This window comes from Niveispirillum sp., from assembly GCF_052437035.1.
In the GTDB taxonomy this organism is placed as follows: Bacteria; Pseudomonadota; Alphaproteobacteria; order Azospirillales; family Azospirillaceae; genus Niveispirillum.
Genome location: NZ_JBQVOH010000002.1, coordinates 229,070 through 459,755, shown reverse-complemented (window position 1 = coordinate 459,755; position 230,686 = coordinate 229,070). Strand labels below are relative to the sequence as shown.

Below are 230,686 nucleotides of genomic sequence, written 5' to 3'. Positions count from 1 at the left end.
GCCCTGGCCCGCGGCATGGCGCTGATCGCCGCCCCGCGCGGCAAGGTGGAACTGTTCGACCCGCTGGCCGGCACGGGCCGCAGCCCGGCCCAGGGCCTTGCCAATGTGCAGGGTCAGGGACAGCCGCAGGCCCAGGCCGCCCCCAACCCCGCGCCTGCACCGGCGCCCGCCCCGATGCCGGAACCGGCACCGCAGCGAAGCGCGATGGTGATCGCCGAGAATGTGCGGTCGGGCCGTCAGATCTATGCGCCCGGCGGTGATCTTGTGGTGATCGGCTCTGTCAGCCCTGGTGCTGAACTGCTGGCCGATGGTTCCATCCATGTCTATGGTGCGCTGCGCGGTCGGGCCCTGGCCGGTGTCAGCGGTGACCAGGGGGCACGGATTTTCTGCCAAAGTCTGGATGCCGAACTGGTATCCATTGCCGGCCTCTACCGCGTGTCGGAAGATATCGGCAAGGATATCCGCCGTCGTCAGGTTCAAATTTACCTGAACAATGGCTATCTGCATATCGATCCACTGGCCACGAATGTGGCCTGAGTAATCCGCAGGCCGCCCCATGTGTGGCCTGATGAACAGTTTGATCAACCTTTGAGCTTGGGAGACGCCTCTTGGCCAAGATCATTACGATGACCTCCGGCAAGGGCGGCGTGGGGAAGACCACTTCGAGCGCCGCCTTCGGCACCGGCCTTGCCCTACGTGGGTTCAAGACCTGCATCATCGATTTCGATGTGGGCCTGCGCAATCTTGACCTGATCATGGGATGCGAGCGCCGCGTGGTGTTCGATTTCATCAACGTCATCAATGGCGAGGCACGCCTCAGCCAGGCGCTGATTAAGGATAAGCGGGTCGAGAACCTGTACATCCTTCCCACCAGCCAGACGCGCGACAAGGACGCGCTGACCCAGGAAGGTGTCGGCAAAATCCTGGACGAGTTGAAGAAGGAATTCGACTACATCCTCTGCGACAGCCCGGCCGGCATCGAAAAGGGCGCGCTGATGGCCCTCTACTGGGCCGACCATGCCATCATCGTGACCAATCCCGAAGTGTCGTCGGTGCGCGACAGCGACCGTATCCTGGGCGTGATCCAGGCCAAGTCGCGCCGTGCCGAACAGGGGCTGGAGCCGGTGAAGGAGCATCTGCTGGTCACCCGCTACGATCCCGACCGCGTGGAGAAGGGTGAGATGCTGAAGGTGGAGGATGTGCTGGAAATCCTGGCCATCCCGCTGCTGGGCATCATCCCGGAAAGCCCGGCCGTGCTGAAGGCATCGAACGTCGGCATGCCTGTGGTGCTGGACGACAAGTCCAATGCCGGCCTTGCCTATGCCGATGCGGTCGGTCGCTTCCTGGGCGAAACCATCGAGCATCGTTTCATCAAGCCCGAGAAGAAGGGCTTCCTGGACCGCCTGCTGCGGAGGACCGCATGAGCCTGCTTGACCTTTTCCGCAAGTCGAAGCCGCCCACGGTGGCGGCCCAGGCCAAGGAACGGCTGCAGATCGTTCTGGCGCACGAACGGTCGGGCCGCGATAGCCCCGATTTCCTTCCTGCCCTGCAGCAGGAACTGCTGGCTGTCATCAAGAAGTACGTCAATATCGACGACGACAAGGTGGCGGTGAAGCTGGAACGCGAAAGCGGCTGTTCCATGCTGGAAGTGAATGTGGAACTGCCCGGTCCGGCCAAGCGCGGAACAGCAGCCACCATCAACTGATCCAATACGCCTCAGCGGCCCTAAACATCTTGCCCGCCCCCCATGGGGGCGGGCATTGTGTTATGTAACAATGCCTGCTGTATCTGGATGCGACATTGGCTCGACTTGGTCTGCCCCGGCTGTTGTTCTGCGCACTGACGCTGCTGACGGCGTCGGTAGCGCTGCCCGTACGGGCCGGGACGGACCTTGTGGTCGCCACCTCCGGTCTGGTCAGTGCCGATGACCCGCATCAGGCGCGCACAGGGGCCGATTTCCAATATTATGAGCATCTGTTCGACACGCTGGTGACGCGTGACGGGTTCAACGTCGCGCCCCGTCTGGCCACCAGCTGGTCCAGCAGCGATAACCGCACCTGGACCTTCCAGATCGATCCCTCCGCCCGCTTTGCCGATGGCAAGCCAGTGACGCCGCGCGATGTCACCTATAGCCTGTGCCGGTATCAGGTGCTGATGCGCGGCATGGGACGGGACGGGATCGGTTTCACGCGTGTCACGGCAGAGGCCGGGGGCCGTGTCAGTCTGGTACTGGACACTCCCTACCGCCTTCTGCCCGCCGCCCTGTCATTGCTGTTCATCGTCGCGGCCCCCACGGATGCCGCCGATGGGCCGCTTGGGTGCGATCCCAAACAGGTGACCGCCAGCCGGGGACAGCCGCAGCGGGGCAGCGGCCCCTATGTGCCGGCCAATGAACCAGCTGCGGCCGAACGGCGGGTGCTGCTCCCCTCCCCCAATTGCTGGCGCGACTGTTCGGTCTGGCGCCGTGTCGTGCTGTGGTCGCAACCGGATGCGCGCGACCGCCTGCGCCTGCTGGTGACGGGCGATGCCGACATCATGGAGGATGTGATCCCCAGCCAGTTGCCCTATCTGGGCAAGGTGCGGGGCGTGGCCGTCACCGAACTGCCGACCGACCGTACCCTGCTCTTGACCTTCAACCTGCGCCCCACCCTGCCCGATGGGCGGCCCAATCCACTGGCGGATATCCGCGTGCGCCGGGCCATCGCCATGACGGTGGACCGGCATCTGCTGGTCGATCGTGGCCTGGAGGGGTTTGCCGGTCCCGCTTGGCAACTGGCCCAACCCGGTATGGAGGGCTATCTGCCTGACCGGCCCCGCGCCATGCATCCCGATCCTGATGCGGCCCACGCCCTTCTGGCCGAGGCGGGATATCCTGATGGGCTGCGCCTGCCGCTGCTGCTGCCGGCCACACGCATCACCGACCGGCCGCGTGTGGCGGATGCCCTGTCCGGCATGCTTCGCGCCATCGGGATCGAACTGGAGATCACACCGGTTCCCGCCGCCGATGCCCGCGCCCGTGTCGTGGCCGGGGAGTTCGAGATCATGTTCGCCGGCCTGGGTCTGACGGCGGGATCGGCCATGGAGGGGTACAGCTCCATCGCGGGTTCGGCGGAAAAAGACAGCGTGATCAATCCCAGCGGCTATCGCAATCCGGCCCTGGATGCCCTGCTGCGGCAGGCGCGTGGCGCCAATCCAAAGGATATTCCCAGCCTGACCGCACAAGCGACGGTGATCCTGGAAACGGATCTGCCGGTTGTGCCGCTGATGCATATCCGCGACCTTGTCGCCCACCGTGCGGGTCTGACCCTGCATGCCCGTGACACGGCCCGTGCCTTTGGCCGCATCACGGCGCCCGTTACCGCCGATGCCCGACCGTCGGGGAACAGTGTGCTGGACCGGAACTGACACGATTTTCCGCAGGGGCGCATACACACAAACGTATTCTCTCGTTTCTGACACTTTTCGTTGCGACGGAAAGGAGTCATGATCCCTTCACGCATGGCCGGTGCGTGGTAGCGGAACGGGGGTGCGTGGAATGGCTGGACGCCGGACCGTGCCGGGCTTTCTAGGCCTGCTGGGCATGCTGCTGCTTTCCTGGCTGAACGCCGCACAGGCGCAGGCCGCGGGCCCGACAGAGCGGCTGACCGTGTTGATGGCCAGCAGCCCCAGCTCCCTGGACCCGCACCGCGCCTATACGGGCAGCGATTTTCAGATCATGGGCCATCTTTACGACAGCTTGGCGGAACGGGACCTGTTCCATCCGGCGCCCGGCCTTCTATCGGAATGGCAAAGCCAGGATCAGCTTCTATGGCGCCTGCGCCTGACACAAGGTCGCCGGTTTGCCGACGGATCGCCCGTGCAGGCCCGCGACATCGCCTATAGCCTGTGCCGGTGGGCGGCACTGAACCGCGGCAATACCGGCTTGCCCCTGTCGCTGCGCCGTGCGGGGGTGGCGGGGGATGGTGAAGTCGTGCTGGAACTGACACGACCTTTCACCCGGATGATCTCCGCCTTCTTCCTGATCTACGGCGTCAAGGCACCTGCGGCCTTCACCGACGCATCCTGTACACCGGACATGCCGGTGGGCCTGCTGATGCTGTACAGCCCGCCCATGGGCAGCGGCCCCTATCGGATCGCCGGGTTAGATAGCGGCCGGGAATACAGGCTGGCCGCCGTGCCCCCCGTCAATGGCCGTACGGCAGCCCCGTTCGAGGAAGTGTTGCTGCGCGTAGAAACGGAAAGCCAGGCCCGTGTCCGCGCCCTGGCCGATGGTCAGGCCGACATCATTGAGGACCCGCCACCGGCGCCCATGGCCTATCTGCCGGGCCTGCCGCATATCAGCCTGACCGAACTGCCCACGGACCGCACCCTGTTTCTATCGCTGAACCTGTCAGGCGACAGTCCGGGCAACCCGCTGGCTCGTGGAAGCCCGGCCCTGATGGATACCCGTGTCCGCCGCGCTCTGACACTGGCCATCAACAAGCCGCTGCTGGCGCAGCGCGCCACCGATGGCTATGGCGCGGCGGCTAACCAACTGGGTTCCCCCGGCATGCGCGGTTTCGCCTCCGACCGGGCACAGGATAGCTACGATCCCGCTGCTGCCCGTTCCCTGTTGCGCGCTGCCGGGTTTGAGGCGGGCCTGACGCTGGAACTGCTGACCGCGCCCAGCCGCGGCAGCGACGGCGGACGCACGGCGGATGTGCTGGCCGGCATGCTGTCCGCCGTGGGGATCAAGGTGAATGTGCATCGCGTCGGGCGAGAGGAATTCCGGGAACGGGTCCGCGATGGCCGCTTCGATATGGCGCTGAACCTGATCGGTATCGAGGATGGCATCGTCCTCAGCGCCTATGAGGCCATGCTGCGACCGGTGCCCATGCGGACCATCATGAATCCCGGCCAGTATCAGGATGCCGAGATTACCCGCCTTCTGGCGGCGGCGGAAACCGATCCGGCGGCCATCGATACGGCGGTGACGGGCATTCAGGCGGTGCTGGACCGTGACACGCCCTTCATCCCGCTGCTGCATATGCGCGATCTTGTCCTGCACCGCGCCGACCTGATCGTCGCACCCCGCGACACAGGCCGGGTGTTCGGTCGCGCCGTCACCCCGCGTGATGGGGCGCCGGTGCGATAGGCGATATTTCAGCCCTTGCGGACGGGGAACACATGGGCCGCTTCCGGAAAGGCGCGGGCGCGCACGTCGGCGGCATAGGATGCGGCGGCCTGCGACACCTGCTCCCCGATCTCGGCATAGCGTTTCACGAATTTGGGCGTGAAGCCCGCGAACAGGCCCAGCATGTCATCGGTCACCAGCACCTGACCATCACAGGCCGCACTGGCACCGATTCCGATGGTGACGACGGGTACCTGTTCGGTGATCTGGCGGGCCAGCGGCTCCACCACGCCTTCCACCACAATGGCGAAGGCGCCTGCCTCGGCAATGGCACTGGCATCGCCCAGGATCTTGGCCTGTTCGGCATCCGAACGACCACGAGCACGATAGCCGCCCAGCGCGTTCACCGCCTGCGGCGTCAGGCCGACATGGCCCATGACGGGGATGCCCCGGCGAACCAGGAATGCAACCGTCTCGGCCATCTCCTCCCCACCTTCCAGCTTCACGGCAGACGCGCCGGTTTCGGCCAGGACGCGGGCGGCATTGCGGAAGGCCTGGGCGGGGCTTTCCTGATAGCTGGCCCAGGGCAGGTCAACCACGACACAGGCCTTGGACGACCCGCGCACCACGGCGGCGCCATGGTTGATCATCATGTCCAGCGTGACGGGCAGCGTGCTGTCCAGCCCGTACAGCACCATGCCCAGACTGTCGCCCACCAGCAGACAATCACAATGATCATCCAGCAGCGTCGCCATGGAGACGCTGTAGGCCGTCAGCACCACGACCGGTTCCTGTCCTTTGCGGGCAGCGATATCGGGCACGCTGATGCGCTTCACCTGGGCGCTGGCGCTCATGCCTTTACTCCTCCGGCCGTGATTATTTGTGCGTTGCGGCATCCCGTACCGCAGATTGGGGGCGGCGTAAAGGGTGGGCGGTTGGGGGGCGTTGCGCCCTCACCCTCCCGTCGGCTGGCGCCGCCGGGCCCCTCCCTCTCCCGCAAGCGGGCGAGGGGTTAAATTTTTCGTCCCTCGCCCACGAACGTGGGAGAGGGAGGCGCCCGAACGCGTCAGCGTTTGGGAGGGTGAGGGCTACCCCATAAACCCGTCACGCCATCGCCATGGCCCCTGCCCGCCGGCCCAGCGCCAACGGAGGCGGAAGATTGGGCGGCAGCGTCGGGCCTGCTTCCACCTGCGACCGTACCCGGCGCACCACTTTCTTATACGCCCCGCTCTCGATCTGGCGGATACGCTCCTTGCTGACGCCGTAATGCTGGGCCAGCCGTTCCAGCGTCACCGGCTGATCGGCCAGATTACGGGCAGCGAAGATATGGCGCTCACGGTCACCCAGCTGGGTCAGCGCATCCTTCATCAGGGCGCGCCGCGCCGTCAGTTCGCCTTTCTCGGCCAGCAGTTCCTCCACGCTTTCCGTCTCGTCGGCCAGCATGTCGATGGCTTCATGGTCGCCATCCTCCCCAACGGTTACGTTCAGGGAACTGACCGGCGTGGCGAAACGGTGCTCCATCTCGCGCACATCCTCGATACTGGCGCTGAGCGTCTGGGCGACCAGGGCCGCCTCCGCATCGCTCATCACCCGGTCATGGATGCCCAGCTTGCGCTGTGTCTGACGCAGGTTGAAGAACAGGCGCTTCAGGGTGGCGGTATTGCCGCCCTTCAGCAGCGACCAGTTATGCAACACGAAGGACTGCACCTCCGCCCGGATCCACCACAGGGCGTAGGTGGCCAGACGGAAACCGCGCGTGGGGTCGAAACGCTGCACCGCCTTCACCAGCCCGATATTGGCCTCCGACACCAGATCGGCGACGGGCAGGCCGGAACGGGCATATTTGCCGGCCACCTTGACGGCCAGACGCATATGGGAACGGACAAGCTTGTCAAAGGCGCGGCGATCCTGGCGCTCCGTCCAATCGCGGGCCAGCTGCGCCTCCTGTTCGGGCAGCAGCATCGGGTACCGGTTGGCCTGGGCCGTGAAGGTCCTCAGAACATCTGCGCTTTCGCCGTAATGGGCCATGATCTGTCTCCCCGGAAGATGCTGGCCGCACGGGCAGCCGCACGCATCTCCCGTCTTAGAATAATTCTAAGATAGGATGCGGGTGTCGGTGCCGCAAGACCGGCCGGCGTCATATCGCCAAGGACATAGCGGCCCTACGCTTCCCGCATCACTGCTCGGGAAACCAACAACGCTGGGTGGCGAATGGTTCCGTGCGATCAGGCGTTGGGCAGGCCGGACAGGGCATCCAGCACAATGCCTTCGGTCAGGATCTGCGGCAGGATCACCGGTTCCGCCTTGCCCGGCAAATAGACGAGGTAGAGCGGCACACCGCTGCGCCCGTGGTTTTCCAGGACGCGGGCGATGGTGGCGTCACGGTTGGTCCAGTCACCCTTCAGATAGGCGACACCCTTGGCCTTCATGGCGGCCTTCACGGCGTCGGTCGACAGCGAGGTGCGTTCATTGACCAGACAGGTGACGCACCAGGCCGCCGTGAAATTCACGAAGACCGGCTTGCCCTGCCCCGTCAGTTCGGCCTGCTTCTCTGCGGTCCAGGGCTGGTAATCGCTGCTGGCGGGCTTGGCGCCGGCCACCTGTTCCGGTGCCGGAACGGTCCGCGCCGTGCTGGCGCCGGCCACCGCCCCGCCCAGGGCCAGGACGGCCAGCAGGCTGCCGAAAGCGCGTCCCGCCCCGCCCGACAGCCGTGTCTGGCCATAGACCCAGGCGGCAAAGGCGATGGCGACCATGCCGGCCAGAACGGTGGCCAGGGCCGCCGGTCCCGCCTGGATCGACAGGACCCAGACCAGCCAGGCGGCAGAGGCATAAAGCGGGAAGGCCAATGCCTGCTTCACCCGCTCCATCCACAGACCCGGACGAGGCAACCGCCTCAGCAGGGCCGGGCTGAACGACAGGGCCAGGAAGGGCAGCGCCATGCCCAGACCCAGGGCCAGGAACACCGACAGGGCCACGGGCCAGGGCTGGGTGATGGCAAACCCCAAGGCGGTGCCCATGAAGGGCGCGGTACAGGGCGTCGCGACGACGGTGGCCAGCACACCGGTAAAGAAGCTGCCGGCCAGCCCATCACGGCCCGCCAGCCCCTGCCCCACCCCCATCACCGACCCGCCCAGGGTGAAGACGCCCGACAGCGACAGGCCCAGCAGCAGCATGACATAGGCCAGGATGGCGACCACCAACGGGTCTTGCAGCTGGAAGCCCCAGCCGATGGCGGCACCCCCGGCGCGCAGGGCGATCAGGGCGCCTGCCACCACGGCAAAGCAGGCCAGGACGCCCGCCGTATAGGCCAGCCCATGCCGGCGGGCATGCCCCGGCCCATGCTGCAACAGGGCCAGCGCCTTCATCGACAGGACAGGAAAAACGCAGGGCATCAGGTTCAGCACCGCACCACCCAGCAGGGCCAGCAGCAGGGCCGTGGCCCAGCTTGTCTGCCCATCCCCACCCGTGGATGCCTGGGCAGCGGCCCCCACCGCCGCCTCCACCGCAAATGCATGGCGAACCGACTGCCCGTCCAGTTCCTCGGTAAAGGACAGGACACCCGTCACCGGCCCGGCGGGCAAGGCGCCACCGGGCACCAGCGACAGGGTCAGGCCATCGGCCCCCAGGCGCAGTTCCTGCGCGGCGTTGGCGGAGGCGACCTTGTAATCATGCGGGAAGAAGAAGACCTCGCTGATCTTCCCCTTGTCCAATCCGGGGGCAGCCAGGGTCAGGCGGTGGGCCTTGTCGCCGGGCGACAGGGTGGCTGTGTAGGGGCTGGGCACCGGCAGGCTGGCGCGGGCCCGGGTGAACAGCGTCGCCGCCTCCGGCTCCACCGCCGCTGTCCCGGCCACCACCGGCACCGCGATCGACAGGTCCGCCGATTCGGGGATGCAGATATCCTCACAGACCAGCCAATCGACCTTGGCATCCAGTTGCACCGCCTGCCCCGGCGTGGCGTTGGATGGCACCGTCAGGGGGACCAGCAGATGCACCTGATCGGCATAGCCGAAATTGACCAGCGGCCCGATGGGGAAGCGTTGCGGCGCCGGCCAGGTGATGACGTCGGCCTTCCAGCCCTCTGGCAGGGTCCATTTGATCTCAGTCGGAATGCCGCTGTCGCCCGGATTGATCCAGTAGGTGTGCCAGTGCGGGCGGATATTCTGGGTCAGGGCGGCCCACACCGTCTGTCCCGGTGCCACGCCCTGGGTTTCCAGGGTGATGAAGGTTTCCACATTGTCGGTCGCCACCAGATTGGACCGTACGGGGGCCGCCTGCACGGCACCGGCCAACAACAGGGCGCACAAGGTGGAAAGGCCGAATTTCTTCATCACCGAAACCCATGGGAAAGCAAAGGCGCCTCTCTATGTAGTGTGACCTTGGCCCCGGGGCCAGTGCGGCTTTGTTTCAAGTTGTGTCAGCGTGACGGGGCCATTGCCCGTCCGCCATCGCCCCTGTAGGGTCGCAACCCCGCCCCGCGCCCGTGCATCTTGCCGGATGCGCCCCACCGCCCCCATCTTCGGCGGCAGACAATCCAACGCCGTTCCCAAGGAAGCATCATGGCGACCCATCGTTCCAAGGTCCTGATCATCGGCGCCGGCCCGGCCGGCTATACCGCCGCCATCTATGCCGCCCGCGCCAGCCTGGAGCCGGTGCTGGTGCAGGGCATGACGCCGGGCGGACAGTTGACCATCACGAAGGACGTGGAAAACTATCCCGGCTTCGCCGACCCTGTTGAAGGCCCCTTCTTGATGGAACAGATGCGGGCGCAGGCCGAACGTTACGGCACCAAAATGTTCTACGACATCATCACCGATGTCGATTTCACCAAGCGCCCGTTTGTGTGCAAGGCCGACAGCGGCGATGAATTCGTGGCCGACGCCGTGATCATCGCGACGGGCGCGCAGGCCCGCTGGTTGGGCATTCCGGGCGAAGAGCATTATCAGGGCGGCGGCGTCTCGGCCTGTGCCACCTGCGACGGATTCTTCTTCCGGGGCAAGGAAGTGGCCGTGATCGGCGGCGGCAACACCGCCCTGGAAGAGGCGTTGTACCTGACCCACCACGCATCGAAGGTCACACTGATCCATCGTCGCGACAGTTTCCGCGGTGAACGCATTCTGCAGGAACGCGTGGCCGCCCATCCCAAGATCGAAGTGGTCTGGGACAGCGTGGTGGAAGAGATCCTGGGCAAGGGCGGCTCCAGCTTCACCGACCCGAAGCTGGTCACGGGCGTGCGCCTGCGCAATGTGAAGACCGAGACCGTCACGGAACGTTCGCTTGACGGGGTGTTCGTGGCCATTGGCCATGACCCGGCCACCAGCGTGTTCAAGGGCAAGGTCCGCATGGATGACGAAGGCTATATCGTCACCGACCCGGACAGCACCCGCACCGACATCCCCGGCGTCTATGCCGCAGGCGACGTGAAGGACAAGGTGTTCCGCCAGGCCGTGACGGCGGCGGGCATGGGCTGCATGGCCGCACTGGAAGTCGAAAAGTTCCTGGCCGGCCACTGATTCGACGCCAGCATCAAGGCCGATGCCAAAGATTATGTGAAAAGGCCAAGGGATGGAGGCGGAGTCGCCGTTTCCATTTCCTGGCCTTTCTTCATTTTACCACTTTCGCAGGGGTATTCCGTGTCCGTCCCTCGGCGAACTGTTGCAAGAACAATACGATAGCTAGCGGTAAATCGACATTTTGGTGACAAGCCCTAGCATTGGCGGCAGGGGCTGTATATCATCCATGCGTCGGGCGCATTCCCGTGTCCGACCAACAGACAGGGCGCCTGGGACGTCATCCGGCGTTCGGCAGTTGCGCCACTATCTAGGGACGGGTCCATGGACTGGGACAAGCTTCGCGTCTTTCACGCTGTGGCGGAGGCGGGCAGCTTCACGCATGCGGGGGAAACCCTGAACCTCAGCCAGTCGGCGGTCAGCCGGCAGATCAGCGCGCTGGAGGAAAGCCTCCATGTGCCGCTGTTCCATCGCCATGCGCGCGGGCTGATTCTGACGGAACAGGGTGAATTGCTCTACCGCACCGCGCGGGAGGTGTTTGCCAAGCTCTCGATGACGGAGGCCATGCTCTCCGAATCGAAAGAGCATCCGAAGGGCCCGTTGAAGGTCACCACCACCATCGCGCTCGGCTCCACCTGGCTGACGCCGCGGGTGAAGGATTTCCTGTCGCTCTATCCGGATGTGCAGCTGACGCTGCTGCTGGACGATAACGAGCTGGACCTGTCGATGCGCGAGGCGGATATCGCCATCCGCCTGTCGGCCCCGCGCCAGCCGGATCTGATCCAGCGTCATCTGATGACAGTGCGCGTGCACCTGTACGCCCACAAATCCTACATCGAAAAGCGCGGCATGCCGCAGTCGGTGGCGGAACTGGACCAGCATGACCTGATCGCCTATCCGAACGAGGCGCGGGCACCGGTCACCAACATCAACTGGGCCCTGCATGTCGGCGACCCGCCGGGTGGCGAACGCCACACTGCGCTGCGCGTCAACAGCCTGTACGCCATGTTCCGCGCCGTTCAGTCTGGCCTGGGCATTGCCTCGCTGCCCGACTATGTCGTCGACAACCAGCCCGATATCGTCCGCATCCTGCCGGAAGTGAGCGGGCCGCGCATCGATGCCTATTTCGTCTACGCCGAAGAACTGCGCCATTCCAAGCGCATCGCCGTGTTCCGTGACTTCCTCGTGAAGAAGGTCGCTGAGACCTTCCCATCGAGCCATGCATCAAACGCATAACTCAGGCTTGGCTTCACCCCTGGTATAATCGGCCTGGATGCTTAAATCTTGGGCCATCGCTGCTGCGACGCAGCAGCGACGTTTCGCCCCGATTTACCCGGTCGGGGTTGGGTCCTTGACCCAGCGTCTCCCAGACGTGAAGCCTCCCTGTTCAACTCGGCCGGAAACCTTTTGGTTTTCCGGCCGTTTTTTTATCTGCCCATCTCTTGATCAGCCCCACGCCCGAAATTCCGGCACAGGGCGGATGGCCTCAGCCTATCCCCCTCAGCCTATCCAATTGTGCATTTCACGCTGGGCGCCACCTGGATTATGATGTCACCTGTGAATATCGGGGCACCTGATCATGGCGATCAACGGCATCAACAGTTCAGGCACCTATACCGCGCCGGCCCCACCCCCACCGGAGGGGGCGCCCGGTCGCCGTTCTGCCGATCCCGCACCGGCCCCGCCGCCGCCCCGGCCTGCACCTGCCCCGCAATTGCCCGACCGCAATCTGGCACCGGTGCGTCCCGTGACGCTGGAACCCGTGCGTCCCGTCACCCTGGCCCCGGTACAGCCGGTGCAGTATCGCGGCTATATCATCGATATTTCGGCCTGACGATCAGGCTATAGCTGTTTCCGGGAAACCGAAAACAGCTATAGCTTTTCGTTCTCCTCAATCGCCGGCGCTGCATCCGCAGCTTGGCTTCACGCGGCATGGGCCGCGCGGCGGCAGTCGCCGCCGGAGCTGTTTCCGGTAAACCGAAAACAGCTCTGAGGCGCGTCAGGCGCTTTGCTTCTGCTTGTCCGGATTATGGGCGCCCAGCGCCGGCGGTTCGGACAGATCGCCCTCATGCGGCTTCACATCAACGATGCTGTAGCCGCCATCCTCCGGGAAGCGCATCAGCACCTTGCGCCGGGCACGCGGCATGTCGCTGGCAAAGAAGAAGACATAGCGGCCTTCATCCCACAGGCGCGTGATATTGCTGGGCTCCAGCGGGGAGGCCGCCTCCGGGCGGCGGCGGACACAGATGATCCAACCGGTTTCCGACAGGCCGCGCCGTTCATCCATCACCAGCACACGGCGGTCCTCCGCCTCCAACTGCTCGATCATGCGCTTCAGGTGATCGGTGCGCGATTGCAGCTCGTCCGCCTCATGATCATCCTGACCTGCCGTCAGGCGCTGGCCCAGGCTTTCGCGGGCAAGGGCGCGGATCTTGTTGCTCAGCGCCTGCTGGCGCCGCCGCAGCTCGACCATCGCCTTTCTTGCTTCCTTGAGGCTGTGATTGGCCTTCAACACTGTCGGCTTCATCGACAGGAAGACAATCATCAGCATCAGGGCGATGGAAAAGCCACTCATGCCGGCTCCATTTCCGGATTGTCGGCGGTTTCCACACCGGCCCCTTCCTCACTATCCTTGGGCGCTGCGGCCCCGGTCAGGGCCTGCGCAAAGACAGCCTTGAAGCCGGAAGCCTTGGGATAGACCCGTTCGAACTCCGCCTTTGCCTCCTCCGGTCCGCGCGCCCAGACATGCACGGGACAGGGCTGCGCCCAGGAATTGTCGTAGAAGGGATGCTTCTCCCCCCGCTTCACCTGATGCGAAACCGAGCTGTTGAAGACCAGGAATTCGTACGGCTTGTTGGGGAACTGCTCCGCCCCGATCATGCGCACGAAGCGATGGGGGCTTTTTTCCAGTTCGCGGATACGGCCCTTCAGGGCCTTTTCCTCACGCTGCGCCGTGAACAGATGGGTCGCGGCACCGGCAGCAGTGTTCTTGCGCGCCTCCACCCGGTTGGACAGGCCAGTTGCGATGCGGGCATAGCGCGCCAGCCGGCTGCGCATCATCGTCTCATTGCCCTGCGCGCGGATGATCCGGCCCCAGACATAGGCAACCATCGACACCATCACGTTCGCAGCGACGGAGGCCACGAAGGTGATCACTGCAAACCGGACCAGTTCGATGATGCCGTTGAGCACAAGGTGCCTCGGAAAGTATCCAACCGAATTATTGTAGTGAAAGTTTCAAATCCTTGAAAGAGGCATTAAACAGGACCGAATTCGTCGCCAAACCATTGATCGCTCCACTGAAAACGCCCTGTTCAATTCAATGGCTGGTGTGACACCGGGTCGTCATGCCCAACAGATTGCGTGGGCTGCCGAACGATGGTCAGCCGGGCCTTGCGGTTTGTCGGCCGCTATGTGTGAATGACGACAGACAGAGGGCGGAGAAGCCGGCATGGAACAGCGCATCACCCTGATCACCCTGCGCGTCGCCGATGTGGCGCGGTCACGGGCCTTTTATGAAGGGCTGGGCTGGAAAGCCGCGAGCGGCAGCCAGCCCTCCTTCGCGTTTTTCCAGATGGGCGGCATGGGCCTGGGCCTGCTGGCCGCAGACAGCTTTGAGAAGGAGATTGCGGGCGATGCCGGCAAGGTGACGCATGGCCCCACGATGCTGGCGCATAATGTGCGCGGCAAGGCCGACGTGGACCGGCTGGTTTCCTTCGCCCTGACCCAGGGCGGGCGGCTGGTGCGGGCCCCGGCGGATCAGTTCTGGGGCGGCTATTCCGGCATCTATGCCGATCCGGACGGCCATTACTGGGAAATCGCCTTCAACCCGTTCTGGCCCCTGGCCGAAGACGGGTCGGTCACCCTGGACTGACCGGGCGCGTCATGGACATCCTGTTGAACGGCGCCACAGTGAAGGCCGATCCCGCCGGGGCCCTGTTCTGGCCCACGCGCGGCTGGCTGCTGGTTGCCGACCTGCATCTGGAGAAAGGGTCGGCCTTTGCCCGGATGGGACAGTTCCTGCCCCCCTATGATACCGCGGCCACCCTGTCACGGCTGGAGGAACTGTGCCGGCACTGGCGACCCAACCGGGTCGTCTGTCTGGGGGACAGTTTCCATGATCGCGATGCCGCCGCCCGCGTTTCAGACGCCGATGGCCGGCGTATCGCCGCCCTGACCGCGGCCCATGATTGGGTCTGGATCGCCGGCAACCATGACCCCGCCCCGCCGCCTGGATGGGGCGGCATGGTGGTGGCGGAAGAATTGCGCGAGGGGCCGTTGGTCCTGCGGCACGAGGCGGTGAAGGACCGGATGGCGGGGGCGGGCGAAATCTCCGGCCATTACCATCCCAAGGCGGCGGCGGTGGTGCGGGGCAAGCGGATTAGCGCGCGCTGTTTCGCGGGCGACGGTCGGCGCATGATCCTTCCGGCCTTCGGCGCCTATGCCGGTGGTCTGAACGTTCTGGACCCCGCCATTTCCGGCCTGCTGCACCGGCCCTTCCAGGCCTGGATGCTGGGCACTGGCCGCCTGTTCCCCCTGCCCTGCACCCGGCTGTCGGCGGACAATACCACCCGGCGCGAGATTGCCGCCGCGCAGGGGTGAAAAGACAAGCCCCCGGAAGCGGGGGAGGCATCCGGGGGCAGCAACAGGCTGGCAGCCAAAGGAGGGGGGGAGAACAGGATGGCCGCCGCCATTACCACCAGTTAGGTTCCCCGCAGGCGGCGTCAACCAGGATGGATAAAAAATAATCTTCGCAAAAGGATAGGGGTGCAGGTGATCCAAGGCGGCATCGGCAACGTATCATCAGTAAATTCTGATGTTTCACCCGGAAGCATGCCCAACCTGATGACCGATCCGCGTCCCATCATCGTCTGGTTCCGCCAGGATTTGCGTTTGGCCGACAATCCGGCCCTGCACCATGCCGTGGAAAGCGGGCGGCCCGTCCTGCCCGTCTATGTTCTGGATGATGTCACCCCCGGCGCCTGGAGGGCCGGGGGGGCCACGCGCTGGTGGCTGCATCACAGCCTGACGCATCTGTCGGCGGCATTGGAACGGCTGGGGTCACCATTGCTGCTGCTGCGCGGGCCGGGTGACGCCGTGATCGGTGACCTGGCGGCGCGGGTGGATGCGGCGGAACTGGTCTGGAACCGCTGCTATGAACCCTTTGCCATTGAGCGCGATTCGCGCCTGAAGGCCGCCTTGAAGGGCAAGGTGAAGGTTACCAGCCACAAGGCCGCCCTGCTCAACGAACCCTGGGAAGTGCTGACGGGCCAGGGCACGCCTTACAAGGTTTTCACCCCCTATTGGCGGGCCTGTGTCGCCGTCACCAATCCGGAACGGCCCCTGCCCACCCCGGACCGGCTATCCCCCTGCCCCAACCGCCCGCAAGGTGATGCGCTGTCCGACTGGGCCTTGCTACCCACCCGGCCCGATTGGGCGGGCGGATTTCGTCGCGCCTGGGCCGATGGTCTGGGCGTCGGTGAGACGGCGGCATCCGCGCGCCTGACCCATTTCCTGTCAGACGGTGCCGCCAATTACAGCGCCGGGCGCGATGTGCCCGGCATTGACGGCACCTCGCGCCTGTCGCCGCATCTGCATTTCGGTGAAATCTCCCCCCGTCAGGTCTGGCACGTTGCAAAGCTGGCAGGCGATCGGGGCAGCGAGGCGTTCAAGGCGCAGATAGACAGTTTCCTGCGCGAGATCGGGTGGCGGGAATTCTGCCATTCCCTTCTGTACCATTTCCCCACCCTGCCCGAACGCCCCCTGTCACCGGCTTTCGAGTCATTCCCCTGGACCCGCGACGACAAGGCCCTTGCCGCGTGGCAGCGGGGACAGACCGGATATCCCATCGTCGATGCCGGCATGCGCCAGCTCTGGGCCACGGGCTGGATGCATAACCGTGTGCGGATGATCGTGGGGTCCCTGCTGGTCAAGCATCTGCTGCTGCCCTGGCAGGCGGGAGAGGATTGGTTCTGGGACACGCTGGTTGATGCCGATCTGGCCAACAATGCCGCTGGCTGGCAATGGATCGGGGGTTGCGGGGCCGACGCCGCACCCTATTTCCGGGTCTTCAATCCCGTCCTGCAGGGACAGAAATTCGATCCCGACGGTCGTTATGTCCGCCATTGGGTACCCGAACTGAAACATATGCCGGACAAATATATTCATGCCCCGTGGACCGCACCGCCGATGGTGCTACACGGGGCCGGTGTAAACCTTGGCCGTGACTATCCCGCCCCCATCATTGATCATGCGCTGGGCCGGCAGCGCGCGCTGGACGCCTTTGCCACGATGCGTGGCGGCGATCCGGCGATCCCGGCCTGAAGGAAGGACGACCTATGAAAATCGCGGTTATCGGTGCCGGCATCTCGGGGCTCAGCGCTGCCTGGCTGCTGAACCGTCACGGCCATGACGTGACGGTGTTTGAACAGAACAACTATCTGGGCGGCCATTCCAACACGGTGGATGTGACGGGCAAGAACGGGGAGAATATCCCCGTCGATACCGGCTTCATCGTGTTCAACGAGGCGACCTATCCCAACCTGATCGCCCTGTTCGCGCATCTGGGCGTGCCTTCCATGCCCTGCACCATGAGCTTTGCCGTCAGCCTGGACCGGGGCCGCCTGGAATATTCCGGCAGCAATCTGGCCGGCATGTTCGCGCAGAAGCGTAACCTGCTGTCGCCCAGCTATCACCTGATGCTGCGCGACATCGTGCGCTTCTACCGCGAGGCGCCGAAGCTGCTGCGCGATCCCGCAGCCATCAACCAGACGCTGGGCGAATATCTGGATGCGGGCCGCTATGGCCACCGCTTCATCTATGACCATCTGCTGCCCATGGGGGCGGCCATCTGGTCGTCCACCATATCGGAGATGCTGGCCTTCCCGGCCCATAGCTTTGTGCGCTTCTTCCAGAACCATGGCCTGATGAAGATCAAGAACCGGCCGCAATGGTTCACCGTGAAGGGGGGTAGCCGTTCCTATGTGCGGGTGCTGGCCGATACGTTGGCCGGACGGTTCCATACCGACCGCGCCATCATCGCCATGCGCCGCACGCCCACCGGTGTCTGGCTGCGCGATACGGAGGGGCAGGAGACGCAATATGATCAGGTGGTGATCGGTGCCCATGCCGATCAGGCGCTGGCCATGCTGACCGACGCCGATGAACAGGAAAAGCGCGTGCTGGGCGCCTTCCGCTATCAGTTGAACCGCGCGCATCTGCACCGTGACCCGGCCCTGATGCCCAAGCGGCCAAAGGCCTGGTCGGCCTGGAACTATCTGGCCAACGGCACCCGCGACCGCAATGCCAAGGTGGCCGTCACGTACTGGATGAACGAGTTGCAGGGCATTGATGAGGGCAACCCCCTGTTCGTGACGCTGAACCCGATCCAGCCGCCGCGCCCGGAATACAAGATCAAGGAATTCATCTACGACCATCCCATGTTCGACGCCGCCGCCATCCGCGCGCAGGGTGAGATGGCCCGCATCCAGGGCGTGCGCCGCACCTGGTTCTGCGGTGCCTATCTTGGCTATGGCTTCCATGAGGATGGGCTGTCGGCGGGGCTGGCGGTGGCAGAGGCGCTGGGCGCCAAGCGGCCCTGGAACACCACCGACGTCTCTCCCGCCGGGCGCAATGCCAAGCCGCTGAAGCCCTTCAAGGCGGCGGCGGAGTGACGGGCATGACGGGAGAGGATGGCCAATCCCACGCGTTGTACCATTGCCGGGTGTTCCACGCCCGGTACCGGCCCTTCCGGCACGCGTTCAATTACCGCGTCTGGTCGCTGCTGCTGGATATCGACCGGCTGCACGATCTGCCAAAGCCGCTGACCCATAACCGCCCCGGCTTGCTGTCCATCCAGGACCGCGATCATGGACGGCGCGACGGGTCGCCCCTGCGCCCCTGGGTGGAGCGGATGCTGGCAGAAAAGGGCGTCCATCTGGACGGCGGGCGCATCCTTCTGTTCTGTTTTCCCCGCGTGCTGGGCTATGCTTTCAATCCGTTGTCCGTCTATTACGGCTATGGACCGGACGGCGCCTTGCGCGGGGTGGTGTACGAGGTGAAGAACACCTTCGGCGATCAGCATTGCTATGTGATCCCCACACCGGGCGGCCTTGCGGACCACGCGCACGCCAAGGAATTCCACGTCTCCCCGTTCTTCGATCTCGAAGGTGGCTATCGGTTCCGCCTGTCGCTGCCGGGCGACAGGATCGGGATCGATATCCGTTATGGCGATGATCAGGGTGATTTGCTGGTGGCGACCCAGACGGGTGAACGCCACCAACTGACCACCCGTAGCCTGTGGGCGGCCATCGCGCGCCATCCGCTGGTCACCCTGAAAGTCATCGCCGGCATCCATTGGGAAGCGCTGAAGCTGTGGCGCAAGGGCGCGCGGTTCCACCGCCGCCCCGAACCGCCCGTTCGTCTTAAGCCGCTTGCCGAACGACCCGCCCGATCCATTTCAACCACCGGCCAAACAATGGTGGAACCATGACCGAACAGACCGAAAGCCATCTCCTGGGCCTGGGCCAGACGGCCATCCATTATCGCCCGTCGCGCATGATGCGGCTGCTGATCTCGCTGGCCCCCTCGATCCGGGTTGGCTCCCTGACCATTGTCCTGCCCGACGGGCGCAGCCACCGTTTTGACGGCACGGCCCCCGGCCCGCATGGCGTGCTGTATGTCCGCAACGACCGGCTGGCTCGGCGCATGCTGCTGGGTGGCAAGCTGGGCTTTTGCGAAAGCTATCTGGATGGCGACTGGACCAGCCCGGATGTGCCTGCCCTGTTCGAGATGGCGCTGCTGAACGAGACGGAACTGGACCGCGCCATGAATGGCAAGGCCTGGGTCCGGGCGCTGAATTTCCTGCTGCACGCGGCCAAGCCGAACAGCAAGTCAGGCTCCAAGCGCAACATCGCCTATCACTACGACCTGGGGAACAGCTTCTATTCCCGTTGGCTGGACCCATCCATGACCTATTCGGCGGCGGTCTATGCCGACCTGGACAAGGCCGAGCCGCTGTACGAGGCGCAGCAGCGCAAATATGCCGCCATCGCCGCCCGCATGGATCTGCAACCGGGGCAACATGTGCTGGAAATCGGCTGCGGCTGGGGTGGATTTGCGGAATATGCGGCCAAGGTGGTGGGCGCACGCGTCACCGGCGTGACCATCAGCAAGGCCCAGCATGATTATGCCGTGGCCCGCATGGAGCGGGCGGGCCTGTCGCACATGGTCGATATCCGGTTGCAGGATTACCGCGACATCACCGAACAGTTTGACCGCGTCGCCAGCATCGAGATGTTCGAAGCCGTGGGCGAACGCTATTGGCCCACCTATTTCAACACGCTGCGCGACCGGTTGAAGCCGGGTGGCAAGGCATCGTTGCAGATCATCACCATCGGTGAAGATCATTTCGAGGGCTATCGCAAGGGTGCCGACTATATCCAGCGCTATATCTTCCCCGGCGGCATGCTGCCCAGCCCCACCCGCCTGAAGGCAGAGGTCGAGGGAGCAGGTCTGAGTTTCGACAGCACCGAAAGCTATGGCCTGCATTATGCCCGCACGCTGCGCGAATGGCAGGTGGCGTTCCAGGCGGCTTGGCCGGAGTTGAAGGACGGGTTCGACACCCGTTTCAAGCGTATGTGGGAACAGTATCTCTGGTACTGCGAGGCGGGGTTCAAGGTCGGCACCATCGACCTTGTGCATGTGGGGATTTCGAAGGGCTGAGGACATCGCCATGCGCGTCGCCCTGCGCCACCTCCTGCCCTATGCATTGCCGGCCCTGCCGCTGGCCATCCTGGTCCTGCCCGTCTATGTGTTTCTGCCTTCGGCCTATGCCCAGGCGGGAATGCCGCTGGCCAGCATCGGCATCGTCCTGCTGCTGTCCCGGCTGTGGGACGGGGTGACGGACCCGCTGGTTGGTGCCCTGTCCGACCGCACCGTCACCCGGTTTGGGCGGCGAAAGCCCTGGATCGCAGCAGGCCTGCCCCTGACATTGCTGTCGCTCTGGTTCCTTATGGTGCCGGATGATGGGGTGGGGCCGGCCTATCTGCTGGGCTGGTCCTTTGCCCTGTTCCTGGGCTGGACCATGATGATCGTGCCGCTGACAGCCTGGGGGGCAGAACTTTCCGGTGATTATCACCAGCGCACGCGCATTGCGGGTTTCCGCGAAGGCGCCGCCATTGTCGGCACCGTGCTTGCCCTGACCCTGCCCTTTGCCATGGGCGTGGGGGCAGCCGGGCAGGAACGCGACGCCCTGCGCCTGCTGGCCCTTGTTCTGCTTGTGATTTTGCCCCTGTTTACAGTAATCGCGCTCGTCAGCGTTCCCGAATATCCGCAGCCGGCCAAGTCGCGGCTGAAATTCCGGCGCGGGATGAAAGTGATTTTCGCCAACGGGGCTTTCCGGAAACTGATCGCGGCCTATGTCATCAATGGTGTGGCGAACGGCCTGCCGGCACAACTTTTCCTGTTTTTCGTTCAGCATCTGCTGATGGAAGGGGAACGTGCCGGCCTGCTGCTGCTGTCCTATTTCGCATCTGGTCTTCTGGCGGTGCCACTGTGGCTGTGGTTGAGCGGAAAATACGGCAAGCATGTCGTCTGGCGCTGGGCGATGTTCTGGAACATCGGCTGGTTCCTGGCGGTACCATTGCTGGGGCCGGGCGACTTCACGGCGTTCCTGGTCATCTGTGTGATGACGGGAATGTCGCTGGGGGCCGATCTGATCCTGCCATCGGCCATGCAGGCCGATGTGGTGGATATGGACACGGCCCGCACCGGTCGGGCCCGCACGGGTCTTTACTTCGCCTTCTGGGGCCTGGCGACCAAACTGGCAACCGCGCTAGCCGCCCTGGGCCTGACTGTGGCGGGCCTGTTCGGTTTCGACCCCGCCACGGGCGGAACGGAAATGGGGCAGACAGCGCTGCTGTGGCTGTACGCCCTGGTTCCGGTGGTCTTCAAACTGTTCGCCATCGCCCTTCTTTGGCACTGGCCCATCGATGCCGACATGCAGGCAAGCCTGCGCGCCCGCATCGCCGCCCGCACCTGAATTTCCTTCCCCGAAACCCGACGCGGAGAGCGCCATGTTTCGCCGCCTGTTCGTCCTGGCCGGCCTTTGTCTGGCCCTATCCGGGTGCACCAACATGAAACCGGAACAATTCGCCAATCAGAAACCCGCCCTGGCCCTTGAAGAATATTTCGACGGCCATACCCGTGCCTATGGCATCGTGGAGGATCGGTTCGGCAATGTCCGCCGCACCTTCACCGTCGATATCAAGGGCGAATGGGACGGCAAGGTCCTGATCCTGACCGAAGATTTCGTGTGGAATGACGGGGAGCTGGAACAGCGCATCTGGCGCCTGACCCGTGACGGCCCCACCCCCAACGACTGGACCGGCACTACCGCCGACGCCATCGGCCCCGCCAAGGGCCGCGTGTCCGGTAATGCCTATAACATGGTCTATGACTTCAACCTGAAAATGGATGGCAGCCGGACCAAGGTGCGTTTCGACGACTGGATGTTCCTGATGCCCGACGGCGTGCTGCTGAACCGTGCCACCATGAGCAAGTTCGGCATCCATCTGGCGACCGTCACCATCGCGTTCAAGAAGGACGTGGCGGTACGAGAGGCGGTGAAGGCGGCGGAGTGAGGGATAATACGAAACAGGCGGGTCCCCCCGGGCCCGCCTGTCTCTCCCCCCGAAGCGGGCGCCGCTGGCTTAGCGGCGCCACTCCCGGTAATCCTCGCCAAAGGCGCGGGCGTAGCGGTCGTAACGGTCATGGCGACCGGCGGGGCGGTTGGACAGGACCAGGGCCGCCACGAAGTAGGCCAGGATCGGGGTGCCGCCCAGGAAGATCATCGACAGGATGGCGGCGATACGCACCCACAGGCGGCTGATCCCCAGCCATTCGGCCACCCCGGCGCAGACGCCGAACAGGATGCCGTTGGTGCTGTCCTTATAGAGCTTCCCACCCTGGAAGCGGCTGGTGAAGCGGTCGAAATGGCGGTTGTAGCGGCTCACGTTTCTCTCCATCGTTCCATCGGTTTGGCAGAACCCCGTCGCCCATCCCGGCGCCAGGGGTGAAGTGCAACTCAAATCAGGCGGCGGACCCACGCTCGGCCACCCGCTTCTTCAGCGCGGCCAGTTCATCCTCGACCCGGCCACGGGCCTCCAGGGTCGCAAACTCGTCCTTCAGCGTGCGGGGCCGGCCCATGGCCATGGCATCGCCGGCGGCCTCAACATGGTCGATCTCGCGTTCCAGTTCACGGGACCGGGCCAGCGCCTCGTCCAGGCGGCCATCATAAAGGCTGGTCCGGGCCCGCAGCCGGTCGACGGCACCGCGGTAGCGGGTGGCAAGGCTGCGGCGGCGGGCATGCGCCTCGGCCAGCTTGTCCTCCAGGGCGCGGGCATCTTCCGTCATCCGGGCGATGGCCGTTTCCAGGGCCTTGATCTCCGCCTCGGCCGGTGCAGCGGCGCGGCGGATTTCATCCTTGGCCGCCAGAGCGGCGCGGGCCAGATCCTCGCGGTTATGGGCCAGCGCGATTTCGGCCTTGCGCTCCCATTCCAGCATCTCGAACTCAGCAGCGCGCCAGTTGGCAGCCAGTTCCTTTTTTTCCGCAATCATGCGGACAGTGCCACAGCGCACTTCGGACAGGGTGTCTTCCATCTCCCGGATCGCCTGGTTCAGCGTCTGCTCCGGGTCCGCCGACCGGTCCAGCAGGCTGGCCAGGTTGGCATTGATGACATCACCGAGGCGGTCGATCAGGCCCATTTTCGGGGCTCCTTCTGAAACAGGTGGGATAGTCGGGTTGGCGGAAGCAGCGTTGATCAGACCAGAATGTTCAGCATAAGGACCATGACGACCGCGACAACCAGGGCCGGGACCATTTCGGTCAGGCTGGAGATGTTCAGGTCGCCGGTGACCTTGTTGGTGCGGGCGGCGCGCTTGGCGAAGAAGGTCATCGTGCTCATTATCGTCTCCATCGGGTTCGAATTTCGGTGGCCGTTTCAGCCATGCCGACATAAAAGCAAACACCGTGCCAAGTGCCATGGAGACCTCAAAAATGGCTGATTTCTGCCATTCTTAATTTTGCGCCTACCCACCCCCGATCTGGTCGATAGCAAATTCCACCATCGAGTGGCGAAAACTACCATCGCGCCAGAATTTGTTGCGATTGGAACGGTCGTGCGGGGCTTTCATGCGCGATTGACCGGCGTGCCGGAACCGGTTACCCATCCCGCCATGGCCGTCTATACTGAAGTTTCCGACGAAGATGTCCGCGCGTTCGTTGCCCAGTATGATCTGGGCGACGTGGTGTCCTGCAAGGGCATCGCCGAGGGCGTGGAGAATTCCAACTTCCTGCTGGTGACCGATAAGGGTCCCTATATCCTCACGCTTTATGAAAAGCGGGTGGACCCGGCGGACCTGCCCTTCTTCTTAGGGTTGATGGATCATCTGGCCGCCAACGGCCTGACCTGTCCGCAGCCCGTGGCCGGCACCGATGGCGTGGCCCTGCGCAGCCTGTGTGGCCGCCCGGCGGTGATCGTCACCTTCCTGAAGGGCATGTGGCCGCGCCGCATCCTGGCCGATCATTGCGCCGGCCTGGGCGAAGGGTTGGCCCGCCTGCATCTGGCTGGCGACGGCTTCACCCTGACGCGCCGCAATTCCCTGTCGGTCGGCGGCTGGCGCCCCCTGTTCGAGGCGTCGCGCTGGCGCGCGGATGAGGTAAAACCGGGTCTGGCCGATGCCCTGGGCGAGGAGCTGGATTATCTGGAGGCCCATTGGCCCAAGGATCTGCCCGCCGGCATCATTCATGCCGACCTGTTCCCCGACAATGTCTTCTTCGCCGATGGCAAGCTGTCAGGCCTGATCGATTTCTATTTCGCCTGCAACGACCAGTTCGCCTATGACGTGGCGATCTGCCTGAATGCCTGGTGCTTTGAGGCGGATGGCGCCTTCAATGTCACCAAGGCCCGGCTGCTGCTGGCCAATTATGACCGCATCCGCCCCCTGTCGGCGGCAGAGCGTGAGGCCCTGCCCATCCTGGCACGCGGTAGCGCCATCCGTTTCCTGCTGACCCGCCTTTATGACTGGCTAAACACGCCGGCGGGCGCGATGGTAAAGCGCAAGGACCCGCTGGAATATCTGCATAAACTGCGTTTCCACCAGCAGATCCGCCACATCGCCGATTACGGGCTGGACCGGTCGTGAGCGAGGGGACCGAAAACGGGAACGTGGTCGATGCCTTCACCGACGGCGCCTGTTCCGGCAATCCCGGTCCGGGCGGCTGGGGCGTGCTGCTGCGCTGGAACGGGACTGAGAAGGAACTGAAGGGTGGGGAGCCCGACACGACCAATAACCGCATGGAATTGATGGCCGCCATCAGTGCTTTAGAGGCGCTGAAGCGTTCCGTTCCCATCCGCCTGCATACCGACAGCCAATATGTGAAGAACGGGATCACCACCTGGATCCATGGCTGGAAGAAGAACGGCTGGAAAACCGCGTCCAAGGACCCTGTGAAGAACGAGGATCTGTGGCGGCGCCTGGACGATCTGGTCGCCCGCCACAAGGTGGAATTCCACTGGGTCAAGGGCCATGCCGGCCATGTGGAGAATGAACGCGCCGACCAGTTGGCCCGCGACGGCCTGCGTGAGGCACGGGACGGCCGCTGATACCGACGGTCATGCGGCGTAGCCGAGCCCACGGATGTGGGCGCTGGCAATTGAAGGGCTTGACTGCAACCTCTGCGCTTGGCGCGTGGCTCAACCATACGGAATGTATACGGAATCGTCGCATGGGCTTTTGCATTCCGCCCCCCATGCCTATATAAATGGGTGTTGAGTTAACCAACTGAGCCAGGGCGACCCGTGCAGAATCTTCTGCGCATTCTGGGGCAGACCTCTTACGAACAGCGGCGACGGGAAATCACCGTCGATGGCCGCCGGATCAGTGTGTGTGTCAGCGAGGAATGCTGGAACGCGCTGGAGGATATCAGCCTTCAAGAAGGCGTCAGCCTGGAAACCCTGGTTGCCAATGTCGCCCGCCGTTGTGGCCGGCGCAGCCTGTCGCTGGAACTCGATCTTTTCGCCGTTTCCTATTACCAGACTGCCAGCCTTCCCTCCGGTGGCTTGCGCGATGTGGAACCGGCCAATCTCTTGCCCTGCTGACAATTAAGCCCCCATTGCCCGCCGCCGCCGCCTCTCGTACAAGGGACGCCAACCGCCCCCTTTGACAGAGAGCGTTTCGCCATGTCCTCCCCTCACCGCCTGATCGCCGTCGATGCCCTGACCCTGGAGGACGCGGCCAGCGAACATGCGGCCCTGGCGGCGGAGATCGGGCATCACCGCGAACGTTACTATAACAAGGCCGATCCGGAGATTTCGGACGCAGACTATGACCGGCTGGAACAGCGTCTGGCCGCCATTGAGGCGCGGTTCCCCGAACTGGTAACGACCGACAGCCCGACACAGACGGTGGGTGCCGCTCCCTCCTCCGGCTTTGGCAAGGTCAAGCATGCCGTGCCCATGCTGTCGCTCTCCAACGCGTTCGAGGATGTGGATGTCAGCGACTTTGTGGGCCGCATCCGCCGCTTCCTGAACCTGTCCGACGACACGCCCATAAGCTTCGTCGCCGAACCAAAGATCGACGGCCTGTCTTTGTCCCTGCGCTATGAGAAGGGCCGGCTGGTGCAGGCGGCCACGCGTGGCGACGGGGCGGAGGGGGAGGATGTGACGGCCAATGTCCGCACCATCCGCGACATCCCACATGAATTGAAGGCCCCCTTCCCCGATCTGGTGGAGGTGCGCGGCGAGGTCTACATGACCCGCGAGGACTTCCTGGACCTGAACCGGGCACAGGCGGAAAAGAACGACAAGATCTTCGCCAACCCCCGCAACGCCGCCGCCGGATCATTGCGCCAGTTGGACAGCACCATCACGGCGGGCCGGCCCCTGCGCTTCTTCGCCTATGCCTGGGGTGCTTTGTCGGAACCGCTGGGCACGACGCAGTGGGAAAGCCGGCAGCGACTGGAAGGTTTCGGCTTCACCCTGTCCTCACCATCCGAACTGTGCACCGGCGCAGAGGCGTTGCTGGCCTATTACCGCATGATCGGACAGCAGCGGCCCAACCTGCCCTTCGACATTGACGGCGTCGTCTACAAGGTCGACAGCCTGGCCCTGCAGGAACGCCTGGGTTTCATCTCCCGCTCCCCGCGCTGGGCCACGGCGCATAAGTACCCGGCGGAGCAGGCCACCACCCGCCTGAAGGCCATCAGCATCCAGGTGGGCCGCACGGGCGCCCTGACACCCGTGGCGGAACTGGAGCCGGTGAATGTCGGCGGCGTCGTGGTCAGCCGCGCGACCCTGCACAACAAGGATGAGATCGAGCGCAAGGATATCCGCGTCGGCGATCTGGTCATCGTACAGCGCGCGGGCGACGTAATCCCGCAGATCGTGGGCTTCGTGCCTGAACAGCGCCCCGCCGACGCACTCCCCTTCGCCTTCCCCGGCTGCTGCCCCGAATGCAGGTCCATGGCGGTGCGGGAGGAAGGCGAGGTTGTCACCCGCTGCACCGGCGGCCTGATCTGCCCGGCGCAGGCGGTGGAGCGGCTGCGCCATTTCGTATCCCGCAATGCCTTTGATATCGAAGGGCTGGGGATTGAGCGTATCCAGCTGTTCTTTGAACAGGGCCGCGTCAAACAGCCCGCCGATATCTTCACGCTGGAGGCACGCGAAGAACAGCGCCTGGACCGGCTGATCAGCATGACCGGCTTTGGCAAGAAGTCGGTGGAGAAGCTGTTCGCCGCCATCGAGGCGCGTCGGACCATCGCGCTGGACCGCTTCATCTTCGCCCTGGGCATCCGCCAGATCGGGGAAGCCACGGCCAAGCTGCTGGCCAAGGCCTATCGCACGGCGGAAAACTGGCGTGACCGCATGGTCGCCGCCGCCGCCGAACGGGCGGACAAGCGCGACGAGAAGAAGCCGGAACTGGTGGGCGAGGCCTATGCCGAGCTGTGCGCCATCGAACAGATCGGCATCAGCGTGGCTGACGACCTGACCGATTTCTTCCGCGAACAGCATAATCTGGACGCCGTCGCCGCCCTGCTGGCGCAGGTGAAACCGGAAGAATATGTGCCGCCGGCAGCGGCCACCACCTCCCCCGTCGCGGGCAAGACGGTGGTGTTCACCGGCACCCTGACCACCATGGGACGGTCAGAGGCCAAGGCCAAGGCAGAGGCCCTGGGCGCCAAGGTCGCCGGATCGGTCAGCGCCAAGACCGACTATGTCATCGTCGGCGCCGATGCCGGGTCCAAGGCCGCCAAGGCCCAGGAACTGGGCGTCACCATCCTGTCGGAGGAGGAATGGGCGGTGTTGATCGGGGGGTAAGCCCCACACATGCCGCCGCATCATCCCTGAAATCGCCGCAATGGGGGTGCATCAGCTTGTGGGGTTGGTGGCCCGGCCCTATCCTGGCCACCAATCCCGATAAAGCCCCTTGCCGGACCTGATGCCTTGAGCAGCCTGAACGCGCCCACCCGTTTCCGCCCTGCCGCCGCCACGGCCAAGCGCGGCCCGTCCGGCCCCACCCCGCCGGGCGGGGGCAATGGTGGTGACAGCGGCGACAAGAAGCCGCGCAAAGGCGGTCCCCGCAAAAGCTGGGGCAAGCGTATCCTATCGGGCCTGATCGTCACCGGCATCTGGGGCGTCATCGTCGCGGCGGGCACAGTCGCCTATGTCGCCCACGACATGCCCGCCATTTCCGAGGTGGCGGAGGCATCGCGCCGGCCCGCCATCACCCTGGTCGCCCTGGACGGGACGGAGTTTCAGCGCCTGGGCGACCTGCGCGGTGAAACGCTGGATGTCAGCCAGTTGCCGCCGCATTTCGTGCAGGCCCTGATTGCAACTGAAGACAGGCGGTTCTTCAGTCATTTCGGTGTCGATCCGGTCGGCATCCTGCGCGCCGCCTACTCTAACTACCGCGCCGGGCGCACGGTTCAGGGCGGGTCCACCCTGACGCAGCAGCTGGCCAAGAACCTGTTCCTGACGCCTGACCAGAATTTCAAGCGCAAGGCGCAGGAAGCGCTGCTGGCGGTGCAGTTGGAGGCCACATACAGCAAGGAACAGATCCTCACCGCCTATCTGAACCGCGTCTATCTGGGGGCCGGCACCTTTGGCGTGGATGCCGCCGCCCGCACCTATTTCAACAAATCGGCGCGTAACCTCACATTGCGCGAATCGGCGATCATTGTCGGCCTGTTGAAGGCGCCGTCACGCTATGCCCCCACGGCCAGCCTGAACCGCGCGACACAGCGCATGGGCGTGGTGCTGCGCGCCATGCTGGACGAAGGTTATATCAATCAGGCGCAGTTCGACGCCGCCATGGCCGCCCCGCCGCCCCCGCCCCGCAAGGAGAGCGAGGATGGCGATGGCCGTTACTTCGCCGGCTGGGTGGCCGATCAGCTTCCTGCCTTTGTCGGGGCCGATCATGGCGACCTTATTGTCTACACCACCTTTGATCCCGGCCTACAGCGCGCCGCCGAACAGAAGGTGACGGAGATGCTGCGCGGACCGGGGGCCGACGCCAAGGTCAGTCAGGCCGCCGCCCTGGTGATGACGCCGGAGGGTGCGATCCGCGCCATGATCGGTGGCAAGGATTATTCCAGCAGCGAGTTCAACCGCGCCACCCAGGCCCTGCGCCAGCCCGGCTCCGCCTTCAAACCCGTTGTCTATCTGACGGCGCTGGAAGAAGGCTGGAACGAGTACAGCACCATCCTGGACGCCCCCTATCGCAAGGGCAAATGGAACCCCGGCAATTATGACGGCAAGTTCCGCGGCGATGTCAGCCTGAGTGACGCGCTGGCCAATTCGCTGAACACCGCCACCGTCCGGCTGGCCGAGGCGGTGGGCATCGACAATGTGCGCCAGACGGCAAAGCGTCTGGGCCTGACCACGCCCATGCGCCGCGACCTGTCGCTGGCGCTGGGCACCTCGGAAGTCACCCTGCTGGACCTGACGGGCGCCTATGCCACGCTGGCCAATGGCGGGGAGGCGGTGATCCCCTATGGCATCCTGGAAATCCGCGACATGAATGGCGGCATCCTGTACCAGCGTCAGGGATCATCCGCCGGCTATGCCGTTGCCGCCCCGGATGTGGAGGCGATGAACCGCCTGCTGCTGGGTCCCGTCATCCGTGGCACCGGCAAGGCCGCCAATCTGGACCGCCCCACGGTGGGCAAGACGGGCACGACCCAGGATTACAAGGATGCCTGGTTCATGGGCTACACCGCCGATCTGGTGGGCGGCGTCTGGCTAGGCAACGACGATGGCGCGCCGATGAAGAAGGTGACGGGCGGTGGCCTGCCGGCCAAGCTGTGGCATGCCATCATGATGGAGGCGCATCAGGGCCTGCCGCCGCGCGACCTGCCCGGCCTGAACGGCAGCCCCGCCACCACGAATGAGCTTCCGCCCGCCCCCGACATGCCGGTGGCCAGCGAGGTGCCCGCCGATGGCACCGTCATGCAGACCGCCGAAGGCACCCCGCCGCCCGAACCGCCTGCATCGGAAGAAGGCGGTGATCCCATCGGCAACCTGCTGCGGCGGCTGACGGGCAAGCAGTAAAAAAGGGGGCGGATAACCGCCCCCTTTTCCGTGTTACGCCGCGTTCAGCGCCGGGTAATCAAGATAACCCCGCTCGTCCCCGCCATAGAAGGTGGCGCGGTCGGCCTGGGCCAGCGGGGCATTGCGGCGGAACCGTTCCACCAGATCGGGGTTGGCGATATAGGGCACGCCGAAGGCGATGGCATCCGCCGCCCCGTCAGCGATCAGCCGGTCACCAACCTCCCGCGTGATGCCGCCATTCAGGATGAATGGCCCCTTGAAGGTCTGGCGCAGCAGGCCGGCCACCCGCTTGGCGCCCGGCGGCGGGCTCATGTTGTGGTCATCGACAAGCGGTTCGATGACATGCAGGAAAGCCAGATTGAAGCGGTTCAACTGTTCGGCCGCATAGCCGAAGGTGGCCGCCGGATCGCTGTCCGACATGTTGTGATAGGCGCCGTTCGGGCTGAACCGGATGCCGACGCGACCGCTGCCCAGGACATCGGTGACGGCCGCCACCACTTCCAGCATGAAGCGGTTGCGGTTCTCCACCGATCCGCCATAACGGTCAGTGCGCAGGTTGGTGCCGCTGCGGATGAACTGATCGATCAGATAGCCATTGGCCCCATGCAGTTCGACCGCATCGAACCCGGCGGCCTTGGCATTCTCAGCCGCTTTCGCGAAATCGGCCACGATGCCCGCGATCTCGTCGGTTTCCAGGGCACGCGGCGTCTCGTAATCCAGCATGCCCTGCGGGGTGAAGGCCTGACCATCCGGCTTCAGGGCCGACGGGGCCACGGGCAGCGCCCCGCCCGGCTGCAGCACCCGGTGCGACAGGCGACCCACATGCCAGAGCTGGGCCGCAATGCGTCCGCCGGCGGCGTGAACCGCATCGGTCACGCCACGCCATCCGGCCACCTGTTCGGGGCTGTAGATGCCCGGCGTGAAGGCATAGCCCTGACCCTGCTGCGTGATCTGGGTACCTTCGGTGATCAGCAGGCCCGCGCTGGCCCGCTGTACGTAATATTTTGCGGTGGCGGCAGTGGCGACATCGCCCTTTCCTGCGCGCGACCGGGTCATCGGCGCCATGATGACGCGGTTGGGAAGCTCGACATCGCCGAGCATGAAGGGCGACAAAAGATCGGGTTTGCTCATTTTCAAAAGGCCCCTTTGGGGAAGGTTGCGGCGCGTCATGGCCATTGCGGCGGCGCACCAGGTCATGGGCCTTGATGTAATGGAGGACCGCCCCGCGGCAAGTGACAGCGGTCACCACCCGAACTTTCGTTACGAAACGACGACAGGCAATGATGACCACTCGCATTTCGCGTGCAATGCGATAGGATGTGGCGCGGGCCGCACTGGGCCCAGGTCACATAACAGAGAAGATGGTTTCGCTCGAACTCGCCGCGGTCCTGTTCCTGATCCTGTTGAACGGGTTCTTCGCCATGTCGGAAATGGCCGTTGTTTCGGCCCGGAAAATCCGGCTACAGCAAATGGCGGAGGAAGGGCGCCGGGGTGCCGCCGCAGTACTGCTTTTGCAGGAAGACCCCTCGCGCTTCCTGTCCACGGTGCAGATCGGCATCACGCTGATCGGCGTCATCAACGGTGCCGTGGGTGGTGCCACCCTGGCCGAACGCCTGTCCCCCGTGCTGGAAGCCATCCCGGCATTCGCTGGATATGGTGAGACGCTGGCCATCGCCATCGTCGTCATGATCATCACTTACCTGTCGCTGATCGTGGGCGAGTTGGTGCCCAAGCGCATGGCGCTGAACAAGGCGGAGGCCATCGCCTGCTTCGCGGCCCCCATCATGCGCTCCCTCTCCCGCGCCACCGCGCCCTTCGTCTGGCTGCTGGGCGCCAGCACGGAAGCGATGCTGAAGCTGCTGCGCGTGCCGGAAAAGGCCGAGCAGACGGTGACGGAAGAAGAGGTGAAAAGCCTGATCGCCGAGGGCACGGCCAGCGGCGTGTTTGATCCCGGCGAAAAGCGCATGATCGAAGGCGTCATGCGTCTGGCCGACCGCACCGTCCGCTCACTGATGACCCCGCGACCGGAGGTGATGTGGCTGGACATCGATGACGAGCCGGAGAATATCAAGCGCGAGATCAGGGAGGCCGGACACAGCCGCTTCCCCGTGTGCCGCGGCGATTTCGACGATGTCATGGGTGTGGTCCATACTAAGGACCTGCTGCACAGCCTTTTGCAGGGTGGCAAGTTCGACCTGCGCGAGGTCGTGCGCGACGCCCTGATCGTGCATGACGGCACGGAGGTCATGCGCCTGCTGGACCTGTTCAAGCAATCCGGTGAGCATATGGCCATCGTGGTGGACGAATATGGCACCGTGGAGGGCATCGCGACCCTGACCGACGTGCTGGAAGGCATTGCCGGCGAACTGCCCGATGATGGCGGCGAAGACAGCGACATTGTTCGGCGCGCTGATGGGTCCCTGCTGATCGACGGCATGATGGCCGTGGAAGAGGTGGAGGCGCATCTGGGCCTGAAAAGCCTGCGGGACGAGGATAGCGGCTATCACACGCTGGCCGGTTTTCTGCTGTTCAAGCTGGGCCGCATCCCCACCGCCGGCGAATATGCCGACCATGACGGCTACCGTTTCGAAGTGGTCGACATGGATGGGCGCCGCATCGACAAGGTCTTGGTCACCCCGACGCCGGATGCGTGATGGTGCTTCCTGCGCGCGGACAGGCGTGACCTACCCTTCCACAGGGGGGTCCGCCGCGAGACGGGCCAGCGGGACCAGATCGGTCCAGCCATAGGCCACTTCCATCAGGTGGGCACCGGCAAAACTGATCGGCTGTTCGGCCAGCATTTGCCCGCCCAGCCGTTCATAGAAATAGCGTGAAGGATTCTCACGCAACACCCAGACCATGGCCGCCTGGGTGCCGGCGGCCAGGAAATGCTGGGCCATGGCGGCCAGCAGGCGGCGGCCCATCCCCATGCCCTGGGCCTGATCGATCAGGTAGAGCGCGTAGAACTCCCCGTCGAAGCCCGGCAGGCCCGTGCGCTGCGGTCCGCAGGAGGAAAAGCCGACGATGCGCCCCGCGCTGGACGCGACAAAGGTGCGGCGGCCCCGTGGCGGCGCACCGGTCAGCAGCCCGCGCCAGCGCTTTTCATGGGTTGCCGTGGACAGGCCAACCAGATAACGGTCGGGCAGCATGCCGGGATAGGTGGATCGCCAGCTCTCGACATGCACATGCGCGATGCCGGGGGCATCGGATATAGTCGCGGGACGGATCAGGCTGGCGGTCATGCCCCCTCCGGATAGGTCATCCTGCTCTAAGCCGCACAGACTGTCGGCGCTGAGAGCAGGTCTTACAATCCCCCAAGGCGTCGCCGCCATTTGCAGTCACTCGAAAACCGGGCCGATCCATGCTGCCCCAGAAACGTGGACTTGGCGAGGGTGATTGACAAGTGCCGCCCGCTTGGGCTGGATAGGTCCAAAGAGAGCGAGACATTCATGACAAATCCCATGGAAGACAGGCGCGCCGTCAGCGTCATTGTGACGGGCCGTGTCCAGGGTGTCTGGTACCGCGGCTGGACCGTGGAACAGGCCCGTGCCCGGCAACTGGATGGCTGGGTCCGCAACCGCGCCGATGGCAGCGTGGAGGCCCTGTTTGCAGGCCAAAGCACCGATGTCGATGCCATGCTGGACGCCTGCTGGAAAGGCCCGCCCAACGCCATCGTCATCAATGTGAAGGTTGCGGAAAGCGCCGATCCCGGCCTGACCGGCTTTGATCAGCGCCCGACGGAATGAAGGGCAAGCGCCGCCACCGGGCGGCGCCTACCGTCCACCCAGACAGCCTTTTTCCACCGATTGCGCGGCCAGTTCCTGGAACCGGGACAGATAGCGGCCATCGGATGCCATGGCGGGATCGCGGATCGTATCGGCATTCAGTTGCCGCAGCTCATTATCAATGCGCTGACATGGGCTGGCGCAGGCCGAAAGCAGCACAAGCAAAGGTGCAAGCGGCAGCAGCCGCCAGGGTGACAGGGCCAGGACATGCATCGGGCAGCACCATTCCAGACAGGGACAACAATCCCCAATCTGGACGCGGCACCCGGCGAAACCGGGGCCGGCCCATGACCGGATTAAGGCGCGTGATGCCCGCTCAATACCGACGGATCAGGCCGACCAGACGGCCCTGCACATTGACGCGGTCAGAGCCGAAGACGCGGGTTTCATAATTGGGGTTAGCGGGTTCCAGGGCGATGGAATTGCCCTTGCGGCGCAGGCGCTTGAGGGTCACTTCCTGCTGATCGACCAGGGCCACCACGATGGTGCCATTCTCCGCCGTTTCGCAGCGCTGGATAATGACGGTATCTCCATCCAGGATGCCGGCCTCGATCATGCTGTCGCCGGCCACTTCCAGTGCGTAATGGTCACCCGCCGCCAGCATGGAGGCCGGGATGTCGATGGTCACCGAATTGTCGCGCATCGCCTCAATCGGCAGACCGGCAGCGATGCGGCCATAAAGCGGCAGGGCCACCGCTTCGGCATCGTTGCTGGCCTGACGACCGGGCAGGCTGTTGCGGAAATCGCCCTTGATGACGTTGGGCTTGAAACGTGGCGACACGTCCGACGCGGCGGGTGCCGGTGCGGATACCGGGGCGGCGGGCGCTACCTTGGCCTTGGGCATCGGCTTTTCCGGCAAGCGCAGCACCTCCAGCGCGCGGGCGCGGTGGGGCAGACGGCGGATGAAGCCACGCTCCTCCAGACCAGTGATAAGGCGGTGGATGCCGGATTTAGATTTCAGGCCCAGCGCATCCTTCATCTCGTCAAAAGAAGGCGAAACCCCGCCCTCGTTCAGGCGTTCATTGATGAAGAACAGCAGTTCCTGTTGCTTGCGCGTCAGCATGACATCCCCTCACCCGCGACGATGACCGCCCATCCGGCACCGTCATTGTGACCGACATCACTATAGAACAATAACGGAACGCCAAGCAATGTTCTATTTTGGTTCGCATCAGCTGCACGTTGCAGGATGGGGATCGGCCAAGCTGACTACAACCTTTCGGGATAATTATCCTTTGCTAATAATCACACTATTCCGAACGTTATATGGACATCACAGATAGTTCAGGTTAACAACCATCCCGATGAAGGCTAAGCGTCGATAACGTCTAATCCTTTAGGCCCTTTATAGATAAATCTCGTTGGTATTGCCGGTTTCGGGCCAAAACTCAGCTATAACCGACAATTCGAATTCTCAAATACGGGAAAAATCAGAATGTCTTTTTCATTTCGTAGCAATCAGGCTGCAAAACTCTCAGCCTTGCATAAAGCAATAGATATTTCTCAATGTATTATCGAATTTGATCCAACCGGCGTGATATTGGATGCCAACCAGAACTTTCTCGATGCGCTTGGATATTCCCTGGCCGATATCGTTAAAAAACACCATCGCATGTTCTTGAAAGTTAGCGATCACCAACAGCAAAGCTACAAGGATTTTTGGGATCATTTGGCACGCGGGGAGTTTCAATCGGGCGTGTTCCGCCGGATTGACCGGCAGGGCCGGGATGTCTGGATCCGCGCGACCTACAACCCTGTCCTGGACCGTGCCGGGCGGGTGATCCGGGTGGTGAAGCTGGCCAGTGACATCACAGACGCCGTTCACCGCAATGCCGACATGGCCGGCCAGATTGCCGCCATCAACCGCACCCAGGCCGTGATCGAGTTCACCCCGCAGGGGGAGGTCCTGACCGCGAACGAGAATTTCCTTAACGCGCTGGGCTATTCCCTGTCGGAGATCGAGGGAAAGCATCATCGACAGTTCATGCCGACAGAGGACCGGGAAACATCGGAGTATCGCCGTTTCTGGGAAAGGCTTGCCGCCGGTGAGTTCTTCGGGGGGGAATTCCGCCGTGTTCGGCGCAATGGCGGCGACATCTGGATCCAGGCCACCTACACCCCCATTCTGGATGCCGACGGCAATGTTGCCAAGGTCGTGAAGTTTGCGTCCGACATCACGGAACAGAAGCGCCTGAACAGCGACCGGGCCAGCCAGTTGAAGGCCATCTCCAAAAGTCAGGCGGTGATCGAGTTTACGCTGGACGGCACCATCATCGCCGCCAATGAGAATTTCCTGTCGGCACTCGGCTACCGGGCCGAGGAAATTGAAGGTCGCCACCATTCCCTGTTCATGCCGGAGGGGGAGCGGAACAGCGCCGACTACCGTGCCTTCTGGCAGAGGCTGGCCGAGGGGGAATATCAGGCGGGCGAGTTCCGTCGCCGCGCCAAGGACGGGCATGATGTCTGGATTCAGGCGTCCTATAACCCGATCCTGGGGCTGGATGGAAAGCCCTACAAGGTCGTGAAATATGCCACCGACGTGACGCGGCAGGTGCTGGCCCGGCAGCGCAGCGAATATGTGCGCGGCATGATGGAAAGCGTGGCCGCCGGGGCGGAGGAGATGAATGCCTCCATCCGCGAGATCGCCGACAGCATGCGCAAGTCACGCGACGAGGCAGAGGCCGCCAACCGCCGCGTTGATGACGCCGGCACGGTGACCGCGCGCCTGACCAACCTGTCGGACAGCATGGTCGATATCGTGAACCTGATCACCGGCATCACGGGGCAGATCAACCTGCTAGCCCTCAACGCCTCCATCGAGGCGGCGCGCGCCGGGGATGCCGGCAAGGGCTTCGCCGTCGTGGCGCAGGAGGTGAAAAGCCTGGCCACCCAGGCCCGCGCCGCCGCCGACCGCATCGCTGATGATATTGCCGGCCTGCGCGATACCGCCGGTCAAGTCGTCAGCACCCTGGGCAGCATTCAGGGTGCCATCGGGCAGGTGAATGACTATGTCGGCTCCATCGCCGTCGCCGTGGAACAGCAAAGTGCGGTAGCCGGCGAAATGTCGGCCAACATGAACCGCGCGGCGCAGGAGGCGGCGCGGATCGGGGCATAACCTCGTCCGCCGTTACAGCGCGTCCAGCGGCATCACCTGCACCCGGTCCCCGGCCTTGACCGGCGGGGCGTGAGGCGCGCGCAGGATCAGGCAATCGGCCCAGGCCAGACGGCTCAACATACCGCTATCCTGCTTGGGGAACGGTTCGGCGACCAGCCGCCCTTCACCGTCGGTCGACAGTTTGGCGCGGATGAAATCTGCGCGGCTGTCATTGGCGCCCATATCTCGGGCCAGCACCGCGTCTCGCACCTCATCATCGCTGGGCAGCCCCTGCATGGCCAGCAGCAGCGGGCGCAGGAAAAGCCAGGCGCAGACCAGGGCCGACACCGGATTGCCCGGCAGACCGATCATGGGCACGCCATGCATCTGCCCGAACATCAGTGGCTTGCCCGGCCGCATGGCGATTTTCCAGAAATCCAGCTCCAGTCCGGCGGCGCCTAAGACGGAGCGGACCAGATCATGCTCCCCCACCGACGCGCCGCCGATGGTGACCAGCAGGTCGGTGCCCGACGCGGCAGCCACCAGGGTGGACAGGCTGTCGGCGCTGTCACCCGCAATGCCAAGATCCACCGGCTCCCCACCCAACTGCCGCACCAGGGCGCAGAGCGCCAGCGAATTGGAACTGACGATCTGCCCCGCGGCCAGCGTATCGCCGGGCATCACCACCTCATCGCCGGTCGCCAGGATGGAGACACGCGGGCGCCGCCGCACGCGTAGCCAGGGCACGTTCATGGAGGCGGTAAGCGCCAGATCGCGCACCGTCAGGCGGCGCCCCACAGGCACACCGACATCCCCGACGCTGAAATCCTGCCCCGCCGGACGCACCCAACGGCCAGGCCCCCCACCGTCCCTTAACGTGACGGTGGCACCATGATCATCGGCATCCTCCTGCACCACCACCGTATCGGCCCCATCAGGCAGTGCCCCGCCCGTGAAGATGCGTACCGCCTGCCCCGGCCCGACCATGCCCGCGAAGGGCCGGCCCGCCGGCGCCTCCCCGATACGGGTCAGGGTAACGGGGAAGGCGCATATATCGGCGGTACGCACGGCCCAGCCATCCATTGCACTGACCGCCGTCGGCGGATGGGTGACGCGGGCGACGACATCGGCGGCCAGAACACGGCCCAACCCCTGGGTGATGGGCACCTGTTCAGCGGGCAACAGCTTCGCCGCCGCCAGGATGCGGGCGCGGGCCTCGGAAAGCGGGATCAAATCACAGGCTCCGTCTGTCGATGGACGCGACATATTGGGGCATATATCACGCCCTGCAACGGGGCAAGGGTGATGGAAAGGCGATATTTCGCCGATGGGGGGGCGGTCAGGCCCCCGCCCCCACATAGGTCCCGCTCTTCCCACCTTCCTTGTAGGACAGGTGAACGCCGCCGATCACCATGCCCTTATCGACTGCCTTGCACATGTCATAGATGGTGAGTGCGGCCACCGACACGGCGGTCAATGCCTCCATCTCCACACCGGTGCGGCCTTTCAGCTTCACCGTCGCCTCGATCTCCACCCTGGACCCGGCCTCGTCGATGGTGAAATCGACGGCGACCTTGGACAACATCAGGGGGTGGCAGAGCGGGATCAGGTCGGGCGTCTTCTTGGCCGCCATGATGCCGGCCAGCCGCGCCACGCCCAGCACGTCCCCCTTTTCCATGCCGCCATCGCGGATCAGGGAAAGGGTTTCCGGCTTCATGGCGATATGGCCGCGCGCGGTAGCGATGCGCACCGTTTCATCCTTGGCCGAAACATCGACCATGGCGGCGTTGCCAGCCTCATCAAAATGGGTGAGCGGGCTGTTCATGCCGCCTCGATCATGGGGGTGGAAAGCAAGGCCTTGGTCGCCGCCGTCACGTCCGGCTTGGCCATCAGGCTTTCACCGATCAGGAAGCGGCGGGCGCCGGCCTGGGCCAGACGGGTCAGGTCGGCGGGGCTGTGGATGCCGCTTTCGGCCACCAGATGCCGGCCCGCCGGCACCATGGCCGACAGGCGCTCCGTCGTCGCCAGATCGATGGCAAGCGTCTTGAGATTGCGGTTATTCACGCCCAGCAGGCCGCCCGGCAGCTTCAAGGCGCGTTCCATCTCCGCCTCGTCATGCACCTCCACCAGGACGTCCATGCCCAGTTCGACCGTGGCGTCATACAGCTCACGGGCCAGGACATCATCCAGGCAGGCCATGATCAGCAGGATGCAATCAGCGCCCAGCGCCCGGCTTTCCACGATCTGATAGGGATCGATCATGAAATCCTTGCGCAGCGCCGGCAGGTCCACCGCCGCCCGCGCCGCCACCAGGAACCCGTCATCACCCTGGAAATAGGGTACATCGGTCAACACCGACAGGCAGGTGGCGCCGGCGTCGCGGTAGGCGCGCGCCAGGGTTGGCGGGTCGAAATCCGCCCGGATCAGCCCCTTGGACGGGCTGGCCTTCTTGATCTCCGCGATCAGGGCCCAGCGGCCCGCCGCGACGGTGTTTTCCAGGGCCTTGGCAAAACCGCGCGGGGTGGCCTGCGCCTTGGCAAGGTCGGTCACCACGGATAGCGGGCGGGCCGCCTTGGCGCGGGCCACATGCTCGGCCTTATCGGCATTGATGCGGGCCAGGACGTCGGGTTGGCTGTTCATAGCGTCAACGGTGTGTTGGTGATGGAGACAAGCCGGTCCAGCGCCAGACTGGCCTGACCGGATGCGATACAATCGGCGGCCTTGGCCACGCCCACCCTAAGGTCGGGCACGGCATCGGCCACGACAAGGGCAGCAGCCGCATTCAGCAGCACGATGTCGCGATAAGGCCCTGTGGCACCCGACAGCACCGCGCGCAATGCGTCGGCATTTTCCTCCGGCGTGCCACCGCGAAGGTCGGCCAGGGTGACGCGGGTCAGGCCCGCCTGTTCCGGCGTCACCTCAAACCGCCGCACCTGCCCATCGCGCAGTTCGGCGACATGGGTGGGGCCAGTGGTCGTGATCTCGTCCAGCCCGTCGGCCCCCGACACCACCCAGGCGCGGGTGGAGCCCAGGTTGCGCAGCACCTGCGCCAGCGGTTCCACCCATTTGGCGTCATAGACGCCCATGAGCTGCCGCTGCGCCCCCGCCGGGTTGGACAGCGGGCCCATCAGGTTGAAGATGGTGCGCGTGCCCAGTTCCACCCGCGTCGGCCCGACATTGCGCATGGCGGTGTGGTGACGGGTGGCCAGCAGGAAGCCGATATTGGCGTCGAACAGTGCCCGCCTCACCAGCGTGAAATCGGCATCCAGATTGACGCCCAGCGCCGACAGCACATCCCCCGCCCCGGATTTGGACGAAATCGCCCGGTTGCCATGCTTGGCCACCGGCACACCGCAGCCCGCGATGACGAAGGCCACGGCGGTGGAGATGTTATAGGTATGCGCCCCATCCCCGCCGGTGCCGCAGGTATCGATGATGCCGTCCGGCGCCTCGATCTTCAGGGCCTTGGCACGCATGGCACGCACCGCGCCCGTGATCTCCCCCACAGTTTCGCCGCGCACGCGCAGGGCCATAAGGAACCCGCCCATCTGGGCCGGTGTGGCATTGCCGGACATGATGATGGCGAAGGCGTGTTCCGCCTCCTCATCACTCAGGGTAGCGCCGGTAGCGACCTTGGCCAGCAGCGCCTTGAAATCTCCCATATCCCCTGACATCCGGCCCTCACGCCACGCGCAGCTGCGGACCACGGGTCACGCCGGCCAGTTTCAGGAAATTGTCGAAGATCTTGTGCCCATGTTCGGACGCGATGCTTTCCGGGTGGAACTGCACGCCATGGATGGGCAGGATCTTGTGCGACAAGGACATGATCATCCCGTCCGGCAGCCAGGAGGTCGCCTCCAGGCAATCGGGCAGCGTTTCCTTCTCCACAATCAGGGAATGGTAGCGCGTGGCCTTGAACGGGCTGGGCAGGTCGGCCATCAGGCCGCGCCCTTCATGGAAAACGTCCGACAGTTTGCCATGCATCGGCTCCGGCGCGCGGATGACCTTGCCGCCAAAGGCCTGCCCGATGGCCTGATGGCCCAGGCACACGCCCATCAGGGGGATCTTATGTTCCGCCGCCGCATGGATCAGGGGCAGGCAGATGCCGGCCCGGTCCGGGTCGCAGGGGCCGGGCGACAGGACGATGGCTTCCGGCTTCAAGGCCAGCGCTTCATCCACGGACAGGGAATCGTTACGCCAAACCGCCATCTCAGCGCCCAATTCGCCCAGATAATGCACCAGGTTCCAGGTGAAACTGTCGTAATTGTCGATGAACAGCAGCATGGCTCTATTCCGCTATCGGCCCCCAAGGCCTTGGACCGCGAAGCCTACAGACTGACAGCGATGATTTCCAGCCTGTGCAGCCCTGTCCCCGGCGGCGGGCGGCATTGCGGCAGGGGCATTGCGCCGGGTCCCGTATTTGTAGCAGTAAATCGTTCCAGTTCCCGTTGCCAAGGTCGCTCGCCCCATGCCGCCCCAGAAGCCCCGACCCGCCGGAAACAGCAACCGTCCCCGCACCGGCAGAGGGCCGCAGCGCCCGCGCGTGCGCACTGGGGCGGGTGCCGTGAAGCGTGGCCGGGACAGCGTGGTCCGCGCCCGGCGTCTGGCCCTGCTCTGGCTGTCACGCCTGGGTACAGGCGGACGCATCGCCCTGGCGCTGGCCGCCTTGGTGCTGGTGGCGGGGGGGATGACGGCCCTGCTGGGCCAGGAACGCTATCACCCCGTGGCCGCCGGCCCTGCCCTGACCCCGATGGAGGAAGAGGCGGACGCCAGCGGTGCTGACGAGCCGGAGGATGCCAGCGATGAGGAGGCGGCGGAAACCGCCGACCTGCCCACCCGCCCCGGTGCCGCGCCGACCGTGCCGGTCGCGCCGCCCAGTTTCCCCGCACAGCCGCCGGCATCGGTAGAACCAGCGACGTCCCCCGCCGCCCCGCCGGCACAGGTGGCCGCCCTTCCCGCCGCACTGCCACGCCCCCTGCCCCCGCTGGTGGCTGCACCCGCCGGTACGCCCGCCTGGAAACATTTCGCGGTGGCGGCCCCCACCCCCAACGGTCATCCGCGCATCGTGATCGTCATTGACGATATGGGCGTGGACCGGCACCGGTCGGAAAAGGTGGCCGCCCTGCCCGGCCCCCTGACCCTGGCCTGGCTGCCCTATGCCCGCGACCTGCCACAGCAGACGGGAAAGGCCCGCGCGCATGGCCATGAACTGATCGTGCATATGCCCATGGAACCGACCGGCAAGGATGATCCCGGCCCTGGCGCCCTGCTGACCCGCCTGGACGAGGCGACGCTGCGTCAGCGCCTGTCCACCAACCTGTCATCCTTCCAGGGCTTTGTCGGCATCAACAACCATATGGGCAGCCGCTTCACCGCCGACAGCACGGGCATGGCCGTGGTGATGGCGGAACTGGGTGCGCGCGGACTGCTGTTCCTGGACAGCCGCACCACCGCCAACACCGCCGCCGGCCCCCTGTCGGCCCATTATCAGGTGCCGATGCTGTCGCGCGACGTGTTCCTGGACCATGTGATGACGGCACAGGGTGTGGCGGCATCGCTGGCCAAGGTCGAACAGATCGCCCGCAAGAACGGCCTCGCCATTGCCATCGGCCATCCCCACGACGTGACCATCGCCGCACTGACCCAATGGCTACCGACCCTGTCGGAAAAGGGGTTCCAGCTGGTGCCGCTGACGGCGGCGGTAAAATGAAAAACACCCCGGCGATGACGCCAGGGTGTTTTATAGGTTCAGAAGCTGAATTTAGACATATTGCCGGGCTGTTTCACGCAGCATTTCGTCGTACTTATATATATCATCAATGTTCTCAATCTTAAATTTCTCTTCATCCTTACCCCTGAACAGGCCGATATATTTCACAGATTTGCTATTCAGATGCAGTCGAGCCAGTGGCTTACGGTTGTTATTATCAACCAGAATGGCACAATAACTTTTGGCATCTCTGATACTGACCCTTTCACCGGAAATCACATTCCTAACAATCGCCTTCACAACGTAGTAACCCTCCAACTCTTCTTGGGTCGTAACTACCTCCTCCTCACCTTCTGACTTCTGGGGCACCTCAATAGTGGGAGCGGACACCGGCTGAGGCACCGGCTCGACAAAACCGCTACGCGCCAAGGAAGTTGCCGCGCCTGAAGTCATGTCAAGAGCGCTGGAAATTCGGTCGCTTAGTATATCTGCCAGCGCATCATTTATTGCTGATTTTACAAGTCCATAATATTTTTCTTTAACCTTACTTGTCATGCTACCAGAGACAATACGGGATACAAGAATCTTACAGAATTCGTCAGACGGGCTCGTTATTTCTTTAGAGAATTCATTCTTCAATGCAGAACTATATTTAAGATTATTCGCGGTCGAAACAATGTTGTCTACATTGAACTGATCTGAGGAAAATTTCTGAAGCTCAAGTACATCTGCCGATCTGTGAGACAGGAAGTTAAATTTGAAGAATGGTATCTGATCCATCTTGTTGGGTTCATCTATATCCGTATAAAACCAATACTCAATTCCATTGGTAAGAATTGCAAATTTTGCTTCCGTGACATGAAAGTACCGATACAATTGAGACATGTGGACTTCCTTCAAATTTGCAGAAGAACACTTGCACTCAATTAGGATCGATATCTGTCCGCCCACACGGATAGCGTAATCGACTTTTTCACCCTTTTTTATCCCAACATCCGCAACAAATTCGGGCACAACCACATCTGGATTAAAAACATCATACCCAAGCATGTTCAGGAACGGCATTACGAATGCAGTTTTACATGCTTCTTCGGTAAGAATACTCCCACGATGCTTTTCAATTCTACCAACCAGATTGCGAACCTTGTCCTGCATTTCCATAATTCTTACACCACATAGAACAGGTTGATGATATCAGACCGCCAGTCGAACTGACTTCAGGTTTATATTTTTGAATCAAATTATCCGATGAGGCAAGCTTGGATATAGTCCATACCCTTACTTCCCCAGATGCGTCTTCAAGAACTTCTCCCACGCCTCCAGCACGGTCTTCATCTGTGCCGTGACGATGGGCGAATGGTCCATGCCCTTGATCTCCACATACTCGACTGGCTTTCCGGCCCGTTCCAGGGCGCGGCGCATGTCGCGGCTGTGGGCGACGGAGGCTTGATAGTCCAGATCGCCATGCACCAGCAGGATCGGCACCTTGATCTTGTCGGCCTGATGATAGGGGGAGATGGGTTTCAGCGCGTCGGGATTGTCGCCGAAATACAGGCCGCGCGTGATGTTGCCAAAGCCTGACGATTTCACCTCTTCATAGAGCCGTTCCAGATTGGCCACCGGTGCCGTGGCAACGGCGCATTTAAACAGGTCGGGCGTCTTCACCGCCGCCATCAACGCCGCATAGCCGCCATAGGACCATCCCAGGATGCACATGCGGTTGGGGTCGGCATAGCCCTGGGCAACGGCCCATTTGGTGGCATCGGTGACATCATCCTGCATCAAGCCGCCCCACTGCTTTTCACCCGCCTCATTGAAGGCGGCGCCATAGCCGGTGGAGCCACGGAAATTAGGCTGCAGCACGCCATAACCACGATTGGCCAGGAACTGCGCCATCACATCGAACGTGCCGTCATCGCGGGAGAATGGCCCGCCATGGGGCATAATAATGAAGGGCAGGTTCCGGCCCTCCACCCCCACCGGCAGGATCAGATAGCCGGGGATCTCCGTGCCATCGGTGGCCTTGTAGGTGATGGGCTGCCGCTTGCTGACACTTTCCTGCGGAATTGCGGGATAGGTGTCACCGAACAGCGAGAATTCCTTGGTTCGGCGATCAAACATGCGATAGGTAGTCGGCGCGTTCAGGGCATAGCTGGCGACCAAGATCAGGTTGCCGTCGGCTGCCGTGTCGATCACGATCTCCCGGCTGTCGGGCAGCGCCTTGTCCAGCGCGTCCTGCAGCTTCTGAACGGCGGGGTCCAGCCATTGCCGGCGCGGCAGATCGTCCATCCAGGCGATAGCCACCACGGCGCCTCGCTGAACGACGGCGCTACTCACATCAAAGCGCGGATCGCTGGCGACTTTCTCCCCCATCTGGTCATTGGTGAGATCATATTTATAGACGGCGGAACGGTCGCCCTCATGCCGGGACGCCACGAACAGATTCTGGCCCGACGCATCGAAGCCCAGAATGCCGAAGCCGCCATCATCCTCCAGCACCTTGTTCTTCATCATCAATTCGAAATCGCCGCCCGCGACGCGGCGCAGGTACCGGCTTTCCAGCCTGCGGTCGTCATAGGTTTCCGCGATGCGGATTTCGCCCGTGGGGTCGGGAATATATTCGGTGACGTTCCGGATGGGGCGACGCACGCGGGTAAAGGCACCCGTGATCACGTTCAGCTTCACCACACCCGGCCACGGGCCATCATCGGTGGGAAACGCGGCCAGCACATATTCATCATCGATGAATTGCAGGATCGGCGTGTGCTGCAGGAAATAGCCATTGTCGGGCGGGCGCTGCAACAGGACCTTCATTTCCTTCAGATCGCGCGACATGGACACGGTGCGTGTAAAGCGCAGGGGCTTGCGACCGTCACTGGTGCTCATCTTCTCGGTCGTCAGGATGCGGACCAGCAGGCGCTCATTGCTGATCCAGTCGAAGCCGATGATCTCCGCATCCGACGGGCCGATGACGGCGGGCTTCTCCCCCGGGGTCAAGGGCAGTTTGCGCACCACCAGATGCTGGCGGCCACTGACGGGGGCCAGGAAGGCGACATGGCTGCCGTCGGGCGACATGTCGACATCGGCCATCACGGGCTGGTGGGCGAAAAAATCCACCGGGATTTCGGGTACGGCCTCCGCCAGTGCGGCACCACCATACAGCCCGACAAGCAGCGCACCGGCGAACCGGGCCGCACCCCACAATCCACGCATTCCCACTCCCCGTTTCTGTGGCGTTCCCCAACGCCTTGAACTGAAATGGAGCGTAGAATATTCCCCGCCACCCGGTAAAGGGCCGCGCACACGCGCTAGAGGAAACTGTAAGGATCAATATCAACCTGCACACGTATGGATGCGGGCACCTCGACCCTGCTCAGCCAATCATACAGGACAGGTTGCAATGACAGCGTTTTCGGCCCCTTGATCAGCAACCGGCGGCGGTATCGCCCGCGCAGGATAGCCAGCGGGGCCGGTGCAGGGCCGAGAATCGTCAGATCCTCCCGGTCGCGCGGTGCGGCCCGGCCCAGGGCGGCAGCGATGGCGTCCACCGCCCCTTCATCCTCACCCGACACAATCAGCGCGGCCATGCGGCCAAACGGCGGCATCTCCAGCTGCCGGCGCTGATCGGCCTCCACCGCCAGGAAACTGTCGCGGTCATGGCTGGCCAGCGCCTGCATGACCGGGTTCTCCGGCATATAGGTTTGCAGCATGACCCGACCGGGCCGTTCCTCGCGCCCCGCCCGTCCCGCCACCTGATGCAGCAACTGGAAGGTGCGTTCAGAGGCGCGCGGATCACCCCCGGCCAGCCCCAGATCGGCATCGACCACACCGACCAGTGTCAGCATGGGGAAATGGTGGCCCTTGGCCATGACTTGGGTACCGATCAGCAGATCGACGGCTCCCTCCTTCACCTGCTCAATCACCGTGCGCAAAGCCTGCGGCCCGGACAGGGTGTCGGAGGTCATCATGGCGATGCGGGCATCGGGGAACAGGGCCGCCACCTCCTCCGCCACCCGCTCCACACCGGGGCCGCAGGCCACGAAACTGCCTTCCGCCTCGCATTCCGGGCAAGCATCTGGGCTTTTTGCCTGATAACCGCAATGATGGCATTGCAGGCGTTTGGTCAGCCGGTGTTCGACCAGCCATGCGGTACAGTTCGGGCATTGCAGCCGGTGGCCACAGCCGCGGCACAGGGTCAGAGGCGCATAGCCACGCCGGTTCAGGAACAGCATCCCCTGCTCGCCGGCCAGCATGGTCTGGGACAGCGCCTCGCGCAGTACGGGCGACAGCCATTGTCTTGCCGGCGGTGCCTGTTCCTTGCGCCGCATGTCGATCAGGGTGACATCGGGCATGCTGGCCCCGCCATGGCGCGACGGCAGGTCGATGCGGCTGTAGCGCCCATTTTCGGCATTCACCAGCGTTTCCAGCGACGGGGTTGCCGATGCCAGGACGATGGGAAACCGGCCCAGATGGGCGCGCGCCACCGCCATGTCGCGGGCATGATAAATGACACCGTCTTCCTGCTTGAAGGCGGCCTCATGTTCCTCATCCACCACGATCAGGCCCAGATCGGGATAGGGCAGGAACAGGGCCGACCGCGCGCCCACCACCACCCGCGCCTCCCCCTTGGCGACCGCGCGCCAGGTATGGCGACGCAGCGGCGGGGCCATTTCCGAATGCCATTCAGCGGGGCGCACCCCGAACCGCTGCGCAAACCGGTCCAGCCATTGCGCCGACAAGGCAATTTCCGGCAGCAGGACCAGCGCCTGCTTGCCGGTGCGCAGGGCGGCGGCCACGGCCTCGAAATAGACCTCGGTCTTGCCCGATCCGGTAACCCCGTCCAGAAGCGTCGCCGAATAGCCACCGGCCGACACCTTGGCCGACAGATCATCGGCGGCCAGACGCTGTGCGCCCGACAGGGTCTTGGGATTGGCATCCGGGTCGGGCCGGGGAAAGCGCGGCAGGGCCAGCATAGGAACGGTGGTCAGCACACCCGCCTCCGCCAGCCCCCTGACCACACCCGTTCCGCACCCGGCCTCGGCCGCCACATCGGCGGCCAGACGCGGCGGCCCGTCGGACAGGATTTCCAGGATGCGCTTGCGGGCCGGGGTCAGGCGCAGGTCGTCCGGTACCGGGGCATCGCTGCGCGTATAGGCGGTCAGGGCGCGCGGGTCCTCCAGGGCGGCGGACACCGACACGGCCATGCGCAGGACGGCCCCCACGGGCGACATCGTGTAGGCCGCAACCCATTCCACAAACCGCCGCGTGATCTCCGGCATGGGGGGCAGGTCGATGGCGCGCATGACGGGGCGCAACTTGCGCTCCTCCACCCGCTCTCCCTGCCCATCCCCATCGGCCCAGACCACACCGAACAGGCGGCGCGGCCCCAGCGGCACTTCCACATAGGAACCGGGCACCAGCGCCATGTCGCCGGGCACGCGGTAATCATAGGGTTCAGGCAGCGGCAAGGGCAGCTGCACCCGCACGCGCGCCGATGGCGCCATCACCCCGGAAAGCAGATCACCGGTCAATTGTCGTTATCCACGTGGCGGCTGATATCCATGCTTTCGTGCAGGACGCGCAGTATCGTTATGAAGCCATTCGCCGACAGGCGGTAAACAATCAGGTGCCGGGGGGCCTTTACCTGCGTCTGCTTAACGTGACGCAGGTGATAAGTGAGCAAACTCTCTCCCGAATGCCGAACGACCGTCACACCACGCCGGCGCGGCTCTGACACGATGCTGGCGACACCTAGTCGGATTAGCTCATTGTAGGTTTTCCGCATCGGATTGCCAAAGTTGGCACCGGTATAGTCAGAAATGCCCTTGATGTCGCCTGCCGCCAGTTCGGTAAGCTTATACCGCTTCATTGTCGACTACTGGGATCTGGTAGCTGCCCGCTCGGAGGCCTCTTCGCCAAGGCGCTCCAAGTAGGCGTCAAGATCGTCGACATTGTCGAACTCGACATACCGACCGGCCTCCAGATCGTCCAACCCCGCCTGCACAGCGGCGTTGAACGCCTCCAGCCTGGCCTTGTCCGCCGCCTCGCGCCGTTCGATCAGGCGGATGCCTTCGCGCAGGACCTCGCTGGCATTCTGGTAGCGGCCAGAACGCACCAGTTCCTCGATCACTTTTTCGTGATGGTCGGTCAGGACGACATTGCGCGTGGGCATGGGGCACCTCCGTATCAGGCCCCATTCTCCCACAATTGGCAGATCATGCCAATGGAACCGGTCTTAGCGTTTCAGCAGCCGGTCGGACGCCAGCCCGGCCAGGGCGCAGCCGCACAGCACGGCGCACATGGGCAGGGGCGAGCCGCCGGTGGACAGCGCCCCCACGATGCCGCCCGCGACGGCACCGATGGTCAGCTGCAAGGCCCCCGACAGGGATGATGCCGTGCCTGCCATGTGCGGAAAGGCGGCCAGCGATCCCGCCATGCCGTTCGCCCCCACCAGACCCAGCGCACCCAGATAGAAGAACAGCGGAATGGCCACGCCGAACACGCCGCCAATGCCGAACCCGCCGGTGACGATCAGAACGGCGCCGATGCCGGCAGTGGCCAGAATGCCCCAGCCCATCATGCGGTCCACACCGAACCGCAGGACCAGCCGGCTGTTCACGACATTGGCGATCATCAGCGCCACGACATTGATGCCGAACAGGAAGCCGAAATGTTCCGGCGCCACCCCGAAATGTTCGATGTAAACAAACGGCGTGCCGGAGATATAGGCGAACATCCCGGCAAACACGAAGCCCGACGACAGGGCATAGCCCATGAACCGCCGGTCCAGCAGCAGCAAAGCATAGTTGGACAGCAGGCCACCCGAGCGGTAGCCCACAGGCCGCGCCGTTTCCTTGACCGTCAGCAGGCCCAGCCCCGCCAGCAGCCCGAAAACGCACAGGCACCAGAATATGCCGCGCCAGCCGACATGATCCAGCACCTGCCCGCCCGCCAGCGGTGCCAGCATGGGGGCCACCCCCATGACCAGCATCATCAGCGACATGACGGACGCGCCCCGGTCACGGTCGAAACTGTCGCGCACCATGGCCCGCGCGATGACGGGCGCCGCGCAGGCCCCGACACCATGCAGGAAACGCCACGCCGTCAGCGACCAGATATCGGGCGCCAGGGCACAGCCGGCACTGGCCAGGATGAATAAAGCCACGCCAATCGCCGCCGGTCCCTTGCGGCCATAACGGTCGCCCAGCGGGCCCCACAGCAACTGTCCGGCACCATAACCGATCAGGAAAATCGACAGGGTCATCTGCACTGCCGCCTGATCGGCATGCAGATCAGCGCCGATGGATGGCAGGGCCGGCAGATACATGTCGATGGCCATCGGCCCGAACATGGTCAGAAAGCCCATGACCACCACGAACCATGTAAAGCTGGTGCCGGGCGGCAACCCGCCGCCAACGGCAATGGCCTGTCCGCCCGCCGCCTGTTCGGTGGGAATGTTCCCGATGTCACCGCTGCGCATGATGTGCTGATCCTGAACCGATCACCCGGTTGGTACCGGGCGGTGCATTAATTAAAGCACCGGCCGCCGCACTGCACATCAAGCCTGTCCCGATGGCAGCCGCCCACCCACCGCATGGCGCGACCCCTCAACCCTGCCCACCAAGCATGCGGTCGTATTCAGCCTCCAGCGCCGTATGCCGGGTCCAGAAGCCAGGGGCCAGCTGCCCCTCCAATTGCGCGGCCAGGATTTCCAGATGCGTGTGCCAGCCGCCGGCCACGCTGATCATCATGCCATGCCCACCCAGGCGGCGGTGGGTCAGGATCAGGCGGACCTTGTCCCCCACGGACGACAGTTCGATTGTCACCTCCGACGGCTGGCTGTCCTCCGCCCAGGTGAAGGACAGCAGCCGCCCCGGTTCCCAGGCAAGGATGCGGCCATGGGTGGAGACGCCATCCTGGCAATTATCCTGATATTTGGCGGGGATGTCGGTATCGCCCAGCCCCAGCTTGGTATTGTGGAATTCCAGGCGGAAAGGGGTGCCCACCCTGCCCTGCATTTCCCCGAAGGCCAGCCAGCGTCCCCGCTTCTCGCTGTCGGTCAGGAAGGACCAGACCTTTTCCAGCGGCCCCGGCAGCAGCCGTTCGAACCGTACGGCACCCGCCTCTGTCACCACGCCAAAATCACTCATCTCCCTGATCCTCCAGCAGTGCCTGTTCCAGCGCATCCAGCCGCGACGCCCAGAAACCGCGCAGCCGCGCGATCCAGGCATCCATCGCGTCCAGTCCCGCCGGGTCCAGGCTGTAGATACGGCGCTGCCCCTCCACCCGCACCCGCACCAGTTCCGCTTCGCGCAGCACCTTCAGATGCTGGGAAACGGCGGGGGCGCTGATGCTGCCCTGGGCCTGAAGCCGGCTGACGATATCCCCAGCGGCAAGGGCGCGCTGCCCCAGCATTTCCAGGATCGAACGGCGTGTCGGGTCGGCAAGGGCGGTGAAGCTGTCCATGGGATGATATTTCGTTATTTACTTAATTAAGTCAAATCAAAAATAACGGGCCCGAAAAATGGCGCCATCCCCACCGGGAACGGCGCCATCATCTCATTCCGGCTTGGGCGGCGGTGCCAGAGGGGCAACCGGCAGGCCCGTACGCTCGGCATTATGCATGACGTCACGTGCCATAGGCGCCAGCTTGGCCAGCAGCTTGTTCTGCGCCCAGAAGGGCACGCCCTGCACGTTCATCGTATCCTGCAAAATCTCCACCAGTCGGTTGAAATGCTCCCGCCGGATCTCGAACCGCGCATGGGATTGCTGCATGGTCTGGCCGGTATAGGTGCAGGGGCCGGACAGTTCGGCACAGAACTGGTCGGCCAGCATCTTGCGCAGCCGTTCCGGATTGCTGTCCTTGAAGAAGGCGCCGATCTTGGCATCCTGCTCCATGCGCGTCACGAAATCGGTAGCCAGGCGGTCGATCCCCGCCTTGCCGCCAAAGGCATCAAAGGCGGCCGTGTCGGCGGCCAGGGCCGGGGCGGAGAACGCCAGAAGCCCGGCCAACAGCAGGTGTTTCAGGTTTGCCATGGCGTCAGAACCCCACTTGCAGGGAAAGATAAAGCGCCTTCTGCTTGTCCCGGATGGCAACGGTGCCCAGGTCAGCATAAGCGACGGTCAGGGAGACGTTCTTGGTCGGCACCCAGGCCACGAACACATCAACCCAGTCGCTTTCCCTGACGATGGCCAGATTGTCCGGCTTTGACCGATATTCCACCCCGATCAGCAGGTTGCGGTTGATCAGATACCCCGCGCTGCCTTCCAGCATCGGTTCATAGCCATTGCCGGTGCCGCCAAAGCCCAGAATGCCGATCTCATTGGCCTTGGTCATGCGGACGGTACCGTTCAGCAGCAGGCTATAGTCCAGCAGCAGCTTGGTGGCCGAGACATAGAAGTCCGTACCATTGCCGCTGCGCGCGCCGATGGCCTTCAACAGACTGTCGCGTTCATTGTCCTTGTACTGGATACCGGCGGATACCTGCGGCACCCAGCTATCCTGGTCGATGATGGCATCGCCGAACAGCCGCACCTTGGCGCCCAGCACCGTCTGCCGGAACTCATACCCCTTGCCCAGGCCAAGGGCGGCGCCCACCTGGCGCGTGTCGAAGACATGCTTGGCCGCCGACAGTTCGACCCGGTCGAACAGGCCGATGGCGCCACCATAGGCGGTCAGGCGGTAATCATCGGCATAGACCTTGGTCAGGAAGGCATTGGCCCCGACCTGATCATCGGTACCATAGCCGGTGATGACGGCCCAAGGCGTCAGGCCGCCACCGCCCGCCCCTTCAACCTGCGTCACACCGCCGGTCGCCAGCAGCTTGCCGCCGGTATTTTCCTGCGGAGCTGTCTCCAGGGCGCGCGGACGCACCGTCGCCGTCTTGGTGGGCTTGCCTACCACGATCTGCGCCGCCGCCGGCCCAGCCAACGCCATGGCCGTGATACCGGCCAGCAATCCCAAACCCCGGACCATGCCGCCCCCTTTGCTTGCCCTTCTCTCCACATCAGGAGGTAGAACGAACGGGGCGGCTGGTCCAGGGGCCGGACAATATCCTTAAGCGACCACCAGCGTCGTGAATCCGCCGAAGAACATGCGCTTGGTGTCGAACGGCGCGGAGCCGACATCGCATTGCATGCGCGGATCGGCCATGACCTTGGCGTTGCAGGCGTCGCGCACCTCGCGGGATGGATAGGTGATCCAGGCCAGGATCACGATCTCATCTTCCTTGGCCAGAACCGACCGGGGGAACGACGTCACCTCACCATAGGAAACATCATCGGCGACGCATTCGACATAGGACAGGGCACCATGCTCCATCCAGACCTGGGACGCCAGCGTCGCCAGTGCCTTATAGGCATCGATCTTGTCCTTCGGCACCGGCAACACGAAACCATCGACATACATAGGAACCTCCCACCGCGTTGTTTGACCCAGCCCCAAGGACGATGGTGCCCTGCCCTTCCCGACAGGGGCAGCGATTTTTTTTGCATCCTTCGCGGCAATGTCCTTTCCTGGACGCATCGCCACCCCTGGAACGACCCTATGACACGGCCCGACATCGATTGGTCACAGACCCCCGCCATCCGCGTGGACGGGCTGGAGGCCGGGCGTATGGTGCTGGAGATCGCGGACGGGCGGCCCGTGCGGCTGGTTTCCACACCGGGCATCACGGGGCTGGCCGGGGCCGGCTGGTGGGCGGGGCTGCAGAACGCGTGGGGTAATATTGCAACCGGCCCCTTCCTGGCCGTGCTGGACTGCGCCGATCTGCCGGGTCTGGTGCTGGGGGCATTGCGCGCCGGCTGTACCGACATCGCCATTTCGCCCGGACCCGGAATCGGTGACAGCGTTGACACGCGTCTGACATCGTTGACAGAGGCGCATGGGGCCCGTCTGCACCGTCTGTCCCAGCCTGTGACAGAGGTGTGCTGGCGGCGCAACCGTGGTGCCACCCTACGGCAACACCTGACCCAAGTCCTTGATTTCAAATAAATGTAACGGAATTTCAGAGATTACCCCGTAACGCCGTCACGTTGCTTTACACCCGTCTGTGGGATATCAAACCCGCACCGACATAGGGGCCGCCGCCCCGCAGAAATGGCAGGAAAACGAAGATGAAGCTGACCCGCCGCGTTAAGGAAATCCTTTCCTGGTATGAGAGCGACAATCCCGGCACCAAGGCCAATCTCGCCCGCATCCTGATGGAAGGCCGCCTGGGTGGCACCGGCAAGCTGGTGATCCTGCCCGTCGACCAGGGTTTCGAACATGGGCCGGCCCGCAGCTTCGCCATGAACCCCGCCGCCTATGACCCGCATTACCATTTCCAGCTGGCCATCGATGCCGGTCTGTCGGCCTATGCCGCCCCGCTGGGCCCGCTGGAAGCTGGTGCCGCCACCTTCGCCGGCTCCATCCCGCTGATCCTCAAGATGAACAGCGCCAACAGCCTGTCGCGTCAGAAGGAAGCCGCCGATCAGGCCGTGACCGCCAGCGTCGACGACGCGCTGCGCCTGGGCTGCTCGGCCATCGGCTTCACCATTTATCCCGGCTCCGACGCCATGTTCGGCCAGTATGAGGAAATCCGCGAGCTGTCGCGGGAGGCGAAGTCCAAGGGCATCGCCACCGTCATCTGGTCCTACCCGCGCGGCGGCGACATCTCCAAGAAGGGCGAGCTGGCGCTGGACGTCGACGCCTATGCCGCCCACATGGCGGCCCTGCTGGGCGCCCACATCATCAAGGTCAAGCTGCCGACCGCCGACCTGGAACAGGACGAGGCGCGCAAAATCTATGAAAAGCACAATATCCCGCGCGACACGCTGGCCGACCGCGTGAAGCACATCACCCAGGCCTGCTTCAACGGCCGCCGCATCGTCGTCTTCTCCGGCGGCGCCGCCAAGGGCGAGGATGCGGTGTATGAGGATGCCCGCGCCATCCGCGACGGCGGCGGCAACGGCTCCATCATCGGCCGCAACGCCTTCCAGCGTAGCCGCGAGGACGCGCTGGCCCTGCTGGACAAGCTGGTGCGCATCTACCAGAACAAGGAATAAGGGTTGGCCCCCGTTCCCTTCTGCGCCGCTCGGCGTGGATAGCAGGGGTCAAGACCGTTGACCCTTGCTATATAGTGCCCAACAAGGGGCCCGGCGTGGTTCATCCCGCCGGGCCTTTTCTTTATTGTTCAGAGAAAACCATGTCCGACTGCCGCCTCTACCTGATCACCCCGCCTAAGATTGATCTCTCCACCTTCCCCGCCCTGCTGGCCTCGGCGCTGGATGCGGGTGATGTGGCGTGCGTGCAGTTGCGGCTGAAGGATGTGGGCGACGATGTCATCCGCCGCGCCATCGACGCGCTGCGCCCCGTGGTTCAGGGCCGCGAGGTGGCCTTGATCCTGAACGACCGCCCCGATCTGGCGGCAGCTGGCGGCTGTGACGGCGTGCATGTCGGACAAGAAGACACGCCTTATGCCCAGGCGCGCAAGCTCATGGGCCGCGACGCCATCGTCGGCGTCACCTGCCATGACAGCCGGCATCTGGCGATGGTGGCCGGTGAGGATGGGGCGGATTACGTCGCCTTCGGTGCCTTCTTCGATACGGCCACCAAGGACCCCAAGGCGCGGGCCGAGCCGGAGATCCTGTCCTGGTGGCAGGAAATGATGGAAGTGCCCTGCGTGGCCATCGGCGGCATCACGGTGGAAAACTGCGGCGTCCTGGTCGATGCCGGTGCCGACTTCCTGGCCGTCAGCGGCGGGGTCTGGGGATATAAGGATGGGCCGGCGGCGGCGGTGAAGGCGTTCAACACGGTGATCGCGGGGGAGTGAGGGTCTGGGGGCGTCGCTCCCTCACCCTCCCATCGGCTGACGCCGACGGGCCCCACCCTCTCCCGCCAAGCGGGCGAGGGACGAAAACTCTACCCCTCGCCCTCGAACGTGGGAGAGGGAGGGGCCCGAACGCGTTAGCGTTTGGGAGGGTGAGTGAACCACCCTTCACGCAAATTGCAAAGCCGCCAGCCGCGCATACAGCCCCTCCTGGCGCAGCAACTCCTCATGCGTGCCTTCCTCCACCACCTTGCCCCCGTCCAGCACGACGATGCGGTCGGCGTTGACGACGGTGGCCAGACGGTGGGCGATGATCAGGGTAGTGCGGTCCTTCATCAGGGTTTCCAGCGCCTCCTGCACCACCCGCTCGCTTTCGGCATCCAGCGCCGAGGTGGCTTCATCCAGCAGCAGGACAGGTGCATCGCGCAGGATGGCGCGGGCAATCGCAATGCGCTGACGCTGCCCGCCCGACAGACGCACGCCCTTTTCGCCCAGGAACGTATCGAATCCCTCGGGCATCGCCTCAATGAACTCCAGCGCATGGGCGGCCGTGGCGGCGGCCCGTACGTCGGCATCCGACGCATCGGGGCGGCCATAGCGGATATTCTCCATGGCACTGGCGGAGAAGATCACCGAATCCTGCTGCACGATGCCGATGCGTGAGCGCAGGTCGGCAGGGCTGGCCTGGGCGATGTCGACCCCATCCAGCCGCACGGAGCCAAGCTGCGGATCATAGAATCGCAGCAGCAACTGGAAGATCGTGGTCTTTCCCGCCCCCGAGGGGCCGACCAGGGCCACGCGCTCACCGGGCCGCACGGTCAGGCTCAACCTGTCCAGCGCGCTATCCTTGGGCCGTGAGGGGTAGTTGAACCGCACCCCGTCAAACCGCACCTCACCCTTCGTGGGCGTGGGCAGGGGCAGCGGATGGGCGGGCGGGCGGATATCCGGCACCTTGGACAGAAGGTCGAACAGCCGTTCCGTGGCCCCGGCGGCATTGGCCAGATCACTGGCGACCTCTGACAGCGCACCCACGGCACCGGCCACCATGACGGCATAGAAGATGAAGGCCGACAGTTGCCCGCCGCTGATCCGGCCCGCGATGACATCATGCCCGCCGATCCACAGGACGGTACCGATGGCCCCGAACACCAGCATGATGACCAGCATGGTCAGCCAGGACCGCGCCTTGATCCGGCGCAGCGAGACCTTGACCGTATCCTCCACCGACACGGCAAACCGGTCGATCTCCAGCGGTTCGCGCCCAAAGGCCTGCACCGTGCGGATACCACCCAGCACCTCATCCACGCGCGTGCCGATATTGGCCACCGCGTCCTGGCTGGCGCGCGACAGGGTGCGGACCTTGCGCCCGAAGATCACGATGGGCGCCACCACCAGCGGCACCACCAGCAGCACCAGACCCGTCAGTTTCGGGCTGGTCAGCAGCAGCAGGGCCAGACCGCCCACCAGCATCAGGGAATTGCGCAGCGCGATGGACACGCTGGTGCCGATCACCTGTTGCAGCAAAGTAGTGTCGGTGGTCAGCCGCGACAGGATCTCCCCCGTCTTCGTCGTCTCGAAAAAGGCGGGCGACATGGTGACCAGGTGATCAAAGACCTTGCGCCTGATATCGGCCACCACCCGCTCCCCGATCCAGGAGACAAGGTAGAATCGGCTAAAGGTGGAGACGCCCAGAAGCACGATGACGACCAGCAGCACCAGCAGCGCCTGGTTCAGCAGATCGGCATTGCCCGCCGCGAATCCATGATCAACCAGCGCCTTCAAGCCCTGGCCCAGGCCCAGAACGGTGCCCGCCGCCACCACAAGCGCCGCCGTGGCGCCGGCAATCCGGGCACGATAGGGCTTCAAAAACGGCCAAAGCATGCGCAAAGGCTTCAAATCGCGGCGCTGGCGACCGTCAGAGGCGGCACGTTCGGCACTGTTGTCACGAAAGACCAAGGAAGTTGCTCCGCGAGTGAGAAAGCGGGTGGAAATCCATGCACTCCCGTGGTAACCGCATGGCCGCGTCAGGGCAATAACAACGCCCCGTTGACATAGCTGCCGCGCCGAATGTGATCAGCCCAGCCTTGCGTCCTTGCAAGGTTGGATGGGGTTGCCTTAACCCCAGGCTTTGTATATAAGCGCGGCTTCGATTTAGGGACTGCCGACCATGAAGCCTGATATCCACCCCGCCTACCACGAGATCACCGTTGTCATGACCGACGGTACCTCTTTCAAGACCCGCACCACCATGGGCAAGGCCGGCGACACGCTGCGTCTGGACATCGATCCGAAGTCCCACCCGGCGTGGACGGGCGTGCAGAAGCTGCTGGACACCGGCGGCCAGATCGCCAAGTTCAACAAGCGCTTCCAGAGCTTCGGCCTGAAGTAATCAGCTTGGCCGCAAGGCAAACGAAAAGCGCCGCCGGGGCATCCTGGCGGCGCTTTTTGTGTTTGCGGTTTTGTCAGGCGTTACACCCTTACCCTCCCACGTTCGTGGGAGAGGGAGGGGTCCAAGCCCACCAGGGCTTGGGAGGGTGAGGGAACGACGACCCCCTCAAACAGGGTCCGGCACCTTCGTCCGCATCGTCACAAACTCCTCCGCCGCGGTCGGGTGCAGGCCGATGGTGTTGTCGAACACCTGCTTCGTGGCCCCGGCATTCATGGCAACCGCGATGCCCTGGATCATTTCCGGCGTGTCGGTGCCCACCATGTGGCACCCCACCACCTTCTGCGTGGCGCGATCCACGACCAGCTTCATGAAGGTGCGCTGATCGCGGCCCGAGAGCTGATGGCGCATGGGTTTGAAATTGGTGCGGTAGATGTCCACGCCACCGGGCAGGGTCACGCGGGCCTGTTCCTCGGTAATGCCCACGGTCGCCACGGGCGGGATGGAGAAGACGGCGGTAGGGATATTGTCGTAATTGACATCGCGCGGGCGGTTGCCATAGAGGCGGTCGGCTAACACATGCCCCTCCGCCAGGGCCACCGGCGTCAGGTTCACGCGGTTGGTGACATCGCCCAGGGCATAGATGGAGGGGACCGACGTCTGGTACTGGTCATTGACGGTAATGGCTCCGGTCTTGTCGGTCTCCACGCCCACATTCTCCAGCCCCAGACCATAGGACATGGGCTTGCGCCCGATGGCATAGACCACCGCGTCGCATTCCAGCACGCTCCCATCCGATAGTTGGGCCAGCAGACCGGAATCGGTCTTTTCGATGCGGCTGATGATGGTGTTCAGCTTCAGGTCGATGCCGGCCTTGCGCACCTCATCCGCCACGAAATCGCGCACATCCTTGTCGAATCCGCGCAGGATCTGTGCGCCCCGGTAAAGCTGCGTCACCTGTGCACCCAGCCCATTGAACAGGCTGGCAAATTCCAACGCAATATAGCCGCCACCGGCCACGACGACACGGCGCGGGAAGGTCTTCAGATAGAAGACCTCATTCGACGTGATGCCATATTCCTTGGCACCCGGTTCGGACGGCAGTTCCGGCCAGCCGCCGGTGGCGATCAGGATACGTTCCGCCGTCACGCGGCTACCATTCACCTCCACCGTATGGGCATCGACGATGGTGGCGCGGCCCTCATAGATGGTGACGCCGGCCCCGTCCAGGAGGCGGCGATAGATGCCGTTCAGGCGGGCGATCTCCGTATCCTTGGCCGCGATCAGGGCGCTCCAGTCATGGCGGAAATTGTCGGCGCTCCACCCAAACCCGGCGGCATCGGCAAAGGCCTGGCCATATTCAGCGCCATAGACCAGCAGCTTCTTCGGCACACAGCCGACATTGACGCAGGTGCCGCCGAAATAGCGTTCCTCCGCCACCGCCACCCGCGCCCCATGCCCCGCCGCAATGCGCGACGCCCGCACCCCGCCAGAGCCGGCGCCGATGGTGAACAGGTCGAAATCATACTGGGACATGGGGACGGTTCCTGTGGATGAAAGGGTTCAGGAGATATGGGAAGCCGGAGGGGGTAAGGAAAAGGTCACGTCGCATGCGCTGCGCTTATGCGACCTACGATGTTGTTGTAGGTCGCATAAGGGCGAATGCCCGCATGCGACAGACGTCACACCCCACCCCAGGCCACGAAATGCGGGTTCAGGAAGGTCGGGGCCTTGCCATAGGGGAACGGCTCGCCATCCAGCAGGGTCAGCGACCCGCCCGCCCCGATCAGAACGGCATGGCCCGCCGCGATATCCCATTCGCAGGTGGGGCCCAGGCGGGGATAGACATCGCCCACCCCTTCCGCAACGCGGCAGAATTTCAGGGAGCTTCCCGCCGCCACCCGTGCCGCAACGCGGCGACCGGTCAGGAACTCATCCACCGCCGCATTGTCGGCATGGCTGCGGGAGGTGAGGACGGTCAGGCCCACCGCCGGCACGGCCCGCACCTGGATCGGTTCATCCTTCTGCGCTTTGCCCCCGCGCACGGCGGTGCCGGGACCAGAAGCGGCATAGATTGTGCCGCCGACGGGGAGCATGACGACGCCCAGCGCCGGTTCACCCCCCTGGATCAGGGCGATATTCACCGTGAATTCGCCATTGCGCTTGATGAATTCCTTGGTCCCGTCCAGCGGATCGACCAGCCAGAAGGTGCCGGCGCTGATATCGGGGATGCGGCCCGCCGATACCTCCTCCTCCGTTACCACGGGGATGTCGGGGGTCAGTTGGCGCAATGCTGCCAGGATGATGGCATCGGCATCATTGTCGGCGGCGGTCACGGGGCTGCCATCGGCCTTCGCGGTTGCCTCCGCCCCCGCCTCATAATGGCGCAGGATGGCGGCGGAGGCCTGTTCGGCAGCGGCACGGACGGCGGGCAGCAGGGCCGCCAGTTCTTCGGAGGACAGCATTCTCAAACTCTCATCACGCCGCAGCAGCGGCCTTGGCTTTCACTACGCCGCATTCGCGGCGGTGGCGGAATGGATCAGACGCCACAGCACGGGCGCCGTGGCGGGCATATCGACATGGGTGACACCGTGGTCCGCCAGGGCATCGACCAGGGCATTGATGATGGCGGGACAGGCACCGATGGCGCCAGCCTCCCCCGCCCCCTTTAGGCCCAGGGGATTGGTGGTACAGGGCACAGGCCGCAGGGAGAAATCGATCATGGGCAGATGGTCGGCGCGCGGCATGGCGTAATCCATGAAGGACCCGGTCAGCAACTGGCCCGAATCCGTATCAAAGCGGATCAGTTCCAGCAGTGCCTGCCCCATCCCCTGGGCGATACCGCCATGCACCTGCCCCTCCAGCAGCAGCGGGTTCAGCACCGTGCCGAAATCATCCACCACGGTGTAACGCTCGATGCGCGGCACGCCGGTATCGATCTCCACCGAGATTTCAACGACATGCGTGCCATTGGGGAAGGTGTTTGACGGCGGGCTGTACTTGCCCGTGCCCCGGAAGACGTTGCCGTCCCCATCCGGCGTGGCCGCCGCCGCCACCTCCGCAAACGGTACGAAGCGGTTGGAGCCGGCGACGGCAAAGCCCCCGCCCTCCCCCGTCACCTCAAACCGGATCGCCCCCTCATCCGCCTCCAGCAGTTTGGCCGCCACGGGCCTTGCCTGGGTGATGACATCCGCCGCCCCCTCGCGCACGGCCACGCCACCCGTGGGGATGGACCGCGATCCGCCGGTGCCGCCACCGGTCTTCACCTGCTGACTGTCGCCCTGCACCATGGCAATGGCCTCGGGCGCGATGCCCAGAACCTCGGCGATGAGCTGCTTATAGGCCGTCTCATGCCCCTGCCCGTTCGACTGTGTGCCGATCAGCAGCAGGACGGACCCGTCCGGCTTCACCAGCAGTTCTGCCGACTCCGGCGCACCACCGGAACAGGCCTCGATATAGGTCGCAATGCCAAGGCCCAGCAGCCGCCCCTCGGCCCGCGCTTTGGCCCGGCGTGCCGGGAACCCCGCCCGGTCGGCGCGTTCCAATGCTGCGTCCAGCGTGCCGGCGAAATCGCCGCTGTCATAGATATGGCCCATGGGCGTGCGATAGGGCATGGCGGAAGGCGGGATCATGTTCAGGCGGCGGAAGCTGGCCGGGTCCTGCCCGATCTCCCGCGCGGCCTTGTCGATCAGCCGTTCCACCAGATAGGCCGCCTCTGGCCGCCCCGCCCCGCGATAGGCATCGACGGGCTGCGTATGGGTATAAACGCCACGCACGCGGGCATAGATGGCGGGAATTTGATAGACGCCCGACAGCATCTTGGTCTGGCCATCGGTCTGGATATAGGTGGCGTAGTTCGACAGGTACGCGCCCATATTGGCGATGATATCCGCGCGCAAGCCCAGAATGCGGCCATCGGTGTCCAGCGCCAGTTCGGCCACGCTGACATTGTCGCGGCCATGATCATCGGACAGGAACGCCTCCGCCCGGCTGCTGGTCCACGCCACCGGCGCGCCCACCTTCCGCGCCGCAAAGCAGGCCAGCACATATTCGGGATAGCAGAACAGCTTCATCCCGAATCCGCCCCCAACCTCATGCGTCAGCACATGAAACCGGGCCGGGTCCTCGCCAAACACACCGGCCAGCATGTCGCGCATATCATGCACGCCCTGACTGCCCACGGTCAGGCGGGTGACATCGGCCCCGGCATCATGGTCGGCCAGACAGGCCCGGCCTTCCAGCGGGTTGGCCGACAGGCGATTATTGATCAGATCCAGGCGGACCACGCGCGCGGCCTTGGCAAAGGCATCGTCAGTCGCCGCCCGGTTCCCCTTTTCCCAGTCATAGGCCAGGTTGGCGGGCACATCACCATGCACCTGTGCAGGGTGGGACAGGGCCGCGCCCGTGTCGGCGACCGCGTCCAGCATGTCGTAATCGACCATCACCGCATCGGCGGCGTCCATCGCCTCATACAGGCTGTCGGCCACGATAAAGGCCACAGGCTCGCCCACATGGCGCACGAAGCCATCGGCCAGGACGGGCCGGTGTTTCATATGCAGCGTGGTGCCCGCGCGCACGCGCAGCGGCACGACGCAGGGAATGTCCTTGATACCGGCCTGTTTCAGGTCGGTGGCGGTGATGATCGCGTGGATGCCGGGCATGGATGCGGCATCGGCGGTATCCATGGACAGGATGGCGGCATGGGCATGCGGGCTGCGCAGGACATAGCCGACCTTCTGGCCGGGCACGCGCACATCATCCGTATAACGCCCGGCCCCGCGCAGCAGCCTTGTATCTTCACTGCGGGTGACGGGTTGTCCGATACCGAACTTGGTCATGGGCGAACGCTCCTGGCCGAAGGATCGCCCGATCATAGGGGATGGCGCGGCGGGAGCAACCTTCCCGCTTACTCCCCGTCATCATGGTCGGCCATATAGGCACGCAGGGCAGCGTTGATACGGGCCTGCATGGCCCGGTCGCCGCCGCCATGACGGCGGAACCAGTCGATCAGATCACCATCCAGCCGCAAGGTCACCTCCCGCCGGTCAACACCGCGCGGCCGGCGCACCTGCCACAGGTTGGCCGTGGTCACCGGTTCGGGGCGGTCCAGACCCAGCAAGGCCGCCCGTTCGGCAGGTGTTATCAGCATTCCGTGTGGCCATGACATGCGCGTCCTCCTGCCGGCACCATTGCCGGCCTGTTCGTGCCCCTGTCGCCCCAACGGAAAAGATAAGGGAAGGTTCCGGGTCCGCCCTGTGACTTCACGGTGACCATTCCTTCACGGTTCATATTGGAAACACCTGTCGGGCGGACAAGGGGGCAAAGGTGTTAACCCCGCTTCCGGGCGGGCGCCGGGGCCTGTAGACTGATGCTCTTGAACTGACAGGATGATGGCCGGGCATGTGTGGACGGTTTGTGCAGAAGGACCTGAAGGATCTGGCCGACGCGTTCGACGCGCGTCTGCGCCATGACCTGCCACCCCGGATGCTGGACCCGCGCTTCAACATCGCGCCAACGGCGGAAATCGGCGTCATCGGGCTGGACCGCGCCGGCATCCGTACGGTCACATCCATGCGCTGGGGTCTGGTCCCCTCTTGGGCCAATGATGCCACGGGTGCCGCGCGCATGATCAATGCCCGCAGCGAAAGCGCCGCCGAAAAGCCCAGCTTCCGTGACGCGTGGCAGAAGCGGCGGGCCGTGATCCCCGCCGACGGCTTCTATGAATGGCCACAGACCGGCGACCGCAAACAGCCCTGGTACATTGCACGGGGCGACGGGCACCCCATGGGGTTCGCCGCCTTGTGGGATATCTGGCGCGGGGGGGAGGACGGGCCGCTTTTCACCTGCTGCATCCTGACGGCACCCGCCAATGACGAACTGGGCCGTATCCATGAGCGCACGCCCGTGATGCTGATGGATGCGGCGGCAGTGGACAGTTGGCTGTCCCCCAACACGCCGGAGATTGTACGCCATGGTCTGATGCGCGCGCCGGCTGCGGGTGCGCTGGTGCTGAGGCCCGTCACGCCGCTGGTCAATACCGTGCGCAACGACAATGCCGACCTTCTGGCCCCCTATCAGCCGGATGCAGCCCCCGCGCCGGCCATGGGAAGCCTGCTGTGAGGGGCGCTGCGGCCCTGCTGCTGGCCCTGGCTCTGGCCCCCGCCGCCCTGGCCCAGGCGAACAAGACGCCCGTAAAGGGACCGGGGGCCGCCAAGGAGGGCGATCTGGTCACCGTGAAGGGCCAGGAATTCCGCCTGTTCGGCATCGACGCGCCCGATAAGGGCCAGACCTGCGAGAATGTGCGCGGGCAGCAATATGATTGCCATGCGCTCGCCACTCGCATCCTCAGTCTGCTGATCAATAATCGCGAGATCGAATGCACCCCGCGCGGACAGTCCCCCGCCACAGGACCGAAACTGGCCATCTGCCGGGCCGAAAATGGTGATGACCTGGCCTATGCCATGGTCGAACGCGGCATGGCGCTGGCCTACCGCCCTTTGAGCTTTGACTATGTCAGCATCGAAGCACGGGCCATCTCCTTCCGCCGGGGCCTCTGGGGCGGTCGGGTGGAGCCACCCTGGCTGTGGCGGTCGCGGCAAACCGAACAGAAGCTGGACGAGATGCGCAAGCCGAAGAAGGCGGGGGGGCAATAAGTTAGTTTTGTTGGGTAGCCAACATAAGGCCGTGAATCTTGACCGGCCCACCCAACCCCTTGGGCCTAAACGCAAAAAGCCCGCGGCTTGTGGCCAGGGGCTTTTTGAGGAACCGGAGGATGGTGGGCGCGGCAGGGATTGAACCTGCGACCCCCGCCGTGTGAAGGCGATGCTCTCCCGCTGAGCTACGCGCCCATCCGTCGTCGGTGGAGCGGGGTTTTAGGGGGTTGGCGGCGACCTGTCAAAGGGAAAAAGCGATGAGCGCCGGAAATTTTTCCGACCATGCCGCGAAAGCCTTGTGGCCTGCGGCTTTCCAACCCACATTGCCGCTATGCATGCCGCCATCACCATGGGAAGGCCGACCCTTATGCGCGCTCTGAGCTACCTGCCGCTGGCCCTTCTGGTCTCCGCATCGCCGGCCATGGCGCAAATGGCGGATGATCTGTCCCTGACCTATGGCGTGCATATTGGCGGGGTGCATGTGCTGGATGCCAATGCCGATATGGCGTTGGGTCCCGATGGCTACCGCGCCGGGTTGAAGATGGAAACCGACGGGTTCCTGGGCCGGGTAGCGCAATGGAAGACCGATGTGCGGGCCCAGGGTCACCTGTCCGGCCCCCTGCCCCGCCCGCGTCAGTTCACGGCCCATGGCAGCTGGCGTGATCAGCCGCGCCTGACCACGGTCGATTACACGCCCGACGGCACCCCCACCCTGACGCTGGCCAATCCGGAACCGGAAAAGGACCGGGAGCCCGTACCCGCCGACCTGCGTCTGGGCACCGTCGATCCCGTCTCCGCCATCGTGGCCGTGCTGGATCAGGTGGCCAAGAAGGGCGATTGCGATATCACCGTCCCCGTCTATGACGGGCGGCAGCGTTACGATCTGATCTTCGCCACGCAAGGCCCGGCCACGCTGGAGGCATCGGACCTGTCCGTCTATGCCGGCCCCGCCACGGCCTGTTCGGTGAAGTACAAGCCGCTGGCCGGCCGCTGGAAGGAAAACCGGCAGCGCGACCGCGACCGGGAGGGGGCGAAGCGCAAGGACGTACCCGTCACGCTCTACATCGCCCCCGCCATTGCCGGCGGCCCGCCCGTGCCTGTGCGCCTGGAAATGGAGAGCCCGCTGGGCGCCGTAAAGGTGCATCTGGCCAGTGTCAAGGCCGGCTGACCTTCACCCCAACCGCGCCAACGCCCCCGGCAAATCCGCAAACCGGTCGATGATAATATCGGCGCCAAGATCCTCCAGCGCCATGCGCGGATAGCCATAGGCGACAGCCACGACCGGCACACCGGCCCCGCGCGCCGCCGCGACATCATTGGCATTGTCGCCGACCATCACGGCCCCGCCGGCCCCAACGCCCAGCCGTTCCATGACGAACACCAGCGGGTCTGGATGCGGCTTCTTGCGCGCCACACTGTCTCCGCCCGCCACCGCATCAAACAGCGCGCCCATGCCCAGTTCGCGCAGCAGATCAAGACTGATCCCCGCCGGCTTGTTGGTACAAAGGCCCAGCCGATGGCCCGCCTGCTTCAACGCGGTCAGCGTCTCCACCACGCCCGGATAGATACAGGCCCGGTCCACGGGCAGCGCGCCATAGATCGCCAAATATCGCTCGGTCATCGGCCCCCGTTCATCGGGCGTCAGGGCCGTGCCCGTGGCGGCGAAGGCCTGTTCCACCAGCCGCCCCGCCCCATCCCCGATCATCTGATGCACGTCTGCCAGCGGCAGTTCCCGCCGGCCTTCCGCCGCTAAAAGCCGGTTCAGGCCCAGGGCGATATCGGGCGCGCTGTCGATCAGGGTTCCGTCGAAATCAAAGATCAGGGCGGGGAACCGTTCCAGGATGCTCATTGTCACTGCCGCTTCCGCTTGGCTTTCGGGTTTGTCTGTATGATACAGGGGGCCAGCTTAGACAAACTGCCATGCGGCCTGCCACCATGTCCCATCGCCCCCTCGCCTGCATTATCCTTGCCGCCGGCAAGGGGACACGCATGAAATCCGCCTTGCCCAAGGTGCTGCACCCGCTGGGTGGCCTGCCCATGGTCAGCCATGTCGTGGCGGCGGCACAGAGCCTGTCGCCGGAAAAGATCGTGGTGGTGGTCGGCCCCGGCATGGACAATGTCGCCGCCACCGTCGCCCCGTACCCGACCGTGGTACAGGAAAACCAGCTTGGCACCGGCGATGCGGTGAAGGCCGCACTGAGTGAACTGGCGGGCTTCACTGGCGATGTGCTGGTGCTGTACGGCGACTCGCCCCTGATCACCGCGTCCACCCTGTCGAAGATGGTCGCGGCCCGCAATGGGGCCGGCGACCCCGCAGTGGTGGTGCTGGGCATGCGGCCCGCCGATCCCGGCGCCTATGGCCGCCTGATCCTGGGGGCCGATGGCGGGTTGGAAAAGATTGTGGAGTTCCTGGACGCTACCCCCGATGAACGCGCCGTCACGCTCTGCAACGCCGGCTTCATGGCATTCGACGGGGCGCGGATGGTGGCCTTGCTGTCCGGCATCGGCAACAATAACGCCAAGGGCGAATATTACCTGACCGATGCCGTGGCCGTAGCCCGTGCCAGCGGCTGGACCTGCGCCGTGGTCGAAGGTCCCACTGACGATACCGCCGGCGTGAACAGCCGGGCGGAGCTGGCGGACATCGAGAAGATTTTCCAGAACCGCCTGCGTCAGGCCGCCATGGCCAATGGTGCCACCCTGCTGGACCCCGATACCGTCTATTTCGCCGCCGATACGGTCCTGGGCCGCGACGTGACGGTAGGCCAGAATGTGGTGTTCGGCCCCGGCGTGACGGTGGAGGACGGGGTGGAGATCAAGCCCTTCAGCCATCTGGAAGGCGTGATCGTCCGCGCCCGCGCCATCATCGGCCCCTATGCCCGCCTGCGCCCCGGCACCGATGTCGGCGAAGGCGCCCATATCGGCAATTTCGTGGAACTGAAGAATACCCAGTTCGGGGCCGGGGCCAAGGCCAACCACCTCACATATCTGGGGGATGCCGATGTTGGCGGCGGGTCCAATATCGGGGCCGGCACCATTACCTGCAATTATGATGGCGTGCTGAAGCACCGCACCCGCATCGGGTCCAACGTCTTCATCGGCACCCATTCCACGCTGGTGGCCCCGGTGTCGGTGGGCGATGGCGCCTACACAGCGGCAGGCACGGTCGTGACCCGCGACGTGGCCCCCGACGCCCTGTCGATATCCCGCGCCCCGCAGGAGGAAAAGCCCGGCTGGGCGTCGCGCTACCGCGCGGCCAAGCTGGCGTTGAAGGCCAAGAAGAAGTAAGCACCGCAATGTGAAAAGGGCGGCGCGGACCATCTCCGCGCCGCCCTTTTTTATGACCCTAGCGAAGGGATCAGGCGTCCGCCTTACCCTCTTCGACAGTCTCAGCAGCAGCCGGTGCATCCGCCGCCGCCTTGGCGATTTCTTCCAGGCGACCGAAGAGTTGCGGCACGATGGGGCTGTCGGGGTGGGTCTGGCGGTAGGTATCGGCCAGGCCCTGCGCCTTGGCCAGATCGCTGCCCGCGATATGCACGATCAGCCCGGCCAGCTGCGCATGGCCCTGGCCCACCTGGGGGGCGATGCGGGTGGCGGCCAGATAGGCCTCGGCAGCGGTGTCGAAGCTGCCGGCCTCTTCATGCACGCGGCCAAGGGCATAGACGGCTTCCGGCATGTTGGGCCGGCGGGCCAGACAGCCCTGGAAGGCACTGGCGGCCTCATTCAGCATGCCCAGACGGAACAGGCAGTTGCCGAAATTGAACAGCGGCTCCACCGCGTTGGGATCGGCCTGAACCGCGCGCTGCCATGCCTCGGCGGCCAGCGGGATTTCGCCCGTCTGTTCACGCACCAGGGCCAGCCCGGCCCAGGCATCGCGGAAATTCGGGTCCAGCTCGCAGGCGCGCTGCAGGCTCTCGATGGCCTCGTCCAGCTTGCCCTGCTGGGCCAGCGCCATGCCCAGATTATGGTGCGGCGGCGGATGATCCGGCTTCAGCGCGCGGGCCTTCTTCAGGGCCGCAACAGCATCGTCCAGCTTGCCCATGCCCTGCAGCGTGGCGCCCAGGTTGGACCAGGCGACGCGCACATCCGGGTGGTCGGCATAGACCTTGGTGATCTTGCGCAGCGTATCCGCCGCTTCCTTCATGCGGCCCTGACGATGCAGCTCCGTCGCCGCCCGCATATCGGACGGGAAGCTGGAATACATCGCATCCGACTTGGACAAATCGGAAAGCTGACGGCGGCGATCTTGGCGATTCATCAAAAGGACCCGGATTTTTGGTGGAACTCTTATGCCTTGCGCCTTGATAGCAAGCCCGCTGGCAAAACGGAACCAAGGAACGGGGCGTCCATCACGGTTTTCCACATAAAACAGGGCCGGTCCCCCGGGGAACCGGCCCTGCCTTCCATGATGACGCATGGACGATCCGCTTTGGCGGTGGACCCCGCCAGCGGACATCTTCCGATCAGCCGGCGAAAGACCGGATGCCGGAGAGATCCGCGCGGGTCCGCAAAGTGGAACGAGACATCGGATCACCTCCTTTCTGTATGTTGAAACAACAGCATGAAGATGGGTCAGGTTGGACCTGCCGTCAAGGGGATATCATCCGATGTCGGAAGTGTTTTTGTCCCTCTCCCCTTAATGCCCCGCATGTTCCCCGCCGGGTGCCGCCGGCTTCCACTCGTACCGCGCCTGCACCGGCCCCTTGCCGGCCAGGGTGACGATGGTGGCGATACGCGTGCCCACCGGCACCTCGCGGTCGATCTTGCCCGATAGGCTGTTGGGACCGGCGGGGGCAAGGGTTACCTGCACCGGGGCGCCTTCGATCAACAAGGTGACGCTGCCCGTGGCACCGGCGGTATCGATGGGCTTGTCTTCCATGGTGTTGAGATAGACGGTCAGGACCTTGTCCTTGATCACCAGTTCCTGGTGCAGGGGGCCTGCATGAACCTGCATCCCGCCATGCACGCCCACGGGCGGGGCATGGCCAAAGGCGGCGGCGGGGGCCAGGGTCAGAAACGTGGCAAGCGCCAGGGTGGCAGCGTTGAACTTCATGATCATCACTCCTTAAAAGGCCTCGGCAACCTGGCCGGGCGTGGATGGGGTGGTGGCCAGCAGCCGTTGCACGGCGGGACCACCAAAGCGGGCGAACAGAAGCGGGGTCAGGACAGTGTCCAGCAGCGTGGCGCTGATCAGCCCGCCAAAAATGGTGACGGCGACGGGGTGCAGGATTTCCTTGCCCGGCGCATCGGCCCCGACCAGCAGGGGGATCAGGGCCAGACCCGCCGACAGGGCCGTCATCAGCACAGGCACCAGCCGTTCCCGGCTGCCGCGCCGGATCATGGCCTGGCCGAACGCCTCCCCCTCGATCCGGCACAGATTGATGTAATGGCTGATCTTCAGGATGCCGTTGCGGGTGGAAATGCCGGCCAGCGTGATGAAGCCCACCATGCTGGCCACCGACAGCGGCAGCCCCGCCAGCCACAAGGCCGCCACCGACCCGACCAGGGCCATGGGCACCGTGCCCATGATGATCAGCACGGGCACGGCGGAGCGGTAGCGGCTGTACAGCACCAGGAAGATCAGGGCAAACGACACCGCCGACAGGGCGGCGATGGTGCGCGCCGCCTGTTCCTGCGCCTGGAAGGTGCCTTCCAGGCTGGCATGGGTGCCGGCCGGCATCGGCGTGGCATCCAGGACGGCGCGGATATCGGCCACGATGGCCGCCATGTCGCGCTTGCCATCGCCATTGCCCAGAAGGGCCAGACGCCGCTGCCCATTCTCGCGCATCACCTCGTTGGGGCCGTCACCCTCACTTACCTCCGCCAATTGTGACAGGGGCACAGGTCCGACGGGTGTGTCGATCAGCACCCGGCCCAGCGCCGCCGGGTCCCGCGCCTCATCCTTCATGCGCAGGACAAGATCGTGGCGGCGGTCGCCCTCGATGATCTCCGTCACCACCTCGCCGCTGGACAGGCTCTGCACGGCGGCCAGAACGGCAGACGGGGTGATGCCATGGGCACGCGCCTGGTCGGGATCAACATCGACACGCAGCTGCGGGATCAGCACCTGCTTTTCGATCTGCAAATCGACAAGACCGGGAACGGTGGACAGCTTCTGCTGCAACCCGCCCGCCATGGCCCGCAGCGCGACCATGTCATCGCCATAAAGCTTCACGGCCAACTGCGCCCGCACGCCCGACAGCATATGGTCCAGACGGTGGGAAATCGGCTGCCCGATATTCACCGTCACCGGCAGGCTGGACAGGCGGGCGCGGACATCGGCCAAGATATCGGCCTTGGGCCGGTCCGATGGCTTCAGATGGGCGTCGATCTCCGATGAATGCACCCCCATGGCATGTTCGTCCAGCTCCGCCCGGCCCGTGCGGCGGGCAACCGACGTCACTTCCGGTACCTGGGCAATTAAGCGTTCGGCCATACGCCCGACCTCTGATGATTGCTCCAACGAGATACCGGGTTGCATCGCCATGCTGATGGTCAGCGTGCCCTCGTTGAAATCCGGCAGGAAGGCGCGCGGCAGGAAGGGAACCGCGATCAGCGCCACCAGCACCGCCCCCGCCACGCTTCCCATCACCAGCAAGCGGTGGGCAAAGGCCCACTCCAGCAGCCGGTCATTGCCCGCCTTCAGTTTACGGACCAGCCAGCCATCATGTTCCGCACTGTCCGCCAGTTTCGGCAGCAGGTAGTAGCAAAGCACCGGCGTGACGGTAATGGCCGTGACCAGACTGGCCAGGATCGACACGATATAGGCAATGCCCAGAGGCGCGAACAACCGCCCCTCAATGCCCGATAGCGCGAACAGGGGTACGAAGACCAGAACGATGATGGCGGTCGCATAGACGATGCCCGACCGCACCTCCGTGCTGGCCGACAGCACGATGGACAGAACGGGCAGCGGTTCGGGGCGAAGCGCATTCTCCCGCAGGCGGCGGAAGATATTCTCCACATCCACCACGGCATCATCGACCAGTTCACCAATGGCAATGGCAAGCCCGCCCAATGTCATGGTGTTGATGGTTAGGCCCAGCACCTTGAACACCAGTACCGCCACCAGCAGCGAGATGGGGATGGCCGTCAGGCTGATGATGGTCGTGCGGAAATTGCCCAGAAACAGGAACAGGATGACGGCAACGACAATGCCGGCCTCCACCAGCACACGCTCGACATTATCGACGCTGTTCTGGATGAAATCAGCCTGACGGAACACCACGACGGGCGCAGCCACCCCTTCCGGCAACCCGGCTGTCAGCTCCGTCAAGGCCCGTTCCACGGCGCGGGTGACGGTCAGCGTATCGGCATCCGGCTGCTTTTGCACCGACACCAGAACGGCGGTGGCCGCGTTCAGGCCGGCATCGCCCCGGCGCGGGCGGGCGGCATGGTCAACAGCCGCCACATCGCCCAGCACGATGGTGGCGCCATCGACAGTAGCCACGGGCAGCTTGCGCAGATCATCCAGCCGGCTGGTCCGGCCAACGCCGCGCACCAGCAGTTCTTCGCCCCGCCGTTCCACGATGCCACCGCCGACATTGGCGCCATAGTCGGCCAGGGCCGTGCGCACCTGTTCCAGGCTGACACCCAGCAGGGCCATGCGGCCCGTGTCGGGGGCCACCCGGAACTGCCGCACCTCCCCCCCCATGGGGATGACCTGCGACACGCCGGGAATGGACAGAAGACGCGGACGCAATGTCCAGTCGCCGACATCGCGCAGCCGCATCGGGTCGATGCTGGCACCCTGCGCCGGCGTCAGAGCCACCAGCATGATCTCCCCCATGATTGAGGAGATGGGGCCCATCTGCGGCACGACCCCTGGCGGCAACTGCCCCGTCAGCAGCGACAGGCGCTCCGTCACCTGCTGCCGGTTGCGATAAATCTCGGTGCCCCAGCCGAACTCCACCGTCACCACCGACAGGCCGGCAGAAGAGGTGGAGCGGACGCGTTCCACGCCCGGCATACCGTTCATGGCGGTTTCGATGGGGAAGCTGACCAGCCGCTCCACCTCCTCCGGGGCCATGCCGGGGCTTTCGGTCATCAAGGTGATGGTGGGGCGGTTCAGGTCGGGGAACACATCCACCGACAGATGGCCCAGCGTAAACGCGCCATAAAGCGACAGAAGCAAGGCCGCGACCAGCACCATCAGCCGGTTGCGCAGCGAGGTGGAGACGATTGCCGTAAACATCGCCGCCCCCTATCGGATCTGGTTCAGAAGATTGGCGCCGCGCACCACGACCCGTGCCCCCGCCTCAACCCCGGCGACCAGACGGACGGCACCGGCCCCCGCCGGCTCCACCTGCACGGTACGGGGGACAAAACGCTGGGCCGTTTCATGGATCAGCACCGCCGGCAAACCATCCGACCCGCGCACCAGCGCGTCACGCGGAACCAGCAGCCCCGCCACGGGCGCACCGGCGGGCCGCGACAGGGTCAGCATGGTCCCCACCGCCGGTACCGACGCCCCCCAGGCGCCATCCCTGGCGCGCAGCAGCAGGCGCGTTGCACCCGGCACCTGGGCCACGCCCTGCCCCGCCAATGCCAGGGAAACAATCTTGCCCCCCACTTTTGCCGTCACAATTGCCCCGTCCGGCAACGGCCCGTCAAAGGACAAGGCCTCCACCATCACGGCACCCGGTTCGGTGACCTCGAACACCAGGGTGATATCGCGATCCTCGATCATCAGGCCGGGAACGGCATTGCTGCTGCTGATCACCCCGTCGATGGGGGATGTCAGGGGCACCCGCTTGGCCACCGCCCGCGCCATCACCTCGCGTTCGCGCATCAACCCATCCAGGGTGGCGCTTGCATCGTCGATCTCCGCCTGGGCCACGGCCCCTTTCAGGTTGGACAGGCGGTTCCATTGCTGCTGTGCCAGCCGGACATCCTTGTCCAGGGCCGCCAGTTGCTGGGAAATGCCGCTGCCATCCTCGGCCCGCAGCACCAGTTCGACATAGCCCAGAACCTGTCCCGCCTTCACCACCGTGCCCGGCAGGGGGAAGCCGCCATCGGGCGGCATCAGGCGGCCCGACTGCGGCGCCTGCACCCGGCCCGACCGGTTGGGATCATTGATCACCCGGCCCGTCAGGGTGACGGTGGGCGACACTTCCCCGCTGATCAGTTCCTGGGTGCGGATGGAAAGCAGGCGCTGCGTCGCCTTGGGCACGAACAGGCCGCCATCGGGCAGGCGGCGGGGATTGTTGCCCGCCACCGGTTCCGGGGCCGGCGCACCATGGTCATGGCCTTCATGGGCCAGCACCCGCTCGGTCGGCAGGGCAAACGCCGCCAGCAGCAGCAGGGCCGGCACCGCCCTTTGCCTGCGCAGCGACAGCAGCCCCGTCCCCAACGCCATGCCCACGATCAGCGCGCCTGCGGCCCAGAGAATCGCCGCCCAGCCAGTAGACGCCGCCGCGACCGGGGCCGCCGCCGGCACCGTCAGGGTCCCGACCAGAAGATCGGCCACCCCGTCGCCCGTGACCGTGAAATTCAGGGCATGCTCACCCGGATTGGCCCAGGGGGCCGGCGCGCGGTAGGTGCCATCGGGGGCCGCCGGCACAGCAACCGGCTTGCCGCCATCGGCGGACATGGTGACGGCAGCCCCCGTCACGGGGCTGTTATCGGACAGAAGATCGATGAACAGGGTGATGGTCCCGCCCTGCAACAGGGCAACCATCTGCACATCACCGCCATCGGCCTCAAGCGTGGGGACAGCGGTGGGGGACGGGGCCGGGGTGGCGGCGGCATCGGGCGTGCCATGGTCATGCCCTTCATGGGCGGATACGGCCAGGGCCGGGACCAGGAACAGGGCCGCCGCCAGCAACAGGCGCGACAGGATTTTCATGGGATGATTCCATCTGACAACGCAGAACAGGCACCGGCGGCGAAAAGCGCGCAGGTGCGGCGGGGCGTGTCAGATGGTAAGCGGTGGGCGCGGATCGGGCGGCGTGGTCAGGCTTGCCGGATCAATGGCACGGCCCGGCAGAAGCAGACCCGCCGGCACCGGCAGCGTCAGTGCCGTGGCCACCGGCAAACCGGTCCCGACATGGGCAGCACAACTGGCCGCACAGCCGCAGGCGCAGGCATCCTTGCAGCAATCATCCGCCATCCCCTGCCCATGCTTGTGCGCATGGTCATGGGTGGTGGCGGCGGCCTTCTGCACGCCCTGCTGTTCGTGGCAATCGGTCTGCGCCGCCGTCTGTACAGACGCCGATACCGGCTGGTGGGCGTCGTGATTCTCATGCGCCGATGCCGTCGCAAAGCCGAACAGGGCCAGGACCAGTGCCACAGCACCCGCCTTCAGTAACCCTGTCCAGAATGATGCGATACGGCGCATGGCCCTGCCTTTGGAAGCAACCATCCGAAGATGGTACCAGGCGGCGGCATGCGCAAGGCCAATCAGCGGCCTATAACAGCGTTTCATGCCGCCATGAAAAAAGGGCGGGACCGCCGTCTGGCAGTGCCCGCCCTTTTTCTGGGTTGCTGTTGTTCAGCCCCGGTCGCGATCCCGTTCGCGGCGCGGCGGCTTGGCGGCACCCTCGGCGATTTCGGCCTTCAAGGCGCGGATACGCTCCGCCATCGTTTCTTTCAGGCCCGGCGTCGGCTTCGGACCGAGCGCGGCATAGGCCGCTTCCAGCTGCAACAGGGCCCGGCGCTTTTCGTCATCGTTGCGCTTCAGGGGCCGGTTGTCGCTGCGCTGTCCTTCCAAAGAACGCATGATCAATCCCTTGTTGAAAAAGCTAATGCTGGTTTGGCAACGAAAAAGCCCCGGCCTTTCGGCGCGGGGCTTTTTCCGTATCCGCCAAATGGTGCTCAAGTCATCCATCCGGCACCGCCACCGGAAACCAAGAACTCGTGTCTTGGAAGGTGGCGTCCCCAACGGGATTCGAACCCGTGTTACCAACGTGAAAGGCTGGTGTCCTAGGCCTCTAGACGATGGGGACGTCGTCGGTGGGCGGTTAATTAGCCGGACCCGCCGGGCTGTTCAAGCACTTTTTTTCACTTTCTTGCATAACGCCCATGCCCGACCCAACTTCGATCAATTCTTATAACGATCGAGGGTCCGTTCGACACGATATTCCAGGTCGCGGATAATGTTGAACGAGGGCAGGCCCTTGAGCACCTTCTGCACACCGCGCAGATGGGCCAGCGCCACCATGTGCTTGGGCCGGGCGCGCAGATATTCGACGCGGAAATTGATCCCGATCTCCAGCCGCTGCTCCAGATCGGCCTCCTTGGACCGCATCAGCCGGTCCTGGCCTTCCTGTTCCATCAGCTTCTTGACCGCCGTGAACAGGACGGTGGCGGCCTGGGCGATGCCCACCTCCTCCTCCGTCGGGATATGGGCCATGTCGGGCTCCAGCCGGACCTCCACGCCCTTCTTTTCTTGCAGCGGCTTCACGGGCAGGACCACGGCGCAATCCTGGATGGCGGCGGCCAGGAACGTGTCCACGGCCTGCATCACCCGGCCCCGCGCCTCGGTCAGCAGCTTCTGCCATTCCGGATTCGGCTCCACCTGAACCTCTTCCGCCAGCCCCTTGATCATCATTTGCGCATCCGACACCAGCCGCGCGCAGGTCAAAAGCCAGACGCGCCGCGCCATCACCGGCCCCGCCGATGATTTGCCGATCTCCGACAATGTCCGCGTCAGGTCGGAGAATAGGCGGGCGGGGATCAGGCGGGCCGGATGGTTGCCCGACACATGGCTCAGATCCTGCGACAGCATGCGGACCAGGCGCAGCGCCTGGAACGGCTGCATCAGCAGGGTCATCAGCCCGAAGAAGAAATATTCAACCAGATCGGCACCCCGATCATGGATGTTCATATAGGCGGTGCGCGCCGCCACCACCGACGCGGGCGTGAAATCGGCGATGCGACCCGCCCCTTCCACCCCGGCCATGCGGCGCACGCGTTCCAGCGCGGGGGTCAGCTGGCTGTGCAGGCCCAGCAGCACCCCGATCTCCCGCATATCCTCCAACGCGCGGTCACCGCCCAGCATGGAGGACAGCTCCCCCCGCCGCCCATAGGATTTCTGCGCCTCGGCCAGCAGGGCGTTCGTCGCGTCGGCCGCCGCAATCACGCCCCGGTCGGCAATGGCCGGCAGGTCGGACCAGCGTTGTTCGCGCACGGCCTTGCCATACTCCCCCTCCAGCGCGGCCAGCGCCGCGCGGTGTGGCGATGCCAGCAGCACCCGCCACCAGGGGTTCAGCACCTGCCGGGCCAGCGCACCCTTGCGCTTTTCCTCATGCAGGTCGCCGTCATAAAGGAAAATCTCCAGCGCCATGCAGATGGAACGCTGGAACGTCGGGACACGGGCCGGGCGCAGGTTGCGCAGGCGCGGACGCAGCGTCTCCAGGATCTGTTCATCGGTGGGGTCGCGGCGTTCGGCGGCACGGGCCAGTTCCACCGCGCGGGCCACGCGCAGCAGCGAATTCTCATCCAGCTGTTCGAAATGGGCCTGAAGCTTCGACACGGCGGAAGTAGGTTCAGGCGGCGCGACCGCCGTTTCCTTCATCTTGCCCGCTTCCGGCCTTTCGACCGGCGCACCCGCCGCGCGTACATTCATGACACCGATCGCCCCGCACAAAACCAACGCGACCGCCCTGCCCCGGCAGTGATGATGCAAGCGGCAACTGGGCGATGGGTGACTATATGCTATGCGGGGATAGCTGTCTTTAACGATTTGGCAATAATTTATTAAAGACCCGTGGCGAATGAATGAATAGTCGCTCAGGTTTCCTTTAGCCGGCGTTGCCGGAAACCGCCGCGTCATCAATCAATAACTGTACGCCATCATTACCGTTCCAGCGGTCGGGCCGCAAAGTCCCGGCCAGATGCATGGGCCGCCCACCGCTTTGCAGCAAGGCGGGGCCCAGGTCGCTGTCCATGGCGCGGAAGGCGATTGATTTCAAACGGCTGCCATCATTGCCCGTCAGGATGCAGCGCACATGCTTGCCCTCCCCGCCCACGACATCGGCCTTGACGATGCGGGCATCGGTGACGGCGAAGCGCGGTTCGGAATTGCCGGTGCCATAAGGGGCCAGCCGTTCCAGATGCCGCATCAGATCAGTATTGGCCCCGCGCACCGACAGGGCACCATCCAGCGATAAGGACGGCACCAGCGGCCCCATATCCTCCAGCTGTCTGGCAATCCGCTCCCGCAGGAAGGCGCGCAGATCGTCGATCTTCTCTCGCTCAACGGTAAAGCCCGCCGCCATGGCATGGCCGCCACCAGCCACCAGCAGCCCCGCCTGGCGCGCGGCAATGATGGCCGACCCCAGATCGACACCGCGCACCGACCGGCCCGACGCCTTGCCCAGGGTACCATCCAGCGCCACCACACAGGCCGGGCGATTGAACCGGTCCTTCAGGCGCGAGGCGACGATGCCGATGACGCCGGGATGCCACCCCTCCCCCACGGCCAGCACCAGTTCGGGACTGTCATCCACGCTGGTTTCCATCATGGCCATGGCATCTTCCAGCACCGAAGCCTCAATGGCGCGACGCTCGGCATTAAACGCGTGCAGTTCCTTGGCCAAATCGGCAGCCTCTGAAGGCGACTCCGTGGCCAGCAACCGCGTGCCCAGATCGGCCCGCCCCACGCGCCCGCCGGCATTCACGCGTGGCCCGATAATGTATCCGGCGTGATAGGCGTCCATGGCCTCGTTTACGCCCGCCACATCGGCCAGGGCCGAAATGCCGATATTGGCGCGCTTGCCCATGACGCGCAGGCCCTGCGCCACGAAGGCCCGGTTCAGCCCGATCAGCGGCACCACGTCACAGACGGTGCCCAACGCCACGATATCCAGCCAGGACATCAGGTCGGGTTCCGCCCTGCCATTGCTGTAAAAACCAGAACCGCGCAGCAGCCGGTTGACCGCCACAATCAGCAGGAAGGTGACGCCGACCGCGGCCAGCGTCGATAGCGGCCCGCCCGCCGGTTCATCCATGCGGTTAGGGTTGACCACCGCCGTCACCTCGGGCAGGCGCGGTTCGGCCTTGTGATGGTCCACCACCACCACCTCCAGCCCCGCCGCCACCGCCCCATGCAACGGATCGAAACTGGTCACCCCGCAATCGACGGTGACGACCAGATCGATGCCTTCTTCCTTCAGCCGCAGCAGGGCCGGCAGGTTCGGGCCATACCCTTCCTCGATCCGGTCGGGGATATAGACGCGCAAGGTGCGGCCCACGGCCCGGAAGAACCGGTTCAGCAGGGCCGTGGAGGTGGCACCATCCACGTCGTAATCACCAAAGACCGCCACCTTCTCCCCGTCGCGGATGGCGCGGGCCACGCGGTCGGCGGCCTTGTCCATGTCGCGCAGCACCGACGGGTCGGGCATGAAGGCGCGCAAGGTGGGCGACAGGAACCGCTCCACCTCCTCCACCGCCACCCCACGCCCGGCCAGCAGCCGCCCCACCAGCTCCGGCAACCCGTGCGCCTGCGCCAGCGTCAGGGCCAGCCGGTCGTCACTGTTGCGGGCCTTCCAGCGGCGGCCGGTCAGGGAGCTTTCAACGCCAAGTAAGGCGGGGATGGTCATGGGGGTACCCGTCGGGTGATGAGCGTGAAACGATCCCTCACCCTCCCACGCCTTCGCAGGCGCGGACCCCCTCCCTCTCCCGCAAGCGGTAGAGGGGCGAAATCTAACTTGCGCCCCTCGCCCACGGCAGTGGGAGAGGGTGGGGCCCACCGGCGTCAGCCGGTGGGAGGGTGAGGGAAATCCCTTACCGCTTCGCTTCCGGGATCATGCTGGTCTTGGTGCGCAGATTGTGGTGCGCCTCGACATAGCGAACCGTGCCCGACTTGGACCGCATCACCACGGAATGGGTGATGGCCCCGCCGGGGAAGCGGCGAACGCCATCCAGCATGGGGCCGGTGGTCACGCCGGTGGCGCAGAACATCACGTCACCCTTGGCCAGATCGTACAGGCTGTACTTCTTGTCCAGATCGGTGACGCCCCAGCGCTTGGCGCGCTCCCGCTCGGCATCGTTGCGGAAAATGAGGCGGCCCTGGAACTGCCCGCCGATGCAGCGCAGTGCGGCAGCGGCCAGCACACCTTCGGGCGCACCGCCGGAACCCATATACAGGTCGATACCGGCATTGGGCTGGGCGGTCGCGATCACGCCCGACACGTCACCATCGCCGATCAGCATGATGCGGGCACCGGCCTCACGCACGCGGGCGATCAGTTCGGCATGGCGCGGACGGTCCAGAATACAGACCACCAGTTCCGACACGTCCGCACCCTTGGCCAGCGCCAGGTTGCGCAGGTTGGTCTCGACCTTCTCATCCAGATCGACCACGCCGCCCGGCAGGCCACCGCCCACCGCGATCTTTTCCATGTACACGTCGGGCGCGTTCAGGAAGCCGCCGGCCTCTGCCATGGCGATAACGGCCAGGGCGTTGGGGCCGCCCTTGGCGCAGATGGTGGTGCCTTCCAGCGGGTCCAACGCGATGTCGATCTTGGGACCGTTGCCGGTGCCAACCTTCTCCCCGATATACAGCATCGGGGCTTCGTCGCGCTCGCCCTCACCGATCACGACGGTACCGTCGATGGACAGGCTGTTCAGGGCCTTGCGCATGGCGTCCACGGCGGCCTGATCGGCGGCCTTCTCGTCGCCACGGCCCATCAGCAGCGAGGCGGACAGGGCCGCCGCCTCGGTGACGCGGACCACTTCCAGCGCCAGATTGCGATCCATCACCAGGGAGAAATCGCCCTTCGGATTGCTCTTCTCACTCATTATCGTTCCCCTATGGCTGAGATCGGCGTCTTGTCGGTTGCGCCGTTCCTGGGTTGAGTGTGTATCAGAAATCCTCGATGCGGATCATGCGCGGCGGTTCCAGAACACTGTCCAACGACGCGATGGTGGCGAGCGCCTGCTGCATGGCGGCCTCGTCCGTGTCGTGGGTGGTCCAGACCACGGGCACCGCCTCACCGGGTGCCCGACCGCGCTGCAGGAACGCCTCCATGGAGACATTCTGGTCGCGCAGCGTGGCCGCGATCTCGGCGATCACACCGGGACGGTCAACCACCATCAGGCGGACATAGTAGCGGCCACGGCGGCGGCTCAGCGGGGCGGCCTTGGCAGGCTCCAGTGCTGCTGCCGGCACGCCGAAGGTCGGCGTGGAACGGCCACGGGCGATATCCACCAGATCGGCGACAACGGCGGATGCCGTCGGGCCGGCACCGGCACCGCGCCCCACCAGCACCACCTTGTCCACGAAATCGCCATCGGCGACGACGGCGTTGAACACGCCATCGGTGGCACCGCAGGGGCTGGTGATCGGCACCATACAGGGATGGACCCGCTGCTCGATCCCATCCTCCGTCCGCCGCGCAATGCCCAGCAGACGGATACGGTAGCCCAATTCCTGAGCATAATTGATGTCGAGTGCGGAGACGTGGCGGATGCCCTCGATATGCACCGACTTGAAATCGACATGCGCGCCAAAGGCGACCGCGGTCAGGACCGCCAGCTTGTGCGCGGCATCCACGCCATCCACGTCAAAGGACGGGTCCGCCTCGGCATAGCCCAGGCGCTGGGCATCGGCCAGAACATCGGCGAAATCGCGGCCCGTGGTCCGCATCTCGGTCAGGATGTAATTGCAGGTGCCGTTCAGAATGCCGTGAACTTCACGGATATTGTTGGCAGCCAGACCTTCGCGCAGTCCCTTGATGGCGGGGATGCCGCCTGCCACTGCTGCCTCGAACGCCAGGGTCAGGCCGGCGGCCTCGGCCTTTTGGGCCAAGGCCGCGCCATGATGGGCCAGCAGCGCCTTGTTGGCCGTCACCACATGCTTGCCGGCGGCCAATGCCGCCTCAACCGCCTGTTTGGCGATGCCGTCCGACCCGCCGATCAGTTCGACGAACACATCGACATCGGGATCAACGGCCAGATCGGCGGCATTCTCATACCAGCGGACATTGGACAGATCGACGCCACGGTCGCGGCTGCGGTCACGGGCGGAAACGGCCACCACCTGAATGGCGCGGCCCGTCCGCCGGGACAGCAGTTCGGCATTGGCCGATACCAGCTTCAGAACCCCGCCGCCGACCGTACCAAGGCCGGCGACGCCGATGCGCAACGGTTTACCATCAACCATCAGAATTGATCCTCACTCGACAGCGGCGGGTTCGGACGTGATGGGCGCGTTGATCTTGCGCGCCTTGTCCAGGAACAGCTTGATATTGTTGGTGGCCTGACGGATGCGCTGGGTGTTTTCCACCAGCCCGAACCGCACATGCGTGTCACCATACTCGCCAAACCCGATGCCGGGGCTGACGGCGACCTTGGCCTCCTGCATCAGGACCTTGGCGAATTCCAGGCTGCTCAGATGCCGGAAAGGCTCCGGGATTTCGGCCCAGACGAACATGGACGCGTTGGGCGACGGCACCATCCAGCCGGCCTGATGCAGGCCCTTGATCAGCACGTCACGGCGCTGCTTGTACATCTCGCGGATTTCGAGCACGCAATCCTGCGGCCCGTTCAGGGCGGCGGTGGCCGCCACCTGGATGGGCGTGAAGGCGCCGTAATCCACATAGGATTTGAACTTGGCCAGCGCGCCCACCAGCTTCTTCGACCCGACACCGAAACCGACACGCCAGCCCGGCATGTTGTAGGTCTTGGACAGGCTGTTGAATTCAACGGTGATGTCGCGCGCTTCCGGGATCTGCAACACCGACGGCGGCGGATTGCCGTCGAAATAGATCTCGGCATAGGCGATGTCGGACAGGATATAGATGCCGTGCTTCAGGCACAGATCGACAATCGGACGATAGAAGTCCAGCGTCACCGTCTGCCCCGTCGGGTTGGCGGGGAAGCTGACGATCAGGGCCGTGGGCTTGGGCACCGAATGCTTGATGGCGCGTTCCAGGGCCGGCACGAAATCATCCAGGCCGTTATTCACCGGAATGTGGCGCAGGGCGGCCCCGGCCAGCATGAAGCCGAACGGATGGATCGGGTAGGACGGATTCGGCACCAGGATCACGTCGCCGGGGCTGGTGATCGCCTGCGCCAGATTGGCCAGGCCTTCCTTGGAACCGATGGTGACGATGGCTTCGGTTTCCGGGTCGATATCGACATCGAAGCGGCGCTTGTAATAGGCGCTGATCGCCTTGCGCAGGCCGGGAATGCCGCGGCTCTGGCTATAGCGGTGGGTCTTGGGGTTCTGGACCGCCTCGATCATCTTCGCCACGATATGCGGCGGGGTCGGCTGGTCCGGGTTGCCCATGCCGAGATCGATGATGTCCTCCGCGGCGGCCCTAGCTCGCGCCTTCATCGCATTCACTTCAGCGAAGACATAGGGCGGAAGCCGCTTGATGCGGTGGAATTCAGTGTCGCTCATGGACCTGGGCACCGGGTTGAAAATGAAAGGGGCGAAATATGTAGCGCACCGCAACAGCCCCCCGCGACATGATTTTGCGCGGGATGCGCGCCAATCTGCCATGAGCGGGCGGGATGGCGGGGGACAAACTGCTTATGTTGCGCCCTCACCCTCCCAAGCCCTGGCGGGCTTGGGCCCCTCCCTCTCCCCCCTTCGTGGGCGAGGGTATAAAAATTCCGCCCCTCGCCCGCTTGCGGGAGAGGGAGGGGCCCGAACGCGTCAGCGTTTGGGAGGGTGAGGGAACAACATCCCCAAACCCTCACCCGTCCTCCGGCACCCTCGGCAACGCCTGCGGCACCGGCGGTGGTGCGTCGGGCACATCGGGCACATCCTCCGGCCGGCCACGCGGATCGGTGGAGCGGGCGCGCAGCGCGTCGCCCGCCGCCTCTCCCTCGGCCCGGTCGGCCTGCAACCGGTCGATCAGTGCCTGGCGTTCGATGGGGTTGGAAAACTCCTCCGGGCGGGCTGGGACGGAACCCAGATTGGCCCGGCCCTTGATCGACGGGTCGGCGCGGCGGATGGGCCGGGCGCCCGTCAGGGCCTTCACGGGGTCGGCATCGGTGATTTCCGACGGTTTCGCGGGCGCCGGTCCATCATCGAACACGATGTCGGGCACGGGCACCTGGGCGCAGGCCGACAGGCCCAGCATGGCGGCAATGGCGGCCAGGCGAAGATGTCGGAGCGATACGTATGCAGCGGTGAAAATCATGAAGGGATCGTGTATGAAAAAAAGCGGGACGGCAACCCGCCCGCCATACCGCCATCGGACAGGCTGGCATGCGGGACCGATCCTGGACAAAGCCGACGGCCCCATACCGGGGTGATGCAGAATCGGCGCTGTCCCCGCACCTGGGAAACGTGACGTCAAGGAAGTCAGCATGGCCGAGCCGCAAAGCCCCGAGATCAAAATCCCCGATCCGGTTGAAATGTCGCGCAACATGGCGCGCATCGCCGAACAGAGCCAGCGGCTGGTGTCGGATTTCCTGCAACGGCAGAATGGCGGCGGTGACGCGTCTGCGTCCCAGGGCATGATGCATATCGGTGCTGCCTTCATGGAGATGACGGCCCGCCTGATGGCCGATCCGGCCAAGCTGATGCAGGCGCAGATGTCGCTGTGGCAGGACTATATGTCCCTGTGGCAGCGCACAACCCAGCGCCTGCTGGGCCAGGAAGCCGCCCCCGTGGTGGCGCCGGCCAAGGAGGATAAGCGCTTCAAGGACAGCGCCTGGGATGAAAACGCCCTGTTTGACTATATCAAGCAGTCCTACCTGCTGACGGCACGCTGGCTGCAATCCACCGTGCATGAGGTGGAGGGGATGGACGACAAAACGGCCAAGAAGGTGGACTTCTATACCCGTCAGTTCGTGGACGCCATGGCGCCCAGCAATTTCGTCCTGACCAACCCGGAGGTTCTGCGCGCCACCATCGAATCCGGCGGCGAGAATCTGGTGAAGGGCCTGGAAAACCTGCTGGGCGATCTGGAGCGCGGCAAGGGCCAGCTCGCCATCTCCATGACCGACTATAAGAAGTTCGAGGTGGGCAAGAACATTGCCGCCACGCCCGGTCAGGTCGTCTATCAGAACGAACTGATGCAGTTGATCCAGTACAACCCGACCACGGAGCAGCAGCATAAGCGCCCGCTGCTGATCGTGCCGCCCTGGATCAACAAATTCTATATCCTGGACCTTCGCCCCGCCAATTCGCTGGTGAAATGGCTGTGCGATCAGGGGCATACGGTGTTCATCGTCTCCTGGGTCAACCCGGATGAACATCTGGCGACCAAGACCTGGGAAGATTACATGACCGCCGGCCCGCTCGCCGCCATCGACGCCATCGAACAGGCGACGGGGGAGCGGGAGATCAACATGGTCGGCTACTGCATCGGCGGTACGCTGACGGCCTCAACGCTGGCCTATATGGCGGAAAAGGGCGATGACCGGGTCAAGAGCGTGCTCTATCTCGTCACCCTGACCGACTTCACCGAACCGGGCGAACTGTCCGTCTTCATTGATGAGGAGCAGCTGGCAGCCCTGGAAGAGAAGATGAACAGCCAGGGCTACCTGAACGGGCAGTCCATGGCCACCACCTTCAACATGTTGCGCGCCAACGACCTGATCTGGTCATTCGTGGTGAATAACTACTTGCTGGGCAAGGACCCGTTCCCGTTCGACCTGCTCTACTGGAACTCCGACGCCACCCGCATGCCCGCCGCCATGCACAGCTTCTATCTGCGCAACATGTATCAGCGTAACCTGCTGGTGAAGCCCTGCGCCTTGTCGCTGAAAGGTGTCCAGATCGATCTGGGCAAGATCAAGACCCCGACCTTCATGCTGTCCACACGCGAGGATCACATCACGCCCTGGAAGTCGACCTATGCCGCCACACAGCTTTATGGCGGCCCGGTGAAGTTCGTGCTGGCCGCATCCGGCCATATTGCCGGCGTGGTCAACCCGCCGGCGGCGAACAAGTACAGCCACTTCCTGAACACCAAGCTGCCCAAGGACCCCGAACAATGGCTGGCCGGCGCCAAACAGGTGGAGGGAAGCTGGTGGCCCGAATATGCCAAGTGGGTGCAGAAATATGCCGGCCCCAAGGTCCCCGCACGGCAACCCGGCGATGGCAAGCTGACGCCGATCGAACCGGCCCCCGGTTCCTATGTGAAGGTGCGGGTGGTGGAGTGATCCACCATCATGGCCGCCACTCAAACATGGTCAGCAGCGTGCGCTGAATGATCGGTTTGAAGTTGTTGTCGGACACCAAATAGACCGCGACCCCGCCGCCGGGCAGGGGTCGCGTGTCGATCCCCTCGTAATTCTCCGTCGCCATGGGTGGCTGCAACCGGGCGATCTCCCGCCCCTGCACCACCGCACCGGTCTTCACGGCCCTGGCATCAACCCGTACGATGCGGCTGCCCCAGCCGCCCATCAGCCCGACACGGCGTTCCAGCACCAGGATACCACCATCGGGCAGGCGTGCGGCGTCCACCGGCAGGAAGGGCGGCATTCCCTGATAGGTGAATTCACCCCACGCCCCCGGCCCGCCGATCCAGGCCCGGTGCCGCCCCTGCCCGTCCCCATCCTCGGCAATGGCCAGCAGGCGTCCGTCGGGCAGCGACAGCAGCGTTTCGATCCCCGCATTGAACGGCAGTGCCGCAAACCCATCCGGCACCGGCAGCTCCACCGTCGCCGACCCGGCCAATGCCGGCGGATAGCGCAGGATGGAATGCCGCCGTTCCATCGACACGGCCCAACCATCGCCCGGCCAATCCCCGATCAGGGCCAGACCCTCTGTATCGTTGAAGAAACCCGGCAGCGCCTGCCCGTCGGTCCCTAGCAGCGGATCGATGCTGTAACTCCCTGCTGCGACCAACTCCCCCGCCGAACCATAGGCTAACCGCCCCGCGATGCGCCGGCCACGGTCGCTGATCGCCACGAACTGCGACCCGTCCGGGCTGACGCGCAGGGAGGACAGGCCACCGAAATCTGGATTCGCATCACGCAGATGCAGGGTCCCGCGCCAGACCAGCTCCCCCGCCCGCACCGGTGCCGCCGTTTCCTCCAGCAAAACCACCGGCGTGCTGGGCGGCCCATCCTGACCGATGGCACAGCCGGCCAGCGTCAGCGCCAGGAACAGCGCGGCGGGCAGACGCAGAAGGGGACGCGGCATTCAACTACTCCGTTCAGGGGAAGCGGGGGCAACGGGCTTATCTCCATCGGATGGGGGTATGCCATCCCCCCTTCCTATCGCGGATGCGAAACGTTTATCTTGGTTCCTGCCATGGCAACAGTATGACAATCACAGGCGGTTGGCGCGATGAGTGACAGTGAATTGACCCTGCAACCCGATCCCGCCGCTGAAACCAGCCGCCTGGACCGGATAGAGGCCCGACTGGCCGCACTGGAAGACCGGATCGCCGGGGCCGGTGCAGCCCTGCCGCCGCCGCGTGATGCCGACCCGGCCCCCGCCGCCGCCAGTACGGCCCCCGCCGCGCCCCCGCCCGGCACCCCGGCCTTCCTGGAGCCGCTGGCTGAATTCGTGCGCAACAACCCCGTGCTGTCGCTGATCGGCGCCATCGTCGTGCTTGTCGTGCTGTCCCACCTGTTCGGCTGAAAGGGGCTGACGACATGAGCAGCTATAGCTTTGAAACCACGATGAAGTTCAAGAATCGTGGCGACATGGAAAAGGCCGAGGACTGGATCAACGCCAACATCAAGGGCCTCTGGGCCCTGGAATTCCTGGGCATGCAGGAAGAAATGAGCGTGGATACCGGCCTGCGCAGCAATGTGCTGAAGGTCCTGTTCAAGTTCGGCCGCAAGGAGGACTTTGAACGGTTCCGCAACGAATATGTGCTGGGTAAACCCTCCAGCGCGCCCAACAAGCAGGCGGGTAAGGCACCGGAAAAGCCCAAGGGCTTCTTCGCGCGGCTGTTTAGCTGATCCTCATATCGTCATCCCGGCGAAAGCCGGGAACCAGGGGCCAAGCGCCCGACCTATCGGCGGCGTCTGTTAACTCAGTATCGAACCCTGGTCCTGTGGCCCTGGGTCCCGGCTTTCGCCGGGATGACGAAAATTGCTACTTGAATAGTCACCAGAAAAACAACGGTCGGGCGTCCCCCGACACCCGACCGTTGCTGTTCCGGACTGGCTGGTCGCGGCCTACCCGGAAATCTTCTTGCCATTGACCCGCACGCTGGCCAGCCCGGAAGAGCTGATGCGGCGGTCCTTGGCCTCGCCATCGAAATTGACGGAGCCGAGGCCGGACACCGACACGTCCAGCAGATCGACCTTGCCGTCATTGAGATCGACATCGCCGACGCCACTGACCCTCACGGAGACGGGGCCATTGACGCCGGCGACATCGACATTGCCGAAACCGGCGATCCTGATATCTGCGCCCTGTCGCACGGTGCCGATATCAATATCGCCCGCTCCGGCGATGTTCAGGTCCAGCTTGCCGGCAATATCGCCGGTATGAATGCCGGCGGCCCCCGCCACATCGATGCGGGCGCTGGTCAGCCGGCCGGTCTTGATGTCTGCCGCCGAGCGTATATCCGCGGTCAGCGCACCATCCAGGTCCCCCACGTCCAGCTTTCCGATCATGTCATCGACATGAATGGACGCCCCCTTGGGCAGGGTGATAGTGATGACGACATCATGATCGTCCACGTTCCAGTCACGTTTCTTTTCCGCCGGACGCGACCGTGCAACCACGACACCGCCCTCGCCCGCCCGCGCCGACAGCAGCGGGAACTCAGCGGGATCGGCATCAATGGTGACGGTCATGCCCTTGGCGGAGGGATCGACGGTCACCTTCACATCCCCGATCACATCACGGACGATCAGCGTCGATCCATCGAAACGCTGCGGTTCGGATGTTTCCGCCTGTGCGGCCCCCGTCAGGGCGCCAAGGGCGATGCCGGCAAAAAGCATGAAAGCGGATTTACGCATGATCAAAGGCCCCCCACGGCCCAGGTTGTGGGCAAAACTTCCCCGTTTCCCGCCACCGTCTGCGGCGGGATGGCTCAATCACTGCGAGATAGAAAGGCGACCTTAACTGCTCCGGCCCGTCACGCGGACATTGCCGGAACCGGACTGATCGATACTCTGATTGCGGGCAACACCGTCCAGCAGCAGCGAGCCGGAACCGTTAATCTCCACCGCCAGCGGATCGGCAACGCCGGACTGGATACGGATATCGCCGGACCCGTTGATCTCGGCATTGATGGGGCCATTGGCATGGGCCAGCGTGATCTCGCCCGACCCGTTGATCTCCAGCGCCGTCTTGCCGCTGGTACGCCCCGTGATGACGGAGCCGCTGCCATTGATCTCCACCTCGATATCGCGATCGACATCGCCCAGCTTCACATCGCCCGACCCGTCGATGCCGATGCTGGCCGTGGACACCCGGCCCACGCTCAGCGTGCCGGAATTCATACCGTCAACGGACAGGGCACCGCGCAGGTCACCGACCGTCCCCTCCCCCGTAAAGCCATCAATCTCCAGCTTGGTGCCGGCGGGAACGGTCAGGGTGACGGTGATCCAGTCATCCTTATCGCGCCAGCGGCGGTCGCGCGGGCTGTCCTTCTGATGGATGACCAGATCGTCGCCTTCCTTCTTCACCTCAACCAGCTGTACCCAGTGGTCGGGGCCGGTGACACTGGCCGTCACCTTGGAGGCGCCGGCATCCACCTTCACCTCCAGCCGGCCCACGACATCCTGCACCGTCACCTCACGGGCGGCATAATCCTGCGGCCCGAACGCCAGCGCCGGCAAGGCCGTCAGGGTCAGGGCAGAGGCGAACAGGGCGGCTTTCAGCGACATGATGGTCAGGCTCCGATTTGATCGGTTGGTTCTGACCTGAATACAGCAACACCCGTGCCAACCCGGAAAACGGCGGAAATAGGTGGGGGATAGGGTTCGTCGGTGCGAAATATGGCGACGAAGTGGCGAAAACCACCATCCACAGCGCGGATTAGGCGAAGCCGTAATCCGCGCAACACCTCACCCAATCGCCCCCTTGAACCAGCCCACCAGTTCCTCGACCTTCACGGCAACTTGCGTACCGGCCACCATGTCCTTCACCAGGACCTCGCCCTTGGCCTTCTCATCGCTGCCCATGATGACCGCATAACGGATACCGGCCTTGTCGGCATATTTGAACTGCTTGGCCGGCTTGTCGGGCGACAGGTAGATCTCGGTATTCACCCCGCCCTGGCGCAGGGCGGCACCGATGGCGAGATAGTCGTTCAGCAGGCTGGGATCGAACTGCGTGACCAGGGCCTGCACGGAACTGTCGCCATCCTTGACGATCCCGGCCTGTTCCAGCGCATAGAACAGGCGCGTCAGGCCGATGGAGATGCCCACGCCCGGCAGCTTCGACTTGGTGTAAAGCCCGGCCAGATTCTCATACCGCCCGCCGGAGCAGACGGAACCCAGCGACCGGTGATCGGTCAGGAACGTCTCATAGACGGTACCGGTGTAGTAATCCAGGCCACGGGCAATGGCCAGATTGATGCGCCAATGCGTCTCCGGCACGCCGAACGCGATCAGGGCGGCCACCACCTGACGCAGTTCCTCCACCCCTTCCTTGAACAATTCATTGTCCAGGCCCAGACGGTCCAGATGGGTCAGCGTGTCCGCCGACGATCCGCTGAACCCGATCATGTCCAGCACGCTGGCAGCCTGCGCCGCAGACAGGGCAATCCCGTCTGCCGTCAGCAGGTTCAGAACATCCTCGCGCGACAGCTTGTCCAGCTTGTCCACCTGCCGCAGCACCAGGATGCGGATGCCGGGGTCGGTCACCCCCAACGCCTCGAACATTCCCAGCAGGATCTTGCGGTTGTTGAAGTTGATCTGGAACGGCCCGACATTCAGTTCCGTGAACACGGAATAGATCACGGCGGGCATTTCCGCGTCATAGGCGACGGGCAGGCTGTCCTTGCCGATCACGTCGATATCGCACTGATAGAATTCGCGGTACCGGCCCTTCTGCGCCCGCTCGCCGCGATAGACGCGCTGCATCTGATAGCGGCGAAAGGGGAAGGCCAATTCGCGCTCATACTGCGCGACATAGCGGGCCGTGGGCACCGTCAGGTCGAAGCGCATGGCCAGATCGGGCTTGTGCCCCTGTTCGATGGCGCCCGTCGACTGCACGAAATAGACCTGCTTTTCCGTCTCCCCGCCCGACTTGGACAGAAGCACGTCCGCCACTTCGAATACCGGCGTCTCCAGCGGGATGAAGCCGAACCGTTCGTAATTGCGGCGGATCGTGTCCAGCATGCGCTGGAAAGTGACCTGACGGCGCGGCAACAATTCCATGGTGCCGGCGGGGGTGCGGGGGGTGATCAGGGCCATGTCGGTCGGTTCCGGACGGGATTTCAACAATCTGTCCAACCTTTTACCGGTCCGCCGCGCCGCCCGCCAGCCTCATCGGCGGCAGGGGCGCCATGCCCGAACATCCTCAAGCACAGGCGCTGGCCGGGCTTTGCACCAGCCAGCGAAGGGCCGAGGCCTCGTCCTTGAAGGCACGATGCTTGGCACCCGGATAGAAACTGGCCAAGATGACCAGGAAGCGAGGATAATTGTCTGGCAGAAGATAGGCGCAGCGCACGCTCTGCTGGTTCGTCAGGGTCCAGGGCGCATGCCGGCGCAGATCGCGGATCATGCCCCAATCGACGGACCCCGTGAACCGGCGGATATCCACCAGGACACGGTTGTCTGGCCGCAGCAGCCGATCCTCCACCGCCAGTTCCATGGCCATCTCGATATCCGTCGGCGGCACATCACCTGCCAAGAGGAAACAGAGAAACCCCTCGCTCAACGCGATGGAGATGTAGCCTGATCGGTGACCTACGGAGAACATGCCAGGGCAATCTGCTGACCGGAAAAGCGGCGCGCACTATGACTTCCACCACCCAATACGTCAATAACGGCGTGGATAAATTATACGATCATTCCTGAAACTCGCTTCGGATTTCCGACGAGTCAATTGTCACGCGGCCAGATTCCGTGGCAGGAGCGGATCACCCCGCAGCCAGGCGCGGGCCGCCCCTTCATCCCGAAAGGCATTATGATGGGCGCGGGGATAATGACAGGCTGTAACAGCCATCAGGGCCAAACCCTCCTCCCGCAACAGATAAGCCAGCTTCGTGCCCGCCCCATGCACCCAGGGGGCATACCGACCCATGCGGCGGACAACGCCCCAGTCAATAACACCAACAAATCGGCGCAGATCAATCAGAACAGACCGGCAGCCACGGTAGATGCCCAATTCATGCCCGATCTCAATGGCCAGATCGACATCGGCCGGCATCACTTCACCCGTGACAAGCAAGGCAATGACATCATTCTGTCTTGAGACAGTAATAAATCCTGCACGAAAGCCGACAGAAAACATCAACACAGTCCCGCGTCATCCGAAAGCGTCGGGAGGATTGCTCAGACCAGCCAATTTGTCAAAGTTAGCGGTAATATATTATGCGCATTGCTGCCGTGAGACATCAGGGACCCCTGATCAATGGCACTGCCCGACCGACCCCTCACCGCACAGCCGGCCATCGGCCCAACGGGCACCCGCCAGATCGGCATTGCGCAGGTCGGCCCCATCCAGCTTGGCCCCTGTCAGGTCCGCCCCCTTCATGATGGCGCCCACCAGCTTGGCATTACGCAGATCGGCATTCTTCAGGCTGGCCCCGGACAGGTCGGCGCGCGTCAGGTCCGCCTCGATCAGGCGGGCGCCGTCCAACACCACCCGGTCCAGCCGCGCCGACAGAAACTTGGCGCGATAGGCATCGGCACCGGTCAGGGTCGCCCCCGACAGGTCGCTGCGCTGGAACGTCGCCTCGCGTAGCATGGCATGGGACAGCAACACGGATTTCAGATCACGCCCATCCATGTAGCAGCGGCGCCAGTTGACACCATCGGCGGCGGCATCGGTACAGGCGGCCATGGCCCCACCGGCGCCAACCACCAGGGCGATCAGCAGGCCGGTCAGATGTTTCAGGGTGGCGGCGGGTACAGGTGGCGGGTTGGTCTTGTTCATGCCATGAAAATAAGCAGCGCCCCCGGCCTGCGCAACCGGCGGCCCGGAAAATGGTGTATTTTCTGTAAATGGATGGCGGTACCGGCGTTCGCGCCGATTGCAACGCCGCCGCGACTGTCGCAAAGTCACAGGCAGGAAACGTCTTTTGCGGGATAGTGCGGAAATATGGCCGTGCAGCGTTATTTGGGCCATTCCGGTATGATGCGCTGGTTCTGGGCGCCTCTTGTCGCGACATTGATCCTTTCATCCCTGTGGGTCGGCCTGTCCGCCGCCCTGACCCAACGTCCGCTGGCCGTGGATGGCGTGCTGGATCTGCGCGGCTGGGATTTCCGCCATGACGGGCAGATTTTCCTGGAAGGCGACTGGCAGTTTTGGCGCGACCGTCTGGTCAATCCGGCGGAGATCACCGACGGCTCCGCCCCGCCGCCCGCCCTGCTGGACGTGCCCGGCCGCTGGACCAGCCAGAAGGTGAATGGCGTACCGCTGAATGCCGAAGGTATCGGCACCTATCACCTGCGCGTGCTGCTGCCCAAGGATGCGCCGCCCCTTGCCATGCGCCATAATCAGCGGTTTGTGGCCTGGAACGTCCTGGTCAATGGCGAGCGCTCCGTCTATGCCGGCAATGTCGGCACCGACGCCGACAGCACCGACAGCGCGGGGCAGAAGGCCATCTCCGCCGTCGGCCCCATCGATGGGGTGCTGGACATCACGGTGCAGGTAGCGGCCTTTGGCGGCTATGGCGGCATTCCGCGCGCCCTGTTGCTGGGTGATGCCGACAGCATGTATGGCGACTGGCAGCAGGAACTGGCCTTCCGCACGGCCTTCCTGTCGGTCTGCCTGTCCATCGGCGTTTTGTACCTGATCCTCTATGTCCTGCGCCCACGTGACCGGGAATGTCTGGTCTTTGCCGTCATGTCGGTGGCCATCGCCCTGGTGCAGCTGACCTCCAACACGCCCTTGGGCAGCGAGGTGCTGTATTCCCTGCCGGGGCAGCTGCTGGGTTTCCTCAACAATGTGATGTTCCCCTTCGTCTGGCTCTCCTGTCTGGCCAGTGCGGCCCTGCTGTTCCCCGGCTCCTTGCGCAAGGGTCTGGCCTGGCCGTCCTTCCTGTTCATTCTGGCAGTGCCGGTGGCCAGCCTCTGGACCCTGCAATTCCCCTGGCTCTTGACCTGGACGGCCACCATCGGCCTGATCCTGGCCCTGATGACCCTGATCGCCGCCACGGGCACGGCGGCAAAGCAGCGGCAGCCGCTGGCCCTGCCCATGGCCATCGCCTGGACCGTGCTGGGCGTTTCCAATCTGGCCCTGGTCCACCGCGTCGGCTTCACCGGCATCATGGAGGCCGGATACTGCTTCATGCTGTTCCTGCAGGCGGCCCTACTGATCGACCGGCTGCGCCACATGCTGGATCAGGCCAAACAGTCGAACGCCCGTCTGGCCGCCCTGAATGGCGCGCTGGAGGATCAGGTCGCCGACCGGACAAAGCATCTGTCGGAAACCGTTGACCGGCTGCAACTGGCGCAGGATCGGCTGGTCCAGTCGGAAAAGCTGGCCAGCCTGGGCCGCCTTGTCGCCGGCGTCGCGCATGAGGTGAACACCCCCGTCGGCACCGCGCTGACCACCGCCACCCATCTGGCACAGCAGGTGGAAGCAGCCGAGGAGGCGATGGCCGCCGGCACCATGACGCGCCGGCAGCTTGCTGATTTCCTGACGGAGGTGAAGGAGGCGGCGAACCTGCTGACCACCACCGTCGAACGCACCGCCGCCGTGGTGCAGAGCTTCAAGCAGATCGCCACCGAACGTTCGGATGAAACCCGCCGCCGCCTGGACCTGCACGACCTGCTGATGGAACTGCGCCCCGCAATGGAGGTGCGGACCGATGCGCCGCATGTGCGCTTTGTGATGGAAAGCAAGCCGGGTCTGGTGCTGGAAACCAATGGCGGCGCCCTGACCCAGGTGCTGGGCCAGCTTCTGTCCAATTGCATGGACCATGCCTTCCCCGGCGCACGCCCCGGCATGATCCGCGTGGCGGCCAGCCTGACGCCCGATGGCGCCGTCGATCTGCTGGTAGAGGATGATGGCGTCGGTATTGATCCCGATATCCGCCCCCGCCTGTTTGAACCCTTCACCACTACGGGCCGCGCCGATGGGCGCACGGGCCTGGGCCTGCACATGGTCTATACGCTGGTGGCCGGCCCCCTGGGCGGCACCATATCGGTGACCGACCGCCCGGATGGCGGCACGCTGGTGCAGGTGCGCCTACCCGCCACCCCCCGGACGGAGGCAGAGGCAGCCTCCCCTCCCCCCATCCCCAGCGTGGGCGCTGCCGGCATGTCAGCCATCATCACATAAAGATATCTTTATGTTTGCATGGGTGATGCCCCGGCGGTAGAACCAATGCCAGGGGTGCTGCGCCTGCGCCCGCCGGTTTGGGTGTTGCATGATGGAGGGCTTTATAAGATGACCAGGGCTGAACGGCTGTCCCGGCTGCGCGACATTGCGCGCCAGCGTATCCTGGTGATCGACGGCGCCATGGGCACCATGATCCAGCGGCATAATCTGCAAGAGGAAGATTACCGCGGCACGCGCTTTGCCGACTGGGCCCATGATGTGAAGGGCAATAACGACCTTCTGTCGGTGACCCAGCCCAAGATCATCTATGACATCCATGCCCAGTATTTGGATGCCGGCGCCGACATCATCGAAACCAACACTTTCAATTCCACCAGCATTTCACTGGCCGATTACGGCATGGAAAAGCTGGCCTACGAGCTGAATTTCGAAGGCGCCAAGCTGGCACGCCAGGCCGCCGACGTGGCAGAGGCCGCCGACCCGACCCAGCCGCGCTATGTCGCCGGTGCCCTTGGCCCCACCAACCGCACGGCCAGCATCAGCCCCGTGGTCACCGACCCCGGCTTCCGCAATGTCGATTTTGATGAGCTGCGTCTGGCCTATAAGGAACAGACGGCGGGCCTGATCGATGGCGGGTCCGACCTTCTCATGGTCGAAACCATCTTCGACACGCTGAACGCCAAGGCCGCCCTGTTCGCGATTGAGGAAGTGCTGGAGGAAAAGGGCCTGGACCTGCCCGTCCTGATCTCCGGCACCATCACCGACCGCTCGGGCCGCACCCTGTCGGGCCAGACGACGGAGGCATTCTGGAATAGCCTGCGCCATGTGAAGCCCTTCTCCGTGGGCCTGAACTGCGCGCTGGGTGCCGATCTGATGCGCCCCTATATCCAGGAACTGTCGCGCATCGCCGACGTCTTCGTCTCCGCCTACCCCAATGCCGGCCTGCCCAACGAGTTCGGGCAGTATGACGAAAAGCCCGAACATATGGCGTCCGACCTTCAAGGCTGGGCCAAGGATGGCCTGGTCAACATCGTCGGCGGCTGCTGCGGCTCCACGCCCGACCATATCCGCGCCATCGCCCAATCGGTAAAGGGCCTGCCGCCGCGTGAGCCGGCGAACCCTGAACGCTCCATGCGCCTGTCGGGCCTGGAGCCGTTTACGATGCCGGCCTTCTGATCCATCCTTCCGTCCCCGCCCCTGCCCTTCCCTTTCAGCGACAGAGCCAAATCATGACCGCCCCCCGCACCGCCAGCTTCATCAATATCGGCGAGCGCACGAACGTCACCGGCTCGGCCAAGTTCAAAAAGCTGGTCCTGGACGGGAACTATGAGGCCGCACTCGACGTCGCGCGCGAACAGGTGACCAACGGCGCGCAGGTGATCGACGTCAACATGGACGAGGCGATGCTGGACAGTGAGGCGGCGATGGTCCGCTTCCTGCGCCTGATCGCGTCCGAACCCGACATTGCCCGCGTGCCGGTGATGATCGACAGCTCCAAATGGAGCGTGATCGAGGCAGGCCTGAAGAATGTGCAGGGCAAGCCCATCGTCAATTCCATCTCGCTGAAGGAAGGCGAGGAGCTTTTCGTCGCCCAGGCCAAGAAAATCCGCCGCTATGGCGCCGCCGTCGTCGTCATGGCCTTTGACGAAAAGGGCCAGGCCGACACCCGCGCCCGCAAGCTGGAGATTTGCAAGCGCTCCTACGATGTGCTGGTGAACAAGGTCGGCTTCCCGCCCGAAGACATCATCTTCGACCCCAACATCTTCGCCGTCGCGACGGGCATCGAGGAGCACAATAACTACGCCGTCGACTTTATCGAGGCGACGCGCGACATCCGCCGCGAATGCCCCGGCGCCCATATATCGGGCGGCCTGTCCAACGTCTCGTTCAGCTTCCGCGGCAACAATACCGTGCGCGCCGCCATGCATTCCGTGTTCCTCTACCACGCCATCCCGGCGGGCATGGATATGGGCATCGTCAATGCCGGCGAACTGCCCGTCTATGACGATATCCCAGAGGAACTGCGGGAACGGGTGGAGGATGTGATCCTCAACCGCCGCGACGATGCCACCGACCGTCTGCTGGAGGTGGCCGACAAATATAAGGGCGGCGAGAAGAAGAAAGCCGCCGACCTGTCCTGGCGCAGCCTGCCCGTCAAGGAACGTCTGGCCCACGCCCTGGTCCATGGCATTGATGAGTTCATCGATACCGACGTGGAAGAAGCGCGTCTGGCCGCCGAACGGCCCCTGCACGTCATCGAAGGACCGCTGATGGATGGCATGAACGTGGTGGGCGACCTGTTCGGCGCCGGCAAGATGTTCCTGCCGCAGGTGGTGAAATCCGCCCGCGTCATGAAAAAGGCCGTGGCCTGGCTGCTGCCCTATATCGAGGCGGAGAAGGATGGCGCCAAGTCCGAACCGGCGGGCCGCGTCCTGATGGCCACGGTCAAGGGCGACGTCCATGATATCGGCAAGAACATCGTGGGCGTGGTGCTTCAGTGCAATAATTTTGAGGTGGTGGACCTGGGCGTCATGGTCCCCTGCGCGCGTATCCTGGAGGAAGCCAAGGCCCATAAGTGCAACGTCATCGGCCTGTCCGGCCTGATCACCCCATCGCTGGACGAAATGGTCTATGTGGCGCGCGAGATGCAGCGCACCGGCATGAAGATGCCGCTGCTGATCGGCGGGGCCACCACGTCCAAGGTCCATACCGCCGTCAAGATCGACCCCAACTATGACGGCCCCGTGGTGCATGTGCTGGATGCCAGCCGCGCCGTCGGCGTGGCGCAAAGCCTGCTGAACCCCACCAACGGCCCCGTCTATACCGCCAAGACCAAGGCCGATTACGCCGCCATGCGCGAGGCCCACGCCGCCAGCCAGCTGACCCGCAGCCGCCTGCCCTTCACCCAGGCCCAGGCCAACGCCCTGAAGCTGGACTGGGCCGGCTACAGCGCACCCCAGCCGTTGAAGCCCGGCGTGACGGTCTTTGACGATTACGATCTGGCCGAACTGGTCGCCCGCATCGACTGGAAGCCCTTCTTCCAGGCCTGGGAACTGCACGGCAATTTCCCCGCCATCCTGGACGATGACAAGGTGGGCGAAAGTGCGCGCGCGCTCTGGGCCGATGCCCAGGCCATGTTGCAGCGGATCGTGGGCGAAAAATGGCTGCGCGCCAACGCCGTGGTGTCGCTCTGGCCCGCCAACAGCGTGGGCGACGATATCGAGCTTTACACCGACGCCACCCGCACAAAGGTGCTGGACCGGCTGCACATGCTGCGGCAGCAGATGGCCCGCGATCCGGGCCGGGAGCGGGCGAACCTGTCGCTGGCCGATTACATCGCACCGAAATCCAGCGGTGTGGCCGACTGGATCGGCGGCTTCGCCTGCACCGCCGGCATCGGCCTGGACGAACGCGCCAAAGAATTCGAGGCCGCGCACGATGATTACAGCGCCATCCTGCTGAAGGCCCTGGGCGACCGTCTGGCCGAAGCCTTCGCCGAACGCCTGCATGAACGCGTGCGTACCGAGCTGTGGGGCTATGCGGCGGGTGAGACCCTGACCAACGAGCAGTTGATCGCCGAGGAATATCGCGGCATCCGCCCCGCCCCCGGCTACCCCGCCTGCCCCGACCACACGGAAAAATCCACCCTGTTCCGCCTGCTGGACGCCACCAACATCGCCGGCATCACGCTCACCGAAAGCTTCGCCATGCTGCCGACAGCCGCCGTCAGCGGCTGGTACTTCGCCCACCCCGACGCCAAATATTTCGGTGTCGCCAAAATCGAACGCGACCAAGTCGCCGACTACGCCACCCGCAAGGGCATGAGCCTGCCCGACATGGAACGCTGGCTGGCCCCCAACCTGAACTACGACCCGGATGCAGCGGAGCGGGCAGCGGTGACGGCGGCGTAAAGCCCCCCACGGCACCACTTTCCGCCCCTCGCCCACGAAAGTGGGAGAGGGAGGGGCCCGTCGGCGCCCGCCGACGGGAGGGTGAGGGAACCCCGCCCCCCAACCTCCTACACCCTCCCCCACTACCAACCGTCATCCCCTTGATAAGCCGGGACCCAGCGTCAGGCGCGATCAGCGCCGACATGACTCCTGTCCCCGTCCACACGCCCCATCCGCCCCGGACCTTGTCCTTCACCTCGCAAGATGCCATATTGCATAGCGCAATTTGCGGAGGGGCAGACCATGACCGACCTGACACTTCAGGACCGCCAATGGGAAATCGTCGGCAGCCTCTTGGGCTTGGCCGAACGCCCGGCATCTGACCTGGATGCCATGCGTCTGGTCCGCAACCGCTTCTCCCCCGACGTCATCGCCCGCCTGGGCCGGGCCGGGATTGATTTCGGCATCCTGCACCGCGTCATCCCCCGCCGCACCCTGGAACATCGCCGCCAGCGGCAGGAGCCGTTAACCCAGGAAGAAAGCGAACGCGCCTACCGCGTCGCTAGCATTCTGGCCCTGGCCGAAACCGTCATGGGCGACCGGCAGAAGGCCCTGTCCTGGCTGACCTCCCCCAAGCGCAGCCTGGGTAACGAGGCCCCGATCGACCTTCTCGACACCGAACCCGGTGCGCGGGCAGTGGAAGAACTGCTCTACAGCATCGACGAGGGCTACTTCGCGTGATCCTCTGGCGGATCAGCAACCATGCCGACCTGCGCGGCATCGGCGGCCTGAAAGCCGCTGGCCGCTGGCACAGCCGGGGCCGCCCCATCGTCTATCTGGCCGAAAGCCAGCCCGGCGCCTTGCTGGAGGTGTTGGTCCATATTGAGGTCACGCGGGTCGAGGACCTGCCCACCCATTACACCCTGTTGAAAGTCGTCGGCGACGCCCCCATCACCGACTGCCCCGCCCTGCCCGACAATTGGGTGGAGAACTCGGCGGTCACACGGCGGGTTGGGGATGAATGGCTCGCCAGAGGCGAAACCTGTCTGCTGCGCGTCCCCAGCGCCATCATCCCCGGCGTCTGGAACCTGCTCCTGAACCCACTGCATGCAGACGCCGGCGGGTTCAGGATTGAAGAGGCCATGCGGGTGCCGTTTGATCGGCGGTTGTTTGCGTAGAAGTAAGTAAAATTAGAATAATTTTGCAAGGTATTAAATTTTAAGTATATTACATATATTGGATTTTATATTATAATATTCATAGTACTTCACAAATTTTTTTCATGTCTTGTAAGGTTTTCGAAATTTCATTTATTGAATTATCTAAAAATTCAAGGAAATCAACAAAGCGCCCGCTAGGTAATTCTATTGACAATTTGAATAAGTTATCATTTCTTATATCTCGGTGATAGATCCTCTCTATTCTTCGACCAACTCTATTCAAATTTTTCAATGGTATACGAAAAATTTCAGAGGAAGACCAAATAAATACTGCACCCCCAATAATATCTGGAATTGCAGGGTGAATATCATGCAATATATTTACGGGGATAGATGTAATTGTTAGAGCTGGCAAGATCATTCTATGTTTATCAAGGTTGTTTAGCTCATTAACAGACCATAGAACCTCATTACCTAACTTGAACGGTCGAGTTGATACAATAAAATTATATAGCTCTATTGGCCCTTTGTCTATTTCACACTTTTGCATCCTTGACTTCAAATTTAACTCATCGGCCGAAAATGGAAATTGTATACTTCTCCTGTTTTCAACCCTATTTTCAAGGACTCCGTAAATTGCTACATCAAGAGATGATCTAATATTGTGAAATATGTCGCCAACTACTGCTGAAACAGCACTGGGTATTGGAGACAGCAAGTGTGCCTTAACTATTGTATTCTCCTTTTCGTTATCATAACACACACGCAGCCTAAAGGGAGACGAAGCCACATAGTTCGACAAGATACCGTGAAGCTCTTCGTAATGACGCTTGGCTCTTGCCACCTTTAAATTCGCCGCCTCAAACCCAGAAAGACAACGAGTTTGATCAGACTGAATATTGGATCGATTTTTGACCACAACAGCCTCCACAGAATAAATCTCTTTCACGATAACCAATATAATGTTTTCGAAGATATTACAATTTTTCATTGATCGCCAAACCAAACCACCCTAGATGGCCCAAAATCGGCCCAAATTGCATCACCATTACCCCCTTCGGTTGTTAATTGATTCATTATTGCATGTTGACGGCAGCCCGGCAAAGGCCCTTCCACTCTCCCGTCCTGTCTGCCACCCTATCCCGGTTTGCGACAGGATATGGGCGGGGGCGGATCATGGATGATACGACGCATCAAAACACCCCACCCTTGCACAGCGGTGGGACAACCACCGCCCCACCCGCCCCCACCTTCAAGATCGGCTTCCTGAAAGGCAAGCCGGGCACGCCCCTGGACTTTCTGGAACCAATGGACCTGGAAGAGTTGAAACGGTGGGAGTCCGGGCAATGACCGCGCCAAACTGCGGCACTCACCCGCTTACCCGCCCAGCGTCCCGACCACCCTCACACAAGCCGCCCGCAACGCCGGTAAATCACTGCTCAAGGTCAGCCAGATACGATCAGGGCTGATGGCGTCATAGCCATGGCGCAGGTGGTTGCCGATACCCCTGATATCGGCCCAGGGCATTTCGGGTACAAGCTGCGGGGCCAAGTCCCCCAGCTTTACCGCCGCCTCGCTGATCCGGGACAGACAGCGTTCGACCGCGTCGATTGTTTTCTGATCCTGGCGAAAGCCCGCCGCATCCATCCCGGCGATGTAGCTGTCGATCCGGTCGATATTGTCGATGATATCCTGAAACCGCTGCCGGGGCCGTTCAGAAGGCACTGACCGCCTCCCGCAGCACCCGTTCCCGCATCTCCGGCTTCATCGCCGCCGCCTCGGCCACATCGACCGGGCGGCCCAGCAGGCGGGAGAGGTCGTTCTGGATGCGGACGATGCCCAGCAGTGACACGGGCGTGGCGGGGTCGATATCGAGCAGCACATCCACGTCGCTGTCGGCCCCTGCCTCCCGCCGGGCCAGCGACCCGAACAGGGACAGATGGCGCACGCCCAGCGCCCGCAACGCCGGCTGATGCCGGCGCAGGCGGTTCAGGACCTCGTCGCGGTCCATCGGGTGGGTGTTGGCGTCCATGCATCATCATAGGCGACAAGCGGCGAAAAAGGTCAAGCCACCGCCCGCCCTGACTCTGTCCGCCCCACCCCATCCATGATAGGCTTTTCATCCTATCAACCACTCCGGCACTACACCCATGCAAGCCGCCTCACCCCCACCCCATCACCCCGCATTGCGGCATCCAACCCCGGCGACCCGCACCCCCATCCGCAGTGAAACATCCCTTCACGGCATGTTGCACAGCGTTGCGCAGGAACCGCTGCACCCCACCGGTGAGACACAGAATTCGTGTTTCACAATGTTGCACAGGCCCCACCCACCTCGCCGCGTCCGGTGCAACATCGGGCCTCGGCATGTTTCACAGGGTTGCGCAGGCAGGCCGTCCCGCCCCCATCCGCCTCACCCGCCCCGCAACAGAGACGCATTTTATGTTTCACAGCGTTGCGCAGACGCCGCCCACCGCCGTCCGCGAAACCGCACCCGCAATCGTGTTTCACACTGTTGCACAGGCCCGCCGCACCCAAGCTCCCACCAAATTCCCACGGCTCCCCCGCTTTAACCATGGCCGCAGTGCAACATGGGGCGTAGCATGGTGTTTGCGCCCTTGGTCGGGTCGGGCGCGGTCATCGTGCCCTGCGCGGGGAACGGTCATCAAGACAGCAGGGGGAACCTTTCCGCTTGTCCGGCAGACATTTCCGACCAAGGGGGCGGCATGCCGCGCATCCATCTGGGTTGCCAGTTGACCTATGATTTCCCGCACGAAACGGCCATGATCGTCATGCTGAACGTGCATTACTCGCGCGTGGCGCAGCTGGAGCGGCCCGATCACCTGATCACCCAGCCGGCGGTGCCCATCACGTCGTACCGTGACAGTTTCGGCAATTGGTGTTCGCGCCTGCTGGCCCCGGCGGGGCGGCTGGTGCTGGGCACCGACAGTGTGATCCGCGATGATGGCTTGCCCGATCCCGTCGATTATTCCGCCGTGCAGCATGCGGTGCAGGATTTGCCCGCCGACACGCTGCTCTATCTGCTGCCCAGCCGCTATTGCGAGACGGATAATCTGTCGGCGGAGGCCTGGCGGCTGTTCGCCGGCGCGCCCATGGGCTGGGGCCGGGTGCAGGCCATCTGCGATTTTGTGCATCACCATATCCGCTTCGGCTATGAACATTCCCGCCCCACCCGCACCGCGTCGGAGGCCTATGCGGAGCGTCGCGGCGTCTGCCGGGATTATGCGCATCTGGCGGTCGCCTTCTGCCGCGCCATGAACATCCCCGCCCGTTACTGCACCGGCTATATCAGCGATATCGGACAGCCGCCGCCCTATGCGGAGATGGATTTTGCCGCCTGGATAGAGGTGTATCTGGGCGGGCGCTGGCATGTGTTCGACCCGCGCAATAATCAACGGCGCATCGGCCGCATCCTGATCGCCACGGGCCGCGACGCCGCCGACGTCCCCCTGACCCACACCTTCGGGGCCAACACGCTAGCCGGGTTCAAGGTCTGGACCGACCCCCTCCCATGATGTCACCGCTCCGCCATCGCCAGCTTCACGGCCAGCCCCACAAAGACCAGCCCCGCCACCCGGTTCAGCAGCACCTGCCCCCGGTCGGATGCGCGCAGCCAGCGGCTGATCCCGCCGGCGGCAAAGGCGATGGTGGAGAAGGCGGCCAGGGCCGACAGGATGAACAATCCGCCCAGCGCGAACATCTGCACCGTCACGCTGCCCCGGTCGGGGGCGGTGAATTGCGGCAGGAAGGCCAGGAAGAAGATGGCGACCTTGGGGTTGGTGATGTTCATCAGGATGCCGCGCCGGTACAGCCGGCCCCATTCGCCCGGTGCCTCCGCCGCGCCCTCGCCCAGCGCTTCCGGCTTGGCCCGAAACGCGCCCCAGGCCAGGTACAGCAGATAGAGCGCGCCCACGATCTTCAGGCCGGTAAAGGCCAGGGCCGAGGTCTGGAAAATCACCGCCACGCCCAGCGCCACCGCCGCCGTATGCACGATCAACCCGGTACACAGGCCCAAGGTCACCACCACGCCCTTCCACGGCCCTTTCAGCGCCGATTGCGTCAGGACGAACAGATTGTCCGGCCCCGGCGCAAAGGCCAGCAGCAACGCCGCCGTGACGAAGGTGACCATCGTGTCAAAGGGCAGAAGGTCGAACAGGGTCGGCATGGGCGGCGGGCTTTCCGGGTGGGCGTGGGCGACGGCTTTCTTGATAACAGCTCCCCCCGTCGCCGCACAGGGCGGTTGATCGGGCGTGGCCAGACGGCTAGTTTCCTTGTCAACAAGGAGGATGCGATGCCGACCGATAAGGCCCCTGCCGGCTTGCAGGATCATCTGGGTTACTGGCTACGGCTGGTCTCCAACCATGTTTCCGCCGCCTTTGCCCGCCGGCTGGACGGACAGGGGGTGACGGTAGCGGAATGGGTGATGCTGAGGGAGTTGCATGGCGCCGATCCCCTGCCCCCGTCGCGGCTGGCCGACCGCATGGGCATGACGCGCGGGGCCATTTCCAAGCTGGCCGACCGGCTGCTGGAGAAGGGGCTGCTGGCCCGCACCGCCGACCCCGATGATGGCCGCGCCCACACCCTTTCCCTGACCGATGCCGGCCGTGCCCTGGTGCCTACCCTGGCCCGGCTGGCCGACCAGAACGAGGCGGAGTTCTTCGCCATCCTGACGGCGGAGGAAAAAGCCGCGATGGAGGCGGCCCTGCGCCGCGTCGTGGCCCATCGCGGTCTGACCGGGATGCCCGTCACCTGACGCTTCGGCATTGGCATGACCGCATTGGTCAGGACATTAACCAATGCGGTTGGCGCCCGCCTGCTGGTTGCGCTATCATCTGCTCCCCATCGACCAGAAGCCCCTATCGCCATGATCTCGCAGAACGACGGCCGCAAGCTTTACCAGAAAGTCGTCACGGCCATCTCCACCGCCATCCAGTCCGGCACCTACAAGCCCGGTCAGCGCCTGCCGCCGGAGCGTGATCTGGCGGAGGAGTTCGAGGTGAGCCGCCCCACGGTGCGTGAGGCGATGATCGCGCTGGACATCATGGGGCTGATTGAGGCACGTCACGGGTCGGGCATCTATGTCACCAACCGCCGGCCCGAGGGGGCGGTGGCCGCCGCCGCCCAGGACCTGGATATCGGCGCCTTCGAACTGACCGAGGCGCGGCGCCTGTTCGAGGGGGAAGCCGCGGCACTGGCCGCCACCACCATCACGGATGAGGAGTTGGCGGAGCTGGACATCATCCTGGCCGACATGGCCGACGAAAATCTGAAAAACGTGTCGGGCGAAAAGGCCGACCGCCGCTTCCATGTCGCTATCGCCAAAAGTACACGCAACAGCGCCATCACGCTGGTGGTCGAAACCCTGTGGGATGTGCGTGACAAGTCACCTTTGTGCCGGACCATGCTGGAGCGGTCGCGTGAGGTGGGGGTGCGCCCCCTGATCGATGACCATCGCGATATTGTCGATGCGCTGCGCAGCCGCGACCCACGCAAGGCCCGCGCCGCCATGCATCACCATCTGGGTACCGTCATCGAAAACCTGCTGACCGCCACGGAGCTGGAGGCGTTGCAGCGCGCCCAGATGGAGGTCGCAGCCAAGCGCACCGAATTCGCCCGCCGCGCCGCTATTTAGCGGCTTCAAGGGCCTCTTCACATCACGCCACCGCGTCCTGAAGCGCCTGCTGCTGCTCCGCCGTCATGCCCGACACCTGGGCCGGGGTGAAGGCGGAAATCTGGGTCGTGGACATGGAGTGGATCTGATAGGTGGACAGGGACGCAATCTGACCGCTGGTCAGACCCGCCACCTGCGCCGCCGTCACACCGGTGATCTGCAGGGCGCTCAACTGCCCCACCTGTGCGGGGGTCAGGCTGCCGGTCTGGGTGGTGGACATGGCGGCGATCTGCCCCGGCGTCAGCTGTGCGAACTGTGCGGTGGTCAGGGACTGCAGCTGCGTTCCCGACAGGTTGGCGACCTGGGCATTGCTGATCCCGCCAATCTGCCCTGGCGACAGGGCTGCAATCTGCTGGTTCGTCATGCCGCGCAGCTGCACCCGCAGCAGGCCCGACAGCTGACTGGCGCTGAGGCCGCCGACCGCGCCCGTAGTCATCGACTGCACCTGTTCCACCGACAGGGCCTGAAGCTGGGCATTGCTCATGCTCGCCACCTGGGTGGAAGACAGCACGGCGATATGACCGTTGCTGAGCCCCGCCAGCGCCGACGGCGCCAGCGCCCCCAGCTGATCCGCCGACAGGGCGGAGATCTGGGTGGTCAGCATCGACCCCAGCTGTGTGGAGGTCATGCGGCTGAGGAAGGTGGTGGCCAGACCCGACAGCTGGGTGCTGGACAGCTGGTCGAACTGCAGGCCCGTGATGGAGGCCTGCTGCGTGGCGCTCATCTCGTTCAGGCGGCTGGCCGTCAACTGGCCCAACTGCGCCGGCGACAGGGCGGCGATCTGGGTCGGGGTCACGGCGCCGAACTGTGTGCTGGTCAGGGCGTTCAGCTGCGATCCCGACAGCACACCCACCTGCTGCGTGCTGAGTGCAGCGACAAAGCCGGCGGACAGGCCCTTGATCTGGTTGGCGTCCAAGACCGCAACCTTGTCATTGCTCAGGTAGGCCGCCTGCGTCGCCGTCAGGCCGCCCAGCTGCGTGGAGGTCAGGGAGGCGATCTCCGTGGTGGTGAAGGCCTGGATCTGGGCCTGCGTCAGGGCGCCGATCTGGCCCGCCGTCATGGAGGACAGGCGGCCACTGGCGATGGCGTGGAACTTGGTGGCATCCAGCGCCGCTGTCTGATCCGCCGTCAGGGCCGCCACCTGCTGCGTGCTCAACGCCGCGATCTGGGTGGTGGACAGGGCGTTCAGCAGGCCCGACGACATGCCGCTGATCACCGACGGCTGAATGGCGGCGATCTGGGTATTGGACAGCCGGCTGATCTGGTCGGTGGACAGGGCGTTCACCTGGGCGGCGGTCATGCCCCCCATTTGGGTGGCGCTCAGCATGATCAGCCGTTCATTATCCATGCCGGACAGCTGCGAGGCCGGAATGGCCTTGATGTGGGCGGCTGACAGGGCGCCGATCTGTGCGGAGGTCATGTTGTTGAGCTGCGGGTGACGCAGGCCGGCGGCGGCAGCGGTGCTGATCCCCCCGATCTGAGCCGGCGACATCACATGGAACTGGAACTCCGAGAAGCTGCCGATATGGGCGCTGCCCAGCGCCGCGAACTGTCCGACGCTCATCGCCTGGATCTGGTCAGCACGCAGCATCGGCATGGTCACCGGATCGATGGCGGCGAACTGCGCCGGCGACAGGGCCTTGACCTGATCTTCCGTCAGGGCGTCCACCTGTTCGCTGCCGAAACCGGCCATCTGTGCCGTGGTCAGCACGCTGATCTGTGACGGGGTCAAGCCCTGCAAACGGTCGGCGGACAGGGACCCGATCTGCCCCGCTGTCAGGCCGGCAATGGCCGCTGTCGGCAGCAATCCGATCTGATCGGGGCGGAACCCCGACAATTGATCCGGGCTGAGGGAGGCCAGCTGTGCCGCCGTGAAACCGCCCATCTGCGTTGCCGTCAGGCCGCCCAGCTGTTCGCGCGACAGGGCATCCATCTGGTCCGGCGACAGGCCGGCAATCTGTGGTGCCGTCATCCCGCTCAACAGTTCCGGGTTCAGGTTGCGCAACTGGTCCGCCGTCATGCCACCAAGGGCGCTGGGCGACAGCTCGGCAAATTTTGCCACGGTCAGCTGATTGATATGGCCGGTATGCAGAACGGACAGCTGATCAGCCTTCAACCCGCGCAACTGCGCCACGCTGAGGCTGCCGAACTGTTCCGCGCCCAGAGCCGAGATGCGGTTCAGGCTCAACCCGCCAATCTGGGCGGGGGTCAGGTTGCTCAGCTGATCGGCGGAAATGCCGGCAAAGCGGCTGTCGGTGAAGGCGTTCAGCTGCTCCACCGTCAGGCCCGAAATCTGCGACGGGGTCAGGCCGCCGAACTGTTCATCAGACAGGGTGGACAGGAAAAGGCCGTTCATCCCCGCCACCTGGCCTGTGGACATGGCCGCGATCTGTTCCGGGCGCAGGGCCTTTATCTGCAATTCGCCCAGACTGTTCAGCTGCCCGACCGTCAGGGCCTTCACCTGATTGGTCGACAGGTCGGCAATCTGGGTCGGCGTCAGACGGCCGATACGTTCCTCGGAAAGTCCGGCCAGCTGCGTCCCTGTCAGGCCCATCATCTGTTCAGGCGTCAGGGCCGCCAGCTGCTCACCATTCATGGCGTTCAGCTGCGTCGCCGACAGTTCGGCCAGCTGCGCCGGGGTCAGGCCCGCGGCCTGATCATTGGTCAGCAGCGATATCTGATCGGTTGTCAGGCCCTTCACCTGAGCCACCGACATCTGGCTGATCTGTTCGGGCGTCAGGGCCGTGATCTCTTCGGCCTGCAGAACCGCGATCTGGGCCGATGACAGGCTTTTGATCTGGGCCGCCGACAGGCTGGCGATCTGGTCGCCAGTCAGGGCGGATATCTGGGTGGTGGTCAGGCTGCTGATGCCGGTCGTGGTCATGCCGGCCAGCTGCGTTGTCGTCAGGCTGCCGATCTGATCGGCGGTCATGCCCTTGACCTGGGTGCCGGACAGGGTGGCGATCTGTGTGGCGGACAAGGACGCCACCTGATCCGCCGACAGGGCCGCCAGGGCCGCCGGCGACAAGGCCTTGACCTGATCATTGCTGAAATTGGCGATATGGTCGGCGGTCAGGCCCGCCACCTGCCCGTCATTCAGGGCGGCCATCTGTGTCGTGGTCAGCCCTGCCAGCTGTTCCGCCGTCAGGACGGAAATCTGCGCATTGGTCAGGCCGGACAGGGCCGTCGCCGTCAGGCTGGCGACCTGCGTGCGGGTCAAGGCCGACAGTTGGGTGCTGTTCATGGCCATGACCTGGGAACCCGACAGGCCCCGCACCTGCGCGGCACTCAGTTCCGCCAGGGTGGTGGTGCCCAGCGTCGCCATCTGTTCGGGCGTCAGGGCGCCAACCTGCGTGGCGGTGAAGTTGCGCAGCTGCGTGGTGGTCAATCCCGCCAGCTGCGTATCGGTCAGCGATCCCATCTGCGTTGCGGTCAGGGAGGCCAGCTGCGCCGCCGTCAGGGCATTCAACTGCGTGGTTGAAAGATCGACCAGCCGGTCCTGCGACAGGCCCCGGACCTGGGTGGGGCTGAAGGCCGCGACCTGCCGCGCCGTCAGGGCACCGATCTGTTCGCTGCCCAGGGCGTTCAGCTGGGTCGTGGTCAGGGCACGCAGCTGTTCGGGCGTCAGCGCCGTAACCTGTGCATCCCCCAGGCCGGACACCTGCTCCGGCGTCATTGCGCCGATCTGGCCGGCGGACAGGCCCGCGATCTGGGTCGTGGTGATACCGGCAAGCTGGCCTTCCGCCAAGGACTTGATCTGGGTCGTGGTCAGGGCGGCGATCTGCGCCTTGCCCATGCCCGCGAACTGATCATCGGTCAGGTTTGACAACTGATCGGCGGTGAAGGCGCGGATCTGGTTGGCCGTCAGGCCCGCCATCTGCGTCGTGCTCATGGCCGACAGCTTGGCGCCTGTCAGGGTGGCGATCTTTGCCGCCGACAGGGAGGCAAGTTGTGCCGGGGTCAGGGCGCCAATCTGGTCGGCGTTCAGACCCGCGAACTGTGCCGTGGACAGCGACGCCATCTGCGTGGCGTTGAAGCCGGCGATCTGATCGGTCGACAGGGTCGACAGCTGTTCCGGCGACAGCCACTTCACCTGCGCCGCCGTCATGGCCGTGAGTTGGGAGGGGGAGAAGGAGACCAGCTGTTCATCCGTCATGGCGGCGAACTGCGCCTGGTTGATGCCTTTCACCTGCGCGCTGCTGAATTCCGCCACCTGCTCACCCGACAAAGCGGCGAACTGCGTCGTGTTCAGCGATGAAATCTGGGTGGCGGTCAGGCCCTTCAACTGGCTGCTCAACAGGCCGGACACAGAGTCGGTCGACAGGCCCTTCAGCTGGGTCGCGGTCAGGCTGCCGATCTGCGAGGCCGTGAAGCCCGTCCATTGCACGCTATCCAGCGCGTTCAGCTGTTCCGGCCACAGGCTTTTCACCTGATTGGCGGTCAGGGCCGTCACCTGCGCGGTGGTCAGCCGGCCCATCGTATCGCTGTTCAGCAGGCGCAGCTGCGCCGTCGTCAGGCTTTTCAGCTTCGTGGTGGAAACGGCGTTCAGCTGCGGTTCGGACAGGCTGTTGAGTTGGTCACCGGTCATAGCCGCCAGCTGCGCGCCGGAAAAGGCGCCGATCTGATCGGTGCTGAACCCGTCCAGCTGATCGGTGCGGAAAGCCTTAATCTGCGGGGCGGTGAAGGCGGTAATCTGGGCCGCGGACAGGGCGGCAATTTTTTCCGGGGTCAGAAGCGACACTTCCCGTGGTGTCAGCCCGCGTATCTGCGCCACATTCATGGCCGCGATATCCTCGGCCTCGAACGCATTGAACTGATCGTCATTCATCGCGGCCAGCTGTGCGGCGGTAAAACCGATCTGGCTGCTGTTCAAGGCGCCGATCTGTTCGGCAGAAAACCCGCTGATCTGCTTGACCGACACGGCTGCGATCTGCGTCTTCGTCAATTGGCCGATATCGCTCAGCGAGAAGGAACGGATCTGATCAGCGGTCAGTGCCGCCATCTTCTTCGTCGTCAGTTCGCTGATCGGGCCAATGGAATTGATCGCAACCATATTCTGGTTCTTTCATTCATTCGGATTTCCAACTGGAACCACCATGCAAGGGGCGGGCCAACTTCTGGAGGAGAATGAATGGAAAAAATTTCCCCTTATGCGACCAAGGGCAGGCGAAGGGTGACAACGGTCCCCTTACCGGGTGCGGTCAAGAGTTCGACGGTCCCGCCCAATGTCCCTGTCACCAGGTTATGCACGATATGCAGACCCAGGCCCGCCGCGCCGATATTGCGGCGGGTGGTGAAAAACGGGTTGAAGGCCTGCTCCCGAACAGCATCGTCCATACCCTGACCATTGTCGGTGACCCGCAGCAGGATATCCGTCCCGTCGCGTTTCAGCTCCAGCCGGATTTCAGCGTCTTTCACATCGTCGAACGCATGCATCACGGCATTCTGCACCAGATGCGTGACGCTACGGGCGATGGCGCCGGGCGATGCACGGCGGAACAGCCCATCCTCCAGTGCGGTTTCAAGCCGGATGGGGCGGCCCCGCAGCAGCAGTTCGATGCTGGGCAGGATTTCGCGCAGATATTGCGCCACATCCAGGTCTTCCTGTTGCTCGTCAGACTGGCTGACCGCCACCTGTTTGAAGCTCTGCACCAGATCGGCTGACCGACGCAGATTGTTGACGACGGTGCGGGCCGTGTCGCCCACATCCTCGATGAACTCGTCCAGGCTGGTACGGGTCAGGCGCTTGTCGGCGATCTGGCCGATCAGGTCTGTGACCTTCTCCTCCATGAAGCTGGCACCCGTCAGCGCCACGCCCAGCGGCGTGTTGATCTCATGCGCGACACCGGCCACCAGACCACCCAACGAGGCCAGCTTTTCCTTCTGCACCAACTGCGCCTGGGTGGCCCGCAACTCGGCCAGCGACTGTTCCAGGGCGGCGGAGCGGCGGGCCAGATCGGCAGTGCGGTCGGACACGACCTGTTCCAGGCGGGTATTATATTCTTGGAGCGCCGTGCGGGCGCGGTCCAGCTCATCGAACAGACGGGCATTGGCGATGGCGATGGCCGCCTGCGCCGCCAGCACGCGCAAAAGCTCCACCCGGTCCGCCGTGAACGCGCCTGCCGTCAGGTCGTTTTCCAGATACAGAACCCCAATGCAACGGCCCTGATGCACCACAGGCACGCCCAGTACCGATACCGCGCCGGCCCGGTCCCAGCGGCGATGGCTGGGGAACCGGGTCTGCACCCGCGCATCCTCGATCAGCACGGTTTCCAATGTGCGTTCAACATAGAGCAGCAGCGGTTCCGGCAGCCGCACCCCGACCGCCACCGGCCCCTCCTCCGCATGCCCATCCCCCAGGCAGCGTTCGGCGGCCAGGATACGGCCCTGATCCTGGGTCAAGGTCAGCGCCGCATAGCGGGCACCGGCATTCTCCATGGCCAGGTCCAGCACCCGGCCCGTCAGCCGGTGCAGCACCAGCTCGCCCGCGATGGCCTGCCCCGTCTTGGTGACGGTGGACACGTCCAGCGCCTGCTGCCCAACGGTCTCGTCCCCTCCGCCCTCCGCAGACAGTCCTTCCAGCGCGTCGGGGAACTCCCCGGCCAACTGTGCAGCCTTGCCCAAAGCGCCATAGCGGCGATAGAGCAGCCAGGCCTCGCGCATCTGGGATGCTGCCTGCCGTTCGCGGCCAAGGCGCAGCAAGGCACGGCCATGCCGTTCGGCGGCCAGGGCAGCATCCCCTACGAACCCTTCCGCCAGGGCCAGATCGACGGCATCCGCGAAACCAGCGACCGCCTTGGCCGACACCCCGTCCCTTTCCGGTATCAGCGCCGCCAGTTCCGCCTCCAGAAGACGGACACGGTGGGCATGGTTCATGGGCGCGTGCCGCGTCCAGCGCCGCAGCAGTTTCAGGTTGGTCCTGACCCGTTTCAGGGCCGCCGCCTTATCCAGCCAGCTGGCGCCACTGGCCAGACCATCCAGCAAGGCCAACGCCTCATACCAGTGAAATGGCGCCACCCAGGCCGACCCCAGGACGGAGCGCAGGTCGTGCCGCACCTCCGCCGCCAGGGTGCGGGCCAGATCCGCCCGGTCGAAGACCAGCAGGGCATAAAGCTGGCGAATCTTGAAGGCCACCTCACCGGTGCGGCTATCGGCGGTGCCCTCATAGGCCAGAATTTCACTCAAGCCCCCCAGTTCGGGCCGCCGCAGCCGTTCGATTAGCAGCAGCGGATTGCGTGCCGTCTCCGCGATCAGGCGCAGATTGCGGCGCATGGCAAAGGCCATGGCCGCCTGCGTAGATTTCAGTTCCATCTCCAGGCTGACGCGGCTGACGGTATGACAGGTCATCTCCGCCATGGCGCACAGGCCGGCCCGGTCGTAAAAGCCGTTGGCCAGCAGGTCCTTTGACACCTCACCGGCCAGCACCGCCATGTCGCGCACCGGTGCTGTCCAATGCTGCACCACCACCACATGATTGGGAACATGCACCACAGTGCCGAACCGCTCCCCCAGCCGCATCGCCACCTCGCCCAGGCGGCTGCCGCGCGCGATATCGTTCAGCGCGCCGATGAAGATGACGGCGCTGCCCGTGAAGCAGTTGGTGGCATGCGCCGTCATCCCATGTTTCAGCGACAGCAGCACGCCCGTTAGTGACAGGATGGGCAGCAAGGGCGAGGCCAGGGAATAGGCGGTGCGGATGGCCGATGCCAGCAGGCGCATCACCTGCAACATGCGCGGATCATCCATCGCCGGCAGTGCCGCCAGCTCATCCGCACTGCGCCGGCCCATCCGCCAGAACAGCGTGGCGATCAGGCGCAGCGTGTCGCGCTTGGCATTGTCCGCCGACAGGGGCAGGTTCAGAAGCCGCAAGCCCTGGATGGCCGCCGTCAGCGCCTCGTTGAAACTGTTCCGCGCCTCATTGGCCAGCACCACCAGTTCACACAGCTCCGCCCGGCGCAGATTGTCGGGCGCCATGGTCTCCAACTGGGCCCGCAACGCCTCAAAGCCCTCGAAATCCTGGGCCAGATAGGCACCTTCCGCCGCATCCATCCACAGGCGCCAGCGCGCGTCCGCATCGCCATCCGGCAACTGGGCCATGGCCATGCGGAACAGGCCGTGGGAAATGTCGAACGCCGCCGAGGCGCGGGCCTTGATGGCGGCACCATAGTTCAGCAGCGCCAGCCCCCGCCGCTCCTCCCCCTGGGTGATCAGGTCGCTGCCCAGATTCAGGTGGCGCACCACCTCGAACGGCAGGCGGGCCGCCAGTGCCGCATCATCGCGCAGCCGCCGGCCCAGTTCCAGATGCACCCGCGCCCGCTCGGCCTCCGGCGTCAGCAGATAGGCCGCCTTGTGCAGCCGGTCATGGGTGAAGCGGTAGATGCTGGCCGCCCCGCCCTCATCCTCCACCAGCACGCAATAACCATCGTGCAGCGCCGGTTCCAGCCTTGTCAGGCACAATTCCGTCGACAGCCGGCAAATGGTGGCCAGCAGGCCCAGTTCGAACCGGTTGCCGATGCAGGCGGCCAGCCGCAGCACATCCTGCGTCTGATCGGGCAACAGGCCCAGCCGAGCGGCCAACAGATCGGCCACGTCGTCCGGCAGGCTGGCCCGTTCCACCGCCGCCACATCCCCCCGCCAGCATCCGGCCTGCGCATCAAACCGGATGACATGGGCGGCGGCCAGCGCCGTCAGCAACTGTCCCAGGAAGAACGGGTTCCCCCCGCTTTTTGCCGTCAGCAGGGTGGCCAGTTGCCCCAATTCCGCATCGTCGCTACCCAGCGCCTCAGCCAACCAGGCGCGGACATGGTCGCTGCCTAGCGGTTGCGGCACGATGGTGGTGACATTGATGCTGCGCCCGACCAGATCCAGCATGCGGGTCAGCGGGTGGCCGCCATCCACCTCCTGATCCCGGAAGGCCCCGATCACCAGAAGGTGATGCGCCTCCGGATCAACCAGCAGGCTTTCCAGCAGCTTCAGCGAGGCCACATCGGCCCATTGCAGATCGTCCAGGAACAGGACCAGCGGATGCTCCGCCCCGGCAAATTCCAGAAGGAAGGCCGATACCGTCTGCTGAAACCGGTTCTGCGCCTGGATGGGCGGCAGCGGTTGCGGCGTCCCCTGCGGACCCAGCACCAGTTCCAGTTCCGGCAGCGCCTGCGCCAGCACGGCGGCATTGCGGCCCAGCGCCCGCGACAGCCGCGCCGCCCAATGGGCCAGCACCTCCGGCGGTTCGGTCAGCACCTGTTTGACCAGATCGCGCAAGGGCTGGATCAGGGCCAGAAAGGGCACGTCGCGGCGCAGCTGGTCGAACTTGCCCTCGGCATAATAGCCGCGCCGCGCTGTCAGGGGCCGCTGCACCTCGCGCACCAGCACCGATTTGCCGATGCCCGATCCGCCGGCCACGGCCAGCAGTTCGACATCCCCCTCACAGGTCCGCTCAAACGCGCCGACCAGTTGCCCCACCTCCTGGTCGCGCCCGAACAGACGCTGCGGCAGGACCAGCTGTCGCGGGCGGTCGCCACGTGACGGTTGGAACCGGATGATCCGGCCCGTGGCCCGCCATTCCAGCATGGCGGTCGCCAGGTCCGATTTCAGGGTGGCCGCCTGCTGGTACCGCTGCTCCGCCGCCTTGGCCAGCAGACGCATGACCAGATCGGCCAGCGGCTCGGCAAGGTCGGGGCGCAGATCGCGGATGGGCCGTGGTTCCCGCGCGATATGGCAATGGACCCAGCCGACCGCATCGCCGGCATTGAAGGGCAGTTGCCCCGTCAGCATCTCGTAAAAACACAGCCCCAGCGAATAGAGATCGCTGCGGTAATCAACGACGCGGTTCATGCGCCCCGTCTGTTCGGGCGACAGATAGCGCAGATCACCATCCAGCCGCCCGGCCCCCAGGCCCAGCGCCGCCTCGTTCGGGACCAGGGAGGCGCGGCAGAAATTGCCAAGCCGGACGGACCCGTCGGCATCCGCCACCCAGAAACTGGCGGGCCGGATATCGCGGTGTACCATGTCGCCGGCATGCACCTCCTCCACCGCGACGGCCATGTCATGGGCCAGCGGCAGAAACCGGTCGAGCGGCATGCCGCCCACAGGGATCAGGTCGCCCAGACAGGTCTCCGACCGGTCGGCCAGCACCAGGGTCGGCCCATGCGCAGATTCGGTCAGGGCCAGAACCGCATCAATGCGGGCCGATCCGAACCGGGCCAGCATGTCATGTTCACGGTGGATGGCTGCGATATCGCGGGCCTGCCGCAGGGCCGGCACCCGCACCCGCACGGGCTGGCTGTCGGCGCCATAGGTGCCGCGAAACAGGATGGTGCGCGTATCGCGCTGTATCTCGTCCGACAGTTTCAGCGGCGATTCCGACGGCGCCATGCCCGTTCCACCCCGACCTTATCCCGGTCTGTCATATCATTGGATGTATCAGAACATGACATGTCAAAGGTTGCAAGACAGGATGGCATAGCCCGCTATCAAAGAATGGACAGGTTAAGTCTTGCTGACACGGGACTTAGCGAAAAACTGCTCCAACTCGCGCTTCACTTCCCGCACATCCCCGCTGGAATAGCCATACAGCGCCTCCAGCCGCAGCGCATCATCCAGGGTGCGGCCCGCGACTTCCAGGATGGTCTCCTTGGCCGACCGGATGGCCACCTGGCTTTTGGAAGCGATACGGCCCGCCAGTTCCATCGCCGTGGGCAGCAGCATCTCCGGTGCCACCACCTGGCTGATCAGGCCGATGGAAAGCGCTTCCGCCGCCGTCACATCGCGGCCTGTCAGGACGATATCCATGGTCCGCGCCACCCCGATGCTTTGCACCATGCGCACGATGCCGCCATCGCCATGATGGAAGCCGCGATGGATTTCATAGGACCCGAACTTCGCCCCTTCCGCCGCAATGCGGATATCGCAGGCCAGCGCCAGTTCGAACCCGCCCGCCAGCGCCCAGCCATTGACGGCCCCAATCACCGGCTTGGCCAGACGGTGCTGCCCCCGCGTGATGCCGCCCAGACCCGTGGGCACATTGGCGCGCACCGTCAGCATGTCGCCATCCAGGAATTGCGGGATGTAATCGGCCAGATCGGCCCCCGCACAAAAGGCCCTGCCCGCCCCCGTCAGCACCGCGACATCCAGCCCGTCATCGCGGGCAAACTGCTCCCACACCGCATGCAGTTCGGCGTTCAGCGCCCGGTCAATGGCATTCTGGGCCTCCGGCCGGTTGAGCGTGATCAACGCCACCGGCCCCTCACGCTCAAACCGCAGCTTTTCGAAGGTCATGGCGATGATCTTCCGTAGGTCAGATGGATGGGGGCAGCCTAGCCCGCTTCGCCCGCCCCCGCCACAGGCCCGTGCGCAGGCTAAGCGGGCTGATCCAGAACCGCCGCTTGGCCAGCCTTTGGATTTTCTCATCCCCCAGCGCCGTTTCCAGAATGCGGTCCTGCCGCTCCTGCAAGCCTAAGCTCTTGTCCCGCGCCAACCGCCAGCGTTTCAGGTCGCCCGGCGTCGTACACAGCATGCGTTCACCCACCACAAAGATGGGACGCCAGCGGAAGCGCCGGGCAAAGCGCGATCCAAACAGGGCGGAGCGCATGCCATAGCCGGTGAAGGCCTCCTTCACCTCATCCCACAACGATTTCTGGTTCTTCTGCACGCGCCCGTCGTTCAACACGATGCTGGACAGGTTCCAGTCATGATAGAACATGTCCTTGCCCACGGCATTGCGCGCCAGATACTCGTCATAGAGCAGGCTGCCCTTCTGGGCGATCAGGTTGGCCGAGTAATGGTAATCACAGACGACACCGCAGGCCCCGGTGCCGGAAAAGTCGGTGCGTTCACCCTGCGGCGGGGAGATGAACAGACCGACGACATAGATGCCCTGGCTGTTCAGCCGCTTATAGACATCCGAGTACATACCGACCACGTCAGACGCGCGCACGCCCTTGCGGTGGGATTTCAGCCAGGCCGGGTCCAGGCTCTCAATGCCCATCATGCAGAAGCGCAGGCCGGCCTTGGCCGCCAGCACCTCGAACCCCGGCGTCTTGGTCACCGTATCACCGCGCAGGAAGCTGCCCCAGCGCATGTCCAGCCCCCGCTCCACCATGCCTTCCAGAAGCTTGATCGTGTGGCGATGATCGCCGCCGAAATTATCATCGGTGAAGATGAATTCCCGCACTCCCTTGGCATGCAGGGCCGTCAGTTCCTCCAGCACCCGCTCCACCGACTTGTAGCGCTGCTTATAGTCCCAGAACTTGTTGATATTGCAGAAGTCGCAGCGCTGCGGACAGCCGCGGGAGATTTCGACGGCGGCTGCAAAGCCCTTGGTCATGCCCATGCCATAGGGGGCGAAATCGAACCGGCTCCAATCCGGCACCGGTGCCTTGTTGATGTCGATCAGGGGCAGTTGCGCGTTGGATTTCTGTGCTGCCCCATCCGCATTCTTCCACCACAGGTTCGGCACATCAACCAAGTCCACCTGCCAGCCCGTCAGATGCTGGATCAGACGGCGGAAGGGGATTTCCCCCTCCTTCACCACGATGTAATCCGCCCCCAGCGCCAGCCAGCGTTCGGGCCAGGCGCTGGCATGGTTGCCGCCCAGGATGATCTTGACCTTGGGGTTCAGTTCGCGGGCCAGACGGATGGTCATTTCCGTATCCATGGCCTTCAGCGATGTCATCACGCTGACGCAGATGATGTCGGGCTTGGCCAGCCGGCGCTTATAGGCGGCGAAGGTATCGCGCGCCACATAGCCGTCGAAAATCTCGTAATCGATGGACAGGTCGGCGATGGAGGAAACCAGGATGGGATAGACGGCGCTGGGCATTTTCACCATCTCGCCCAGTGTATCGACGGGGATGGGCCAACTATCGACAAGGGTCTTGGGATGCAGGAACAGGACATCCAGGGTTTTTGGACTGACCGGTGGCATCGGGTCCGGTCCCCAGAAGGCGGCGGCCCGTTCCTCACCGGCCAGTTTGCTGATCCCCTCCATACAGCACCCCCGTTAACCCTGTTTCCAGTATGGAAGCCAGTACAACCGTGACCGGTCGCTTCGTCAAGGCAACATGGTCATATGCCCTTCTCCTGGTGGTTAAACAGGGACCGCAGGGCGCCAAACGATCCCCTGACGGAACCACTTGACCCGGAGGGGGCAGTCAGGCCAGATCATGCCCACACCCATGCGGGAGAGCGCGGATAAAGCCGCCGCCGAAGGAGCAACCGCCCCGGAATCTCTCAGGCACCCGAACCGCATGGGGCCGATGACATCCGAAGAGTGGGCGGGATGGCAATGCCACCCCGCCCCGCCGAAGGAGAAAGCCGCCGGCGCATGCCGCACCGATGGCGAAACTCTCAGGCCCAGATACGGATGGGGCATGCACCATCCACCCAAGCGGTGGGAGAGGGAAGCCATGCCTGTCGCCTGTTTTATATGCCCGCCTGGACGCCGGACCCGGCGACTACTTTCCAAAAATAAGGCCGTTATTCTATGTTGCGTGCATACCGGGCGCCGCATCGGACGAGCGGTGGCTTATGAGGAAAGAATGACACGATGAACGTTGCGGTACTGAACAGCCCGTTGACCGCACAGGATCTTGTGACGCCGGATTTCTGGCTCGCAATCAATCCAGACCTGCATGTGATGGACCTGCCGTTCATCAATGCCACCACTCCTTTCAATATCGGCGCCGATTTGGCTCGTAAGGCACGGGAACTGGTTGTGCGCGAAGGGTATTTCCATTTGCCTGGTCCCATTCCATGGCGATTGTCGATCGAAGCCATGCGCAATGCGGTGGGTCATCTGAAAGATCGAGGATTATCGCCGGTCTTTGCCTATGCTTACGACGAATTTTGGGTAATCTTCGCGAGGCTGCATCATCTGATAAAGGCCATACTCGGCGATGACTACATGTTGTTGCCGGACTTCTGGGCCTGGCATGTCGATCCGCGGGCAGGCGAGGCGGGATGGTCGCCGCATCGGGACAAGGGCCAGCGATCCCTGTTCCCTGATGGCACACCGAAAAGCCTCACGATCTGGCTGCCATTGTCGAATGCCAATCCGTTGAACGGCTGCATGTATGTGCTGCCGGCGGACCGGGACAAGACCTATCACACGGACAATGAATGGCAATGGGCGCCTCACCTGCCGGATATCCGGGCGCTGCCCGCCACAGCGGGAGATGTCTTTTGCTGGAATCAGGCAGTGTTGCATTGGGGTGCGCGCAGCTCACCGCGCGCAACTGAACCACGGGTCAGCATCGCGTTCGAGTTTCAGTTGGCGAAAGTCGAACCGTTCAATCAGCCCTTGATGAAGGCGTTGACCATCCCCTCGATGGACAGTCGTATCTCCCTGATATGCAAACAGATAGTACAATATAAGCACATGTACCCCCTGTCGCCGGAGCTGGAAGCCCTGGCGATGGAAAGGCTCAGCACCTCATCTTGAACCGATCTTCAGCGTGCCCTGTACCGACCGGCTCACATGTTGTCGGCCGCTCGGACCTGTACGCCCATCCCCCGGAATGATCCATCATGACCATCAGCGTCTTCGACCTGTTCAAGATCGGCGTGGGGCCCAGCAGCTCGCACACCATGGGCCCCATGACGGCCGCCTTCCGTTTCACCGCCCGGCTGGCGGAAACCGGGTGGCTGGCCCATACGGAGCGGGTGAGCGTCACGCTCTATGCCTCGCTGGCCCTGACGGGACGCGGACATGCCACCGACAGTGCCGCCATCACGGGTCTGGCTGGGTATCAGCCGGCCAGCGTCGATCCCGACGCGGCAGAGGCGCTGGTCCGGTCGGTGACCGATAATCATCGCTTGGCCCTGGGCGGCGTGAAGGAGATCACCTTCGACCCCGAACGCGATATCGAATGGCGCGGATCAGAACGCCTGCCCTTCCACCCCAACGGCATGCTGCTGCGCGCCTTTGATGCCGATGGCACGCTGGTGGCCGCGCGCACCTATTATTCCATCGGTGGCGGCTTTGTCCTGGACGAGGATGAGGCGCGGCAGAACCAGGGCGATGGCGGCAGCGACGGCCCCACCCCGCCCCCGCATTATTACGAAACCGCCGATGGCCTGCTGTCCATCGCGGCGACGACGGGCCTGTCGATCCCCGACATCATCCTGGCCAATGAATGCGCGTCAAAGCCGGAAGCCGACGTGCGCGCTGGCCTGGACGCCATCTGGGCCGCGATGGAGGCCTGCACCGACCGTGGCATGCGCCAGGACGGCTTGCTGCCCGGTGGGTTGAAGGTGAAGCGCCGGGCCGGGCGCCTGCACCGCGATCTGGTGGCGCGTCAGGAACGCATGCTAACCGATCCCCTGTCGGTGCTGGACTGGATCAACCTCTGGGCCCTGGCCGTGAATGAGGAAAATGCCGCCGGGGGCAAGGTGGTGACGGCACCCACCAATGGCGCGGCGGGCGTGGTGCCGGCGGTGCTGCGCTATTATGACCGGTTCTGCAATGGCAGCCGGGAGGGCCGCCACCGCTTCCTGCTGACCGCCGCCGCCATCGGCGGCCTGTACAAGCGCAATGCCAGCATCTCCGCCGCCGAGGTCGGGTGCCAGGGGGAGGTGGGCGTCGCCTGTTCCATGGCCGCCGGTGCCTTGGTTGCGGCGCTGGGCGGCACAGCGGCGCAGATCGAGAACGCCGCCGAGATCGGGATGGAACATAATCTGGGCCTGACCTGTGATCCGATCGGCGGCCTGGTGCAAATCCCCTGCATCGAACGCAACGCCATGGGCGCCATCAAGGCAGTGGACGCCGCCCGCTTGGCCATGATGGGCGATGGCTCCCACCATGTCTCGCTCGACCGCGTCATCGAAACCATGCGCCGCACCGGCGCCGATATGAGCGAACATTACAAGGAAACATCCCTGGGCGGGCTGGCCGTGAACATCCCGGAATGCTGACTTTCCGCGCGGTTCCTGTTATGCTGTCCGCATCAACGCCAGGATTGTGACTGCATGAATTCGGAGCGCATGGCTTTCGGAGTTGGAGTGCCATGCGCTCCTGAAACGCACATCGATTTTGTGTTTCACTTGGTTGCGTAGCGCGGATTAGGCGAAGCCATAATCCGTGCTACGACCCGCGGCTTTCGGAACATCGCCGACACCATGTTCAACAATGTTTCACAGGGTTAATTTTCCGGCGGCCCCGGCACCTGCACCCGGATGGCAGCGCTGGCGCGCTGGCCGGTGCTGTCCATGACGGTCAGGCGGGAAAAGCCGGGGCCGGTCGGGCGCCAGAACCGGCTGTCATCGGGCAGCGGCACATTATCCGCGACCCAGCGGTAAGGTGGCCGTCCGCCCGCCGCCGACAGGGAGACGCCATCGGCCAGCGCTTCCACCTCCGCCCCGTCGGGCGGGAACAGGATGCGCAATCGTTCGCCACGCTGCGTCGCCGCCACCGGCCCGCCGCCATCCAGCCGGGCCAGACCCGGCGGCGGCGTGGTACGAAGCAGCGCATGGTCGGGTTCCGGCACCGGCCTTGTCGGCCCGTCGGGGGGCAGCAGGTCGAACACCCGGAACAGCAACGGGGCCGCCGCCTGCCGTCCCGCCGCTCCGGGCCGGGGCGCGCCATCGGCACGCCCAACCCAGACGGCCACGGTGTAATCGGTGGAAACACCGACGGTCCAGGCGTCGCGAAAGCCAAAGGAGGTACCGGTCTTGAACGCCACCCGCCGTCGCCCGGCAATCCCCTGCCCCCCGGCCAGACCATCGGGAACGGGACTGTCGCGCAGCACGGCCAGAACCGCCCGCGCCGCCGCAGCCCCGACCAGCCGGCCACTGGCGGGGGCCTCCGGCATATCAATCCGGTACCGTAACGGTCTGGTGACGCCGTCATCACCTAGCGCGGAATAGAGCATGGCAAGGTCGGTCAGCCGGATGCCGACACCGCCCAGGGCCAATGGCAATCCCGGCTCTGCCGCCGGTGGCAAGGATAGTTCCGCTCCCGAAATGGTTAACAGTGCCGCCAGCCGCGCCGGCCCCACCCGTTCCAGCACCCGCACGGCGGGGATGTTGAGGGAGCGTTGCAGGGCGTCGCGCGCTGTCACCACGCCGTGAAAGCCGTCATCGAAATTACGCGGCAGCCAATCCCCGAACCGCTGCGGGGCATCATCGATCAGGGTGCCGGGATGCAGGGACAGATCATCGAAGGCCAGGGCATAGATAAAGGGTTTCAGCGCCGATCCCGGCGACCGCACGGCCCGTGACAGGTCCAGCTGCCGCACGCGCCAGTCTCCGCTGCCCAGATGGGCCAGGACACGGCGGTCCTGGTTGGCGATGACCAGGACGGACAGGTCGCCCCCCGCCTCCATCCGCGCCTGTTCCGCCCGGCCCACGGCCTCCAGCGCGCGTTGCAGGTCGGACCGCACACCGGTGCGGATGATGGACCCCGGACCGACACCTGCCACCAGCCGTTCGGCCAGATGCGGGGCCAGCATGGGCAGGGGCAGCATGGTGGTGGGCAGCGGCTCGGAATTGGCCGCCGCCGCCACATCCGCCGCGATCAGGCCCGCCGCCACGGCCCGGTCCAGAACCTTGGTCCGCGCCGCCTTCGCCGCGTCCGGGTACCGGTCAGGCCGCAGCCTTTCCGGTGATTGCGGCAGCGCCACCAGCAAGGCCGCCTGCGCCGGGGTCAGCCGGTCCGGCTCCCGCCCGAACCAGGCCAGCGAGGCCGCCCTTACCCCCTCCAGCGGCCCACCAAAAGGCGCAAGGCTCATATAGAGCGACAGCACGCCGTCCCCGCCCAGCCGGCGGCGCAACTGCAAGGCCCGCAGCCCTTCCGTGACCTTGGCCGACAGGGTGCGCGGCTGCGGCGAGAGCAGGCGGGCCGCCTGCATGGTCAGGGTGGAGGCGCCGGAAATGACCCGCCCATGCCTCACCGCCTGACCCACCGCCCGCACGATGGCCAGCGGATCAACACCGGGATGCCAGCCATGGCGGCGATCCTCCACGGCCAGCAGCATGGCGCGGTAAAGCGGGTCGACGCGGGCAGAGTCGGCCGCCAGCCGCCATGCCCCCTCCGCCGTTGGAAAGGCACGCAGCAGCCGGCCTTCGCTGTCCAGCACCTCCGCCGACCGCCCGTCCCAGCGGCCCATATCGGGCGGCAGGGCCAGGTCGGCAGCCACCGCCAGCCCGGTCAGGGCCAGCAGGACCGCCGCCAGCACCCGCCGCCGGCGCCCGTTGATCACTCCGCCACCTCAATCCGGCCCATCGCCGTCCGGGCCTTCACCTTGGGCACATACATATGCTCCGCCGCCACCGCCGGCAGGGCAAAGGACCCCGGCGTCACGGCGCGGACGGCATAGGCCACCCGGAAGCCCCAACGGGGATCGATCTTGAAGCCGGAAATGCCGGCGGCACCCTGTGTCCCCTCCCGGTTGGCGGGCAGGGACAGGGCCGCCACAAACCGGTCGTCACGCCCCTCGGCAATGTTGGTACCGGACAGCGCGCCCAACCAGCCATAGCCGGCCTGTTCCGGCTTGATCACGCCCTCGATCTCCAACCCGGCGGGCAGCAGGTCCAGGATGGCATAGTCGCCGGGAACGGCCGCCATGCCGGCATTGCCCTCCACCACCACGATGATGCGGTCATTCTGCTTGATGCTGCCCGGATCGACCGGCTGCCCGTCGGCGGTATAGAGGCTCTTGCGCAGGGCGATCCCGGCCTCCACCGCCGGCACCGGGTCCACCGGCACGCCTTCCACCGACAGGGTGCGATAAAGCCCGGTATCGCCCTGGTTGGCCAGCGTCAGGCCGGCGCGCAGCCGGTCCGGGGCGATGCTGGCCGATACCGGATCGCCGGTGCCGACGCTAGCCCCGTCCAGGCTGACGGCCAGCTTCGCGCCCTTCGGGGCCAGCCCGGCAGCGGCACGCAGGATCCAGGCCTTTTCCTGGGTGTTCGTCTCCTCCGCGCGGGTATCCAGGACCTGTGCGGTGTCCAGCAGGGCGGGGATCGCCACACCGCGCCCGCCCGCCGCCATCAGGCTGGCGATGGCATAGGTGTCGCGCAGGCGGCTGCCATAGGTGTCGGTGCGGACCGGCAGCTTGGGGCGCTTGCCCGTCCGCCGCGCCATTTCCCGCGCTGCATCCTCCTCCGCCTCCTTCGCGGCCCAGTCGGCCAGCTTCTCGCGGGCGGCATCAAAGGATTGGCCCGCCCGCGCCCGCTCACCCACGGCATCCAACGCTGCGCCCAGATGGGCGGCGGCCAGGGCCTGTTCGGGCATCTTGCTGTCATGGAAATAGCGCAGGTCGCCGACATTGGCCTTGCCCTTGCGGGCCAGAACCCAGGCGGCATAGGCCCGCACTGCCGGCGGATAGGATCGGCTGGACGCATCGCCCAGCCATTGCCGGCCCAGCGTCAGCGCATCCGCCGGGATCACAAAGCCCTGGTCGGAGGCCAGTTCCAGGAAGTCCATGGCAAAGACCGACAGCCAGGGATCGGCAGCGTCATCATACTGGCCCCACATGCGGAAGCCCCCTTCCGGGTCCTGCATGGACAGGACGCGGTCGATACTGTCCTGCACCCGGTCGGCAATGGCCTTGTCCTGCTTCGTGCCGGCCAGCAGGGCCAGATCGTTGAACCAGAGCAGGGGCATGGCCCGGCTGACCGTCTGTTCCAGACAGCCGAAGGGGTACCGGTCCAGCCAGCGCAGCATGCCCGGCACGTCAATACCCTGCCAGCGGGAGATAGACAGCGACACCGCCTCCGTCCCCGGCACCAGCCCGGTCAGGAGGTCGGCGGGCAGGACGGCATTCTCCCCCGGCGCCAGGGTCGCCACCATCTCCCGCGTGACGGGCAGTTGCGGCGGACGCACCTGGATGGGCCAGGACCGTTCCACCTGGAACCCGCCCGGCCCAGCCACCGACAGGGTGACGGTGCCGATGCCGGCTTCGGTCGCATCCAGCGGTACGGTGAAGACCTGCCGCTCCCCCTGTGCCAGGGTGACGGACCGCGCCGCCTCGCCACCGGCGACAGCGCCCTTGGCGCCCAGGGCCAGCCGGTAGGAACCCGCGGCCCCTTCGACATTATGGATCAGGACGGTCGCACGGCCCTTGTCCGACGGGGACAGGAAGCGGGGCAGGATCACCTCCGCCACTACGGGATCGCGGACCGTCATCCGCCTTTCCGCCGACCCCAGCTTGTCCGTGTCCCAGGCGACGGCCATCAGGCGCAGCTCGCCCTGAAAATCCGGGATGGTCAGGGGAATATCGGCCTTGCCCGCCGCATCCAGCGCCACGATGCCGGAAAACAGGGCCACGGTGCGGGTCGGCACCACGTCCAGCCCGCGCCCGCCGAACCCGTCGCCGCCCTGGTCATCACCCTGGGCCTGCGCCCGGATCAGGCGGCCATAATCATCGCGCATCGACACGCCCAATTGCCGCTTAGCCAGGAAGTAATCCTGCGGCTTGGGCGTGGCAAAGCGGGTCAGGCCCAGAATGCCCTGATCGACGGCAGCCAGGGTGACATGCGCCTTGGCCCCCGCTCCCTTCACGGCCACAGGCACCGTGATGGTCTGGCGCGGCAGCACCCTATCCGGGGCGGCGATGGCAATATCCAGCGTGCGGCGGGCCGCATCCATGCCCAGCCAGGCAACCCCGACGGCCCGCACCGGCGCATGGCCCAGAGAGGCGTTCAGCGGACGGTAGAGGGTGACCAGCGCATAGGCGCCCGGCCCCCAATCCGCCCCGACCTTCACATCGACATCGGCACCGCCCGCCGGCACGGCGATGCTGCGCGTCTCATGCACTGTCTCATTGGCGATGACCAGCAGCGCCTCCCCCGCCACCTCGCTGTCGATGCGCAGGCGGGCTGTGTCGCCGGGGGCATAGCCGGCACGGTCGGCAGCCAGTTTCAGGCGGTCGGGGCGGTCCGGCCCGCTTTCGCCATACCAGCCGCTGGAGAAGGCGACGGACGTGGCTGCCGGACTGGCGCTATCGGCCACAATCAGCCGGTATCCGCCCCAGGTCACGGCCTGCGACAGGACCGACGGTTTGTCGGCGGCGATATCGATTGTTCCGCTGGCCACCAGCTTCTCACGCGGCACCCGCTGATATTTCCAACTTCCCCCGCTGCGGAACCATTGCCAGGTGGAGGTATCCTTGATCAAACGCCAGGACAGGCCCTTGGCGGCAACCGGGTTGCCATCGGCATCGACGGCAATGACCTCAAACCCCGCCTTGGCGCCCTCCGGCACCGCGTCGTGAAACTGCGGGCGGATGCCGATGGACAGCGGCGTGACGAGGACAGGCACATAGACATGTTCGGCGGTCGCCCGCCCACCCGGTTCCCGGATGGCGACATAGATGTCGGCGCGCAGCGGCCTTGTCCCCGGCACCTGCGCCGGGACCGTACCCGTCACCTGCGCCTTACCCGCCGCATCCGTCTCCGCCACCGTCAGGTCCACCGGCTCCACATCGAAACTGTCCGCCGGGGTTCCCCATTGATAACCCTTGTGGCGGGGGAACGGGGCCGGGTCCGGCTCCAGCGTCAGCCGCGCCTCACCGGCCAGGGCGGCACCGGGGGCACCATAGAGGAACCGGGCACTGACATTCAGGACCACCGCCTCACCTGGGGCCAGCCGGGCCGGCTTGTTGTCGATGGCAACGTCAAGACGCTGCGGCACGAAATCCTGCACCTGGAAGCGTACCGATCCGATGGCGGGGCCAGCAGGATCGGCATGGGCCGCCGCTTCCCACTGCCCCCGGTTGGCACTGGCCGGCAGGGTGATGGACAGGTGGCCCGCCGCACCGCCGTCATCAGCCATCTCGAACCGCTGATGCTCCTTGCCGTCGGGCCGCTTCAGCTTGATGGTTAGACGCCGGCCCGGCAGGGCCAGGGCCTGCGGATCGCGCAGCAGGGTGGTCAGTTCCACCGTCTCCCCGGGACGGTAGATGCCGCGTTCGGTATAAAGGAAAGCATCCGCCGCCGCCGACGGCTGGCGTCCCTCCACACCTCGGTCGGACAGATCGAAACCGGGCCGGCGCAGGTCCAGGAAGTTGAAATCGCCATCTTCGCGATAGGCCATGACCATGACGGGCGCCAGACCGCCCTCGCCGCGCAGCAGCCCGGCATCGAAATGGAAAAGCCCCTTGCCGTCGCTTTTCGCCTCTGCCAGCACATCATTGTTGCGGGCGATCAAGGACAGGCGCACGCCGCCGACGGGCTTGGCGCTGGACAGGGATCGCACCGAAAGGGTCAGGCCATCCGCGCCTCGGAAGCTGGTCAGGCCCAGGTCGGACTGCACCACCCATTGCCCGGCCTGGGGCCGGTAATCGTCGGAATAATAGTAATTATCCTCCCCGTCCTGGCGCGGGGCATCGGGGTTGCTGGCTACCAGCAGGTAAGCACCGGGTTCGGTCTCGCCGATGGCATCGGCCAGGGGGAACAGGGTGGTGACGGCACTGTTGCGCGGACCCGTCACGGTCACTTCGCCCTGCCAGACCAGCCGCCCCTCATCCTGCTCCACCTCCTTCGCGCTGTAGGGGTAGAAGCTGCGTTCATCCACAAAATCCTGCCGCATGCGGGCCAGCATGCGGTCGCCGACACGGTAGAGCTTGATGGCAAGCCGGTCGACATTGACGGTGGTGATGGGCAGGCCGTCGCCCGTTTCACGCGGCAGGATGAAGCCCTGGCCCAACGCCACAGCCGGCTGCCGGTCGGTCAGGGCCAGTGTCACCGTGGCCGCCGCCTCCAGCGTGCCGGCGCCGGCACCCGCCGGCAGACCGGGGCGCAGGGTGGCCTGATACTCAGTGCCGAAGGTCAGGCCCGACAGGCACAGCTTCTCCCGCGCCACCCGGAAGGCCGCGCGCGTGTCAGCCGGCAGCTCGACATAATCGGCGTAATTGACGGTACCCGTCTCGTCCAACGGCTTGTTGAAGACCAGACAGGCCTCCGCGACAGTGCCACCAGCCTCTGTCGTCACGCGGGTAAAGCGGAAGGCACGATCATCCGGGGTTGCGGGCGGCAATGTCCTGGCCGTCACCGGCTGTGTCGCGGTCACCGGTGGCGGGTCCAGCTTCGCCGCCATCCTGTCCGCTGGCCGCAGCGCCTGCCATCCGGCAAAGCCAACGGCCCCCAAGGACAGCACCGCGATAGCCGTCAGGACGACACGCTTCGACACCGGCATTTTCCCCCTCCCCGAAACGTCCGGAAAGGAGAGTGCCAACAGCTTTATGGCAATACAACGGTCAGGGGCGGGCCTATCACTTACGAGCGGCGGCTGCGCTTATTCTCATACATGCGCGCATCCGCCTCCCGCAGCGCCTCGTCCGGGTTGGACCGGTGCGGGTCGGCATGCACGACACCGAAACTGGCACCGGGATAGTCGATCACCACCTTACCCAGATCGTAGCGTCCCTGAACCAGCGGGGCCAGACGGCGACGCGGTGCCTCGTCATTTTCGCCATCGCTGGGTGCCGTCAGCCCGATGACGACAAATTCGTCACCGCCCAGCCGGCCCAGCATGTCGCCCGCGCGCAGCCCCTTGGACAGACGGCACCCAACCTCCACTAGGAAGACATCGCCCGCATCATGGCCATGGGTGTCATTGATCTTTTTGAACCCGTCCAGGTCGATGAAGACGACCAATACCCGCTGCCCCGTCCGCCGCCCCAGCGCGAACAGTCGATCCAGCTCCGCCAGGGTGCAGCGGCGATTGGGCAGCCCGGTCAGGGCATCGGTGGCAGACTCCGTCTCCAGCGCCGCATTGGCTTTCTGCAAATCCGCCAGCAGGCGTTCGCGTTCCAGCTGCTGCCCGATCAGGGTGGAGAAAAGCGACAAGGCCTGTTTGCCTTGCGGGGTCAGGGGCTGGCGGTCACTGCTGGCGGCGCAGAGCGTGCCATATAGGTGCTCGCTGCCCAGATAGACGGGCGTGCTGGCATAGGTCTGGATGCCCAGCGCCCTGGCCGCGTCGGAATCGCCCCAGCAGGCGGCGACATCCTCCGTGTAAGACCGCCCTTCTTCCAGCGCGCGCTTGCACAGCGTGTCGTCCCAGGGCACCGACAGTCCCTCGGCTATCTGCATCGTCCGGCTGTTGCGGGAAAACAGGATGGTCTGCATCCCGGCGCCGGTATCGATATGGGTCAGATAGGTGCTTTCCAGACCCGTCACCAGTTCCAGCAGTTCAAGCAGGGGCCGGGTCAGCTGTTCCACGGTGCGGGCGGAACCCAGGGTTTCTGACACTTTGCCAAGGAGGTCGGTTTGCAAAGGCATCCCTCAAACGTTCTGAAAATCACACCATGATATGCGGATCATTTTGTCGGTGAACAGTGAGGCGCTGACCAGTCGTCTTTTCGGATAGGTCGTAAGACAGCAACCGGTGTCAGCGCATCAGGCCCGCAATAATCTCGAACGAGCGCAGCCTTTTGCCGAAATCGAACATATCCGACACGATCATCAGCTCATCGGCATGGGTCCGTTCCAGCAGCGCATCGACGCCCCGGCGCACCGTCTCCGGCCCTCCGATAATGGAACAGGCCAGCATCTGCTGAACATGCATCTTCTCACGCGGGGACCAGTAGGTCTCAATATCGGCGATGGGCGGCTGGGTCAGACGGCGGGTCCCCCTGACCATGTGCGTGAAGGACATCTGCTGTGAGGTTGCCAGATACTGGGCTTCCGCGTCGCTTTCCGCCGCGATGATATTGACGCCGACCAGCGCATGGGGCCGCTGCTGCTGCGCCGATGGCCGGAAACGGTCGCGATAGATGGCCAGGGCCTGATCCAGGGAGCCGGGGGCGAAATGGGAGGCGAAGCCAAAGGGCAGGCCCAGTTCGGCGGCCAGCTGCGCCCCGAACAGGCTGGAGCCCAGAATCCACAGTGGCACTTCCGTGCCGGACCCCGGCACCGCCTCAATCGGCTGTCCCGGAGTGGCGGGCGCCAGATAGGCCTGCAGCTCCAGCACATCGCGGGGGAAATTCTCGGCACTGGCCGGGTCACGACGCAACGCGCGCAAGGTGTATTGATCCGTCCCCGGCGCACGGCCCAGGCCAAGGTCGATGCGGTCCGGAAACAGCGTCGCCAGCGTGCCGAACTGTTCGGCGATCACATAGGGCGAATGGTTGGGCAGCATGATGCCGCCCGCCCCCACCCGGATGTGGTGGGTACCAGCCGCGATATGGGCGATGATCAGGGAGGTCGCCGCCGTCGTCACCGTCGGCATATTGTGATGTTCGGCCACCCACAGGCGCTTATAGCCCTGCTGTTCGGCATGCTGCCCCAGTATCCGGGCCTCATCCATCGCGTCGCGGCGGCTACCGCCCTCACGCACGCGGCCCAGTTCCAGAATCGAAAAATCAACCAAACCATGTCTCCAGGGCCGCGTGTCCGCCTGGCCCGTCAGGGATCGATCATCGCCACCCATCGGGCAGCCTCGCAAATCCATATAGGGATATTGGTCCGGCGTGACGAGGGGGGGTGCGAAGCGCTTGCCAAGCGGGCATGGTTTGATAAGTAGGATAATATCATTCACCCCAGCCAGCGGCGGAACGCGTCATTGTGGATATAACGATCAACGACGTTGCCGAACGGGCGGGTGTTTCCATCCGCACCGTATCCCGCGTGCTGAACCGGTCCACCAAGGTCAATGCCCTGACGCGTGAGCGCGTGGAGGAGGCGATTGCCGCCCTGGGCTTCCGGCCCAGCGCACGGGCGCGTGGTCTGGCCACGGGCCGGTCCTTCCTGATCGGCATGGTCCATAATGACCAAAACGCCTTGGTCCTGGACGCGGTACAGCGCGGCATGGTGCATGAGGCAACACGGCGCGGGTACGAGATTGTGATCCACCCGGCCCCCGCCGGCCATCAGGGACCGGTGGAAAATGTGCTGGATTTCGTGGGGCGGTCGCGGGTCGACGGGGTCGTCGTACTGTCGCCCGTCTCCACAGTGGCTGGCCTGCCAGAGGCGCTGGCAGCAGCGGATGTGCCGGCCATCGCCCTGTCGCCTACCCCGCTGACCGGTTTCGCCGGCTTCCTTGTCTCAAACGAACGGGCCGGTGCCGCCGATGTGGCACGCCATCTAGTGGGGCTGGGCCATCGCCGCATCGCGCTGGTATCCGGCCCGTCATCGGCGCGGTCAGCGCAGGAGCGGCGTGCCGGCTTCGTGGCGGCCTTGATGGAGGCCGGGTGCGGCCTGATCGGCGAGGTGGAAGGCGATTACGGTTTTGCATCGGGCGTGGCCGCCGCCGAACGGCTGTTGACGCTGGACCCAATGCCCACCGCCATTTTCGCCGCCAACGACATCATGGCCGCCGGCGTGTTGAAGGCCGCCGCCGCGCGCGGGATCGCGGTACCGCAAGACCTGTCCGTCGTGGGCTTTGACGGCAGCGTCCTGGCCCAGATGCTGACGCCGGCCCTGACCACGGTCCACCGGCCATTGGGGGAGATGGCGCAACTGGCCACCGCCTGGCTGATCAACATGATTGAGGACATGCCAACGCAAACCGAACTGCACCGGACCCTGACCCTGGTGCCGGGCGAATCCTCCGGTCCCGCACCACGCGGTTAGGGCAGCCGTCCCGGATTGAAGCGCCGCATCCATTCCAGAAGGGCAGGATCGGAATGGCTGTCCAGGATATGATGCAGGGTTTCCAGCCGTTCATCCTGACCCAGCTTGAACTTCGCCTTCACGCGGGTGACGCGGGCGCGAAAACCGATGATGTGACGGGCCAGTTGCTGATAGCGCGCACCCAGTTCCGCCGGGTGCCAGGGATGTTCCCGGAAATGCTCCACCCTGTCGGCAAGCAGCTCCAGGGAGGGACCGGTCAGGTCCGGATCAAAGGTGATCTCCGCCCAGACCCGCGCCTGCGCATAGTTCCAGGTCGGGCCCCAATCCCGCCGCCCCGCATGCGATGGCGAGATATAGGCATCCGGCCCCTTGAACAGGATCAGGGCGCGCGGATCGCGGATCAGTGCCGCCCGCAGCGGATTGGCAAGCGCCAGATGGCCGATGAGTTCGGTCAGCTGGCCCGCCGCATCGAACCGGCCCACCAGGGGTAACAGACTGGCCTCTTCCCCGTCTTTGCTGGTCACCCAGGCAAGGGGGAACTGCGCGATCAGGTCCCGCAGATCATCGGCGGCGTATTGCTCAAACATGTCCTGCTTACCTGTTCACGGCCGTTTCGGGCCAGCGCCCGGCCCATGGCTGTGCCTGTTCCAATTCAAAGGCCAGGGCCAGTAGTAGTTCCTCCTGCCCGCGATCAGCGGCAAACATGACGCCGATGGGCAGTCCCTGCGCTGTCCAGGACAGCGGCAGGGAGATGGCCGGCGTACCCGACAGGTTCTGCAACGGTGTGTAATCCAGCCAGCCGAACATCCGTTCCATCAGCACATCCCCCGGCAGGTTGGGCGCCATGAAGCCGCGTTCGGGCGGGGGCGCGGCCAGGGTCGGGGTCAGGATGGCATCGTAATCCTGGAAGAAGGCCGACAGCCGCTTCGGCAATACCGCCACCTGCCCCCAGGCCTGTTCCAGATCGTCGGTGGACAGGGCCTCGGCCATACGGCCCAGGGCATTGGTCCAGGGTTCGAGTAATTGTTGGGGATCGTCCCCGCGCCCACGCACGGCATCGACGCAATCGGCACCGATATGGCACCACAAGGTGCGTTCGGCCCGCATCGCGGCCACACCATCAAACGGCCAATCGGTGATGGTCACATCATGGCCCAGGGCACGGCAGAGTGCCGCCGCCCCCTCCACCGCCACCTCGCAGGCAGTATCCGGTTGCCTGCCGGACAGCGTCCGGGGCATCAGGGCGATGCGCAGACGCCGGGCAGACGGTCCCGTCACCGGTGCGGGGCGCGCCGGATGGGCCAGGGCGAAACCGGCGGCCACGTCGCGCACGCTGCGCGCCATCAGGCTGTCGCCGACCAGCAGGTCCTCCACCACATGCCGGGCACGGACCCGGACGGTGGTACCGCGTCCGGGTTTCAGCCCCACGATGCCGCAGCACGACGCGGGAATACGAATGGAGCCGGCCCCATCACTGCCATGGGCCAGCGGCACCAGACCCGCCGCCACCGCCGCCCCTGCCCCGCCGCTGGACCCGCCCGGTGAATGGGCGGCGGACCAGGGGTTGCGGGTGACGGGGCCGATCATCGGCTCCGTCACGCCCAGCAGGCCGAGTTCCGGCATGGCGCTTTTGCCCACGGGGATCAGCCCCGCCTGATCTAGCCGTCGGACATACTCATGGCCCATGGTGACCGGGGTCAGCGGTTTGGACGCCGATCCGCCCCGGCTGGGCAGACCCGGATAATCCAGGCTGTCCTTCAGCAGATAGGGCACACCGGCAAGAGCATGATCGGGCAGCGGCCCCGCGGCCCGGGCCCTGCCCAGATCGAAGGAAGGCCAACTGACCGATTGCAAGGCGGGGTCCAGCGCCTCAATCCGCAAGATCGCCGCTTCGGTCAGTTCGGGGGCCGAGAGTTCGCCCGACCGGACCAGACCCGCCTGGGCATGTGCGTCCAGGCGGCCAATGGCGATGGCATCCGACAACTTCATTTCAGCCCCTTGCTCCAGATCAGGCTTTGTTCGGCAAAGGCCCAGAACAGGGCCATCTGTTTGAACTGGTCGGTCAGGCCCGCCCCCGCCTGATGCCCGGCTTCCATGTCGACATGGAACAGGATGGGTGACGGACCCTTGTTATGGTCGCGCAGCGTGACCACCCATTTGCCCGCCTCCCAGTAGGAGACGCGGTCATCGCGGATGCCCGCCGTGGCCAGCACGGGCGGATAGACGGCATCGCGTACATTCTCATAGGGGGAGATGGAGGCGATGTAATCATAGGCCTGCGGATCGGCCAGCGGATCGCCCCAGTCGGGCCGGAAGGCCGGGACCAGCGGGTGGTCCCCATCGCTCATGGTGTTCAGCATATCAACAAAGGGTACCTGCGCGATCACCCCGCCCCAAAGATCGGGTCGAAGATTGGTGACCCCACCCATCAGCAGCCCGCCCGCCGACAGGCCATAGGCCACGATGCGGCGGCGGACCGTGTAGCCCTGGCCAATCAGATGCTCGGCACAGGCGATGAAGTCAGTGAAGCTGTTCTTCTTCTTGAAGCGCCGTCCGTCCAGAAACCAGCGCCGCCCCTTTTCCGACCCGCCACGCACATGGGCGATGGCGTAGATCCAGCCACGGTCCACCAGGGCCAGGGCAGGAACGGAAAACTCCGCTTCCGATGGCACCCCATAGGAGCCATAGGCGTAAAGCAAAAGCGGTGACGATCCGTCCAGTTTCACGCCCTTGCGCATCAGCACCGTCAAGGGCACCTGTTCCCCATCGGACGCAGGCACCATCAGTCGCCGCACTTCATAGCGCGCGGGATCGAAGCTCTTGCCCGCCGCCTGCTGCTGCACGATGCGACGGGTGCCAGAGGCCATGTCGTAGTCCAGCCATTGGCGTGGGGTGCGCGGGCTTTCATAGATCAGGCGCAGGATGGCGCCGTCCGGTTCCTGCACCGGGGCGAGCGTGATGGCATAGGCCGCTTCATCAAAGGACAGGGTGTTTTCCCGCCCGTCGCGGCCCGTGACCACAATCTCCAGTCGGCCCTCCACCCGCTGCAACCGCACGAAATGGTCGCGGAAGGACAGGGTCTCAAGAATATGGCAGCCGGGACGGTGGGGCACCCAGTCGCGCCAATGGGCACGGACCGGCTGCGTCAGGCTGGCCCGCATCAGTTTGCCATCCAGGGCGCCGTCGGCATCGGTCAGGATGATCAGGTCGCCTGCCCATTCCTGAACCCGGTAATGCAGGCCGGGCTGACGTGGCTCCACCAGCATCGGTTCGGCCAGAGGGTCGGCGGCTGGGATCAGCCGCACCTCATCCACATCCGGCCCCAGGATATGGATCACGACATGACTGTTGGATGCCGTGCGCGACAAGCCCATGAACAGGGCGGGATCGGGTTCGGTATAGACCAGGACATCATCCCCACCCCGCGCAGGACGGCGGAACACCTTCACGGGCCGCGACAGGGGATCGCGCCAGATCCAGAACACATACTGGCTGTCGGGGGAGAAGGCGACGCCGTGCCAGCCATAGGCATCGGCATTGGGCGTCGTGCTGACCGCACCGGTTTCCAGGTCACGCACACAGATGCGGTGACGGTCCCCGCCCTCCACATCCTCCGCCCACATGAACAGCCTGTGGTCGGGACTGTGCTCCGCTTCCGTCACCCGGAAATAGGCATGGCCCTTGGCCCGTTCCTGCCCATCCAGCAGAACCTGTTCGGCACCGCCGCCGCGCGGGCGGCGGGCATAGACCTTGTGATCCTGGCCGGCCCGGACATAGGTGTAATAATCCCATGGCCCGTCAGGCACGGGCGGTGCCGCCTGCTCCGCGCCGGTCAGGGCCTGCATCGCCGCCACGATATCACCCTGTATCCCAACCGTGGGAGCCAGCATGCCGTCGGCATAGCGGTTTTCCGCATCCAGATGGGCGCGGATTTCCGGGTCCATCTGGCTAGTATCGCGGGAAACCCTGGCCCAGTTGGGATCGCGCAGCCAGGCGTAATAATCGATACGGGTACGGCCCAGTTGAACAATGCGCTTGGGTCGCTTTGGCGGGCGCGGCGGGGATGGGGGACCGTCCGCCGCGACGCCCGGCAGGGGGAGCAGGGCGACGCCGGCCGCCATCAGGAATGAACGACGCTGCATCATCATGCTCCCCATACGGTTCCCCCTTACATCGACCAGTGCAGCGTGACACCGTAGGTGCGGGGCCGCACAAGACCCTGGCTCAGGCCATTAGCCTCCGGCAGGGTACGGGTCACACCACGCTTGTCGGTGATATTGTTGGCGAAGACCGTCGCCTTGGTCGTGCCGAAGGTGGCGCCAAGACGCAGGTCGAACAGGTTATAGCCACCCTGCCCATTCACCGCGACACCCGGAACGGCGGAGTTCATGTCACTGATCCCCTTGGACAGATAGCGATGGGCGAAGGTGACGGTCGGATCATAATCCGCATCGAACGTGTAGATGGCGGTATTGGCAATGGACCAGTCCGACGAGCCGGCCAGACGCGACCCCTTGGGCGCGGTGCCGTACCAGAGAATGAAGAGATCCTCGTCCAGCCGGGCCTTCATGTAAGTGACGCTGCTCTGGATATCCAGGTTGGCTGTCGCCTGCCAGGTGGCCGACATTTCCAGCCCCTTGATGGAGGCGGCGGCCCCGTTGGAGGCATAGTTGAAATTGTCCGGCGTCAGTAGGCGCAACTGGATATCGGTCCAGTCGACATAGAAGGCCGTGGCATCCAGCAGCAACTGCCCATCGGCCAGGGTGGCGCGCAGGCCCGCCTCATAATTCTTCAGGCTGTCGCTTTTCGATCCGCTGGGGATCGGGAAGGCGGACAGGCCGGACCCGTTGGGTGTACCGAAGCGGAAACCCTCTGAATAGAGACCATAGACCATCAGCGTTTCGCTGGGCTTGTAGGTGATGGAGAGTTTGGGGGAGAAACCGTCTTCCTTGGTCTGGGTCCTTTCCACCAGCGGATTGCCGGGGTAGGTGGAGAAGCCGATGGTGGTGGAGGTGCTGATCACCTCCGTCTTGAACAGACGGCCCCCTGCCGTGACCTTCAGTTCCGGTGTGATGGAATAGGAGGCTTCACCGAACAGGGCGCTCTCCTCCCCCTTCAGGTCGGTGTAGAAGGCGTTGAAGATGCTGCCATCGGGCGCGATAATCGCCCCCTTGCCAGGGCCATATTTGGGCGAGGCATCGAAGGCAGCGGCGGCGCCATTGGCACCCAGCTGTTCATAGAGATGCTTGTCGCTTTCAAAATACATGCCTCCCAGCAGCCATTCAAAAGCCCCATCGCCGTTAGACGCCAGACGCAGTTCGGCTGACTTGCCGTCGCTGTCACCGCCCGACCGCACATAAAGCGGGTTGGTGATGTTCAGGCCCAGATCGGCATTATAGGCGGCGCGATAGGGGGTGAAGTCGAAGACGAAGCCCTGGTTCTTCTTCTGATACGCCCCCAGCGCCGTTAGCGTCGCGAAGCCCAGATCGCGGTCCAGGCGCAGGCTGTGAATTTCAACATTGGTATCGTTGGTTTCCGGCAGGGCGCTGGAACGACCGAAGCTGCCATAGGCCGGGTTTCGATAGGGCGCATCATCCGCCGCCGTCTTCTGATAAAGGCTGAGCCAGGAAACCTCCGTCAGGTCATCGGGCGTCCAGACAACCGACAGGCGGCCACCGCCGACATCGATATCGCTGGACCCCTTCTCCCCCGTGCCGGCATTGTCCAAATAACCTGGATCGCGGCGGAAGGTGCCGACGGCGCGTACCGCCAGCTTATCCTCCACCAGCGGCATGTTCAGCATGGCCTTGCCGGTCCAGCCGATATCGGCATTGCGGGTGCGCGACAATGTGGTTTCGATGGCGGCGTCCGCCTTCGTCGCATCGGCCTTGTTGGCGATATAGTTGACGGCACCACCCATGGAGGCTGACCCGAACAGCGACCCCTGCGGCCCGCGCATCACCTCCACCCGGTCCACGTCGAACGCGTCAATATCCGGGATGACAATGGTCCAGCCGGGTTCGGTCAGCGGCACTTCGTTGATGTAGTAACCCGTCGTGCCCTGCCCCTGCACATTGCCAGAATTGGTGGCGACGCCACGGATCACGACATGCGACGTGCCGGGCTGAAACTCGTTGAACACCACGCCGGGCGTGCGCTGGATATAGTCGGCGAAGCTCTGCGCGCCGATGGCTTCCAACTGCTTGCCGGACACGGCGGAAACGGAGCCGGAAACGTCACGCACGCTCTGCTGCCGCTTGGTGGCGGTGACGATGATTTCTTCCAGCAGAATGCTTTTATCGGTGGTGGCTGCCTCCTGTGCTATCACCGCCAGGGGCGCCAGCGCGGCGGTGCAGGACAGGATGAGGGTGCGGTACCAACGGCTATTGGTCATGTCGAGGATCCCTGTTCTGTTCATGGTCAGGGCCGTAGCCGGCCTCTCTTCATGTTTCAGCCTATGCCCTTCCCGGCGGCCCGGCACACCTGCGTAGGTCATTTACTCTCGCGTTCGGGCCAATTGGGAAACATCTGTATCCGGCCGCCATATGGCGTTGCAGTATGCAGATGCCCTCACCGGTCGCAGGGCGACAGGATTGATAAAGCTTTGATTTCATTGGATACCACGCCGGATCGTGGCATCCCCCTGCTGCAACGCGTCAGGACCGGCAAAGGCGCCGGGACAGCCAGGCCGACGCCTCTGTGAAGGCGCGGTCGGCAAGCGAGGAAATGGAAACCGCCTCCAGGAAGCTGTGGCTGGCTCCGTCATAGAGGCTGGCGCTGACCGGCACGCGAGCACTGCGCAAACGGGCGGCCATGGCCAGATTGCCATCCACCAGGATGTCGCAAGCCGCGATGCACAGAAAGGCGGGCGGCAGGCCCGACAGATCGGCCCGCAGCGGTGCCGCCAGCGGGTTGTCATAATCCGCCGCCCCGCGTAGATAGGCATCCCAGAACACCACCATTTCGGCACTGTTCAGCATGTAGCCGTCCGAACCATACCGTTCGTGTGACGCCGTGACGGCATGATCGAAGGCACCATAATTCAGGACCATGGCATCCAGAACCGGCTTGCCATGCCGCCGCAGCATCAGATTGGCAGCCACCGCCATATTGGCACCGGCACTGTCGCCACCGATGGCGATGCGGGCGGGGTCAAGGCCGGGTCCGGCGGCACCGGCGCGGACCGCGTCCACAACCTCCACAATCTCTTCCAGCGCGGTCGGGAACTTCGCCTCCGGTGACAGGCTGTAATCCACACCGAGGACAGCAACCCCGGCACGGGCCGCATATTCGCGCATCAGCCGGTCATGCGTATCCAGGCTGAACAGCATCCAGCCACCGCCATGGATGTAAAACATGACGGGAAGGTCGGCACCGATAGACGGTTCGTGGATGCGCACGCGCACACCGCGATCCCCCAGACGCATTTCCCGCGTCCGGGCCATGACGGGGCCACCCTTCGTCCAGGGTGCCCGAACCGTCTCCGCCACCTGCCGCCTGTCGACCAGCGTCTGACCCGGCAGCGCCGGGTGAGCAGCATAGCCGCTGCTGATAGCCTGATGGAAACGACGGATATCGGGGTCCAGATCGTCGGCGGCCTTGATCACTTCACTCACAAACCAAACTCCCGGCTGTCGGCATGGACCGAATGCTACGGGAGCCGGCATCGCCACGGCTTGCCGGGGCGGGCCAATCACTGGCGCGAACGGGCCGTTCAAAGCAGGTGACCTTGACCCGCATGCCATGATGCCCATTCTTCTACCGTGTCCGGGCCATCATTCAGGGAAGGAAGATGAAACGCAGTGCCGATTATCTGACCACCCAGCGGCCCGTGATCGCGCTTCAGGACGAATATCCTGCCGGTTTCGTCGATCCGTTCCACAGCCATCAGCATACGCAGCTGCTTTATGCATCCGCCGGGGTGATGTCGGTGGTGACCGACCGCACCTCCTTCGTGCTACCGCCGCAACGCGCGCTCTGGCTGCCGGCGGGCACACCGCATGAAGTGTCGTGCCGGGGGCCGGTGTCGCTGCGCACCCTCTATATCGACCCGGTGCGCGACCGGCAGCCGGACGGGTGCCGAGTGATCGAGGTGTCGGACTTCCTCCGCGCCCTGATTCTGGAAACGGCCAGCTTTCCACCTGATTATGATCTGGAAGGCCGGGAGGGTAGGATCGTCGCCCTGCTTCTGGACGAGATCGAGCGGATGCCCAACGCGCCCTATGAGGTGCGGATGCCCGTGGATGAACGGCTGCTGCGCGTCTGCCGCGCTATCCTGGCCGAACCCTCAGACAACCGCGACCTGGATGATTGGGCACGGCTGGCAGGGATGAGCCGGCGTACCTTCACCCGCTTGTTCAAGCAGGAAACAGGCATGGGCGTCGCTGTCTGGCGGCAGCAGGTGCGGCTGATGGAGGCGCTGTCGCTGCTGGCTAGCGGGCGGCCCGTGACGCTGGTCGCCTTCGATGTCGGCTATGACAGCCCCAGCGCCTTTACCGCCATGTTCCACCGTACCTTCGGCGTGCCGCCCAGCCTTTATCAGATGCGCGAAGGGTCCTGACGGCGGTTCAGTTCTGCGTCAGGCCTGCATCGACAATGAAGTTGGCACCCGTGCAGCCGGCACTTTCGTCCGATGCCAGGAACAGGGCCATGGCCGCCACATGATCTGCCGTCAGGCGGAATTTCAGGGCCTGCAGATCAATGAATTGCTGGTTCAGTTCCGGTGTCAACCACAGGGCTGCCTGACGGTCGGTCAGGATGGCGCCCGGCACGATGCAGTTCACCCGCACACCCCCCGGCCCATATTCGCGGGCCAGCGTCCGGGTCAGGCCGTTGATGGCAGCCTTTGATGTCGTATAGCTGACCATGCCGGGCCGCCCGCGCATCCAGGAAATGCTGCCCAGCATGATGATCGCCCCCTGCCCGCGCGCCATCATGGCGGGGGCGACGGCCTGGCTGGCAAAGAACTGATGGTCAAGGTTAAGCGCCAGCATGCGCCGCCAGCTTTCGGGCTCGACCTCCCCCACCACCTGCCGGTCATCCTTGCCGGCATTGTTGATCAGGGCGTCGATTCCGCCGCTGAACTGTTCGATATCGGCGATGGCGGCGCGCAGGGCAGCAATATCGGTGATGTCGCAGGGCACGAAACGGGCACCGGTACGGTCCGCCATGGCTGCCCCGACATTGGCGTCGATATCAATGAAGCTGACCCGTGCCCCCTGGGCCGCGAACGCCTCCACCATCGCCCCGCCGATGCCCGATGCGCCGCCAGTGATCAGGACGGAACGGCCTTCCAGGCTGTGATAGCGCACATTCATGGCAGGCTCTCCGGGTTGCAGGGCGTATTGGGTAGGCCAGGAACATCGACCGGCATGGCGAAAAGCGCGCCATCCATCGGCCCCTCAAAGCCGGCGGCGACGCTGGTGACATACAGGGTCTTGGCGTCCGGGCCACCAAAGCAGGGCATGGTGGGGCAGCGGGCCGGGGTGCGGTATTCCGCCATCAACCGCCCGTCAGGATCATAGCGCTGCACCCGCCCGCCCGCATAAAGCGCGGTCCAGTAACAGCCATCCGCATCCACCGCCGCCCCGTCGGGACGGCCCCGGTCGGGGGCTTCAGGGTCCAGTTGCGCGAACAGCCGCTTGTTGGCGACCTGACCACTGGCCGGGTCGTAATCATAGGCATGGATGGCGAAACGCGGCGTGTCGGCATGGTACAGCGTGCGCCCATCGGGGGCGAAGGCCAGACCGTTGGAGGTCAGCAATCCGCCGAACAGCAGGCGCAGACCCGCCTTTTCCAACCGGTACAGGCCCCCGCGCGAACCGGATTTCGGTTCATCGATGGTCCCGATGATCAAATGGCCCGCCGGGTCGACACGGCCATCATTGAAGCGGGTATCGGCGGGATCGGTCGGGTTGGGCGCCAGCATCGGCCCCACCTTCCCATCCGTATTCAGCTGATAGATACCCGTCCGCATCGCGGCGACATAGCCACCGCCGGCCAGCGGCACGACACACCCAGGATGTTCGGGAAGGTCCAGGCTGGACAGGGCCCCATCGGCAGGGTGGTAGCGGTGAAGCAGCCGCCCGTGAATATCGACGAAGGACAGGATGCCCGCCCCCCCATCCCAGACGGGACATTCCCCCAGCCGGGTACGCAGGGGAAGCACAGGGGTAAATTCACTCATGCCAAAGGCTCCGCATTGATGCGAACGGTCCCGGACAGGCTGGCACCAGGGGCCAGGATGGCCATGGGCGGCAGTTCGGGCTGGTTCAGGGCATTGGCGCCGTGTGTCACCGGCTCCACCGCGAAAAAGTCACGGCCCGCCGGGGTATAGACGCGCAAGGTGCCGAAAATCCGGTCGGCCCGCAGACTGACCAACAGGCCGGGCACCGATCCCGTCATATGGGCGATGCCGGCCCAGCCGGGGAAATCACCATCCACGACGCTGTCATCCAGGGGCCGGCCATGGCGGAAATCGGGGTCCGGTGGCATCACCACCTTATCCGGCAAGCCATCGGCCCCGCTGCGCCAGTAGGACAGGGACGAAAAGCGCAACATCGTCCCCGCAACCCGCCGGAAGAAGGGGTGCAGGCCCATGCCAGCCGGGGCCATGCCTTGGCTATCATTGGTCAGGTCCAGACCGATTTCCAGGCCTGTATCGTCCAGCCGGTACGCCATCCGCGCGGTGAAGGCATAGGGCCAGTCGCCCTGCCCATCCGTTGCCGGCTGATACGACAGACGCAGGCGGACATGGGTGTCGGATCGTTCATCCACCGCCCATTCACGCTGCCAACCCAGCCCATGCAGCGGGTGGGTGATATCGGGCGTGTTGCGCGGGACGTGGTGCCAGCGACCGGCGAACAGAAAGCGGCCATCGGCAATGCGGTTGGCATAGGGCAGCATGGGATAGCAGGCGGTGCGCCGCACCTGCCCGGTCGCCACGGCATCGGCAGGCGTGGGCCGCATGATATCGGCACCATCACGCGACAGCGACACAAGCGCACCACCGATGGAGGGCGCCACTTCCGCCCGCATGCTGCCCGCCGCCAGGGTGATGATCGCCGCCATGGTCAATAGGGACCTGTGATGACCGGGGCCGTCGGTGCCTGTCCGCGCAGGGCCGCCTGCCATTCAACGGCGCGGCCCGTCATCATGGCGATGTCCGACGCCACGGCGGCGAAGCTGTAGCCGTAACCGACGAAGCGCCCCACCATCTCCGGGTTAGGCCCGACAATGCCGATGGGCTTGCCCGCCTGTTTGGCCAGGGTTGCGGCTTCCGCGATCTTGGCCTGCACCTCCTCGTGACCCACCTGTCCGATCAGACCCATGGCGGCCGACAGGTCGCCCGGCCCCAGGAACAGGGCGTCGACACCGGGCACGGCGGCGATGTCCGCCACGCGGGAGACGGCGCCCGGCGTTTCCAACTGCACGATGACAGCAACCTCGTCATTGGCGCGCTTCAGATAATCGGGCACGCGGCCATAGCGTGACCCGCGATGCACCGCCGCCACCCCGCGCACGCCGTCGGGCGGATAGCGGGTATAGGAGACGGCGGCCCGCGCCTCGTCTGCATTCTCCACAAAGGGCAGCATCACGGTACGGGCGCCGGCATCCATCACCCGCTTCACCAGCACCTGATCATTCCAGGCCAGCCGCACGATGGCCTGTGCCGGCGTGCATTCGATGGCGCGCAGCAGATTGGCGAGATCCGGCATCTCAATGGGCACATGCTCCATATCTACGACCAGGAAGTCGAAGCCGCAATGTCCCATCGCTTCCGCCGTGCTGGGCGCGCCCGACATCAGCCAGGTTCCCGTCAGCAGGCGGGACATGTCGGCCAATTGCCGTTTCAGCGGATTCAGGGGTTCGTGCATCAGGTCCCTCAATAGATCGGCGGTTCCGGCACCTTGGCGGTACCGGCCAGGAAGTCGAAGTCGCAGCCTTGCGGCGCCTGGGTCACATGCGCCTTGTATAGGGCCGCGTAGGAGCGTTCATAGCTGTTTGCCGGCGGGGTCCAGGCGGCACGGCGGCGGGTCAGTTCATCCTCATCGACCAGCATGTCCAGCGTGCCGGCCACGGCATCCAGCCGGATCAGGTCACCCGTCTGAACCAACGCCAGCGGGCCGCCCACCGCCGCCTCTGGTGCGGCATGCACGATGCAGGCACCGTAATGGGTACCCGACATGCGGGCATCGGAAATGCGCACCATGTCGCGCACGCCCTGGGCCAGCAACTTCTTCGGGATGGGCAGATTGCCCCATTCCGGCATGCCGGGTGCACCCACCGGCCCACCATTGCGCAGGATGATGACGCTGTCGGCATCGACATCCAGGGCCGGATCGTCAATCGCGGCCAGCATCTGGGCGTTACTGTCGAAGACAATGGCCCGGCCTGTATGGCACAGCAGGCGGGGATCAGCCGCCGATGATTTCATCACCGCGCCATCGGGGCAGAGATTGCCACGCAGCAGCGCCAGGCTGGCCCCGCGTTCCAGCGGCACCACAGGGTTGGACACGTCGCGGATCACATCATCATCGTAACATTCGGCCTCCGCGATCTCCTGCCCCAGCGTGCGGCCCGTCACTGTCAGGCATTCCAGCGACAGGTGGTCGCGCAGCTTCCACAGCAGGGCTCGCATCCCGCCGGCGAAGAAGAAATCCTCCATCAGGGCATTGCCCGACGGGAACAGGTTGGCGCAGACAGGGATGCGCCGCGCGGCGGCGGCCAGATCGTCGAGCGACAGGGCAACCCCCGCACGGCCTGCCAAGGCCATCATATGGACAGCGGCATTGGTGGACCCGCCCAGTGCCATATAGGCGACGACCCCATTCATGAAGGCATCGCGGGTCAGCATCCTCTGTGGCGTCAGGTCCTCATCCACCATCGCCACAATGCGTTCGCCACACAGGGACGCCATGCGGCGGTGACCGCTATCAACCGCCGGGATCGACGACGCACCGGGCAATGTCATGCCCATCGCGTCGGCGATGCCCGTCATGGTCGATGCCGTACCCATGGTATTGCAGGTGCCGATGGACCGCGTCATCCGCGATTCCAGGTCCAGCCAGTCGGCAGGCGTGATGTTTCCGGCACGCAGCTCATCCCAATACTTCTTGGTATGGGTACCCGCCCCCGTCTTGGTGCCGCGCCATTGCCCATTGGCCATCGGACCGGCGGGGCAATAGATCGCTGGCAGCCCGGCACTGATCGCCCCCATCAGCAGCCCAGGCGTGGACTTGTCGCACCCGCCCAGCAACACGGCCCCGTCGATGGGGTGGGAGCGCAGAAGCTCCTCCACCTCCATGGCCAGGAAGTTGCGGTAGAGCATGGTGGTGGGCTTCACCATCACCTCCCCCACGCTGAGCGCCGGTAGTTCCACCGGATAGCCGCCGGCACGCAGCACCCCGCGCTTCACGGCGTCGGCGACATCGCGCAGATGGATGTGGCAGGGGCTCATCTCGCTCCAGGTGTTCACAATGGCGATCACCGGGCGGTCCATGAACTCCTCACGCCGCAGCCCCATCTGCTGCGTCCGCTGCCGATGCGCGAAGCCGCGCATGTCGGGGGACGCGAACCAGCGGGCGCTGCGCAAGGGGCGTTTTGGGTCGGATGGCGGGTTCGTCATGTCACCAGCTCTTATATAAGACCGCTGACAGAAGGGACGCTTTCCAGGGCAAAGTCAATGCGAAAATCGGCGGAATACCGCCATTCCTGAAAATCATTAAAAAGGTCCCTTGCCAAGAAGGCGACCTTGTGAACATATGTGTCTTATATAAGACTTCAGATTTCCAGCGAATACCGCCAACGAACAAGGGAGGCTCCAAGTGGGCGCACCACATCTTCTGGTCCATGACCGGCGCGACAATGTCGGCGTCGTGGTTGTGGAGGGGTTGAAAGCCGGCACCGACATGCTGTGCGTCGTGACCGAGGATAACAGCGAGTTTCGCACGATCGTGAATCAGGACGTGCAGATCGGGCACAAGGTGGCGCTGCGCGATTTCGCAGTCGGCGACACTGTCATCAAATATGGTGAGGATATTGGCAAGGTGGTGCAGCCCATCGCCAAGGGCGCCCATGTCCATACCCATAATCTGAAAACCAAGCGCTGGTAAGGGAACCCGGATCATGAACTATGCTGATCTGAAGATCTGGGGCTACCGCCGCGAAAATGGCCGCGTCGGTGTGCGCAACCATGTCGCCATCCTGCCGCTGGACGATATCTCCAACGCGGCATGCGAGGCGGTGGCCGCCCATATCCAGGGCACCATCGCCCTGCCCCATTCCTACGGCCGGTTGCAGTTCGGCGCCGACCTGGACCTGCATTTCCGTACCATCATCGGCACCGGCGCCAATCCCAATGTCGCGGCCTGTGTCGTGATCGGGATCGAGGAAGGCTGGACCCAGAAGGTGGTGGACGGCATCGCCGCCACGGGCAAGCCGGTTGCCGGCTTCTGGATCGAAGGCAATGGCGATATCGCCACCGTCGCCGCAGCCAGCCGCAAGGCCAAGGAATTCTCGCAATGGGCCTCTGAACGGGTCCGCACCGAATGCCCGCTGTCAGAGGTGTGGGTGGCGGCCAAGTGCGGGGAGAGCGATACGACGACCGGTCTGGCGTCGTGCCCCACCGTCGGCAATATGTATGACAAGATGGTGGAGTTGGGGCTCTATGGCTGCTTCGGGGAGACGTCGGAACTGACGGGGGCCGAGCATCTGGCCGCCGCCCGCGCCGCCAATCCGGAAGTGGCCGCCAAGTTCATGAAGACCTGGCAATCCTATCAGGATGACGTGATCGAGGCGCACAAGACGTCCGACCTGTCCGACAGCCAGCCGACCAAGGGCAACATTGCCGGCGGCCTGACGACGATTGAGGAAAAGGCCCTGGGCAACCTGGAGAAGATCGGCAAGAAGACCAGCTATATCGACGTGCTGGAACCGGCGGAGGCACCGGCCAAGGGGCCGGGTCTCTACTTCATGGATACCTCTTCCGCCGCCGCCGAATGCTGTACGTTGCAGGCCGCCGCCGGCTATGTCGTCCATTGCTTCCCCACGGGTCAGGGCAATGTGATCGGCAACCCGATCATGCCGGTCATCAAGATCACTGGCAACCCGCGTACCGTGCGGTTGATGAGCGAGCATGTGGACGTGGACGTGTCCGGCATTGTGCGCCGTGATATGACCATCGATCAGGCGGGCGACGCCTTGATCGACATGATCGCCCGAACCTCCAACGGTCGCCTGACAGCGGCGGAAGCCCTGGGGCATAAGGAGTTCGTGATGACCAAGCTGTACCGGTCGGCATGAGCACGGTTACGCTCAGCCTGGAAGAAGCACACCGTCTGGCAATGGGGGCGCTGGTAAAGGCCGGCGTTTCCCCAGCCAGTGCGGCGGCCACGGCGACCGCACTGGTGGCGGCGGAGGTGGATGGACAGGCCGGTCACGGCCTGTCCCGCGTCCCCTCCTACACGCTGCATGCGCGGGTCGGGAAGGTGGATGGCCTTGCCGTGCCGGTGGCCCTGGCGGCGGGAGAAGCCGGGGTTCGCATTGATGCGGGCCATGGTTTTGCCTATCCCGCCGTCGATCTGGCCATTGAACGGCTGCTGCCGCTGGTGGCACGGACTGGTGTCGCTGCGGCAGCCGTCCACCGTTCCCACCATTTCGGACAGGCCGGGCGGCATGTCGAACGGTTGGCCGAACAGGGGCTGGTAGCCTTTGCGTTTGCCAATACGCCGGCGGCCATGGCCCTGCCCGGCGGGCGGCGGTCGCTAATGGGCACCAACCCAATAGCCTTTGCCGCCCCCGTGCCGGGGCGGGCCCCGCTGGTCATCGACATGGCCCTGTCGGTGGCGGCGCGCGGCAAGATCATGGCGGCATCCAAGGCCGGCAAGCCCATCCCCGAAGGCTGGGCCCTGGATGCCGATGGCAACCCGACCACGGATGCCAAGGCGGCACTGGCCGGATCGCTGCTGCCCATCGGCGGGGCCAAGGGGGCGGCCCTGGCGCTGATGATCGAGGTGATCTGCGCCGCCTTGGTCGGTGGCAATTTCGGCTGGAACGCCAGCGGCTTCTTTGATGGCGATGGCGGCCCGCCCGACCTGGGCCAGTTGCTGATCGTGCTGGACCCGGCCCGTTTCGGTGGTGACGGCTATGCCGAGCAGATGGCGCATCTGCTGCTGACGGTCGCCGGTGAGGCCCCGGCGCGTCTGCCGGGCGACCGGCGGCTGGCATTGCGGCAGAAGGCAGCGGCAGACGGGGTGACCATCCCGGCGGCCCTGCATGCAGAGATTTTGGGGCTGGTGGGGTAACCCTCACCCTCCCATTGACCAGCGTCAATGGGCCCCTCCCTCTCCCACCTTCGTGGGCGAGGGGTTCAATTTCGCCCCTCGCCCGCTTAGCGGGAGAGGGAGGGGTCCAAGCCGGAAGGCTTGGGAGGGTGAGGGAGTACCCCGCTCGAACACAATATCGAGAGGCAAAGATGCCCGACATCGTCATCACCGAATTCATGGACGAGGATGCCATCGCCAATGTCCTGGCGGGCCACGACGTCCTGTATGATCCCAAGCTGGTGGATCAGCCCGAAAGGCTGGCCGCCGCGCTGACCGATGCCCGTGCCCTGGTGGTACGCAACCGCACGCAGGTGCGTCCGGCCCTGCTGGATCAGGCGCCGAAGCTGAAGGTCGTGGGTCGGCTGGGCGTCGGGCTGGACAATATCGACATGGCCGCCTGTGCCGCGCGCAACATCATTGTGCGACCCGCGACGGGCGCCAATGATCTGGCGGTGGCCGAATATGTGATTACGGCGGCGCTGATGCTTCTGCGCCGGTCCTGGTTCGCGTCTGCCCGCGTGGCAGCAGGCGAATGGCCGCGCACCGACCTGATGGGACGAGAAGCGGCAGGCAAGCGGCTGGGACTGGTCGGGTATGGCGCCATCGCCCGGTTGACGGCACAGAAGGCGCGGGCCCTGGGCTTTTCCGTCGCCGCCTATGACCCGCATTTGCCGGAAAAGCACCCGGCCTGGGTACAGGTGGAACGGCAGTCGCTGGAAACAATGCTGGCCACCGCCGATGTTGTCAGCCTGCATGTGCCGCTGACCCCGTCCACCACCAACATCATCGACACCGCCGCCCTGGCACGCATGAAGAAGGACGCGATCCTCATCAATGCGGCGCGCGGCGGCGTGGTGGATGAGGCGGCCCTGTGTAGCGCGCTGAAAGCTGGAGCGCTGGGGGGGGCCGCCCTGGACGTGTTCGCCACCGAACCGGTCACCGCCGTATCGGGTGCGATATTCAAGGATGTGCCCAACCTGATCCTGACGCCCCACATTGCCGGCGTCACGGATGAGAGCAATGCCCGCGTCAGTGAGGTGACAGCCCGTGCGGTGCTGGAAGAGTTGGGGGCATGAGCGTGGCCGCAGGCCCCGCCGCCAGTAACAGGCTGGCCTGGGCGCGCGGCGTCCTGCCCGGTCTGATCGCCACCATCGTTGTGGCGCTGGCGGCCACCTACCTGTCCGACCATTACAACGCCCCATCGATGGTCTTTGCCCTGCTGCTTGGCATGGCGCTGAACACCCTGCCGGGGGAACCACGCTATGCGCCCGGCATTGCCCTGTCGGCCCGCACCTTGCTGCGCCTGTCGGTGGCGCTGCTGGGCCTGCGCATCACCTTCGCGCAGGTCGGTGACCTGGGCTGGTCGACGGCCGCCATGGTGGCCTGCGCCGTGCCACTGACCATCGGCTTCGGCTGGGTCCTGTCAAAACTGACGGGGGTTGGTGGGCGGTTCGGCGTGCTGTCGGGCGGGGCCGTGGGTATCTGCGGTGCGTCTGCTGCCATGGCCATCGCCGCCGCCTGGCCACGCAAGGATAGCGAGCGGGATACCGTCGTCATCATCGCCTGCATCACCAGCCTGTCGACCATGGCCATGCTGGCCTATCCGGCCATCGGCGGCTGGCTGGGACTGGATGCGGTACAGGCAGGCCGGTTCTTCGGTGGCTCCATCCATGACGTGGCGCAGGTGGTGGGGGCCGGATACAGCCAGTCACCGCAGGCCGGCGATACGGCCACGGTGGTCAAATTGATGCGGGTCGCCATGCTGCTGCCCGTCGTCATCGCCATCACCCTGCTGGCCGCCCGCCGCCGTACCGCCGATGATGGCGAGGCCAAGGTGACCCCTCTGCCCGGCTTTCTGATCGGGTTCGTTGTGCTGGCGTTCCTGAATGGCACGGGCTGGGTACCCGCACCGGTCACGTCGGTCCTGACGGAACTGTCGCGCTGGCTGCTGCTGATCTCGGTCGCGGCGCTGGGCATGAAGACATCGGCCAAGGACATCATGGAGGTGGGCCGCGCCGCCATTGCCATGGTCGTGGCAGAGACCGCCTTCATCGCCCTGTTCGTGCTGGGCTGGATCGAACTGATCGGCTGAATTCTGAACGATATAAATAAAAATCATCGGGAGGCAGAAACGTGCAGCAGAGCCAACAGGCCGGGCCCCCGCCCGTCAGTGACGGGTACCGGCGCTACGCGCTTTGGGTGCTGCTGATCATCTATATCTTGAACTTCCTGGACCGGCAGATCGTCGCCATCCTGGCCGAACCCATCCGGCAGGAACTGCATCTGGCCGATTGGCAGCTTGGCGTGATGACGGGGCTGGCCTTCGCCCTGTTCTACACGTTCCTGGGCATTCCCATTGCGCGCGTCGCGGAACGCGGCAATCGGCCCCTGATCATCGCGGCGGCGGTGGGAACGTGGAGCGGCTTCACCATGCTCTGCGGTTTCGCGCAGAATTTCGTACAGCTGGTGCTGTGCCGCGTCGGTGTCGGGGTGGGAGAGGCCGGATGCACCCCACCCGCCCATTCCCTGATCAGCGATTATACGCCGCGCGAACGCCGCGCGTCGGCCCTGGCCTTCTATTCGCTGGGCACGCCGCTGGGCGGGCTGTTCGGGATGGTGCTGGGCGGGTTGATCGGCGATGCCTGGGGCTGGCGCACAGCCTTTCTGGTGGCCGGCGCGCCGGGCATCCTGATGGCGATTGTCGCCGCCCTGACCTTGCGTGAACCGCGCCGGCAGATGCTGGCCGCCGACCTTGCCGCCCGGCGGGCATCGGCACCCAGCCTGCGCGAGGCGCTGGTAGAGCTGAAGGGCAAGCGCGCCTTCTGGCTGATCGCCTTCGGGGCCGCCATCAAGGCCTTCATCGGCTATGGCGCCGCCTCCTTTCTGGCCCCCTTCTTCTTTCGCAATCATTCCGAAAGCCTGACCGACATGGCCGATGGTTTCGGGCTGGGCGTGGCGGGGTTCCTGGGCGTGGCCCTTGGGCTTATCCTGGGCCTGACCGGTGCCGTCGGCACCTGGCTGGGCGGGTATCTGGCGGACAAGCATGGGGCCAAGGACCTGCGCGCCTATATGTCCATCCCCGCCGTATCGACGGCCCTGGGCATCCCCTTCTATATGGTCGGCCTGACAGTGGAGGATACGACACTGGCCCTGATCATGCTGGCCTTTCCACCCGTGTTGAACACGCTTTGGTACGGGCCGGGATATGCGGCTGTGCAGGGATTGGTGCGGCCACAGACGCGGGCGACCGCCACGGCAGTACTGCTGTTGATCATCAATCTTGTAGGGTTGGGACTGGGTCCTCTCGGCGTGGGCGCCGTGTCGGATCTGTTGAGCGGACCAATGGGTCTGGGCAAGGCGGAGGGCGTGCGCTGGTCGCTGGTGATCTTCACCCTGTTCGGCTTTCTGGCCTCCACCTTGTTCTGGATGGCACGCAAGACCTTGCGGGAAGAGACAGTAAGTTGAGCGTATAAGGGACAGGCAAAGGGGAGGAACGACCATGACCGACCATATCCTGGCCATTGACCAGGGGACGACGGGAACGACCGTCATCATCTTTGACCGCGAAACGCATATTGTCGGGCGGGCCTATGCCGAGTTCACGCAGCACTACCCGCAGGCTGGCTGGGTGGAGCATGACGCGGCGGAGATCTGGCGGGTGACGCTGGATACGGCGGGCCGGGCGCTGGCTTCTGCCGGACTGTCGGCGCGGGACCTTCGCGGGATCGGCATCACCAACCAACGCGAGACGGTGCTGGCCTGGAACCGGCATACGGGCGAACCGGCGCACCGCGCCATCGTCTGGCAGGACCGGCGGACGGCGGCCTTCTGTGACGATCTGCGGTCGCGCACGGGCGTGACGGAGATGGTGCGCGCCAAGACCGGACTGGTCATTGATCCCTATTTCTCCGGCACCAAGCTGCGCTGGCTGCTGGAGAATGTGCCCGGCCTGCGGGCGGGGGCGGAGAAGGGCGATATCCTGTTCGGCACCATCGACAGTTGGCTGATCTGGAACCTGACGGGCGGGGTCGCCCATGTCACCGACCCGTCAAACGCAGCGCGGACCCAGCTTTACGATATCCATGCCGGCGTTTGGGATGATGAGCTGCTTTCCCTGATGGATGTGCCGGCGCGGGGATTGCCGGAGGTGGGGTCATCGTCGGCTGTGCTGGGCCATACGACGGCGGACGGGTTCCTAGGCGCCGGCGGCATTCCCATTGCCGGCGTGGCGGGGGATCAGCAGGCGGCCCTGTTCGGTCAGGCCTGCCATGGGCCGGGACTGGCCAAGAATACCTATGGCACCGGGTCCTTCCTGCTGATGCATACGGGGTCCAGTACGTTGCGCGATCCTGGCCCGCTGCTGTCGACCGTGGCCTGGCGCATCGGGGATCAGCCGCTTGAATATGCGCTGGAGGGGGCGATCTTCGTCACGGGGGCGGCGGTGCAGTGGCTGCGTGACGGGCTGGGCCTGATCGCGGCGGCGGCGGAGACGGAGGAACTGGCCCGCTCCATCCCGCAGAATGACGGGGTCTATTTCGTGCCGGCCCTGACGGGCCTGGGCGCGCCGCATTGGGACCCGTATGCCAGGGGCCTGATCGCCGGGCTGACGCGCGGCACGGGCCGGGCGCATCTGGCGCGCGCCGCACTGGAGGCCATGGCCTATCAGACCCGCGACGTCACCCACGCCATCGAGGCGCAGACGGGCATCGCACTCACCGAACTGCGCGCCGATGGCGGGGCCGTGGGCAACAGCTTCCTGATGCAGTTCCAGGCCGACCTTCTGGGCGTACCGGTGGAGGTGCCGCGCGTGTCGGAGACGACGGCCCTGGGGGCGGCCTATCTGGCCGGGCTGGCTACGGGCCTGTGGCAGGACCGCGACGAAATCCGCGCCACCTGGAAACTGGCCCGCCGGTTTGAGCCGGGGATGAGCACCGCAGAGCGCGAGCGGCTTTACACGCAATGGACAAGGGCCGTGGAGAAATCACGCGGATGGGTGGCATGAACATGGGATTGAACCGGGCAAGCGGGATCGCTGCCCTGGCCGCTGGCGGCATCTGGGACCTTGTCATCATCGGCGGCGGCGCCACGGGTCTGGGCACGGCTCTGGATGCTGCCGCGCGCGGGTACCGTACGCTTCTCCTCGAAGGGCATGACTTCGCCAAGGGCACCTCGTCGCGCGCCACAAAGCTGGTGCATGGCGGTGTGCGCTATCTGGCGCAGGGGAACATCCCCCTGGTCCGCCACGCCCTGCATGAACGCGGTCGGCTGTTGGCCAACGCGCCGCAGGTGACGCGGCGGCAGGGCTTTGTCGTGCCCTGCTACCGCTGGTGGGACATGGCATTCTATGGGGCCGGCCTGTTCGCCTATGACCTGTTGGCCGGGAAACTGGGCCTGGGCCGCTCCCGCCTGCTGTCGCGAACCGAGGTGATGCGGCGGCTGCCCACCGTGAAGACCAAGGGTCTGGTCGGCGGCATCCATTATTATGACGGGCAGTTCGACGACAGCCGTCTGGCCATCACCATCGCGGCCAGTGCCGCCGACCATGGCGCCACCCTGCTGAACTATGTCCGCGTCACGGGCCTGCTGAAAGAGGATGGCCGCATCGCAGGCGTGACCGCGCGGGATATGGAAACGGGCACGGAATACAGCATCCAGGCCAAGGCCGTGGTGAATGCCGCCGGGATTTTCATGGATGATATCCGGCATATGGACCGGCCCGACTTGGCCGAGGGTCTGTCGCTGAGCCAGGGTATCCATATCGTCCTGGACCCCGGTTTCCTGGCCAGTGATGACGCCATTCTGATCCCCAAGACCGCCGATGGCCGCGTGCTGTTTGTGCTGCCCTGGCTGGGCCGCACCGTGATTGGCACCACCGACACGCCCATCGAGACGGCAAGTCTGGAGCCGAGGGCGCAGGAGGCGGAAATCCAGTTCCTGCTGGACCATGCCGCAGAGTACCTGACCCGTGCGCCCACCCGATCGGATGTGCTGTCGATCTTTACCGGCATACGCCCCCTGGTAAAGGTGAAAGGCGCATCGGGTACCTCCGCCGTGCCACGCGACCATGTGCTGATGGTATCGGACAGCGGCCTTGTCACCATCACGGGCGGCAAATGGACCACCTATCGCGAGATGGCCGAACAGACGGTCGACGCCGCAGCGAAGGTGGCCGGCTTCACCCCAACGTCCAGCCCCACCAGGGACCTGCGCCTGCACGGCTGGGCCCCGCGCGACGGCATCGACAGCAGCGACCCGCTGGCCGCCTATGGCGCCGACGCGCCCCGGGTGCGGGCCGTGCTGGCCGAACAGCCCGGCTGGGATGCCCCGATGCATCAAGACCTGCCCTATGCCCTGGGCGAAGCCGCCTACGCCGCCCGTTACCTGATGGCCCGCACGGTGGAGGACGTCCTGTCCCGCCGCACCCGTGCCCTTTTGCTGAACGCCGAAGCTGCTGTTGCCGCCGTCCCCGCAGTCGCGCAGGTGTTGGCCGCCGAACTGGGCCGCGATCAGGCATGGGTGGAAGCGCAGGTCGCGGAATTCACAGCACTGGCAGGGGTTTACAAAGCGTAGCGCGGATTACGGCTGACGCCTAATCCGCACTACGCAAAAGCCAAATGGAACGACGTGCAGATAGCGGCGATCAAAATCGGGCGTAGGTCAGTTCAACGTCACCGAATAGGTGAGGTCGCGGGCGTAGACGCGGCTGAGGCGCCATTCAACGCGGCGGTCCTGTAGTGACAGGGCCACGCGGTCGATGCAAAGGATCGACGCGCCGACGGGGGCGTTCAGCAGGCGCTGGTCGTCGGGCGTCGACAGGTCCGCGCGCAGTTCTTCGTTCGCGGAGACGATATTGATGCCGAAATCAGTCTGGTAAAGCGAATAGAGCGTGTTGGGCAGCGGCATCCGGTCCTCGATCTTCGGGAACAGGGCCGAGGGCAGGATGATGCTCTCCCGGATCGTGGGCTTGCCATCGACCAGCCGAACGCGGTTGATCTCCACCACCTTGGCGCCTTTGGCCAGATCCAGCTTCTGCTGGTCGGCGACGCGGGCCGCGCGCACGCGCACGCTCTGCTCCCCCATGGTGGGGGTGACGCGTTCACCGCCGGGCCGCACCATGCGGAAGAACCGGAACAAGGACCGTTCCTGGGTATTTTCCGCAATGAAGGTGCCCTTGCCCTGATGCCGGACCAGTAGCTTCTCCGCCGTCAGCGCATCCAGCACCTTGCGCATTGTGCCCTGGCTGACGCCCAGTTCGCGGGCCAGCGCATGTTCGCTGGGAATGGCCTCGCCCGGCCGCCAGACGCCTTCCGCCACCTTGTTGACAATGATGTCGTACACTTGCCGGTAAAGGGGACGGTAACCGGGGGCATCCATGAGGCGGAGGCATCCTTTGCAACGGGATAAGACTTATATAAGATAAAACAGTTCTGATGCATTTCATCAAGGGTTTTGGGACCGGTGGCGGAGCGGACGGCGTCGCAGCCCGCTCCGCCACGGCGACCTTACCCCAGCCCACCGATGCAGGCATATTTCAGCGTGGTGTAATCATCGATGCCATGGCGGGACCCCTCCACGCCAACGCCCGATTCCTTATGCCCGCCGAACGGCGCCACCTCCGTCGTGATCAGCCCTTCATTGATGCCGACCAGACCGTAATCCAGTCCCTCCATCATCCTGAACGCCCGGCCCAGATCCCGTGTATAGACGTAGGAGGCAAGGCCATACTCGGTGTCGTTTGCCATGCGCAAGGCATCGGCCTCCGTCTCAAACCGGAAGATGGGGGCCAGCGGGGCGAAGGTTTCATCGCGCGCAACTGCCATGTCGGATGTCGCACCGGCGATCAGGGTCGGCTGGAAGAAACTGCCACCCAGGGCATGCCGCGCCCCACCCGTCACCACGCGTCCGCCCTTGGCGACGGCGTCGGCGATATGTTCCTCGATCTTGCGAACGCCCCCCATGTCGATCAATGGTCCCTGCACCACCCCATCCTGAAGCCCGTCGCCCACCATCATGGCCGACACAGCAGTCGCCATGCGTTCCACAAAGGCATCATGGATGCCGGACTGCACCAGGATGCGGTTGGCGCAGACGCAGGTCTGGCCGGTATTGCGGAACTTGGCCAGCATGGCACCGGCCACGGCGGATTCCAGATCGGCATCATCGAACACGATGAAGGGCGCATTGCCGCCCAGTTCCATGGAAACCCGCTTCATATGCGCCATGGCCTTGGCCGCCAGCGCCTTGCCCACCGAAGTGGAGCCGGTGAAGGTGATTTTCCGCAGCAGCGGATTCTCGCACATTTCTGCCGCGATCTCTGCCGCCGATCCCGTAACGATGTTCAACACGCCCGGCGGGAACCCCACCTGTTCGGCAAGCACCCCGATGGCCAGGGCGGAATAGGGCGTCTGTGTCGCGGGCTTCACCACCATGGTGCAGCCTGCCGCCAGGGCCGCCCCCAGCTTGCGCGCAATCATGCTGTTGGGGAAGTTCCAGGGCGTAATCGCCCCCACCACCCCCACCGGTTCACGCACCGCCAGCAGGCGGCGGTTCTTCCAAGGGGACGGAATGACATCGCCATAGACGCGCCGCGCCTCCTCCGCGAACCAGCGGATATAGGCGGCACCCAATGTCACCTCCCCCACGGCCTCGGCCAACGGCTTGCCCATTTCCAGGGTCAGCAGACGGCCCAGTTCGGCCTTGTTGGCCAGAATGGCATCATGAAGCTTCATCATCAGATTGGCGCGGTCCGCCGCCGTCCAGGTCCGCCAGTCCAGAAAGGCACGGTGGGCGGCGTCGATGGCGGTCTTCGTCTCTGCCCGGCCACCACGCGGTATTGATCCCAGCACATCACCTGTTGATGGATTGGAAACAGCGATTGTGGCGCCATCCATGGCATCCTGCCAGACGCCATTGATGAGGCATTGCTGGCGCAGCAGCGGGTGGGACATCGGCATCTCCGGTCTTCCTTCTTCCGTGTGGCGGGCGTCGCGGCGCCCCATAATCGGGCTGGACGAGTATCTATTCTAACTCTTATATAAGATACAACTCTTGTCTTACCCAAGACCATGCGGTAGGAATGATGCAACCCCGCCAACAAGGGGAGCCGACAATTGAACAGGGAGGAAATGACATGCAGCATGCAAAGCATCTGAGACGGCTTGCGGCCGGCACTGCCATGGCGGTGATGGGCCTGTCCGGCTCCGCCGTCGCGCAGAACAGTGCCGATGGTGGCTTTCTTCTGGAAGAAATCATCGTCACGGCCCAAAAGCGCGTCCAGAACCTGCAGGACGTGCCCGTCGCCATCAGCGTCGTGACCGGCGATCAGCTGGAACAGGCCAACATTAATTCCGCAGAACAGCTGTTCCAGCGCGTACCGACCATCACGTTCCGCAAGGGCAACACCAACAAGGATAGCGCCATCTCCATCCGCGGTGTGGGCACGATCTCCTTCGCGTCGGGTGTGGAGCCGTCGGTTTCGACCGTCATTGACGGCGTCGTCTATGCGCGCGCCGGTCAGCAGACGGCCGACTTCCTGGACCTGGAACGGGTTGAAGTGCTGCGCGGTCCGCAGGGTTCGATCTTCGGCAAGAATGCATCGGCCGGTGTGGTGAACATCACCACCCGCGCGCCCTCCTCCACGCCCAAGGGCTTTGCCGAGGCATCATACTATGAGGGCAACGAGTACCGCCTGAAGGCCGGCGTCTCCGGCCCCCTGTCGGACAAGCTGTCCGGCCTGGTCACAGGTTTCTTCAGCCATTTCGATGGAAACGGCAAGAACGTGTTCAATGGCCATGACGTCAACGGCTATGAACGCTATGGCGCGCGCATGAAGCTGGTGCTGGATGCCACGGAGAATGTGACATTCACGGCCATCGCCGATTATGCCAAGGGCAACGACAATGGCTATGCCGACAGCATCGGCACGGTTTTCCCCGGCGCCTATCAGGACCAGATTTTCAAGCCCTCGCTGGCCCCGCTGATGCCGGGGGCCAAGAACAAGGATATCGACAACGATCTGGACCCCAAGACGCGGGACAAGAATTCCGGCGTCTCCTTGCAGGCCGATATCGACCTGGGCACGGCTGCCATCACCTCCATCACCGCCTACCGCCACTGGTACAATTATCAGCAGCGTGACGGTGACTTCCGTTCCGACGCACCGCTTTACGTCGCCACCGGTGCGGCGGGCAGCGATGTCCGCTCCCACGACCGGGGCGACCTGAGCTTTGATCAGTTCACGCAGGAACTGCGCATCGCCTCCACGGGACAGAACTTCATCGATTACGTGGCCGGCGTTTACTACTACACCACAAAGGAAGTGGACTTCTTCAACCGTACTGTCACGGCCTGTACCGCGACCACCCTGGCGGCGGTCAACGGGTTGCTGCCCTGCCGGGCCGGCGCATCGACCTTCACCACCAATGAAGGCAATGCCGATTTCACGACCAAGCTGAAGAACTACGCGGCTTTCGGTCAGGCAACGGTCAATTTCACAGATGATTTCCGCGCCATCCTGGGCGGTCGCTATACGGAGGATAAGGTCTCCTTCGACTTCGCCCGCCGTTCCACTTCCGCCGCCGCCTTCCCCGGCGTGCGTCCGGCCTTCGCCGCCACCGGCACCACCAAGCAGGATGGCATCTCCGGCAATGCCGGCCTCCAGTATGATTTCGCCGACGACATCATCGGCTATGCGACATACACCCGTGGCTATAAGGGCCCGGCGCTGAATGTCTTCTTCAACATGATTGGCACTGACACGCTGCCCATCTCGGAAGAAACGTCCAACGCCTATGAAGCCGGCCTGAAGACCCGCTTCCCCGAGGCGGGCCTGATGCTGAACTTGGCCGCCTTCAAGACCGTCTATGACGGGTATCAGGCCAACAATCTGGAACTGGTGGCCGGACAGGTGGTGACCCGCCTGACCAATGCCGGTTCGGTGTCGACCCGTGGTCTGGAAGCCGACTTTACCTGGGCCGCCAGCCGCGACCTGGAATTCAATGGAGGCGTTTCCTACACCAAGGCCCGCATCGACAAGTTCAAATGCCCGACCACCAACCCGACCTGCGCCGATGCCATCAATGGCAAACGCTTGCCCTTCTCCGCCAAATGGAAAGGATCGGTCACGGCTGACTGGCGCCTGCCGGTGGAACTGCCCAATGGTGATCTGAACCTGTCCAACACGGTACAGTTCACGTCCAAGCAGGGCTTCGACATCAACCAGAACCCCAACGCGGTCCAGAGCGGTTACTCCACATGGGATGCGGTCCTGGCCTGGACGTCGGATGATGACATGTATCGTCTGTCGCTGGTCGCCAAGAACATCACCGACAAGCAGTATGTGATCCTGCGTATTCCGAACGGCACCGCCTTCATGCGCCAGATCACGCCGCGCGACGCCGAGCGTTATTTCGGTGCCTCCGCCCGGGTCAATTTCTGATCCGGGGTTCAGTCCCAACAATATGCCTTCTCCACCCCCGGTGCCGTCCCTGGCACCGGGGGATTTTTTATCAGCGTTGGGCGATCATGGTCCGCAATACCTTCTTGTCGATCTTGCCCGTCGCGCCCAGCGGCATGGCGGGTACGAACATCACATCGTCGGGGATCTGCCATTTCGACAGGCGTCCCTGAAAATGCGCCAGGAATTCCGCCGCCGTGGCATCCATGTCCGGCTTCAACTGTACCACCAGCAGCGGGCGTTCATCCCATTTCGGATCGGGGATGGCGATAGCGGCACATAGGGCGGCCTTGGGGTGGCTGGAGGCGATATTCTCGATCTCCAGCGAACTGATCCATTCACCCCCGGATTTGATGACATCCTTGGCCCGGTCCGCGATGCGCATGAAACCGTAGCCATCGATATCGGCAATGTCGCCCGTATCGAACCATCCATCCGCATCCAGCACCTGTCCGCCATCGCCATGCAGATAGCCGCCAGCCACCACGGGGCCGCGCACCTGCAGACGGCCCATCTGCTGCCCGTCATGGGGCAGACAGGCACCGTCCTGTCCGCGCAGGGCCAGATCGATGCCGAGTGGCGGGCGGCCCTGGCGGATGCGATACGGCATCTGTTCATCAAAACCCGCTCCGGCCAGTTCGGGCACCAGCTTGAAATGCGTGCCGATGGGGGAGGTTTCGGTCATGCCCCAGGCGTGGCGTGCCTCCACCCCATAATCATGCAGCCGGCGCAGCACCGCTTCGGGACAGGCGGCACCGCCGATGATGACCCGTCGCAGCGGCCCGAAATCGCCGCCATGGCGTTCCAGATGCTGAATGATAGCCTGCCAGATGGTAGGAACGGCAGCGGCAAAGGTCACCCCCTGCCCGTGGATCAGTTCCAAGAGGGAGGCCGGGTCCAGCCGCGATCCCGGCAGCACCAGCTTGCACCCCACCGCCGCCGTGGACAACGGAATGCCCCAGGCATTGGCGTGGTACATGGGCACGATGGGCAGGGCCACATCGCACACCGACAGTCCCATGACATCGGGCTGCAACGTCATCCACATATGGATCATGGTAGAGCGATGGGAGTAAAGCACGCCCTTGGGGTTGCCCGTGGTGCCTGAGGTGTAGCAAAGGGCCGCCGCCTGCCGTTCATCGAAATCACCCCAGGGGCGCCCGTCATGGTTATGCACGGCGATCCAGTCCTCATAAGCGATGGCCTGTGGCAGCAGGGCGCGGTCTACATCCCCTTCCCCACACAACAGAACCACGTGAGTAACGGTGGGGCAGTCGGGCAGCAGATCCGCCACCAGGCCGGCAAAGACCGGATCGGCCAGAATCACGCGGTCGCCGGCATGATTGATGATGAAACGCAGCTGATCCTTGAACAGGCGCGGGTTCAGGGTGTGGCAGACGGCCCCCATGCCCATGATGGCGAACCATGCCTCCAGATGCCGGTCGCTGTTCCAGGCCAGTGTCGCCACCCGGTCACCCAGCCCCACGCCCAGTCCGCGTAGGGCCGTGGTCAGGCGGCGGGCACGGGCGCGCAGGCTGGTATAATCCGTAACGGACAGGGCACCGTCCGCCGACACCTCCACCCGCCGCGACACCACGGGTCGTGCCCCGTCCCAGCGCGCGGCATGATCGATGATCTGGTTCACGGTCAGCGGCCAGTCCTGCATCAGCCCGAACATGCGTTCCTCCCTATGCTTTTCGCCCTCATTTCCTCATTCCCAACCCGATGGCTGGACAGGGCGATGCCTTAAGTCTTATATTAGACATAAGAGTATGGATAAATAGAAAGCCAGACGCCGGGCGCACCCCGCCGCGCATGGACTATTGAGGGAAGGGAACGACATGCAATTGGTTGAGACGGATGGCGGCTTCGACCTGATCCTGGCAGGTCGCGCGATGCTGCGCCACCGGTCCGATGCGCCCTGCCTCTATGTCGGCCGGGGCGACCCGCGCGTGGAGATGTATCATGGCCACTTCGATATTGAGGATAATATCGAGGAACGGGTGGGCCTGCGCCACGCGACCCTGACACGTGACAGTGATGGCAACGCCCGCATCGCCCTGTCCATCGCCCCTTCCCTGCCACCCCTGGTCACCCTGACCCTGTCCGGCGGCACGCAGGATGCCCGCATCCGCATCGACGCCATCGACCCTACGCTCAACCGTCTGTGGCTGCGGGTGGTGGCAGAAAAGGGGGAGCATGTCTGGGGTGGAGGTGAACAGCTCTCCTATTTCGACATGCGCGGCCGCCGCTTCCCGCTATGGACATCGGAACCCGGCGTGGGCCGGGACAAATCCACCCTGCTGACCTTTCAGTCCGATCAGAAGGGCAAGGCCGGCGGCGATTACTACAAGACCAACTATCCGCAGCCGACATACCTCTCGTCGCGCCGCTACGCCTTGCATATCGACACCAATGCCTACAGCGCCTTCGATTTCCGCAAAGGGGACTGGCATGAGTTGGAGATCTGGGCGGCACCCGCGACCATCGAGCTGTGGGCGCGCGATGCCTTCACCGATCTGGTTACGGCCATGTCCGACCGGTTCGGACGGCAGCCACCCCTGCCGGACTGGGTGCTGAAAGGTGCCATCGTGGGGTTGAAGGATGGGGCGAAAAGCTTCGAACGGCTGGAGAAATATGCCGCGTCGGGCGCCGCCCTGTCGGGCCTGTGGTGCGAGGATTGGGTGGGCTTGCGCATCACCAGCTTTGGCAGCCGCCTGTTCTGGGACTGGAAATGGAACGCCACGCGCTATCCGGGCCTGGATACGAAGATCAAGGAACTGCACGAACGCGGCATCCGCTTCCTGGGCTATGTGAACCCCTATCTCTGCGTTGATGGCAGCTTCTTCCCGGAAGCGGAGGCCGCCGGATATCTGGCAAAGAAGCTGGACAGTGACGAGACCTATACGGTCGATTTCGGGGAATTCGATTGCGGCGTGGTGGATTTCACCAACCCCGCCGCCGCCGAATGGTTTGCCGAACGGGTGATCGGGCAGAATATGCTGGATTTCGGCCTGTCCGGCTGGATGGCGGATTTCGGGGAGTATCTGCCGACCGATGTCCGGCTGCACGACGGCACGCCCGGCATGCTGGCCCATAATGCCTGGCCCGTGCTGTGGGCGGAGGTGAACGCCCGTGCCGTGGCCAGCCGGGGCAAGACAGGCGAGGCATTGTTCTTCATGCGCGCCGGCTATAGCGGGGTGCAGCGCCATTGCCCGTTGCTGTGGGCAGGCGACCAGTCGGTGGATTTCAGCCGGCATGACGGCATCGGCACGGTCATCACGGCGGCCCTGTCATCGGGCCTGCTAGGCAATGCCTATCACCACAGCGATATCGGCGGGTACACCAGCCTGTTCGGCAATGTCCGCACGCCGGAACTGATCATGCGCTGGTCGGAAATGGCCGCCTTCACCGCCGTAATGCGCGGGCATGAGGGCAACCGCCCGCGTGAGAATGTGCAGATCGACGAGGATGAACAGGTCCTGGCGCATTTTGCCCGCATGACCCGCCTCTATGTCCATATGGCGCCCTATCTGCGGTCCCTGTCGGAAGAGGCGGTGGCGACGGGCCTGCCGGTGCAGCGGCCACTGTTCCTCCATTTCCCCGACGATCCCGCGACCTTTGCCCTACAGGAAAGCTATCTGTACGGAGCCGACCTGCTGGTTGCGCCAGTCATTCAGCCGGGCGTTGACCGGTGGAGCACCTACTTGCCAGCCGACACTGAATGGGTGGAGGTCTGGACCGGCAGCGTGCATACCGGCGGGCAGAGCGTGACGGTAGATGCGCCGCTGGGCAAGCCACCACTGTTCTATCGCCAGGGCAGTACTTGGGCCACGCTGTTCGCGGGCATTGCGAGTGTGACGTGAAGCATCTGTAGGTCAGGTCGAGCCATAGGCGAGCCCTGACAGTATGGCTTTCAATCCTTTGCTGTCAGGGCTCGCCTATGGCTCGACCTGACCTACGTATCGCGACAAGGACACCCCCATGCGTTTCGGCATTCACCGTACCCTGCTGCTGGCGCTCGTCATGATGGCGGGCATCCTGAACTACACGGACCGGCAGATCATCGCAGTGCTGAAACCCATGTTGGAAAAGGAACTGGGGTGGAGCGATGCCGACTACGGCACGCTGGTCGCCATGTTCCAGGGGGCAGCGGCTGTCGCCTTCGTCTTTGCCGGCTGGATGATCGACCGTATGGGCTGGCGTGTTGGCAATCCCGCCGCCGTCGGTTCGTGGAGCCTTGCCGCCATCGTCCATGGCATGGCCACCACCCTGACGGAGTTCAAGCTGGTCCGGGTCGCCCTGGGTGCGACCGAGGCTTTGGGCACGCCGGCGGCCATCAAGACCGTCTCCGTCTGGTTCCAGGCCAATGAACGTTCCCTGGCCCTGGGCTTTGTCAATGCGGCGGGCAATATCGGGGCCATCATCGCGCCCCTGCTGGTGCCCGTCATCGCGCTGTCTTATGGCTGGCGGTGGGCCTTCTACATCATGGGTGGACTGGGGCTGGTGTGGGTTGTCGCCTGGTGGGCGCTGACCCGCCTGCCCTATTTCCAGACACCCCCGACCCCTGTCGCCGTCACGGGCGGGGCCAAGGTGTCCTGGGGTCAGGTCCTGACAGACCGCCGCACCTGGGCCTTTGCCGGGGCGAAGGTGTTTTCCGATCAGGTCTGGTGGTTTCTCTTGATGTGGATGCCCGACCTGTTCACCCGTGTTTTCGGGCTGGACATGCGCAGCTTCGGCGTACCGCTGGCCACCATCTACGCCATCGCCGCCTCCGGGTCGTTGGCCGGCGGCTATGTGTCGGGCCGCATGCTGGCGGCGGGGATGAGCATCAATCGCGCGCGCAAGCTGACCCTACTGATCTGTGCCCTGCTGGTGCTGCCGGTGCCGCTGGTGCTGCTGGTGCAGAATTACTGGTTGGCCGTGGCGCTGCTGGGCCTGACCTTGGCCGCCCATCAGGGTTTCTCCGTCAACCTGTTCGCCACCGCCACGGACATCATCCCGCAAGGCCGGATCGCGACCGTCATTTCCATCGGGGCGCTGTGTGGCAATCTGGCGGGCATGGCGGTGCTGCAAGCCGCCGGCTGGGTGCTGGCGACGGGCGGGTCCTATTCCCCCATGTTCGCGCTGGTGTCGGTGTCCTACCTGCTGGCACTGGGCTGGCTGCATCTGCTGCAACCGGTGCTGAAGCCGGCGGAGGCCGCTTAAGGGTTCAGGCCAGGGCGACCTTGGCCCAGGCCTGATAGGTGGCTTCCGCTTCGTCGCGGCCAATGCACGGCGTGAATTCCGCATCATAGCGGGCGAAGCGGGGCAGATCGGCCGTGGTAATCACCCCGGCGCCCAAACCGGCGGCAATGGCGGCGCCATAGGCCGTCGCCTCCTTCACAATATGTCGGCGGACGGGCAGGCCCAGTGCGTCCGCCTGCATCTGCAACAGCGGGGCACTGGCGCTGACACCGCCATCGACAGGCAGGTGATCGGGCGTGACAAGGCCGGGCGTTGCGGCCACGGCGCGGGCAATTTCCATCATGCGGAAGCCAAGGCCCTGCAAGGCTGCACGGGCCACATGGGCGCGGCCAGCACCGGCATCCAGACCGGATATCAAGGCGCGTTCATGAAACCGCCCGTGCGGCGCGCCCAGCCCCTGCAGGGACGGGCGGACAACGACGCCGCGCGTGTCCGGCACACTGGCGGCAGCGTCGGACAGGGCGGCAGCATCGGCGAACATGCCCATCTCCTGGCACAGCCAGGTCAGGAAGGCGCCGCAGCTGATCACCATGCCTTCCACGCACCAGGAGATATCCTCCCGTGCCTTGGTCATGGCCTGGATGGGGATGGTGCGATGCGGGCTGACCGGGGTGGCGCCGGTGGAGACCATCAGGACGCCGGAGGTGCCATAGGTGGCTTTCCAGGCCCCCGCCGACAGCCGCCCATGGGCCAGCATGCCCGCCTGCTGATCCGCGATGACCGCCGTCACGGGCACGGATGCGCCGAATAGCGATGGGTCGGTTTGCCCGATGGGACCCCAACTGTCGGCGATGGCGGGAAACAGACCGGCTTCCAGCCCTTGATGCGCGATCAGGGCGGGGTTCCAGCCGGCATGATCGGGATAACCGATATAGCCCGACAGCCAGGCCGAGCCGATATCGGTGACATGCGCCCCACCACCCGTCAGGCGGAAGATCAGATAGCTGTCCAGTGTGCCCCAGCACAGGTCACCCCGCGCCATGCGGGCACGGCAATCGGGGACCTGATCAAGCGCCGCCTCCAGCTTCGCTGCCGGCACCTGCGGCCAGAGCGTGAAGCCGGCGGCGCGCAATTGCTTGTACCGGTCCATGCCGCGCAGGTCGCTCCAGACCAGGATCGGCGCCACAGGGAAACCGGTTGCGCGTTCCCACAGGACCGTGCTGGATCGCTGCGTCGTGACGCCGATGGCGGCCACGTCCCACATCGAACGCCCAGCCCGATCCAGTGCCTGCGCGATCACCGTTTGGCAGATGGACCAGACCTGTTCCCCATCCTGCTCCACCCGACCGGGGGCGGGAAAGGCAGACGGGATCGGCTGCTTGGCGCTGGCCAGCACCGTGCCGTCCGCATCGACCAGCAGGGCGCGGGCACCCGTGGTGCCACAGTCCAGGGCCAGCAGCAGTTCAGGCATCGGGGATCAGGTTGCCGGGGTTCATGATGCCGTTCGGGTCCATGGCAGACTTAAGCCGGCGTAGCAGCGCCACGCCGCCGGCACCCAGGTCATGGGCCAGATAAGGCTTGCGCAGGCGGCCCGCGCCATGATGGTGCGCCACCCCGCCGCCATGGCGGGCCGTGGCCTCCATGATGCGGCGCCAACATTCGAAATAGGCGGGTTCCATGGAGCCTGTATCCTCGAACGTCGCGGCGAAGGAGAAATACAGGTTAATCCCGGAACGGTAGACATGGGAACTGTGCGCCGACGCATTAATGACGCCTTCGACCCCGTTCAGGTCGCGGATGACGTCGTTATAGATATCGGCGATCTGAGTCCAGGTGCCGGAGATTTCGGCGGTATCGGCCACATAGCCGCGTTCGAACATGTCCTTCCAGGTGGGCACATGGTTACGGCGCGCCAGCCATTGTTCAGCCGCCGCCGGATCGCCCGGTTCCAACCCCGCCGCGGTCGCGATGGCGGCCACGGCTGGCATCTCCGCCTCCACCCGTTCGCGTGGACCTTCATGCACCATCAGCAGCATGGACTTGCCGTCGCGCTGGAAATCCTTGAACAGGCGTCGTACTTCCCGCCCGTCATACTGGCGCATCACCGGCGGCTTCCAATCGGCCTGGATGATCCGGCGCTGTGCCTCGAACCCCGCCTCCATGTCTCTGGCGAAGAAGACGGAACATTGCCGGAAAGGGGCGGCCCGGCGCAGCGACAGGGTGACGCCCGTGACCACGCCCATACTCCCCTCCGCCCCCATCAGCAGATGGCGCAGGTCCGGCCCCGCCGCAGCGCGAGGCGCCTTTCCCAGGGTGACAACGTTACCGTCGGGCATGACCGCCTCAACCGCGTAGATCATGTCCTCGATATTGCCATAGGCGGTGGAGTACTGGCCCGAGGCGCGGGTGGATACCCAGCCACCGACGCTGCTGATCCCGATTGATTGCGGCCAGTGACCGATGGTCAGACCATGCGCCGCCACCGTTTCCTCCGCCAGCAACCCGTTCATGCCGGCATCGAAGCTGGCCAGCAGGTTCGTCTCATCAATGAACCGCACTGACGCCATGCCGCCCATATCCAGCAGGATGGCCTCCGGCGTCGGCTCCACCCCGCCGCAGACACCGCTGCCCAGACCGAAGGGGATCAGGGGAATGCGCCGTTCATTGGCGAACAGTACGACCTGACGGACATCGGCCACGCTTTCGGGCCGGACCACGATGCCGGGTGCAGGCACATGCTCACCGCGCCAGTCGCGCAGATGCTTCACACACCATTGGTCATAGCGGCGGGCACGCAGCGTTTCGGCGTCGCCCAGCACCTTGTCGCGGCCAATCCGTTCGGCCAGTTGGGTGGCGATGGTCATTGTTATTCTCCCCCCGGTCCGGGCGACAAGGCCCGCCGGCTGTTCCGGTCCAGTTGCAGGCAATGATGGATTTCGGCGGCGATGCGGCGGTCATCCCAGCCCAGCAGCCGGCCCATGGCCTCTGCCGCCGGGGCCAGGGCTGCGCGGCCCGCGTCGGTGTCGAACCAGGCCCTGGCGCTGCGCCGGACCCAGTAATCCTCCAACGTCGCGGCCCCTTCATGCATGGTGGCGTGTCGGGCCTCCGCCGCCACATCACCGCCTACGGCACGGATCAGCGCAGCCTCCGTACCGTAAAGACGGTCAAGGCGGTCATCTCCGTCCAAAACACGCTCCCCACCGGGCAGGGGCAGGTCAGCTGTCAGGCAGGGCGGCGTGCGGCGGCCCAGCCGCCCCGCAACCTCATCCACGATGCGGGACGCCATGGCGCGATAGGCCGACAGCTTGCCGCCCGCGATGGCGATCACGCCGCTGGGGCCCACCCACATCTCATCCTTGCGCGACACTTCCGTCGCCTTCTTTCCGGCCTCCCCAATCAGGGGGCGGATACCGGCCCACAGGGAGACGATATCCCGGTCGCGGATGGCGGGCACATCCATGGCGGCCTGGGTGGCATTCAGCAGGTAATCGATATCGGCACGGCCAATCTCCGGCCAGTAATCGACACTTTCCTGGAACTGGTCGGTGGTGCCCAGATAGGTGAAGTTCCCGCGCGGGACGGCGAAGATATTGCGCTTGTCCGGCGCGCGCAGGATCAGCGTGGACGTCACCGGCAGCATGCCGCGCGGCAGTACGATATGGATGCCTTTGGAGATGGCAAGCCGGCGGTCGCCATCTCCTGCCGCCAGCGCCCGCACCCCATCCACCCAGGGACCAGCGGCGTTCACGATGACCCGCGCCCTGATACGGGCCGCGTTCTCCTCACCCGCAAGGGTGGAGCGGGCGATCAGGCCGACGGCCCGCCCCCCCTCCTCCATCAGGCTTTCCACCCGCGCGTGGTTCATGACCACAGCCCCGGCAGCAGCAGCGGAGCGGAGATTGGCTAGGGTCAGGCGGGCATCGTCGGTCAGGAATTCCGGATAGGCCACGGCGCCGTTCAGCCGGTCACGGCGCAGATGCGGTTCCCGTCGCGCCAGTTCATCCAGTCCCCAGACCTCATGCTGTTCCGCCGCCGGCACGCCGCCCAGCTTCTCAAAGCTCCACAGGGCGGCGCGCAGCTTGGCCTGGGTGGCCAGCGAGGTGGTGGGGATCACAAAGGGCGTGATCCGTGCCAGATGCGGAGCAATGCGGCGCAGCACCTGCCGCTCCGAGGCACTTTCCCGCACCAGGGCCACGTCGCCCTGCGCCAAATAGCGCAGACCGCCATGGATCATCTTGGATGACCGGCTGCTGGTGCCGGATGCGTAATCCTGCGCCTCCAGCAGGGCAACGGACAGGCCGCGCAGGGCCGCGTCACGGGCGATGCCCGCCCCGGTAATGCCGCCGCCGATGACGGCCAGATCGAACAGTTCGCCTTCCAGCCGGGCAAAGCTGGCGGCGCGTTCTCCCGCATTCAGGCTTGCCCCCGTGCCCATCGCTTTTCTCCGTCCCTGGTTGCTGCCCGTCAGACGTTAGGGGAATTGCGATGCCTATGGTGATGCGTTCTGGGAAACAGCCCGGTCCCGCCGAATGGCCAGTGCCGTCCAGATGGCGCCTGTGAAATCCACCAGCCCGAACAGGATCAGCAGGCCGGGCGCCAGACCCGCCAGGACCAAGCCCGAAAAGCCCACCAGCACAATGACCCGCGTGACCACGGTGATCCGCTGAAACGGCACGCCGTCGGCACCGGCATGATAGTAAAGCGCCAAATTGAAGACGATAATCCCCAGGACCCGTATCCACGGTTCTTCCGTCGGGGCCAGTCCCAGCAGGGCCAACAGCAGATTGGGGACCAGCAGCAGGATCAGACCATTGGCCCCCAGATACAGGGCGAACAGACGCAGCGACAGGGCGGCACGGGTCAAGGCAGGGTCTCCGTCTTGGCAGGCTTTGGCAAAAAATGGCATGATGGGGATCGAATTGAGAGGGAGACCGTGATGGCGACCATGAACGTTTCGGTGCCCGACCGCATGCGCGACTGGGTCCAGTCCCGTATCGACAGCGGCCAATATGCCAGCGTCAGCGACTATATCCGTGACCTGATCCGGCGGGATCAGACGGAGCAGGTGGATGCCTCGGTTGAAATAGAAGCTGCCATCGCTGAAAGCCTGGAAGACATTGCGGCTGGCCGGGTGGAGCCTGCGGAGGAATTGCTTGCCAGACTTAAAGCCAAATACGCGGCAATGGCAGCAGAGCAGGAGAAACAGTAAAAGTTGTTTTCTCTCGGCGCTCCGGTCGTGAAGTTGAAGAGATCGCAGACTTCATCGCCGCTGATAACGCAGGCCGCGCCGAGAGTTTCGCTGAAGAACTGATCGGCAAAGCCCGTTCGCTTGCCCTGCATCCGCACAGGCATCCGCTACTTGACGGACATGAACGCGAAGGCATCCGCAAATGCGCCCACGGCAAATACGTTATCCTCTACCGCGTTGAGACCGATAAAATACTCGTTCTTCACATCCTGCATGGTGCCCGGAACATTCAGTCAATCCTGGGCGACGACGATACATAACCCCGTACCCCCGCCGCCATAGTCGCCACCCAAAGCGACAGCCCCAGATGCAGCCCGATGATGCGGGCATCCGGCCCCATCAGTCCCGGCACCCTCGTAAGGGCGGCCAGAACGACGCCCACCATGGAGAGGACCAGCCAAAGCCGCACCCGGCCTTTGCTTGGTGCCAGCAAACGCAGGGTGCCGGCCAGGATGAACAGGCTGGATAGCTGCCCGACCAGGGGCTTCTGCCCTGCCAGGATCAGACCACCGACCAGCAGGACCGTGATCCCCATCACCCAGGACGCACGGCGCGTGCCGGGCAGCAGGAAAAGGGCCATGGCAATGGTGGCGAAGCCCAGCAGGGCGTAAATCTCAGACGTATCCTGATACAGGACGGTCAGCCATTCCGGCTCCCACCCGGCAAAGTGCAGAGTGCCCAGGGCGGACGGTATGGCCAGGGCCAGGATCGCGGCGGCCAGCAGCCGGACGGCACCCGTCGCCAGTTCCGTCAGAAGGGTCCAGCCGGCCCAGAGGCAGGCCAGCGCCAGGATCGCATCACTGACCGCCAGCAGCATCGGCCAACTCCCGCGCCATCACGGGCATGCCCGCACCGGTGGCTGGCGGCAGACCGGGCGTGCCCGCCTGTTCCGGATGACGGCGCAGGAAGGCCGCCTTGATCTTGTCGGTGCCGTCACGGCTGCCATCATGGCTCCACCCCGGCGGGCCGAACAGATACAGGAAGCGGTCGCGTAGGCAGAGGCCGCGCTGCGCCTGATCCTTGGCAATGCCGACAAATTCATGAAAGGCGATACGCAGCGGGTTGAAGGTACCCAAATCACGCACCAGCCCGAACCGCACCGGATCATCATCCTGCTCCGGCACGAAGGTACCGAACAGCTTGTCCCAGATGATCAGGGTGCCGGCATAGTTGCAGTCCAGATAGCGGGGGTTCGAGCCATGGTGAACGCGGTGATGGGAGGGCGTGTTCATCACCGCTTCGAACCAGGCAGGCATGCGGCGGATGGATTCCGTATGGATCCAGAACTGGTACAGCAGGTTCAGGGACGAGGCGAAGATCAGGATGGCCGGGTGGAATCCCAGGAAGGCCAAAGGCAGCTTCAGCACGAACAGGCCCATGATGGCACCCGTCCAGGGTTGGCGCAGGGCCGTGGCGAAGTTGAAATGCTGGCTGGAATGATGGACGACATGGCTGGCCCAGAGCCAGCGGATGCGGTGCATGAACCGGTGCGCCCAGTAATAGCGCATGTCGTCGATCAGGAAGCAGGCGACGATGGCCCAGACGGACGTTCCGATATCAAACAGGCGATGGTCATAGACCCAGAACATGATGGCCGAAATGCCGCCGCCGATCAGCAGACCGGAGAACAGGCCGGTAATGACATAGCCGACCCCCATGGCCAGACTTGCGGCGCTGTCCCGCGTCTCATAATGCGCGCGCAGCAGGTTCATGCGCATCAGCAGCAGTTCAAGGACCAGCAGCAGCAGATAAACCGGGCTGGCCAGGGTGGCGACATCGGGATAGCTCAGGTTGTCCGGCATCGTTTCTTCCCAGATATTGTCGTTATTTATTGCGCAACGCATCAAACAGCGCCCGCCAGTGCGCCGCCTCCGCCGGATCCGCGAAGGAAAGACGGAAGGACGGGGCCGTGAAGTCGGCCAGCGACAGGATCAGAACATTATCCCGCAGGTCCCAGCCGGTCACACTCTCCGCCCCCACCACCCGCGCCGTGGCGTATCGGCCCATGATCAGCAGCAGGCCAAAACGGTTAGCCGTCCCCAAGTCGATCAGGGCCGACAGCCCGTCACGGGACAGGGCCGCACCGGCAGCGGGCACGTCCGGCAGGATGTCGCGAAAACGGTTCAAGGCCGCTTCACGGTCCGGCATTCCTTCCCGCGCGGTCTGCCCCAGAAGGTGGTGCAGCACAATGATGAACAGCAGGCTGCCCACAATCAGATATGGAAGTGTCATCGGGTTCCGCCTTGCAACTTCGGCGATGATATTCGGGGTGGTCCAATGGTGATCTTGCCAAAAAATCATCACCTGATGATTTCCATGGATGCATCAACAAGCCTTTGGCCATGTATGTTCGGGATGAGCAATTGAACGAAACCTTGAGGAAACGTGATGGACGGGGTGCCGGACCTGCAAGGCCTGCTGGCTCGCCAGCAAGAGGCGGTGAAGCGTCACGGTGCGCCGGACCTGAAGGAGCGGCTGGCGGCCCTTGACGGTCTGGCGCGCCTGGTCCGCCGGCACCAGGGGGACCTGATCACCGCCGTCAGCGCCGATTTCGGCAACCGCGCCCGGCAGGAGACGGAGTTGGGCGAACTGATGCCGCTGCTGAACGGTATCCGCCATGTCCGCCGACACCTGAAGGGCTGGATGCGGCCCCGGCGGCGGATGGCGGGGCTGGCGTTCCAGCCGGCGACGGCGCGGGTGGAATATCAGCCGCTGGGCGTCGTCGGCATCCTGTCACCCTGGAACTACCCGCTTTTCCTGACGCTCGGACCGCTGGTCGATGCGCTGGCGGCGGGCAACCGGGTGATGATCAAGCCGTCGGAACTGGCACCACGCACGGGGGAGTTGCTGCGCACCCTGCTGGGCACCCTGTTCCCAAAGGATCAGGTGGCGGTCGTGACCGGCGGAGCGGATATGGCTGCCGCATTCTCCCGCCTGCCCTTCGATCATCTGGTCTTTACCGGGTCCACCCGTGTCGGGCGGGCGGTGATGCAGGCGGCGGCGGACAATCTGACGCCCGTCACACTGGAACTGGGCGGCAAGTCACCGGTCCTGATCCTGCCCGACTATCCGCTGGACAAGGCGGCGCGCACCATCGCCATGGGCAAGTTCTTCAATGCCGGCCAGACCTGCGTGGCGCCCGACTATGTGCTGGTGCCGCGCGACCGCATGGAGAATTTCGCACAAATCCTGATCCGGCGGGCGGAGGAGATGTATCCCGGCATCAATGGCAACCCGGACTATACAAGCATCATCACCGACCGCCACCATGCCCGACTGTCGGCGATGGTGGATGAGGCGGGTGGCCGGGTGGTCCGCCACCGTGACGCAGGCGACACGGCCCGGCGCCTGTTCCCGCCGACCCTGCTGATCGACCCGCCCACCGACAGCATGGCCATGCGGGAGGAGATTTTCGGGCCGGTCCTGCCCATCCTGCCCTATGACCGGGTGGAGGATGCGCTGGCCTTCATCAATGACCGGCCTAAGCCGCTGGCCCTTTACTGCTATTCCGACGATGGCGACCGCGTGACGGAAGTGCTGAGCGGTACGCGGTCGGGCGGGGTGACGGTGAATGCCACCATGCTGCATGTCGGGCAGGAGGATCTGCCCTTTGGCGGCGTCGGCGACAGCGGCACCGGCGCCTATCACGGGCAGGAGGGCTTTCTGCGCCTGTCGCATGCCCGCGCGGTCCTGCGCATGGGCCGCTTCAACCAATCCCACCTTGTCGCCGCCCCCTATGGAAGGCTGACGGGCTGGATCACCCGGTTCTTCATCGGAGGGGCGTCATGAACCTGCGCCGGCTTCAGCATTTCGAGGCGCTGTACCGTCTGCAAAGCTTTGCGCGGGCCGCCGACGAACTGGCCATCACCCAATCGGCATTGAGCCGCAGCCTCCAGAAGCTGGAGGAGGAGCTGGGTGCCGTCCTGTTCGACCGCACCACCCATTATGTCCGGCCCACCGATGCCGGCGACCGGCTGATCCGGCCCGTGCAGGATGTGCTGGCCGCGGCGGGGAACCTGGATAGTGCCGCCAACCAGTTGACCCGTCCGGGGTCAGGCACGGTCCGGGTCGGGGCCGGCCCTTATCCGATGAACCCGCTGCTGACCCGCGCCATCGGGCGGTTCGGGGCGGCGCATGAGGGGGTGCGGGTCACCGTGACCGGCGGGACGGCGGATGTGCTGCTGCAAGGTCTGGTCGACCGGTCGCTGGACCTTGTCGTTTGCGATATCAGCAAGTTCGACGGGTCCGCCTATGCCGACGAGGTGGTGGTGACGGCCCTGCCGCGTGAACCGCTGATGATTGTCACCGCAACATCCCACCCCCTGCCCGAGGGGCGGGGACGGCGAGAGGCGGTGGAACAGAGGCCCTGGGCCCTGCCCCGCCCGGCACCGGGCAGCGAGCACCGCTTCGCCCCCGCCATCCGCACCCGCATCGCCCAGCGCAGTTTCCCAGACTATGAGCTGGACAGCACGCTTGCCTGTCTGGAGGTGGTGCGGCAGGGGCCGGCCATCACCGTCGTGCCCCGGTCAACGGCCCTGGCCGCCAGCAAGGACGGGTCCCTGACCTGTTATGCCATGGCGGCGGGCGAACAAACCAATGACGGCATCCACCTTCTGCGCAACCGCAGCCAGAGTGCGGCGGTTACCGCGTTTGTGAAGGCCCTGCGGGAGACGGCGCAGGCGGTGGTGGCGGGGTGACGGTTGAGGCTGGTGCCGTTCGGAGACGCGCACAGGCCCGCTCCGAATGGAGGCGAGCCCGTGCAACCGAATGAAACACAAAATAAAGGGGTGTTTCGCGGGTGCGCGCCTTTCCTGACCCGAAAACGTACAGCGTCGGATCGGGAAAGACGGAAATGGCCATGATGGCGACAGCATAACAGGAAGCGGGCGGAAAGTCAGCAATTCCGCCCGCCACCCCCTCAGGCGAACGTCACCTGTTTGCCATTGCGCAGCACTGGGATGGCGTTGCGGCGCAGCTGTTTGGTGCCGGGATTCAAGATCACTTCCGGGCTGTATTGGGCCAGATAGACGCGGCGCATGCGGTCGGTGCGGTTGGCGCCCGTGGCATGCAGCAGCAAGGAGGAGAAGGCGACGATGCTGCCGGCCGGAACCTCCACCACCACCCCTTCCTCATCCCCGGTCCAGCCGACCAGATCGTTGGTGCCAGGCTGGCGCACATGCGGGACGATGCCGTCGCGGGTGGCGGGAACCTGGCTGAAGGGCAGGACGCGGACAGTGCCGTTTTCGATGGTTGTATCGTCCAGGGTGCACCAACAGGTCAGATAGGGCTTGTGGTCCGGCGGGCCGCCATTGCCCACGACATAGCCGCTATCCTGATGCCAGCTGAAGGACATGCCGCCGCCAGCGCCCTTCACCACATATTGATCATAGAAGAAATAGGCGTCGTCGCCGATGGTAGCGCGGCAGATATCGGCCATTACGTCGGAGAACAGCATTTCGCGAAGTTCCGGCTGAACCCGCTGGCATTCGCCTGCGAAATAGCGGTTGCCACGATGGGTGATGCCATCGACATCGACGCCCAGCGCGTCCAGCCGCGCATCCTCCCGCTCCACCATGCGGCCACATTGCGCGCGCAGGATATCCAGCAATTCACCTTCCAGCACGCGTTCGAAAACCGCGTAGCCTTCACGCTGGAACTGTTCGCGCTGCTGTTCGTACTTCATGGTTTCCTCCGGGTACGGGCTGTTGTTGAAACCATTCTGCCGCCGGACCAGCCATCGCATCCAATCGAATTGCGTCACGTGTTCATTCGTGAATACTATGTCCCCATGCGGATGCGACAGATTGAGGCGTTCAGGGCGGTGATGATGAGCGGCGGAGTGACCGCCGCATCCGCTATGCTGAACATCTCCCAGCCATCGGTCAGCCGCCTGATCGCCGATTTGGAATATGCGGTGGGCTTCCCGCTGTTTGAACGGCGGGGTGGGCGGGTACATCCAACAGCCCAGGCGGAGACGCTGTTCGAGGCGGTGCAGCGATCCTTCACGGGCCTGGACCTGCTGACCCAGGCGGCACGGCGCATCCGGGCGCATCCCGTGGGAACGGTGCGTATCGCCTGCCTGTCGGCCATCGCCACCGCCGTTCTGCCCCCGGTCCTGGCCCGGTTTCGGGAACGGCACGGGGAAGTGAAAGTGACGGTGGAGGCGCTGGGGCAACGCGCCATTGAGGACAGGGTATTTCTGGGGCAGGCCGATCTGGGCATCGGCGTGGCATCCGCTCCGCGCGAGGGTATCCGCGTCACGCCCCTGATCCGCGCCGATTATGTCTGCGCCCTGCCCCCCGGACACCGGCTGGCCAAGAAGGATAGTCTGCAGGTGAGCGACCTGACCGGCGAAAGCTTCATCGGCCCGATGCATGAGGCCGATGCCCTGTGGAATGGCATCGATGCCGCCCTGGCGGCGCATGGGGTGATGGTGGAACGGCTGCTGGAATGCCAGCAGTCTTTGCCCATCTATGCCTATGTCGAGGCTGGGCTGGGTCTGGCCATTGTGGAGCCGTTTTCGGCCCGGCTGTTCCGCCGGCTGGGGGTGACGGTACGGCCTGTGCGGCCCGCCATCGGCTTTGACTTCACCCTGCTGGAACCCGATATCGGCCCCACGCCGCCGCCGGTTTCCTGGCTGGCCGACGCCGTGCGACAGGAAGCGGCCTCCTCTCTGGCCGGGTCATAGCATCCGCGCATGGGTTGTTGAGCGATTGCGATTGGACGGGAAAGCCGGAAGGAGCGAAGCAGGTGCATCGGCCACCGGGAGGGTTCCATGCCCCGTCTTCTGATCCTGCAATCCGTCTGGGGGATGGATCAATGTCCGGGCTTCGATGTCTGGAACGACCTTGAAACGGCGTTGCAGGCGATTATCGATGCCGGGTTCGACGGGGCGGGCACCAATCTGGTGCGCAAGGAACGCACCGCCATCACATCCCGCTTCATGAATGAACGCGGCCTGGCCTGGGAAGCGCAGGTGCTTGTGCGCAGCGCCGACGAACTGGACCGGTTCGCAGACGAGGCGGCGTCATTGTCGGCCCACCATCTGAACGTACAGATCGCCGGGCCGATGAACCGGGTGGCCGATGCGGTCCGGCTGGTGGATGGCATGGAGCGGGTGCGCGAGCGGGCGGGACTGCCGATCTTCTACGAGACGCACCGCGCCCGACTGACCCAGGATCTGCCGTTCTTCCTGCGCATGCTGGACGCCCTGCCCCACATCCCGCTGACCGCCGACCTTTGCCATTATGTGGTGGCCGGGGAATGGGACCTGCCATTGGACCCGGCCAAGCACGCCGCCATCGCCCGCGTCCTGCGTCAGGCAAGGGCCTTTCATGGCCGCATCGCCACCGCGCATCAGGTGCAGGCGCCCATCGGCGGACATCACCAGCCCTGGCTGGAGCTGTTTCTGGGCTGGTGGCGGCAGGGCTTCGCGCAGTGGCGGGAACAGGCAGCAGCGGACGATACGTTGAGCTTCATGGTGGAGTTGGGGCCACCCCCCTATGCCGTGGTGGATGCGGGCGGGCGGGAATTGACCGACCGCTGGGCCGAGGCGCGGCAGATGATGGCGCTGGTGCGTAGGCTGTGGGACTAACAGTCAGGCCTTCAGACGCTCAACAAACAGACCGGCGGCGAAGGCGTCCACCCAGCCCTCGCACATGGCAACCCCTTCCGCCACGCTAAAATCGGCGGGGTTCAAGCACCAGGTGAGCCAGAGACCGTCCAGCAGAGCGTTCAGCGCGGTGGCCGCCGCCCGGACATTCATGGCCGGCAGACCCTTCTGTTCGGCCAGTGCGCCCAGATGGCGTTCAAGGGCGGCGCGATATTGGCCATAGGTCCGCTGCTGTACGGCGGCCATGTCGGCGGAATGGCGCACCATGCTCCAGAACACCACCCACACGCCCAGCATCTTGGGGTCCAGGATGGCCGGGCCGAAGCTTTCCGCAATGAAGCGGGACAGGCTGTCGCGCGGGTCGGTCCCCGCCTCCGACGCCTTCAGCAGGCCATCGGCAATGCCGCCGGACAGCGTCTCATAGGCGTGGCTGATCAATTGGTCGATGCTGGGATAGTAATGGTTGATCAGACCGATGGAGACATCGGCAGCCGCCGCGATCTTGCGCACCGACACGCCGGCATGGCCATTTTCCGCCAGACAGCGCAGGGTCGCCGCGACCAGATGTTCCCGGCGCAGCTCTGGCTGGATGCGGGAAAATTTCCGGGGGGGCGTGGCCATGCAACTCTCCATTTCCGGCGGCGTGGTCGTTTATCATGTACCCTTCGGCCCTGTCGCGCGCAAAGCGGCGATGGCAGGCCAGTTGACAGGCGCACCCTGTTGCACGAATGTTCAACAAGTTGACATGCTGTGCGGAAGGAATGGTTCCATGGCCGATGCGATCCCCGACGCCGATGATGATGTCAGCCTGCCGGGATGGATCTATCGCGACGCGGATTTCCTGGCGGTGGAGCGGGAGGTGATCTTCCGCCGGGCATGGCAGATCGTCTGTCACAATAACGATATTCCGCAGCCGGGCGATTATCACAGCTTCGCGTTCATGGGCGAAAATATCGTGGTGCTGCGGGGCGATGACGGGGTGGTCCGCGCCTTCCACAATCTCTGCCGCCACCGCGCGGCCCGCCTTCTGGACGGGGAGGCCGGGAATTGCGGGCGGCGCATCACCTGCCCATACCATGCCTGGACCTATGGCACCGACGGCACCCTGCTGGGTGTGCCGCATCGCCGGGAATTCCCGGATTTCCAGCTGGCCGATTATCCGCTGCTGGCCGTGGAGCATGAGATCTATCACGGCTTCATCTTCATCCGTCTGGAGGCCGGCGGGCCCAGCGTGGCCGAGATGATGCGGCCCTATGAGCATGAGATCGAACCCTACCGCCTGTCCGAACTGGTGCCGCTGGGCCGGGTCACGCTGCGGCCACGGGCCGTCAACTGGAAGAATGTCGGCGATAATTATTCCGACAGCCTGCATATCAATGTCGCCCATCCCGGCCTGACCCGCCTGTTCGGCCAGGGCTACGGGTTGGAGGCACGGGAATGGGTCGACAAGATGTGGGGCCATCTGATCGACGTGCCGTCGAAGAACCGGTCGGAACGGTTCTATCAGACCTATCTGCCGGCGGTTCCCCATCTGCCGGCAGAACGGCAGCGGCTCTGGACCTATTTCAAGCTCTGGCCCAATCAGGCGTTCGACATCTATCCCGATCAGATCGACTTCATGCAGTGGATCCCCACCTCCCCCACCGACAGCGTGATCCGGGAGATCGCCTATGTGCATCCCGATGCCCGGCGGGAGATGCGGGCCGCGCGCTATGCCAACTGGCGCATCAACCGGCAGGTCAGCCTGGAGGACAAGACATTGATCGAACGGGTGCAGCAGGGCATGGGCAGCCGTGCCTATACGACCGGCCCGCTGGGCCGTAACGAGATGTCGCTGCGCAGCTTTGCCCGGCGTATCCGTACGCTGATCCCCGAAAGCCGCCTGCCCCACGCCCCGGCACCGGGGTGGAGCGGGCGCATCGGTTGATCATAATTTTCCCTTAAGAAGGACAGGTTCCATGCGCGACGTCGTGATCATCGGGGGCGGCCATAATGGTCTGGTCTGTGCCACATATCTGGCCAAGGCCGGCCTGTCGGTCACGGTGCTGGAACGCCGGCATGTGGTGGGCGGGGCGGCGGTGACGGAGGAATTCCATCCCGGCTTCCGCAACTCCGTCGCCGCCTATACCGTCTCGCTGCTGAACCCCAAGGTCATCCAGGACATGGATCTGGCGGCCCATGGGTTGAGGGTGGTGGAACGGGAAGTGTCGAACTTCCTGCCGTTTGATGATGGCACCCACCTGATGACGGGCGGCAACGGACTGACCAAGCGGCAGGTGGCGAAATTCTCCGCCCGGGATGCCGAACGGCTGGATGATTACGATCGGGTGACGGGGGCCATTGCCGATGTACTGCGCGATCTGGTGCTGCAAACCCCGCCGAACGTGGTGCAGGGCGGGCTGTTCGCGGCCCTGCCGGAACTGTTGAAGATGGCGCGGCTGGGCGGGCGGCTGAACCGGCTGGATATCGACCTGCAGCGCGAATTGCTGGACCTGTTCGCCATGTCCGCCGGCCATTATCTGGACCGCTGGTTCGAGAGCGTTCCGGTGAAGGCGGTGTTCGGCTTCGACAGTATCGTGGGCAATTTCGCCAGCCCTTATACGCCCGGTTCGGCCTATGTCCTGCTGCACCATGTGTTCGGCGAGGTGAATGGCAAGAAGGGCGCCTGGGGCCACGCCATTGGCGGCATGGGCGCCATCACCCAGGCCATGGCCAAGTCGGCGATGGCGGCGGGGGTGGAGATCATCACCGATGCCGCCGTGACGGAAGTGATCATCGAAAAGGGCCGGGCCGTGGGGGCTGTCACCGCCAACGGCACCGCCGTACGGGGCCGGCTGGTCGTGTCCAACCTGAACCCGCGCCTGCTGTTCGGCAAGCTGGTAGCCGCCAACGAGCAGCCGGCGGAATTCAACCGCCGCATCAATAGCTGGCGCTGCGGGTCCGGCACCTTCCGCATGAATGTGGCGCTGTCGGAACTGCCCGATTTCACCAGCCTGCCCGGCAAGGACCGCGCCCCGCACCATACGGCAGGCATCATCATCGCGCCGGGGCTGGATTACATGGACCGCGCCTTCATGGATGCGCGCCGCGATGGCTGGTCCAAGAACCCCATCGTGGAGGTGCTGATCCCCTCCACCCTCGACAGCACCCTGGCACCGCTGGGGCAGCATGTAGCCAGCCTGTTCTGTCAGCATGTGGCCCCGGAACTGCCCGATGGCGCCTCTTGGGACGATCACCGCGAAACGGTGGCCGACCTGATGATCGACACCGTCAACCGCTACGCCCCCAATTTCAAGGCGTCGGTCATTGGCCGGCAGATCAACAGCCCGCTGGACCTGGAGCGGACCTTCGGGCTGGTCGGAGGCGACATTTTCCATGGCGCCCTGGACCTGAACCAGATTTTCTCCGCCCGCCCCATGCTGGGCCATGCCGATTACCGCACGCCCGTCAAGGGCCTGTACCAGTGCGGGTCCGGCACCCATCCGGGCGGCGGCGTCACCGGCGCGCCGGGCCATAATGCCGCGCGGGAGATCATTGCCGATATCCATGCCCGGCGGATTTAGGGGGGCAACGCTCCCCTGAACCCTGGACGGATGCGGAATAACGGGTAGGCTTTCCATAGGCCCCGGCGGGCCGGACGATACGGGAGGTTTGGCATGCGACAGGCTGGCCAGGATTTCTACCCTCCGCACGGGGCCGGCCCATGAGAAACCGCAGCCAGAAGATCGGCCCCCTGGGGGCCGGGGCCATCGTCGCGGGCAATATGATCGGGTCGGGCATCTTTCTGCTGCCGGTCAGCCTGGGCGCCATCGGGTCCATCACCCTGATCGGCTGGATCGCGGTGCTGCTGGGGTGCCTGATCCTGGGCTGGGTCTGTTCACGCTTGGCCATGATGCGGCCCGGCGGGCTGGGCCTGACGGGGCAGGTGCATGATGCGCTGGGCCGTTATCTGGGCTTTCAGTCGGCCTTCGTCTACTGGATCGCCACATGGTTCGGGAATGTCGCCATCGCGCTGGCCGTCACCGGCTATCTGGGCACCTTCTTTGCGTCGATCAAGGTGCCGATGGTGCTGGCCGGGGTGACCATTGCCATCATCTGGCTGATGACGCTGATCAATCTGTGGGGTGCGCGCCTGATCGCACGGTTCGAGGGGGTGGCCCTGGTGCTGGGGCTGGCACCAGTGCTGCTGGTCGGCGGGCTGGGCTGGGCGTGGTTTGATCCGGAGATATTCCGGGCCTCCTGGAATGTGACGGGCGGGTCGGACCTGTCGGCCATCACCGCCTCGCTGGGCCTGATCATCTGGGCCTTCCTGGGCCTGGAAAGTGCCGCCATCGTGGCGGCGGTGGTGAAGCGGCCGGAACGCGATGTGCCGTTGGCCACGGCGGGCGGCATCGGGGTGGCGGGCATCACCTATATCATTGCCTGCACGGCCCTGTCGGGCGTGATGCCGGCGGCGGAACTGGCAGCCTCCACCGCACCATTCGCGGAGGTGGCGGCCCGCATCTGGGGACCGGTGGCGGCCAGCATCCTGGCGCTATGTGCCATGGTGAAGGCGGCGGGCACCCTGGCCGGATGGATGCTGGTGGGGGCCGAAACGGCGGAGGCGGCGGCCGAACTGGGCCTGTTCCCGCGCATGCTGTCCCGCATCAACGCCCATGGCGCGCCGTCGCGCAACCTGATCGTCACTGCCATCCTGATGACCATCGTCTGCATCTCCACCCTGTCGGCCACACTGGGCGAACAGTTCAGCATGGTGATCAACATGGCGGTGATCCTGAATGTGCTGGTCTATGTCTATGCCTGCCTATCGCTGCTGCGCCTGTCGGGGGAGGTGCCGGCGGGGATGGAACGGCTGCGGGTGCGGGGAGCCGCCATCGCGGGGCTGGGCTTCGGCATCCTGATCATCGCCCTGTCGGAGGCGTGGATGTTGGGGGTCGCCGCCTTGATCCTGCTGCTGACGGTGCCGCTCTATCTTCTGCGGCGGCGGGCGCGGTGATGGGTCGCCATCTATCTTACGGCGCAGGGGCGGCAGCGGCAGACATTTCTTTGTAACTTCTTTTACGGCGATGAACGGGGCATTGTGCAGCCGCTGATTTTCGTTCCCTGTCACATGCGTGGCTTCTGGAGGCTCACCGATGGATTTCTTCCGCCGCTTCAATTTCCTGGTCTGCGCCCCCGCCTTTGAGGCGGATGAACTGGAGGGGTCGCGGCTTCAGGACATTATCGGGGAGGTGGAGCGTCTGGGCTTCGAGGTGACCAAGGCGCGGCGCATCGAGGATGCGGAATTGGCCATCCGTACAGATGCCGCCATCGGCTGCATGGTGCTGGACTGGGGCAAGCGCTGGTCGGAGGGAAAGGCGGCCGCCCTGATCTCCCTGGTGCGGGCGCGCGGGCTGGAAATGCCCATCGTGCTGCTGGTGCGGCGCAAGCGGCTGGAGGATATCCCGGTCGAGGTGATGCGGGAGATCGACGGCTATGTCTTCCTGGCCGAGGAAACGCCGCAATTCATCGCCAAAAACCTGATCAGCCGCCTGCGCCAATATGCCGAAACCCTGAAGACGCCGTTCTTCGGCGCCCTGGTCGATTATGCCGAGGAAGGCAACCAGATGTGGACCTGTCCGGGCCATAATGGCGGCATCTTCTATAGCCGCAGCCCCATCGGCCGCATTTTTGTGGAGCATCTGGGCGAGGCGATTTTCCGCGACGATCTGGATAATTCCGTCGTCGATCTGGGCGACCTGCTGGTGCATGAGGGGCCGGCGCTGCGCGCACAGAAGGAAGCTGCCAAGATTTTCGGGGCGGAACGCACCTATTTCGTGCTGAACGGCACCTCGGCCTCCAACAAGGTGGTTCTGGGCGCGTTGGTAGCGGAAGACGACCTTGTCCTGTTCGACCGCAACAACCACAAGGCCGCCCATCATGGCGCCCTGCTGCTGGGTCAGGGCACGCCGATCTTCCTGGAAACCGACCGCAACGCCCACGGCCTGATCGGCCCCATCGATTACGAGGCGCTGGACGAGGACAAGATCCGGGAGAAGATCCGCACCAGCCCCTGGGTGAAGGACCCCGATGCCTGGAAGAAGCCGCGCCCGTTCCGCGTGGCCGTGATCCAGCAATGTTCCTATGACGGCACCATCAACAATGCCGACATGCTGGTCGAAAAGCTGGGGCCGCTGTGTGACTACATCATGTTCGATGAGGCCTGGGCCGGCTTCATGAAATTCCACCCGCTGTTCCAGGGCCGATACGGCATGGGGGTGAAGAACCTGGGTCCCGACAGCCCCGGCATCATCACCACCCAGTCCACGCATAAGCAGCTGGCCAGCTTCAGCCAGGCCTCACAGATCCATGTGAAGGACAAGCATATCGGCGATATCGAACGCCGCGTCGAACATCGCCGATTCAATGAAAGCTTCCTACAACACGCCTCGACCAGCCCCTTCTATCCCATCTTCGCCTCCCTGGATGTCGGCGCGCAGATGATGAAGGGCAAGTCGGGCGAGGTACTGTGGGACGACACGATCCGCCTGGGCATCGAGACCCGCAAGAAGCTGCGCGCCATCGCGCGGGAATTCATCGACAAGGAAAGCGATCCCGCCCGCCAGTGGTTCTTCGACCCGTTCGTGCCTGACGTCACCCGGTTTGAGGGGCGCGATGTGCGGTGGGAAGACGTGCCGACGGATGAGCTGGCCCGCGATCCTTCACATTGGATGCTGGAGCCGGGGCGCGGCTGGCATGGGTTCAGCCATCTGGGCCCCAACTATGCCATGACCGACCCCAACAAGCTCACGATCCTGACCCCCGGTTTCGACCGGCGCACCGGTGCCTATCAAGATCAGGGAATCCCAGCCCCGGTGGTGGCCGAATACTTACGCGAAAACCAGATCGTACCGGAAAAGAACGACCTGAATTCGCTGTTGTTCCTGCTGACGCCCGGCGTGGAAAGCAGCAAGGCCGGCGGGTTGATGAGCGCACTGATCTTCTTCAAGCGGCTGCATGACGACAATGCCCTGCTGGACGACATCATGCCCGATTTCGTGCGCCGGCGAGCCCCGCGTTATAACGGCGTGCGTCTGGGCGATCTGTGCCGCGATATCCACGCCTTCTATCGCGAGCATAATATCAGCGCGTTGCAGCGTGCCCAGTTCCGGCCCGAACATCTGCCGGAAATGGCCATGCTGCCGCATAAGGCGGCCAAGCAGCTGGTCCGTAACAAGGTGGATTTCGTTACCCTGGACCAGTTGCCGGGCCGCATCGCCACGACCTTGATGCTGGTCTATCCGCCCGGCATCGCCACTGTCCTGCCGGGGGAGCGGCTGACAGAAGCCGCTCGCCCCATGATCGATTACCTGAAAGTGTTCGAGAAGGGGGCCAACCTGTTCCCCGGCTTCGACAATGAAATCCAGGGCGTCTATCGCAAGCAGGATGCCGATGGGCGCATCCGGTTCTATACCTATGTGGTGCGGGAATAGGGTTGGACCATAGCCGGTGCCCGATACCGGGGGTCAGGGCTTCTGACCGCCGGTATCACCCGGCGGCATAGGTGAAGGAGCAGTTGCCAAGCCCGCCCACCTTTGCGGTGACCGTCTGCCCCGGCACCAGTGGCACCATCGGCCCCAAGGCACCGGTCAGCAGGATGTCGCCGGCCTGCAACGGCTGCCCACGGGCGGCCAGCGTACTGGCCAGCCAGGCCGCCGCATTCAACGGATGGCCCAGGCAGGCAGCTCCCGCCCCCAGTGACGCAATGGCCCCATCCACCTCCAGCACCATGCCGCAGGTATAGAGATCCAGCCCGGCCAACGGCCTGCCCTCCGCGCTGATCACGAAGAAGGCCGAGGAGCCGTTATCGGCGACGGTATCCGCGAAGGTGATGGCCCAGTTGGCGATACGGCTGTCCACGATTTCAATCGCGGCATGCACGCTGGCGACCGCTGCCGCCACATCGGCGGCGCTGGTAGTCGTGCTGGGCAGGGCCTGACCCAGGATCAGCGCCACTTCCGCCTCTGCCTTCGGCTGCAAGGTTCTGGCCGGGTCCAGGAAACCGCCATCGGCAATGCGCATATCATCGAACAGCACGCCGAAATCCGGCTGGTCCACCCCCAGCTGCTTTTGCACGGCCTTGGCCGTCAGGCCGGCCTTGCGCCCCACGATTTTACGGCCCTGTCCCTGCCACCATTGGGTATTGAGGGCCTGAATGGCATAGGCGCCATCGGCATCCAGCGGGTCCAACGCGTCGCGCAGCGGTGCGATGGCCGTGCCATCATAGGCCTGACGCAGACGCCGGGCGACTTCCTCATATGTGGGCGAGACCATCTGGCCGTTTCCTCAAATTATCATGGGGTTCCGCCGGGCACCCGCCGGCGGCAAGCAACGCGTGATCCAAGCCGGCATGGGGCCGTTGCCCCCGAACAGCATGTCCGCACCATATCCGATGGTGCCGCTGGTCACCAGCCGACGCCTGCGGTAATTTCTTACATCATGAGAAACGGAACCCCTCACCTCTCCTCCTCCCTGCGGGCGCTGACGATGCTGGACAGCGTCATCAATGGCGGTGGGGGAAGGTCGATCACCGATCTGGCACGCCAGCTTGATATCCCGGTATCCACCGCCCACCGTCAGATCGCGACGCTGGTAGCAGCGGGCTATCTGTCGCCCGATCCGGGGGGTGGGTATATGGCGGGCAGCCGGCTGCTGCTGCTGAATGCCCGGATTGATGAGAAACAGGTCATCGTCAGCAAGGCGGCACCGGTCCTGCCGGGTCTGGCCCGGCAGATCGGCTGCATCGTTCAGCTTGGCACGCTGGAAAATGACATGGTGACCTACCGGTTGAAGGCCGGGCGCAGCGCCGATGCCTTGTTCACCAAGGTCGGGCAGCAGTTGGAGGCCTATTGTTCGGGCATGGGTAAGGTGCTGCTGGCCAACCTGCCGGAGGATGAGCGGGAAAAATACCTGGCCCTTGGCCCCTTCGTTCCCCTGACACCCGCCACCATCACCGACCCCGATCACCTGCGCAGCACCCTGCGGCAGATCGCCATGACGGATGTCGCCCAGGATGAGGGGGAGATCGTGCCCGATCTGCATTGCGTGGCGGTGCCCATCAAACGGCCCGACGGCAAGGTCCTGGCCGCCATTTCCGCCTCATATCGGGTGACAGAAGGCGAAACGCCGGGGCGGTCGGACCTGATCGCCCCGCTGACCGCAGCGGCAATGACGATCAGTGCCCAGGTTTATGGCGATCCGTCGGATACCGTGGGCTGACCACCAAACAGGTACACAACCAACAGGCAAATATCCCCGGTCCGGCAATGAGACTGCGCCGGCGGCTGCCGGCCCCTGCTTTCGCCCCTCCAAAGCATATTGTATTCTATAAGTACATAATGCTATCTTGCCTTCAGAACATCGCAACCCGGCAAGGGGAGCGGCCGACAGGTAGGCACAGACACAAATACGGGGATTCTGACATGAGGACGATGAAGGCTGGGGTGGCGCTGGGATTGGCACTGACAGGCCCGATGCTGTATTTTAACAATTCAAATGCTCAAGAAAAGGCGGATAGCAGCGGCCCGCTGCTGGAAGAGATCATTGTGACCGCCGACCGCAAGAACAGCTTCGGCGCCGATTATGTGCAGGCCGGCACCTTCCGGGGCGCGCGCATGATGGACACGCCGCTGACGGTGAACATCATGCCGCGCGACCTGCTGGACGCGCAGCAGGTGACCAGCATGGGCGACGCCGTGCGCAACACCGCCGGTGTCACCTTTTCCCAGGTCAGCCCCGCCGTTTACGCCAATCTGGCCATCCGCGGCATTCCCGTTGAAAACCGCAGCAATTACCGCATGAACGGTTCGCTGCCGATCGTGAACCAGATCGACCTGCCGATGGAGGATAAGGAGCGGATGGAGGTGCTGAAGGGCGTCGCCTCGCTCTATTACGGGTTCACCACCCCTGCTGGCATCGTGAACCTGACCATGAAACGGCCAACGGCAGAAGCGCTGAATGAAATCACGCTCAGCGGCAATCAGTTCGGTGGCGTCGGCGTCCATGCCGACATGTCCCGTCGTTTTGGGGAAGAGGATGAATTCGGCCTGCGCGTGAATGCCGTGCAGGGCTGGCTGGAAACCGGGGTGGACGCGGTGGAGGGGCACCGCAGCGTGGGTGCCGTCGCCTTTGACTGGGACCCGGTTGAAACGGTGAAAATCCGCCTGGATGCCGAATATATTGAGAAGAAGATCACGGAGACGGCGACCATCACCCTGCCCGCCGCCGTCAATGGCGTGACCATCCTGCCCCCGATGTGGGACCCGAAGAAAAGCCTGTCATCGGAATGGATGTATTCGGATGCCAACGAACTGAACCTGATGGCTCATGTCGAATGGCGTTTTGCCGAAAACTGGTCGATCACGGGTCAGGCTGGGCGGTCCGACCTGTCGCGCGACCGGCATTACAACACCTTCCGCAACTATAACCTGACCACCGGGGCCGGCACGTTGCAGGTGCTGCTGTCCAACGGCAATGATTATGTGAACGAGAATTACCGCAGCGAACTGGCCGGCGCCTTTGAAACCGGTCCCTTGACCCACCAACTGTCCGTGGGTGGCACCATCAACACCCGCACGGCGGAAACGCCCAGCAACCCGACCGTCAATTACGCCCAGAATTACTATAACCCCGTGCGCGTGGCCGAAACGCCGCTGCCGGCCCGCGTGGTGCCCAACCCGTCCAAGATCACGGACCAGGGCGCCTATATTTTCGACCGCATATCCTATGAAAGCTGGATCGACCTGCTGATCGGCGCCCGCTACACCGACTATCAGAACAAGTCGAAGACGGGCACGCCCTACAACACCACCAAGACCTCGCCCTCCTATGGCCTGGTGGTAAAGCCGCAGGACTGGATCAGCCTTTACGCCACCTATATCGAGGGGCTGGAGGAAGGCGGCGTCGCCCCGCTGACCGCCGCAAATGGCGGTGAGGTTCTGCCCCCCGCCATCTCCAAACAGAAGGAAGCCGGCGTCAAGATCGAGCCGCAGAAGGGCCTGATGGTCTCTTTGACCTATTTCGACATTGACCGCGCCTCTTCCTTCCTCAACAGCGCCAACCGTTTTGTTCAGGATGGCCGCACCATCTACAAGGGCTGGGAAGCCAGCGCCACGGGTGAGGTGAGCGAACGCCTGTCAGTCTTTGCCACAGCCATGTATCTGGATGCGGCCCAGGAAAAGGCCGCCAGCACCGCCGTCATCGGCAAGCGTCCGGAAAACACGGCCAAATACACGGCGTCACTGTTTGCGGAGTATAAGCCGGAGGCGGTGGAAGGTCTGGGCGTCTCCGCCGGCCTGTTCTATGTCGGCAACCGCGCCATCAATAATCAGAACACGGCCTTCATCGACGGCTACACCACCTATAATGCCGGCATCCGCTACAGCACCGATATTGCCGACCATCCCGTCACCTTCCGCCTGAACGGGGAGAACCTGACGGGCAAGAAATACTGGGCGGCAACCGGGGCCAATCTGTTGAGCCCGGCCCTGCCCATGACGGTGAAGTTCGCGGTCACGACCCGGTTCTGACCAGCCGGTCCGGCATAGTCTGCTGTCACGGGGCCGCCTTCGGGTGCCCAGTGACAGCAGACTATTTTATTCATGCTACATTCTGCATGTCTTCGGGGGTGCAATGAGGCTGCTGGCATGGGCGCACCGCTGGCTGGGTCTTCCCTTATCGCTGTTGCTACTGGTGCAGGCGCTGACGGGTGCCATCGTCCTGTTCAAGCATGAGGCGAATGATCTTCTGCACCACGCGGCCCTGACCGCCGACGGTGCCCCGCCTTTGCCGCTGCAAACCCTGGTCGGCGGGGTGCTGCGCGACCGGCCCGATGCAAGGCTGCTGCGGATTGACTACCCGGAGACACCGGACGGCACCTATATCCTGCGCCTGGACCGGGGCGGCACCAAATGGCGCCTGTCGGTCGATCCCGGCACGGGACGGGTGAAGCGGGAGGCCACCGTCACCGGCTGGCCCATCGAGTGGCTTTTCGATCTGCATTACACACTGCTGCTGGGCAAGGATGGGCAGATCATTGCGGGGCTCAGCGGCCTGGGCCTGCTGATCCTGTCCATCACGGGGCCTGTCCTCTGGTGGCGGGGGCGGCCGCGCGGGCGGGGCCTGTTCGCGGTTGCCGGCGATGGCGGGCAGGCGCGGTTTCTGCGCGACCTGCACCGCCTGACCGGCATCCTGGCCGCATTGCCCCTGACCATCCTGTCCTTCACCGGGGTGATGGTGGCGCTGAAGATCTGGACCTCCGTCCTGGTCGGTGTCATCGCGCCTGTTTCGGGTAAGCCGGCGCCCCTTGTCGTCGCCCGCGCCGACCAACCATTGCTGCCCCTGGACCGGATCATCGCCGCCGCGCGGGCCGACCGGCCCGGCGCCCCCATCCGCAATGTACGCTTTCCCGGCGGCAGCGGTCGGGTGGTGCTGGTCTTTCTGGAGGATGAAACCGTCACCCTGCCTGACGCCACCTGGCAGGTCTGGCTGAACGCCTATGACGCTACCATCCTTGCCCGCTACAGCGACGCGACGATGCCGGCGGGCAGCCGTTTCATGGAATGGATGCTGCCCATCCATACCGGATCCGCCGGGGGTCTGGCCCTGCGCCTGTTCTGGTGCCTGTCGGCCCTGGGGCTGGCCGGTCTGCTGGTCACGGGCGCCTGGGGCTGGCTGGCGCGACGCGACGGATCACCCCGCACTTTGCGCGTGGCAGCCGCCGATCCGCTGTCGCCGGGCGTCATGGGGCTGCGCCTACGCCGGCCCTTCGGCCTGCCCGTGCGCGCCGAACCTGGCGCCCATATCGACCTGCATCTGGCTGGTGGTCTGATCCGGCAATACAGCCTGACCAACGCGCCGGGCGACCGGTCCGCCTATGCCATCGCGGTGCAGCTGGAACCCGCAGGGCGGGGCGGGTCGCGGGCCATGCATGCGCTGCGCGTCGGTGATCTGGTGCGTGTAGGCCCCCCGCGCAATAGTTTCCCGCTGGACCGCAGTGCGCCGCACCATCTGCTGCTGGCCGCCGGCATCGGCATCACGCCGATCATCGCCATGGCCGATGCCATGGCCGGGAATGGCGCATCCTTCAGCCTTCATTACGCAACGCGCGATGCCGCCGGTGTGCTGTTCGCCGACCGGCTTTGCCGCCTGGGGAACCGGGTGCATCTGTATCCTGCCGACGCCGTGCCCCGCCAACGCCTGGATATCCAGGCCGTGATGGCATCGGCCCCGCCCGGCACCCATGTGCAGGCCTGCGGTCCCGCCCGTTTCCTGGCCGACATAAGACAGGCCGCCGATGATCTGGGCTGGGACGGCGCGCGGGTGCATCTGGAGGGGTTTGCCCCGACGGGGCCGGGTGCGGATGCACAGCCGTTCCGCGCCCGGCTGCCCGATGGCCGCATCATCCAGGTCCCGGCAGATCAGACCCTGGCCCAGGCCCTGACCGCCGCCGGCCTGCCCGTTGCCGTTTCCTGCGGCCAGGGTGTGTGCGGTACCTGCACCCTGCCCCTGCGGTCGGGCCACGCCCTGCACAAGGATCAGTGCCTGTCGCAAAAGGAACGCCAGACCCTGATCACCCCCTGCTGCTCGCGGGGGGTAGGCGAAATCGCAGTGGGATGAAAAAAGGGGGCTGAAGCCCCCTTAATCCAGATCGTACCGCGTATAGGAATGGGGGCCATAGGGGCGTGGTGCCACCCACATGCGCCGTGCCGTGACATCCATCAGGATGGTGGCAACGGTGGAGGAGGTCCGCCCCCCCGGGCCTGAGACAACGGAGCGGCAGACGGCGCGCGGCGCGCCCCAGCGATCCTGGAACGCTTCCTTCAGCGTCTCCAGCGTAATGGACCCGGCGGCGGCGCGCAGGTGCGCCTCCACCCGTCGGTCGCGGTACAGGCTGTCGGCATTGACCAGCAGGCTGCGGTCCTGAAGCTTGGCACGGGCCGGCGCGCTGACGAAATGGTTGGCATGGACCAGCAGCCCGCCCTCCGGCGCGATCCAGAAGGCCTCATCCGGCGTGGTTTCCAGATCGATGGCATCACCATCGGCGTGGCTGACCATCAGGTTGTTGGAAAAAGCGCGCGGGCTTTGCAGCACGGTCAACAGCGCGTCTGACAGATGCGTCTGCGACAGGACCGCGCGCCTGATCAGGGGGATGGGCACACCGTCGCGGCTGCCATCCTTTTCGCATTCCAGGAAATTGCCGGTGATGGCCACGCCCGCACTGTTCAGGCCGGCCCGCGCCATCATGCCCGCTTCCACAAAGGTCAGGATGCGCGGCCCCTTTTCCGGGATGATGCGCAGGACCACACCGCAATCGGCGCATTCATCGCGCCAGTCCCAGTTCTGTCCATGCAGAAGATGCCCGTCCGCCGTCACCGATGGCAGGGCGATGGCCCCGGTACAGCCATCGGGTTCCGCCCGCGCCACCGCCGCTTTCGACAAACCGTATAACAGTTCGGTGCGGGCATTGATGGCGACAATATCCTCCACCGGCTCCCCCACCCCCTCGGCGATGCCGCGCATCTCCGCCATCTGCTCGGGATGGGATTTTTCCAGCCGTTCCTGGATACGCCGCGCCACGGTGCGGGCCTTTTCCCATTCAACGCCCTTGGCGTCGATGGCAGCGCGATAGATGGCAAGACAGACCGCGATCCGTTCCCCCGCCTGCGCCCCATATTGGCGGCCACGCTCCATCGCGGGGCCTTCCAGCGTGATCAGGGGAAAGGGGACGGTTTCTGCCTGTGGCGGCAAGGGTTCCATGGCGCATGCCCGACGGAGGTGAAAAGGATCGAATTGTATTATGATGAAACACAGTGCAAGTCAATTAGCCAACACCGATCAAATTGGATTTTATCACGACAAGATACTAGACTGGCGGGGAACAAGCACCGGATGCCCCCCCTTATGACCACCGACATTGACGATCAGGATGAACCGGAAACCGGCGGCCCGTCAAAGCTGCAGGCCGACCTGGCCGGGCAGATTGTCGATCATATCCGCCGTCACCGCCTGCCCGTCGGCCACCATTTCACCGAACTGGGTCTGGTGGAGGAATTCAAGGTCTCCCGCACGCCTGTGCGCGCGGCCCTGCGCCATCTGGCAGATCTGTGCATCCTGGAAACACAGCCGCGCCGTGGCTTTTTTCTGAAGGTGCCATCGGATGCCATCGAATGGCGGGGCGGCGGCGGTCGCGCGGATGAGTTAGAGGATCTGTATCTGGCCATCGCCGCCGACCGCATGAAGGGCAATGTGGATGGCGAGGTGTCGGAGGCCGACCTGATGCGCCGCTACGGGGTGCCGCGCGGCACCCTGATCCGGGCGCTGAACCGCATGGCTCAGGACGGCATCGTCGAACGCAAGATGGGCCATGGCTGGCAGTTCATGCCCACGCTGAACAGCGATGAGGCGCATGACGAAAGCTACCGTTTCCGCCTGCTGGTGGAACCGGCAGGTCTGCTGGAACCCAGCTTCACCCTGGACCGCGCCTGGGCAAGGCAGGTGCGTGAGGCACATGAAAAGGTGTTGTCGGGGGAGGTCAAGCCCACCGCCATGGAGTTCTTCGACATCAACGCCGAATTCCATGATTTCGTGGCCGCCTGTTCCGGCAACCGCTTCATCCACCAGTCGGTGCAGAACCAGAACCGCCTGCGCCGCCTGCTGTCCTATAACTGGTCTTATGGCGAGGATCGGGTGGTGGACAGTTGCCGCGAACATCTGGAGATCCTGCACGCCCTGGAACGCGGGGATCAGGAATGGGCCGCCGCCCTGATGCGCCGCCATCTGACCGTCTCGTCCAAGGAACGGCCGGAGTTCGGGTGAGCGTCCCCTACAAATCATATTGCATTTCATAAATACATAGTACAAAGTACCTCCAGCGAACAACACGGGGGTACAGGGCATGTCGCGCGGTTGGACAAGGGGTGCCTGGGCATTGGCGGCGCTGGCGGGCATGGTCCCGGTGGCGGCGGCGTCCGGCACCCTGACGGTTGCGCTGAATGCCGATATCCGTTCCACCGAACCGGGCGTGAACCGTGACACCAACAGCGACATGGTCCTGGCCCAAGTGGTGGAGGGACTGGTGGCGACCCGCGCCGACCTGTCGGTGGCGCCCATGCTGGCCGACCGGGTGGACATGGCCGATGAGGGCCGCACCTATATCTTCCACCTGCGCGACGGCGTGCGCTTCCATGATGGAAGGGTGCTGCGGGCGGGTGATGTGCGCTGGTCCTGGGACCATTGGATGGACCCGGCCCGCAACTGGACCTGCCGCAGCTTTTATGACGGCACGGGCCGGGGGGTGAAGGTCCTGTCCGTGGACACGCCCGATGATTTGACCGTGCGCTTCACCCTCGACCGGCCTTCCGCCGTCTTCCTGGCGCAGATGGCCAGCACGCAATGCCCGCTGGCCATCCTGTCCCCGTCCAGTGTCGGTGCCGATGGCCACTGGATCGCCCCCATCGGAACCGGCCCGTTCCGGCTGGGCGAATGGCGGCGCGGGCAATATGTCATGCTGGACCGGTTCGACGGTTACAGTGCGCGCAATGATGAAGCCAGCGGTCTGGCCGGTGGCAAACAGGCATTGGTCGATCAGGTGAAGTTCCTGATCGTGCCCGACGTCACCACGTCGCAGACGGCGCTGCTATCGGGCGGGGTGGATATCATCCCGGCCCTGCCCGCCGCCGCCGGACAGGATCTGAAACGCTTCAGCGGTGTGCGGGTTCATGAACAGGAACTGCTCAGTTGGACCGTCCTGCTGCTGCAAAGCGATGATCCCGTCCTGTCGGATGTGCGCATCCGCCACGCCGTTGCGCACGCCATCGACCGCGACGGCATCGCCATGGTGGCGACCAACGGTCTGGTGACGCCCAACCCGTCCGCCGTGCCGCGCGTGGCGCCACAGCATGGGCCGGCGCATGATGAATGGCCCGCCTATGATCCGGAAAAGGCCCGCGCCCTGCTGCGGGAGGCGGGCTATGCCGGGCAGCGCATCGTGGTGCAGACCAACCGGCGCTTTCCCAACATGTTCGACAATGCCGTCCTGATCCATGCCTATCTGCGTGATGCCGGCTTCAATGCCGATCTGGCGGTGCTGGATTGGGCCAGCCAATTGTCGAACTATCAGAAGGGGCGCTATCAGCTCTCCTCCTTCTCCTATTCCGCCCGCTTTGACCCGGCCCTGACCTATGACGCGCTGATCGGTGACCGGGCCAAACGCGCCACGGCGCAATGGTACAGCGCACAGGCCGCCGCCCTGCTGGACCGCGCCAACCGCAGCGCGGATGAGGTCGAGCGTCAGGCCGCCTTTGATGCCTTGCACCATCAGATGGCGGCCGATGTGCCGATCATCGGGCTTTATAACGGCGTCGCCGTTGCGGCCACGCGGGCCAATGTCACTGGCTTTCACAATTGGGCCGCCAATCTGCCCGTCCTCTGGGGCGTCGCGAAGGAGGGGGAGTAACCGCCATGGGTGCCTATCTCCTGCGCCGCTGCCTGATGACGCTGCCCACCCTGTTGATCGTGGCGGTGATCGTGTTCCTGCTGATGCGGCTGGTCCCCGGTGATCCCGTGTCGGTGATGGTGGGCGACATGGCCGATCCGGCCACCATTGCCGCCATCACCCGCAATCTGGGCCTGGATCAGCCTTTGCCGGTACAGTTCCTGCACTGGCTGGGCAATATCCTGACCGGTGATTTCGGCACCTCCATCACGACGGGGGAGGCGGTGCTGCCCGCCATGCTGCACCGGCTGGGCGTGACAGCGCAGATCGTGCTGCTCTCCATGACGCTGGCCATGCTGATCGCGGTGCCCGCCGGCATGCTGGCCGCGTGGCGACAGAACAAGGGGACCGATATGGTGATCACGGGCCTGCTGGTCCTGTTCATTTCGGTGCCCAGCTTCTGGGTCGGCCTGCTGCTGATCCTGCTGTTCGGGGTAGAGCTGGGCTGGCTGCCCACGGTCGGCTATGTCGCCATCACCGATGATCCGCTGCGGGGGCTTTTGTACCTGATCCTGCCCTGCGCCTCCCTGGTGCTGGTGGAAATGGGCGTTGTGGCGCGCATGATGCGGTCGGGCATGATCGATGTGCTGCGCCTGGACTATATCACCCACGCCCGCGCCAAAGGCCTGGCCGAAGGGCCAGTGCTGTGGCGCCACGCCTTCCCCAATGCCTTTGCCCCCACGCTGACCTTCATCGGCCTGCTGCTGGGGTCGCTGCTGGGCGGGGCGGTGGTGATCGAAACGGTCTTCACCCTGCCCGGCCTGGGCCGCTTTCTGGTCGATGCGATCGAGGCGCGGGATTACCCGGTGATCCAGGGCTGCCTTCTGCTGGTGGCGATGATCCGCATCCTGGTCAATCTGGCCGTCGATCTGGCCTATCCGCTGCTGGACCCGCGGGTGCAGCTATGAGGAATTCCGCCATGACCCGGTTCCTGTCGCGGCCCAACGCCGCCCTCGGGCTGATCTTCTTCTCCTTCATGCTGCTGGCCGCCGCCTGGGGCCTGCTGGCCACGCCGTATGACCCGCTGCGCCCGGATGTCTGGGCACGATTGCAGGCACCGTCGGCACTGCACTGGCTGGGCACCGACGGGTTTGGCCGCGATGTATTCAGCCGCCTGCTGGTCGCCGCCTGGGTCAGTGCCGGCGTCAGCATGGCTACCGTCGCCCTTTCCGTAACGCTGGGCACCGCCATCGGCGCCGTCGCGGGTTATCTGGGCGGGCGGGTGGATGATGGGGTGACGGTGCTGATGGATGCGCTGATGTCCTTTCCCGCCATCCTGCTGGCGCTGGGCATCCTGGCCGCCATCGGCCCGTCGCCGGGCGGCGTGGTCCTGGCCCTGGGTCTGGCCTATACGCCGTCGGTGGTGCGGGTGGTGCGCGGGTCCGTCCTGTCGCTGAAGGAACGGGAATTCATCGATGCGGCCCGCGTGCTGGGCCACGGCCCCCTGCGCACCCTGCTGACCCATGTCATCCCCAATTGCCTGACGCCGCTGACCGTGCTGGCCACCGCCATGTTCGGCAATGCCCTGCTATCGGAAAGCGCGCTCAGCTTCCTGGGCGCCGGTGTGCCCCCGCCCGCCCCCACCTGGGGCGGCATGCTGGCGGAGGGGCGGCAGCATGTGCAGGCGGCCCCCTGGCTCTGCATCTTTCCGGGGCTGGCCATTTCCATGGCGTTGCTGGGCATCAACCTGCTGGGCGACGCGCTGCGCGATCTGCTCGACCCCCGCATGAACAAGCTGTGAAGGGGGCCGCCATGACCAGATCACTTCTGTCGATTGAGGACCTGCGCATCGGTTTTGCCGGCAGCGACCGGCTGGCCGTCAAGGGCATCGACCTGGCCATCGCGCCTGGCGAACGGCTGGGCGTGGTTGGGGAAAGCGGGTCGGGCAAGACCTTGCTGGCCCGCGCCATTCTGGGCCTGCTGCCGCCGGGCGCACAGCGTCGGGCCGGGCGCATCCTGTTTGATGGGCTGGACCTGACCACCCTGCCCCCCGCCGCCCTGCGCCATGTGCGGGGCCGCCGCATCGGCATGGTGTTTCAAGAACCCATGGTCTCCTTGAATCCGGCGCTGACCATCGGGCGGCAATTGGGCGAGGGGCTGATCCTGCATGAAGGCCTGTCGGCTGCAGAGGTACGCCGCCGGTCGGTGGAGATGCTGGACGCCTTTCGGATGGTCGATGCCGCCAATTGCCTCGACAAGTATCCGCATGAATTTTCCGGCGGCATGCGGCAGCGGATCATGATCGCATCCGCCCTGCTGCTGCGCCCTGCCCTGCTGATCGCCGATGAGCCGACCACGGCGCTGGACGTGATCGTGCAGAAACAGGTGCTGGACCTGACCCTGGCCGCCTGTCGCGATCTGGGCACCGCCCTGCTGCTGATCACCCATGATCTGGGCGTGGTGGCCGATTGCTGTGAACGGGTGCTGGTCATGCGCCATGGCGATCCGGTGACACAGGGGCCGGTTGACCCCGTGCTGCTGCGCCCCAGCGATCCCTATACGCGGCAATTGCTGCACAGCCTGCCCCGCCGGCAGGGGGTGGAAACCGCACCGGCGGCACCCGCCCCGCCGCTTCTGTCCATCAAGGACCTGCGCGTTGCCTATCCCGCCCGCCGGCGCGGCCTGTTCCGACGACCGCCGGCCCGGCCCGTGCTGCACGGGATCGACCTGTCCCTGGCGCGTGGCGAAACCCTGGCCCTGGTCGGGGAAAGCGGGTCGGGCAAGACCACGCTGGGCCGCGCCCTGCTGGGTCTGGCGCCGGTGGCGGGGGGCCGTGTCAGCCTGGATGGGCAGGATATCGCCACCCTGTCGGCACCTGAACGCCGCGCCCTGGCCCGGCGGGTGCAGATGGTGTTTCAGGACCCCTTCTCCTCCCTTGACCCGCGCTGGCGCATCGCCCGCGTCGTGGGGGAGGGGCTGACCGGCGTCACAACGGCGGAACGCGCGACCCGTGTGGCCGCCGCCCTGTCCGATGTCGGGCTGGGCGATGGTTTCGCCGACCGTTTCCCCCATGAATTGTCGGGCGGGCAGCGTCAGCGTGTGGCCATCGCGCGCGCCATCATCATGAAGCCCGATCTGATCGTGGCCGATGAACCGGTCTCCGCCTTGGATGTCACGGTGCAGGCCCAGATCTTGTCGCTGCTGAAGGATTTGCAGCGCCGCCACGGCTTTTCCTACCTGTTCATCTCCCACCATCTGGGGGTGGTGGAACAGGTGGCCGACCGGGTCATGGTGCTCTATCGCGGGCATGTGGTGGAGGAAGGGGCACGTGACGACCTGTTCGACCGCCCCACCCATCCCTATACCCGCCGCCTGATGGCGGCTGTGCCGGAAATCCTGCCCGATGGCGATGGGTTCCGTGCCGGCCATCGCCCGCTTCCCGACCCCGTTCCCCTGCCCGGCCTGACGCCGGTGGAACAGGGCGGTGTCCTGACCCTTCTGCAAGGCGGGCACCGCGTGCGCTGCGCCGCCCCTTGATCCCTGGTCGTGCCGGGCTGTTGGCGCGACCCTCAATGTACTTTATCATAACAAAGATCTTATGATCCGAGGTGTAGCATGTTCCCCAATCCGCAGGCCCTGTCGCAGGCCGCCCTTGACCATTATGTCCATTCCAACACCGATCTGGAAAAGCACCGGCAGACCGGATCGATGCTGATGGTGGAAGGCGACGGCGTGCGCGTGAAGGATGCGCAGGGGCGCTCCTATATCGAAGGGGTGGCCGCCCTGTGGTGCGCGGGCCTGGGCTTCAACGAGCCGCGTCTGGCCGATGCGGCGGCCCGGCAGATGCGGCGCCTGTCCTATTATCATAATTTCGCGGCCAAAAGTGCCGATGTGCCGGTGGCGCTCGCCGAACGGCTGGCGGAAATGGCGCCGGGTGACCTGAACCGGGTTATGTTCGCCACGTCAGGTTCAGAGGCGAATGACACCGCCGTGAAACTGGCCTGGTATTATCACAATGCCCTGGGTCAGCCGGCGAAGAAGAAGATCATCGCGCGGCGTCAGGCCTATCACGGCGTCACGGTGGCCAGTGGCAGCATGACCCAACTGGCGGCCATCAATGGCGGTTTTGATCTGCCCATCGACCGCTTCATCCATACCGACTGCCCGCATTTCTGGCGCTTTGCCGAACCGGGGGAGAGCGAGGTGGATTACGCCACAAGGCTGGCCGACAGCCTGGAACGGCTGATCCTGGCAGAAGGGCCGGACACCATTGCCGCCATGATCGCGGAACCCATGATGGGCGTGGGCGGCGTGCTGTTCCCGCCCGAAACCTATTTCCCCAAGGTCCAGGCGGTCTTGCGCAAATACGATATCCTGCTGATCGCGGATGAGGTGATCTGTGGGTTTGGCCGGCTAGGCACCATGTTCGGATCGACGTATTTTGGCGTCACGCCGGACATCATGACGCTGGGCAAGCAGATCACATCCGCCGCCTTCCCCCTGTCCGCCATCCTGATGACCGACCGCGTATTCGACGTGATCGCGGCGGAAAGCGGCCGGCGCGGCACCTTTGGCCATGGCTATACCTATGCCGGACACCCGGTGGGGGCCGCGGTCGCGATGGAGGTGCTGGACATCTATCAGGAACGCGACATCCTTTCCCATGTCCGGCGCATGGGCCGGGTCCTGCATGACCGTCTGGCCGCCTTGGCAGATCACCCGCTGGTGGGGGAGGTGCGGGGCGATGGTCTGGTCGCGGCGGTACAATTGGTGGATGAGAAATCCGCCCGCCGCTTCTTTGATCCGGCCCAGTGCGTGGCCAAGGCTGTGGCCACGCACTTGCAGGAAAATGGCGTCATCCTGCGGGTCCTGTCCAATGACAGCATCGCCATCGCCCCGCCCCTGATCATCGGCGAACATGACCTGACCCTGCTGCTGGACAGGCTGGAATCCTCCCTGAACTGGGCCGCCCGCAATCTGGGGAGGATGTGATGCGTCAGTATCAGCAGTTCATCGGCGGCGTCTGGCGCGATGGCGCCGGCCCTGGGGAGACGGATGTCCTGTCGCCAGCAAGCGGGGATGTGGTCGGGCGCATCAGACATGCCGGCATACAGGATCTGGCGGATGCCACAGCCGCCGCCGCGCGGGGATTTGCCCAATGGTCGCGGACTTCCCCCCTGGATCGCAGCCGCATCCTGCGCCGGGCGGCGGACGGGTTGCGCATCCGGACAGAGGAAATCGCAGCCCTGATCGTGACAGAACAGGGCAAGCCCCCGTTGGAGGCGCGGACGGAGGTTGCCGCCTGTGCCGATGTGATCGATTGGTTCGCGGAGGAAGGGCGGCGTACCTATGGGCGCGTGATACCGGGCCGTCACCCCGATCAGCATCTGGAGGTAAGGCAGGTGCCGGTCGGCCCGGTTGCCGCCTTCACCCCCTGGAACTTTCCCTTGTCGCAGGCCGTCCGCAAGATCGCCCCGGCCCTGGCCGCCGGTTGTTCCATCATCCTGAAACCGTCGGAGGAAGCGCCGGGCGCCTGTGTGGTTCTGGCCGACCTGTTGATCGAGGCGGGACTGCCGGGCGATGTGCTGTCGCTTGTCCTGGGTGACCCGGCCAGCATCTCCCGCACCCTGATCGCCGATCCGGTGGTGCGGAAGGTTTCCTTCACGGGATCGGTGCCGGTGGGCAAACATATTGCGGCCCTGGCGGGGGCCGCTATGAAGCCCTGCACCATGGAACTGGGCGGGCATGCGGCCGTCATCGTGGCGGCGGACGCAGACCCGGTGGCCGCCGCCAGGGCACTGCTGCCCATGAAGTTCCGCAATGCCGGGCAGGCCTGTATCGCGCCCACGCGGTTCCTGATCCATCACAGCCTGTATGACGCCTTTGTTGCCGCCCTGCTGGACGGGGCGGCGACGCTGAACCTGCCGCCGCTGATCAACCCGCGCCGGGCAGCAGCGGTGTCGGCCCTGGTTGATGAGGCGGTGGACCGGGGGGCACGGCTGCTGCTGGGGGGCGGCCCGCCGGAACGGTGCCGGTATCCCGCCACCTTCCTTGCCGATGTGCCCGCCGACGCGGCCATCCTGCGCGAAGAACCGTTCGGCCCTGTCGCCACCCTCCAGCGCATCGACAGTGACCAGGAAGCGCTGGAAATTGCCAATGCCCTGCCCTTCGGTCTGGCCACCTACCTGTTCACCGACGATGCACGGCGCCAGGCCTATTACGCGGACCGGGTCGATTGCGGCATGCTGTCCATCAATGCCGCCCCCATCGCGCTGCCCGAAACGCCGTTTGGCGGCGTGCGGGACAGCGGTTTCGGGCGTGAAGGCGGCATGGAGGGGCTGGCCCCGTATCTGGCCCCCAAACTGGTGACGGTTCATCACCATCGCGGGCCCCGCGCCGCATGAGCAGCAGGCGATGCCCAGCGCCCCCTATCGGCAGACATGCAGGCGGGCGAACCCGTCCGGTTGCAGGCGAAGCATCGGCGCGAAGGTGGCGCCGAACCGCCGTGCCCCGCCCTGGTCGGCCCCACGGCCCCAATCATCCACGAAACTGGTGACCTGAAGGTCTGGCATGACCAGCCAGCTATAGGCCTGACGGGGGGCTTCGGGCGGGTTCATCATGACCAGCCCGTTGCCATTCAACGGGGTCCAGGGACCATCTATGCTGGTACCAGCCATGCCGTACAGACCGGTCGGGCCAACCGGTCCTTCCGGATTGAAGACATGGCGCTGCGTTGACCAGAACAGGTAATAGACCCCGTCCTGATGCACGATATGGGGCCGCTCCAGTTCATTGTTCACACCGGTCGCCGTGATGACGGGCGGACATGTGGTCCAGGTGACAAGGTCCGCCGACACCGCCCGCCCCACCACACCATTGAAGGCAGAAGTGGCGCCCGCCTGTGAGCCGGCAAAGAACACATGATGCAAACCCGTGGCCGGATCGTGGAAGTAGGCCGGGTCGCGGAAGGCCTTGATCGTGTTGACCCGCCCCGATCCGGAATTACTGGCCATATAATGCGCCGGGTCGCGCAACACGAATTCCCGCAGGTCGCGCCAATTGATCAGCCGGGCCTGCTCCCCCATCATCGAAAGATCGGCGTCAGCGGAGAAGAGGCGCTGTTCGAATGTCGTCTCCGCCTCCCCCCGTCGGCCCGCCGCCGTGAAATACAGCGTCAGCCGCTGCTCATCCGGCCACAGCACCGCAGAACCGGACCATTCCCGGCTGCCGGGGGAGAAACCATCCGGCATGGCCGGCCCCAGGACCTGCCATTGCCCCCGGCATTCCCGCAGAAGATGGATACGGGCATGGCTATGGCGTTCATCGGGATCATCAAAGCGGGGAGCGCCAAGGGCCATCCACAGGCTGTAGCCACCGGCAAAGCCGACGACACTGCCGTCAGGATGCTGAACTGGCCAGGCGTCCCAGATATCGATGTCTGGTGAGACGCGGCGGATATCGCCCTCAACGATCAGTGGTGCGGCCATGCGGGCATTGTCCACCCCGCTGAAATCGGGCTGCCATTGCTGCATCATGGATGCATCTCCGTAAAAGTCCTGATTTGGTTGCCCAGGCCGATCATTCGCACCGCCCATCCTGCAGGCAGGGGCGCAACATGGGGGCGATAGCGGCCTGGATGGCGCCCTGTACCGGAATATCGGGCCATCGCCCCTCAACAACCCGTCCCGCCAGCCGGTCGAGTGCCGCCATTGCCTGATCGTCACTGAAGGTGCAGTGGCCGGCGGCATCTAGCCAGATCGCCTGTGCCAGGGCGGCGGGCGCCTGCTCAACATAGAAACGCTGCAAGGATGGGGAGGTCAGACCATCGCCCACCGCCTGCAAGGAGATCAGGGGAACCCGAGGCTTCGCGGTCGGGGTGTAGTGCCGCATCATATACTGGACGGCCTTCGGGTCCGCCGTGATCCGTGGCGCGGATGCCAGCCGGTCAAGGTCAGCCTCGATATCCAAGCCCGCGCGCTGATACAACGCCCGGACCATGGCACCGCGCCCGGACCGTTCAAGCTGACGACGGTAATCCACCTTGTCGTTCCAGGAGAAAACACCGCCAGCGCGCCGTTCCTGATCCACCCGCGGCAGGAAGACACCCATCACGAAGCTGGCGGCCATTTCCGCGACCTGCCCGTCCAGGTCGTCCGGGTGTGGTTGCGGATGGTCGGGGCGTGTCCAGCCGGGAAGACCGGCCAGTATCCCCGCCAGGGCCACACGGGCACGTCCCGGCGCCGTCTGCATGGCCACATCAAGGGCCGCACGCGCACGGGCGGAATTGGCGAAATCGTCCGTCACACGAACCAGTTCCAACCCCGCCTGCGGAGCCAGCAATGTCTGAAAGGCAAAGGCCCCATCAAGCGCCATGTTCATCATGCCGATGCTGCCGCCGATGGAAGGACAGAGGGCCAGACCGGCATCGATCACCGGATCGGCCTGTTCAGCCAGGGCCGTGGTGATCAGGCCCCCCATCGATGTGCCCCAGGCCAGGGTGCGGGATGGTTTTCCGATCTGTTCAGTAAAGGCGATCACGGCCTGCCGCTGGCTGGGCACCGCCTGTTCGATGGACCAGCCGGCAGCCCCGAAGTCGGATGCCAACAGGGCATAGCCACGCGCCAGCAGCTTATCCCGGATGGGGCCCGGCGCAACATCGGGCGGAAGGATGCGCGGGGAGTAGCCATGGCTCCAGAGCAGCAGCGTGCCGTTCCAATTGGCCGGCACCTCCGACCGCCAGCGGGCACCGCCGGCCAGGGTCCCCTCTATAATTCTGGCCTCATTGCTAGTCAGGGGAAGATCGGCGTCAGCACTCCCACCCGCAGCCAGACCGCTGCACAGGGCGGCAGCCACGGCCCAACGACGCAGATCAGTGCGCATCGACCGGCCCCCGCCGCTGTATGGTCCAGGAAGGATCGGCGCACAGGCCGCACTCCTTGCCATCGAAGGCCGCAGCCGCCCTGGCATCGCCCTTCAACCGCCAATCCAGCCAAAGCCGGGCGGCCTGCGCCCACACCCCGCCATGCGGTTGCCAGAAGGTGCCGCTATGCCCGACCTCCCGGCTCAGGAGATAGGCGGGCACCTTGCTGATCCGACCGAAATCGTCGTTACCATTGCCATAGGCAACGTCGGTCGGCCCGCCCAGCAAATAGAGAACGGGAGCGTGAAGCTGATCAAGGGTCGATTTCGAGACATCCATGCCCGGCATACCGGGACTGTCGGCGCCGAACAGGCCGCTGTTGAAGATGATGGTGGCCTTAACCCGTGGATCGGGGGAATTGGCCAAGGCCTGCAAGCCCCCGCAGGACCAGCCCGAAACGGCGATCCGCCCGGCATCGACATAGCGTCCCCAGCCCTCCTTGCTGGCCGCCACCTTCTCCACCCAGTCGATCGCGGCCTTCATGTCGGCGGCACTGGTGCCGCGACCGGGGGGCGGATTGTCCAGTTTCAGCAGGTCGGGATAGGCGGCGAGGCCCCCCGGACCGGATTTGAGCTGACCCAGCGTGATGACGAGATAGCCATGCGATGCAATCTCCGTCAGAAGCGGGCGGGCATTTGCGGCATCATCAGCGCAGCCACCATTGCCGAAGATCAGAACCGGAAGGCGCTGCTTTTCAAACAAGGGCAGATTGGCGGGGCGGTAGAAGCTGTGGGTCGGCAGGGCGGGATCAATACCGGCAATGGCACGGAACGGGCCGCTTCCTTCATCATAGGGGGTGGCTTCGAAAGCCTGCATCAAGCGCCCGAACTGCTGTTCGGCGGGAATACCGGGCGTGAAGCGGAAGGCATTGTCCAGGGCGCCACGGATGCCATTGGTCGACATGGCCAGATCCGCCGGCTTTTTCAGCCGCAGATCGGGATGGAAATCAATCCGGTTGGGATCGCTGTAGATCGCCTGACCATCCTGCGCCAGTTGCTGCATCCAGGCCGCCAGCGCATCATCCGCCGCCGCCGATGCACCGCCATAAGCAACCGCGCGGGCCAGGATCACGACCGCGCCCTGGGCACGCGCCGTTTGCAGCAGAAGCGTCACCTGTTCCTTGGCACGGTCCACCGCATCGCCGGCACTGGAAAGGCGGTCGGCCAGGAAATAGATGACATGCGGGCGGTGGCCGGCGACCAGCGTGGCCAGATCAAACTGTTTGCGCCCGCCAAGATCGAAACCGCCCGAATTCCTGAACAGGGGGGCCGTGAAGAAGCCTGGGTCCGCCTTTCGCCAGTTCGCCAGTTCCCGGTCACCCAGGAACAAGACCCGCCGTTCCAATGGGGCCGTCTGGGAACCGGCATCCGCCGTCCCCTGCCCCGCCGCTGATGCCCATAACGGGGTCCCCGCACCGATGGCCAAGGCCAGCAGGGCTGCTGCAGCGCGCTTCATGTCCGTCCTCCCGGATCATCATTGTTATGAGGCGGGCGCTGCCTTGGCGCCCGCCCGTGTCAGGTCGTTCAGAACCGATAGTTCAAGGTCACGCCATATTCGGCGGGGTTGCCCAGCGTGTAGCCGCCGACGCCGTTGGGCGTCTGGAAGACGTTGGAAATGTAATCATCATCAAGCAGGTTGTTGGCATAGGCGGCCAGGCTCCACCCCTCGTCGGACTGATAGGCGATGCGGGCATTCACCAGCGTCCGTTCCGGTATCTGGTGATAGGGGGCCTGGAAGAACGTCACCCATTGCGCGCCCACATGGCTGACGCGGACGCTGGGCGTCAGGTTGCCGCCCTCCATCGCCGCCTCATAGGCCAGTCCCAGACCGCCGGAGAATTTCGGCGCATAGGGAATGGTCCGGCCCTTCAGGTTTGCGGTGGTAGCGACCGTTGGCCGGCCATTGCCATAGAGGCCCACCGGCTCAACAATCGTCAGGTCCCCATAGGTGGCATCCAGGATCGAGAAGTTGCCATCCAGGGTGAAGCCATTCTGGCGCAGCGCGAACTGCCCTTCGACGCCCTTGATCTTGGTGCCATCGACATTGCGGGTGATGGCGCTGGTGGGATTGTTGACGTCGGGCGTGTAGGTCGTCTGGTACCCGTCATAATTCATATGGAACACGCTGACCGAGGTGGTCAGGCGGTTATCCAGGAAAGACGCCTTCCAGCCTGCCTCATAGTTCAGCACGGTTTCCGAGCCATAGCGCAGGCTCATCGGTGTGGTGCCTCCCGGCTTGTAGCCCTTGCTGACCGTGGCATAGAGGAAATGATCCGGGGTGATTTCCCAGTTCAGGACGGCACGACCGGTCGGTTCCTTGAAATCGATGATACCGGGTGTGAAATTGATGGCGCGGAAACCATCCATGCCGCCAATCGCCAGATAGCCATCATTGGTGAAGCCGGCATGGTCCCAATTGTACCGCCCGCCCAGGCGCAGTTCCACGCCATCCATAAGGTCCATGGCGGCCTCACCGAACACCGCCTCATTCTTGCGCCGCGCATTCACATAGATATAGGCACCGCCACCCGTCTGAATGACACCCGGCTGGGTATAGTCAAGGAAGGTGGCACCCGCCGTCCATCGGACGCTCTGGTCATCGGGAGAGATCAGGTTGACCTCTCCGGTATAGTAATGATCGCGCAGCCGGATGCTGGTGCTGCCGGCGGCCAGCGCGGGGTAGAGGGTGGCGGTCGTCAGGTCGTCGTCACTGCGCAGGTTCTGCTTCGTTTCCTGGTAGGCCCCGGAAACCCGCACATCGAAAGCGTCGAAACCCTTGTAATCCAGGATCGCGGTGGTGCGGTGATAGGAGACGTCGAGGCGCGTTTCCGCGTCATAGGCGATGGTGCGGTTGGGCGGCGGCCCCACATCGAAACGCTGGTTCGGCAAACCGTCGGAGTTATTGTCGCTGACCTGATGCATGACCAGCAGGTCGATATCCTCGCTGGGGCGGAAACGCACCTGCGCCCGGCCCAGAAAACGCGACAGGTTGCCGGGTTGCGACAAGGCCGAGACCTGGCCCTTCGTTCCGGCGGGACCCAGATTGGTATAGGCAGAGTCGCGGCGCTCCAGCTGGCCCGAGATGCGGGCGGCAACGGTATCCGACAGCTGGAAAGTGACGCCGGAGCCAAGCTGCCGGTGCCCGAGATTGCCGATGGTCGCCTCTGCGAAGCCGCTGGTCCCATCGAAGTCCGGACGGACGGAGTTGACATAAAGCGCGCCGCCGCTGGCATTCTGGCCGGTATAGGTTCCCTGGGGACCGCGCAGCACCTCGACGCTGGCAATGTCAAAGAACGAGTCACCGAAGACAAATTCACGGGCGACATAGGTGCCGTCCCAATGAACGGCAACACCGACTGTCTGGTTCGGGGCGGATTCGGAAATACCGACGCCGCGGATATTGAAGTATTTGGTGTTGCCATTGTCCGTGTAGGACAGTGACGGTGTTTGCGCAGCCAGCGTATTGATATCGGTGACGCCGCGTTCCTTCAGATCCTCGCCGGTCAGAACGACGATGGAGATCGGGGTCTTCTGGATATCCTGGCTGCGCCGTTCCGCCGTTACGACGATCTCTGCCAAAGGCTCGCTTTCGGTCGTCTGTGCGAAGGCCATCGCCGGCATGGCACAGGTGGCCAGCAGACACGCCGTGTGAATCCGTGTTTTCATCGGAACCTCCCATTCCCCGTTTTTGGCGCCAGTACATGGCGTTGATTGAAAACGATTGTATTTGCGAGCTGAAAACGCCCCTTCGTTTGATCGCAGGGGCGGGAATTGCGGTGGAAACCTCATGAACCTGCGAGCAGGCAATGGCGTACCACCGCCCACATCGACGGCCAGAGCAGTCCTTTCCCCTGTCCGCAGCGGAAAATCCGCAGCGAACCCGAGCGGGGTTCAGAACACCTTGTTCCAGGCATCAAACAGAGCCGGGGCACAGGCGACCAAGGCTGGCTGCCCTACGACAAGATGCTGACTTTGTTACGATATTGATCCATGACCGCTCCCTGAAGCAGCGATCCCGTTCTTTTTCATGATTGTTGTTGTTTCCAACCATATTCACATCCTACAACCGATTGCAAATGTATTTTGGAGGTGGGCGAGCTTTTCAGGTTCTGGCAATCGCGAGGCAGGCGGTGACTTGTCGGCGAAGGGCATTTCCGCCCCCATAGCCTGCTGCGAAAAATGCATTTGCAATCGTTTGTAATGCGTGATTATGATCATATCCAAGAACGAAACTGGATAGCTGCGGACCATCTGGCACAGCCCCCCGGACCAGCAAAGCGGCAGAGCCAGCCCGATCCATGCACGACATGGATGCACGGAACCCAAGGAAGCCAATGAGAGCTTCCAGCTTCAGGGAGTGAAAGAGCATGAAATCTCGTAATCTCAAACGATGGCTGGCCGCGTCCGCGCTTGCGCTGCTGCCGGCCATGGCCGCCATGGCGGCACCCGATGGAAACTGGGTGCAGAGCTGGGCGTCCAGCCCTTCCCTGGCGGTTGAGAAGCTGCCCTTTGATTTCTGGCGGCCACCTGCGGAAATCCAGGGCACGGTTCGTTACAAGATGCGGGTCAGCGCGGAAGGGGACGCCGTGCGCGTCCGCCTGTCTGCCGAGACGCTGGGCCGGGATGTGCGGATCGGCGCCGCCACAATCGCGCTGGCCGATGCATCGGGGCGGATCGACACGGCGTCGATGAAGCCGCTGGCATTTGGCGGGGCCGCATCGGTCCGCATGCCGGCGGGTACACCGCTGTTGAGCGACCCCGTCACCGTGCCGGTCAAGGCCGGGGCCATCCTTTACGTCACCTTGTACCTGCCCGATGGCGTGGCCGTGCCACAAGCCGATCCCCTGCATGTCACGGAGGTGCTGACCGGCGCCGACCGGACGGGTGCCGGCACGCTGAACGGTGCGCAGGTGGTGACAGGGCGGGAAATCGTGTCGGCGATCCTTGTCCGGTCGGCAAAGGATGCGCGCACCATCGTCACCTTCGGGGATTCCATCACCGATGGGGCCGGTGCCCAGGACCCGATGATGCGGGGTTGGCCCGATCAGTTCGCCACGATTTTGCGCCAGCGCGGCCTTACACAGGTGGCTGTCGCCAACGCTGGTATCGGCGGCAACCGTGTCCTGCGCAACGAGGTTGGTGAAGCGGCCCTGGCGCGGTTCGACCGTGATGCCCTGTCGGTACCGGGCGTCACGGATGTCGTGCTGCTGGAAGGGATCAACGATCTGGGGCTCAGCGGATTGCCCAACCCGCGCGGCCCCGGCGCCCATCCGGAGGTCACGGCAGCCGATCTTATCGCCGGGTACCGGCAACTGATCGCGCGGGCCAAGGTGCGGGGCGTGAAGATCCATGGCGCCACCCTGACACCGTTCCTGGGCTCAACATTTCCCGGCTATGCCACGCCCGTGAAAGAGTTGGTGCGGCAGGAACTGAACCGCTGGATACGCGAAAGCGGGGAGTTTGACAGCGTCATCGATTTCGATGCCGCGCTGCGCGATCCGGCCAATCCGCAAACGATCAAAGCCGCTTTCGACAGCGGCGACAAGCTGCACCCGTCCGACGCGGGCTACCGCGCCATGGCCGAAGCCGCCGCCGCCATCCTGTTGAAATAGCTCACCATGCAAGCACCCCGTCAGTATCAACCCGCCCCCCCCTGGTGCGGGAACGGGGGCTTCTGGCCTTGATTTCACCGAACGCAGAACAACGGGCCGACAGGCCATAAACAATGAAGAGGGGAAGGGAACATGAAACGATCATGGAATGCCGCCAGGGCCGCCTTGCTGCTGTCCACCAGCGCCCTGCTGGTGGCACCCGCGGCCATGGCCGCCGAATCCGGTGACGATGTGCTGGCCGAAATCATCGTGACGGCCCAGAAGGTCAAAGAAACCCTGGCCAAGGCGCCCGTCGCCATTTCGGTCCTGGGTGCCGATGCGCTGGACCGGCAGAACATCACCGCCGCCGATGACCTGATCACCACGGTGCCCAACTTGCAATTCAGCCAGAACGGCTTTGCCATGCGTGGCATCGGCAGTAATAACGGCTTCAGCGGCTATTCAACGGTCGCGACGCAGATCGATGGCATTTACGCCCCCTTCCCCACCACCCTGACGCTGGGCATGTTCGACATTGCCGCCATCGAGGTGCTGCGCGGTCCGCAGGGCACCGTCCATGGCCGCAACGCGACCGCCGGCGTGGTCAATATCAACACAGCCGATCCGGGACGCGACATGGCTGTCGCGGGTGACGTGCAATATGGCACGCACCAGGACCTGCAGGTCCGTCTGAACGCCGACCTGCCTGTCAATGATGATCTGGCCATCCGCGTTTCCGGCTTTCGCCGCGTCAATGACGGGCGCTATGCCCGGCTGGCGGCGCCGGAGCGGTTCGACAAGACGGACCAGACGGCGCTGCGCCTCACATCGCTGTGGAACCTCAGCGACACCGTCACCTGGCGCCTGTCGCTGAACTATGGCGAGGATGAGGGGACGACCCCCTTCCTGTTCCTGTCCAGCTACAATTACTACCCCAATGCCAACCTGCGGACAGGCAGCTTCGGCCCCGTGGAAATCATCAAGACCCACGAGCCCAATCCCGGCATCTGGAACGTCAAGGAAAACCGGAAGGATATCCAGGACTACGCCGCCCGCACACGCCTGACCTGGGAAATGTCGGACGCCGTCACGGCAACCTATATCGGCGGTTTCTCCGTCCTGAAGAATGACGGCCTGGAAGCCAGCACCGGCGTCTTCTCCATGGAGTATCTGGACCTCCGCCAGGAATCCAGCTCGCACGAGATCGACATCAACTATGAGAGTGACAAACTCTCGCTGGTCGGTGGCGCCTACTATTATTGGGATGACAAGCCGTCGGGACAGCGCCTGCTGCATGCGGGCAATACGGCCCCAGCCCCGTTTGGCAGCGTCTTCAACGCCTTCGGCCCCCTGTTCGCGGGCACCGGCAAGCAGATCTCCACCATCAATGCCGTCGATGTCGTGAACACCTACGGCGACTGGGGCAGTGAATCGACGGCCATCTTCGCCCAGGGGACATTGCGGCTGACCGACCGGTTCCGGCTGCTGGCGGGTATCCGATCCACCTGGGACACGGTCCATGGTGGGCAGGAGGAACTGGTCTGCTTCGGTGGCACCGTCACACGCCAGAACATCAATAACGCCACCTGCCCCGCCGGCGGCCTCGGCTATTCCGACGACCGCAACCGCGCATCGGAAAAGTTCAGCAAGATCAGTTGGAAGGCCGGCCTGGACTATGACATCACCGAGGAGGTGATGGGCTATGCCACGGTCAGCACCGGCTATCGCGCCGGCGGCCTGCAAGCCAGCACCAACCCCGCCCCCTATACGGGCTACAAGCCGGAAACGGTGACGAACTACGAAGCGGGGCTGCGCGGCAACCTGCTGGATCGCAAGTTGTTTGTGTCAGCCACCCTTTTCAACATGGATTACAAGGACCTGCAGGTCTCCAGCATCATCGGCACGGCCAGCGGGCCGACAGCCGTCACCACCAATGCCGCCAAGGCCAAGATCAAGGGGGTGGAACTTGAGACGCTGTTCAGGCCGACCCGCAATGACCGGCTGTCGGCCTATGTTTCCTTCCTGGATGGCAAGTACACATCCTTCCCCAACGCGTCGGACAACATGAACAGTGCCGACGTCATGTACAATATCTTCGCCCCCATCCTGGGATATGCCACGATCCCCAGCGCCGTGGCGGATTTCTCGGGCAACCGGTTGGCCAACGCCCCGCGCTGGAGCGCGCGGGTGGGCTATGAGCATATTTTCGATCTGGCCGGCGGCAGCACCCTGACCCCCGCCATCGATTTCTATGTGCAGTCCAAGACCTATGCCGACAGCGCCAACTATATCCAGGGCATCAGCGACGGCTATACCAAGACGGACGTCAATCTGCGCTGGGACAGCCCGGATCAGCGCTTCTACATCAACGCCTTCGTGAACAATCTGGAGGATGAGCGCGTAGCCAACGCCGTCGGCGTCGTCTGGAGTTCGACCACCGCCACCTACAATCCCGGTCGCACGATGGGCGTGCGGGTCGGGGCCAGCTTCTGATCTCTCCCTTGGCCCCGCCATCCGGACAACCGGCGTGGCGGGGCTTCTTTTTCCACGAGACGATGAAGATAGGGACGAACATGCACCATGATCGCCGTGCCCTGCTGACCGTCCTGCCGGCCCTGGCCGTTGCGGGTGTGGCACAGGCGCAAACAAGGCCCGGGCCAGCCGACCTGCCGAAGACCGAATTTGTCTATGAGTCACTGGTGACACTGGGGCCGGTTCAGGAGGTCGGCGATAGCCCGTATGGCCGGCGTGTCCGCATCCCCATCACGGGCGGCACCTTTGCCGGGCCGCGTATCCGGGGAACCATCCTGCCATCGGGCGAGGATTGGCAGTTGCAGCGCCCGGACGGGTTCACCGTCGTGGAGGCCAGTTACTGGTTGCAGGCAGACGATGGGGCCATCATCCACATCGTGAACAAGGGCGTGGCTGGCAAGGATTATGCCCGCACGACCCCCTGGTTCGAGGCCCCGAACGGCCCGCACCAGTGGCTGAACGAAGCCATATTCACCGGCACCCTGGCACCCGTTCCGGGACGGAACGATGCCGTCATCATCCGGGTTTTCAAGATCGTGTAGGGGCCGTTCGGATCAAGCGCTGGCGCCGACGACGATTTCGAAACCGACATCGACCCGCACGGCATCCTCTGGCTTGCGGGCCGCACCTGTTGCGCGGCGGCGCAGGATCGCCACCGCTTCCCGACCGATACGGGCGCCATCAATCCTGACCGTGGTCAGGGCAGGCTGCATCTCCGCCGCGAAGGGCAGGTTTCCGAAGCCGACGACAGCCAGATCGTCGGGCACCCGAAGGCCTGCCGACTGTGCTTCCGCGATCAGCCCATGGGCCAACCAGTCCGAGCTGCAAATCACGACGTCCGGCGCCGGGGTATTGGCGCGAAGCTGCGCGAAGGCAGTGCGGCCCATGCCGAAACGTGTAGGGCTGGCCAACACGGCATCACCCGGCGATGCTCCCGTTGCAGCAATCCAGTCGGCAATGAACCCATTTCGCCGCGCCTTTGCCCGGGGACTGTCAGCCGTCAGCAGGAACGGGTACCGATATCCACGCTGCCGTACAAACCTTGCCACAGCCTGGCCCACCTCCGTATGGGAAAAGCCCACCGCCGCGTCGATGGAACGGTCAGGCAGGTTCCAGGTTTCGATCACCGTTGCGTCATCCCGTTCAAGCCGGGCCCGCAAGCGCGGATCGGCCACGCTGCCCGTCAGGATGATGCCATCGGCACGCCGGGCCAGCGCCGCCTCAATCAGGGCAGGCGCGCGGGCATCGTCAGCGCCCGTCAGGCCCAACATGACGACATAGCCGTCATCGGACAGGGCGTCGGACATTGCCTCGATGGTGAGATTGTAAATCGAATGGGTAATGTCCGGCACCAGCAAGGCGACAAGCCGGCTGCGGCGCGACGCCAGACCGCCCGCCAGCAGGTTCGGAATATAGCCGGTACGCTCAATCGCCTGCCGGATACGCTCCGCGGTTGCCTCCGCCACCACGTCGGGCGCGTTGATGTACCGGGAGACGGTGGCGGTAGAGACACCGGCAAGCCGGGCCACATCATCAAGCCGCGCGATCTTTTTTTCATTCATGCTCATGCGATGACCCTAGCGTCCGCGGAAGTCTGCCGCTATTCTTTGTAAGCGCTTGCATTGCTGTTAAATCAAGGGGACAAAGTCCGTGCCTTCCGATTTCGACCCCCTCCTGCCGGAGGATTTCGACAGTCCGCACGCGGATTATCGCCGGCTCCGTGAACAGTGCCCCGTCGCGCATAGTGACGCCTGGGGCGGTTTCTGGGCCCTGATGAAACATGCCGATGTCGCGGCGGCGGCAGCGGACAGCGCAACCTTCATCACATCCAAGCAGAACGTGGTGCCCAAGGTGGCGTTCACGGGACGCCGCCCGCCCCTGCACCTGGACCCACCGGAACACACGCCCTATCGCCGTGCCCTGGCGCCGCTGCTCACCGAACGGCGCCTCCAGAAGCTGGAGCCGATGATCCGCCGCATCTGCGGGGAATTGCTGGACCCGCTGATTGCCAAAGGGCATGGCGATATCTGTGCCGAGTTTTCGTCCCGGATGCCGGTTCTGGTCTTTGCGAACTGGATGAACCTTCCCCCCGATCAGGTGGACGAGTTGGCCGACCTTGGCCGCCGCTACAATGTCGCGGTCCAGTCCGCCGACATGGACGAAACCAAGGAAACAAGCCTGCTGCTCTATGATATGGCATGCGCCATCGTCGCCGACCGAAAGGCCAATCCCCAGGACCCGACAGAGGATGCGACAAGCGCCCTTCTGGCCGTTCGGGTGGATGGGGAACCCTTGCCGGAAGAGATGATTGTGGGCTGCATCCGGCAGGTTCTTGTCGTCGGCATCATCGCGCCGACGGTGATGGTCGGTTCCATGGCGGTGCATCTGTCCCGCCACCCTGATCTGCAATCCTATCTGCGGGCCAACCGGGACAAGGTGCCGGCAGCGACCGATGAGTTCCTGCGTCTTTATACGCCTTATCGTGGCTTTGCCCGGACCGCCACCCAGGACGTGACGATCCGGGGACGGACCATCCCCGCCGGGGAACCGATCGCCCTGGTCTATGCCTCGGCCAACCGCGACGCCGACGTGTTTGCAGAGCCGGAGACATTCCGGCTGGACCGACCAAACATAAAGGAGTCGCTGGCATTCGGGCGCGGCACGCATAGCTGCGTCGGGGCCGCCCTGGGCCGGCTGGAACTGTCCATCGCCCTGGATGAGTTGCTGGCCCGGACAAAGGGCTTCACCGTAGACGGCCCCATTGTACCGACGCGCTTTCCAGAGATCGGGGCCTTGAAGGTGCCGCTGCGTTTTGTGTGACCCCTTATTCGGGTGATGACCTGAACGGGCAATCGGGTAAGTTATGCAACATATCATAAAAACAATAATCGAAGGCCGGGCTTACCGGTTCTGGGAGGAGAAACGATGGCCTATCTTGGCGAATTCCGCCTGAACTGGCGCCCGGTCACCGCCGCTGCCTTCGGCCTAGGCGCCGGGATCAGCCTCACCAGCTTTGTGGCCAGCCTGTTTGTTCCGGCCCTGGGACAGGAGTTCGGATGGACGGGCGCCCAGTTCGCCCTGACCAGCCTTGGCCTTGTGCTGGCCATGGTCGGGGTGCTGATCGCGGGGCGGCTGGCCGACACTTTCGGCGCACGGCGGGTGGCGACGGCGGGGGTCATCCTCCTGCCCCTATGCTATGCCGCGTTCAGCCGGATGGGTGGCAACATCCTGGAATATTACGCAATATTCGGGGTTGTGATGTTCGTCGGCGCCACGACATCGGCCACCGTGTATACCCGCGTGGTGGTGGCGCGTTTCTCTGCCGCGCGCGGTCTGGCACTGGCCATTGCCGCATCGGGGGCGCCGGTTGTCGGGGCCGTGCTGTCGCCGATCCTGACGCGCATCATCGCCGACCATGGCTGGCGTAGCGGCTACTTGGCCCTGGCCGCCGTCACTGCCCTGCTGGGTCTGCTGGCGCTTGTCCTGCTGCCCTCGGAAGGGGCCGGCAATGTCACCAGCCGTGCCGCCCGCACGGGAACGGCTAAGGCTTACGGTCTGGTGCTGCGGTCACCCGCTGCCTGGGCAATCCTGGGCGGCATGTTCCTGTGCAACCTGCCGTCCATTGTCACAGGCTATCAGTTCAAGCCCATGCTGGTCAGCCTCGGCATCGGCTCCGCCGAGGCGGCATGGTTGATCTCGCTCTACGCCATCGGTGTGATTGCGGGACGGTTCGCCTGTGGTCTGGCCCTTGACCGGTTCCCCACACATATCGTGGCCGCCCTTGGCATGGGGTTGCCGGGTCTGGGCTTTGCCCTGATCGCGTTGCAGCCCGACGGCCTCTGGCCCTTCATCCTGGCCGTGGGACTGATGGGCCTTAGCCAAGGTGCGGAACAGGATATCGGGGCCTATCTGGCGGCCGGCTGGTTCCCCCGCGATGTCTACAGCACGGTCTTCGGCCTGATCACCGCGGGCATCGTGGCGGCGGGTGCCGCCGGCGGACCGATCCTGTCGCTTCTGCTGGGCGTGTCGCCCAGTTTCGTGCCTTTCCTCATTGGAAGTGCGGTCAGCGTACTGATGGGCGGCACGTTGTTCCTGCTGCTGTCAAAGCGACCGTCAGCCGTCTGATCCAGGGCCGTTTTGGTGCCTTCAGACCATGGCAATTTGGAAATGAAAGCGCTTGCATGACCTGACGACTATGGTATGTCTTATAACAAAATAAGCCCGTATGACGCAGTATCCGGGCCAATCCCAGGGAGGTGACGATGCGTAAGCCAACAACCAAGGGTGAAGTGCGTCTGCTTGCCGGAAGTGCGATCAGCCTGGCCTTGATCGCGATGGCCGGGGCGCCCACCATGGCGCAGGAGGTGGTCAAAACCCCTGCCCGTCAGCAGCAGCCCGCCACCAAGGCAGATCAGGCCCCGGCCAGCACACCCATCGAAAGCGCCCAGGAAATCGAAGAAGTCGTCGTCATCGGCACCAGCATCCGTGGGATTGCAGCCGTCGGCGCCTCTACCGTCACTGTTTCGCGTGAAGACCTGGCCGCAACCGGTCGCAACTCACCCGTCGATGTCGTGCGCGAACTGCCACAGCTTCAGGGCCTGGGCTTTGATGATGCGCCGCGGGTGGGCCAGAATGCCGGGGGCAATATCCAGCGTGGCCGGTCGGTGAATATCCGTGGCCTGGGCAGCAACGCCACCTTGCTGCTGATCGATGGTAACCGTGTCGCCCCGTCTGGCAACGTCTTCTCCTTTACCGAGGCCGATCAGTTGCCCGTCGCCGCCATTGAGCGGATCGACGTCATGACCGATGGCGCCTCTGCCATTTATGGTTCCGATGCGGTGGCGGGCGTCATCAATTATGTGACGCGCAAGAACTTCAAAGGTGTCGAGGTTACGGGCCGCCATACCTTCACCGATGGCTATGAGCAATCGGGCGGCAGCATCATCGGCGGTCATGCCTGGGACAGCGGCAATATCGTGGTCGCCTTCGACCATGATGTGCGGGGCATGATGATGCAGGGCGAAAGCCCCTATCTGCGCCAGGATCTGCGGCCGCTGGGCGGACCGGATACCCGCATCCGCACCAACAATGCCACCGCCGGCACACCGGGCAACATCGTGGTTCCCAGAAGCACCAACAATCCCACCCTGCCGACAGCGGGCCGCTTCGACTATTACGGCATTCCCGTCGGGTCCAGCGGTACGGGCATCACGGCGGGCCAGCTTCTGCTGAACCAGCCCAACCTGGCCGATCAGGCGGATTACACATCCTACCTGCCGAAGACCGTGAAGAACCAGGTCTCCATGACGGCCCGGCAGGAGATCACACCCTGGCTGACGGCCAATGTGCTGGCCTTCTACAATAAGCGCGACAGCACGCTGTACAGCTATCCGCAATCCGGCGTACGCACCCTGCCCGCCACCAGCCCATACTATGTTCAAGGCGTACCGGGCGTGGCACCGGGCGCGCGGCAGACGGTGGTCTTCTCGCTTTACAAGGATATCGGGGTTGGTGAGACCAGCATCACCGATGAGCAGACCCAGTTCAGCGGCAATCTGCGCGCCGACCTGACCCATGACTGGGCCGCCCAGTTCATCGCCAACTATTCGCGCAACAAGAACTGCGCCAACTGTATTGATGAGCTGAACAACAATGTCAGCGCCACAGCGCTGCAGCGCGCATTGGACAATGGCACCTACAATCCGTTCAGTTCCGCCCCGGCATCGCAGGATGTGCTGCGCACCATCCTGCCATCCGCATTCGACCGCAATAAATCGACATTGAAGGAATACACGCTGCGGTTCGACGGCCCCCTGTTCGAGTTGCCGGCCGGCACCGTGAAGGCCGCCGTTGGCGCCAGCTACCTGGAACTGACCCAGTGGCGCAGCGCGATCGGTGTTCAGGCATCCTCCGACGTGCCCCTGGCCGATGCCGACCGCAATATCCGCGCCGCCTATGCCGAGGTCTACCTGCCGCTGGTCGGGTCGGAGGCCGGCGTTCCGCTTATGCAGAGCCTGGATTTCAACGTGGCCGTCCGGACGGAACGCTATTCTGACGTCGGCACCACCACGAACCCGAAATTCGGCGTCAATTGGGGTGTCGCGGACGGGGTCAAGCTGCGTGGTGTCTGGGGCCGGTCGTTCCGCGCGCCCAACCTGATCGAAAGCAATCCTGAAGTATTCAGCCGCGTAAGGTTGGAAACTATCGCGAATGCCGCACGCGACAGCGCCCTTCCGCCCGGAAACACAGCCGCAGGCACCAGCAATGTCGTGAATGTCACTGGCAGCAACAACAACCTGACGCCGGAGAAGGCCACCAGCTATTCCCTCGGCTTCGATTACGAGCCGGAATGGCTGCGCGGCCTGCGGGCGTCGGCCACCTATTACAACGTCAAATACTCCAATCAGATCATCGGTTTGCAGGGCTTCGGCGCGACCTTCCTGGCCAGCGCGACCAACCGGGCCCTGTTCGCACCCTATATCACGGTGGCACCGCAGCCATCGACCTGCGTCAATGGCAATCCCGCCACTTACAATTCCGCCTATCTTGTCGCGCTCAGCCGGCCCTCGGTGGCTACCATCGATCAGAGCAATTTCTGTTCCTCCCAGGCGATCACCGACACGCGCAATGCCAATGCGGCAGCGGTGAAGCAGGACGGGATTGATATCACGCTTAACTACCGGTTCGAGACGGGCGACAGCAACTGGATGCTCAGCCTGAGCGGCACCAAGATCCTGAACAATGACCTGCAGCTGACCAGCACCGGCAGCTATACCAACGCCCTGGACGTGATGAACCAACCGATCAGCGAGCGCGGGCGGGCGGGCATTACCTGGAATATGGGCCCGTACACGGTGGCCCCGGCCCTCAATTATGTCGGCTCCTATACCAACAACATTCCCATTACGGTGAACGGCGTCACCCTGCCGGTCGAGAAGGTGCCCGCCTGGGTCACGTTTGACCTGATGATGGGCTATGAGTTCTCGGAACTTGGCAGCTGGGGGGATGGTCTGCGCGCCTCCTTCAATGTCCGCAATCTGATGGACCGCAATCCACCCATCGTCCTGTCGGCCAACGGCAATGCCTTTGACCCGCAGGGCGCCAATGTCTTTGGCCGGATCGTGAGCTTCCAGCTCAGCAAGTCCTTCTGACGGGAGCACCGATCATGACAAAGCGTATGTCCCTCACTGCGGCTTTCTTCGCATTGTCGCTGCCGCTGACAGCCATGGCGCAGACGGCGCCGGTGCCGGCGGCTCCCCCCAATCCCGCAGCAGTGATGGAGGCGGATGTCGGCCTGCCGGCACACACATTGTATCGCCCCGCAAATCTGTCGGCAGTGAAAGGCAAGTTGCCCATCATCGCCTGGGGCAATGGCGGCTGTGCCGATATCGGCAACGCCTTCAAGACATTCCTGACCGAGCTTGCCGCGCAGGGCTATCTGGTGCTGGCGGGCGGTCCCATCAATCAGGCGCTGGAATCCGGTGCCAGCATGCGGGACCTTCCGCGCACACAGAACAATACCGACCAGATGTTCCGTTCGATCGACTGGGCGATTGCCGAGAATGACCGGAAAGGCAGCCCCTATTTTGGTCGTCTCGATACAAGGAAGATCGCCGTGATGGGACAGAGCTGCGGGGGGCTTCAGGCCATTGCGGCGGGCGGGGACAAACGGGTGTCAACCGTGGTCGTCCTGAACAGTGGCATTATCCGGGGGGGTATCCCCAACCCCGATGGTACGATCCGGCAGCCCGCCGGTGTCGTGCCCGCCACCGAACCCGACCTGCTCAAGCTCCACACCCCGGTGCTTTACCTGATCGGCGGCCCGAAGGATCAGGCTTATAAAAGCGCGGAGACCGATTTCGACGCCATTCAAGGCCTGCCCGTCTTCAATGGCAACCTGGATGTCGGGCATGGCGGCACCTGGCGAGAGGCAGGCGGCGGCGCGATGGGTTCAGCCGTCATCGACTGGCTGAACTGGCACCTGAAAAATATCGACAAGGCCAGCGCCACCTTTACCGGCACCGACTGCACGCTCTGCAAAGATCCGAAATGGACGGTGAAGAAAAAGAATATGCCGTAGCCCTCGCGCGCCCAGCCACCAGCTTTTCCCCTGCACGAAATCCAGTGCCTTGGACGAAGCCGTCAGGCTAGCCACTCCATCGCAGAGCCGCATCAGCCGACGACCATTTGGACCTGGATGACGCGGCCGCCTTCCTCCGTCGAGAGCAGAAGCCGCTTACCCTCGACAAGGTCCACATGGCTGTTGGGCGGGACGGCCTTGCCGGTCGTCAGATCCTTCATGTCCGGCAGCCGTTCGTTCACCAGGTACCAGATGCCTTGATGAAGCCGGAAATAGCCGACGCGCCGCGTCTGATCGCCCGACAGTTTCTCGTTCGGAAAGACGTTCCGGTTGACGTGCCACGGGAACAGGCTTTGGCCGTCATAGACCATGACCCTGTGATTGTCGGGCGTATAGGTGCCCGCCTTGCGCGAGGAATAGAGATTGAGGACGGGAAGAAGCCCCCTGTAGGCCGTACCGCAGAATGGACAGGTCGGCTTCACCGTGTTGTCGAATACGTACCATTTGGCCTGGCAGGTGTGATTTTGGCAGGGCTGCATCAGATCGACGGTACGGACCAGGGCAAATTCCCAGTCATCGGCGGTCGGCCGGGCGGATGGGGTATGCAGGCCGTCGATGAAGGCGCGTTTGAACAAGGGCGCCAGCAGTGGCCCGGTCAGGGTAAACGGCAATCGCGCCGCATCCGCCCAGGGCAGCGCCGACTTCTTCACCTGATCGAGGCGGATCCGGTTGGAAGCATCGGTCGGATGCTCCACGAACAGGGCGCGCTCACCCATGCCGAGTTCCTCGTCGCGGGCGGGATCCTGATCGTGAACCTTGCCGCCGCGCAAGGGATGACGGTAGAGCAGGTACATGTAGATCAGCACGGCCAGCGCATGCCGGTCGGTAGTGATGGATGGCAGGAAACGCTTCGGATCGGCCTTCGCCAGGCGTGAGGTCGCCATCACTTCTGGTGCGATGAAATCGGGCGTGCCCACCACATCCGGCGGATATTTGCCAGGCACGACCAAGCCATCGATATCGATGATGCAGGCATTGCGGCCCGCCGGATCCACCAAAACGTTCTTGTAGCTGAGGTCGGAATGCGCGAGGCCCGCGGCATGCAGCCGCCTGACTGCCCGGCTGATCAAGATGCAGATGCGGAAATACGAGAGCCACGTGCCCAGTTCACGCGGATCCAGGAACGAGTTGCGGTTCGACGCCGAGGAGAACCACTTTCCCTCCTTCTCCCTGCCCTTGATCTTCAGCATGTCATCGTTCTTCGAGCCATGCTCGAAGAAGAAGTGCGACTGGTAGGTCGGGACGGTGATGCCTGTTCTCCCCCCCCATTCAACGATACCGGTGGGCCACCGGAACAGGTTCTGCCAGTAGTCGCCACCGGCCCGGTTGAAGATGCCGTCGCGAAACGAACCGACGATGGCCTGCAGGCGCTCGTTGGAGGCATGGTCCAGCTTGTCGCGGTAGAAGGCGACGACATAGGTACGGTCGGGACTGAAATACACGTCCTTCATGCCGCCTTGGCCGATCAAGGTCGGGACGAATTCAACCGGCTTGCCGTCCTGTGAGGTGAGCTTGATGACCGTCATGGTCGTTTCCTTAGCGCAGCACCAGGATGGTGCGGTCGTCATGGTTGCCGCGGGACCAGAAATCCAGCCACGCCAGCAGGCCCCCGTCCGGATTCCCACCGGAGATCGCCGGGGCGACTTGCCCTTCCCAGAAGCCTTTCCAGACTTCGAAAGCGGCCAGGCGTTCATCTGTCTCGAACATCGGATCGGTGACGCCATCGGTCATCAGCACCAGACCCGTGAGCTCGTTCACCAGGCCCATGTGGATGCGGGCCATGTTGTTCTTGGCCGCGTCGACAGTGAGGAATTCAGACCCGTCCAGGAAACGTGTCTGCCCCGCATACTCGCCACTGTCCGGCGTGGTCAGCGGCACAAGGCGACCGTTCGCAAGGTCGAGCATCCCGGCGCCGCCATCGCCGATGGCGAAGCAGGCCGCGAAATGCCCCGCTTCCGTCTTGCGGTGCAAGGCGAGGATCAGGGTGGTCGCATATTCGCGCGCCGGGCGGCCCGCTTCCTCCGCTTCCTTCCTGATACCATGCCAAGCCTCGAAGGCGGCCCCGATCAGGCAGTGATAAAGCCTGCTCCTGAGGGCGGCCTCCCCTTCCCCGCCGGCATGCCAGGCACAGATCAGGGTCTCCACCCCGGCAGCGAGATGTTCGTCGATGAGGACGCGCAGCCTCTCACACGCGGTCCGGCAGGCGATCTGGGAACCGCGTCTGGACAGGGGGGCGCTGCCCGCGCCATCGGCCACTGCCAGGATGCTCCAGCCGGAAGCGGTGTATTCGGCCAGCAGATCATCGTCGCGGAAACTGCCCACATTGGCATGGCTTCGCCCGCGCTTGCTGGCACCGATGATGCGGTGATCGCCGGCCTGCTCCAGAAGCACGGCCTCGTCATCCTTCCAATGCAAGGCCGCCCTGTCGCTGGGAAGGTCCTTCCACAGCGATTTCGGGTCCGCGATGACGGTGAGCGAGCAGATCCAGTTATGCCGCCTGGACGGTATCCTGTCTTCAACGGCGCCGGCCGGAAACTCATGGTCTCCGGCCACCGTCGGCGTGCCACTCAGCGTACGGCTGGCCGCATCGAACGACAGTCCGATCGCTTCCACCCCTGAAAGCATGAAGCTGCGCGCAGGCTCTGGCACGGATGGCGGCAGGGGAACCTTCGCCTTGTATGGCTCGCCCGCCTTCGCCACGGGAAGCGACATGCGGAAGGCGGGCATTGGCGGTGATACCGGCGATCTTTGCGCCAGGGCGGGCAATCCTGGCGATGGGGCCATGGAGGATGACGGGGGTGGAGGGACGGGTGGTGCGGGCGGCGGAGGGGCCGCCCCCTGGGGAGCAGCAGGCTGGTACCGGATGCCGGACGCCGGTGGCACGGACTCCGGTGATCGGGCAGAGCGTGGCGACGGGCCATCGGTCGAGAATTCGGGCAGGGCATCGATGAAGGATGTCTTCGAAACCCTTGGGGCCGCGTTCGCCGAAACGGGCTGCACCGGGCGCGGCACTACGGCCAGGGGCGTCGGCCTGGGATCGTGCCCGTCCTGGTCCCCGTCCGCGCCGGCATCCTCCGGAGGCGGATCGCCGTCCACGGGAGGCGAGGCCTCGCGGTCGGCGGCCGGAAGCACCGCCCCACCCGAATCCGCCGCCATCGCGATCACTGCCGCCTGAGCAATGATGAGCGTCCGGGCAAGTTCTTCGCCTTTCGCCCCTTCGGCCACCAAACGAAGAAGTTGTTCATCCACCTCAGCCTGCACACTGCCGTCGGTGGCCAGGCGATGGAGCAACCTCCGCAGCATCTCCAGTTTTTCGTTCGCGTGCGTCATTTGGACGTCAACCCTTGCCCCGGTTCACCGTGATCTCATCATCCGCCTGGGCGATGGCGTAGCTTCCCAACTTGCCGCACCAGGGACAGGTCCGCTCTCCCGGCCCTTCGATGCAATGCGCACCACCGCAAGAGCAGATCGCAAAGCCGATCTTCGCGACGCAGTGCGGGCACGGTGGCGAACCGACCAGCAGGTTTGCATCGATGGTCGGCGTGCCGCCATCCGGACCGGACATCTCGAAGAACGATTTGCGCAACGGATAGACATCGGCCAGCATGTAGCGGTCAGCATGGAACAGTTGGCCCAGCTTGTGGTCGCGAATGCCGATGTCATGCTCGCCGCGGTCGAACTTCATCAGGTAGGGCAACTTGCGTGTGGCACATTGGCCGATAATGACGGCATGGCGATCATCCACCTTCGGCGCCGGTACCTCCCCATCCTTGGCCAGGCTGACGCGCCGCATGCCCGCATCGGTGATGCCCTCCATCGGAGGTGGCCCTTCGGTACCGACAGACCTGCTACGGCTCTGGATGGATTGCGATATCCATTTCACCACCTTGGTGATGTCGGCGGCCTGCGCGGATTCGAAGGCCAGCACGTTCCCGGTCAGCCGGACCAGCGCCGCTAGATCCGCGTCGGCACCGATGGAGATGGCAACCATGGAGGCCTTGCGCCCCCATCCCGCGTTCCAGCGCAGGATGGCTTGACCGGGATCGTCTGTGGGTTTGCCATCCGTCATCAGGAAGACCAGCGGCTGCCAATCGCCCTTGCGGTCCGGCGTCGACCTGGCGACGGTGCGGTCCATCTCGCGCATCAGATGGTCCAGCGCCCTCCCCAGCGCCGTCCCGCCGCCCAGTGGCAGCTCCGGCGCGTTGAACTCGCCAAGCTCGGTCAACTGGGTCACGGTGCGCGCCGCGCCGGCAAAGGCGACGACGCTCAGATACACGGTTTCAAGGGCATGCGGATCGGAGCGAAGCTCACGCACCACCAGGGACAGTCCTTCTTCGAGCTTGGCAAGCTTCTCGCCCACCATGGATTCTGAGACATCGAGCAGGAAGAAGATTGGAAGGCGCCTCATCTCATTTCTCCTGGCTGTAACTGGATCAGGTAACAACCTGAAGTTCAGGCGGCGGGGGCGGCAGGTCCACGGCGGCTGACAGACCCTGGCTGCGGTTGCCCCTGGCCACGGCGGCTGAAACCCAGCTGAAGAACTGGCCGAAGGAGGCGCTGTCCATGGTGTCCAACGACACCACCGTGGGCGTCAGCTCCAGCAGATAGGACAATTTCGCCTTCGGTCCCGCCGCGCACCCGACGATATTGCCGAACCCAAGCCCCTTCACGACAGGGATGGCGTCCTGGTACGCGGCAATGTCGGAGGGACTGCCATCGGTCATGACGAACAGCAACGGCGCCCAGTCGCCCTTCCTGTCCGCGCTGTTGCGGGTCACCTCATGTCGCACCTGCTCGATCAGCGTCTCCATGCCCAAGCCCATGTGGGTCACCCCGCTTTCCGGTGCGACGATATCCGGCAACTGGAGCAGATCAACGGGCGTCAACGGCATCAGCACGTCCGCGCTCCGGTTGAAGGTGATGATGGAGACCCAAACGGACTCCAGTGCGTGCGGGTCCTGGCGCAGGGCGCTGATCATCGCGCGCAGGCCCACATTCACGGCCTGGATCGGCTCTCCCCGCATCGAGCCCGACGTGTCAAGCAGCAGGTAGACCGGCAACCTTCTCATTCCCACCTCCCCAGCGTCGCATCATCCGACCGGCGCAAAGCACCAGGACGGCATTGGATCTGTCCTGATCGATGCCGTCCTTGCCGCTCTCCGGAAGCCGGTAACCGGCGGTACTGTTCAAGCCATGCCAGCCGGATCAGAAGACGGTATTGATTTCGGGCGGCGGCGGCGGCAGGTCCTTCAGGCTGCTCCCTTCGCCTCCACCTGTCTCGATGCGCTGGCTGGAGACGGAGATGGAGGCCGACACCCATTTGAAGAATGCCGAAATGGTGCCCTTGTCCGCCGTCTCCAGCGAAATGACGGACTCCGTAATCTCGCGCAACACCGAGGTGTCGGCATCCGCGCCCGCCGCACAGGCGATGACATTGCCCACCTTGACCGTGCGGAACCGTGCCAATCCGGCCCGCCAATCGTCGGTGGGCTTGCCATCGGTCATAATGAAGACGATGGGCTTCCAGTCGCCCTTGGAGGTCGGCGTGGTCTTCTCGACCTCGGCTTCGATGCGTTCAGCCAGCAAGCCCAGGGCGGCACCCATCGGCGTTATGCCATCGGCGGCGATCTGCGGCAGGTTGATGGCCGAGATTTCCGTAAGCGGCACCACCTGCCGCACTTCCCGGCCATAGGTGATGACACTGAGATAGGCCGTCTCCAGCGCTTGTGGATCCTGGCGGAGCGTGGATAAAAGGACATGAAGGCCATTCTTGATGGCCTCTATCGGTTCCCCGGTCAGGGAACCCGACACGTCTATCAGCAAATAGACGGGCAGGCGACGCATTGGCTTCTCCCTCGCAACGCTCCGGATCAGCGGAGCCATGTTGTGGATACCGAAACTGGTACAATTCACGACGGTCGGAAGGCGTGTCAGACGTTCGCGTACGTGTCGCCTGGGCAGACTTGCCGTCCCCGAACAGCTTGCTGAGCAAGGAACCGGCGGAAGGAGGCTCCTTGCTGCCATCCTTGAACACCGCCGGACCATCCATGCTCTCATTCAGTACAAGGCCCTGGCGGGTGAGCCACGGCCTGCCAGTATCAGCCGATATTCACGCCGTAATTGACGGCGAGGGGACCCAGGCCGCCGGCGAAGCCCTGGCCGATGGCCTTGAATTTCCATTCGCTGTTGTGGCGATAGAGTTCACCGAAGATCATCGCCGTTTCGGTCGATGAATCCTCGGACAGGTCATAGCGGGCAATCTCGGTGCCGCCTGCCTGGTTGACCACACGGATATAGGCTTTGCTGACCATGCCGAAATTCTGCCGGCGGGTATCCGCCTCGTGGATGGTGACGGAGAAGGCGACCTTGGTCACGTCTACCGGAACCTTGGTCAGGTCGATCTTCACGGACTCATCGTCGCCATCACCGGCACCGGTCCGGTTGTCACCGGTATGCTCGACCGAGCCATTGCCACCGATCTTGTTGTTATAAAAAACGAAATCAGCGTCCGAACGGACTTTCCCCGTTTCATTGAGCAGGAATACAGAAGCATCCAGGTCGAAAGCAGCACCATCCGTCGCCCGGGCATCCCAGCCCAGGCCGACCAGAATTGCCGCCAGGCCTGGGGCCTCCTTGCTCAGGGAAACATTGCCACCTTTGGAGAGAGAGACGGGCATCTTCGCAGAACCTTTCCGTTGCAGGCCGTCGACCGCTGTTGATCGGCGTCGGCTGAGTTTCAAAACACATGTTCCAGGCTTGGCATCAGCCGATATTCACGCCATAGCTGGTTGCAAGGGGCCCCAAGCCACCGGCGAAACCCTGGCCCACGGCGCGGAACTTCCAATCGCCGCCATGGCGATAGAGTTCGCCGAAAATCATCGCGGTCTCGGTGGACATGTCCTCAGTCAGGTCATAACGAGCGATCTCACGCCCGGTCTCCTCATTGACGACCCGAATGAAGGCCGATTGGATCATGCCAAAATTCTGCCGTCGGGCCTGCGCATCATGGATGGTGACGGCAACCGGGATCTTCACCACGGATTCAGGAACACGCGCCAGATCGACCCGGAGGGACTCGTCGTCGCCTTCGCCGGCGCCCGTCTTGTTGTCGCCAGTATGCTCGACCGCACCGCAGGGGCTTTTCAACTGGTTATAGAAGATGAAATCCGCGTCGGAGCGGACTTTGCCGCTCCCAGCCAAAAGAAATGCGGAAGCATCGAGGTCGAAGCCCGCGCCGTCTGTCGAACGCTCGTCCCAGCCGAGACCGACGAGAATCTTCCTGAGACCCGGCTCCTCCTTGCTGAGGGAGATGTTGCCGCCCTTGGAGAGATTGATCGCCATTTTCCACTCCTTGCGCTTTCTTTGGTGTTTTCATCGGGAGGGGAAACAAGTTGCACCGGAGCCAGCCGGAGCGACATCCGATCCCGGATCGACGGCTATTCAGCAGCGGCCGTGCCGGCTTCCTTCCCCTCGCCGGCCTCCACCGCCGCCTCGGCACGGTTGTGACGAACGGAGGACCACACTGAAAAGCCGATGAAGGTGGCGCCGATCAGGCCTGTCAGCACTTCCGGATATGGGTCAGGGTCTGCGCATACATAATGACCGCAAGCGCCAGAATGGCCCAGAACGCTCCATGCTCCAGGTAGCGGTATTCGGCCAGGGTTCCCTTATCGACCAGCATGATGGTCATGGAGCGGACATAGAAGGCACCGACACCCAGGCCGATGGCGATGATGAACAGGTTGTTTGAGAGCGCAAAAGCGCCGATCACACCGTCGAAAGAGAAGCTGGCGTCAAGAAGCTCCAGATACATGAAAGAAGCAGCGCCCGACTTGTATGCACCCTCCATCGCTTCCTGGCTTGCCTCCATGTAGGTGCCGACACCCTTCACGGCCAGGAAGCTCACTAGGCCCAGGGTGCCCGCCACCATGAACTCATGCGCCTGGTCACCAAGCGCCAGGCTCAGGCCATAGATGGCTAGCAGGACGATGACGATCTCGATCGCCTCGATGCTCGCGGCCTTGGAGAATCTGCTTTCGATGAGATGGAACCAATGGGTGTCCTTTTCGGCGTCGAAAAAGAACTTCAGACCGACCATGAGCAGGAACGTGCCACCGAACGCAGCAATGCCGACATGGGCGTCGGTCAAAATCTGAGCGTACCGTTCCGGTTCCCTCATGGCCAAGGTCACAGCCTCGACAGGGCCCAGACTGGCCGCGATGGCGACGATTAGCAACGGGAACACGATCCGCATGCCGAACACCGCGATGAGGATGCCCCATGTCAGGAACCGCCGCCGCCAGACCGCGTCCATGTCCTTGAGGATGGTCGCGTTCACGACGGCATTGTCGAAAGACAGGGAAATCTCCAGGACGCAAAGGACACCCACGATGAAGGCGGTGCCCAGCGCGCCCAGAACGGTTCCGGTGGCGGTGTAACCGATATAGCCACCCGCGAGCAGGCCGATGGCCGTGAAGGCGAAGGACCAATGGAAATAGCTGAGGGTCGATCTGGACGACATTGGGTTTCCCGCAAGTAACTGGAGATCGGCCGGATCCGTGTCCTGGCCATCGCGTCATAGCAAGGTCCGGCAAGGCGAACCCAGCCGGACCCAGGCATCAAATGCCGAATTCGGCAGGATCCACCCCGGCCGCGGCCGCGATCTTGCGCGCAACCTCGCGTTCCTTCGGATCAAAGACCCCGTCGGCGTTGGCGACCGCCAATACCACGCCAACCACCACCCGAGCCTCGGGCTTGTCCCTGGTCCTGGAAACCAGCGCCAGCGCCTCTCCCTCACCGATGGTCCGGTCGAACTCGAACTTGCCGACGATGGCATTGAAGCTATCGATGACCTTCTGCAGGTCGAACACCCGCAAAACGTCGGAATTCTGGATGAAGCCGATCATCTTCTGTTTCTCCGCCGCCGAGATATCACCGTCGGCAGACGCCATCATCGCGCAACCCGCTGTGACGGCGCGCATGAAGGCGTCATTCTTGAACTTCACAACCTCATCGGCCAGGCCCTTCTGAAGGGAAGCAGCATTGACTTTCAGACGATCCCAGAAATTCATCCTAAACTCCCAAATACAGAGATCGGAAATTCCATGAATACCCATGATGGGCTGTAGAAATTCCATAAAACATTCTCAAGACCTGAAAAGACCGGCGTCGTGTGCATCTTTCTGCCATGAAGGGAACTCCTCCATCAGAAGATCAAACATTTGCTCGTCGCTTGGACCGGACGGATCATCAACCGCGAAGAAGTTGGCGTTGTCCACCAATCGACCCGGCATATCGTCCAGATAAGCCAGGAAATCGAAGCCCCTTGGCAGGCGGCCCGTCTTCTTCCCGCCACCGAACAGACCGCCGGAGGACCGCTCGCCGATGGCCATGAAGTTCCAGTGGATCGGCTCGCGCGATGCTTCCAGGATCATCTTCTCCGACAGGGCACGGTCCTCGGTGCCGCCATCCGTGACGAACATCACATAGATCGGAAGCTGTCCCCAGTCGGGCTGGCGGGAATAGAATTCACGGATCCGGCGCATGACCCGACCGTACCGGGTGCCGCCTTCCAACCCGTACTGCCGCAGCATGTTCTGGACGAATCCGCGATAGCTTCCCACATTCAGAGAGCCGTAGTGATGGTCGCCTTCGCCGAACAGGAAGACGTCGATCTCCCCGTCATCATCGAAACGGTAGGCGACCGCCATGGCGCGCTCGACGAAATGCTGGACCTTCCCGGAACGGTAAAGGCTCTGCATCGAACCGGAAATGTCCAGCACCAGCGCAACCTTGGCCCGGTCGGTGACCAGCCGCTTCTTCTCAAGGCTGACTTGTACCTTCTTTACCAGGCTGACGAGTTGGGGGTCCTTCTTCTCAAGGCTGACCAGCTTCTTCTCAAGTTCCACACGCCCGGCCTCGGTCTTGGATCGGTGCGTGTCGCCGGGGTCCGGCGGCGGGGTCCGGGCCGGGGCATCATCCACGACGATGCCGAAATGCCGGGC

191 protein-coding genes, 2 tRNA genes, 1 pseudogene and 1 riboswitch (2 of these 195 cut by a window edge) are annotated in these 230,686 nt (G+C 64.4%); of the genes and pseudogenes, 88 read left to right on the top strand and 106 right to left on the bottom strand.

Features of this window, described 5'->3' with window-relative positions:
* From minC to ACT6Q8_RS07215, 5 genes are all read left to right on the top strand, one after another.
* On the top strand, positions 1 to 537 hold the 3' portion of the coding sequence (gene minC / locus ACT6Q8_RS07235) for a septum site-determining protein MinC (protein ID WP_444734632.1). The gene continues 288 nt to the left of window position 1, outside the view; only the last 537 of its 825 coding nucleotides appear in the window; its start codon lies off the left edge, out of view; its stop codon occupies positions 535 to 537.
* 71 nt (positions 538 to 608) lie between these two features.
* Complete coding sequence (gene minD, locus ACT6Q8_RS07230) at positions 609 to 1,424, top strand: septum site-determining protein MinD (protein WP_054166063.1); 816 nt, start codon at positions 609 to 611, stop codon at positions 1,422 to 1,424.
* Entirely contained in the window at positions 1,421 to 1,705 is a 285-nt protein-coding gene (gene minE, locus ACT6Q8_RS07225; RefSeq protein WP_054166064.1) for a cell division topological specificity factor MinE, read from the top strand. The genes minD and minE overlap by 4 nt, the downstream gene beginning before the upstream one ends.
* Before the next feature lie 95 nt (positions 1,706 to 1,800).
* Positions 1,801 to 3,405 carry an ABC transporter substrate-binding protein gene (locus tag ACT6Q8_RS07220; RefSeq protein ID WP_444734631.1) on the top strand — a complete coding sequence of 535 codons (1,605 nt, stop codon included), beginning with the start codon at positions 1,801 to 1,803 and terminating at the stop codon, positions 3,403 to 3,405.
* Positions 3,406 to 3,535: 130 nt separating this feature from the next.
* A complete protein-coding gene (locus ACT6Q8_RS07215) occupies positions 3,536 to 5,134 on the top strand; it encodes an ABC transporter substrate-binding protein (RefSeq protein WP_444734630.1) in 1,599 nt (532 codons plus the stop codon).
* Positions 5,135 to 5,142: 8 nt separating this feature from the next.
* Here the strand turns inward: ACT6Q8_RS07215 and panB are convergent, their stop codons facing one another.
* The 3 genes from panB to ACT6Q8_RS07200 form a co-directional block, all read right to left on the bottom strand.
* Complete coding sequence (gene panB, locus ACT6Q8_RS07210) at positions 5,143 to 5,967, bottom strand: 3-methyl-2-oxobutanoate hydroxymethyltransferase (RefSeq protein ID WP_054166067.1); 825 nt, start codon at positions 5,965 to 5,967, stop codon at positions 5,143 to 5,145.
* 250 nt (positions 5,968 to 6,217) lie between these two features.
* Positions 6,218 to 7,141: an RNA polymerase factor sigma-32 gene (locus tag ACT6Q8_RS07205; protein ID WP_054166068.1), complete on the bottom strand. Its 924-nt coding sequence runs from the start codon at positions 7,139 to 7,141 to the stop codon at positions 6,218 to 6,220.
* 197 nt (positions 7,142 to 7,338) lie between these two features.
* A complete protein-coding gene (locus ACT6Q8_RS07200; protein WP_444734629.1) occupies positions 7,339 to 9,441 on the bottom strand; it encodes a protein-disulfide reductase DsbD family protein in 2,103 nt (700 codons plus the stop codon).
* 228 nt (positions 9,442 to 9,669) lie between these two features.
* Here ACT6Q8_RS07200 and trxB point away from each other — a divergent pair, with 228 nt between their 5' ends.
* The 3 genes from trxB (at position 9,670) to ACT6Q8_RS07185 (ending at position 12,454) form a co-directional block, all read left to right on the top strand.
* Complete coding sequence (gene trxB, locus ACT6Q8_RS07195; RefSeq protein ID WP_054166070.1) at positions 9,670 to 10,623, top strand: thioredoxin-disulfide reductase; 954 nt, start codon at positions 9,670 to 9,672, stop codon at positions 10,621 to 10,623.
* A 321-nt stretch (positions 10,624 to 10,944) separates the two neighbouring features.
* A complete protein-coding gene (locus ACT6Q8_RS07190) occupies positions 10,945 to 11,856 on the top strand; it encodes a LysR family transcriptional regulator (RefSeq protein WP_054166071.1) in 912 nt (303 codons plus the stop codon).
* A 343-nt stretch (positions 11,857 to 12,199) separates the two neighbouring features.
* Positions 12,200 to 12,454, top strand: coding sequence for a hypothetical protein (locus tag ACT6Q8_RS07185; RefSeq protein ID WP_054166072.1), 255 nt, complete (start codon positions 12,200 to 12,202; stop codon positions 12,452 to 12,454).
* Between the two features lie 165 nt (positions 12,455 to 12,619).
* Here the strand turns inward: ACT6Q8_RS07185 and ACT6Q8_RS07180 are convergent, their stop codons facing one another.
* The gene (locus ACT6Q8_RS07180) at positions 12,620 to 13,195 is read right to left on the bottom strand and encodes a hypothetical protein (protein ID WP_054166073.1); all 576 of its coding nucleotides are present in this window, start codon (positions 13,193 to 13,195) and stop codon (positions 12,620 to 12,622) included.
* Positions 13,192 to 13,812 carry a hypothetical protein gene (locus ACT6Q8_RS07175; protein WP_054166074.1) on the bottom strand — a complete coding sequence of 207 codons (621 nt, stop codon included), beginning with the start codon at positions 13,810 to 13,812 and terminating at the stop codon, positions 13,192 to 13,194. Before ACT6Q8_RS07175 ends, ACT6Q8_RS07180 begins: the two co-directional genes overlap by 4 nt.
* A gap of 259 nt (positions 13,813 to 14,071) precedes the next feature.
* On the opposite strand from ACT6Q8_RS07175, the gene ACT6Q8_RS07170 reads away from it, so the two are divergent.
* From ACT6Q8_RS07170 to ACT6Q8_RS07135, 8 genes are all read left to right on the top strand, one after another.
* A complete protein-coding gene (locus ACT6Q8_RS07170) occupies positions 14,072 to 14,494 on the top strand; it encodes a VOC family protein (RefSeq protein ID WP_054166075.1) in 423 nt (140 codons plus the stop codon).
* Between the two features lie 11 nt (positions 14,495 to 14,505).
* Entirely contained in the window at positions 14,506 to 15,222 is a 717-nt protein-coding gene (pdeM, locus tag ACT6Q8_RS07165) for a ligase-associated DNA damage response endonuclease PdeM (RefSeq protein ID WP_444734628.1), read from the top strand.
* Between the two features lie 243 nt (positions 15,223 to 15,465).
* The gene (locus ACT6Q8_RS07160; RefSeq protein WP_444734627.1) at positions 15,466 to 16,944 is read left to right on the top strand and encodes a cryptochrome/photolyase family protein; all 1,479 of its coding nucleotides are present in this window, start codon (positions 15,466 to 15,468) and stop codon (positions 16,942 to 16,944) included.
* Between the two features lie 14 nt (positions 16,945 to 16,958).
* On the top strand, positions 16,959 to 18,293 hold the full coding sequence (locus tag ACT6Q8_RS07155) for an NAD(P)/FAD-dependent oxidoreductase (RefSeq protein WP_054166077.1): 1,335 nt from the start codon (positions 16,959 to 16,961) through the stop codon (positions 18,291 to 18,293).
* A gap of 5 nt (positions 18,294 to 18,298) precedes the next feature.
* On the top strand, positions 18,299 to 19,111 hold the full coding sequence (locus ACT6Q8_RS07150) for a DUF1365 domain-containing protein (protein WP_444734626.1): 813 nt from the start codon (positions 18,299 to 18,301) through the stop codon (positions 19,109 to 19,111).
* Positions 19,108 to 20,343 carry an SAM-dependent methyltransferase gene (locus ACT6Q8_RS07145; protein WP_082371951.1) on the top strand — a complete coding sequence of 412 codons (1,236 nt, stop codon included), beginning with the start codon at positions 19,108 to 19,110 and terminating at the stop codon, positions 20,341 to 20,343. The genes ACT6Q8_RS07150 and ACT6Q8_RS07145 overlap by 4 nt, the downstream gene beginning before the upstream one ends.
* 10 nt (positions 20,344 to 20,353) lie before the next feature.
* The gene (locus tag ACT6Q8_RS07140) at positions 20,354 to 21,661 is read left to right on the top strand and encodes an MFS transporter (RefSeq protein WP_444734625.1); all 1,308 of its coding nucleotides are present in this window, start codon (positions 20,354 to 20,356) and stop codon (positions 21,659 to 21,661) included.
* Positions 21,662 to 21,695: 34 nt separating this feature from the next.
* Entirely contained in the window at positions 21,696 to 22,262 is a 567-nt protein-coding gene (locus ACT6Q8_RS07135; protein WP_054166079.1) for a DUF3833 domain-containing protein, read from the top strand.
* Positions 22,263 to 22,331: 69 nt separating this feature from the next.
* Here ACT6Q8_RS07135 and ACT6Q8_RS07130 read toward each other — a convergent pair whose 3' ends face one another.
* From ACT6Q8_RS07130 to ACT6Q8_RS07120, 3 genes are all read right to left on the bottom strand, one after another.
* Complete coding sequence (locus tag ACT6Q8_RS07130; protein WP_054166080.1) at positions 22,332 to 22,634, bottom strand: PspC domain-containing protein; 303 nt, start codon at positions 22,632 to 22,634, stop codon at positions 22,332 to 22,334.
* A gap of 76 nt (positions 22,635 to 22,710) precedes the next feature.
* The gene (locus ACT6Q8_RS07125) at positions 22,711 to 23,385 is read right to left on the bottom strand and encodes a PspA/IM30 family protein (RefSeq protein ID WP_054166081.1); all 675 of its coding nucleotides are present in this window, start codon (positions 23,383 to 23,385) and stop codon (positions 22,711 to 22,713) included.
* 56 nt (positions 23,386 to 23,441) lie between these two features.
* On the bottom strand, positions 23,442 to 23,585 hold the full coding sequence (locus tag ACT6Q8_RS07120) for a hypothetical protein (RefSeq protein WP_444734624.1): 144 nt from the start codon (positions 23,583 to 23,585) through the stop codon (positions 23,442 to 23,444).
* 271 nt (positions 23,586 to 23,856) lie between these two features.
* Here ACT6Q8_RS07120 and ACT6Q8_RS07115 point away from each other — a divergent pair, with 271 nt between their 5' ends.
* The 5 genes from ACT6Q8_RS07115 (at position 23,857) to ACT6Q8_RS07095 (ending at position 30,230) form a co-directional block, all read left to right on the top strand.
* Positions 23,857 to 24,825: a homoserine kinase gene (locus ACT6Q8_RS07115; RefSeq protein ID WP_444734639.1), complete on the top strand. Its 969-nt coding sequence runs from the start codon at positions 23,857 to 23,859 to the stop codon at positions 24,823 to 24,825.
* Complete coding sequence (gene rnhA / locus ACT6Q8_RS07110; protein WP_444734623.1) at positions 24,822 to 25,286, top strand: ribonuclease HI; 465 nt, start codon at positions 24,822 to 24,824, stop codon at positions 25,284 to 25,286. Before ACT6Q8_RS07115 ends, rnhA begins: the two co-directional genes overlap by 4 nt.
* A 195-nt stretch (positions 25,287 to 25,481) precedes the next feature.
* A complete protein-coding gene (locus ACT6Q8_RS07105; RefSeq protein ID WP_054166083.1) occupies positions 25,482 to 25,781 on the top strand; it encodes a ribbon-helix-helix domain-containing protein in 300 nt (99 codons plus the stop codon).
* Between the two features lie 81 nt (positions 25,782 to 25,862).
* Positions 25,863 to 27,998 (top strand): NAD-dependent DNA ligase LigA, encoded by a 2,136-nt coding sequence (gene ligA, locus ACT6Q8_RS07100; RefSeq protein WP_444734622.1) that lies wholly within the window; start codon positions 25,863 to 25,865, stop codon positions 27,996 to 27,998.
* A gap of 126 nt (positions 27,999 to 28,124) precedes the next feature.
* Positions 28,125 to 30,230, top strand: a complete 2,106-nt coding sequence (locus tag ACT6Q8_RS07095; RefSeq protein ID WP_444734621.1) for a transglycosylase domain-containing protein — start codon at positions 28,125 to 28,127, stop codon at positions 30,228 to 30,230.
* A 33-nt stretch (positions 30,231 to 30,263) separates the two neighbouring features.
* On the opposite strand, the gene ACT6Q8_RS07090 is transcribed toward ACT6Q8_RS07095, so the two are convergent.
* The gene (locus ACT6Q8_RS07090; protein WP_054166086.1) at positions 30,264 to 31,361 is read right to left on the bottom strand and encodes an alkene reductase; all 1,098 of its coding nucleotides are present in this window, start codon (positions 31,359 to 31,361) and stop codon (positions 30,264 to 30,266) included.
* A 230-nt stretch (positions 31,362 to 31,591) separates the two neighbouring features.
* Here ACT6Q8_RS07090 and ACT6Q8_RS07085 point away from each other — a divergent pair, with 230 nt between their 5' ends.
* Entirely contained in the window at positions 31,592 to 32,884 is a 1,293-nt protein-coding gene (locus tag ACT6Q8_RS07085; RefSeq protein ID WP_444734620.1) for a hemolysin family protein, read from the top strand.
* A 30-nt stretch (positions 32,885 to 32,914) separates the two neighbouring features.
* Here ACT6Q8_RS07085 and ACT6Q8_RS07080 read toward each other — a convergent pair whose 3' ends face one another.
* Positions 32,915 to 33,472 carry a GNAT family N-acetyltransferase gene (locus tag ACT6Q8_RS07080; RefSeq protein WP_054166088.1) on the bottom strand — a complete coding sequence of 186 codons (558 nt, stop codon included), beginning with the start codon at positions 33,470 to 33,472 and terminating at the stop codon, positions 32,915 to 32,917.
* 219 nt (positions 33,473 to 33,691) lie between these two features.
* Here ACT6Q8_RS07080 and ACT6Q8_RS07075 point away from each other — a divergent pair, with 219 nt between their 5' ends.
* Complete coding sequence (locus ACT6Q8_RS07075; protein ID WP_054166089.1) at positions 33,692 to 33,976, top strand: acylphosphatase; 285 nt, start codon at positions 33,692 to 33,694, stop codon at positions 33,974 to 33,976.
* Positions 33,977 to 34,003: 27 nt separating this feature from the next.
* Here the strand turns inward: ACT6Q8_RS07075 and ACT6Q8_RS07070 are convergent, their stop codons facing one another.
* Positions 34,004 to 34,228: a hypothetical protein gene (locus ACT6Q8_RS07070; RefSeq protein WP_054166090.1), complete on the bottom strand. Its 225-nt coding sequence runs from the start codon at positions 34,226 to 34,228 to the stop codon at positions 34,004 to 34,006.
* Between the two features lie 103 nt (positions 34,229 to 34,331).
* A complete protein-coding gene (gene lexA, locus ACT6Q8_RS07065; protein ID WP_054166091.1) occupies positions 34,332 to 35,078 on the bottom strand; it encodes a transcriptional repressor LexA in 747 nt (248 codons plus the stop codon).
* A gap of 372 nt (positions 35,079 to 35,450) precedes the next feature.
* Here lexA and ACT6Q8_RS07060 point away from each other — a divergent pair.
* Positions 35,451 to 36,572 (top strand): annotated as a pseudogene (locus ACT6Q8_RS07060) (PAS domain-containing protein); the annotation flags it as partial.
* 30 nt (positions 36,573 to 36,602) lie between these two features.
* The gene (locus ACT6Q8_RS07055; RefSeq protein WP_444734638.1) at positions 36,603 to 37,130 is read left to right on the top strand and encodes a methyl-accepting chemotaxis protein; all 528 of its coding nucleotides are present in this window, start codon (positions 36,603 to 36,605) and stop codon (positions 37,128 to 37,130) included.
* Positions 37,131 to 37,142: 12 nt separating this feature from the next.
* On the opposite strand, the gene ACT6Q8_RS07050 is transcribed toward ACT6Q8_RS07055, so the two are convergent.
* The 5 genes from ACT6Q8_RS07050 to ACT6Q8_RS07030 all read right to left on the bottom strand — a co-directional run bounded on the left by ACT6Q8_RS07050 (position 37,143) and on the right by ACT6Q8_RS07030 (position 41,393).
* Complete coding sequence (locus tag ACT6Q8_RS07050) at positions 37,143 to 38,342, bottom strand: molybdopterin molybdotransferase MoeA (protein WP_444734618.1); 1,200 nt, start codon at positions 38,340 to 38,342, stop codon at positions 37,143 to 37,145.
* 106 nt (positions 38,343 to 38,448) lie between these two features.
* Entirely contained in the window at positions 38,449 to 38,934 is a 486-nt protein-coding gene (gene moaC, locus ACT6Q8_RS07045; RefSeq protein ID WP_444734617.1) for a cyclic pyranopterin monophosphate synthase MoaC, read from the bottom strand.
* Complete coding sequence (gene trpC, locus ACT6Q8_RS07040; RefSeq protein WP_444734616.1) at positions 38,931 to 39,749, bottom strand: indole-3-glycerol phosphate synthase TrpC; 819 nt, start codon at positions 39,747 to 39,749, stop codon at positions 38,931 to 38,933. The genes moaC and trpC overlap by 4 nt, the downstream gene beginning before the upstream one ends.
* A complete protein-coding gene (gene trpD, locus ACT6Q8_RS07035; protein WP_444734615.1) occupies positions 39,746 to 40,771 on the bottom strand; it encodes an anthranilate phosphoribosyltransferase in 1,026 nt (341 codons plus the stop codon). Before trpD ends, trpC begins: the two co-directional genes overlap by 4 nt.
* A gap of 19 nt (positions 40,772 to 40,790) precedes the next feature.
* Positions 40,791 to 41,393: an anthranilate synthase component II gene (locus ACT6Q8_RS07030; RefSeq protein WP_054166096.1), complete on the bottom strand. Its 603-nt coding sequence runs from the start codon at positions 41,391 to 41,393 to the stop codon at positions 40,791 to 40,793.
* Positions 41,394 to 41,673: 280 nt separating this feature from the next.
* Between ACT6Q8_RS07030 and ACT6Q8_RS07025 the strand changes: the two genes are divergently transcribed.
* The gene (locus ACT6Q8_RS07025; protein ID WP_444734614.1) at positions 41,674 to 42,819 is read left to right on the top strand and encodes a divergent polysaccharide deacetylase family protein; all 1,146 of its coding nucleotides are present in this window, start codon (positions 41,674 to 41,676) and stop codon (positions 42,817 to 42,819) included.
* Positions 42,820 to 42,870: 51 nt separating this feature from the next.
* Here ACT6Q8_RS07025 and ACT6Q8_RS07020 read toward each other — a convergent pair whose 3' ends face one another.
* The 11 genes from ACT6Q8_RS07020 to ACT6Q8_RS06970 form a co-directional block, all read right to left on the bottom strand.
* On the bottom strand, positions 42,871 to 43,980 hold the full coding sequence (locus ACT6Q8_RS07020; RefSeq protein WP_444739360.1) for a type I restriction endonuclease: 1,110 nt from the start codon (positions 43,978 to 43,980) through the stop codon (positions 42,871 to 42,873).
* A gap of 117 nt (positions 43,981 to 44,097) precedes the next feature.
* The gene (locus ACT6Q8_RS07015; RefSeq protein ID WP_444734612.1) at positions 44,098 to 46,032 is read right to left on the bottom strand and encodes an alpha/beta hydrolase family protein; all 1,935 of its coding nucleotides are present in this window, start codon (positions 46,030 to 46,032) and stop codon (positions 44,098 to 44,100) included.
* Between the two features lie 95 nt (positions 46,033 to 46,127).
* Entirely contained in the window at positions 46,128 to 48,323 is a 2,196-nt protein-coding gene (locus ACT6Q8_RS07010) for a primosomal protein N' (protein WP_444734637.1), read from the bottom strand.
* A gap of 23 nt (positions 48,324 to 48,346) precedes the next feature.
* Positions 48,347 to 48,688, bottom strand: coding sequence for a type II toxin-antitoxin system RelE/ParE family toxin (locus ACT6Q8_RS07005; protein WP_054166100.1), 342 nt, complete (start codon positions 48,686 to 48,688; stop codon positions 48,347 to 48,349).
* Between the two features lie 6 nt (positions 48,689 to 48,694).
* Positions 48,695 to 48,991: a type II toxin-antitoxin system ParD family antitoxin gene (locus ACT6Q8_RS07000; RefSeq protein ID WP_054166101.1), complete on the bottom strand. Its 297-nt coding sequence runs from the start codon at positions 48,989 to 48,991 to the stop codon at positions 48,695 to 48,697.
* Between the two features lie 63 nt (positions 48,992 to 49,054).
* Complete coding sequence (locus tag ACT6Q8_RS06995; RefSeq protein ID WP_082371954.1) at positions 49,055 to 50,299, bottom strand: Bcr/CflA family multidrug efflux MFS transporter; 1,245 nt, start codon at positions 50,297 to 50,299, stop codon at positions 49,055 to 49,057.
* A gap of 127 nt (positions 50,300 to 50,426) precedes the next feature.
* On the bottom strand, positions 50,427 to 50,969 hold the full coding sequence (locus ACT6Q8_RS06990) for an SRPBCC family protein (RefSeq protein ID WP_054166102.1): 543 nt from the start codon (positions 50,967 to 50,969) through the stop codon (positions 50,427 to 50,429).
* On the bottom strand, positions 50,962 to 51,285 hold the full coding sequence (locus ACT6Q8_RS06985; protein WP_054166103.1) for an ArsR/SmtB family transcription factor: 324 nt from the start codon (positions 51,283 to 51,285) through the stop codon (positions 50,962 to 50,964). The genes ACT6Q8_RS06990 and ACT6Q8_RS06985 overlap by 8 nt, the downstream gene beginning before the upstream one ends.
* Positions 51,286 to 51,378: 93 nt before the next feature.
* Complete coding sequence (locus ACT6Q8_RS06980; protein WP_054166104.1) at positions 51,379 to 51,855, bottom strand: group I truncated hemoglobin; 477 nt, start codon at positions 51,853 to 51,855, stop codon at positions 51,379 to 51,381.
* A gap of 4 nt (positions 51,856 to 51,859) precedes the next feature.
* Positions 51,860 to 52,795, bottom strand: coding sequence for a DUF3034 family protein (locus ACT6Q8_RS06975; RefSeq protein WP_444734611.1), 936 nt, complete (start codon positions 52,793 to 52,795; stop codon positions 51,860 to 51,862).
* An 81-nt stretch (positions 52,796 to 52,876) separates the two neighbouring features.
* The gene (locus ACT6Q8_RS06970; protein WP_054166106.1) at positions 52,877 to 53,227 is read right to left on the bottom strand and encodes a DUF1428 domain-containing protein; all 351 of its coding nucleotides are present in this window, start codon (positions 53,225 to 53,227) and stop codon (positions 52,877 to 52,879) included.
* A 138-nt stretch (positions 53,228 to 53,365) separates the two neighbouring features.
* On the opposite strand from ACT6Q8_RS06970, the gene ACT6Q8_RS06965 reads away from it, so the two are divergent.
* From ACT6Q8_RS06965 to thiE, 3 genes are all read left to right on the top strand, one after another.
* Entirely contained in the window at positions 53,366 to 53,812 is a 447-nt protein-coding gene (locus tag ACT6Q8_RS06965; RefSeq protein ID WP_054166107.1) for a hypothetical protein, read from the top strand.
* A 122-nt stretch (positions 53,813 to 53,934) separates the two neighbouring features.
* Positions 53,935 to 54,864 carry a class I fructose-bisphosphate aldolase gene (locus ACT6Q8_RS06960; protein ID WP_444734610.1) on the top strand — a complete coding sequence of 310 codons (930 nt, stop codon included), beginning with the start codon at positions 53,935 to 53,937 and terminating at the stop codon, positions 54,862 to 54,864.
* Positions 54,865 to 55,004: 140 nt separating this feature from the next.
* Complete coding sequence (thiE, locus tag ACT6Q8_RS06955; RefSeq protein WP_444734609.1) at positions 55,005 to 55,631, top strand: thiamine phosphate synthase; 627 nt, start codon at positions 55,005 to 55,007, stop codon at positions 55,629 to 55,631.
* Between the two features lie 165 nt (positions 55,632 to 55,796).
* Here the strand turns inward: thiE and ACT6Q8_RS06950 are convergent, their stop codons facing one another.
* The gene (locus ACT6Q8_RS06950; protein ID WP_444734608.1) at positions 55,797 to 57,509 is read right to left on the bottom strand and encodes an ABC transporter transmembrane domain-containing protein; all 1,713 of its coding nucleotides are present in this window, start codon (positions 57,507 to 57,509) and stop codon (positions 55,797 to 55,799) included.
* Positions 57,510 to 57,795: 286 nt separating this feature from the next.
* Between ACT6Q8_RS06950 and rpmE the strand changes: the two genes are divergently transcribed.
* Positions 57,796 to 58,017, top strand: coding sequence for a 50S ribosomal protein L31 (gene rpmE, locus ACT6Q8_RS06945; RefSeq protein WP_054166111.1), 222 nt, complete (start codon positions 57,796 to 57,798; stop codon positions 58,015 to 58,017).
* A gap of 165 nt (positions 58,018 to 58,182) precedes the next feature.
* On the opposite strand, the gene gor is transcribed toward rpmE, so the two are convergent.
* The 4 genes from gor to ACT6Q8_RS06925 form a co-directional block, all read right to left on the bottom strand.
* Positions 58,183 to 59,550 carry a glutathione-disulfide reductase gene (gene gor / locus ACT6Q8_RS06940; RefSeq protein WP_444734607.1) on the bottom strand — a complete coding sequence of 456 codons (1,368 nt, stop codon included), beginning with the start codon at positions 59,548 to 59,550 and terminating at the stop codon, positions 58,183 to 58,185.
* A gap of 146 nt (positions 59,551 to 59,696) precedes the next feature.
* Positions 59,697 to 60,479, bottom strand: coding sequence for a 3'(2'),5'-bisphosphate nucleotidase CysQ (gene cysQ / locus ACT6Q8_RS06935; protein ID WP_444734606.1), 783 nt, complete (start codon positions 60,477 to 60,479; stop codon positions 59,697 to 59,699).
* Positions 60,480 to 60,521: 42 nt separating this feature from the next.
* A complete protein-coding gene (locus ACT6Q8_RS06930; RefSeq protein ID WP_444734605.1) occupies positions 60,522 to 62,852 on the bottom strand; it encodes a xanthine dehydrogenase family protein molybdopterin-binding subunit in 2,331 nt (776 codons plus the stop codon).
* 68 nt (positions 62,853 to 62,920) lie between these two features.
* Positions 62,921 to 63,163: a BrnA antitoxin family protein gene (locus ACT6Q8_RS06925; RefSeq protein ID WP_054166114.1), complete on the bottom strand. Its 243-nt coding sequence runs from the start codon at positions 63,161 to 63,163 to the stop codon at positions 62,921 to 62,923.
* 251 nt (positions 63,164 to 63,414) lie between these two features.
* Here ACT6Q8_RS06925 and ACT6Q8_RS06920 point away from each other — a divergent pair, with 251 nt between their 5' ends.
* On the top strand, positions 63,415 to 64,134 hold the full coding sequence (locus ACT6Q8_RS06920) for an SOS response-associated peptidase (protein WP_444734604.1): 720 nt from the start codon (positions 63,415 to 63,417) through the stop codon (positions 64,132 to 64,134).
* The gene (locus tag ACT6Q8_RS06915; protein ID WP_082371956.1) at positions 64,131 to 64,667 is read left to right on the top strand and encodes a thermonuclease family protein; all 537 of its coding nucleotides are present in this window, start codon (positions 64,131 to 64,133) and stop codon (positions 64,665 to 64,667) included. The genes ACT6Q8_RS06920 and ACT6Q8_RS06915 overlap by 4 nt, the downstream gene beginning before the upstream one ends.
* Before the next feature lie 120 nt (positions 64,668 to 64,787).
* On the opposite strand, the gene ACT6Q8_RS06910 is transcribed toward ACT6Q8_RS06915, so the two are convergent.
* Positions 64,788 to 64,862 (bottom strand) — tRNA-Val (locus ACT6Q8_RS06910).
* 172 nt (positions 64,863 to 65,034) lie between these two features.
* Between ACT6Q8_RS06910 and ACT6Q8_RS06905 the strand changes: the two genes are divergently transcribed.
* Positions 65,035 to 65,835: a DUF3108 domain-containing protein gene (locus tag ACT6Q8_RS06905; RefSeq protein ID WP_444734603.1), complete on the top strand. Its 801-nt coding sequence runs from the start codon at positions 65,035 to 65,037 to the stop codon at positions 65,833 to 65,835.
* A gap of 3 nt (positions 65,836 to 65,838) precedes the next feature.
* Here ACT6Q8_RS06905 and gph read toward each other — a convergent pair whose 3' ends face one another.
* Positions 65,839 to 66,516 carry a phosphoglycolate phosphatase gene (gene gph / locus ACT6Q8_RS06900; protein ID WP_444734636.1) on the bottom strand — a complete coding sequence of 226 codons (678 nt, stop codon included), beginning with the start codon at positions 66,514 to 66,516 and terminating at the stop codon, positions 65,839 to 65,841.
* An 86-nt stretch (positions 66,517 to 66,602) separates the two neighbouring features.
* Here gph and glmU point away from each other — a divergent pair, with 86 nt between their 5' ends.
* Positions 66,603 to 67,955 carry a bifunctional UDP-N-acetylglucosamine diphosphorylase/glucosamine-1-phosphate N-acetyltransferase GlmU gene (gene glmU / locus ACT6Q8_RS06895; RefSeq protein ID WP_444734602.1) on the top strand — a complete coding sequence of 451 codons (1,353 nt, stop codon included), beginning with the start codon at positions 66,603 to 66,605 and terminating at the stop codon, positions 67,953 to 67,955.
* A gap of 70 nt (positions 67,956 to 68,025) precedes the next feature.
* Here the strand turns inward: glmU and ACT6Q8_RS06890 are convergent, their stop codons facing one another.
* The 13 genes from ACT6Q8_RS06890 to ACT6Q8_RS06830 all read right to left on the bottom strand — a co-directional run bounded on the left by ACT6Q8_RS06890 (position 68,026) and on the right by ACT6Q8_RS06830 (position 83,764).
* Entirely contained in the window at positions 68,026 to 68,925 is a 900-nt protein-coding gene (locus ACT6Q8_RS06890; protein ID WP_444734601.1) for a tetratricopeptide repeat protein, read from the bottom strand.
* A gap of 378 nt (positions 68,926 to 69,303) precedes the next feature.
* The gene (locus ACT6Q8_RS06885; protein ID WP_156344404.1) at positions 69,304 to 69,720 is read right to left on the bottom strand and encodes a hypothetical protein; all 417 of its coding nucleotides are present in this window, start codon (positions 69,718 to 69,720) and stop codon (positions 69,304 to 69,306) included.
* 12 nt (positions 69,721 to 69,732) lie between these two features.
* Entirely contained in the window at positions 69,733 to 72,861 is a 3,129-nt protein-coding gene (locus ACT6Q8_RS06880; RefSeq protein WP_444734600.1) for an efflux RND transporter permease subunit, read from the bottom strand.
* 9 nt (positions 72,862 to 72,870) lie between these two features.
* Positions 72,871 to 74,514 (bottom strand): efflux RND transporter periplasmic adaptor subunit, encoded by a 1,644-nt coding sequence (locus ACT6Q8_RS06875; protein WP_444734599.1) that lies wholly within the window; start codon positions 74,512 to 74,514, stop codon positions 72,871 to 72,873.
* 69 nt (positions 74,515 to 74,583) lie between these two features.
* A complete protein-coding gene (locus ACT6Q8_RS06870) occupies positions 74,584 to 75,006 on the bottom strand; it encodes a hypothetical protein (protein ID WP_156344405.1) in 423 nt (140 codons plus the stop codon).
* A 153-nt stretch (positions 75,007 to 75,159) separates the two neighbouring features.
* Positions 75,160 to 75,387: a hypothetical protein gene (locus ACT6Q8_RS06865; RefSeq protein ID WP_156344406.1), complete on the bottom strand. Its 228-nt coding sequence runs from the start codon at positions 75,385 to 75,387 to the stop codon at positions 75,160 to 75,162.
* A 150-nt stretch (positions 75,388 to 75,537) separates the two neighbouring features.
* Positions 75,538 to 75,613: transfer RNA gene (locus tag ACT6Q8_RS06860), tRNA-Glu, on the bottom strand.
* Positions 75,614 to 75,708: 95 nt separating this feature from the next.
* On the bottom strand, positions 75,709 to 77,235 hold the full coding sequence (locus ACT6Q8_RS06855) for a hypothetical protein (RefSeq protein WP_444734598.1): 1,527 nt from the start codon (positions 77,233 to 77,235) through the stop codon (positions 75,709 to 75,711).
* Positions 77,236 to 77,410: 175 nt separating this feature from the next.
* Positions 77,411 to 79,210, bottom strand: coding sequence for a single-stranded-DNA-specific exonuclease RecJ (gene recJ / locus ACT6Q8_RS06850; RefSeq protein ID WP_444734597.1), 1,800 nt, complete (start codon positions 79,208 to 79,210; stop codon positions 77,411 to 77,413).
* Positions 79,211 to 79,394: 184 nt separating this feature from the next.
* Positions 79,395 to 80,369 (bottom strand): class II fructose-bisphosphatase, encoded by a 975-nt coding sequence (gene glpX, locus ACT6Q8_RS06845; protein ID WP_444734635.1) that lies wholly within the window; start codon positions 80,367 to 80,369, stop codon positions 79,395 to 79,397.
* Positions 80,370 to 80,475: 106 nt separating this feature from the next.
* On the bottom strand, positions 80,476 to 81,774 hold the full coding sequence (locus ACT6Q8_RS06840) for a homoserine dehydrogenase (protein WP_444734596.1): 1,299 nt from the start codon (positions 81,772 to 81,774) through the stop codon (positions 80,476 to 80,478).
* A gap of 12 nt (positions 81,775 to 81,786) precedes the next feature.
* Entirely contained in the window at positions 81,787 to 83,016 is a 1,230-nt protein-coding gene (locus ACT6Q8_RS06835; RefSeq protein ID WP_444734595.1) for an LL-diaminopimelate aminotransferase, read from the bottom strand.
* 298 nt (positions 83,017 to 83,314) lie between these two features.
* Entirely contained in the window at positions 83,315 to 83,764 is a 450-nt protein-coding gene (locus ACT6Q8_RS06830) for a hypothetical protein (protein ID WP_054166127.1), read from the bottom strand.
* 169 nt (positions 83,765 to 83,933) lie between these two features.
* Between ACT6Q8_RS06830 and ACT6Q8_RS06825 the strand changes: the two genes are divergently transcribed.
* Positions 83,934 to 85,736: a PHA/PHB synthase family protein gene (locus ACT6Q8_RS06825; RefSeq protein ID WP_444734594.1), complete on the top strand. Its 1,803-nt coding sequence runs from the start codon at positions 83,934 to 83,936 to the stop codon at positions 85,734 to 85,736.
* Between the two features lie 7 nt (positions 85,737 to 85,743).
* Here ACT6Q8_RS06825 and ACT6Q8_RS06820 read toward each other — a convergent pair whose 3' ends face one another.
* Positions 85,744 to 86,721: an esterase-like activity of phytase family protein gene (locus tag ACT6Q8_RS06820; RefSeq protein ID WP_444734593.1), complete on the bottom strand. Its 978-nt coding sequence runs from the start codon at positions 86,719 to 86,721 to the stop codon at positions 85,744 to 85,746.
* 147 nt (positions 86,722 to 86,868) lie between these two features.
* On the opposite strand from ACT6Q8_RS06820, the gene ACT6Q8_RS06815 reads away from it, so the two are divergent.
* A complete protein-coding gene (locus ACT6Q8_RS06815) occupies positions 86,869 to 87,165 on the top strand; it encodes a hypothetical protein (RefSeq protein ID WP_054166130.1) in 297 nt (98 codons plus the stop codon).
* Between the two features lie 14 nt (positions 87,166 to 87,179).
* Positions 87,180 to 87,491 carry a hypothetical protein gene (locus tag ACT6Q8_RS06810; RefSeq protein WP_054166131.1) on the top strand — a complete coding sequence of 104 codons (312 nt, stop codon included), beginning with the start codon at positions 87,180 to 87,182 and terminating at the stop codon, positions 87,489 to 87,491.
* 219 nt (positions 87,492 to 87,710) lie between these two features.
* On the opposite strand, the gene ACT6Q8_RS06805 is transcribed toward ACT6Q8_RS06810, so the two are convergent.
* The 6 genes from ACT6Q8_RS06805 to ACT6Q8_RS06780 all read right to left on the bottom strand — a co-directional run bounded on the left by ACT6Q8_RS06805 (position 87,711) and on the right by ACT6Q8_RS06780 (position 92,595).
* Positions 87,711 to 88,502 (bottom strand): GIN domain-containing protein, encoded by a 792-nt coding sequence (locus tag ACT6Q8_RS06805; RefSeq protein ID WP_444734592.1) that lies wholly within the window; start codon positions 88,500 to 88,502, stop codon positions 87,711 to 87,713.
* A 102-nt stretch (positions 88,503 to 88,604) separates the two neighbouring features.
* Positions 88,605 to 89,375: a GIN domain-containing protein gene (locus ACT6Q8_RS06800; RefSeq protein WP_444734591.1), complete on the bottom strand. Its 771-nt coding sequence runs from the start codon at positions 89,373 to 89,375 to the stop codon at positions 88,605 to 88,607.
* Between the two features lie 180 nt (positions 89,376 to 89,555).
* Positions 89,556 to 90,935, bottom strand: coding sequence for a histidine--tRNA ligase (hisS, locus tag ACT6Q8_RS06795; RefSeq protein WP_444739359.1), 1,380 nt, complete (start codon positions 90,933 to 90,935; stop codon positions 89,556 to 89,558).
* A gap of 79 nt (positions 90,936 to 91,014) precedes the next feature.
* The gene (locus ACT6Q8_RS06790) at positions 91,015 to 91,416 is read right to left on the bottom strand and encodes an STAS/SEC14 domain-containing protein (RefSeq protein WP_444734589.1); all 402 of its coding nucleotides are present in this window, start codon (positions 91,414 to 91,416) and stop codon (positions 91,015 to 91,017) included.
* A gap of 129 nt (positions 91,417 to 91,545) precedes the next feature.
* Entirely contained in the window at positions 91,546 to 91,866 is a 321-nt protein-coding gene (locus ACT6Q8_RS06785; protein ID WP_444734588.1) for a hypothetical protein, read from the bottom strand.
* A 201-nt stretch (positions 91,867 to 92,067) separates the two neighbouring features.
* Entirely contained in the window at positions 92,068 to 92,595 is a 528-nt protein-coding gene (locus ACT6Q8_RS06780; RefSeq protein WP_444734587.1) for a pentapeptide repeat-containing protein, read from the bottom strand.
* A gap of 171 nt (positions 92,596 to 92,766) precedes the next feature.
* Between ACT6Q8_RS06780 and ACT6Q8_RS06775 the strand changes: the two genes are divergently transcribed.
* The 5 genes from ACT6Q8_RS06775 to ACT6Q8_RS06755 all read left to right on the top strand — a co-directional run bounded on the left by ACT6Q8_RS06775 (position 92,767) and on the right by ACT6Q8_RS06755 (position 100,015).
* A complete protein-coding gene (locus tag ACT6Q8_RS06775) occupies positions 92,767 to 94,947 on the top strand; it encodes an ATP-binding protein (RefSeq protein ID WP_444734586.1) in 2,181 nt (726 codons plus the stop codon).
* Between the two features lie 108 nt (positions 94,948 to 95,055).
* Complete coding sequence (locus ACT6Q8_RS06770) at positions 95,056 to 96,123, top strand: homocysteine S-methyltransferase family protein (RefSeq protein ID WP_054166138.1); 1,068 nt, start codon at positions 95,056 to 95,058, stop codon at positions 96,121 to 96,123.
* Between the two features lie 53 nt (positions 96,124 to 96,176).
* Entirely contained in the window at positions 96,177 to 98,858 is a 2,682-nt protein-coding gene (gene metH / locus ACT6Q8_RS06765) for a methionine synthase (protein WP_444734585.1), read from the top strand.
* A gap of 282 nt (positions 98,859 to 99,140) precedes the next feature.
* Entirely contained in the window at positions 99,141 to 99,578 is a 438-nt protein-coding gene (gene parS, locus ACT6Q8_RS06760; RefSeq protein ID WP_054166140.1) for a type II RES/Xre toxin-antitoxin system antitoxin, read from the top strand.
* The gene (locus ACT6Q8_RS06755; protein WP_444734584.1) at positions 99,575 to 100,015 is read left to right on the top strand and encodes an RES family NAD+ phosphorylase; all 441 of its coding nucleotides are present in this window, start codon (positions 99,575 to 99,577) and stop codon (positions 100,013 to 100,015) included. The genes parS and ACT6Q8_RS06755 overlap by 4 nt, the downstream gene beginning before the upstream one ends.
* Positions 100,016 to 100,094: 79 nt before the next feature.
* On the opposite strand, the gene ACT6Q8_RS06750 is transcribed toward ACT6Q8_RS06755, so the two are convergent.
* The gene (locus ACT6Q8_RS06750; RefSeq protein ID WP_444739358.1) at positions 100,095 to 100,946 is read right to left on the bottom strand and encodes a hypothetical protein; all 852 of its coding nucleotides are present in this window, start codon (positions 100,944 to 100,946) and stop codon (positions 100,095 to 100,097) included.
* A 227-nt stretch (positions 100,947 to 101,173) separates the two neighbouring features.
* On the opposite strand from ACT6Q8_RS06750, the gene ACT6Q8_RS06745 reads away from it, so the two are divergent.
* Entirely contained in the window at positions 101,174 to 101,347 is a 174-nt protein-coding gene (locus ACT6Q8_RS06745) for a hypothetical protein (RefSeq protein ID WP_444734582.1), read from the top strand.
* A gap of 27 nt (positions 101,348 to 101,374) precedes the next feature.
* Here ACT6Q8_RS06745 and ACT6Q8_RS06740 read toward each other — a convergent pair whose 3' ends face one another.
* Positions 101,375 to 101,722, bottom strand: coding sequence for a HepT-like ribonuclease domain-containing protein (locus tag ACT6Q8_RS06740; RefSeq protein WP_444734581.1), 348 nt, complete (start codon positions 101,720 to 101,722; stop codon positions 101,375 to 101,377).
* Positions 101,712 to 102,029 carry a nucleotidyltransferase family protein gene (locus ACT6Q8_RS06735; RefSeq protein WP_444734580.1) on the bottom strand — a complete coding sequence of 106 codons (318 nt, stop codon included), beginning with the start codon at positions 102,027 to 102,029 and terminating at the stop codon, positions 101,712 to 101,714. Before ACT6Q8_RS06735 ends, ACT6Q8_RS06740 begins: the two co-directional genes overlap by 11 nt.
* A gap of 694 nt (positions 102,030 to 102,723) precedes the next feature.
* Here ACT6Q8_RS06735 and ACT6Q8_RS06730 point away from each other — a divergent pair.
* Positions 102,724 to 103,533, top strand: coding sequence for a transglutaminase-like domain-containing protein (locus tag ACT6Q8_RS06730; RefSeq protein ID WP_054166142.1), 810 nt, complete (start codon positions 102,724 to 102,726; stop codon positions 103,531 to 103,533).
* Between the two features lie 2 nt (positions 103,534 to 103,535).
* Here ACT6Q8_RS06730 and ACT6Q8_RS06725 read toward each other — a convergent pair whose 3' ends face one another.
* Positions 103,536 to 104,183 (bottom strand): LysE family translocator, encoded by a 648-nt coding sequence (locus ACT6Q8_RS06725; protein ID WP_444734579.1) that lies wholly within the window; start codon positions 104,181 to 104,183, stop codon positions 103,536 to 103,538.
* A 126-nt stretch (positions 104,184 to 104,309) separates the two neighbouring features.
* Between ACT6Q8_RS06725 and ACT6Q8_RS06720 the strand changes: the two genes are divergently transcribed.
* A complete protein-coding gene (locus ACT6Q8_RS06720) occupies positions 104,310 to 104,771 on the top strand; it encodes a MarR family winged helix-turn-helix transcriptional regulator (RefSeq protein ID WP_444734578.1) in 462 nt (153 codons plus the stop codon).
* Between the two features lie 111 nt (positions 104,772 to 104,882).
* Entirely contained in the window at positions 104,883 to 105,650 is a 768-nt protein-coding gene (locus ACT6Q8_RS06715) for a FadR/GntR family transcriptional regulator (protein ID WP_444734577.1), read from the top strand.
* A gap of 22 nt (positions 105,651 to 105,672) precedes the next feature.
* Here ACT6Q8_RS06715 and ACT6Q8_RS06710 read toward each other — a convergent pair whose 3' ends face one another.
* The 4 genes from ACT6Q8_RS06710 to ACT6Q8_RS06695 all read right to left on the bottom strand — a co-directional run bounded on the left by ACT6Q8_RS06710 (position 105,673) and on the right by ACT6Q8_RS06695 (position 118,677).
* Positions 105,673 to 110,742, bottom strand: coding sequence for a hypothetical protein (locus ACT6Q8_RS06710; RefSeq protein WP_444734576.1), 5,070 nt, complete (start codon positions 110,740 to 110,742; stop codon positions 105,673 to 105,675).
* A 95-nt stretch (positions 110,743 to 110,837) separates the two neighbouring features.
* Positions 110,838 to 116,063: a trifunctional serine/threonine-protein kinase/ATP-binding protein/sensor histidine kinase gene (locus ACT6Q8_RS06705; protein ID WP_444734575.1), complete on the bottom strand. Its 5,226-nt coding sequence runs from the start codon at positions 116,061 to 116,063 to the stop codon at positions 110,838 to 110,840.
* 114 nt (positions 116,064 to 116,177) lie between these two features.
* A complete protein-coding gene (locus ACT6Q8_RS06700) occupies positions 116,178 to 116,966 on the bottom strand; it encodes an enoyl-CoA hydratase/isomerase family protein (RefSeq protein WP_054166147.1) in 789 nt (262 codons plus the stop codon).
* Between the two features lie 19 nt (positions 116,967 to 116,985).
* The gene (locus tag ACT6Q8_RS06695; protein WP_444734574.1) at positions 116,986 to 118,677 is read right to left on the bottom strand and encodes a B12-binding domain-containing radical SAM protein; all 1,692 of its coding nucleotides are present in this window, start codon (positions 118,675 to 118,677) and stop codon (positions 116,986 to 116,988) included.
* Between the two features lie 180 nt (positions 118,678 to 118,857).
* A riboswitch (glycine riboswitch) is annotated at positions 118,858 to 118,945 on the top strand.
* A 290-nt stretch (positions 118,946 to 119,235) separates the two neighbouring features.
* Between ACT6Q8_RS06695 and ACT6Q8_RS06690 the strand changes: the two genes are divergently transcribed.
* On the top strand, positions 119,236 to 120,129 hold the full coding sequence (locus ACT6Q8_RS06690) for a phytanoyl-CoA dioxygenase family protein (RefSeq protein ID WP_444734573.1): 894 nt from the start codon (positions 119,236 to 119,238) through the stop codon (positions 120,127 to 120,129).
* 86 nt (positions 120,130 to 120,215) lie between these two features.
* Complete coding sequence (locus ACT6Q8_RS06685; RefSeq protein ID WP_054166150.1) at positions 120,216 to 121,601, top strand: L-serine ammonia-lyase; 1,386 nt, start codon at positions 120,216 to 120,218, stop codon at positions 121,599 to 121,601.
* A gap of 227 nt (positions 121,602 to 121,828) precedes the next feature.
* Here ACT6Q8_RS06685 and pbpC read toward each other — a convergent pair whose 3' ends face one another.
* The 4 genes from pbpC to ACT6Q8_RS06665 form a co-directional block, all read right to left on the bottom strand.
* A complete protein-coding gene (gene pbpC / locus ACT6Q8_RS06680) occupies positions 121,829 to 123,886 on the bottom strand; it encodes a penicillin-binding protein 1C (RefSeq protein WP_444734572.1) in 2,058 nt (685 codons plus the stop codon).
* Entirely contained in the window at positions 123,883 to 128,823 is a 4,941-nt protein-coding gene (locus ACT6Q8_RS06675) for an alpha-2-macroglobulin family protein (protein ID WP_444734571.1), read from the bottom strand. The genes pbpC and ACT6Q8_RS06675 overlap by 4 nt, the downstream gene beginning before the upstream one ends.
* Before the next feature lie 80 nt (positions 128,824 to 128,903).
* Positions 128,904 to 129,908, bottom strand: coding sequence for a sensor domain-containing diguanylate cyclase (locus ACT6Q8_RS06670; protein ID WP_054166152.1), 1,005 nt, complete (start codon positions 129,906 to 129,908; stop codon positions 128,904 to 128,906).
* A gap of 109 nt (positions 129,909 to 130,017) precedes the next feature.
* A complete protein-coding gene (locus tag ACT6Q8_RS06665; protein ID WP_444739357.1) occupies positions 130,018 to 130,998 on the bottom strand; it encodes an LLM class flavin-dependent oxidoreductase in 981 nt (326 codons plus the stop codon).
* Positions 130,999 to 131,192: 194 nt separating this feature from the next.
* Between ACT6Q8_RS06665 and ACT6Q8_RS06660 the strand changes: the two genes are divergently transcribed.
* Complete coding sequence (locus tag ACT6Q8_RS06660; protein WP_444734961.1) at positions 131,193 to 132,200, top strand: LacI family DNA-binding transcriptional regulator; 1,008 nt, start codon at positions 131,193 to 131,195, stop codon at positions 132,198 to 132,200.
* Here the strand turns inward: ACT6Q8_RS06660 and ACT6Q8_RS06655 are convergent.
* The 5 genes from ACT6Q8_RS06655 to ACT6Q8_RS06635 form a co-directional block, all read right to left on the bottom strand.
* Positions 132,197 to 132,787, bottom strand: a complete 591-nt coding sequence (locus tag ACT6Q8_RS06655) for an FMN-binding negative transcriptional regulator (protein ID WP_444734960.1) — start codon at positions 132,785 to 132,787, stop codon at positions 132,197 to 132,199. The two genes, ACT6Q8_RS06660 and ACT6Q8_RS06655, sit on opposite strands and share 4 nt — an antisense overlap.
* A 7-nt stretch (positions 132,788 to 132,794) precedes the next feature.
* Positions 132,795 to 134,189, bottom strand: coding sequence for an amidase family protein (locus tag ACT6Q8_RS06650; RefSeq protein WP_054166155.1), 1,395 nt, complete (start codon positions 134,187 to 134,189; stop codon positions 132,795 to 132,797).
* Positions 134,186 to 136,342, bottom strand: coding sequence for a S9 family peptidase (locus tag ACT6Q8_RS06645; protein ID WP_444739356.1), 2,157 nt, complete (start codon positions 136,340 to 136,342; stop codon positions 134,186 to 134,188). Before ACT6Q8_RS06645 ends, ACT6Q8_RS06650 begins: the two co-directional genes overlap by 4 nt.
* A 26-nt stretch (positions 136,343 to 136,368) precedes the next feature.
* Positions 136,369 to 138,594: a TonB-dependent receptor gene (locus ACT6Q8_RS06640; protein ID WP_444734958.1), complete on the bottom strand. Its 2,226-nt coding sequence runs from the start codon at positions 138,592 to 138,594 to the stop codon at positions 136,369 to 136,371.
* A gap of 262 nt (positions 138,595 to 138,856) precedes the next feature.
* On the bottom strand, positions 138,857 to 139,816 hold the full coding sequence (locus ACT6Q8_RS06635) for an alpha/beta hydrolase (RefSeq protein ID WP_444734957.1): 960 nt from the start codon (positions 139,814 to 139,816) through the stop codon (positions 138,857 to 138,859).
* A gap of 176 nt (positions 139,817 to 139,992) precedes the next feature.
* Between ACT6Q8_RS06635 and ACT6Q8_RS06630 the strand changes: the two genes are divergently transcribed.
* Complete coding sequence (locus tag ACT6Q8_RS06630) at positions 139,993 to 140,760, top strand: AraC family transcriptional regulator (protein ID WP_444734956.1); 768 nt, start codon at positions 139,993 to 139,995, stop codon at positions 140,758 to 140,760.
* A gap of 7 nt (positions 140,761 to 140,767) precedes the next feature.
* Here the strand turns inward: ACT6Q8_RS06630 and ACT6Q8_RS06625 are convergent, their stop codons facing one another.
* The 5 genes from ACT6Q8_RS06625 to araD are packed head-to-tail and all read right to left on the bottom strand — an operon-like array spanning position 140,768 to position 145,827.
* Positions 140,768 to 141,517, bottom strand: coding sequence for an SDR family NAD(P)-dependent oxidoreductase (locus ACT6Q8_RS06625; protein ID WP_054166159.1), 750 nt, complete (start codon positions 141,515 to 141,517; stop codon positions 140,768 to 140,770).
* Entirely contained in the window at positions 141,514 to 142,386 is an 873-nt protein-coding gene (locus tag ACT6Q8_RS06620) for an SMP-30/gluconolactonase/LRE family protein (protein WP_054166160.1), read from the bottom strand. The genes ACT6Q8_RS06625 and ACT6Q8_RS06620 overlap by 4 nt, the downstream gene beginning before the upstream one ends.
* The gene (locus ACT6Q8_RS06615; protein ID WP_444734955.1) at positions 142,383 to 143,270 is read right to left on the bottom strand and encodes an aldose 1-epimerase; all 888 of its coding nucleotides are present in this window, start codon (positions 143,268 to 143,270) and stop codon (positions 142,383 to 142,385) included. Before ACT6Q8_RS06615 ends, ACT6Q8_RS06620 begins: the two co-directional genes overlap by 4 nt.
* A 2-nt stretch (positions 143,271 to 143,272) precedes the next feature.
* Positions 143,273 to 144,076, bottom strand: coding sequence for an HpcH/HpaI aldolase family protein (locus tag ACT6Q8_RS06610; RefSeq protein WP_054166162.1), 804 nt, complete (start codon positions 144,074 to 144,076; stop codon positions 143,273 to 143,275).
* 8 nt (positions 144,077 to 144,084) lie between these two features.
* On the bottom strand, positions 144,085 to 145,827 hold the full coding sequence (gene araD, locus ACT6Q8_RS06605; RefSeq protein ID WP_444734954.1) for an L-arabinonate dehydratase: 1,743 nt from the start codon (positions 145,825 to 145,827) through the stop codon (positions 144,085 to 144,087).
* 199 nt (positions 145,828 to 146,026) lie between these two features.
* On the opposite strand from araD, the gene ACT6Q8_RS06600 reads away from it, so the two are divergent.
* The 8 genes from ACT6Q8_RS06600 to ACT6Q8_RS06565 all read left to right on the top strand — a co-directional run bounded on the left by ACT6Q8_RS06600 (position 146,027) and on the right by ACT6Q8_RS06565 (position 155,095).
* Complete coding sequence (locus ACT6Q8_RS06600; RefSeq protein ID WP_444734953.1) at positions 146,027 to 146,314, top strand: UxaA family hydrolase; 288 nt, start codon at positions 146,027 to 146,029, stop codon at positions 146,312 to 146,314.
* Positions 146,315 to 146,327: 13 nt separating this feature from the next.
* Positions 146,328 to 147,503, top strand: a complete 1,176-nt coding sequence (locus ACT6Q8_RS06595) for a UxaA family hydrolase (protein ID WP_444734952.1) — start codon at positions 146,328 to 146,330, stop codon at positions 147,501 to 147,503.
* Positions 147,500 to 148,504, top strand: coding sequence for an Ldh family oxidoreductase (locus ACT6Q8_RS06590; RefSeq protein ID WP_444734951.1), 1,005 nt, complete (start codon positions 147,500 to 147,502; stop codon positions 148,502 to 148,504). Before ACT6Q8_RS06595 ends, ACT6Q8_RS06590 begins: the two co-directional genes overlap by 4 nt.
* A 170-nt stretch (positions 148,505 to 148,674) precedes the next feature.
* Positions 148,675 to 149,601 (top strand): hydroxyacid dehydrogenase, encoded by a 927-nt coding sequence (locus tag ACT6Q8_RS06585; RefSeq protein ID WP_444734950.1) that lies wholly within the window; start codon positions 148,675 to 148,677, stop codon positions 149,599 to 149,601.
* Positions 149,598 to 150,617, top strand: a complete 1,020-nt coding sequence (locus ACT6Q8_RS06580; RefSeq protein WP_444734949.1) for a YeiH family protein — start codon at positions 149,598 to 149,600, stop codon at positions 150,615 to 150,617. The genes ACT6Q8_RS06585 and ACT6Q8_RS06580 overlap by 4 nt, the downstream gene beginning before the upstream one ends.
* A gap of 41 nt (positions 150,618 to 150,658) precedes the next feature.
* The gene (locus ACT6Q8_RS06575) at positions 150,659 to 151,990 is read left to right on the top strand and encodes a spinster family MFS transporter (RefSeq protein ID WP_054166169.1); all 1,332 of its coding nucleotides are present in this window, start codon (positions 150,659 to 150,661) and stop codon (positions 151,988 to 151,990) included.
* Positions 151,991 to 152,024: 34 nt separating this feature from the next.
* A complete protein-coding gene (gene glpK / locus ACT6Q8_RS06570) occupies positions 152,025 to 153,527 on the top strand; it encodes a glycerol kinase GlpK (RefSeq protein ID WP_444734948.1) in 1,503 nt (500 codons plus the stop codon).
* The gene (locus ACT6Q8_RS06565) at positions 153,524 to 155,095 is read left to right on the top strand and encodes a glycerol-3-phosphate dehydrogenase/oxidase (RefSeq protein WP_082371971.1); all 1,572 of its coding nucleotides are present in this window, start codon (positions 153,524 to 153,526) and stop codon (positions 155,093 to 155,095) included. The genes glpK and ACT6Q8_RS06565 overlap by 4 nt, the downstream gene beginning before the upstream one ends.
* An 87-nt stretch (positions 155,096 to 155,182) precedes the next feature.
* Here ACT6Q8_RS06565 and ACT6Q8_RS06560 read toward each other — a convergent pair whose 3' ends face one another.
* A complete protein-coding gene (locus tag ACT6Q8_RS06560; RefSeq protein WP_054166171.1) occupies positions 155,183 to 155,899 on the bottom strand; it encodes a GntR family transcriptional regulator in 717 nt (238 codons plus the stop codon).
* Between the two features lie 128 nt (positions 155,900 to 156,027).
* On the bottom strand, positions 156,028 to 157,479 hold the full coding sequence (locus ACT6Q8_RS06555; protein ID WP_444734947.1) for an NAD-dependent succinate-semialdehyde dehydrogenase: 1,452 nt from the start codon (positions 157,477 to 157,479) through the stop codon (positions 156,028 to 156,030).
* A 176-nt stretch (positions 157,480 to 157,655) separates the two neighbouring features.
* Between ACT6Q8_RS06555 and ACT6Q8_RS06550 the strand changes: the two genes are divergently transcribed.
* Positions 157,656 to 159,962, top strand: coding sequence for a TonB-dependent receptor (locus tag ACT6Q8_RS06550; RefSeq protein ID WP_444734946.1), 2,307 nt, complete (start codon positions 157,656 to 157,658; stop codon positions 159,960 to 159,962).
* 70 nt (positions 159,963 to 160,032) lie between these two features.
* On the opposite strand, the gene ACT6Q8_RS06545 is transcribed toward ACT6Q8_RS06550, so the two are convergent.
* Complete coding sequence (locus tag ACT6Q8_RS06545) at positions 160,033 to 161,658, bottom strand: long-chain fatty acid--CoA ligase (protein WP_444734945.1); 1,626 nt, start codon at positions 161,656 to 161,658, stop codon at positions 160,033 to 160,035.
* A 163-nt stretch (positions 161,659 to 161,821) separates the two neighbouring features.
* On the opposite strand from ACT6Q8_RS06545, the gene ACT6Q8_RS06540 reads away from it, so the two are divergent.
* Complete coding sequence (locus ACT6Q8_RS06540) at positions 161,822 to 163,846, top strand: alpha-glucosidase (protein ID WP_444734944.1); 2,025 nt, start codon at positions 161,822 to 161,824, stop codon at positions 163,844 to 163,846.
* Positions 163,847 to 163,964: 118 nt separating this feature from the next.
* Positions 163,965 to 165,188, top strand: coding sequence for an MFS transporter (locus tag ACT6Q8_RS06535; protein ID WP_444734943.1), 1,224 nt, complete (start codon positions 163,965 to 163,967; stop codon positions 165,186 to 165,188).
* A 4-nt stretch (positions 165,189 to 165,192) separates the two neighbouring features.
* Here ACT6Q8_RS06535 and ACT6Q8_RS06530 read toward each other — a convergent pair whose 3' ends face one another.
* Genes ACT6Q8_RS06530 through ACT6Q8_RS06515 form a run of 4 tightly spaced genes read right to left on the bottom strand, consistent with a single transcriptional unit; the run spans position 165,193 to position 170,031 of the window.
* A complete protein-coding gene (locus ACT6Q8_RS06530) occupies positions 165,193 to 166,638 on the bottom strand; it encodes an FGGY family carbohydrate kinase (protein ID WP_444734942.1) in 1,446 nt (481 codons plus the stop codon).
* Positions 166,631 to 168,031 carry an FAD-binding oxidoreductase gene (locus tag ACT6Q8_RS06525; RefSeq protein ID WP_444734941.1) on the bottom strand — a complete coding sequence of 467 codons (1,401 nt, stop codon included), beginning with the start codon at positions 168,029 to 168,031 and terminating at the stop codon, positions 166,631 to 166,633. Before ACT6Q8_RS06525 ends, ACT6Q8_RS06530 begins: the two co-directional genes overlap by 8 nt.
* A 2-nt stretch (positions 168,032 to 168,033) precedes the next feature.
* Positions 168,034 to 169,602 carry a glycerol-3-phosphate dehydrogenase/oxidase gene (locus ACT6Q8_RS06520; protein WP_444734940.1) on the bottom strand — a complete coding sequence of 523 codons (1,569 nt, stop codon included), beginning with the start codon at positions 169,600 to 169,602 and terminating at the stop codon, positions 168,034 to 168,036.
* A gap of 54 nt (positions 169,603 to 169,656) precedes the next feature.
* Complete coding sequence (locus ACT6Q8_RS06515) at positions 169,657 to 170,031, bottom strand: hypothetical protein (RefSeq protein ID WP_444734939.1); 375 nt, start codon at positions 170,029 to 170,031, stop codon at positions 169,657 to 169,659.
* 72 nt (positions 170,032 to 170,103) lie between these two features.
* On the opposite strand from ACT6Q8_RS06515, the gene ACT6Q8_RS06510 reads away from it, so the two are divergent.
* Both ACT6Q8_RS06510 and ACT6Q8_RS06505 read left to right on the top strand, forming a co-directional pair.
* Positions 170,104 to 170,376, top strand: coding sequence for a ribbon-helix-helix domain-containing protein (locus ACT6Q8_RS06510; protein WP_054166180.1), 273 nt, complete (start codon positions 170,104 to 170,106; stop codon positions 170,374 to 170,376).
* On the top strand, positions 170,340 to 170,675 hold the full coding sequence (locus tag ACT6Q8_RS06505) for a type II toxin-antitoxin system RelE/ParE family toxin (protein ID WP_082371972.1): 336 nt from the start codon (positions 170,340 to 170,342) through the stop codon (positions 170,673 to 170,675). Before ACT6Q8_RS06510 ends, ACT6Q8_RS06505 begins: the two co-directional genes overlap by 37 nt.
* Here the strand turns inward: ACT6Q8_RS06505 and ACT6Q8_RS06500 are convergent.
* Genes ACT6Q8_RS06500 through ACT6Q8_RS06490 form a run of 3 tightly spaced genes read right to left on the bottom strand, consistent with a single transcriptional unit; the run spans position 170,645 to position 172,647 of the window.
* Positions 170,645 to 171,232, bottom strand: a complete 588-nt coding sequence (locus tag ACT6Q8_RS06500) for a hypothetical protein (RefSeq protein ID WP_444734938.1) — start codon at positions 171,230 to 171,232, stop codon at positions 170,645 to 170,647. The genes ACT6Q8_RS06505 and ACT6Q8_RS06500 overlap by 31 nt on opposite strands.
* Positions 171,213 to 172,217 (bottom strand): sterol desaturase family protein, encoded by a 1,005-nt coding sequence (locus ACT6Q8_RS06495; RefSeq protein WP_054166182.1) that lies wholly within the window; start codon positions 172,215 to 172,217, stop codon positions 171,213 to 171,215. The genes ACT6Q8_RS06500 and ACT6Q8_RS06495 overlap by 20 nt, the downstream gene beginning before the upstream one ends.
* 22 nt (positions 172,218 to 172,239) lie before the next feature.
* Positions 172,240 to 172,647, bottom strand: coding sequence for a hypothetical protein (locus ACT6Q8_RS06490; RefSeq protein ID WP_444734937.1), 408 nt, complete (start codon positions 172,645 to 172,647; stop codon positions 172,240 to 172,242).
* A 156-nt stretch (positions 172,648 to 172,803) separates the two neighbouring features.
* Here ACT6Q8_RS06490 and ACT6Q8_RS06485 point away from each other — a divergent pair, with 156 nt between their 5' ends.
* Positions 172,804 to 174,204, top strand: a complete 1,401-nt coding sequence (locus tag ACT6Q8_RS06485) for a coniferyl aldehyde dehydrogenase (RefSeq protein WP_444734936.1) — start codon at positions 172,804 to 172,806, stop codon at positions 174,202 to 174,204.
* Positions 174,201 to 175,112: a LysR family transcriptional regulator gene (locus tag ACT6Q8_RS06480; protein ID WP_444734935.1), complete on the top strand. Its 912-nt coding sequence runs from the start codon at positions 174,201 to 174,203 to the stop codon at positions 175,110 to 175,112. The genes ACT6Q8_RS06485 and ACT6Q8_RS06480 overlap by 4 nt, the downstream gene beginning before the upstream one ends.
* 221 nt (positions 175,113 to 175,333) lie before the next feature.
* Here ACT6Q8_RS06480 and ACT6Q8_RS06475 read toward each other — a convergent pair whose 3' ends face one another.
* On the bottom strand, positions 175,334 to 176,176 hold the full coding sequence (locus ACT6Q8_RS06475) for a phytanoyl-CoA dioxygenase family protein (protein ID WP_444734934.1): 843 nt from the start codon (positions 176,174 to 176,176) through the stop codon (positions 175,334 to 175,336).
* Between the two features lie 27 nt (positions 176,177 to 176,203).
* On the opposite strand from ACT6Q8_RS06475, the gene ACT6Q8_RS06470 reads away from it, so the two are divergent.
* Positions 176,204 to 177,103: a LysR substrate-binding domain-containing protein gene (locus tag ACT6Q8_RS06470; RefSeq protein WP_444734933.1), complete on the top strand. Its 900-nt coding sequence runs from the start codon at positions 176,204 to 176,206 to the stop codon at positions 177,101 to 177,103.
* Positions 177,104 to 177,190: 87 nt separating this feature from the next.
* On the top strand, positions 177,191 to 178,009 hold the full coding sequence (locus tag ACT6Q8_RS06465) for a sugar phosphate isomerase/epimerase family protein (protein ID WP_444734932.1): 819 nt from the start codon (positions 177,191 to 177,193) through the stop codon (positions 178,007 to 178,009).
* Between the two features lie 3 nt (positions 178,010 to 178,012).
* Here ACT6Q8_RS06465 and ACT6Q8_RS06460 read toward each other — a convergent pair whose 3' ends face one another.
* On the bottom strand, positions 178,013 to 178,648 hold the full coding sequence (locus tag ACT6Q8_RS06460; RefSeq protein WP_444734931.1) for a TetR/AcrR family transcriptional regulator: 636 nt from the start codon (positions 178,646 to 178,648) through the stop codon (positions 178,013 to 178,015).
* A gap of 148 nt (positions 178,649 to 178,796) precedes the next feature.
* On the opposite strand from ACT6Q8_RS06460, the gene ACT6Q8_RS06455 reads away from it, so the two are divergent.
* The 4 genes from ACT6Q8_RS06455 (at position 178,797) to ACT6Q8_RS06440 (ending at position 185,499) form a co-directional block, all read left to right on the top strand.
* Entirely contained in the window at positions 178,797 to 179,954 is a 1,158-nt protein-coding gene (locus ACT6Q8_RS06455; protein ID WP_082371966.1) for an aromatic ring-hydroxylating oxygenase subunit alpha, read from the top strand.
* 31 nt (positions 179,955 to 179,985) lie between these two features.
* Positions 179,986 to 181,590, top strand: coding sequence for a phytoene desaturase family protein (locus tag ACT6Q8_RS06450; protein WP_444734930.1), 1,605 nt, complete (start codon positions 179,986 to 179,988; stop codon positions 181,588 to 181,590).
* A gap of 140 nt (positions 181,591 to 181,730) precedes the next feature.
* Positions 181,731 to 183,023, top strand: a complete 1,293-nt coding sequence (locus tag ACT6Q8_RS06445; protein ID WP_444734929.1) for an amino acid permease — start codon at positions 181,731 to 181,733, stop codon at positions 183,021 to 183,023.
* Between the two features lie 139 nt (positions 183,024 to 183,162).
* Complete coding sequence (locus ACT6Q8_RS06440) at positions 183,163 to 185,499, top strand: Orn/Lys/Arg decarboxylase N-terminal domain-containing protein (RefSeq protein WP_054166192.1); 2,337 nt, start codon at positions 183,163 to 183,165, stop codon at positions 185,497 to 185,499.
* A 55-nt stretch (positions 185,500 to 185,554) separates the two neighbouring features.
* Here the strand turns inward: ACT6Q8_RS06440 and ACT6Q8_RS06435 are convergent, their stop codons facing one another.
* Positions 185,555 to 186,340, bottom strand: coding sequence for a 2-keto-4-pentenoate hydratase (locus ACT6Q8_RS06435; RefSeq protein ID WP_444734928.1), 786 nt, complete (start codon positions 186,338 to 186,340; stop codon positions 185,555 to 185,557).
* Positions 186,341 to 186,505: 165 nt separating this feature from the next.
* On the opposite strand from ACT6Q8_RS06435, the gene ACT6Q8_RS06430 reads away from it, so the two are divergent.
* The 3 genes from ACT6Q8_RS06430 to ACT6Q8_RS06420 all read left to right on the top strand — a co-directional run bounded on the left by ACT6Q8_RS06430 (position 186,506) and on the right by ACT6Q8_RS06420 (position 191,683).
* Positions 186,506 to 187,285 (top strand): IclR family transcriptional regulator, encoded by a 780-nt coding sequence (locus tag ACT6Q8_RS06430; RefSeq protein ID WP_444734927.1) that lies wholly within the window; start codon positions 186,506 to 186,508, stop codon positions 187,283 to 187,285.
* Positions 187,286 to 187,488: 203 nt separating this feature from the next.
* A complete protein-coding gene (locus ACT6Q8_RS06425; protein WP_444734926.1) occupies positions 187,489 to 189,594 on the top strand; it encodes a TonB-dependent siderophore receptor in 2,106 nt (701 codons plus the stop codon).
* A 103-nt stretch (positions 189,595 to 189,697) separates the two neighbouring features.
* The gene (locus tag ACT6Q8_RS06420) at positions 189,698 to 191,683 is read left to right on the top strand and encodes a PepSY domain-containing protein (RefSeq protein ID WP_444734925.1); all 1,986 of its coding nucleotides are present in this window, start codon (positions 189,698 to 189,700) and stop codon (positions 191,681 to 191,683) included.
* A gap of 21 nt (positions 191,684 to 191,704) precedes the next feature.
* Here ACT6Q8_RS06420 and ACT6Q8_RS06415 read toward each other — a convergent pair whose 3' ends face one another.
* A complete protein-coding gene (locus tag ACT6Q8_RS06415; protein ID WP_444734924.1) occupies positions 191,705 to 192,823 on the bottom strand; it encodes a C45 family autoproteolytic acyltransferase/hydolase in 1,119 nt (372 codons plus the stop codon).
* Between the two features lie 144 nt (positions 192,824 to 192,967).
* Between ACT6Q8_RS06415 and ACT6Q8_RS06410 the strand changes: the two genes are divergently transcribed.
* The 7 genes from ACT6Q8_RS06410 (at position 192,968) to ACT6Q8_RS06380 (ending at position 201,904) form a co-directional block, all read left to right on the top strand.
* Complete coding sequence (locus ACT6Q8_RS06410) at positions 192,968 to 193,882, top strand: GntR family transcriptional regulator (RefSeq protein WP_444734923.1); 915 nt, start codon at positions 192,968 to 192,970, stop codon at positions 193,880 to 193,882.
* 79 nt (positions 193,883 to 193,961) lie between these two features.
* Positions 193,962 to 195,521 carry an ABC transporter substrate-binding protein gene (locus ACT6Q8_RS06405; protein ID WP_444734922.1) on the top strand — a complete coding sequence of 520 codons (1,560 nt, stop codon included), beginning with the start codon at positions 193,962 to 193,964 and terminating at the stop codon, positions 195,519 to 195,521.
* Between the two features lie 5 nt (positions 195,522 to 195,526).
* On the top strand, positions 195,527 to 196,468 hold the full coding sequence (locus tag ACT6Q8_RS06400) for an ABC transporter permease (RefSeq protein WP_444734921.1): 942 nt from the start codon (positions 195,527 to 195,529) through the stop codon (positions 196,466 to 196,468).
* An 11-nt stretch (positions 196,469 to 196,479) separates the two neighbouring features.
* Positions 196,480 to 197,301 carry an ABC transporter permease gene (locus tag ACT6Q8_RS06395; RefSeq protein WP_444734920.1) on the top strand — a complete coding sequence of 274 codons (822 nt, stop codon included), beginning with the start codon at positions 196,480 to 196,482 and terminating at the stop codon, positions 197,299 to 197,301.
* An 11-nt stretch (positions 197,302 to 197,312) separates the two neighbouring features.
* The gene (locus ACT6Q8_RS06390; RefSeq protein WP_444734919.1) at positions 197,313 to 199,037 is read left to right on the top strand and encodes an ABC transporter ATP-binding protein; all 1,725 of its coding nucleotides are present in this window, start codon (positions 197,313 to 197,315) and stop codon (positions 199,035 to 199,037) included.
* Positions 199,038 to 199,115: 78 nt separating this feature from the next.
* On the top strand, positions 199,116 to 200,492 hold the full coding sequence (locus tag ACT6Q8_RS06385; RefSeq protein ID WP_444734918.1) for an aminotransferase: 1,377 nt from the start codon (positions 199,116 to 199,118) through the stop codon (positions 200,490 to 200,492).
* Positions 200,492 to 201,904 (top strand): aldehyde dehydrogenase family protein, encoded by a 1,413-nt coding sequence (locus ACT6Q8_RS06380; protein WP_444734917.1) that lies wholly within the window; start codon positions 200,492 to 200,494, stop codon positions 201,902 to 201,904. Before ACT6Q8_RS06385 ends, ACT6Q8_RS06380 begins: the two co-directional genes overlap by 1 nt.
* Positions 201,905 to 201,928: 24 nt before the next feature.
* Here ACT6Q8_RS06380 and ACT6Q8_RS06375 read toward each other — a convergent pair whose 3' ends face one another.
* From ACT6Q8_RS06375 to ACT6Q8_RS06360, 4 genes are all read right to left on the bottom strand, one after another.
* Positions 201,929 to 203,035, bottom strand: a complete 1,107-nt coding sequence (locus ACT6Q8_RS06375; protein ID WP_444734916.1) for a glycoside hydrolase family 68 protein — start codon at positions 203,033 to 203,035, stop codon at positions 201,929 to 201,931.
* A gap of 43 nt (positions 203,036 to 203,078) precedes the next feature.
* Positions 203,079 to 204,380 (bottom strand): alpha/beta hydrolase family protein, encoded by a 1,302-nt coding sequence (locus ACT6Q8_RS06370; protein WP_444734915.1) that lies wholly within the window; start codon positions 204,378 to 204,380, stop codon positions 203,079 to 203,081.
* Entirely contained in the window at positions 204,370 to 205,875 is a 1,506-nt protein-coding gene (locus ACT6Q8_RS06365; protein ID WP_444734914.1) for a hypothetical protein, read from the bottom strand. Before ACT6Q8_RS06365 ends, ACT6Q8_RS06370 begins: the two co-directional genes overlap by 11 nt.
* A gap of 68 nt (positions 205,876 to 205,943) precedes the next feature.
* Complete coding sequence (locus ACT6Q8_RS06360) at positions 205,944 to 208,085, bottom strand: TonB-dependent receptor (RefSeq protein WP_444734913.1); 2,142 nt, start codon at positions 208,083 to 208,085, stop codon at positions 205,944 to 205,946.
* Positions 208,086 to 208,786: 701 nt separating this feature from the next.
* Between ACT6Q8_RS06360 and ACT6Q8_RS06355 the strand changes: the two genes are divergently transcribed.
* From ACT6Q8_RS06355 to ACT6Q8_RS06345, 3 genes are all read left to right on the top strand, one after another.
* A complete protein-coding gene (locus tag ACT6Q8_RS06355) occupies positions 208,787 to 210,031 on the top strand; it encodes an SGNH/GDSL hydrolase family protein (RefSeq protein WP_444734912.1) in 1,245 nt (414 codons plus the stop codon).
* A 132-nt stretch (positions 210,032 to 210,163) separates the two neighbouring features.
* Positions 210,164 to 212,503 (top strand): TonB-dependent receptor, encoded by a 2,340-nt coding sequence (locus tag ACT6Q8_RS06350; RefSeq protein ID WP_444734911.1) that lies wholly within the window; start codon positions 210,164 to 210,166, stop codon positions 212,501 to 212,503.
* Between the two features lie 80 nt (positions 212,504 to 212,583).
* Entirely contained in the window at positions 212,584 to 213,084 is a 501-nt protein-coding gene (locus tag ACT6Q8_RS06345) for a DUF3237 family protein (RefSeq protein WP_054167858.1), read from the top strand.
* Positions 213,085 to 213,096: 12 nt separating this feature from the next.
* Here the strand turns inward: ACT6Q8_RS06345 and ACT6Q8_RS06340 are convergent, their stop codons facing one another.
* On the bottom strand, positions 213,097 to 214,110 hold the full coding sequence (locus ACT6Q8_RS06340; RefSeq protein ID WP_444734910.1) for a LacI family DNA-binding transcriptional regulator: 1,014 nt from the start codon (positions 214,108 to 214,110) through the stop codon (positions 213,097 to 213,099).
* 82 nt (positions 214,111 to 214,192) lie between these two features.
* On the opposite strand from ACT6Q8_RS06340, the gene ACT6Q8_RS06335 reads away from it, so the two are divergent.
* From ACT6Q8_RS06335 to ACT6Q8_RS06320, 4 genes are all read left to right on the top strand, one after another.
* On the top strand, positions 214,193 to 215,362 hold the full coding sequence (locus ACT6Q8_RS06335; RefSeq protein WP_156344571.1) for a cytochrome P450: 1,170 nt from the start codon (positions 214,193 to 214,195) through the stop codon (positions 215,360 to 215,362).
* Between the two features lie 105 nt (positions 215,363 to 215,467).
* Positions 215,468 to 216,667, top strand: coding sequence for an MFS transporter (locus ACT6Q8_RS06330; protein WP_054167861.1), 1,200 nt, complete (start codon positions 215,468 to 215,470; stop codon positions 216,665 to 216,667).
* 137 nt (positions 216,668 to 216,804) lie between these two features.
* The gene (locus ACT6Q8_RS06325; protein WP_444734909.1) at positions 216,805 to 219,693 is read left to right on the top strand and encodes a TonB-dependent receptor plug domain-containing protein; all 2,889 of its coding nucleotides are present in this window, start codon (positions 216,805 to 216,807) and stop codon (positions 219,691 to 219,693) included.
* 14 nt (positions 219,694 to 219,707) lie between these two features.
* Positions 219,708 to 220,622 carry an alpha/beta hydrolase family protein gene (locus tag ACT6Q8_RS06320; RefSeq protein WP_444734908.1) on the top strand — a complete coding sequence of 305 codons (915 nt, stop codon included), beginning with the start codon at positions 219,708 to 219,710 and terminating at the stop codon, positions 220,620 to 220,622.
* Positions 220,623 to 220,714: 92 nt separating this feature from the next.
* Here ACT6Q8_RS06320 and ACT6Q8_RS06315 read toward each other — a convergent pair whose 3' ends face one another.
* From ACT6Q8_RS06315 to ACT6Q8_RS06270, 10 genes are all read right to left on the bottom strand, one after another.
* Positions 220,715 to 222,208, bottom strand: coding sequence for a helix-hairpin-helix domain-containing protein (locus ACT6Q8_RS06315; RefSeq protein WP_444734907.1), 1,494 nt, complete (start codon positions 222,206 to 222,208; stop codon positions 220,715 to 220,717).
* A 10-nt stretch (positions 222,209 to 222,218) separates the two neighbouring features.
* Positions 222,219 to 224,012, bottom strand: a complete 1,794-nt coding sequence (locus ACT6Q8_RS06310) for a protein phosphatase 2C domain-containing protein (RefSeq protein ID WP_444734906.1) — start codon at positions 224,010 to 224,012, stop codon at positions 222,219 to 222,221.
* Positions 224,013 to 224,019: 7 nt separating this feature from the next.
* On the bottom strand, positions 224,020 to 225,090 hold the full coding sequence (locus ACT6Q8_RS06305; protein ID WP_444734905.1) for a TerY-C metal binding domain-containing protein: 1,071 nt from the start codon (positions 225,088 to 225,090) through the stop codon (positions 224,020 to 224,022).
* A gap of 25 nt (positions 225,091 to 225,115) precedes the next feature.
* The gene (locus tag ACT6Q8_RS06300; protein WP_054167867.1) at positions 225,116 to 225,751 is read right to left on the bottom strand and encodes a vWA domain-containing protein; all 636 of its coding nucleotides are present in this window, start codon (positions 225,749 to 225,751) and stop codon (positions 225,116 to 225,118) included.
* A 136-nt stretch (positions 225,752 to 225,887) separates the two neighbouring features.
* Entirely contained in the window at positions 225,888 to 226,526 is a 639-nt protein-coding gene (locus ACT6Q8_RS06295; protein ID WP_054167868.1) for a vWA domain-containing protein, read from the bottom strand.
* Between the two features lie 254 nt (positions 226,527 to 226,780).
* Entirely contained in the window at positions 226,781 to 227,422 is a 642-nt protein-coding gene (locus ACT6Q8_RS06290; RefSeq protein WP_444734904.1) for a TerD family protein, read from the bottom strand.
* Between the two features lie 22 nt (positions 227,423 to 227,444).
* Positions 227,445 to 228,023, bottom strand: coding sequence for a TerD family protein (locus ACT6Q8_RS06285; RefSeq protein WP_444734903.1), 579 nt, complete (start codon positions 228,021 to 228,023; stop codon positions 227,445 to 227,447).
* 217 nt (positions 228,024 to 228,240) lie between these two features.
* On the bottom strand, positions 228,241 to 229,203 hold the full coding sequence (locus ACT6Q8_RS06280) for a DUF475 domain-containing protein (protein ID WP_444734902.1): 963 nt from the start codon (positions 229,201 to 229,203) through the stop codon (positions 228,241 to 228,243).
* Between the two features lie 97 nt (positions 229,204 to 229,300).
* On the bottom strand, positions 229,301 to 229,819 hold the full coding sequence (locus tag ACT6Q8_RS06275) for a tellurite resistance TerB family protein (protein ID WP_444734901.1): 519 nt from the start codon (positions 229,817 to 229,819) through the stop codon (positions 229,301 to 229,303).
* A 9-nt stretch (positions 229,820 to 229,828) separates the two neighbouring features.
* On the bottom strand, positions 229,829 to 230,686 hold the 3' portion of the coding sequence (locus ACT6Q8_RS06270; protein ID WP_054167873.1) for a VWA domain-containing protein. 474 nt of this gene lie beyond the right edge of the window; 858 of the gene's 1,332 nt are visible here — the last part of the coding sequence; its start codon lies beyond the right edge, outside the window — the gene reads right to left on this strand; the stop codon is at positions 229,829 to 229,831.

Bases quoted from the DNA above. Each gene is read 5' to 3' on its own strand.
- minE (WP_054166064.1), top strand. From the start codon at position 1,421: ATGAGCCTGCTTGACCTTTTCCGCAAGTCGAAGCCGCCCACGGTGGCG.
- ACT6Q8_RS07215 (WP_444734630.1), top strand. From the start codon at position 3,536: ATGGCTGGACGCCGGACCGTGCCGGGCTTTCTAGGCCTGCTGGGCATG.
- panB (WP_054166067.1), bottom strand. From the start codon at position 5,967: ATGAGCGCCAGCGCCCAGGTGAAGCGCATCAGCGTGCCCGATATCGCT.
- ACT6Q8_RS07205 (WP_054166068.1), bottom strand. From the start codon at position 7,141: ATGGCCCATTACGGCGAAAGCGCAGATGTTCTGAGGACCTTCACGGCC.
- ACT6Q8_RS07200 (WP_444734629.1), bottom strand. From the start codon at position 9,441: ATGAAGAAATTCGGCCTTTCCACCTTGTGCGCCCTGTTGTTGGCCGGT.
- trxB (WP_054166070.1), top strand. From the start codon at position 9,670: ATGGCGACCCATCGTTCCAAGGTCCTGATCATCGGCGCCGGCCCGGCC.
- ACT6Q8_RS07190 (WP_054166071.1), top strand. From the start codon at position 10,945: ATGGACTGGGACAAGCTTCGCGTCTTTCACGCTGTGGCGGAGGCGGGC.
- ACT6Q8_RS07185 (WP_054166072.1), top strand. From the start codon at position 12,200: ATGGCGATCAACGGCATCAACAGTTCAGGCACCTATACCGCGCCGGCC.
- ACT6Q8_RS07180 (WP_054166073.1), bottom strand. From the start codon at position 13,195: ATGAGTGGCTTTTCCATCGCCCTGATGCTGATGATTGTCTTCCTGTCG.
- ACT6Q8_RS07170 (WP_054166075.1), top strand. From the start codon at position 14,072: ATGGAACAGCGCATCACCCTGATCACCCTGCGCGTCGCCGATGTGGCG.
- pdeM (WP_444734628.1), top strand. From the start codon at position 14,506: ATGGACATCCTGTTGAACGGCGCCACAGTGAAGGCCGATCCCGCCGGG.
- ACT6Q8_RS07160 (WP_444734627.1), top strand. From the start codon at position 15,466: ATGACCGATCCGCGTCCCATCATCGTCTGGTTCCGCCAGGATTTGCGT.
- ACT6Q8_RS07155 (WP_054166077.1), top strand. From the start codon at position 16,959: ATGAAAATCGCGGTTATCGGTGCCGGCATCTCGGGGCTCAGCGCTGCC.
- ACT6Q8_RS07150 (WP_444734626.1), top strand. From the start codon at position 18,299: ATGACGGGAGAGGATGGCCAATCCCACGCGTTGTACCATTGCCGGGTG.
- ACT6Q8_RS07145 (WP_082371951.1), top strand. From the start codon at position 19,108: ATGACCGAACAGACCGAAAGCCATCTCCTGGGCCTGGGCCAGACGGCC.
- ACT6Q8_RS07140 (WP_444734625.1), top strand. From the start codon at position 20,354: ATGCGCGTCGCCCTGCGCCACCTCCTGCCCTATGCATTGCCGGCCCTG.
- ACT6Q8_RS07135 (WP_054166079.1), top strand. From the start codon at position 21,696: ATGTTTCGCCGCCTGTTCGTCCTGGCCGGCCTTTGTCTGGCCCTATCC.
- ACT6Q8_RS07125 (WP_054166081.1), bottom strand. From the start codon at position 23,385: ATGGGCCTGATCGACCGCCTCGGTGATGTCATCAATGCCAACCTGGCC.
- ACT6Q8_RS07120 (WP_444734624.1), bottom strand. From the start codon at position 23,585: ATGAGCACGATGACCTTCTTCGCCAAGCGCGCCGCCCGCACCAACAAG.
- ACT6Q8_RS07115 (WP_444734639.1), top strand. From the start codon at position 23,857: ATGGCCGTCTATACTGAAGTTTCCGACGAAGATGTCCGCGCGTTCGTT.
- ligA (WP_444734622.1), top strand. From the start codon at position 25,863: ATGTCCTCCCCTCACCGCCTGATCGCCGTCGATGCCCTGACCCTGGAG.
- ACT6Q8_RS07090 (WP_054166086.1), bottom strand. From the start codon at position 31,361: ATGAGCAAACCCGATCTTTTGTCGCCCTTCATGCTCGGCGATGTCGAG.
- ACT6Q8_RS07085 (WP_444734620.1), top strand. From the start codon at position 31,592: ATGGTTTCGCTCGAACTCGCCGCGGTCCTGTTCCTGATCCTGTTGAAC.
- ACT6Q8_RS07080 (WP_054166088.1), bottom strand. From the start codon at position 33,472: ATGACCGCCAGCCTGATCCGTCCCGCGACTATATCCGATGCCCCCGGC.
- ACT6Q8_RS07075 (WP_054166089.1), top strand. From the start codon at position 33,692: ATGGAAGACAGGCGCGCCGTCAGCGTCATTGTGACGGGCCGTGTCCAG.
- ACT6Q8_RS07070 (WP_054166090.1), bottom strand. From the start codon at position 34,228: ATGCATGTCCTGGCCCTGTCACCCTGGCGGCTGCTGCCGCTTGCACCT.
- lexA (WP_054166091.1), bottom strand. From the start codon at position 35,078: ATGCTGACGCGCAAGCAACAGGAACTGCTGTTCTTCATCAATGAACGC.
- ACT6Q8_RS07055 (WP_444734638.1), top strand. From the start codon at position 36,603: ATGATGGAAAGCGTGGCCGCCGGGGCGGAGGAGATGAATGCCTCCATC.
- moaC (WP_444734617.1), bottom strand. From the start codon at position 38,934: ATGAACAGCCCGCTCACCCATTTTGATGAGGCTGGCAACGCCGCCATG.
- trpC (WP_444734616.1), bottom strand. From the start codon at position 39,749: ATGAACAGCCAACCCGACGTCCTGGCCCGCATCAATGCCGATAAGGCC.
- trpD (WP_444734615.1), bottom strand. From the start codon at position 40,771: ATGGGAGATTTCAAGGCGCTGCTGGCCAAGGTCGCTACCGGCGCTACC.
- ACT6Q8_RS07030 (WP_054166096.1), bottom strand. From the start codon at position 41,393: ATGCTGCTGTTCATCGACAATTACGACAGTTTCACCTGGAACCTGGTG.
- ACT6Q8_RS07020 (WP_444739360.1), bottom strand. From the start codon at position 43,980: ATGGAAATGCAGGACAAGGTTCGCAATCTGGTTGGTAGAATTGAAAAG.
- ACT6Q8_RS07015 (WP_444734612.1), bottom strand. From the start codon at position 46,032: ATGCGTGGATTGTGGGGTGCGGCCCGGTTCGCCGGTGCGCTGCTTGTC.
- ACT6Q8_RS07010 (WP_444734637.1), bottom strand. From the start codon at position 48,323: ATGGCGCCATCGGCGCGCGTGCGGGTGCAGCTGCCCTTGCCGCTGCCT.
- ACT6Q8_RS07005 (WP_054166100.1), bottom strand. From the start codon at position 48,688: ATGAAGCGGTATAAGCTTACCGAACTGGCGGCAGGCGACATCAAGGGC.
- ACT6Q8_RS07000 (WP_054166101.1), bottom strand. From the start codon at position 48,991: ATGCCCACGCGCAATGTCGTCCTGACCGACCATCACGAAAAAGTGATC.
- ACT6Q8_RS06995 (WP_082371954.1), bottom strand. From the start codon at position 50,299: ATGCGCAGCGGTGACATCGGGAACATTCCCACCGAACAGGCGGCGGGC.
- ACT6Q8_RS06990 (WP_054166102.1), bottom strand. From the start codon at position 50,969: ATGAGTGATTTTGGCGTGGTGACAGAGGCGGGTGCCGTACGGTTCGAA.
- ACT6Q8_RS06985 (WP_054166103.1), bottom strand. From the start codon at position 51,285: ATGGACAGCTTCACCGCCCTTGCCGACCCGACACGCCGTTCGATCCTG.
- ACT6Q8_RS06980 (WP_054166104.1), bottom strand. From the start codon at position 51,855: ATGGCAAACCTGAAACACCTGCTGTTGGCCGGGCTTCTGGCGTTCTCC.
- ACT6Q8_RS06975 (WP_444734611.1), bottom strand. From the start codon at position 52,795: ATGGTCCGGGGTTTGGGATTGCTGGCCGGTATCACGGCCATGGCGTTG.
- ACT6Q8_RS06970 (WP_054166106.1), bottom strand. From the start codon at position 53,227: ATGTATGTCGATGGTTTCGTGTTGCCGGTGCCGAAGGACAAGATCGAT.
- ACT6Q8_RS06965 (WP_054166107.1), top strand. From the start codon at position 53,366: ATGACACGGCCCGACATCGATTGGTCACAGACCCCCGCCATCCGCGTG.
- ACT6Q8_RS06960 (WP_444734610.1), top strand. From the start codon at position 53,935: ATGAAGCTGACCCGCCGCGTTAAGGAAATCCTTTCCTGGTATGAGAGC.
- thiE (WP_444734609.1), top strand. From the start codon at position 55,005: ATGTCCGACTGCCGCCTCTACCTGATCACCCCGCCTAAGATTGATCTC.
- ACT6Q8_RS06950 (WP_444734608.1), bottom strand. From the start codon at position 57,509: ATGCTTTGGCCGTTTTTGAAGCCCTATCGTGCCCGGATTGCCGGCGCC.
- rpmE (WP_054166111.1), top strand. From the start codon at position 57,796: ATGAAGCCTGATATCCACCCCGCCTACCACGAGATCACCGTTGTCATG.
- gor (WP_444734607.1), bottom strand. From the start codon at position 59,550: ATGTCCCAGTATGATTTCGACCTGTTCACCATCGGCGCCGGCTCTGGC.
- cysQ (WP_444734606.1), bottom strand. From the start codon at position 60,479: ATGCTGTCCTCCGAAGAACTGGCGGCCCTGCTGCCCGCCGTCCGTGCC.
- ACT6Q8_RS06930 (WP_444734605.1), bottom strand. From the start codon at position 62,852: ATGACCAAGTTCGGTATCGGACAACCCGTCACCCGCAGTGAAGATACA.
- ACT6Q8_RS06925 (WP_054166114.1), bottom strand. From the start codon at position 63,163: ATGCTGATAACACCTGCCGAACGGGCGGCCTTGCTGGGTCTGGACCGC.
- ACT6Q8_RS06920 (WP_444734604.1), top strand. From the start codon at position 63,415: ATGTGTGGACGGTTTGTGCAGAAGGACCTGAAGGATCTGGCCGACGCG.
- ACT6Q8_RS06905 (WP_444734603.1), top strand. From the start codon at position 65,035: ATGCGCGCTCTGAGCTACCTGCCGCTGGCCCTTCTGGTCTCCGCATCG.
- gph (WP_444734636.1), bottom strand. From the start codon at position 66,516: ATGAGCATCCTGGAACGGTTCCCCGCCCTGATCTTTGATTTCGACGGA.
- glmU (WP_444734602.1), top strand. From the start codon at position 66,603: ATGTCCCATCGCCCCCTCGCCTGCATTATCCTTGCCGCCGGCAAGGGG.
- ACT6Q8_RS06890 (WP_444734601.1), bottom strand. From the start codon at position 68,925: ATGAATCGCCAAGATCGCCGCCGTCAGCTTTCCGATTTGTCCAAGTCG.
- ACT6Q8_RS06885 (WP_156344404.1), bottom strand. From the start codon at position 69,720: ATGAAGTTCAACGCTGCCACCCTGGCGCTTGCCACGTTTCTGACCCTG.
- ACT6Q8_RS06880 (WP_444734600.1), bottom strand. From the start codon at position 72,861: ATGTTTACGGCAATCGTCTCCACCTCGCTGCGCAACCGGCTGATGGTG.
- ACT6Q8_RS06875 (WP_444734599.1), bottom strand. From the start codon at position 74,514: ATGAAAATCCTGTCGCGCCTGTTGCTGGCGGCGGCCCTGTTCCTGGTC.
- ACT6Q8_RS06870 (WP_156344405.1), bottom strand. From the start codon at position 75,006: ATGCGCCGTATCGCATCATTCTGGACAGGGTTACTGAAGGCGGGTGCT.
- ACT6Q8_RS06865 (WP_156344406.1), bottom strand. From the start codon at position 75,387: ATGCGTTCTTTGGAAGGACAGCGCAGCGACAACCGGCCCCTGAAGCGC.
- ACT6Q8_RS06855 (WP_444734598.1), bottom strand. From the start codon at position 77,235: ATGAATGTACGCGCGGCGGGTGCGCCGGTCGAAAGGCCGGAAGCGGGC.
- recJ (WP_444734597.1), bottom strand. From the start codon at position 79,210: ATGACCATCCCCGCCTTACTTGGCGTTGAAAGCTCCCTGACCGGCCGC.
- glpX (WP_444734635.1), bottom strand. From the start codon at position 80,369: ATGGATCGCAATCTGGCGCTGGAAGTGGTCCGCGTCACCGAGGCGGCG.
- ACT6Q8_RS06840 (WP_444734596.1), bottom strand. From the start codon at position 81,774: ATGGTTGATGGTAAACCGTTGCGCATCGGCGTCGCCGGCCTTGGTACG.
- ACT6Q8_RS06835 (WP_444734595.1), bottom strand. From the start codon at position 83,016: ATGAGCGACACTGAATTCCACCGCATCAAGCGGCTTCCGCCCTATGTC.
- ACT6Q8_RS06830 (WP_054166127.1), bottom strand. From the start codon at position 83,764: ATGATTTTCACCGCTGCATACGTATCGCTCCGACATCTTCGCCTGGCC.
- ACT6Q8_RS06825 (WP_444734594.1), top strand. From the start codon at position 83,934: ATGGCCGAGCCGCAAAGCCCCGAGATCAAAATCCCCGATCCGGTTGAA.
- ACT6Q8_RS06820 (WP_444734593.1), bottom strand. From the start codon at position 86,721: ATGCCGCGTCCCCTTCTGCGTCTGCCCGCCGCGCTGTTCCTGGCGCTG.
- ACT6Q8_RS06815 (WP_054166130.1), top strand. From the start codon at position 86,869: ATGAGTGACAGTGAATTGACCCTGCAACCCGATCCCGCCGCTGAAACC.
- ACT6Q8_RS06810 (WP_054166131.1), top strand. From the start codon at position 87,180: ATGAGCAGCTATAGCTTTGAAACCACGATGAAGTTCAAGAATCGTGGC.
- ACT6Q8_RS06805 (WP_444734592.1), bottom strand. From the start codon at position 88,502: ATGCGTAAATCCGCTTTCATGCTTTTTGCCGGCATCGCCCTTGGCGCC.
- ACT6Q8_RS06800 (WP_444734591.1), bottom strand. From the start codon at position 89,375: ATGTCGCTGAAAGCCGCCCTGTTCGCCTCTGCCCTGACCCTGACGGCC.
- ACT6Q8_RS06790 (WP_444734589.1), bottom strand. From the start codon at position 91,416: ATGTTCTCCGTAGGTCACCGATCAGGCTACATCTCCATCGCGTTGAGC.
- ACT6Q8_RS06785 (WP_444734588.1), bottom strand. From the start codon at position 91,866: ATGCCGGCCGATGTCGATCTGGCCATTGAGATCGGGCATGAATTGGGC.
- ACT6Q8_RS06780 (WP_444734587.1), bottom strand. From the start codon at position 92,595: ATGAACAAGACCAACCCGCCACCTGTACCCGCCGCCACCCTGAAACAT.
- ACT6Q8_RS06770 (WP_054166138.1), top strand. From the start codon at position 95,056: ATGACCAGGGCTGAACGGCTGTCCCGGCTGCGCGACATTGCGCGCCAG.
- metH (WP_444734585.1), top strand. From the start codon at position 96,177: ATGACCGCCCCCCGCACCGCCAGCTTCATCAATATCGGCGAGCGCACG.
- parS (WP_054166140.1), top strand. From the start codon at position 99,141: ATGACCGACCTGACACTTCAGGACCGCCAATGGGAAATCGTCGGCAGC.
- ACT6Q8_RS06745 (WP_444734582.1), top strand. From the start codon at position 101,174: ATGGATGATACGACGCATCAAAACACCCCACCCTTGCACAGCGGTGGG.
- ACT6Q8_RS06735 (WP_444734580.1), bottom strand. From the start codon at position 102,029: ATGGACGCCAACACCCACCCGATGGACCGCGACGAGGTCCTGAACCGC.
- ACT6Q8_RS06730 (WP_054166142.1), top strand. From the start codon at position 102,724: ATGCCGCGCATCCATCTGGGTTGCCAGTTGACCTATGATTTCCCGCAC.
- ACT6Q8_RS06725 (WP_444734579.1), bottom strand. From the start codon at position 104,183: ATGCCGACCCTGTTCGACCTTCTGCCCTTTGACACGATGGTCACCTTC.
- ACT6Q8_RS06720 (WP_444734578.1), top strand. From the start codon at position 104,310: ATGCCGACCGATAAGGCCCCTGCCGGCTTGCAGGATCATCTGGGTTAC.
- ACT6Q8_RS06715 (WP_444734577.1), top strand. From the start codon at position 104,883: ATGATCTCGCAGAACGACGGCCGCAAGCTTTACCAGAAAGTCGTCACG.
- ACT6Q8_RS06710 (WP_444734576.1), bottom strand. From the start codon at position 110,742: ATGGTTGCGATCAATTCCATTGGCCCGATCAGCGAACTGACGACGAAG.
- ACT6Q8_RS06705 (WP_444734575.1), bottom strand. From the start codon at position 116,063: ATGGCGCCGTCGGAATCGCCGCTGAAACTGTCGGACGAGATACAGCGC.
- ACT6Q8_RS06700 (WP_054166147.1), bottom strand. From the start codon at position 116,966: ATGACCTTCGAAAAGCTGCGGTTTGAGCGTGAGGGGCCGGTGGCGTTG.
- ACT6Q8_RS06695 (WP_444734574.1), bottom strand. From the start codon at position 118,677: ATGGAGGGGATCAGCAAACTGGCCGGTGAGGAACGGGCCGCCGCCTTC.
- ACT6Q8_RS06690 (WP_444734573.1), top strand. From the start codon at position 119,236: ATGAACGTTGCGGTACTGAACAGCCCGTTGACCGCACAGGATCTTGTG.
- ACT6Q8_RS06685 (WP_054166150.1), top strand. From the start codon at position 120,216: ATGACCATCAGCGTCTTCGACCTGTTCAAGATCGGCGTGGGGCCCAGC.
- ACT6Q8_RS06675 (WP_444734571.1), bottom strand. From the start codon at position 128,823: ATGCCGGTGTCGAAGCGTGTCGTCCTGACGGCTATCGCGGTGCTGTCC.
- ACT6Q8_RS06670 (WP_054166152.1), bottom strand. From the start codon at position 129,908: ATGCCTTTGCAAACCGACCTCCTTGGCAAAGTGTCAGAAACCCTGGGT.
- ACT6Q8_RS06655 (WP_444734960.1), bottom strand. From the start codon at position 132,787: ATGTTTGAGCAATACGCCGCCGATGATCTGCGGGACCTGATCGCGCAG.
- ACT6Q8_RS06650 (WP_054166155.1), bottom strand. From the start codon at position 134,189: ATGAAGTTGTCGGATGCCATCGCCATTGGCCGCCTGGACGCACATGCC.
- ACT6Q8_RS06645 (WP_444739356.1), bottom strand. From the start codon at position 136,342: ATGCAGCGTCGTTCATTCCTGATGGCGGCCGGCGTCGCCCTGCTCCCC.
- ACT6Q8_RS06640 (WP_444734958.1), bottom strand. From the start codon at position 138,594: ATGACCAATAGCCGTTGGTACCGCACCCTCATCCTGTCCTGCACCGCC.
- ACT6Q8_RS06630 (WP_444734956.1), top strand. From the start codon at position 139,993: ATGAAACGCAGTGCCGATTATCTGACCACCCAGCGGCCCGTGATCGCG.
- ACT6Q8_RS06625 (WP_054166159.1), bottom strand. From the start codon at position 141,517: ATGAATGTGCGCTATCACAGCCTGGAAGGCCGTTCCGTCCTGATCACT.
- ACT6Q8_RS06620 (WP_054166160.1), bottom strand. From the start codon at position 142,386: ATGAGTGAATTTACCCCTGTGCTTCCCCTGCGTACCCGGCTGGGGGAA.
- ACT6Q8_RS06615 (WP_444734955.1), bottom strand. From the start codon at position 143,270: ATGGCGGCGATCATCACCCTGGCGGCGGGCAGCATGCGGGCGGAAGTG.
- ACT6Q8_RS06610 (WP_054166162.1), bottom strand. From the start codon at position 144,076: ATGCACGAACCCCTGAATCCGCTGAAACGGCAATTGGCCGACATGTCC.
- araD (WP_444734954.1), bottom strand. From the start codon at position 145,827: ATGACGAACCCGCCATCCGACCCAAAACGCCCCTTGCGCAGCGCCCGC.
- ACT6Q8_RS06595 (WP_444734952.1), top strand. From the start codon at position 146,328: ATGAACTATGCTGATCTGAAGATCTGGGGCTACCGCCGCGAAAATGGC.
- ACT6Q8_RS06590 (WP_444734951.1), top strand. From the start codon at position 147,500: ATGAGCACGGTTACGCTCAGCCTGGAAGAAGCACACCGTCTGGCAATG.
- ACT6Q8_RS06585 (WP_444734950.1), top strand. From the start codon at position 148,675: ATGCCCGACATCGTCATCACCGAATTCATGGACGAGGATGCCATCGCC.
- ACT6Q8_RS06580 (WP_444734949.1), top strand. From the start codon at position 149,598: ATGAGCGTGGCCGCAGGCCCCGCCGCCAGTAACAGGCTGGCCTGGGCG.
- glpK (WP_444734948.1), top strand. From the start codon at position 152,025: ATGACCGACCATATCCTGGCCATTGACCAGGGGACGACGGGAACGACC.
- ACT6Q8_RS06565 (WP_082371971.1), top strand. From the start codon at position 153,524: ATGAACATGGGATTGAACCGGGCAAGCGGGATCGCTGCCCTGGCCGCT.
- ACT6Q8_RS06560 (WP_054166171.1), bottom strand. From the start codon at position 155,899: ATGGATGCCCCCGGTTACCGTCCCCTTTACCGGCAAGTGTACGACATC.
- ACT6Q8_RS06555 (WP_444734947.1), bottom strand. From the start codon at position 157,479: ATGCCGATGTCCCACCCGCTGCTGCGCCAGCAATGCCTCATCAATGGC.
- ACT6Q8_RS06550 (WP_444734946.1), top strand. From the start codon at position 157,656: ATGCAGCATGCAAAGCATCTGAGACGGCTTGCGGCCGGCACTGCCATG.
- ACT6Q8_RS06545 (WP_444734945.1), bottom strand. From the start codon at position 161,658: ATGTTCGGGCTGATGCAGGACTGGCCGCTGACCGTGAACCAGATCATC.
- ACT6Q8_RS06540 (WP_444734944.1), top strand. From the start codon at position 161,822: ATGCAATTGGTTGAGACGGATGGCGGCTTCGACCTGATCCTGGCAGGT.
- ACT6Q8_RS06535 (WP_444734943.1), top strand. From the start codon at position 163,965: ATGCGTTTCGGCATTCACCGTACCCTGCTGCTGGCGCTCGTCATGATG.
- ACT6Q8_RS06530 (WP_444734942.1), bottom strand. From the start codon at position 166,638: ATGCCTGAACTGCTGCTGGCCCTGGACTGTGGCACCACGGGTGCCCGC.
- ACT6Q8_RS06525 (WP_444734941.1), bottom strand. From the start codon at position 168,031: ATGACCATCGCCACCCAACTGGCCGAACGGATTGGCCGCGACAAGGTG.
- ACT6Q8_RS06520 (WP_444734940.1), bottom strand. From the start codon at position 169,602: ATGGGCACGGGGGCAAGCCTGAATGCGGGAGAACGCGCCGCCAGCTTT.
- ACT6Q8_RS06510 (WP_054166180.1), top strand. From the start codon at position 170,104: ATGGCGACCATGAACGTTTCGGTGCCCGACCGCATGCGCGACTGGGTC.
- ACT6Q8_RS06500 (WP_444734938.1), bottom strand. From the start codon at position 171,232: ATGCTGCTGGCGGTCAGTGATGCGATCCTGGCGCTGGCCTGCCTCTGG.
- ACT6Q8_RS06495 (WP_054166182.1), bottom strand. From the start codon at position 172,217: ATGCCGGACAACCTGAGCTATCCCGATGTCGCCACCCTGGCCAGCCCG.
- ACT6Q8_RS06490 (WP_444734937.1), bottom strand. From the start codon at position 172,647: ATGACACTTCCATATCTGATTGTGGGCAGCCTGCTGTTCATCATTGTG.
- ACT6Q8_RS06485 (WP_444734936.1), top strand. From the start codon at position 172,804: ATGGACGGGGTGCCGGACCTGCAAGGCCTGCTGGCTCGCCAGCAAGAG.
- ACT6Q8_RS06480 (WP_444734935.1), top strand. From the start codon at position 174,201: ATGAACCTGCGCCGGCTTCAGCATTTCGAGGCGCTGTACCGTCTGCAA.
- ACT6Q8_RS06470 (WP_444734933.1), top strand. From the start codon at position 176,204: ATGCGGATGCGACAGATTGAGGCGTTCAGGGCGGTGATGATGAGCGGC.
- ACT6Q8_RS06465 (WP_444734932.1), top strand. From the start codon at position 177,191: ATGCCCCGTCTTCTGATCCTGCAATCCGTCTGGGGGATGGATCAATGT.
- ACT6Q8_RS06460 (WP_444734931.1), bottom strand. From the start codon at position 178,648: ATGGCCACGCCCCCCCGGAAATTTTCCCGCATCCAGCCAGAGCTGCGC.
- ACT6Q8_RS06455 (WP_082371966.1), top strand. From the start codon at position 178,797: ATGGCCGATGCGATCCCCGACGCCGATGATGATGTCAGCCTGCCGGGA.
- ACT6Q8_RS06450 (WP_444734930.1), top strand. From the start codon at position 179,986: ATGCGCGACGTCGTGATCATCGGGGGCGGCCATAATGGTCTGGTCTGT.
- ACT6Q8_RS06445 (WP_444734929.1), top strand. From the start codon at position 181,731: ATGAGAAACCGCAGCCAGAAGATCGGCCCCCTGGGGGCCGGGGCCATC.
- ACT6Q8_RS06440 (WP_054166192.1), top strand. From the start codon at position 183,163: ATGGATTTCTTCCGCCGCTTCAATTTCCTGGTCTGCGCCCCCGCCTTT.
- ACT6Q8_RS06435 (WP_444734928.1), bottom strand. From the start codon at position 186,340: ATGGTCTCGCCCACATATGAGGAAGTCGCCCGGCGTCTGCGTCAGGCC.
- ACT6Q8_RS06430 (WP_444734927.1), top strand. From the start codon at position 186,506: ATGAGAAACGGAACCCCTCACCTCTCCTCCTCCCTGCGGGCGCTGACG.
- ACT6Q8_RS06425 (WP_444734926.1), top strand. From the start codon at position 187,489: ATGAGGACGATGAAGGCTGGGGTGGCGCTGGGATTGGCACTGACAGGC.
- ACT6Q8_RS06420 (WP_444734925.1), top strand. From the start codon at position 189,698: ATGAGGCTGCTGGCATGGGCGCACCGCTGGCTGGGTCTTCCCTTATCG.
- ACT6Q8_RS06415 (WP_444734924.1), bottom strand. From the start codon at position 192,823: ATGGAACCCTTGCCGCCACAGGCAGAAACCGTCCCCTTTCCCCTGATC.
- ACT6Q8_RS06410 (WP_444734923.1), top strand. From the start codon at position 192,968: ATGACCACCGACATTGACGATCAGGATGAACCGGAAACCGGCGGCCCG.
- ACT6Q8_RS06405 (WP_444734922.1), top strand. From the start codon at position 193,962: ATGTCGCGCGGTTGGACAAGGGGTGCCTGGGCATTGGCGGCGCTGGCG.
- ACT6Q8_RS06400 (WP_444734921.1), top strand. From the start codon at position 195,527: ATGGGTGCCTATCTCCTGCGCCGCTGCCTGATGACGCTGCCCACCCTG.
- ACT6Q8_RS06395 (WP_444734920.1), top strand. From the start codon at position 196,480: ATGACCCGGTTCCTGTCGCGGCCCAACGCCGCCCTCGGGCTGATCTTC.
- ACT6Q8_RS06390 (WP_444734919.1), top strand. From the start codon at position 197,313: ATGACCAGATCACTTCTGTCGATTGAGGACCTGCGCATCGGTTTTGCC.
- ACT6Q8_RS06385 (WP_444734918.1), top strand. From the start codon at position 199,116: ATGTTCCCCAATCCGCAGGCCCTGTCGCAGGCCGCCCTTGACCATTAT.
- ACT6Q8_RS06380 (WP_444734917.1), top strand. From the start codon at position 200,492: ATGCGTCAGTATCAGCAGTTCATCGGCGGCGTCTGGCGCGATGGCGCC.
- ACT6Q8_RS06375 (WP_444734916.1), bottom strand. From the start codon at position 203,035: ATGATGCAGCAATGGCAGCCCGATTTCAGCGGGGTGGACAATGCCCGC.
- ACT6Q8_RS06370 (WP_444734915.1), bottom strand. From the start codon at position 204,380: ATGCGCACTGATCTGCGTCGTTGGGCCGTGGCTGCCGCCCTGTGCAGC.
- ACT6Q8_RS06365 (WP_444734914.1), bottom strand. From the start codon at position 205,875: ATGAAGCGCGCTGCAGCAGCCCTGCTGGCCTTGGCCATCGGTGCGGGG.
- ACT6Q8_RS06360 (WP_444734913.1), bottom strand. From the start codon at position 208,085: ATGAAAACACGGATTCACACGGCGTGTCTGCTGGCCACCTGTGCCATG.
- ACT6Q8_RS06355 (WP_444734912.1), top strand. From the start codon at position 208,787: ATGAAATCTCGTAATCTCAAACGATGGCTGGCCGCGTCCGCGCTTGCG.
- ACT6Q8_RS06350 (WP_444734911.1), top strand. From the start codon at position 210,164: ATGAAACGATCATGGAATGCCGCCAGGGCCGCCTTGCTGCTGTCCACC.
- ACT6Q8_RS06345 (WP_054167858.1), top strand. From the start codon at position 212,584: ATGCACCATGATCGCCGTGCCCTGCTGACCGTCCTGCCGGCCCTGGCC.
- ACT6Q8_RS06340 (WP_444734910.1), bottom strand. From the start codon at position 214,110: ATGAGCATGAATGAAAAAAAGATCGCGCGGCTTGATGATGTGGCCCGG.
- ACT6Q8_RS06330 (WP_054167861.1), top strand. From the start codon at position 215,468: ATGGCCTATCTTGGCGAATTCCGCCTGAACTGGCGCCCGGTCACCGCC.
- ACT6Q8_RS06325 (WP_444734909.1), top strand. From the start codon at position 216,805: ATGCGTAAGCCAACAACCAAGGGTGAAGTGCGTCTGCTTGCCGGAAGT.
- ACT6Q8_RS06320 (WP_444734908.1), top strand. From the start codon at position 219,708: ATGACAAAGCGTATGTCCCTCACTGCGGCTTTCTTCGCATTGTCGCTG.
- ACT6Q8_RS06315 (WP_444734907.1), bottom strand. From the start codon at position 222,208: ATGACGGTCATCAAGCTCACCTCACAGGACGGCAAGCCGGTTGAATTC.
- ACT6Q8_RS06310 (WP_444734906.1), bottom strand. From the start codon at position 224,012: ATGACGCACGCGAACGAAAAACTGGAGATGCTGCGGAGGTTGCTCCAT.
- ACT6Q8_RS06305 (WP_444734905.1), bottom strand. From the start codon at position 225,090: ATGAGGCGCCTTCCAATCTTCTTCCTGCTCGATGTCTCAGAATCCATG.
- ACT6Q8_RS06300 (WP_054167867.1), bottom strand. From the start codon at position 225,751: ATGAGAAGGTTGCCGGTCTACCTGCTGCTTGACACGTCGGGCTCGATG.
- ACT6Q8_RS06295 (WP_054167868.1), bottom strand. From the start codon at position 226,526: ATGCGTCGCCTGCCCGTCTATTTGCTGATAGACGTGTCGGGTTCCCTG.
- ACT6Q8_RS06285 (WP_444734903.1), bottom strand. From the start codon at position 228,023: ATGGCGATCAATCTCTCCAAGGGCGGCAACATCTCCCTCAGCAAGGAG.
- ACT6Q8_RS06280 (WP_444734902.1), bottom strand. From the start codon at position 229,203: ATGTCGTCCAGATCGACCCTCAGCTATTTCCATTGGTCCTTCGCCTTC.
- ACT6Q8_RS06275 (WP_444734901.1), bottom strand. From the start codon at position 229,819: ATGGAATTTCTACAGCCCATCATGGGTATTCATGGAATTTCCGATCTC.